The organism is Brachybacterium sp. NBEC-018, from assembly GCF_024860185.1.
GTDB classification, from domain to species: domain Bacteria; phylum Actinomycetota; class Actinomycetes; order Actinomycetales; family Dermabacteraceae; genus Brachybacterium; species Brachybacterium rhamnosum.
This window is the reverse complement of sequence record NZ_CP100650.1, coordinates 509131-734623: the sequence shown is the minus strand read 5'-3', so window position 1 is coordinate 734623 and position 225493 is coordinate 509131. Positions and strand designations below refer to the sequence as shown.

The 225493-nt window shown below is 72.9% G+C and carries 195 protein-coding genes and 3 tRNA genes (2 of these 198 running past the window's edge); 98 read left to right on the top strand and 100 right to left on the bottom strand.

Annotated features, from left to right (window positions below):
• Positions 1–301 carry the 5' portion of an NADPH-dependent F420 reductase gene (locus NLU66_RS03290; RefSeq protein WP_259362531.1) on the bottom strand. The gene continues 341 nt to the left of window position 1, outside the view, so only the first 301 of its 642 coding nucleotides appear in the window; it begins with the start codon at positions 299–301; the stop codon falls past the left edge of the window.
• A gap of 99 nt (positions 302–400) precedes the next feature.
• Positions 401–1597 carry an ATP-binding protein gene (locus tag NLU66_RS03285; RefSeq protein ID WP_259361521.1) on the bottom strand — a complete coding sequence of 399 codons (1197 nt, stop codon included), beginning with the start codon at positions 1595–1597 and terminating at the stop codon, positions 401–403.
• Positions 1598–1694: 97 nt separating this feature from the next.
• On the opposite strand from NLU66_RS03285, the gene larC reads away from it, so the two are divergent.
• Positions 1695–3128 (top strand): nickel insertion protein, encoded by a 1434-nt coding sequence (gene larC / locus NLU66_RS03280; protein ID WP_259361520.1) that lies wholly within the window; start codon positions 1695–1697, stop codon positions 3126–3128.
• A gap of 117 nt (positions 3129–3245) precedes the next feature.
• Positions 3246–3602, top strand: coding sequence for a hypothetical protein (locus NLU66_RS03275; protein ID WP_259361519.1), 357 nt, complete (start codon positions 3246–3248; stop codon positions 3600–3602).
• Between the two features lie 33 nt (positions 3603–3635).
• Here NLU66_RS03275 and ppsA read toward each other — a convergent pair whose 3' ends face one another.
• The 6 genes from ppsA to NLU66_RS03245 form a co-directional block, all read right to left on the bottom strand.
• Positions 3636–6020, bottom strand: coding sequence for a phosphoenolpyruvate synthase (gene ppsA, locus NLU66_RS03270; RefSeq protein WP_259361518.1), 2385 nt, complete (start codon positions 6018–6020; stop codon positions 3636–3638).
• Positions 6021–6072: 52 nt separating this feature from the next.
• Positions 6073–7008, bottom strand: coding sequence for a pyruvate, water dikinase regulatory protein (locus NLU66_RS03265; RefSeq protein WP_259361517.1), 936 nt, complete (start codon positions 7006–7008; stop codon positions 6073–6075).
• Between the two features lie 262 nt (positions 7009–7270).
• A complete protein-coding gene (locus NLU66_RS03260) occupies positions 7271–8311 on the bottom strand; it encodes a hemolysin family protein (protein WP_259361516.1) in 1041 nt (346 codons plus the stop codon).
• A complete protein-coding gene (locus NLU66_RS03255; RefSeq protein ID WP_259361515.1) occupies positions 8308–9702 on the bottom strand; it encodes a hemolysin family protein in 1395 nt (464 codons plus the stop codon). Before NLU66_RS03255 ends, NLU66_RS03260 begins: the two co-directional genes overlap by 4 nt.
• Positions 9703–9966: 264 nt before the next feature.
• Complete coding sequence (locus NLU66_RS03250) at positions 9967–10671, bottom strand: alpha/beta hydrolase (protein WP_259361514.1); 705 nt, start codon at positions 10669–10671, stop codon at positions 9967–9969.
• 32 nt (positions 10672–10703) lie between these two features.
• Positions 10704–11285: a TetR/AcrR family transcriptional regulator gene (locus tag NLU66_RS03245; RefSeq protein ID WP_259361513.1), complete on the bottom strand. Its 582-nt coding sequence runs from the start codon at positions 11283–11285 to the stop codon at positions 10704–10706.
• A gap of 144 nt (positions 11286–11429) precedes the next feature.
• Here NLU66_RS03245 and NLU66_RS03240 point away from each other — a divergent pair, with 144 nt between their 5' ends.
• Positions 11430–12323, top strand: coding sequence for an SDR family oxidoreductase (locus NLU66_RS03240; RefSeq protein WP_259361512.1), 894 nt, complete (start codon positions 11430–11432; stop codon positions 12321–12323).
• Between the two features lie 316 nt (positions 12324–12639).
• On the opposite strand, the gene NLU66_RS03235 is transcribed toward NLU66_RS03240, so the two are convergent.
• Positions 12640–13977, bottom strand: a complete 1338-nt coding sequence (locus NLU66_RS03235; RefSeq protein WP_259361511.1) for a mechanosensitive ion channel — start codon at positions 13975–13977, stop codon at positions 12640–12642.
• 200 nt (positions 13978–14177) lie between these two features.
• Positions 14178–15704, bottom strand: coding sequence for a protein adenylyltransferase SelO (locus tag NLU66_RS03230; protein ID WP_259361510.1), 1527 nt, complete (start codon positions 15702–15704; stop codon positions 14178–14180).
• A gap of 81 nt (positions 15705–15785) precedes the next feature.
• Between NLU66_RS03230 and NLU66_RS03225 the strand changes: the two genes are divergently transcribed.
• Positions 15786–16337, top strand: coding sequence for an NYN domain-containing protein (locus NLU66_RS03225; RefSeq protein ID WP_259361509.1), 552 nt, complete (start codon positions 15786–15788; stop codon positions 16335–16337).
• A gap of 101 nt (positions 16338–16438) precedes the next feature.
• Complete coding sequence (locus tag NLU66_RS03220) at positions 16439–18184, top strand: TIGR03767 family metallophosphoesterase (protein WP_259361508.1); 1746 nt, start codon at positions 16439–16441, stop codon at positions 18182–18184.
• A gap of 27 nt (positions 18185–18211) precedes the next feature.
• Here the strand turns inward: NLU66_RS03220 and NLU66_RS03215 are convergent, their stop codons facing one another.
• Both NLU66_RS03215 and NLU66_RS03210 read right to left on the bottom strand, forming a co-directional pair.
• Entirely contained in the window at positions 18212–20791 is a 2580-nt protein-coding gene (locus NLU66_RS03215; protein WP_259361507.1) for a PEP/pyruvate-binding domain-containing protein, read from the bottom strand.
• Positions 20792–20862: 71 nt separating this feature from the next.
• Positions 20863–22500: an MDR family MFS transporter gene (locus tag NLU66_RS03210; protein WP_259361506.1), complete on the bottom strand. Its 1638-nt coding sequence runs from the start codon at positions 22498–22500 to the stop codon at positions 20863–20865.
• Between the two features lie 110 nt (positions 22501–22610).
• On the opposite strand from NLU66_RS03210, the gene NLU66_RS03205 reads away from it, so the two are divergent.
• Positions 22611–23243, top strand: coding sequence for a TetR/AcrR family transcriptional regulator (locus NLU66_RS03205; RefSeq protein WP_259361505.1), 633 nt, complete (start codon positions 22611–22613; stop codon positions 23241–23243).
• A 22-nt stretch (positions 23244–23265) separates the two neighbouring features.
• Here NLU66_RS03205 and NLU66_RS03200 read toward each other — a convergent pair whose 3' ends face one another.
• Positions 23266–24243, bottom strand: coding sequence for a LysR family transcriptional regulator (locus NLU66_RS03200; protein WP_259361504.1), 978 nt, complete (start codon positions 24241–24243; stop codon positions 23266–23268).
• 194 nt (positions 24244–24437) lie between these two features.
• Between NLU66_RS03200 and NLU66_RS03195 the strand changes: the two genes are divergently transcribed.
• A complete protein-coding gene (locus NLU66_RS03195; protein WP_259361503.1) occupies positions 24438–25724 on the top strand; it encodes an MFS transporter in 1287 nt (428 codons plus the stop codon).
• A 112-nt stretch (positions 25725–25836) separates the two neighbouring features.
• Here NLU66_RS03195 and NLU66_RS03190 read toward each other — a convergent pair.
• The 12 genes from NLU66_RS03190 to NLU66_RS03135 all read right to left on the bottom strand — a co-directional run bounded on the left by NLU66_RS03190 (position 25837) and on the right by NLU66_RS03135 (position 36064).
• Positions 25837–25920: transfer RNA gene (locus NLU66_RS03190), tRNA-Leu, on the bottom strand.
• A 148-nt stretch (positions 25921–26068) separates the two neighbouring features.
• Positions 26069–26362 carry a hypothetical protein gene (locus tag NLU66_RS03185; RefSeq protein WP_259361502.1) on the bottom strand — a complete coding sequence of 98 codons (294 nt, stop codon included), beginning with the start codon at positions 26360–26362 and terminating at the stop codon, positions 26069–26071.
• A gap of 84 nt (positions 26363–26446) precedes the next feature.
• On the bottom strand, positions 26447–27898 hold the full coding sequence (locus NLU66_RS03180; protein WP_259361501.1) for an amino acid permease: 1452 nt from the start codon (positions 27896–27898) through the stop codon (positions 26447–26449).
• Positions 27899–27909: 11 nt separating this feature from the next.
• Positions 27910–28584 carry a YczE/YyaS/YitT family protein gene (locus tag NLU66_RS03175; protein WP_259361500.1) on the bottom strand — a complete coding sequence of 225 codons (675 nt, stop codon included), beginning with the start codon at positions 28582–28584 and terminating at the stop codon, positions 27910–27912.
• 256 nt (positions 28585–28840) lie between these two features.
• Positions 28841–29311 carry a 50S ribosomal protein L9 gene (gene rplI / locus NLU66_RS03170; RefSeq protein ID WP_259361499.1) on the bottom strand — a complete coding sequence of 157 codons (471 nt, stop codon included), beginning with the start codon at positions 29309–29311 and terminating at the stop codon, positions 28841–28843.
• Between the two features lie 17 nt (positions 29312–29328).
• Positions 29329–29565: a 30S ribosomal protein S18 gene (gene rpsR, locus NLU66_RS03165; protein ID WP_137769400.1), complete on the bottom strand. Its 237-nt coding sequence runs from the start codon at positions 29563–29565 to the stop codon at positions 29329–29331.
• 98 nt (positions 29566–29663) lie between these two features.
• A complete protein-coding gene (locus NLU66_RS03160) occupies positions 29664–30248 on the bottom strand; it encodes a single-stranded DNA-binding protein (RefSeq protein ID WP_137769399.1) in 585 nt (194 codons plus the stop codon).
• 140 nt (positions 30249–30388) lie between these two features.
• Entirely contained in the window at positions 30389–30679 is a 291-nt protein-coding gene (gene rpsF / locus NLU66_RS03155) for a 30S ribosomal protein S6 (protein WP_137769398.1), read from the bottom strand.
• Between the two features lie 222 nt (positions 30680–30901).
• Positions 30902–32557 (bottom strand): nickel ABC transporter ATP-binding protein NikE, encoded by a 1656-nt coding sequence (gene nikE / locus NLU66_RS03150; RefSeq protein WP_259361498.1) that lies wholly within the window; start codon positions 32555–32557, stop codon positions 30902–30904.
• Positions 32554–33474: an ABC transporter permease gene (locus NLU66_RS03145; protein WP_259361497.1), complete on the bottom strand. Its 921-nt coding sequence runs from the start codon at positions 33472–33474 to the stop codon at positions 32554–32556. Before NLU66_RS03145 ends, nikE begins: the two co-directional genes overlap by 4 nt.
• Complete coding sequence (locus NLU66_RS03140; protein ID WP_259361496.1) at positions 33471–34439, bottom strand: ABC transporter permease; 969 nt, start codon at positions 34437–34439, stop codon at positions 33471–33473. The genes NLU66_RS03145 and NLU66_RS03140 overlap by 4 nt, the downstream gene beginning before the upstream one ends.
• Entirely contained in the window at positions 34436–36064 is a 1629-nt protein-coding gene (locus NLU66_RS03135; protein WP_267136238.1) for an ABC transporter substrate-binding protein, read from the bottom strand. Before NLU66_RS03135 ends, NLU66_RS03140 begins: the two co-directional genes overlap by 4 nt.
• A gap of 144 nt (positions 36065–36208) precedes the next feature.
• Here NLU66_RS03135 and NLU66_RS03125 point away from each other — a divergent pair, with 144 nt between their 5' ends.
• Positions 36209–38215: an alpha/beta hydrolase family protein gene (locus tag NLU66_RS03125; RefSeq protein ID WP_259361495.1), complete on the top strand. Its 2007-nt coding sequence runs from the start codon at positions 36209–36211 to the stop codon at positions 38213–38215.
• Positions 38216–38234: 19 nt separating this feature from the next.
• Here the strand turns inward: NLU66_RS03125 and NLU66_RS03120 are convergent, their stop codons facing one another.
• Both NLU66_RS03120 and NLU66_RS03115 read right to left on the bottom strand, forming a co-directional pair.
• Positions 38235–40841: a transglycosylase domain-containing protein gene (locus NLU66_RS03120; protein ID WP_259361494.1), complete on the bottom strand. Its 2607-nt coding sequence runs from the start codon at positions 40839–40841 to the stop codon at positions 38235–38237.
• 220 nt (positions 40842–41061) lie between these two features.
• On the bottom strand, positions 41062–42540 hold the full coding sequence (locus NLU66_RS03115; RefSeq protein ID WP_416232177.1) for a CCA tRNA nucleotidyltransferase: 1479 nt from the start codon (positions 42538–42540) through the stop codon (positions 41062–41064).
• Between the two features lie 100 nt (positions 42541–42640).
• Here NLU66_RS03115 and NLU66_RS03110 point away from each other — a divergent pair, with 100 nt between their 5' ends.
• The 6 genes from NLU66_RS03110 (at position 42641) to NLU66_RS03085 (ending at position 51646) form a co-directional block, all read left to right on the top strand.
• Positions 42641–45058 (top strand): DUF6049 family protein, encoded by a 2418-nt coding sequence (locus NLU66_RS03110; RefSeq protein WP_259361493.1) that lies wholly within the window; start codon positions 42641–42643, stop codon positions 45056–45058.
• Positions 45055–46791, top strand: a complete 1737-nt coding sequence (murJ, locus tag NLU66_RS03105; RefSeq protein WP_259361492.1) for a murein biosynthesis integral membrane protein MurJ — start codon at positions 45055–45057, stop codon at positions 46789–46791. The genes NLU66_RS03110 and murJ overlap by 4 nt, the downstream gene beginning before the upstream one ends.
• Positions 46792–46846: 55 nt before the next feature.
• Positions 46847–49318, top strand: a complete 2472-nt coding sequence (locus tag NLU66_RS03100; RefSeq protein ID WP_259361491.1) for a hypothetical protein — start codon at positions 46847–46849, stop codon at positions 49316–49318.
• Complete coding sequence (locus tag NLU66_RS03095) at positions 49315–49866, top strand: hypothetical protein (RefSeq protein ID WP_259361490.1); 552 nt, start codon at positions 49315–49317, stop codon at positions 49864–49866. Before NLU66_RS03100 ends, NLU66_RS03095 begins: the two co-directional genes overlap by 4 nt.
• Positions 49867–49969: 103 nt before the next feature.
• A complete protein-coding gene (gene trxB, locus NLU66_RS03090) occupies positions 49970–51100 on the top strand; it encodes a thioredoxin-disulfide reductase (protein ID WP_259361489.1) in 1131 nt (376 codons plus the stop codon).
• Between the two features lie 24 nt (positions 51101–51124).
• Positions 51125–51646: a hypothetical protein gene (locus NLU66_RS03085; protein ID WP_259361488.1), complete on the top strand. Its 522-nt coding sequence runs from the start codon at positions 51125–51127 to the stop codon at positions 51644–51646.
• Positions 51647–54572: 2926 nt separating this feature from the next.
• Here the strand turns inward: NLU66_RS03085 and NLU66_RS03080 are convergent.
• The 8 genes from NLU66_RS03080 to rpmH form a co-directional block, all read right to left on the bottom strand.
• On the bottom strand, positions 54573–56393 hold the full coding sequence (locus tag NLU66_RS03080; RefSeq protein ID WP_259361487.1) for a ParB/RepB/Spo0J family partition protein: 1821 nt from the start codon (positions 56391–56393) through the stop codon (positions 54573–54575).
• Positions 56394–56484: 91 nt separating this feature from the next.
• Complete coding sequence (locus NLU66_RS03075; RefSeq protein WP_259362528.1) at positions 56485–57348, bottom strand: ParA family protein; 864 nt, start codon at positions 57346–57348, stop codon at positions 56485–56487.
• Between the two features lie 52 nt (positions 57349–57400).
• Entirely contained in the window at positions 57401–58066 is a 666-nt protein-coding gene (gene rsmG / locus NLU66_RS03070) for a 16S rRNA (guanine(527)-N(7))-methyltransferase RsmG (RefSeq protein ID WP_259361486.1), read from the bottom strand.
• A gap of 8 nt (positions 58067–58074) precedes the next feature.
• A complete protein-coding gene (locus NLU66_RS03065; RefSeq protein WP_259361485.1) occupies positions 58075–58704 on the bottom strand; it encodes a protein jag in 630 nt (209 codons plus the stop codon).
• Positions 58705–58782: 78 nt separating this feature from the next.
• Positions 58783–59892: a membrane protein insertase YidC gene (gene yidC / locus NLU66_RS03060; RefSeq protein WP_259361484.1), complete on the bottom strand. Its 1110-nt coding sequence runs from the start codon at positions 59890–59892 to the stop codon at positions 58783–58785.
• A 37-nt stretch (positions 59893–59929) separates the two neighbouring features.
• The gene (gene yidD / locus NLU66_RS03055; RefSeq protein ID WP_259361483.1) at positions 59930–60265 is read right to left on the bottom strand and encodes a membrane protein insertion efficiency factor YidD; all 336 of its coding nucleotides are present in this window, start codon (positions 60263–60265) and stop codon (positions 59930–59932) included.
• A complete protein-coding gene (gene rnpA, locus NLU66_RS03050; RefSeq protein ID WP_259361482.1) occupies positions 60262–60648 on the bottom strand; it encodes a ribonuclease P protein component in 387 nt (128 codons plus the stop codon). The genes yidD and rnpA overlap by 4 nt, the downstream gene beginning before the upstream one ends.
• A 26-nt stretch (positions 60649–60674) precedes the next feature.
• Positions 60675–60812 carry a 50S ribosomal protein L34 gene (gene rpmH, locus NLU66_RS03045; RefSeq protein WP_137769387.1) on the bottom strand — a complete coding sequence of 46 codons (138 nt, stop codon included), beginning with the start codon at positions 60810–60812 and terminating at the stop codon, positions 60675–60677.
• Positions 60813–61212: 400 nt separating this feature from the next.
• Between rpmH and dnaA the strand changes: the two genes are divergently transcribed.
• From dnaA to NLU66_RS03010, 7 genes are all read left to right on the top strand, one after another.
• Entirely contained in the window at positions 61213–62916 is a 1704-nt protein-coding gene (gene dnaA / locus NLU66_RS03040) for a chromosomal replication initiator protein DnaA (protein WP_259361481.1), read from the top strand.
• 547 nt (positions 62917–63463) lie between these two features.
• A complete protein-coding gene (dnaN, locus tag NLU66_RS03035) occupies positions 63464–64588 on the top strand; it encodes a DNA polymerase III subunit beta (RefSeq protein WP_259361480.1) in 1125 nt (374 codons plus the stop codon).
• 19 nt (positions 64589–64607) lie between these two features.
• A complete protein-coding gene (gene recF, locus NLU66_RS03030; protein ID WP_259361479.1) occupies positions 64608–65879 on the top strand; it encodes a DNA replication/repair protein RecF in 1272 nt (423 codons plus the stop codon).
• The gene (locus tag NLU66_RS03025; RefSeq protein ID WP_259361478.1) at positions 65876–66688 is read left to right on the top strand and encodes a DUF721 domain-containing protein; all 813 of its coding nucleotides are present in this window, start codon (positions 65876–65878) and stop codon (positions 66686–66688) included. Before recF ends, NLU66_RS03025 begins: the two co-directional genes overlap by 4 nt.
• A 461-nt stretch (positions 66689–67149) precedes the next feature.
• A complete protein-coding gene (gene gyrB, locus NLU66_RS03020) occupies positions 67150–69297 on the top strand; it encodes a DNA topoisomerase (ATP-hydrolyzing) subunit B (RefSeq protein WP_416232176.1) in 2148 nt (715 codons plus the stop codon).
• Between the two features lie 73 nt (positions 69298–69370).
• Positions 69371–72223 carry a DNA gyrase subunit A gene (gene gyrA, locus NLU66_RS03015; protein ID WP_259361477.1) on the top strand — a complete coding sequence of 951 codons (2853 nt, stop codon included), beginning with the start codon at positions 69371–69373 and terminating at the stop codon, positions 72221–72223.
• 3 nt (positions 72224–72226) lie between these two features.
• On the top strand, positions 72227–72784 hold the full coding sequence (locus tag NLU66_RS03010) for a DUF3566 domain-containing protein (protein WP_259361476.1): 558 nt from the start codon (positions 72227–72229) through the stop codon (positions 72782–72784).
• A 76-nt stretch (positions 72785–72860) separates the two neighbouring features.
• Here NLU66_RS03010 and NLU66_RS03005 read toward each other — a convergent pair whose 3' ends face one another.
• A complete protein-coding gene (locus tag NLU66_RS03005) occupies positions 72861–73703 on the bottom strand; it encodes an alpha/beta fold hydrolase (RefSeq protein ID WP_259361475.1) in 843 nt (280 codons plus the stop codon).
• 94 nt (positions 73704–73797) lie between these two features.
• On the opposite strand from NLU66_RS03005, the gene NLU66_RS03000 reads away from it, so the two are divergent.
• Positions 73798–74364 (top strand): TetR/AcrR family transcriptional regulator, encoded by a 567-nt coding sequence (locus NLU66_RS03000; protein WP_259361474.1) that lies wholly within the window; start codon positions 73798–73800, stop codon positions 74362–74364.
• A gap of 16 nt (positions 74365–74380) precedes the next feature.
• Here the strand turns inward: NLU66_RS03000 and NLU66_RS02995 are convergent, their stop codons facing one another.
• Positions 74381–74860, bottom strand: coding sequence for an aminoacyl-tRNA deacylase (locus NLU66_RS02995; RefSeq protein ID WP_259361473.1), 480 nt, complete (start codon positions 74858–74860; stop codon positions 74381–74383).
• A 48-nt stretch (positions 74861–74908) separates the two neighbouring features.
• Between NLU66_RS02995 and NLU66_RS02990 the strand changes: the two genes are divergently transcribed.
• Positions 74909–75634, top strand: a complete 726-nt coding sequence (locus NLU66_RS02990) for a hypothetical protein (protein ID WP_259361472.1) — start codon at positions 74909–74911, stop codon at positions 75632–75634.
• Between the two features lie 3 nt (positions 75635–75637).
• On the opposite strand, the gene NLU66_RS02985 is transcribed toward NLU66_RS02990, so the two are convergent.
• A complete protein-coding gene (locus tag NLU66_RS02985) occupies positions 75638–77167 on the bottom strand; it encodes a molybdopterin-dependent oxidoreductase (RefSeq protein ID WP_259361471.1) in 1530 nt (509 codons plus the stop codon).
• Between the two features lie 175 nt (positions 77168–77342).
• Between NLU66_RS02985 and NLU66_RS02980 the strand changes: the two genes are divergently transcribed.
• From NLU66_RS02980 to NLU66_RS02970, 3 genes are all read left to right on the top strand, one after another.
• A tRNA-Ile gene (locus NLU66_RS02980) sits at positions 77343–77416 on the top strand.
• Positions 77417–77436: 20 nt separating this feature from the next.
• The gene (locus tag NLU66_RS02975; protein WP_103385014.1) at positions 77437–77631 is read left to right on the top strand and encodes a DLW-39 family protein; all 195 of its coding nucleotides are present in this window, start codon (positions 77437–77439) and stop codon (positions 77629–77631) included.
• Between the two features lie 47 nt (positions 77632–77678).
• Positions 77679–77751: transfer RNA gene (locus tag NLU66_RS02970), tRNA-Ala, on the top strand.
• Between the two features lie 69 nt (positions 77752–77820).
• Here the strand turns inward: NLU66_RS02970 and NLU66_RS02965 are convergent.
• On the bottom strand, positions 77821–78453 hold the full coding sequence (locus NLU66_RS02965) for a DNA-binding protein (protein WP_259361470.1): 633 nt from the start codon (positions 78451–78453) through the stop codon (positions 77821–77823).
• Between the two features lie 342 nt (positions 78454–78795).
• Here NLU66_RS02965 and NLU66_RS02960 point away from each other — a divergent pair, with 342 nt between their 5' ends.
• The 3 genes from NLU66_RS02960 to crcB are packed head-to-tail and all read left to right on the top strand — an operon-like array spanning position 78796 to position 80401.
• On the top strand, positions 78796–79596 hold the full coding sequence (locus NLU66_RS02960; protein ID WP_259361469.1) for a sugar nucleotide-binding protein: 801 nt from the start codon (positions 78796–78798) through the stop codon (positions 79594–79596).
• Positions 79593–80027, top strand: coding sequence for a CrcB family protein (locus tag NLU66_RS02955; RefSeq protein WP_259361468.1), 435 nt, complete (start codon positions 79593–79595; stop codon positions 80025–80027). The genes NLU66_RS02960 and NLU66_RS02955 overlap by 4 nt, the downstream gene beginning before the upstream one ends.
• Entirely contained in the window at positions 80024–80401 is a 378-nt protein-coding gene (gene crcB, locus NLU66_RS02950; protein WP_259361467.1) for a fluoride efflux transporter CrcB, read from the top strand. Before NLU66_RS02955 ends, crcB begins: the two co-directional genes overlap by 4 nt.
• Positions 80402–80418: 17 nt before the next feature.
• Here crcB and NLU66_RS02945 read toward each other — a convergent pair whose 3' ends face one another.
• Positions 80419–81918, bottom strand: a complete 1500-nt coding sequence (locus NLU66_RS02945) for a helix-turn-helix domain-containing protein (protein WP_259361466.1) — start codon at positions 81916–81918, stop codon at positions 80419–80421.
• Positions 81919–82075: 157 nt separating this feature from the next.
• Between NLU66_RS02945 and aceA the strand changes: the two genes are divergently transcribed.
• Positions 82076–83392 (top strand): isocitrate lyase, encoded by a 1317-nt coding sequence (aceA, locus tag NLU66_RS02940; RefSeq protein WP_259361465.1) that lies wholly within the window; start codon positions 82076–82078, stop codon positions 83390–83392.
• A 53-nt stretch (positions 83393–83445) separates the two neighbouring features.
• On the top strand, positions 83446–85095 hold the full coding sequence (aceB, locus tag NLU66_RS02935) for a malate synthase A (protein ID WP_259361464.1): 1650 nt from the start codon (positions 83446–83448) through the stop codon (positions 85093–85095).
• 69 nt (positions 85096–85164) lie between these two features.
• Here the strand turns inward: aceB and NLU66_RS02930 are convergent, their stop codons facing one another.
• Both NLU66_RS02930 and tcuA read right to left on the bottom strand, forming a co-directional pair.
• Positions 85165–85836: a GntR family transcriptional regulator gene (locus NLU66_RS02930; RefSeq protein ID WP_259361463.1), complete on the bottom strand. Its 672-nt coding sequence runs from the start codon at positions 85834–85836 to the stop codon at positions 85165–85167.
• A gap of 52 nt (positions 85837–85888) precedes the next feature.
• Complete coding sequence (gene tcuA / locus NLU66_RS02925) at positions 85889–87349, bottom strand: FAD-dependent tricarballylate dehydrogenase TcuA (protein ID WP_259361462.1); 1461 nt, start codon at positions 87347–87349, stop codon at positions 85889–85891.
• A gap of 184 nt (positions 87350–87533) precedes the next feature.
• Here tcuA and NLU66_RS02920 point away from each other — a divergent pair, with 184 nt between their 5' ends.
• Genes NLU66_RS02920 through NLU66_RS02910 form a run of 3 tightly spaced genes read left to right on the top strand, consistent with a single transcriptional unit; the run spans position 87534 to position 90738 of the window.
• Positions 87534–88517, top strand: a complete 984-nt coding sequence (locus tag NLU66_RS02920) for a Bug family tripartite tricarboxylate transporter substrate binding protein (protein WP_259361461.1) — start codon at positions 87534–87536, stop codon at positions 88515–88517.
• Positions 88518–88525: 8 nt separating this feature from the next.
• Positions 88526–89218: a tripartite tricarboxylate transporter TctB family protein gene (locus NLU66_RS02915; RefSeq protein ID WP_259361460.1), complete on the top strand. Its 693-nt coding sequence runs from the start codon at positions 88526–88528 to the stop codon at positions 89216–89218.
• Positions 89218–90738 (top strand): tripartite tricarboxylate transporter permease, encoded by a 1521-nt coding sequence (locus NLU66_RS02910; protein ID WP_259361459.1) that lies wholly within the window; start codon positions 89218–89220, stop codon positions 90736–90738. Before NLU66_RS02915 ends, NLU66_RS02910 begins: the two co-directional genes overlap by 1 nt.
• 82 nt (positions 90739–90820) lie before the next feature.
• Here NLU66_RS02910 and NLU66_RS02905 read toward each other — a convergent pair whose 3' ends face one another.
• Positions 90821–91366, bottom strand: a complete 546-nt coding sequence (locus NLU66_RS02905) for a hypothetical protein (RefSeq protein WP_259361458.1) — start codon at positions 91364–91366, stop codon at positions 90821–90823.
• 211 nt (positions 91367–91577) lie between these two features.
• On the opposite strand from NLU66_RS02905, the gene NLU66_RS02900 reads away from it, so the two are divergent.
• On the top strand, positions 91578–92072 hold the full coding sequence (locus tag NLU66_RS02900; protein ID WP_259361457.1) for a flavodoxin domain-containing protein: 495 nt from the start codon (positions 91578–91580) through the stop codon (positions 92070–92072).
• Between the two features lie 225 nt (positions 92073–92297).
• Entirely contained in the window at positions 92298–93842 is a 1545-nt protein-coding gene (locus tag NLU66_RS02895) for a glycoside hydrolase family 68 protein (protein ID WP_416232192.1), read from the top strand.
• Between the two features lie 78 nt (positions 93843–93920).
• On the opposite strand, the gene NLU66_RS02890 is transcribed toward NLU66_RS02895, so the two are convergent.
• The 9 genes from NLU66_RS02890 to pdxS form a co-directional block, all read right to left on the bottom strand.
• Positions 93921–95486 (bottom strand): glycoside hydrolase family 32 protein, encoded by a 1566-nt coding sequence (locus tag NLU66_RS02890; RefSeq protein WP_259361455.1) that lies wholly within the window; start codon positions 95484–95486, stop codon positions 93921–93923.
• Between the two features lie 121 nt (positions 95487–95607).
• Positions 95608–96630, bottom strand: coding sequence for a LacI family DNA-binding transcriptional regulator (locus NLU66_RS02885; RefSeq protein WP_259361454.1), 1023 nt, complete (start codon positions 96628–96630; stop codon positions 95608–95610).
• Positions 96631–96635: 5 nt separating this feature from the next.
• A complete protein-coding gene (locus tag NLU66_RS02880; protein ID WP_259361453.1) occupies positions 96636–97565 on the bottom strand; it encodes a carbohydrate ABC transporter permease in 930 nt (309 codons plus the stop codon).
• A gap of 1 nt (position 97566) precedes the next feature.
• The gene (locus NLU66_RS02875; protein ID WP_259361452.1) at positions 97567–98445 is read right to left on the bottom strand and encodes a carbohydrate ABC transporter permease; all 879 of its coding nucleotides are present in this window, start codon (positions 98443–98445) and stop codon (positions 97567–97569) included.
• 31 nt (positions 98446–98476) lie between these two features.
• Entirely contained in the window at positions 98477–99817 is a 1341-nt protein-coding gene (locus tag NLU66_RS02870) for an ABC transporter substrate-binding protein (RefSeq protein ID WP_259361451.1), read from the bottom strand.
• A 30-nt stretch (positions 99818–99847) separates the two neighbouring features.
• Positions 99848–101263: a glycoside hydrolase gene (locus tag NLU66_RS02865; RefSeq protein WP_259361450.1), complete on the bottom strand. Its 1416-nt coding sequence runs from the start codon at positions 101261–101263 to the stop codon at positions 99848–99850.
• Between the two features lie 107 nt (positions 101264–101370).
• Complete coding sequence (locus NLU66_RS02860) at positions 101371–103023, bottom strand: glycoside hydrolase family 32 protein (protein WP_259361449.1); 1653 nt, start codon at positions 103021–103023, stop codon at positions 101371–101373.
• 106 nt (positions 103024–103129) lie between these two features.
• Positions 103130–103723 (bottom strand): pyridoxal 5'-phosphate synthase glutaminase subunit PdxT, encoded by a 594-nt coding sequence (pdxT, locus tag NLU66_RS02855; protein ID WP_259361448.1) that lies wholly within the window; start codon positions 103721–103723, stop codon positions 103130–103132.
• A complete protein-coding gene (gene pdxS, locus NLU66_RS02850) occupies positions 103720–104610 on the bottom strand; it encodes a pyridoxal 5'-phosphate synthase lyase subunit PdxS (protein WP_137769353.1) in 891 nt (296 codons plus the stop codon). Before pdxS ends, pdxT begins: the two co-directional genes overlap by 4 nt.
• A gap of 147 nt (positions 104611–104757) precedes the next feature.
• Here pdxS and NLU66_RS02845 point away from each other — a divergent pair, with 147 nt between their 5' ends.
• The 5 genes from NLU66_RS02845 (at position 104758) to NLU66_RS02825 (ending at position 111962) form a co-directional block, all read left to right on the top strand.
• Complete coding sequence (locus tag NLU66_RS02845; protein ID WP_259361447.1) at positions 104758–106119, top strand: aminotransferase class I/II-fold pyridoxal phosphate-dependent enzyme; 1362 nt, start codon at positions 104758–104760, stop codon at positions 106117–106119.
• 200 nt (positions 106120–106319) lie between these two features.
• Entirely contained in the window at positions 106320–108008 is a 1689-nt protein-coding gene (locus NLU66_RS02840; RefSeq protein WP_259361446.1) for an ABC transporter substrate-binding protein, read from the top strand.
• A gap of 64 nt (positions 108009–108072) precedes the next feature.
• Positions 108073–109059 (top strand): ABC transporter permease, encoded by a 987-nt coding sequence (locus NLU66_RS02835; protein ID WP_259361445.1) that lies wholly within the window; start codon positions 108073–108075, stop codon positions 109057–109059.
• Position 109060: 1 nt separating this feature from the next.
• A complete protein-coding gene (locus tag NLU66_RS02830) occupies positions 109061–109996 on the top strand; it encodes an ABC transporter permease (RefSeq protein ID WP_259361444.1) in 936 nt (311 codons plus the stop codon).
• Position 109997: 1 nt separating this feature from the next.
• Positions 109998–111962 (top strand): ABC transporter ATP-binding protein, encoded by a 1965-nt coding sequence (locus tag NLU66_RS02825; protein WP_259361443.1) that lies wholly within the window; start codon positions 109998–110000, stop codon positions 111960–111962.
• A gap of 18 nt (positions 111963–111980) precedes the next feature.
• Here NLU66_RS02825 and NLU66_RS02820 read toward each other — a convergent pair whose 3' ends face one another.
• Complete coding sequence (locus tag NLU66_RS02820) at positions 111981–114365, bottom strand: beta-galactosidase (protein WP_259361442.1); 2385 nt, start codon at positions 114363–114365, stop codon at positions 111981–111983.
• Between the two features lie 206 nt (positions 114366–114571).
• On the opposite strand from NLU66_RS02820, the gene NLU66_RS02815 reads away from it, so the two are divergent.
• Together NLU66_RS02815 and NLU66_RS02810 are read left to right on the top strand one after the other, a co-directional pair.
• Positions 114572–115630 carry a LacI family DNA-binding transcriptional regulator gene (locus NLU66_RS02815; RefSeq protein ID WP_259361441.1) on the top strand — a complete coding sequence of 353 codons (1059 nt, stop codon included), beginning with the start codon at positions 114572–114574 and terminating at the stop codon, positions 115628–115630.
• A complete protein-coding gene (locus NLU66_RS02810) occupies positions 115627–118809 on the top strand; it encodes a GH36-type glycosyl hydrolase domain-containing protein (RefSeq protein ID WP_259361440.1) in 3183 nt (1060 codons plus the stop codon). The genes NLU66_RS02815 and NLU66_RS02810 overlap by 4 nt, the downstream gene beginning before the upstream one ends.
• On the opposite strand, the gene NLU66_RS02805 is transcribed toward NLU66_RS02810, so the two are convergent.
• Positions 118799–119533, bottom strand: a complete 735-nt coding sequence (locus NLU66_RS02805; RefSeq protein WP_259361439.1) for a hypothetical protein — start codon at positions 119531–119533, stop codon at positions 118799–118801. The two genes, NLU66_RS02810 and NLU66_RS02805, sit on opposite strands and share 11 nt — an antisense overlap.
• A 102-nt stretch (positions 119534–119635) precedes the next feature.
• Here NLU66_RS02805 and NLU66_RS02800 point away from each other — a divergent pair, with 102 nt between their 5' ends.
• Positions 119636–120043 (top strand): hypothetical protein, encoded by a 408-nt coding sequence (locus tag NLU66_RS02800; protein ID WP_259361438.1) that lies wholly within the window; start codon positions 119636–119638, stop codon positions 120041–120043.
• A gap of 51 nt (positions 120044–120094) precedes the next feature.
• Positions 120095–121327: a nucleoside permease gene (locus NLU66_RS02795; RefSeq protein WP_259361437.1), complete on the top strand. Its 1233-nt coding sequence runs from the start codon at positions 120095–120097 to the stop codon at positions 121325–121327.
• A gap of 13 nt (positions 121328–121340) precedes the next feature.
• On the opposite strand, the gene NLU66_RS02790 is transcribed toward NLU66_RS02795, so the two are convergent.
• Both NLU66_RS02790 and NLU66_RS02785 read right to left on the bottom strand, forming a co-directional pair.
• Positions 121341–122504, bottom strand: a complete 1164-nt coding sequence (locus NLU66_RS02790; RefSeq protein ID WP_259361436.1) for a sialidase family protein — start codon at positions 122502–122504, stop codon at positions 121341–121343.
• A 94-nt stretch (positions 122505–122598) separates the two neighbouring features.
• A complete protein-coding gene (locus NLU66_RS02785) occupies positions 122599–124131 on the bottom strand; it encodes an alpha-N-arabinofuranosidase (protein ID WP_259361435.1) in 1533 nt (510 codons plus the stop codon).
• Between the two features lie 133 nt (positions 124132–124264).
• Here NLU66_RS02785 and NLU66_RS02780 point away from each other — a divergent pair, with 133 nt between their 5' ends.
• Genes NLU66_RS02780 through NLU66_RS02755 form a run of 6 tightly spaced genes read left to right on the top strand, consistent with a single transcriptional unit; the run spans position 124265 to position 130459 of the window.
• Positions 124265–125431 (top strand): ROK family transcriptional regulator, encoded by a 1167-nt coding sequence (locus NLU66_RS02780; protein ID WP_259361434.1) that lies wholly within the window; start codon positions 124265–124267, stop codon positions 125429–125431.
• Between the two features lie 25 nt (positions 125432–125456).
• Complete coding sequence (locus tag NLU66_RS02775; RefSeq protein ID WP_259361433.1) at positions 125457–126743, top strand: ABC transporter substrate-binding protein; 1287 nt, start codon at positions 125457–125459, stop codon at positions 126741–126743.
• Positions 126733–127629 carry a carbohydrate ABC transporter permease gene (locus NLU66_RS02770; protein ID WP_259361432.1) on the top strand — a complete coding sequence of 299 codons (897 nt, stop codon included), beginning with the start codon at positions 126733–126735 and terminating at the stop codon, positions 127627–127629. Before NLU66_RS02775 ends, NLU66_RS02770 begins: the two co-directional genes overlap by 11 nt.
• Positions 127622–128473 carry a carbohydrate ABC transporter permease gene (locus NLU66_RS02765; protein ID WP_259361431.1) on the top strand — a complete coding sequence of 284 codons (852 nt, stop codon included), beginning with the start codon at positions 127622–127624 and terminating at the stop codon, positions 128471–128473. Before NLU66_RS02770 ends, NLU66_RS02765 begins: the two co-directional genes overlap by 8 nt.
• A 1-nt stretch (position 128474) precedes the next feature.
• Positions 128475–129467 carry a Gfo/Idh/MocA family protein gene (locus tag NLU66_RS02760; protein ID WP_259361430.1) on the top strand — a complete coding sequence of 331 codons (993 nt, stop codon included), beginning with the start codon at positions 128475–128477 and terminating at the stop codon, positions 129465–129467.
• A complete protein-coding gene (locus NLU66_RS02755; RefSeq protein WP_259361429.1) occupies positions 129461–130459 on the top strand; it encodes a Gfo/Idh/MocA family protein in 999 nt (332 codons plus the stop codon). Before NLU66_RS02760 ends, NLU66_RS02755 begins: the two co-directional genes overlap by 7 nt.
• On the opposite strand, the gene NLU66_RS02750 is transcribed toward NLU66_RS02755, so the two are convergent.
• On the bottom strand, positions 130456–131628 hold the full coding sequence (locus tag NLU66_RS02750; RefSeq protein WP_259361428.1) for an MFS transporter: 1173 nt from the start codon (positions 131626–131628) through the stop codon (positions 130456–130458). The two genes, NLU66_RS02755 and NLU66_RS02750, sit on opposite strands and share 4 nt — an antisense overlap.
• Positions 131629–131756: 128 nt before the next feature.
• Positions 131757–132245: a DoxX family protein gene (locus NLU66_RS02745; RefSeq protein WP_259361427.1), complete on the bottom strand. Its 489-nt coding sequence runs from the start codon at positions 132243–132245 to the stop codon at positions 131757–131759.
• Between the two features lie 93 nt (positions 132246–132338).
• Here NLU66_RS02745 and NLU66_RS02740 point away from each other — a divergent pair, with 93 nt between their 5' ends.
• Positions 132339–132863, top strand: a complete 525-nt coding sequence (locus tag NLU66_RS02740) for a TetR/AcrR family transcriptional regulator (protein ID WP_259361426.1) — start codon at positions 132339–132341, stop codon at positions 132861–132863.
• A gap of 124 nt (positions 132864–132987) precedes the next feature.
• Positions 132988–133668 (top strand): GntR family transcriptional regulator, encoded by a 681-nt coding sequence (locus tag NLU66_RS02735; protein WP_259361425.1) that lies wholly within the window; start codon positions 132988–132990, stop codon positions 133666–133668.
• Here NLU66_RS02735 and NLU66_RS02730 read toward each other — a convergent pair.
• The 7 genes from NLU66_RS02730 to NLU66_RS02700 all read right to left on the bottom strand — a co-directional run bounded on the left by NLU66_RS02730 (position 133649) and on the right by NLU66_RS02700 (position 140779).
• Positions 133649–134398, bottom strand: coding sequence for a hypothetical protein (locus NLU66_RS02730; RefSeq protein ID WP_259361424.1), 750 nt, complete (start codon positions 134396–134398; stop codon positions 133649–133651). The two genes, NLU66_RS02735 and NLU66_RS02730, sit on opposite strands and share 20 nt — an antisense overlap.
• Before the next feature lie 56 nt (positions 134399–134454).
• On the bottom strand, positions 134455–135204 hold the full coding sequence (locus NLU66_RS02725) for a triose-phosphate isomerase (RefSeq protein ID WP_259361423.1): 750 nt from the start codon (positions 135202–135204) through the stop codon (positions 134455–134457).
• A 5-nt stretch (positions 135205–135209) separates the two neighbouring features.
• On the bottom strand, positions 135210–135680 hold the full coding sequence (locus tag NLU66_RS02720) for a ribose-5-phosphate isomerase (RefSeq protein WP_259361422.1): 471 nt from the start codon (positions 135678–135680) through the stop codon (positions 135210–135212).
• A 37-nt stretch (positions 135681–135717) separates the two neighbouring features.
• Positions 135718–137421 carry a dihydroxyacetone kinase family protein gene (locus tag NLU66_RS02715; RefSeq protein ID WP_259361421.1) on the bottom strand — a complete coding sequence of 568 codons (1704 nt, stop codon included), beginning with the start codon at positions 137419–137421 and terminating at the stop codon, positions 135718–135720.
• 152 nt (positions 137422–137573) lie between these two features.
• Positions 137574–138932: an MFS transporter gene (locus NLU66_RS02710; RefSeq protein WP_259361420.1), complete on the bottom strand. Its 1359-nt coding sequence runs from the start codon at positions 138930–138932 to the stop codon at positions 137574–137576.
• 88 nt (positions 138933–139020) lie between these two features.
• Positions 139021–139923: a phosphogluconate dehydrogenase C-terminal domain-containing protein gene (locus NLU66_RS02705; RefSeq protein WP_259361419.1), complete on the bottom strand. Its 903-nt coding sequence runs from the start codon at positions 139921–139923 to the stop codon at positions 139021–139023.
• 25 nt (positions 139924–139948) lie between these two features.
• Positions 139949–140779, bottom strand: coding sequence for a sugar phosphate isomerase/epimerase family protein (locus tag NLU66_RS02700; RefSeq protein WP_259361418.1), 831 nt, complete (start codon positions 140777–140779; stop codon positions 139949–139951).
• Between the two features lie 262 nt (positions 140780–141041).
• On the opposite strand from NLU66_RS02700, the gene NLU66_RS02695 reads away from it, so the two are divergent.
• The 5 genes from NLU66_RS02695 to NLU66_RS02675 are packed head-to-tail and all read left to right on the top strand — an operon-like array spanning position 141042 to position 146127.
• Complete coding sequence (locus tag NLU66_RS02695) at positions 141042–141719, top strand: DUF2291 domain-containing protein (protein WP_259361417.1); 678 nt, start codon at positions 141042–141044, stop codon at positions 141717–141719.
• Positions 141719–143254, top strand: a complete 1536-nt coding sequence (locus tag NLU66_RS02690; protein WP_259361416.1) for a sugar ABC transporter ATP-binding protein — start codon at positions 141719–141721, stop codon at positions 143252–143254. The genes NLU66_RS02695 and NLU66_RS02690 overlap by 1 nt, the downstream gene beginning before the upstream one ends.
• Positions 143244–144368: an ABC transporter permease gene (locus NLU66_RS02685; protein WP_259361415.1), complete on the top strand. Its 1125-nt coding sequence runs from the start codon at positions 143244–143246 to the stop codon at positions 144366–144368. Before NLU66_RS02690 ends, NLU66_RS02685 begins: the two co-directional genes overlap by 11 nt.
• Positions 144365–145333 (top strand): D-ribose ABC transporter substrate-binding protein, encoded by a 969-nt coding sequence (locus NLU66_RS02680; RefSeq protein ID WP_259361414.1) that lies wholly within the window; start codon positions 144365–144367, stop codon positions 145331–145333. Before NLU66_RS02685 ends, NLU66_RS02680 begins: the two co-directional genes overlap by 4 nt.
• 20 nt (positions 145334–145353) lie before the next feature.
• On the top strand, positions 145354–146127 hold the full coding sequence (locus NLU66_RS02675) for an SDR family NAD(P)-dependent oxidoreductase (RefSeq protein ID WP_259361413.1): 774 nt from the start codon (positions 145354–145356) through the stop codon (positions 146125–146127).
• Positions 146128–146152: 25 nt separating this feature from the next.
• Here NLU66_RS02675 and NLU66_RS02670 read toward each other — a convergent pair whose 3' ends face one another.
• From NLU66_RS02670 to NLU66_RS02640, 7 genes are all read right to left on the bottom strand, one after another.
• Positions 146153–146896: a FadR/GntR family transcriptional regulator gene (locus NLU66_RS02670; protein ID WP_259361412.1), complete on the bottom strand. Its 744-nt coding sequence runs from the start codon at positions 146894–146896 to the stop codon at positions 146153–146155.
• Positions 146897–146908: 12 nt separating this feature from the next.
• Positions 146909–148678 (bottom strand): hypothetical protein, encoded by a 1770-nt coding sequence (locus NLU66_RS02665; protein WP_259361411.1) that lies wholly within the window; start codon positions 148676–148678, stop codon positions 146909–146911.
• Between the two features lie 8 nt (positions 148679–148686).
• Positions 148687–149547: a carbohydrate ABC transporter permease gene (locus NLU66_RS02660; protein WP_259361410.1), complete on the bottom strand. Its 861-nt coding sequence runs from the start codon at positions 149545–149547 to the stop codon at positions 148687–148689.
• Positions 149544–150440 carry a carbohydrate ABC transporter permease gene (locus tag NLU66_RS02655; RefSeq protein WP_259361409.1) on the bottom strand — a complete coding sequence of 299 codons (897 nt, stop codon included), beginning with the start codon at positions 150438–150440 and terminating at the stop codon, positions 149544–149546. The genes NLU66_RS02660 and NLU66_RS02655 overlap by 4 nt, the downstream gene beginning before the upstream one ends.
• Complete coding sequence (locus NLU66_RS02650; protein ID WP_259361408.1) at positions 150437–151705, bottom strand: ABC transporter substrate-binding protein; 1269 nt, start codon at positions 151703–151705, stop codon at positions 150437–150439. Before NLU66_RS02650 ends, NLU66_RS02655 begins: the two co-directional genes overlap by 4 nt.
• The gene (locus NLU66_RS02645) at positions 151702–152568 is read right to left on the bottom strand and encodes a nucleoside hydrolase (protein ID WP_259362526.1); all 867 of its coding nucleotides are present in this window, start codon (positions 152566–152568) and stop codon (positions 151702–151704) included. The genes NLU66_RS02650 and NLU66_RS02645 overlap by 4 nt, the downstream gene beginning before the upstream one ends.
• Positions 152569–152647: 79 nt before the next feature.
• Positions 152648–153700, bottom strand: a complete 1053-nt coding sequence (locus NLU66_RS02640) for a nucleoside hydrolase (protein WP_259361407.1) — start codon at positions 153698–153700, stop codon at positions 152648–152650.
• Between the two features lie 154 nt (positions 153701–153854).
• Between NLU66_RS02640 and NLU66_RS02635 the strand changes: the two genes are divergently transcribed.
• The 5 genes from NLU66_RS02635 (at position 153855) to NLU66_RS02615 (ending at position 159213) form a co-directional block, all read left to right on the top strand.
• Positions 153855–154871 (top strand): LacI family DNA-binding transcriptional regulator, encoded by a 1017-nt coding sequence (locus tag NLU66_RS02635; RefSeq protein WP_259361406.1) that lies wholly within the window; start codon positions 153855–153857, stop codon positions 154869–154871.
• A 92-nt stretch (positions 154872–154963) separates the two neighbouring features.
• Positions 154964–155884, top strand: a complete 921-nt coding sequence (locus NLU66_RS02630; protein ID WP_259361405.1) for a sugar phosphate isomerase/epimerase family protein — start codon at positions 154964–154966, stop codon at positions 155882–155884.
• 38 nt (positions 155885–155922) lie between these two features.
• Positions 155923–156696, top strand: a complete 774-nt coding sequence (locus NLU66_RS02625; protein WP_259361404.1) for an SDR family NAD(P)-dependent oxidoreductase — start codon at positions 155923–155925, stop codon at positions 156694–156696.
• A 114-nt stretch (positions 156697–156810) separates the two neighbouring features.
• Positions 156811–157770 (top strand): 3-hydroxyacyl-CoA dehydrogenase family protein, encoded by a 960-nt coding sequence (locus NLU66_RS02620; RefSeq protein ID WP_259361403.1) that lies wholly within the window; start codon positions 156811–156813, stop codon positions 157768–157770.
• A 102-nt stretch (positions 157771–157872) separates the two neighbouring features.
• Complete coding sequence (locus tag NLU66_RS02615; RefSeq protein ID WP_259361402.1) at positions 157873–159213, top strand: MFS transporter; 1341 nt, start codon at positions 157873–157875, stop codon at positions 159211–159213.
• 73 nt (positions 159214–159286) lie between these two features.
• Here the strand turns inward: NLU66_RS02615 and NLU66_RS02610 are convergent, their stop codons facing one another.
• Together NLU66_RS02610 and NLU66_RS02605 are read right to left on the bottom strand one after the other, a co-directional pair.
• Positions 159287–160498 (bottom strand): toxic anion resistance protein, encoded by a 1212-nt coding sequence (locus NLU66_RS02610; protein WP_259361401.1) that lies wholly within the window; start codon positions 160496–160498, stop codon positions 159287–159289.
• Between the two features lie 23 nt (positions 160499–160521).
• Complete coding sequence (locus NLU66_RS02605; RefSeq protein WP_259361400.1) at positions 160522–161349, bottom strand: hypothetical protein; 828 nt, start codon at positions 161347–161349, stop codon at positions 160522–160524.
• 108 nt (positions 161350–161457) lie between these two features.
• Between NLU66_RS02605 and NLU66_RS02600 the strand changes: the two genes are divergently transcribed.
• Both NLU66_RS02600 and NLU66_RS02595 read left to right on the top strand, forming a co-directional pair.
• The gene (locus NLU66_RS02600; protein ID WP_259361399.1) at positions 161458–163302 is read left to right on the top strand and encodes a Na+/H+ antiporter; all 1845 of its coding nucleotides are present in this window, start codon (positions 161458–161460) and stop codon (positions 163300–163302) included.
• A gap of 17 nt (positions 163303–163319) precedes the next feature.
• On the top strand, positions 163320–164954 hold the full coding sequence (locus tag NLU66_RS02595) for an FAD-dependent oxidoreductase (RefSeq protein ID WP_259361398.1): 1635 nt from the start codon (positions 163320–163322) through the stop codon (positions 164952–164954).
• A gap of 108 nt (positions 164955–165062) precedes the next feature.
• Here NLU66_RS02595 and NLU66_RS02590 read toward each other — a convergent pair whose 3' ends face one another.
• Entirely contained in the window at positions 165063–166430 is a 1368-nt protein-coding gene (locus tag NLU66_RS02590; protein ID WP_259361397.1) for a DUF4041 domain-containing protein, read from the bottom strand.
• Positions 166431–166680: 250 nt separating this feature from the next.
• On the opposite strand from NLU66_RS02590, the gene NLU66_RS02585 reads away from it, so the two are divergent.
• The 4 genes from NLU66_RS02585 to NLU66_RS02570 are packed head-to-tail and all read left to right on the top strand — an operon-like array spanning position 166681 to position 171927.
• Complete coding sequence (locus tag NLU66_RS02585) at positions 166681–167622, top strand: ABC transporter permease (protein WP_416232175.1); 942 nt, start codon at positions 166681–166683, stop codon at positions 167620–167622.
• Positions 167619–168644 carry an ABC transporter permease gene (locus NLU66_RS02580; RefSeq protein WP_259361395.1) on the top strand — a complete coding sequence of 342 codons (1026 nt, stop codon included), beginning with the start codon at positions 167619–167621 and terminating at the stop codon, positions 168642–168644. The genes NLU66_RS02585 and NLU66_RS02580 overlap by 4 nt, the downstream gene beginning before the upstream one ends.
• Positions 168641–170314 (top strand): ABC transporter substrate-binding protein, encoded by a 1674-nt coding sequence (locus NLU66_RS02575; RefSeq protein ID WP_259361394.1) that lies wholly within the window; start codon positions 168641–168643, stop codon positions 170312–170314. Before NLU66_RS02580 ends, NLU66_RS02575 begins: the two co-directional genes overlap by 4 nt.
• Positions 170314–171927, top strand: coding sequence for an ATP-binding cassette domain-containing protein (locus tag NLU66_RS02570; protein ID WP_259361393.1), 1614 nt, complete (start codon positions 170314–170316; stop codon positions 171925–171927). The genes NLU66_RS02575 and NLU66_RS02570 overlap by 1 nt, the downstream gene beginning before the upstream one ends.
• Here the strand turns inward: NLU66_RS02570 and NLU66_RS02565 are convergent.
• The 5 genes from NLU66_RS02565 to iolD all read right to left on the bottom strand — a co-directional run bounded on the left by NLU66_RS02565 (position 171914) and on the right by iolD (position 178488).
• A complete protein-coding gene (locus NLU66_RS02565; RefSeq protein WP_259361392.1) occupies positions 171914–173077 on the bottom strand; it encodes a Gfo/Idh/MocA family protein in 1164 nt (387 codons plus the stop codon). The genes NLU66_RS02570 and NLU66_RS02565 overlap by 14 nt on opposite strands.
• Positions 173078–173079: 2 nt before the next feature.
• Positions 173080–173949: a sugar phosphate isomerase/epimerase family protein gene (locus tag NLU66_RS02560; RefSeq protein WP_259361391.1), complete on the bottom strand. Its 870-nt coding sequence runs from the start codon at positions 173947–173949 to the stop codon at positions 173080–173082.
• A gap of 13 nt (positions 173950–173962) precedes the next feature.
• Positions 173963–174907, bottom strand: a complete 945-nt coding sequence (locus NLU66_RS02555; protein WP_259361390.1) for a sugar phosphate isomerase/epimerase — start codon at positions 174905–174907, stop codon at positions 173963–173965.
• Between the two features lie 150 nt (positions 174908–175057).
• Complete coding sequence (locus tag NLU66_RS02550) at positions 175058–176554, bottom strand: CoA-acylating methylmalonate-semialdehyde dehydrogenase (protein WP_259361389.1); 1497 nt, start codon at positions 176552–176554, stop codon at positions 175058–175060.
• 14 nt (positions 176555–176568) lie between these two features.
• Positions 176569–178488 carry a 3D-(3,5/4)-trihydroxycyclohexane-1,2-dione acylhydrolase (decyclizing) gene (iolD, locus tag NLU66_RS02545; RefSeq protein WP_259361388.1) on the bottom strand — a complete coding sequence of 640 codons (1920 nt, stop codon included), beginning with the start codon at positions 178486–178488 and terminating at the stop codon, positions 176569–176571.
• Positions 178489–178785: 297 nt separating this feature from the next.
• Between iolD and NLU66_RS02540 the strand changes: the two genes are divergently transcribed.
• From NLU66_RS02540 to NLU66_RS02500, 9 genes are all read left to right on the top strand, one after another.
• Positions 178786–179979 (top strand): Gfo/Idh/MocA family protein, encoded by a 1194-nt coding sequence (locus NLU66_RS02540; protein ID WP_259361387.1) that lies wholly within the window; start codon positions 178786–178788, stop codon positions 179977–179979.
• A 25-nt stretch (positions 179980–180004) separates the two neighbouring features.
• Positions 180005–181009, top strand: a complete 1005-nt coding sequence (locus NLU66_RS02535) for a sugar phosphate isomerase/epimerase family protein (RefSeq protein ID WP_259361386.1) — start codon at positions 180005–180007, stop codon at positions 181007–181009.
• Positions 181009–181401: a tautomerase family protein gene (locus NLU66_RS02530; RefSeq protein ID WP_259361385.1), complete on the top strand. Its 393-nt coding sequence runs from the start codon at positions 181009–181011 to the stop codon at positions 181399–181401. Before NLU66_RS02535 ends, NLU66_RS02530 begins: the two co-directional genes overlap by 1 nt.
• A gap of 132 nt (positions 181402–181533) precedes the next feature.
• Positions 181534–182553, top strand: coding sequence for a 5-dehydro-2-deoxygluconokinase (iolC, locus tag NLU66_RS02525; RefSeq protein ID WP_259361384.1), 1020 nt, complete (start codon positions 181534–181536; stop codon positions 182551–182553).
• Positions 182550–183443, top strand: a complete 894-nt coding sequence (locus NLU66_RS02520) for a deoxyribose-phosphate aldolase (RefSeq protein ID WP_259361383.1) — start codon at positions 182550–182552, stop codon at positions 183441–183443. Before iolC ends, NLU66_RS02520 begins: the two co-directional genes overlap by 4 nt.
• Positions 183444–183463: 20 nt before the next feature.
• Entirely contained in the window at positions 183464–184327 is an 864-nt protein-coding gene (gene iolB / locus NLU66_RS02515; RefSeq protein WP_259361382.1) for a 5-deoxy-glucuronate isomerase, read from the top strand.
• Entirely contained in the window at positions 184324–185367 is a 1044-nt protein-coding gene (locus NLU66_RS02510) for a Gfo/Idh/MocA family protein (RefSeq protein ID WP_259361381.1), read from the top strand. The genes iolB and NLU66_RS02510 overlap by 4 nt, the downstream gene beginning before the upstream one ends.
• Positions 185368–185393: 26 nt before the next feature.
• A complete protein-coding gene (locus NLU66_RS02505; protein ID WP_259361380.1) occupies positions 185394–186854 on the top strand; it encodes a sugar porter family MFS transporter in 1461 nt (486 codons plus the stop codon).
• Positions 186855–186905: 51 nt separating this feature from the next.
• Positions 186906–187661, top strand: a complete 756-nt coding sequence (locus NLU66_RS02500) for a GntR family transcriptional regulator (protein ID WP_137769311.1) — start codon at positions 186906–186908, stop codon at positions 187659–187661.
• On the opposite strand, the gene NLU66_RS02495 is transcribed toward NLU66_RS02500, so the two are convergent.
• Positions 187662–188420, bottom strand: coding sequence for an SDR family NAD(P)-dependent oxidoreductase (locus NLU66_RS02495; protein ID WP_259361379.1), 759 nt, complete (start codon positions 188418–188420; stop codon positions 187662–187664).
• 172 nt (positions 188421–188592) lie between these two features.
• On the opposite strand from NLU66_RS02495, the gene NLU66_RS02490 reads away from it, so the two are divergent.
• Genes NLU66_RS02490 through NLU66_RS02480 form a run of 3 tightly spaced genes read left to right on the top strand, consistent with a single transcriptional unit; the run spans position 188593 to position 190646 of the window.
• The gene (locus NLU66_RS02490; protein WP_259361378.1) at positions 188593–189444 is read left to right on the top strand and encodes a fumarylacetoacetate hydrolase family protein; all 852 of its coding nucleotides are present in this window, start codon (positions 188593–188595) and stop codon (positions 189442–189444) included.
• Entirely contained in the window at positions 189441–190181 is a 741-nt protein-coding gene (locus tag NLU66_RS02485; RefSeq protein WP_259361377.1) for a TSUP family transporter, read from the top strand. Before NLU66_RS02490 ends, NLU66_RS02485 begins: the two co-directional genes overlap by 4 nt.
• A 48-nt stretch (positions 190182–190229) precedes the next feature.
• On the top strand, positions 190230–190646 hold the full coding sequence (locus NLU66_RS02480) for a VOC family protein (RefSeq protein ID WP_259361376.1): 417 nt from the start codon (positions 190230–190232) through the stop codon (positions 190644–190646).
• A 7-nt stretch (positions 190647–190653) separates the two neighbouring features.
• Here NLU66_RS02480 and NLU66_RS02475 read toward each other — a convergent pair whose 3' ends face one another.
• The gene (locus NLU66_RS02475) at positions 190654–192150 is read right to left on the bottom strand and encodes a M81 family metallopeptidase (RefSeq protein WP_259361375.1); all 1497 of its coding nucleotides are present in this window, start codon (positions 192148–192150) and stop codon (positions 190654–190656) included.
• Between the two features lie 131 nt (positions 192151–192281).
• On the opposite strand from NLU66_RS02475, the gene NLU66_RS02470 reads away from it, so the two are divergent.
• Positions 192282–193607: an alpha-L-fucosidase gene (locus NLU66_RS02470; protein ID WP_259361374.1), complete on the top strand. Its 1326-nt coding sequence runs from the start codon at positions 192282–192284 to the stop codon at positions 193605–193607.
• Here the strand turns inward: NLU66_RS02470 and NLU66_RS02465 are convergent.
• On the bottom strand, positions 193566–194984 hold the full coding sequence (locus NLU66_RS02465) for a 6-phospho-beta-glucosidase (RefSeq protein ID WP_259361373.1): 1419 nt from the start codon (positions 194982–194984) through the stop codon (positions 193566–193568). The genes NLU66_RS02470 and NLU66_RS02465 overlap by 42 nt on opposite strands.
• The gene (locus NLU66_RS02460; RefSeq protein ID WP_259361372.1) at positions 194981–195751 is read right to left on the bottom strand and encodes a DeoR/GlpR family DNA-binding transcription regulator; all 771 of its coding nucleotides are present in this window, start codon (positions 195749–195751) and stop codon (positions 194981–194983) included. The genes NLU66_RS02465 and NLU66_RS02460 overlap by 4 nt, the downstream gene beginning before the upstream one ends.
• Before the next feature lie 112 nt (positions 195752–195863).
• Here NLU66_RS02460 and NLU66_RS02455 point away from each other — a divergent pair, with 112 nt between their 5' ends.
• The 5 genes from NLU66_RS02455 (at position 195864) to NLU66_RS02435 (ending at position 201802) form a co-directional block, all read left to right on the top strand.
• Positions 195864–197225: a sugar ABC transporter substrate-binding protein gene (locus NLU66_RS02455; protein ID WP_259361371.1), complete on the top strand. Its 1362-nt coding sequence runs from the start codon at positions 195864–195866 to the stop codon at positions 197223–197225.
• Between the two features lie 7 nt (positions 197226–197232).
• Positions 197233–198138, top strand: coding sequence for a carbohydrate ABC transporter permease (locus NLU66_RS02450; RefSeq protein ID WP_259361370.1), 906 nt, complete (start codon positions 197233–197235; stop codon positions 198136–198138).
• Entirely contained in the window at positions 198135–198938 is an 804-nt protein-coding gene (locus NLU66_RS02445) for a carbohydrate ABC transporter permease (protein WP_259361369.1), read from the top strand. Before NLU66_RS02450 ends, NLU66_RS02445 begins: the two co-directional genes overlap by 4 nt.
• On the top strand, positions 198935–200053 hold the full coding sequence (locus NLU66_RS02440) for a carbohydrate kinase family protein (RefSeq protein WP_259361368.1): 1119 nt from the start codon (positions 198935–198937) through the stop codon (positions 200051–200053). Before NLU66_RS02445 ends, NLU66_RS02440 begins: the two co-directional genes overlap by 4 nt.
• A 264-nt stretch (positions 200054–200317) precedes the next feature.
• Positions 200318–201802, top strand: coding sequence for an HNH endonuclease signature motif containing protein (locus NLU66_RS02435; protein ID WP_259361367.1), 1485 nt, complete (start codon positions 200318–200320; stop codon positions 201800–201802).
• 13 nt (positions 201803–201815) lie between these two features.
• On the opposite strand, the gene NLU66_RS02430 is transcribed toward NLU66_RS02435, so the two are convergent.
• From NLU66_RS02430 to NLU66_RS02420, 3 genes are all read right to left on the bottom strand, one after another.
• A complete protein-coding gene (locus NLU66_RS02430) occupies positions 201816–202499 on the bottom strand; it encodes a DUF899 domain-containing protein (RefSeq protein ID WP_259361366.1) in 684 nt (227 codons plus the stop codon).
• A gap of 1 nt (position 202500) precedes the next feature.
• A complete protein-coding gene (locus NLU66_RS02425; protein WP_259361365.1) occupies positions 202501–203052 on the bottom strand; it encodes a dihydrofolate reductase family protein in 552 nt (183 codons plus the stop codon).
• A 69-nt stretch (positions 203053–203121) separates the two neighbouring features.
• Entirely contained in the window at positions 203122–203706 is a 585-nt protein-coding gene (locus NLU66_RS02420; protein WP_259361364.1) for a TetR/AcrR family transcriptional regulator, read from the bottom strand.
• Between the two features lie 111 nt (positions 203707–203817).
• On the opposite strand from NLU66_RS02420, the gene NLU66_RS02415 reads away from it, so the two are divergent.
• Positions 203818–204363, top strand: coding sequence for a hypothetical protein (locus NLU66_RS02415; protein ID WP_259361363.1), 546 nt, complete (start codon positions 203818–203820; stop codon positions 204361–204363).
• Positions 204364–204469: 106 nt separating this feature from the next.
• Positions 204470–205441: a GmrSD restriction endonuclease domain-containing protein gene (locus tag NLU66_RS02410; protein WP_259361362.1), complete on the top strand. Its 972-nt coding sequence runs from the start codon at positions 204470–204472 to the stop codon at positions 205439–205441.
• Here the strand turns inward: NLU66_RS02410 and NLU66_RS02405 are convergent.
• Positions 205393–206055, bottom strand: coding sequence for an RBBP9/YdeN family alpha/beta hydrolase (locus NLU66_RS02405; protein WP_259361361.1), 663 nt, complete (start codon positions 206053–206055; stop codon positions 205393–205395). The genes NLU66_RS02410 and NLU66_RS02405 overlap by 49 nt on opposite strands.
• 62 nt (positions 206056–206117) lie before the next feature.
• Between NLU66_RS02405 and NLU66_RS02400 the strand changes: the two genes are divergently transcribed.
• The 3 genes from NLU66_RS02400 to NLU66_RS02390 all read left to right on the top strand — a co-directional run bounded on the left by NLU66_RS02400 (position 206118) and on the right by NLU66_RS02390 (position 208139).
• A complete protein-coding gene (locus tag NLU66_RS02400; RefSeq protein ID WP_259361360.1) occupies positions 206118–206462 on the top strand; it encodes a MerR family transcriptional regulator in 345 nt (114 codons plus the stop codon).
• A gap of 28 nt (positions 206463–206490) precedes the next feature.
• Positions 206491–207291, top strand: a complete 801-nt coding sequence (locus NLU66_RS02395; protein ID WP_259361359.1) for an SDR family NAD(P)-dependent oxidoreductase — start codon at positions 206491–206493, stop codon at positions 207289–207291.
• Positions 207292–207359: 68 nt separating this feature from the next.
• Positions 207360–208139: a sulfite exporter TauE/SafE family protein gene (locus NLU66_RS02390; protein ID WP_259361358.1), complete on the top strand. Its 780-nt coding sequence runs from the start codon at positions 207360–207362 to the stop codon at positions 208137–208139.
• Here NLU66_RS02390 and NLU66_RS02385 read toward each other — a convergent pair.
• Positions 208113–209084: a helix-turn-helix transcriptional regulator gene (locus NLU66_RS02385; RefSeq protein ID WP_259361357.1), complete on the bottom strand. Its 972-nt coding sequence runs from the start codon at positions 209082–209084 to the stop codon at positions 208113–208115. The two genes, NLU66_RS02390 and NLU66_RS02385, sit on opposite strands and share 27 nt — an antisense overlap.
• An 81-nt stretch (positions 209085–209165) precedes the next feature.
• Between NLU66_RS02385 and NLU66_RS02380 the strand changes: the two genes are divergently transcribed.
• From NLU66_RS02380 to NLU66_RS02360, 5 genes are all read left to right on the top strand, one after another.
• Complete coding sequence (locus NLU66_RS02380) at positions 209166–209723, top strand: DinB family protein (RefSeq protein WP_259361356.1); 558 nt, start codon at positions 209166–209168, stop codon at positions 209721–209723.
• A gap of 141 nt (positions 209724–209864) precedes the next feature.
• Positions 209865–211163, top strand: a complete 1299-nt coding sequence (locus NLU66_RS02375) for an extracellular solute-binding protein (RefSeq protein ID WP_259361355.1) — start codon at positions 209865–209867, stop codon at positions 211161–211163.
• A gap of 8 nt (positions 211164–211171) precedes the next feature.
• Positions 211172–212077, top strand: coding sequence for a carbohydrate ABC transporter permease (locus tag NLU66_RS02370; protein WP_259361354.1), 906 nt, complete (start codon positions 211172–211174; stop codon positions 212075–212077).
• Between the two features lie 3 nt (positions 212078–212080).
• Entirely contained in the window at positions 212081–212944 is an 864-nt protein-coding gene (locus NLU66_RS02365) for a carbohydrate ABC transporter permease (RefSeq protein WP_259361353.1), read from the top strand.
• Complete coding sequence (locus NLU66_RS02360) at positions 212941–214149, top strand: ROK family transcriptional regulator (protein ID WP_259361352.1); 1209 nt, start codon at positions 212941–212943, stop codon at positions 214147–214149. Before NLU66_RS02365 ends, NLU66_RS02360 begins: the two co-directional genes overlap by 4 nt.
• Here NLU66_RS02360 and NLU66_RS02355 read toward each other — a convergent pair.
• The 6 genes from NLU66_RS02355 to NLU66_RS02330 all read right to left on the bottom strand — a co-directional run bounded on the left by NLU66_RS02355 (position 214110) and on the right by NLU66_RS02330 (position 219869).
• Positions 214110–215228 carry a Gfo/Idh/MocA family protein gene (locus tag NLU66_RS02355; protein ID WP_259361351.1) on the bottom strand — a complete coding sequence of 373 codons (1119 nt, stop codon included), beginning with the start codon at positions 215226–215228 and terminating at the stop codon, positions 214110–214112. The two genes, NLU66_RS02360 and NLU66_RS02355, sit on opposite strands and share 40 nt — an antisense overlap.
• Entirely contained in the window at positions 215225–216073 is an 849-nt protein-coding gene (locus tag NLU66_RS02350) for a sugar phosphate isomerase/epimerase family protein (protein ID WP_259361350.1), read from the bottom strand. Before NLU66_RS02350 ends, NLU66_RS02355 begins: the two co-directional genes overlap by 4 nt.
• A gap of 116 nt (positions 216074–216189) precedes the next feature.
• Positions 216190–216804 carry a PadR family transcriptional regulator gene (locus NLU66_RS02345; RefSeq protein ID WP_259361349.1) on the bottom strand — a complete coding sequence of 205 codons (615 nt, stop codon included), beginning with the start codon at positions 216802–216804 and terminating at the stop codon, positions 216190–216192.
• 125 nt (positions 216805–216929) lie between these two features.
• The gene (locus NLU66_RS02340) at positions 216930–218192 is read right to left on the bottom strand and encodes an MFS transporter (RefSeq protein WP_259361348.1); all 1263 of its coding nucleotides are present in this window, start codon (positions 218190–218192) and stop codon (positions 216930–216932) included.
• Between the two features lie 20 nt (positions 218193–218212).
• Positions 218213–218644 carry a MarR family winged helix-turn-helix transcriptional regulator gene (locus tag NLU66_RS02335; protein ID WP_259361347.1) on the bottom strand — a complete coding sequence of 144 codons (432 nt, stop codon included), beginning with the start codon at positions 218642–218644 and terminating at the stop codon, positions 218213–218215.
• A 136-nt stretch (positions 218645–218780) separates the two neighbouring features.
• Entirely contained in the window at positions 218781–219869 is a 1089-nt protein-coding gene (locus tag NLU66_RS02330; protein ID WP_259361346.1) for a Gfo/Idh/MocA family protein, read from the bottom strand.
• 114 nt (positions 219870–219983) lie between these two features.
• Between NLU66_RS02330 and NLU66_RS02325 the strand changes: the two genes are divergently transcribed.
• On the top strand, positions 219984–220658 hold the full coding sequence (locus tag NLU66_RS02325) for a maleylpyruvate isomerase N-terminal domain-containing protein (RefSeq protein WP_259361345.1): 675 nt from the start codon (positions 219984–219986) through the stop codon (positions 220656–220658).
• A 6-nt stretch (positions 220659–220664) separates the two neighbouring features.
• Here the strand turns inward: NLU66_RS02325 and NLU66_RS02320 are convergent, their stop codons facing one another.
• The 5 genes from NLU66_RS02320 to NLU66_RS02300 form a co-directional block, all read right to left on the bottom strand.
• Positions 220665–221738: a Gfo/Idh/MocA family protein gene (locus NLU66_RS02320; RefSeq protein WP_259361344.1), complete on the bottom strand. Its 1074-nt coding sequence runs from the start codon at positions 221736–221738 to the stop codon at positions 220665–220667.
• A complete protein-coding gene (locus NLU66_RS02315; RefSeq protein WP_259361343.1) occupies positions 221735–222463 on the bottom strand; it encodes a ThuA domain-containing protein in 729 nt (242 codons plus the stop codon). Before NLU66_RS02315 ends, NLU66_RS02320 begins: the two co-directional genes overlap by 4 nt.
• Positions 222460–223614, bottom strand: coding sequence for a Gfo/Idh/MocA family protein (locus NLU66_RS02310; protein ID WP_416232191.1), 1155 nt, complete (start codon positions 223612–223614; stop codon positions 222460–222462). The genes NLU66_RS02315 and NLU66_RS02310 overlap by 4 nt, the downstream gene beginning before the upstream one ends.
• 445 nt (positions 223615–224059) lie before the next feature.
• Positions 224060–224872 (bottom strand): carbohydrate ABC transporter permease, encoded by an 813-nt coding sequence (locus tag NLU66_RS02305; RefSeq protein ID WP_137769298.1) that lies wholly within the window; start codon positions 224870–224872, stop codon positions 224060–224062.
• A gap of 1 nt (position 224873) precedes the next feature.
• Positions 224874–225493, bottom strand: the 3' portion of a protein-coding gene (locus NLU66_RS02300) for a carbohydrate ABC transporter permease (RefSeq protein ID WP_416232174.1). Its footprint extends 283 nt past the window's final position; 620 of the gene's 903 nt are visible here — the last part of the coding sequence; its start codon lies off the right edge, out of view — the gene reads right to left on this strand; its stop codon occupies positions 224874–224876.

Here is a 225493-nt window from a genome sequence, read left to right as displayed (position 1 = left end):
GGATGCGGCCGTCCCGCTCCCAGTAGTAGTTGTTCGTGTCCAGCACGATCTTCCCCGCGAGCGGTTCGACGGGGACCTGCGCGATCGCGTGCAGCGGCACGGTCACGACGACCGCGTCACCGGCCTCGCCGGCCTCCGCGGCGCTCGCCGCGCGGGCCTTCGGGCCGAGCTCCGCGACCAGGTCCGCGAGGGTCTCGGGCCCGCGGGAGTTCGCGATCACGACGTCGTACCCGGCGCCGATGGCCGCACGGGCCACCTGGCTGCCGATGTTGCCCGCGCCGATGATGCCGAGGGTGCTGATGGTCGAGGTGGTGCTGTCCTGTGTCGTCATGCCGGGCCCAACTCCGGCGCCGGTCCCCCTGTTCCCGTGTGTCCTCCCGTGAACGGCGGGCCGTGCGCCTCAGCTGCGCGGTCGCCGCACCGGCCGGGCCACCCGGGCCGGGGCGGCGACGCGGCGGGTCGAGCCGGTCTCCCGGACCCGCTCGAGCGCCTCGCGCAGGTACGGGAGGGCGAAGGCGACCCGGCCGGTCTCCGGCACCTCGAGCAGCTCCTCGCGGATCAGCCGGCTGCGGTGCGCGTTCGCGGCGCCCACCTCGAGGCCCAGCCGCGCGGCGACGTCGGCGACGGCGCTCGGGCCGTCGTCCTCGAGCATGGCGAGCAGGTAGTCCAGGCGCCGGCCGGTGACGTCCCGCAGGGCGGGGCCGTGGACGTTGACGACCATCGCGTCCACCGCCGCCGCGCGAGCCGCCTCGACGTCCTCCACCTCGATGACCGGCGCGTCCCCGGCGCGGGACCAGGCCTCCGCACCGATCACCTGGATGAGGTACGGATAGCCCTGGGAGATCTCCCCGGCCCGCACCGCGGCCTCGACGGTGATCGAGCGGGGCGTGTCCGCGACGGTCTGGCGGATGACCTCCGCCGCGGTGCCCACGTCCACGGAGCCGGCGTCCACGCGGTGCGCGCGGCGCAGGAACGTGGTGCCCGGATGGGCGAGCAGCTCGTCCACCCCGGCGCGGATCCCGGCGGCGACGAAGCCTGCGCCGTGTCCCTCCCCGATGAGGTCCTGCATGTGCTGGGCGACCTCGTGGAGCTGGTCGCGGTCCGCGGACTGCACCTCGTCGATGCTCACGAGCAGCCCGCCGCGGGCGGCGGTGAGCAGCCCGGCGAGGCGGTCCAGCAGCCGGCCCAGCGGCACCCGCTCCCCCGCGTAGCGGTCCACGTACTCGACGTCGGCCCCGGCGCGCACCCCGAAGGCGCCGCCCTCCGCGGAGGTCGCGCGCACCCGCTCCGCCTCCGGGTCCGCCTCCCGCAGCAGCTCGGCCGCGGCGCCGCGCAGCTCCTCGACCATGGAGGTGGAGGAGGTGTGCAGCACGACGGTGCGCCAGCCGGCGAGCGCGGCCGCGTCCCGCAGCTGGCTGAGCAGCACGGTCTTGCCCACGCCGCGCGCCCCGGCGATGAGCACGGAGCGCTCCCCCGCGGCGCGGCGCCCGGCGAGGGCCTCCGCGAACTCCTCGACCGGGGAGCCCTGCAGGGCGAGCACCCGCGGGGTGAGCCCGAACCCGGGGGTGAAGGGGGTGGTCGCGGGACTGGTCTCCATGGGGCCACGGTAGTGGGCGGGCCGACGGTCGCCGCGGCCCGCTGCAACGCCCGGCCACCCCGCGCCGCTCCGCCCGGGCCCGCCTACGATCGTGCCCATGACCTCCGCGCCCGCCCTGCCCCGCCGCCTCGCCTACATCGACGCCACGGCCGGCGTGGCCGGGGACATGCTGCTCGCGGCGCTCGTGGACGCGGGCGCGGATCTCGCCGGCGTCCAGCGGGTGCTCGACGCCCTGGTCCCGGGGTCGGTGCGCGTCACGCGCACGGTCGTGGACCGCGGCGGCCAGCGCGCGCTGAAGGTCGACGTGGAGGTGCTCGTCGAGGACCCGCCGCACCGCACCTGGGCCTCGATCCGGGACCTGCTGGAGCGGGCCCGCGGGGACGAGGCGGTGCCGGGGCGCACGATCGACCTGGCCCTCGCGGTGTTCGGCCGTCTCGCCGACGCCGAGGGCGCGACCCACGGCGTCCCGGCCGATGAGGTGCACTTCCACGAGGTGGGCGCCCTGGACTCCCTCGCGGACGTCATCGGCGCGTGCGAGGCGTGGCGGCAGCTGGGCATCACCGAGGGCGCGGCGAGCGTCATCGCGGTGGGCAGCGGGCGGATCCGCGCCGCCCACGGGGACATCCCGGTGCCGGTCCCGGCCGTCGCGCGGCTCGCCGTCGGCTGGCCGACGGTCGCCGGGGAGATCCTCCCGCCCCGCGGCCACGCCCACCCGCACAGCCACGACCACGGCGACGCGCACACGCACGACCACTCCCACGACCACCCCCACGGCCACGAGCACACGCCGCACGAGCACCCGGGGCCCGTCCCGGGCTCCGATGCCGAGCTCCCCGCGCACATGCAGGGCGGCCCGCACGAGCACGGCGGCCGGCGGGTCCCGGGCGGCGTCGCCCCCGGCATCGGCGAGCTCGCGACCCCCACCGGCGTCGCCCTCGTGCGGGGCCTCGCCGCGACCGCCGGCCCGCAGCCCGCGATGACCCTCGCCGCGCTCGGCGTGGGCGCGGGCACGAAGGACACCCCCGGGCGCCCCAACGTGGTGCGCGTGCTGCTCGGCGAGACCGCGGCGGACGCCCACGCGACGCCCACGGCCGCCGTGCAGCTCGAGGCGAACGTCGACGACCTCGACCCGCGGCTCTGGCCCGGGACGGTCGACGCGCTCCTGGACGCGGGCGCGCTCGACGCCTGGACCACCCCGATCGTCATGAAGCGCGGCCGCCCCGCGACGACCCTGCACGTCCTCGCCCGCACGGAGGACCGCGAGGCGATCGCGGAGCTGGTCATGGACCGCACCGGGACCCTCGGCGTGCGCTCGCACCACGTGGAGCGGATGATCCGCCGCCGCGCGTTCACCGAGGTCATGGTCGAGGGCCAGCGGATCGCCGTGAAGATCGCCCACGCCCCGGACGGCGCCGTCGTGCGCCGGGAGCCGGAGTTCCGGGACGTCGCCGCCGCCGCCGCGGCCCTCGGGGTCAGCGAACGGGAGATGCTGGGCCGCGCCCGCGCGGCCGCGGAGGCGCTGCGCGGCTGAGCCCGTCCGACGGGCGCGCCCGTCGGCCGCGTCCCCCGTCGGACCTCCCGGATCCCCTGACGCACGCTGTGACGCCGGTCATACTGGAGGCCCAGCCGCCACGCGAGGAGGAACCCCATGGCCGCCCTGTCCGATGCGATCACCCGCGCCGTCGCCGAGGCCCGCCGGGCCCCGAACGGCCGCCACGCCGAGGTCCTCGTCCACGACGGCCCGCTGCGCCAGAGCGTCATCGCGCTCGGCCAGGGCATCACGCTCGCCGAGCACAACTCCCCGCCCGCCGCCTCGATCTACGTGATCCGCGGGCGCCTGCGGATCACGGGGGACGAGCCGGTCGAGATCGCCCCCGGCCAGATCGAGACGCTCACCCACCAGCGCCACGCCGTCGAGTCCCTCGACGACACGGTGTTCCTGCTGACCACGGTCACCTCCGTGCCCGGCACGGAGTCCTACGGCGGGGCGCACCTGGAGCTCTGAGCACCCCGCCGCGAAGGAGCTGAGGGGCCGGCCTCAGCGTGCGGCGGGCATCGCCGCGAGCCGCTGCCAGGTCTCCACGACCGTGTCCGGGTTCAGGGACATCGAGGCGATGCCCTGCTCGACGAGCCACTCCGCGAGGTCCGGGTGGTCGGAGGGCCCTTGCCCGCAGATCCCCACGTACTTCCCCGCCGCGCGGCACGCCTCGATCGCCCGCTGCAGCATGATCTTCACGGCAGGGTCCCGCTCGTCGAAGCCGTCCGCGACGAGCGCCGAGTCCCGGTCCAGGCCCAGCACCAGCTGGGTCATGTCATTCGATCCGATCGAGAAGCCGTCGAAGTGCTCGAGGAACGCCTCCGGCACGAGGGCGTTCGACGGGATCTCGCACATCATGACGACCTCGAGCCCGTTCTCCCCGCGGCGCAGACCGTGGGAGGCGAGCAGGTCGATCACGCCCTTGCCCTCCGCCGGGGTGCGCACGAAGGGGATCATGAGCTTGAGGTTCGTCAGGCCCATCTCCTCGCGCACGTAGCGCAGCGCCTCGCACTCCATCGCGAAGCACTCCGCGAAGTCCGCGGAGACGTAGCGGGAGGCGCCGCGGTAGCCGATCATCGGGTTCTCCTCGTCCGGCTCGAACACCTCCCCGCCCAGGAGGTTCGCGTACTCGTTGGACTTGAAGTCGCTCATCCGCACGATCACGGGCTCCGGAGCGAAGGCCGCCGCGATCATCGAGACGCCCTCCGCGACGCGCCGCACGAAGTACTCGCGCGGGGAGTCGTAGGCGGCGGTGCGCTCGCGCACCTGCGCGGCGAGGTCCGAGTGCTCCGCCTCGAGCGACTCGAGCTCGAGCAGCGCCCGCGGGTGGATGCCGATCTGCCGGTTCACGATGAACTCGAGGCGGGCGAGGCCCACCCCCTGGTGCGGGAGGCGGGAGAAGGCGAAGGCCTGCTCGGGGTTGCCCACGTTCATCATGATCCGGGTGGGGATCTCCGGCATGGCGCCCGCGTCGGTGCTGGTCACCGTGAACTCGAGCTCCCCGGCGTAGACGTAGCCGGTGTCCCCCTCCGCGGCGGAGACGGTCACCGTCTCCCCGTCCTGCAGGGTCCGGGTGGCGCTGCCGGTGCCGACGACGGCCGGGATCCCCAGCTCGCGCGCGATGATCGCCGCGTGGCAGGTGCGGCCGCCGCGGTTGGTGACGATCGCGCTCGCGCGCTTCATGATCGGCTCCCAGTCCGGGTCCGTCATGTCCGCGACGAGCACCTCGCCGGACACGAAGTCGTGCATCTGCTCGATCGAGGTGAGCACCCGCACCGGGCCCGCGCCGATCCGCGCGCCGATCGCACGGCCCTCGACCCGCACCTCGCCGCGCTCGGCGAGGCGGTGCTTCTCGATCGTGGTGCCGGCGCGGGACTGCACCGTCTCGGGGCGCGCCTGGAGGATGTACAGCTGCCCGTCGGCCCCGTCGAGGCCCCATTCGATGTCCATCGGCCGGCCGTAGTGCTTCTCGATGACGAGCGCCTGCCGGGCGAGCCCCTCGACCTGCTCGTCCGTCAGGGAGAGGCGGCGCCGCCGCTCGGGCTCGACGTCGACGAAGGCGGTCGTCCGGCCGACGGCGGCGTCGTCGGTGTAGACCATCTTCAGGGCCTTCTCCCCCACCTGGCGGGCGAGGATCGCGGGCCGGCCCGCCTCGAGACCGGCCTTGTGGACGTAGAACTCGTCGGGGTTCACGGCGCCCTGCACGACGCCCTCGCCGAGGCCGTACGCGGAGGTCACGAACACGGCGCCGTCGAAGCCGGACTCGGTGTCCATCGTGAACATGACGCCCGCGGCGCCGATGTCGGAGCGCACCATCTTCTGCACGCCGGCGCTGAGCGCCACGGCCGCGTGCTCGAAGTCGTGGTGGACCCGGTAGGCGATCGCGCGGTCGTTGTAGAGGGAGGCGAACACCTCCCGGATCGCGAGCAGCACCGCGTCGATGCCGCGCACGTTGAGGAAGGTCTCCTGCTGTCCGGCGAAGGAGGCGTCCGGGAGGTCCTCCGCCGTGGCGGAGGAGCGCACCGCGAAGGAGGCCTCGTCCCCGCTGCCCGCGGCGAGCGTCGCGTACGCCTCCCGGATCCCCGCCTCGAGCTCCGCGGGGAAGGGCTGGGCGATGACGAGCTCGCGGATCCGTCGGCCGGTCGCGGCGAGGGCCTGCGTGTCCTCCGTGTCGAGCGCCCGCAGCTCCTCGTCGATCCGCTCCGCGAGCCCGGTCGCGCCGAGGAACTCCCGATAGGCCTCCGCGGTGGTCGCGAAGCCGTCGGGCACGCTCACCCCCAGGTCGGCCAGGTGCGAGACCATCTCGCCCAGGGAGGCGTTCTTGCCTCCCACCTGCTCGAGGTCGTCCATGCCGAGCTCGGAGTACCAGCGGATCGTGCGGCTCATGAGGGGCTCCTTCCGACGGCGGCGCCGTCTGAGGGGATGGGGTGGGGACGGGTCAGCTCGGGGGCCTGCGGCCGGTGAGGGTCTGCAGGATGTGGGTGGACATCTCCTCGACGCTCGTGGAGGAGGAGTCGATCGAGGGGATGCGGTGGCGGTCGTAGAGGCGGCGGGCGGCGTCGAGCTCCCAGCGGGTCTGCTCGACCGAGGCGTAGCGGGAGGCGGCGCGGCGCTCCCCGCGCACCTCGGCGAGCCGCTCGGGGCTCGTCACGAGGCCGAAGCAGCGATCGGCGAGGTGCCGGATCGCCCCGGGCAGCGCCCCCGCCGCGAAGTCCTCGTCCACGAGCGGGTAGTTCGCGACGAACACGCCGTGCATGAGCGCGAGGTACATGCTGGTGGGGGTCTTCCCGCAGCGGGAGGGGGCGATGAGGATGACGTCGGCCCGCTCGAGGGCCCGCACGGACTGCCCGTCGTCGTGCTCGATCGCGAACTCGACGGCCTGCATGCGCCGGTTGTAGCGGCGCACGTCGCCCACGCCGTGGAGGCGGGCGGGCGCGTGGTCGCCGGTCACGCCGAGCTGCGCCTCGAGCTGGGCGAGCGGGGCGGAGACGAAGTCGACGACGGGGGCGACGGTGCCCAGCAGCACCTCGCGCACGGCGTCGTCGACCACGGTGAGGAAGACGATCGGCGGGACGGGGCCGCCGGCGGCCGCGTCGAGCTGCTCGCGCACCCGCTCGGCGTCGGCCGGGGTGCGCAGGAAGGGGAAGAGGTGCCGCTCGAAGGGCACCGAGGGGAACTGCAGGAGGAGGGCGTTGCCCATCGTCTCGGCGCTGATGCCGGTGGAGTCGGAGACGAAGTAGACGGGCACCGCGGGCGGGTGGTCCTGCTCCGCCGGCTCGGGTGCCGGGGCGGGCGTCGACGGCTGCTCGGGCACGGGTTCCGGGCGCGCGGCGGGGCGCGGCAGCGGCGGTGGGACGGGCAGCGGACGGGTCATCGGGCACCTCCCCTCGGCAGGTGCTCCCGCCGGGTCACGTCGTCGTGTGGCGCCACCGTAGCGGGGGGCAGGCCGCGGACCAGGACATTCACCGTGTCGGTGGTCCAGGTCACGTCGATCCGCGGTGCGCCTGCGCGAACCGTGACGTGTCCTGCCCGCTTCGGTCACCTCCGGGCAGGGAGGGCCGACGGCGCCGCGACGCGGACCGCCCCGCCGGCCAGGAGGCCGACGGGGCGGTGGGTGGCGGGCCGGGGCCCGGGCGTCAGGCGGCGACGCGCGAGTCGTCGCGGATCTGGCCCACGAGCTCCTCGAGCATGTCCTCCAGGGTGACGATGCCGATCACGGCGCCGTCCGCATCGGTCGCGGCGCCGAGGTGGGCACCGGAGCCCTGCATGTTCGCGAGCGCCTGCCGCAGCGGCTGATCGGCGCCGATCCGCGGCAGGGTGCGGATCCTCGCAGCGGGGATCGGCAGGTCACGGGCCTCCTCGGAGGCCTCGAGCACGTCCTTGATGTGGATGTACCCGGCGAGTGCGCCGTCCTCCCCCTGCACGGGGAAGCGGGAGAAGCCGTCCACCGCCGCGGCCTCCGCCCCGGCGGGGCTGACGCCCACCGGGAGGGTGGAGACCTTCGCGAGCGGGATGACGAGGTTCGCGACGGAGCGCTGCTCGAAGGTGAGCGCACCCAGCAGCAGGGCCTCGTCGTTGTCCTCGAGGTAGCCGCCCTCCTTGGACTCGCTCACCATCGCGGCGACCTCGTCCCGGGTGAACACGCTGGTGACCTCGTCCTTGGGCTCGACGCCCAGGATCCGCAGGGCCAGGTTGCCGATCCCGTTGAACAGCCACAGCAGCGGCCGCAGCACGGTGACGACGCCCATGAGCACGGGGCCCAGGATCATCGCCATCCGCTCGGGGCCGGCGAGCGCGATGTTCTTGGGGACCATCTCGCCGAAGACCACGTGCAGGTAGGTCACGAGGGACAGCGCGATCGCGAAGGCGATCGGGTGCTGGAAGCCCTCGGGGATGCCGAGCGCGCCGAAGGGCACCTCGAGCAGGTGCGCGATCGCGGGCTCGCTGATCGCGCCGAGCGCGAGCGAGCAGACGGTGATGCCGAGCTGGGCGCCCGCCATCATGAGGCTGACCTGCTCCATCGCGCTGATCGTCACCTTCGCGGCCCAGTTGCCCTCGAGGGCCTTGGGCTCGATGACGGAGCGGCGCGCGGAGATCAGCGAGAACTCCGCGCCCACGAAGAAGGCGTTCGCGAGCAGCAGGACGAGAGTGAGGGCGATGCCGCCGAGGTCGCTCATCGCTCGCCCCCCTTCTCGTCGTCCGCGTCGTCGGAGGCGGTCCCGCCGTCCTCGTCCTCGGCGGCGGGCTCGACGGTCACGTGCAGCGTCTCGATGCGGAGGCCGTCGACCTCGAGCACCTCGATCCGCAGCCGGGCCGGGTCCTCACCGGGGGCGGGGTCGGTGTCGACCACGACCTCGTCGCCCACCTCGGCGAGGCGGCCGAGCTCCATGGTGACCAGGCCGCCGAGGGTGTCGTAGTCCTCGTGCTCGGGGACGGTGACGCCGAGGCGGTCGGTGGCCTCGTCGGGACGGATCCGGGCGGAGAACTCCCAGGAGCCGTCGGGCTCGGGGGCGTCGTCCGGTTCCTCGTCGTGCTCGTCGCGCACCTCGCCGACGATCTCCTCGACGAGGTCCTCGAGGGTGATGAGGCCGGCGTGGTCGCCGAACTCGTCGATGACGACGGCCATCTGCAGGTGGCCGGCGCGGAGGGTGTCCATGAGGTCGTCGAGCGGGACGGTGTCCGGGACGAAGGTCGCCTCCCCCATCACGGCGGTGATGGGTGTCGTGGCGCGCTCGGCGAAGGGCACGGCGAGGCCGCGGCGCACGTGGGCGACGCCGGCGATCTCGTTCTCCGGGTCGAGCACGGGGAAGCGGGAGTGCCCGGACTCGCGGGCGAGCTCGAGCAGGTCCTGGACGGTCTCGTCGATCTCGAGCACGTCCATGCGGCCGCGCGGGACCATCGCGTCGTGGGCGCGCCGGTCGCCGAAGGCGAGGGTGCGCTGCACGAGCGTCGCGGTCTCCGCGGCGAGGGCGCCCTCGTCCGCGCTGCGCCGCACGAGCACGGAGAGCTCCTCGGCGCTGCGGGCGGAGCCGAGCTCCTCCTGCGGCTCGATGCCGAGCCGGCGCACGATCGCGTTCGCGTTGCCGTTGAACAGGCGGATCGGCCAGTGCAGGACCGTGGAGAAGATCCGCTGGAAGCCGACGACGGCCTTGGCCGTGCCCAGCGGCTTCGCGATCGCGAGGTTCTTGGGCACGAGCTCGCCGAAGATCATCGTCAGACCCGTGGCGAGGATCAGCGCGATCGCGACCGAGACGCTGCGCGCGGCGACGGCTCCGAGGCCCCAGCTCTCGAGCGGCGGCGCGACGATCGCGGCGATGGCGGGCTCGGCGAGGAAGCCGATCGCGAGGTTGGTGACCGTGATCCCCAGCTGTGCGCCGGAGAGCTGCGTGGAGAGGGTCTTCATCCCTTCGAGCACGCTCGCGGCGCGGCGGTCGCCCTTGCCGGCGGCGGCCTCGACGTCATTTCGCGAGACGGTGATGAGGGAGAACTCGGCGGCGACGAAGGCGCCGCACGCGAGGATCAGCAGCAGTGTGGCTGCGAGGGACAGGAGCGGACCGATCAGTTCCATCGGTTCCCCCCGTCCGGGAGGTGAGTATCTGGGTGGCCCGAAGGCCTGGGACTGTCACCGGGGGCGTCGCTGGCGGCGCTCATGGTCTCCTTGTTCTCCTCGACTCCGGCGCCGTCTCTCGGCGCGGGATGAGGGAAGCGTACAGCGCCGTCCCTGGGCCGCGGCAGAGGATTGTGCACTCGCGCACCGGTGGGATCGGGCACCCTCCCTCGATCCTCGACGGACCGCACCGTGACCAGGGGCAGGACCGGACCCTGTGGGCGTTCAGCCCTCGGCGGAGCGGCCTCCGGCGCCCCCGTCGGCCCCCTCGAGCATGCGGCCGACGAAGCCCGCGATCGCGGCGAGCTCCTCCTGGTCGATGCCGTGCCCGAGGGACGGGCGGCGCACCTCCTCGAGGGCGGTGTGCGCGGTCATGAAGGCGCGCACCTCGTCCTCCGCGGCGGCGTCGAACAGCGGGTCCAGACCGCCGTGGCCCCAGAGCGCCGGGGGCCGGCGCTCGGCGAGCGCGGCGTCCCCCGGCTGCGGGGCGCCGAAGGGGCGGCCGGAGAGCTGCACGATCCACGCGAGCGCTCTGGCGTCGCGGCGCAGCAGCTGGAGGGCGAGCATGCCGCCCTGGGAGAAGCCGATCGCGCCGACGACGGTCCCGGGGGTGCGGGCGATCCATTCCTCGACGGCGGCGGAGGACTCATCGATGAGGGACGGGTCGCTCGGGTCGACGGGCGGCGGGGCCATCCAGGCGTAGCCGGCGCCGCAGGCGAGCACGCCGCGCAGGGAGGCGCAGACGGGGCCGGGCGGCAGCATCGGGGCGAGTCCGAGCAGGTCCTCCTCGTGGCTGCCGAGGCCGTGGAGCAGCAGGACGATCCTGTCCTCGGGACCGGGCGGGCGGGGATGGAAGCGCACGGCGGCGTCGTCGATCGCGGAGGGGGCCGGGGTCAGCCGGGTGACGGGCGGGAAACGCGGGGTGCTCACGCCGCGAGCGTAGGGCAGGTGCGCCGGACCGGTCAGTCCAGGTCGCCGAGCGCGGTGCGCAGCGCGTCGAGCTCGTCCCGTACGAGATCCTCGAGCGGCGGCGCATCCTCCGCGTCGGGCTGCTCGATCCACAGCGCGTAGGCGTTCTTGAAGGCGAGCAGGCCCATCTCGGCGGCGACCTCGGCGACGCGGGGGCCGATCCCGCGCTCCTGCAGCGCCTCGGCCAGAGCGGCGGCGAGTCCGACGTGCTTGAGCTGGTCGCGCTCGCGCAGCTCGGCGCTCGCGGCGATGACGGCGTGCATGCGGCTGCCGCGCTCGCGCATGTCCGGGGTCATGGCGCCGGCGGCGGCGAGGAGGGCGGACTCGACCGCGGCGAGCGGGGTGGAGCCCGCGGGCGCCCGGACCGCGCCGTCGCGGAGGAGGCCGGCGAGCATGTCCTGGCCGGCGGCGAGCACGTCGCGCTTGTCGCCGAAGTGCCGGTGGAAGGTGCTGCGGGTGAGGCCGGCGCGCTCCGCGATCTGGGAGACGGTGGTCGCGTCGTACCCCTGCTCGGAGAACAGCTGGATCGCGGCGCCGACGAGGCGCTCGCGGGCGTCAGGCATCCAGCGGGGCATGAGCGGCATGCTACCGGGCTCCGGGCGAGACGCGTCCTGGCTGGTGAGGGGCGGAACACAGGGTGACGCGACATCTGTCGCATGCCGGCGTACAGTGACGCTACTCCTGTCGCATCACAGGTCCGCCACCGGAAGGAAGCAGCCATGAAGGTCCTCGTCACCGGAGCCACGGGCACCCTCGGCTCCGCCGTCGTCCCCGAGCTCGTCACCGCGGGCCACGAGGTGCGCGGCCTCGCCCGCTCCTCCCGCTCCGCCGCGGCCGTCACCGCCCTCGGCGCGACGCCGCTGCACGGCTCCCTCGCCGATCCGGACCTGCTGCGGGACGCCGCCCGCGAGGTCGATGCCGTCATCCACCTCGCCTTCAGCAATGACTTCGGCCGGCTCGAGGAGGGCATCGCGGAGGAGGCGGCCGCGGTGCGCGCGCTCGGCGAGGGGCTCACGGCCGACGGCGCCGGCGAGGGCCGCGCCTTCGTCGTCGCCGCCGGCACCCCGGCGGTCCCGGGCAGGACCTCCACGGAGGAGGACCCGATGCCCGCGGAGGGGCCGGTCGCCGGTCGCGCCGAGACGGCGCAGCACGTCCTCGACCTCGCCCGGCTCGGGGTGCGCAGCGCGGCCGTGCGGCTGCCGCGCTCCGTCCACCGCGCCGGCGTGCGCTACGGCTTCGCCTCGATCCTCATCGAGGCGGCCCGGCGCAGCGGGGCCTCCGGCTACGTGGGCGACGGCTCCCAGCGCTGGCCCGCGGTGCACGTCCTGGATGCCGCGCGGCTGTTCCGGCTCGTGCTCGAGCAGGCGGCGCCCGGGACCGTCGCGCACGCGGTGGCGGACGAGGGCGATCCGATGCGCGAGATCGCCCAGACCATCGGGGACGAGCTGGCGCTCCCCACCCGGGAGGTGCCGGCGGAGGACTTCGGCGTGCTGGGCGGCATCTTCGCCGTCGACCAGCCGTCCTCGAGCGCGATCACGCGCGAGCGCTTCGGCTGGACGCCCCAGGAGGCGGGGCTGATCGAGGAGCTCCGCCTCGGCGGCTACCCCGCTTGACGCGGCCCGGGCGACAGCGCCCGGACATGGGCGGACCCGCAGGGTGCGCGGTGCGCGTGTCGGCTGGACGAAGGCCGACCCCTGCGGGTCCGGGCAGCTCGGTGGTATTCGCTGCGGTCCGTCGATCTGGGGGCCCGCTGCTGCGGGTCAGAGTCGATGGTCGCCTCAGCGGCGAGCCACCTCACATGTCCGATGGGAAATCATTCCTCGGATCACCTCCTTTCCGTGTACCACCACGGTAGGCCTGCCCCGCTGGACTCACAAGGCATTTAACCGTGGGAGGAACACGCAGGTCAGAGGCGCCCGAGGGGGTGCGTCAGCCCTGCTCGTCGGGACGGGGCGGGACAACGGTCGTGCCGCCGGCCGCAGGGCCGGAGGAGGCCGGGGCGGCCTTCGCCGGGGAGGCCTGGGCCTTCTCGAGCTTGGCGAGCTGGCGCGCGGCGGCGTCGCGGCCGCCGAGGCCGAAGGCGAGCACCGCGGCGGCGGCGCCGCCGATGACGAGGGCGCCGAAGGCCATCTCGATGATCGAGTCGGCGACACCCATGGACTGCAGGCCCATGGCGGTGAAGAGGATGATGATCGCCCACTTCACGACGGTCGCGGCGGTGCCGGAGAGCACCTTGCCCACGATCGTGGCGATGAAGAAGCCGGCCGCCACGATGACACCGCCGAACAGGACGTTCCCGCCGAGCGCCAGGATCTCGGAGAGGATCGCGGTGACCTGCGGGAAGCCGAGCACCTGGGCGCCCATGACGGCGAAGAAAAGGATCACGGCGATCTCGACGACCTTGAGCACCGTCGGCGTCGCGGAGGAGCCCGCCGGCAGGATCTCCTGCTTCTGCAGCCAGGCGTCCACGCCGGTCCCGTCGAGGATCGGGCGGATGAGGCCGGTGACGAAGCGGGCGATGAGCACGCCGATCGCGACGAGGGCGACCGCGGCGATGATGTTCGGGATCGCGGTGAACACCGTGGTGAGCATCTGCGAGGCGGGCTCGGAGATCGAGGCGATGCCGAGGATCTGCAGGGCGGCGATCGAGACCACGATCATGATCAGCGCGAACACGACGGAGCCGAGGATCTCGGGGACCTTCGAGCGCTGGGCGGGAGCGCCCTGCTGGGCGGGGGCGTGCTGCTGACCGGGAGCCTGCTGCTGGCCGGGGGCGGCCTGCGCGGCGGCGGGGCGCTGGGTGCTGCCGGTGACGCCGCCGGTGGCCTTGTCGAAGCCGGCCTGGGCGGTGCCGAGGAGCTTGCCGAAGTCCACCGCGTTGAGCGCGGTGACGATGAGCGCCTTGACGATCTTGGCGATCATCAGGCCGATGACGAACACGAAGACGGCGCCGATGATGTTCGGGATGAAGCCGAGGCCCTGCTCGAGCATCGTGGTGACCGGGGTGAGGACCTGGGTCAGCTGGAAGATGCCGAGCACGATGACGAGGCCCAGCAGCCAGACGATCATCGAGACGATCGTGCCGAGGGCGCTGCCGAGCTTCGCGCCGTCGGCCCCCTGTCGCTGGAGGGCGGGGATGCGACCGCTGAGCTTCGCGACCGCGTTCTTCAGCACGGTCGCGAGGATCGCGGTGATGATCAGGACGACGATGGCGGAGAGGACCTTGAGGCCCAGTCCCGCCCAGTCGTAGTTCGCCAGGGAATTCACGGTGTCCTCCGGACGTCGGTTTCGATGGACGGGTCCACGACGCGACGAGTCACGACGGAGATCCGAGAAGTCCCGGGAAGCGACCTTCACGGGCCCTTCACACCGGACAGCATGGACCCCACCTGCGGGGATCGTCCAGAACTCCTGGTGACACACTTATTATTCGGGCCACAATACAAAGAGTTTGCCAATATCGCAGGTCAGGTGCCGCAGAACGTGACCACGGGATCCGCGTCATCGGCCGGAATCTCCATATCCGCATATTCCGGACTCTCGTCGAACGGCTCGGCCACACCGCCCAGCACATGCAGCGCCGCCGCCTCCTCTCCCCCCTGGGCGGCGGCGAGCGCGTCCTCGAGCAGGCGGTTGCGGGGGATCCGACGGGGGTTCGCGCGCCCCGCCTCCGCGAGCGCGGTGCGCGCCTCCGGACCCTCCCCGCGCAGGGCGAGCAGCCGCGCCCACCAGCCCTCGATCGCGGCCGGCGGCGCCGCGGGCAGGACCGCGCCCGGCCGCGACTCCGCGACCGCGCGGAACGCGAGCGTGTGATCCGCCCCGTGCTCCGCGAGCAGGTCCAGCAGCTCCTCACCGAGCTCCCCCGCCGCCGCGAGCCGCACCGGGTCCTCGGCGCCGGGCACGCCGAGCTTCCGCGCAAGCCCCCGGGCGCGGGCCGCGAGATAGGCCGGCTCGAAGCCCTCGAGCACGGCGGTCGCGGCGCCGACGCCGCGCTCGGGATCCTCCGGGTCGATGGCCGGGAGCAGCGCCTCCGCGAGGCGGGAGAGGTTCCACAGCGCGATCCCCGGCTGGTTGCCGTAGGCGTAGCGCCCCTGCCGGTCGATCGAGCTGAACACGGCGCCCGGCACGTGGGCGTCGAGGAACGCGCAGGGCCCGTGGTCGATGCTCTGCCCCGAGAGTGCCATGTTGTCGGTGTTCATGACCCCGTGCACGAAGCCCAGCAGCATCCACTGCGCCAGGAGCTCCGCCTGCGCCCGCGTGACCGCCTCGAGCAGGGCGAGCGGCGGGTTCTCCGCCTCCGCGGCGCGCGGGTGGTGGCGGGCGATCGCGAGGTCGACGACGGCCCGCACGGTCCCCTCCCCGTGGTGCCAGGCGGCGTGCTGCACGGTCCCCACGCGCAGGTGGCTCGCGGCGACCCGCACCAGCAGCGCACCGGGCTCGGGCTCCTCCCCGCGGCGGGGTGCGATCCGCTCCCCCGTCGCGAGCACGGCGAGCGCGCGGGTCGTGGGGACCCCGGCGGCGTGCAGGAACTCCCCGATGATCGCCTCGCGCAGCATCGGTCCGAGCGGCGCCTTCCCGTCGCCGCCGCGGGCGAAGGGCGTGCGGCCGGAGCCCTTGAGGTGCAGGTCGACGCGGCGCCCGTGTCCGTCCTCGAGGTCGCCGAGCAGCACGGCGCGACCGTCGCCCAGCTGCGGGTTCGGCTGGCCGAACTGGTGGCCCGCGTAGGCCTGCGCGGTGGTGAAGGGCGGTTCCGGCGGGGCCTCGCCGGGGGCGAGCGGGCGGCCGTCGGCCCCGATTCTGCCGGTGAGCAGAGCGAGGCCCTCGGGACCGCGCAGCAGGTCCGGGTCCATGCCGAGATCCGCAGCGAGCTCCTCGTTCAGCCAGACGATCCGCGCGGCGGGCACAGGATCCGCCTGCCAGGGCACGGAGAGCGCCGGCACCGCCGCGGCGGTGGACTGGGCGAGGGCGGGCAGCGCGTTCCGGGTGGTCGCCATCGCCCCAGCCTACGGTCGCCGGCCCCGCCCGTCCGGGCGGCCGAGGGGCGGCGCGGCACGCGGAGCGCGTAGGCTCGCCCCATGAGCGATCGCCGCACGTACATGCTGGTCGACGGGGAGAACATCGACGCCACCCTGGGGGTGTCGGTGCTGAACCGCCGTCCCCAGCCGGACGAGCGGCCCCGCTGGAACAAGCTCCTCGAGCACGCCGAGTCCGCCTGGCAGCAGCCGGTGACCGGCCTGTTCTTCCTCGCCGTGGGCGACACGCTGCCGCTCGGCTTCGTGCAGGCGCTCATCGCGATCGGCTACCGCACCGTCCCGCTTCGCGGCGAGGGCAAGGTCGTGGACATCGCGATCCAGCGCACCGCCGAGGCCCTCGCGGAGCGCGAGGCGGACGTCCTGCTCGTCAGCCACGACAAGGACTTCGTGCCGCAGATGGAGGCGCTCGCCGCCGATCCGGAGCGCCGCACGGGGATCGTCGGCTTCCAGGAGTTCATGGCCGCGGATCTCCGCAACGTCCCGGGGATCGAGTTCTTCGACCTCGAGCACGACGTCCACGCCTTCACCTCGAAGCTGCCGCGCGTGCGGATCATCGAGATCGACGAGTTCGACCCGCTCGAGTTCATCCTCTGATGGCGCGCCGCGGGGCCTGTCGCCGGCGGGCCCCGCGGTCGCCACATGCCGCTCCCCCGTTTTTTACCCGGGGGTAACCCTGGCCTGCTGGGCTGGGGGTCATGGCGCATCCCCACCTCCCCGCCCCCACCTCCCCGCTGCGCCGGCGCACGCTGCTCGCCGGCTCCGCCCTCACCCTCGCCGGCACCTCCGCCGCGACCCTCCCCGCCCAGCGGGCCTTCGCCGAGGACGCCGGGCTCGACCCCACCGGCACCACCCTCGCCGAGCGCGCCGTGCCCGAGGCCGGCCCCGAGGGCACCTACCGCCGCCTCACCGCCGGGGACCCCTCCCCGTTCCTCGTACGGGAGGACGCGCTCGAGAACCCTCCGCGGAAGGCCCGCACCGACACCCGCGTCCCGCTCGCCGCGCTCGTCCAGTTCACCGACCAGCACCTGCTCGACGCCCAGTCCCCGATGCGCTTCGAGTACCTCCACGACGTGACCGGCTCCGCCTTCCGCCCGCAGGACTCGCTCACCACCCAGGGCTCCGTCTCCCTCGTCGAGCGTGTGAACGCGCTCGAGCGGGGCCCGCACACGCGCCGCCCCCTCGACTGCGTCGTCACCACCGGGGACAACACCGACAACCACGAGACCGTCGAGCTCGACTGGTTCCTCGCCGTCATGGACGGCGGCGAGATCACCGCGAGCACCGGGGCCGACGGGACCAGGGAGGGCGTGCAGACCAGCGGCGACCGGAACTACTGGAACCCCGCGGGCGGCGTGGGCGACCGCTACGAGCAGGCCGGCTTCGCCCCGATCCCCGACCTCCTGGACCGCGCGACGGCGAGCCACCGCAGCCCGGGCCTCGACGTGCCCTGGTTCAGCGTGTTCGGCAACCACGACGACTCCGTCTCGGGCACGCTGCCGTCGGACTGGGGCTTCCTCGCGGAGATCTACACGGGCTCGTGGAAGTTCACGGGCTTCACCTCCGACGCCGCGAACCGCCAGCTCGAGTCCCGGGTGCGCACCGCGGCGACCTCCTCGATCGACGGCACGCGCGCCCCGGGGATCACCGCGAGCGCCGATCCCCGCCACGACCACGAGGTCACGCCGGACGAGCGCCGGGCCCCGTTCACGATCGAGGAGTACCTGCGCGCGCACCTCGACTCGGCGCCCCGGGCGGGCGCGCCGGGCCACGGCTACACCGAGCAGAACGTCGCCGAGCGCACCGGCCACTACACCTTCGACATCGCCGAGGGCGTGGTCGGCATCGCGCTGGACTCCACGAACCGGGCCGGCTTCACCGAGGGGTCGCTGGGCCACGCCCAGTACCGCTGGCTCGAGCGGGTGCTCACCGAGGGGTCGAGCCGCTCCTACGACGCGCTCGGGCGGCTCGTGACCCGGCAGGCGGAGGACACCTACTTCCTCGTGTTCAGCCACCACACGCCGGACACGATGAACAACCTCCTGCTCGCACCGGGCGAGCCCGAGCTGCGGCACGCCGGCTGGGACGTGGCGAACCTGCTGGGCCGCTTCCCGAACGTGCTCGCCTGGGTCAACGGGCACACGCACACCAACGCCGTCGAGCTGCGCGGGCACGACGTGCCCGAGCGGCGCTACTGGACGGTCAACACCGCCTCCCACGTGGACTTCCCGCAGCAGGCGCGGGTGATCGAGGTGGTCGACAACCGCGACGGCACCCTGTCCCTGCTCTCGACGATCATCGAGTCCGCGGCGCCGTACGAGGGCGACTCCCTCGCGACGCTCTACCGCGAGCTGGCCTTCAACGACCTCCACGCGGACCTCGCCCAGGAGGGCGAGGCCCAGGACCGGAACGTGGAGCTCCTTCTCACCGCGCCCGGCCGCTGAGCAGGGGATCCCCGCCGGAGGCGGGTCTCAGGCGTCCTCCGCGGGGCGCACGGTGCCTGTGTCGCCGTCCACGACGACGCGGTCCCCGGTGCGCAGGCGCCGGGTCGCGCTGCCCGTCCCGAGCACCGCGGGGATCCCGTACTCGCGGGCCACGATCGAGCTGTGGCTGAGCGGCCCGCCGACGTCGGTGACGACGCCCGCGGCCATCGCGAAGAGCGGGGTCCACGCGGGGGTGGTGATCGCGGCGACGAGCACCTCCCCGGGGCGGAACTGCCCGAACTCCTCGGGCCCGGAGAGCACGCGCACGGTCGCGGTGACGGTCCCGCCGCTGCCGCCGATCCCGCGCAGCGTCTCCCCCTCCGCGCTGCCGCCGCTGCTGGGCATCCAGCGGTCCATGGCGCGCCACAGCGATCGCTGCGGCAGCAGCTGCGGGGGCTCGGCGAGCCGCTGACCCCGGTGCACGACGCGCCGCCGCTCGACCGCGGCGGCGTGCGAGGGCAGGGCGGTGCGGCCTGCGTCGAGGGCCTCGGCGAGCGCGGCGAGCTCCTCGCGGCGCAGCCAGAAGACGTCCTCGCGGTCCGCGACGGCGCCCGCGGCGACGAGCCGGGCCCCGAGCTCGCGGAGCGCCGCGCGGGCGGCGGGCCAGCCGAGGCCCACGCTCGCGAGGGCGTCCTCGCGCACGGGGGTGAGGCGCTGGGCGCTCGCGAGGCGGGAGGCGTAGAGCCGGCGCAGGGGCCCGCGGAGCCGGCCGAGCATGCGCGCCTGCCCCTCCTCCCGGGCGCGGGCCATCTCCGCGCGGCGCTCGCGCGGGTCGCGGCCCTCGCCGCGCAGGAACATCCGCAGCACGTCCGTCAGCAGGTCCGGGGTGTCGGCGGCGACGGGCTGGGCGAGGTCGAGGGTGTAGGTCGCATGGCCGCGGGCGGCGAGGTGGGCGGCGAGCCCCTCCTGCCACCGCTCCCAGGCCGCGGCGTCGACGCTGCCCGGCTGCTCCGCGGGCAGGGAGTCCCCGTCGAGCAGGGCCGCAGTGAGCGCCGGGTCCTCGCGGGCCTGCGCGGCGAGGTCCCACAGGGACTCCTCGGCACGCAGCGGGGCGCTCGGGAAGCCGAGCAGCAGCTGCTCGGGCCGTGGGTCGCCGGGGCGGGCGAGCCGGCGGTGGAGGGCGGAGAAGGTGGTCTCCGCGATGACGACGGGCGGGATGACGGTCTGCACCGCGGTGTAGCAGGCGAAGCCGGCGCGGGTCAGGGTCTCCGCGTCCTCGAGCAGGAGACGGGCCCCGCGCTCCGTGACCGGGGTGGCGGTGCGCTCGGCGACGAGGGCGCGGTAGCGGGGCAGCGCCGTCCCCTCCCAGAAGCGGGGGCCTCCCACGCCGCCGCGCAGGAGCCGCGGCACGAGCAGGACGGAGCGGGCGGTGACGTCGGCCATCGACGTGTTCGCGTAGCCGTAGTACGCATAGCCGTTGATGGTCACGAAGTCGACGCCGCGGTCGCGGAACACGTCGTCGCGCCCGGCGGCCTCGGCGACGGTCGCGATCATCGCGGGGATGACGTGCGCGGCGGTGAGGTCCGCGAAGAGCGGGGTGAGCGGGTCCGGCATCTGCTCGACGATGCTCGCGCGGAAGTAGCCCGCGCGGCGGCGCGGGACGGTCCAGGCGGTGGGGACGGGCCCGGACTCGGGGGCGAGGGCGACGATCGAGCGGGCCTGGGTGAGGACGAGGCCGTCGGGGGTGAGCACCCATTCGACGTCCTGCGGGGTTCCGGCGGCGCGCTCGATCCGGGAGCCCCAGGCGGCGAGGTCGAGGGCCTGCTCGTCGCTCAGCACCGGGAGCCGGCGCCGCGCGGCGGGGACCGGGACGGTCGCGGTGCCGCCCTCCGCGGGGACGACCATGACCTGCTTGTCCGCGGTGGTGCGGGAGAGGACGCGCTGGGCGGCGGTGTCGACGACGACCTGGTCGGTGTCGACGAGGCCGGAGACGACGGCCTCGCCGAGCCCCCAGGCCGCGGAGACGACGGTCTCCTGGCGGCGGCCGGTCGCGGGGTTCGCGGTGAACAGGACCCCCGCGGCCTCCGCCTCGACCATGGCCTGGAGGACGACGGCGAGGGAGACCTCGGCGGGGTCGATGCCGCGGCGGGCCCGGTAGACGAGGGCGCGGGCGGACCACAGGGAGGCCCAGCACCCGCGCACGGCGCGCAGCAGCTCCTCCTCGCCGCGCACGCCGAGGAAGGTCTCCTGCTGGCCGGCGAAGCTCGCGTCCTCGAGGTCCTCGGCAGTGGCGGAGGAGCGCACCGCGAGGGCCGTCTCCCCGAGCTCGTCCCGGGCGGCGAGGATCGCCGAGCGGAGGTCGGCGGGGATGTCGACGCCCTGCACGAGATCGGTGATCCGCCGGGAGAGCTCCTCCGCGCCGTCCATGTCCTCGGGGTCGACGCGGGCGGCGAGGTCGAGCAGCGCGGGCTCGATCGGGGTGAGGGCGCGGCGGTAGGCGCCGGTCGTGAGCACGGAGCCCGGCGGGACCGGCGCTCCGAGCGTGAGGAGCTCGCCGAGGTGGGCGGCCTTGCCGCCCACCTCCGCGATGTCGTCCCGGGTGAGCCCTGCGAGCGAGCGGACGTCCATGCTGCCTTCTTCGACGATGCGTCCCCGGTCGGGGCGCGTGGCGAGCGCGAGCGTACTCCTGTGCGCGGGCCTCAGCGCAGGGTCGCGGGCACCGGGTCCTCGTCCGTCCGGGGCCCCTCCTGCGCGGCGGTCCCCACGGGGGCGCCGTCGGCCGGCTCCTCGAGGACGGCCTCGCCGCGGGCCACGAGCCCGACCTCGTGGGAGAGCGGGACCTGCTTCAGGGTGATCGCGAGCAGCACGGCCGCGGCGAGGAAGGGCAGCACGTACCAGAACACCGGGGAGAGGGCCTCGGCGTAGGCGCCGACGATCGCGTCGCGCATCGCCTGCGGGAGCTCCGCGAGGGTCGAGGGGTCGATCGTGGAGGCCGCGGAGGAGGCCTGGTCGGCGCTCGCGCCGCTCCCGCTGAACACGGCGACGAGGCGCTCGGTGAGGCGGGTCGCGAAGACGGTGCCGAAGACCGCCGTGCCGAGGGTCGCGCCGACCTCGCGGAAGTAGTTCGTGGTGCTGGTCGCGGTGCCGACGACGGTCGCGCTGACGGCGTTCTGCGCGACGAGCACGATGTTCTGCATGACCAGGCCCAGGCCGGCGCCGAAGATCATGAGGTAGGCGATGATCACCCAGATCGGGGTCTGCGCGGTCATGGTGGTGAACAGCAGCACCGCGCCGATCATGACGAGCACGCCGGCGGCGCTGATGATCCGGTAGCGCCCGGTCCGGGAGACGTAGGCGCCGGAGGCGATCGAGGTCGCCATCATGCCGGCCATCATCGGGATCATGAGCAGCCCGGACTCCGCGGCGGAGGTGCCCGACGCCATCTGCAGGAAGGTGGGCATGAAGCCGAGCACGGAGAACATGCCGATGCCGAGGGCGAGGCCGATCGCGGTGGACTGCACGAAGAGCCGGTTGCGGAAGAGCGAGAGCGGGATGATCGGGTCCTCCGCGCGGGACTCGATGAGCACGAAGGCCGCGGCGGCGAGGAGGAAGAGCGCGCCGAGCCCCCAGGTGAGCGCCGAGTCCCAGCCGTGGGCGTCGTCCCCGCCGAGGTCGGCGAAGAGGATGAGGCTCGCGGTCGCGGCGGAGAGCGCGACGACGCCGGGCACGTCGATGCGGCGGGTCGCGCGCTTGCTGGGCAGCTGCAGGGCGAACACGCCCACGAGGAACGCGGCGATGCCGACGGGGATGTTGATGTAGAAGGCCCAGTGCCAGGTCAGGTGGTCCACGAAGTAGCCGCCGAGGAGCGGGCCGGCGATCGCGGAGACGCCGAAGGCGGCGCCGAGCACACCCATGTACTTGCCGCGCTGGTCGGCCGGGGTGACGTCGGCGATGATCGCCTGGGAGAGGATCATGAGCCCGCCGCCGCCGAGGCCCTGCAGGCCGCGGAAGATCACGAAGGCCCAGAAGGTGCTCGAGAGCGCGGCGCCGAGCGAGGCGAGCGTGAACAGGGCGATCGCGATGAGGAAGAGGTGGCGGCGACCGAGGACGTCGCCGAACTTGCCGTAGATCGGCATGACGATCGTCGAGGCGAGCAGGTAGGAGGTGGTGATCCACATCTGGTGCTCGACGCCGCCCAGCTGGCCGACGATCGTGGGCATGGCGGTGGAGACGATGGTCTGGTCGAGGCTCGAGAGGAACATCGCCGCGAGCAGCGCGGCGAAGATCGTCCAGACCCGGCGACGGGTCAGCACCATCGGTGCGGCGGTGGTGGTCATGGGGTGCCTTTCATCGACTCACACTCAGAATTGCAGTGACTGCAGTTCGGAACTGTAGTGACTGCCACTGAAGGCGTCCAGAGAGGTGTGGCGCGCCGTACTGTGGCCCCATGAGCGAGAAGTCCGCCCCCGTGGCGAGGAGTCGCGGCGAGCGCACGGCCGACGCCATCGAGAAGGCCGCCCTGGAGCTCGTCGTCGAGCACGGCTACGCCGACGTCACCGTCGCGATGATCAGCGAGGCCGCGGGCATCAGCCAGCGCACCTTCTTCAACCACTACCCCACCAAGGAGGACGCGCTCCTGGGCCGGCACATGCCCCGGATCGACCAGAGCGCCGCCCGCCGCTTCATCGTGGGCACGGGTCCGGTGCTGCTCGACGCGGTCGGCATCGTCACGCCGCCGCCCATGGACCTGCCCTTCTCCCTCGAGGAGCGGATGCGCGTGGTCACCTCGCACCCCGATCTCCTCGCCGCGCAGATGCAGCGCATCTTCGCCCTCGAGGAGGAGCTCGACGAGATCATCCAGCTCCGCGTGCGCAACGAGCACCCCGACCTGCCCGAGGAGGAGGTCGAGCCGACGGCGGAGATGATCACGAGCCTCATCGCCGGGATGATCCGCTCCCTCGGCCACCTCTCCCACCAGGGCTCGGAGGCGAGGGCCGAGGGCGGGGAGCGCAGCTACGACGACGTGCTCGACCGCGCCCGCGAGCTCCTCGCGACGATCCTGCACGTCGGCCCGGCCTGAGCGGGGCCCCGGGGGACGGTCCTCAGAGAGGGGCGTCCGAGGCGGCGAGCATCCGCACGAAGGCCGTGAGCGCCGGCCGGCCCGCGTCCTCGTGCACCACCGCTCCGATCGTGCGGCGGGCCATGGGCGATTCGATCCGCAGCTCACGGACCCCGTCGGAGACCGTCGGCATCGGCGGCATGATGCTCACCCCGAGCCGCGCCGAGACGAGACCGCGCACCGTGTAGTAGTCCTCGGTCGTCATCCCGATCCTCGGGGACCGGCCGACGGAGGCGAACATGGCGTGGACGAGGCCGTGCACGTCGAAGTCCGGGCTCAGCATGATGAGCTCCTCGTCGGCGAGCTCCTCGACCGCGACCGGTGCGCTCCGGTGCAGGGGATGCCCCGCGGGCACGAGCGCGACGAGCGGCTCCGCAGCCATCTCGATGGTGGTGGTGCGCGGCATCCGCGGCGGCGAGGAGAGCAGCGCCATGTCGATCCTCCCCTCCTCGAGCAGGGTGAGGCCGCGACGGCGGGAGCCCTGCACGAGCTCGAAGCCCACCTCCGGGTACGAGGCCCGGAAGCGTGCGATGAGCGGCGGGACCACGCGCAGGCCCAGCAGCGACTGCACCGCCACCCGCAGCGTGTCCCGGCCGATCGCCTGCTGCCCCCGCACCTCGCGCAGGCCCGCGTCGAGCTGCCGCAGGGCGGCCTGCGCGTAGGGCAGGAGATGCCGCCCCGCCTCGGTGAGCTCCATCCCGCGGCCCCGTCGCTCGAACAGGCGCACCCCGAGCGTCGCCTCGAGGCGGCCCACCGTGCGGGAGACCATCGACTGCGGCTGGCCGAGCTGCGCGGCGGCGAGCGTGACCTGGCCGGCCTCCGCGACGGCGCAGAACACCGGGAGGTCCCGCAGCACGCGGCCGCGGTCCAGACCCTCGAGTCCCTCGAGGCCCTCGATGCCCTCGATGCCCTCGGCCGCCTCATAACCGCTGCGACCGGAGGCGTCGCCCTGCTGCTCCATCGACCCTCCTCCCCTGCCCGTGGCGTCTGCTCGCTCACTCCGCGGGCGCGTCGGCCGGCCCGCACGGGATCGTCGTCGCCGGTCACACGATCCTATGCCGGTATCGCTATGCCGGACATCGCTCCATGACCTTTGTGCGGGGGCGCGGCGGCTCCTAGCGTGAGCGGCGATCTCCCGAGGAGCGCCTCCCGCACATGTCGACCACCCCCACCCTCCCCACCCCCGTCCTCCGGCCGTCGGACCTCACCGACGACGCCCCCGCCGCGGCGCCCGTCGCAGCGGCGCCGACGCCCGCGCCGTGGACCGGCCACGACCGCGGCTCCGCGGCCTACCGACGGATCCTGCTCGCGCTGCTGTGCGCGGGCATCGCGACCTTCGCCCAGCTCTACTCCCCGCAGGGTGTGCTGCCGATCCTCGCCGCGGACATGGGGGTCGACGCCTCCCGCGCGAGCCTCACGGTCTCCGCGGCGACCCTGGGCCTCGCCGCCTCGGTGCTGCCGTGGTCGCTCGTCGCGGACAGGATCGGCCGGGTCGCCGCCATGCGCGCGAGCCTCGTCGCCGCGACCGCGCTGGGCCTGCTCATGCCGTGGATCCCCTGGTTCGGCACGCTCATGGTGGTGCGGGTCCTCGAGGGAGCGGCCCTCGGCGGGATCCCCGCGATCGCCGTCGTCTACCTCGGCGAGGAGATCGACCGCCGGCACGCCGCGATCGCGGCCGGCACCTATGTCTCCGGCACCACGATCGGCGGGCTGCTGGGCCGCCTCGTGGCGGGCCCCGTCGCGGACCTCACCGACTGGCGCGTGGGCACCTTCGCCGTCGCCCTCATGGCCTCCGCCGCGGCGCTCGTCTTCTTCACGATCACCCCGCCGCCGCGCGGCTTCTCCCCGCACCCGGTCTCCGCGGGGCACGTGGCGAGGGCCGTCGGCCGTCACCTGCGCACGCCCCGCCTGCTCGTGCTCTACGCGCAGGGCTTCCTGCTCATGGGGGCCTTCGTCGCGATCTACAACTACCTGGGCTTCCGCCTCGAGGGCGCCCCGTACGCGATGCCCTCGAGCCTCACGAGCCTGCTGTTCATCGCCTACCTCTCCGGCACCGCGTCCTCGCGGATCGCGGGCGGCCTCGTCGCCCGGCACGGCCGGCGGCGGGTGCTGCTCACGTCGATGGCGGTCATGCTCGCCGGTGCGCTGCTCACCCTCGCGCAGCCGCTCGTGCTCGTGGTGACGGGGCTCGTGGTGATGACCGCCGGGCTGTTCGGCGCGCACGCGATCGCCTCGGGCTGGGCCGGCGTGCAGGCCACGCAGGATCGCGCCCAGGCGACGAGTCTCTACAACCTCTGGTACTACGTGGGCTCGAGCGTGTTCGGCTTCGTGGGCGGCATGTTCTTCGTCGCGGGCGGCTGGCCCGGGCTCATCGGCATGGTCGCCGCGCTCATCGCGATCGCGGGCGGCTTCGCGCTCCTCGCGGCCCGCGAGCGGGAGTGACCGCCGGCCTGCGGGCCGGTGCTCCCCGGCCGCCGCGGCGACCCGCGTGACGCACCCCGGACACGAAGAAGCCCCTGCATCGGCTCTCACCAACCAGGGGCTCTTCCATGCGTGCGCGAGGGGGGACTCGAACCCCCACGCCCTTTCGAGCACACGGACCTGAACCGTGCGCGTCTACCAATTCCGCCACTCGCGCATGTCTCCGACACCAGGTACGTACACACCAACGCCGAAGGTCCTCCCAGGGTACCCCGCGTTCACCGGGGGACCCAATCCGTCCGAGGGAGTGTTGCGGACGACACGTTCCCGCGCGGTCACCCCGCCGCCCGGGGCATCAGGGCACGTCAGCGCAGGCCGTCGCGCCGCGCCTCGACGGCGTCCTTCGCCTCCCTGAGCCCGGCGCCCGTGGCGGTGCGGTACTCCTTGATCGCGGCGATGAGCTGGTCCTGCGCGATCAGCTCGTCCACCCGCGGAGGGAAGGACGGGCGCAGCCCCGCCCGCAGCTCCTCGAGCTCCGCGGGTCCCACGTCGGCGCGGGACGCCAGGCGGTCCACGAGCCAGCGCAGACCGCGCAGCTCCTCCTCGAGCCGGGCGATGTGGGCCTGCTGGGCCAGGAGCTGCTTCGAGGATCCGAACATGCCCTCGACCCTAGCGAGCGGGGCGCCTGGAACGGCCGCGACGTCCGTCGGAACCGGTCCCGACGGTCGTCGACGACAGCGGCGTCAGCGCATCGACTCGGCCTCGTCGAAGGCCTCCTCGATCGCAGCGGTGTCGAGACGCCGGCGCACGACGGCGAAGTACAGGAGCGTCGCGAGCAGCACGGCGGGCACGCCGACGGCCGCGGCGATCTGCATGCTCTCCCGCACGAACACCGTGGACAGCACGGTGAGCAGGCCGATCATCCCCACGACCGCGGTGACGACGCCGCCGGGCACGCGGAAGGTCGCGCCCTCGACGCCACGGCGCCGGTAGGCGACGAAGGTCGCGAGGATCAGGAACCACACGAGCAGCACCGCGAACACGACGAGGCTCATCATGTAGCCGAACACGCCGCCCACGCCGGAGAACGCGAGGATCGCGGCGGCGAGCAGGCCCACGGAGCTCGCGACGATGCCCACGTAGGGCACGTGACGGCGCGTGGTGCGCGCGAAGACGCGCGGGGCGAGGCCGTCGGAGGCGAGGGAGTGGAGCATGCGGCTGCCGGCGTAGAGGTTCGCGTTCGCGGCGGACAGCGCGGCGACGAGCACCAGGAGGTTCGTGATGCTCGCGGCGCCCGGGATGCCGATGCGGTCGAAGACCATCACGAACGGGGAGGTCGCGACGTCCTCGCCGGTGCCGGCGGCCTCCTGCCACGGCACGAGGCTCACGACGATGCCGATGCACAGCACGTAGAAGAACGCGAGGCGCACGATCGTGGTGCGCGCGGCGGTGCGGATCGAGCGGGCCGGGTCCTTCGCCTCCGCGGCCGTGATCGAGAGCAGCTCGATCCCGCCGAAGGAGAACATGACGACCGAGAGCGCGATCCACACGGCGCCCCAGCCGTTGGGGGCGAAGCCACCGTCGGACGTGAGGAGCGAGAGCCCGGGGGCGCCCTCCCCGGGCATGCCGAACAGCACGAGGAACAGGCCGATGAGGATGAAGACGAGGACCGCGACGACCTTGATCGAGCTCAGCGCGAACTCGATGACGCCGAAGGAGCCGACGGTCGCGAGGTTGATCCCCACGATCACGGCGGCGAAGAGCAGGATCCCCGCCCAGATCGGCACGGCCGGGAACCAGTACGCGAGGTAGGCGGCACAGGCGACGAGCTCCGCGCCGGTCACCGCGACCGTGACGATCCAGTACAGCCAGCGGCTGAGGTAGCCCCAGAACGGGGAGAGGTAGCGGGCGGCGAGGGTGCCGAAGCCGCCGCGCACGGGGTGGCGGGAGGCCATCTCGCCCATCGCGAGGGCGATCGTCGCGGCGATGAGGGAGCCCACGGCGAAGGAGACGATGACGGCGGGTCCGGCGTAGCCGATCGCCTCGCCGGAGCCCAGGAACAGGCCGGTGCCGAGCGCGGAGCCCATGGCGATCATCGCCATCTGGCCGTGGCCGAGGGACCTCGCGAGGGTGTGCCCGGCGGCCGGTGAGGAGCCGGCGTCCGGGCGGGAGGGGGTGGGGGAAGGGGTGTTCACCCTGCCCGACCCTAGTCGGCGAGGGCGGCCGTCGCAGGGACCGGCGCCGTCCCGCGGCGCACGGGAATCGTCACCCACGGCAGCACGAGGTGCACGATCGGGCCGATGCCCAGGGCGTACACGACGGTCCCGAGGCCGACGGGCCCGCCGAGCATCCAGCCGATCGCGAGCACGCCGACCTCGATGACCGCGCGGACGGGGCCGACGGGCAGCCCCCAGCGGTGGTGGATCCCCGTCATGAGGCCGTCGCGCGGGCCGGGGCCCAGCTGGGCGCCGATGTAGACGGCGTCGGCGACGGCGTTGAGGGCGAGCCCGGCGACGAGCAGGGCGATGCCGGGGAGCAGGCCCTCGACGGGCGGCACGAGGTGCAGGGTGAGGTCCATCGAGACACCCACCCAGAGGGCGTTGGCGAGCGTGCCGATGCCGGGCTGCTGGCGCAGCGGGATCCAGGCGAGCAGCACGACGAAGCTCGTGAGGATCGTGATCGTGCCGATGCTGAGCCCGGTGCGGCCGGCGATCGCGACGGAGAGCACGTCCCACGGGGCGGCGCCGAGGCCGGCGCGGAGGATCAGGCCGATGCCGGCGCCGAAGCCGGTCAGGCCGAGGAACAGGGTCAGCAGTCGCAGGGGGAGGCGGTCGATCCGCAGCTGCTCGCGCAGCGGGACGTTCTGGAGGGCGGAGGGCATGGCACCATGCTCGCCCATCATCGGCCCCTCACCACAGGGCCGACCACGCGCCGCCTCCGCCACCCGCCCCGGAAGCCCTCACACTCGGAGGATGGTCCGATTCTGTTCCACATCGACGTCGGATCTGGAACAGAATCGGACCATCCGCGGGGCAACAGCCTGCGCGGGCACGGAGCGGCCCGGGCCCGCACACGACGACGCCCCGCCCACCATGACGGTGGACGGGGCGTCGAGCGCAGGGTGCGAGAGCCTCGGATCAGGCCTTCACGGACCCCTTGGCGGCGACGACCTGGATGACCAGGTTCGCGAAGACGTCGTCGTGCAGACGCACGGTCGCCTTGTGCTCGCCCAGCGCCTTGATGGCGGCGGGGAACTCGACCGTGCGACGGTCGATGTCCTTGTCGAACACGGCCTTGACGCCGTCGGCGATCTCCTTGGAGGAGACGGCGCCGAAGAGGCGGCCGTTCTCGCCGGCGCGCTCGGAGACGACGACCGGCTTCGACTCGAGCGTCGCCTTGAGCGCCTGGGCGTCCTCGAGGTTCGTGATCGAGCGCTTGCCGCGGGCGGCGCGGATCTGGTCGAGCTGACGCTGACCGCCGTTGGTCCACGGGGTCGCGAGACCGCGGGGCTGCAGGTAGTTGCGGGCGTAGCCGTCCTTGACCTCGACGACGTCGCCGGCGGCACCGAGGCCGGAGACCTCGTGCGTGAGGATGAGCTTGGTGGTCATGTGAATGCCTTCCTTGCTCAGCGACCGGAGGTCGAGTAGGGCAGGAGCGCGATCTCGCGGGCGTTCTTCACGGCCTTCGCGATCTTGCGCTGCTCCTGCACGGACACGCCCGTCACCCGACGCGCGCGGATCTTGCCGCGGTCGGAGATGAACTTGCGCAGCAGCGCCGCGTCCTTGTAGTCCACGGTCTCGAGACCCGCAGCCTTCAGCGGGTTCAGCTTCTTCTTCGGCTTACGAAGAACAGGCTTGGCCATCGTGGTGCTCCTTCTTTCTGTGGAGCCCGGGCATGCACCCGGGATGGAATGGATGAGTGTCGATCCTGGTCAGCGGGCTCCGGAGAGCCCTCTGCGGATCAGAAGGGAGGGTCGTCGTACCCGCCCTGGTTGCCGCCGGCCCACGGGTCCTGGTCGGCGCCGCCCTGAGGAGCGTTGCCGTAACCACCCTGCTGGCCGCCGTTGTAGCCGCCCTGACCGCCGCCCTGCTGGCCGTAGCCACCCTGGCCGCCGCCGTTGAAGCCGCCGCCCTGCTGACCGCCGCCGCCGTTGAAGCCGCGACCGCCGCCTCCGCCGCCGCGCTGCACCTTGGTGGGCTTGGCGGTGGCGTAGCGGAGCGACGGGCCGACCTCGTCGACCTGGAGCTCCACGGACGTGCGGTTGTTGCCCTCACGGTCGGTGTAGGAGCGCTGCTGGAGACGGCCCTGCACGACGACGCGCGTGCCCTTCTCCAGCGACTCCGCCACGTTCTCGGCGGCATCGCGCCAGACCGAGCAGCGCAGGAACAGCGCCTCGCCGTCCTTCCACTCGTTCGCCTGACGGTCGAAGGTGCGGGGGGTGGACGCGACGGTGAACGACGCCACGGCCGCTCCGGAGTTGGTGAAACGCAGCTCCGGGTCGGCGGTGAGGTTGCCGATCACCGTGATGACGGTGTCATTCGCCATGGGTGCTCCTCTGCTCCGAGTTCGGTGGGGTCAGTGGTGTCACTGGGAGGCGGCCCGGGGGCCGCGGATCGCCCGTCGGCGTGAGCCGGAGGCGATCGGGAGGGACGAGCCGCCGCGGAGCGGGGGCGCGTCCCGAAGGATCACTTCGCGTCGGCCCGCATGAGCTTGGTGCGCAGCACGGACTCGTTGAGCCCCAGCTGACGATCGAGCTCCTGCGCGGTGGCGGGGGTCGAGGTGAAGGTGAGGACGATGTAGATGCCCTCGGACTTCTTGTCGATCTCGTAGGCGAACTTCCGCTTGCCCCAGACGTCGACGTTGTCGATGGTGCCGCCCTCGGTGGGGACGACCTGGACCAGCTTCTCGAAGGTCCCGCTGACGGTCCGCTCATCGACGGACGGGTCGAGGATCACGACCATTTCGTAAGCGCGCATGTTTCGGTACCCACCTCCTGTGGTCTCAACGGCCACGGTCTCTCCGTGGCAGGAGGGTTCATGCCATCCGCGCAGCCGCCGGCGGCGCATGTCACGGACCGTGCAACCCTACCGGTCCCGGGCGGTGGGGAGAAGGGCGGGGCGGGAGCTGCGCGGGGGATCACAGCCGGGGCCGACGTGCGCCGTCGTCGGCCCCGTCCCCCGGGGATCCTGGCCGGCCCCTCAGACCGGCACGGCACCGGGGATCGCGGCGATGAGCTCCCGAGTGTAGGCGTGCTGCGGGTCGTCGAACACGTGGGCGGTGACGCCCCGCTCGACCACCTCTCCCCGGCGCATGACGATCACGTCGCGGCACAGCTCGCGCAGCACCGCGAGGTCGTGGGTGATGAACACGAGGGCCAGTCCCCGCTCCTGCTGGAGCCGGGCGAGCAGCGCGAGGATCTGCGCCTGCACGGTGACGTCGAGCGCGGAGACCGCCTCGTCGCACACGAGCAGCTGCGGGGAGACGGCGAGGGCCCGGGCGATCGCCGCGCGCTGGAGCTGGCCGCCGGAGAGCTCGTCCGGTCGGCGCCCCGCGAGCGCCGGGTCCAGCCCGACGTCCCGCAGCAGCGTGTCCCGCAGCTCCCCCCGCCGGGCGCGCGGGACCCCGCCGAGCGCCCGCACCGGCTCCAGCACGGACCAGCCGACGCTGCGGGAGGGGTCGAAGGAGGAGTGCGGGTTCTGGAACACGGGCTGCACGATCCGGCGCAGGGCACGGTCCCCGCGGGTGACCTCCCGGCCCGCGATCCGGACCTGTCCGGCGTCGGGCGCCGTCAGCCCCAGCACGATCCGGGCGAGGGTCGTCTTCCCGGATCCGGACTCCCCGGCGACGCCGATGCTGTCCCCCGGGCGCACGGTGAGGTCCGTGGGCCGCAGCGCTCGCACGGGCCTGCTGCGATGCCCGAAGCTGCGCTCCGCCCCGCGCACCTCGAGCAGCGGCGGGGCCCCGCTCGCGGCGCCGGCGGGTCGGATCGCGGCGAGCGTGCGGGAGCGGCCCGGGATCGCCTCGACGAGGGCACGGGTGTAGGGGTGCTCGGGCGCGGTGAGCAGCCGGCGGCTCGGGCCGCGGTCCACGACCCGGCCCGCCCGCAGCGCGATCGTCGTGTCCGTCCTGTCGGCGGCGACCGCGAGGTCGTGGGTGATCAGCAGCAGCGCGGTGCCGTGGGTGGCGGTGAGCTCCTGGAGCCGGTCGAGGATCCTCCGCTGCACGGTGACGTCGAGGGCGCTCGTGGGCTCGTCGGCGATGATCAGCCGCGGCGCGGTGACGATCGCGACGGCGATCAGCACCCGCTGCCGCTGCCCGCCGGAGAGCTCGTGGGGATGGCGCTGCGCGAGCTGCTCGGCGTCCTCGAGGCCGGCCTCCTGCAGGGCCTGCAGCGCGCGGGCCCGGTGCTCCGCGGGGTCCCCGATCCGGTGGTGGCGCAGCGGCTCGATGACCTGGTCGATCACGCGTCGCAGCGGGTCGAGAGAGCCGCCCGGGTCCTGGGGGACGTAGGCGATCTCGCGCCCGCGGATCCTGCGCGCCCGCGCGGCGGGGAGGGCCAGGAGGTCGCGGGCCGGCTCGTCGGGGGCGTCCCCGGCGAGGAGGACGCGTCCGGTGACCTCCGCGCGGTCGCCCAGGATGCCCAGGAGGGCGCGGGCGATGCTGGACTTGCCGGAGCCGGACTCGCCGACGAGGGCGAGGGTGCGACCGGGCTCGATGGTGAGGGAGACGCCGTCCACGGCCGTGGTGAGGTCGCGCCGGCCCCGGTAGGCGATCCGCAGGTCCTCGACCGCGAGCAGGGGCGCGCCGGTCTCCGTCGACGGGGGCGACGCGGGGGTCGGGGTCGTGATGCTCATCGGGCCTCCTTCGTGCCGATGCCGCGGCTGAGCCGGTTGACGCTGAGCACCGTCAGCCCGGCGACGAGCGAGGGGAAGAGGGTCCACCACCACGCGCCCGCGATGTACATGCGGCCCTCGTTGATCTGGGACCCCCATTCGGGGGTGGGCGGCACCGAGCCGAAGCCGAGGAAGCTCAGGGAGGCGACGGCGAGGATCGCGCCGCCCAGGTCGATGCCCGCGACCACACCGATCGCACCGGAGGCGTTGGGGACGACGTGGGTGAGGATCCCGGTGAGCCCGCGGGTGCCGCTCGCGGTGGCGGCGTCCATGTAGGGCAGGTGCACGATCCGCAGGGTCTCCGCCCGGGCGATGCGCACCATGCCGGGGATCCCGGCGATGCCCACGGCCACGGCCACCTTCTCCACGCCGAAGCCGAGCACCGAGATGATCGCGAGGGACAGCAGCAGGCCGGGGATCGAGACGATGACCTCGACGGCGCGGGAGATGACGGCGTCGACGATCCCGCCGACGAACCCGGCGATCATCCCGAGCAGCCCGCCCACGAGCAGCGAGATCGTCACGGCGGCGATGCCGGCGAGCAGCGAGAGCCGCGCACCGTGGACCACGCGGGAGTACACGTCGCGGCCGTTGAGGTCGGTCCCGAACCAGAACGTGGAGCTCGGTGGGGCGAGGGAGCCGCCGGCCACCTCGAGGGGATCGTGGGTGGAGAAGATCGTGGGGGCGATCACCCAGCCGACGAGCAGCAGGAGGTAGAGCGCGGAGAGCACCGTGCCGGGGCGCGTGACGAGGCGTCGCAGGGCCTCCGCGCCGCGGTGCCGGCGGCGTCGCCCGGGAGGCGCGGCGGGGAGCGGCTCCGGTGACGGCGCGGGGCCGTCGACGAGCGGCTCGGCGACGCGGTCGGCCTGGGCGGTCATCGGGCGGCCCCCGCCCGCGCGCCCGGCGAGACGACCCGGGGGTCGATGAGCGGGTAGCTGAGGTCGACGACCAGGGTCACGACGACGTACAGCCCCCCGGTGAGGACGATCAGCGCCTGGATCAGGGGGAAGTCCCGCGCCCCGACGGCCTCGACGTAGAGCTGGCCGATGCCGGGCCGGCCGAAGATCACCTCGATGATCGCGGCGCCGGAGACGACGCCGCCCACGAGCATGCCGACGATCGTGTAGACGGGGAGGCTGGCGTTGCGCAGGACGTGCTGCAGGATCACCTCGACGGGGCTCAGGCCGCGCGCGCGGGCGACCTCCACGAAGCCCTCGCGGCCCACCTCGCGGATGCTGCGGGCGAAGACCTGGCTGAGCGTCCCGGCGCCGAGCAGGGCGATGGTCATGGCCGGGAGCAGCACGGAACTCAGCCCGCCGGCGCCGAAGGCGGGGAACCAGCCGAGGCGGAAGGAGAAGACCTGCAGCAGCACGATGGCCATCACGAAGGACGGCACCGCGATCCCGATGACGGTCACCCCCTGGAACGCGGAGCGCAGCCAGGCGGTGGGCAGGAGGACCGAGCCCAGTGCGAAGAGCACGCCGAGCACGGTCATGAGCAGCAGGCTCGTCAGGCCCAGCTCGAGGGTCGCGCCGATGTTGTCCCCGATGACGGTCGCCACGCCCTGGCGCTGCTGGGAGTAGGCGGTGCCCCAGTTCAGGGTGAGCACGCGCCCCAGGTAGAGCACGTACTGCACGACGACGGGGCGGTCGAGCATCATCTCGGAGCGGATCTGGGCGATCTGGGCGTCGTCCGCCGCGCCGGCGTCCGCCCCCTCGCCGCCCATGACCATGAGCCGGGCGGGGTCGCCCGGGGTCAGCTGGACGATGACGAAGGACAGCGTGATCGCGCCCCAGAGCACGACGGCCGCCTGCCCGAGGCGGCGCAGGACGTACCCGGTCATGCCGGGACGGTGTCCGCGAAGACCGGCTTGTTCTCCGCGTCGAGCCGGATCGCGGCGATCGAGGTCGAGGCCGCGGTGAGCGAGATGTTGTCGACGAGCGGGAAGGAGTAGCCACCCTCGAGCAGGAGCCGCTGGGCGTGCTCCGAGGCCGCGGCGCGCTCGTCGGGATCGGTCGTGGACTGCAGGGCGAGCAGGGCGTCGTCGATCTCCTCGATCGGGTTCCCGAAGAAGAACGACTGGTTCTCGTAGAAGGAGCTGTAGACGACGCGCAGCACGTCGGGGTCTGCGCGGCCCTGGCTCCAGGTGGAGAGGTCGTAGGGGGCGTCGTAGAGGCCGTGCTCGCTGGACTCCGCCTCCGTGACGGGCGAGAGCACGAACTCGATGCCGACCTTCGCCCACTGGTTCTGCAGGAGCTGGAAGAGCTGCTCGTACAGGGTGTTCCCGCTGACGTACTGGATCTCGATGCTGAGCCGCTCGCCGTCGCCGTTCACGCGCACGCCGTCGTCCCCCTCGGTCCAGCCGCCCTCTTCGAGGATGCTCCGAGCCTCGTCCGGGTCGTGGGCGAGGAGCTCGGAGAGGTCCGCGGAGCCGGGGGTGGCGGCGGTGAGCAGTCCGGTGGCGGGCTCGACGTGGCCCTGGTAGATGCGCTCGGCGATCTCCGCGCGGTCGGTCGCGGGGTTGATGGCGCGGCGCACCGCCTCGTCGGTGAAGATCTCGCGGTAGACGAAGGGGATCAGCGGGGTGGAGATGCCGCGGGTCGCACGGTTGGACAGGTGCAGGCGGTCGGTGTCGATCGAGGGGAGGGTCGAGACGTCGAGGGAGAACGCGTAGTCGACCTGCCCGGAGGAGACGGCGCCGGCGAGGGTCGTGGCGTCGGGGATGAAGGAGATCTCGAGGGTCTCGTAGGTCGCCGGGCCCTGGTGGTCGTAGGCGGCGGAGGCCCAGTCGTAGTCCTCGCGGCGGGTGAGGGTGATGGTCTTGCCGGGGACGTACTCCTCGAAGAGGTAGGCGCCGGAGCCCACGACGGCCTTCCCGCCGCGGGCGACCTCCTCGGGGGTGAGGGCGAGGGTCGAGTCGGCGAGGATGCTGAGGGTCTGCGTGGTCGCGGCCTGCAGGAACTGCGCGTTGGGGCCGTCGAAGGAGACGACGGCGGTCAGCTCGTCCGGCACCTCGGTCCCGGTGTAGCCGCGGAGGTGGCTCGCGCCGATGTAGGAGAGCGGGCCCAGGTCGATGATGCGGTCGAAGTTCTTCCGGATCGACTCGGCCGTGAGCGCGGTGCCGTCGGAGAAGGTCACGCCGTCGCGCAGGTGGAAGGTGAAGGAGGAGTTGTCCTCGTTCGCCTCCCAGCTCTCCGCGAGCCAGCCGACGATCTCGCCGGACTCCGGGTCCTGGTCGACGAGGGTGTCGGCGATCTGCCGGGCGACGGTGCGGGAGACGGTCTGCGGAGGCTGGTGCGGGTCGTAGTTCTCGCTGTCGGAGGGGAAGGCGATGCGCAGCGTCGAGGTGTCCGCCTCGGCGCCGGATCCGGTCGCGCTGCTGCAGCCGGCGAGGGCGGGGACGGTGAGGGCGCTCAGGGCGGCGGCCGCACCGAGGGTGCGGCGGGACAGGCGGGCGGAGGCGGGCATGGGGTTCCTCGGGGCGGGGAGAGGGAAGCGGGACGAGGGGGCGACGAGGCCCCGTCATCCCCTATCTGACGTTATGCACTCCATTAGTTCCAATTCTGTGAACGGGTGCGTCCGCGCCGGTCACGCGGCGGGTAGCCTGCGACGATGGAGCTCACGGACATCGACCTGCTGACGACCCTCTCCCGCCCCTCGCTGTCCCCGGACGGCTCCTTCGTCGTCTACGCGACCTCCCGCCCGGACCTCCGCGCCGATCGCGCCGTGGGCCAGCTCTGGCGCCTGGACCTCGAGGCGCCCGGCGATCCGGAGCCCCGGCGGCTCACGCGCGGGATCGCGGACTCCGCCCCGCAGCTCTCCCCGGACGCCTCGACGATCGCCTTCCTGCGACCCGACGACCGCGGCGCGCGGCAGCTGCACCTCCTGGACGCCCGCGGCGGGGAGCCGCTGCGGATCACCGACCGCCCCCTCGGCGTGCAGGCCTTCTCCTGGCTCCCCGACGGCGGCCGCCTCGCCCTGCTCTCCCGCGAGCCCGAGCCCGGCCGCTACGGCACCGTCGAGGGCCTCGGTCCGGCCGCCGAGCCTCCCCGCCGGATCACGGGCATCCGCTGGCACGCCAACGGCACCGGGTACACCGTGGACCGCCCCACCCAGGTGCTCCTCGTCGAGGCCGCCGATCCGGCCGGAGAGCCCGCCTACCCGGCCGCGCCCCACCCCTCCCGGCCCACCGGGGCGACCCCCGCCGTGCCGCACCCGCCGGTGGCGCTCACCGACTCCCCGGCGGAGCACTCCGCGCTCGCGGTCACGGCCGACGGCGCCGCCGTCGTCGTCGCGCGCACCGCGTACGAGAGCGACCGCCGCGACCACCGCACGGAGCTGCTGTCCCTTCCCGTCGACGGCTCCGCGCCGACGGTGCTCCTCACGCGTGAGGACGGTCTCGCTGTGCTCGCGAGCGCCGTCGCCGCGGACGGCACGATCGCCGTGCTCGCCTCGGCGCCGGAGGGCGGCCGCTACGAGGTCGCCCCCGACGTCTCGCTCTGGCTGCTCGAGGAGGGCGGCCCGCGCAGGATCACCGACGCCGAGACCCTCGACGTCGCGAGCGCGGGCCCCGAGCTGCTGCCCCTCGGCGAGGACCTGCTGCTCCGCTCCGCCTCCCGCGGGCGCGTCCGGCTCCTGCGGGTGGGGCGTGACGGCACGGTGCGGCCGCTGGTCGACGGGGACGTCGCCGTCCGCGCGGTCGCCGCCGTCACCGCCCCCGAGGGCGAGAGGATCCTCGCGATGCTCGCCGCCCCGGACACCCCCGGGCGGCTCGTCGCCGTGGACCCCGACGGCGCGGGAGCCCCGCCGCGCACGCTCCTGGACACCGGTGGGGCGCTGCGCGCGGCGGGGCTCGTGCTCCCGCAGGAGATCGAGGTGGCCGGCTCCGACGGGTACCCCGTGCACGGCTGGGTGACGACACCGCCGGGGGACGGCCCGTTCCCCACACTGCTGATGATCCACGGAGGCCCCTATGCCGCCTACGACGTCGCTGTGCTCGACGAGGTGCAGGTCCTTGTGGGGGCGGGGTACGCGGTCGTCCACGGCAACCCTCGCGGCTCCGCGGGCTACGGCCGGGCGCACGGCCGCGCGGTGCGCCGGGCGTTCGGCACCGTCGACCAGCAGGACGTCCTGACCCTCCTCGAGGGCGCGCTCGCGGCGGATCCCCGGCTCGACGCGGAGCGGCTGGGGATCATGGGCGGCTCCTACGGCGGGTACCTCACCGCCTGGACCATCGCCCACGACCACCGCTTCCGCGGCGCGATCGTCGAGCGCGGCTTCCTGGACCCGCTGAGCTTCCAGGGCACGAGCGACATCGGGACGTCCTTCGGGGACGCCTACATCGGCACGTCACCCGAGGACATCGCCCGCCAGAGCGCCTTCGACGCGGCGGCCTCGGTGCGCACCCCCACGCTGGTGATCCATGCGGAGCGGGACCTCCGCTGCCCGCTCGAGCAGGGCACCCGCTACTACTCCGCGCTCCGGCGCGCGGGGGTCGAGGCGGAGCTGCTGATCTTCCCGGGTGAGGACCACGAGCTGTCCCGCAGCGGCCGGCCCCGCCACCGGGCGGAGCGCTTCGAGGCCGTGCTCGAGTGGTGGTCCCGGCACCTCGCCGTCTGAGCGGCGCAGGGCCCGGGGATCAGTCCCCGCCGCCCGATCCCTTGCCGTTCCCGTTGCCGGTGCCGGTGCTCGAGGAGCCCTTGCTCGTGCCCTTCCCGGTGCCCTGGCCGGTGGTCGCGCCCTGGGCCTCGTCGTCGCCCTCGGACTCGGTGGTGGTCTCCTCCGCGGGCTCCTTCGTCGTCGTCGGCTTCTCGGCCGGCGTCGTCGACTTCTCCGTGGTGGGCTCCTCCTCCGCGGGCTCCTCCGTGGTGGGCTCCTCGGTGGTGGGCTCCTCCGTCGTCGGCTCCTCCGTCGTGGGCTCCTCGGTGGTGGGCTCCTCCGTCGTCGGCTCCTCCGTCGTGGGCTCCTCCGTGGTGGGCGCCTCGGTGGTGGGGGCCTTGGTCCTCGGGGCCTGGGTCCGCGTCGACGTGCGGGTCGTCGTGGTGCTCGCGACGGCCTTCTGGTTGTCCAGCCGCACGGCCTCGGGGAAGTCCTCGAAGTCCTGGCCCTCGAGGGAGCGGGACATGATCGCGCCCCAGATCTCCGTGGGGTACGAGCCGCCGGTGATGTTCGAGTAGTCGCCCCACGGGGTGAGCGGGTCCTCGCCGCCGTCCGCGTTCGGCTGGAACATGCCCACGCCGGTCACGAGCTGCGGGGTGAAGCCCACGAACCAGGCGGAGCGGAAGGACTCCGAGGTGCCGGTCTTCCCGGCCACGGGGCGGCCGTCCATGATGTCGACGAGCGCCTTCGCGGAGCCCGTGCTGGGCGGGCCCTGGAGGGCGACGGTGGCGTTGGTGGCCACGCCCTCGTCGAGCACGCGCTTGGCGGTGTCCTTGTGCTCGTACTCCTTCGAGCCGTCGGCGTTGGTCATCGTCTCGACGATGTACGCGGAGTGGTAGACGCCGCCGGAGGCGATCGTCGCGTAGGCCTCCGCCATCTCGCGGACGGTCGGCGAGGCGCTGCCGAGCACGTTCGAGGCGTAGTCGTCCAGGCCCGGCGTGGTCTCCGGGAGGCCCAGCTCGATCGCGGCCTCCTTGGTCTTCGTGGGGCCCATCTCGACGTTCAGCTCGGCGAAGGCCGTGTTGATCGAGTTCGTGGTCGCCTGCGAGAGGCTCACGGTGCCGTAGTCGACCTTGTTGAAGTTGTTCACGGTCCAGCCGGGGAAGGACTTCGGCGAGTTGCCGTCCCAGGTCGAGTACAGCGAGTAGCCGTCCTGGAGGGCCGCGACGAGCGTGAAGGTCTTGAAGATCGACCCGGCCTGCATGCGCGACTGGGTCGCGTCGTTGATGGACTGCGTGACGTAGTCCTCGCCGCCGTACATGCCGCGGATCGCGCCGCTGGACGGGTCCAGCGTCATCGTGCCCACGCGGTTGTTCTCGGGCCGGTCACCGAGGTCCTCGATCGACTGGACGGTGTTGTCCTGGACGCTCTTGTCCACCGTGGAGACGATCTTGAAGCCGCCGGTGTTGAGCTCGTCCTGCGTGTAGCCCTGGTTGATGAGCTCGGTGCGCACCTGGTCCAGGAGGTAGCCATTGGTGCCGCCCAGGCTGTTCTGCTTCTTGGGCTCGACGGTCTTCGGGAACTCGAGGGCGTCGGCCTGCTCGGCCGTGAGCACCCCGGTGTCGTTGACCTCGCGCTCGATCACGCGTGCCCACAGCGACTGCGCCTTCTCCTCGTTGACCGCGGGGTCGTAGGACGAGGGGCCGGGGATCACGGCGACCAGCAGCGCGGCCTCGGACTCGTCCATCTCGGAGGCGGGCTTGCCGAAGTAGGCCTGGGAGGCCTCCTCGATACCGTAGGCGCCGCGACCGAAGTAGATGGTGTTGAGGTAGCGGGAGAGGATCTCGTCCTTGGGGAGCTCCTGGTCGATCTTGATCGCCATGAACATCTCCTTGACCTTGCCCACGTAGCTCGTGTTGGTCCCGGTGTAGTACCGCTCCACGTACTGCTGCGTGATGGTCGAGCCGCCCTGGCGGGCACCGCCGGAGAGGTTGTTGACCAGGGCTCGGAGGATGCCCTTGGGCGAGATGCCGCGGTTCTCGTAGAAGGTCGCGTCCTCGCTCGCGACGACGGCGTCCTTGACGGTCTGCGGGATCTCGTCGTTCGCGATCGGGGTGCGGTTGATGTCGCTGAACTTGCCCATCTCCGTCTCGCCGTCGGAGAAGTAGACGCGGGAGGACTGGGCCAGGGCGAAGTCGGAGGGCTCGGGGACGTCGGTGGTCTTGTACAGCCAGACGGTGCCGGCGAGGCCCAGCAGCACGATCAGCGCGAAGGCGCCGGCGAGCAGGCGGAAGGACGGCAGCCAGCGCCAGAACCCCTTCTTCCCGGCCCGCGGGTAGTTCAGGAAGTTCGTCGCGGCGACCTTGCCGCGGCCCTTCCCGCGCCCGCTGCGCGCCGGGGCGGCGTGGCGGGACGCCGCCGAGCGGCTGCCCGCCCCGGCCGCGGCCGCACCGCCCGCGGCGGCGCCGCGCGTGGCGCCGCCGTCCTTCTTCGGGGTGCGGCTCGTGCCCTTGCTCGCGGCGCCCGGCGCCGGCTTCTTCGCGTCGGAGGCCCCGGAGGCGCGACGTACACCTGCGGCGCGACGATTGCCGGCCGACGGGTTCGTGCGGCGCGACGAGCCGCGGGAAGAGCGTCCGGAATCGCTCATGGCTGCTGCTCCTGGTCTGAAGGGGTCGGGGACGCGACTGCCGACGGGCAGGCGACCTCACAGTATGAGCATCCCACCCCCGCCGGCGGGAAGCCCCGGCGGTGAAGCACACACGGTGTGCACGTCTGCCGGGCGGTCCCTCACATCCTCCTCACACGGAGGCGGGGAGGCATCCAGCGTCCGTGCGGCGCGCGTCACCACGAACGCGCCGACCGCCCGCTCAGCCCTCGGCGCGGGCCGCCCACCAGGCGCGCAGCTCCGCCTCCGCGCGCTCGGCGCCCAGCGGGCCGTGCTCCATCCGCAGCTCGAGGAGATGCTTGTAGGCCTCGCCCACCTCGCGGCCCGGGGGGAGGTCGAGGATCGTCATGATCGCGTTGCCGTCGAGGTCCGGGCGGATCCGCCCGATCTCCTCCTGCTCGGCGAGGCGGTCGATCCGCTCCTCGAGCTCGTCGTAGGCGCGGGAGAGGGTGCGGGCCTTGCGCTGGTTGCGGGTGGTGACGTCCGCCCGGGTGAGCCGGTGCAGGCGCTGGATCAGGTCCCCGGCGTCGGTGACGTAGCGGCGCACGGCGGAGTCCGTCCACGGGGAGTCCGCGTAGCCGTGGAAGCGCAGGTGCAGCTCGACGAGCCGGGAGACCTTCTTGATGGTGTCCTTGTCGAAGGCGAGGGCCCGCAGCCGCTTGGCGGCCATCTTCGCGCCCACCGTCTCGTGGAAGCGGAAGGTGACCACGCCGCCGTCCTCGTAGCGGCGGGTGGCGGGCTTCCCGATGTCGTGGAGCAGCGCGGCGAGGCGCAGCACGAGGTCCGGCGCCTCGCAGGGGCCGCCGGAGCCGGCGGGGCTCTCGAGGTCCATCGCCTGGTCGAGCACGGTGAGGGAGTGCTCGTAGACGTCCTTGTGGCGGTGGTGCTCGTCGATCGCGAGCCGCATCTCCGGCAGCTCGGGCAGCACGTGGTCGGCGAGGCCCAGCTCGACCATGAGCTCGAGGCCGCGGCGCGGCGCGATGCCGGTCATGAGCTTGACCAGCTCGTCCTTGACCCGCTCGGCGGAGACGATGGTGATGCGCTCGGCGAGGTCCGCGACGGCGGCGGCGGTCATCGGCTCGATCCGCAGGTCGAGCTGGGAGACGAAGCGCACCGCGCGCATCATCCGCAGCGGGTCGTCGTCGAAGGACTGCTCGGGGGCGACCGGGGTGCGCAGCACGCCCTTGGCGAGGTCCTCGAGGCCGTCGAAGGGGTCGACGAGCTCGAGCGAGGGCAGGCGCACGGCCATCGCGTTGACGGTGAAGTCGCGGCGGGAGAGGTCCCCCTCGAGCGTGTCCCCGTAGGCGACCTGGGGCTTGCGGGAGGCGGGGTCGTAGGTCTCGGTGCGGTAGGTCGTGATCTCGACCTTGACCCCGTCGCGGATCCCGCCGAGGGTCCCGAACTCGCGGCCCATGTCCCAGATGCCGCCGTCATGCGTCCAGCCGCGCAGGATCTCCTCGGTCTGCTCGGGGCGGGCGGAGGTCGTGAAGTCGAGGTCGGCGCTCACCCTGCCCAGGACGGCGTCGCGCACGGGGCCGCCCACGAGGGCCAGCTCGAGACCGGCCGCCTCGAAGCGGCGGCCGAGGTCGTGGATCTCCGCGGGCAGCGCCTCGAACATGGCGGCGGCCCGGGTGCGGGCGTTCTCGAGGCGGCGGGCGGCCTCGGCGGCGGGTTCGGTCACGGGTGTCCTGTCCTGCGGTCGATGTGAAGGTGGTGCGAGGGTCTGCGGAGCATGCGCGCCCGCGCAGGGAACTACGGTAGCGGCCGCATACAGTGTCCCCATGCCGTCCACCCGTCCGCTGCTGCGCCCGGTCCTCGCGGCGCTGCTGACGGTGACGATGCTCCTCGCTCCCGCGCTGCTGGCCGGCGCCGCGAGCCCGGCGAGCGCCGCCGCGCCCGCGACCCCCGCCGCTCCGTCGGCCCCGTCGGCCCCGTCAGCTCCGTCCGAGGGGGCGGATTCCGCCGTCGACCTCACGCTGACGTCCCTGGATCCCACCTCCCTCGCCCCCGGCGGCACGCTCACCGCGCGGGTGAGGGTGACCAACACCTCCGAGGAGTCGCTCGACGCGGCGTCCCTCGAGCTGCGCACCCGCAGCTCACGCGTGACGGACCGCGCGCAGCTCTCGCAGTGGGAGGGCCTCACGGGGCCGGACACCGCGGGTGAGCCCGTCGCCTCCTCCGATCCGACGGTCATCGCCCCGGGGGACTCCGCGACCCTGCAGATCCGCGTCCCCGCGGAGGACCTCGGCTTCAGCGGGGAGTCCTACCTGTGGGGCACGCGCCGCATCTCCCTCACGCTCTCCACGTCCGACGGCCCCCAGGACGCGATCCGCACCTTCGTGGTGTGGCGCCCCGAGGGGGCGAGCGGCAGCATCACCGAGTCGGTGCTGCTGCCCATGACCGGCACGGATCCGGGGGCCGCGGCGGCCGATCCCCCCGCCTACGCGGACTCCGCCGCCTCCGGGCACCTCGCCTCGCTGCAGGCCCTCGCCGGGCGCGAGGACGTGGACTGGTGGCTGGACCCGCAGCTGCTGGACCCGCCGCGGCTCGAGGTCGCCGAGGAGGGCGATCCGCAGACCACGAACGGCGACGCGGCCGCCGAGTACGCCGTCCCCGAGGCCGCGCAGGCGATCGCCTCGACGCTGCAGGACGCCGTCGGCTCCCGCACCGTGCTCGCCATGCCCTATGCGCGCACGGACCTCGCGGGGCTCCGGGAGGCCGGTGCCGCGGATCTCGCGGACGCGGCGGACGCCCTGGGCCGGGACACCTGGCAGGCGTCGGGGATCATCCTGCGCTCGCGGGCCGTCGGCATCCCCGGTGACGAGGTCACCGCCGAGGCCCTCGACGAGGCGGCCGCGACGGGGGCGGACACCGTCATCGTGCCGTCGACCTCGGTGCGGGAGGATCCGGGATCCTCCGTCACCCCGAGCTCGATCGGCACCTACGAGGCGACGGGAGCGACGGGCTCCGGGCGGGACCTGCGGGTGCTCGCACCGGATCCGGAGCTCTCCGCCGAGTTCGCCTCGCTCGACGGCGGCACCGACCCGGAGCTCGTGACCCAGCGGATGCTCGCGGAGACCGCGACGATCGCCTCGGAGTACTCGCAGGCGCCGCGGCACCTGCTGATCAGCCCGGATCCGGAGGCGGCGCTGGACGCGGAGGCCGCGGGCACCGCGCTCGACGCCCTCGACGAGGCCCCCTGGCTCACCCGCGGCACGACCGACGCCCTTCTCTCCGCCGCGGAGCAGGACGCGGTCACGACGAACCCCTCGACCCCCGGGGACGACCTCTACGCCCTCGGGACGATCGACCCGGCGACGGTGGCGCCCTCGGCGGAGTCCGAGGACGGCACCTGGACGCGCACCGACCCGGCCGACGTCGCCGCCGCGACGGACATCGCCCCCGCCCTCGCCCGCCGGCTGCAGGACCTCTGGGGCGAGCTCGACACGCTCGGCGCGGTCATGGAGGACGACGCCGCGCTCGACGGTCCCCGCCTCGAGGTGCTCTCCGCCGCCTCGGAGCACTGGGGCTCCGCCGCCGACTCCACCGCGCGGGCGGAGCTGGCGGAGACCGCCGTCGCGGACCTCACCGGGGCGATCTCCGTCGTCCCGACCTCCGGCTACAACCTCATCTCCGACTCCGCGGGCGTGCCGATCACGGTCAAGAACTCCCTGGACACGCCGATCACGGTGCGGATCGCGGTGTCCTCGGACCGCCCGATCGTGCGGGTGGGCGAGCAGCCCGTCGTGACGGTCCCCGCCCGCGGCCAGATCGACAAGACGGTCCCGGTCGAGGCGATCGCGAACGGCACCGTGACCCTCTCCGTGCAGCTGACCAGCGATCCCGACGCCGAGGACGCCCCGGACGGCGGGGCGCAGGCGCTCACCTCGACCTCCGAGGTGCCGCTCACGGTGAACCCGGCGTGGGAGAACTGGACGACCCTGCTGCTCGTGATCGGCATGGGCGCGCTCGTGGTGGTGGGCGTCGCGCGCGCCCGCCACACGGGCTCCTCGCACCGCGCCCCGGCCGTGCACGGCCCCGAGGACCCGGTGGTCCTCGCCCGCACCGGCCGCTCCGAGCCCACCACCGAGCCGCTGCCGCCCACCGCCGACGACGCCCATCCCGACCCCACGACCGAGACCGGGAGCGAGGCCGCCGCCGCGGCCGAGGACCCGGAGCAGAAGGAGGAGCGCCCGTGACGTCACGTCCCCGCGAGCTCCGCACCCATCACGTGCCCCGCCACCGCCGCCACGGCACCCCCGGGAGCAGCTCCCGCCTCATGAAGGCCTCCGTGGTCATGGCCTCGGGATCGATCGTCTCGCGCCTGCTCGGCTTCGTGCGGAACTTCCTGTTCGGCTCGATCCTCGCGGGCTCCATGTCCTCCGCCGGCAGCGCCTTCAGCGCCGCGAACGCCCTGCCGAACACGGTGTGGCTGTTCGTGGGCGGCGGCACGCTCAACGCGATCCTGGTCCCCGCGATCGTGCGCGCCGTGAAGCGGCCGGACCGCGGCAGCGACTACGTCTCGCGCCTCATGACGCTCGTGTCCCTCGTGTCGCTCGTGCTCACGGGGCTGTGCATGCTGCTCGTGCCCGTGCTGCTCGTGCTCACCAGCGGCAGTCTGCCGCCGGCGACCTACGCGCTCGCGGTGCAGCTGGGCTACTGGATGATGCCGCAGGTCTTCTTCTCCGCCCTGTACGTCATGTGCGGGCAGCTGCTGAACGCCCACGACTCCTTCGGCCCGTACCAGTGGGCGCCCGTGGTCAACAACCTCATCGGCATCGTCGGCGCGGCCCTGTTCCTGGGCATGTGGGGCGCCGTCGGCGACCCGTCGCAGTGGACCCTCACGATGATCGTGGCGATGGCGGCGATCAACGTGGGCGGCTCCGCGGGGCAGGTCGTCTTCCTCACCTGGTTCGTCAAGAAGCTCGACCTGCGGCTGCGGCCGCGGTGGGGCTTCCGCGGGCTGGGGCTCGGCAAGCTCAGCAGGATCGGCCTGTGGACCCTCGCGATGCTGGGCCTCGGCCAGCTCGGCGTGTGGGCGACCCGCTGGTCCACCGGCGGTGCGGTGCACGCGGCGGAGGCGGCCGGGAAGGACTCCGACCTCGCGGCCCGCTACCCGGGGCTGCTCTCGATCGACTGGGCGTACCTCGCGTTCATGATCCCGCAGGGCATCATCGCGGTCTCCCTGGTCACAGCCGCCTTCCCGGCGATCTCGCGCAGCGCCGCCGCCGGCGACCACGCCGCGGCGCTCGCCGCCTACGCCCGCACGAACCGCCTGCTCGCGGTGCCGATGGTGCTGTGCACGGTCCTCTTCATCGCCCTCGCCGGCCCGATCATGTGGGCGATCGGCGGCGGCACGGGACCGATCGGCGCCCGGGCGAACGGCGCGGTGCTCGTGGGCTACATGCTGGGGCTCGTGCCCTTCGCGGCGCTCTACCTCGTCAAGCGTGTGTTCTACGCGTACGAGGACGCCCGCGTCCCCTTCTACACGCAGATCCCGAACACGCTCGCCTCCCTCGTGGGCGCGCCGATCATCCTCGCCGTGGTGGACCCGGCGTGGGCGACGGCGACCGCGGCGACGGTGAGCAGCGTCGGCAACCTCGCCGGATGGCTCATGGCCCTGTGGTTCCTGCGGCGCCGTGCCGCGGCCCTCGGGGAGGCCGTGCCGGGGACCCGGAAGGGGCTGGTGCTCGCGGGGAAGCTCGCGCTCGCGGCGCTCGTCGCCTGGGCCGTGGGGGCGGGTCTCGTGCAGCTGCTGGACGGGGCGATCTGGTCCCACCGATCGGTCGCCATCGCCCTCGGCGTCGTGATCGGCGCGGTGGTCTCCGCCGTGTTCCTGGCCGTGGCCTGGCTGCTGCGGGTCGAGGAGGTCCAGCGCATGGTGGGCACCGGAACCCGGGCCCTCGGCCGCCTGCGCGGGGCGACCTCGTAGCATGGAAGCCGCCCGAGCTCGCAGCGAGGGCGAACACCGACGACAAGGACGGTCCGTGGACACGAACTCTCATCTGGACGCGCTGCGCTCCCGGTGGATCCTGGAGGGGCGGATCCCCCTGTCCGGGGTCGCCGAGGGCGCCTCGTGGCACCGGGCCCGCACGGTCGCGAGCGGGGAGGACGTGGCGCTGCTGGTCGTGCACGGCCCGGCCGCGCTCGAGGCCGCCGACGCCGTGCGCCGCGCGTACCTGGTGGAGGACCCCCGCCTCGTGCCGGTCCGCGAGATCGTCGTGCTCGACGATCCCCGTGAGGAGAGCGGGACGGACGGGACCGCGGGCGAGCCGACGACGGTCGTCGAGTACCCGCTGCCCACGTCCCCGCCGCTCGCGGCGCTGCTCGCCGACGGCCCCCTGCACCCCGAGACCGCGCGCGCCGTGATCGGCGAGGCCGCGACCGGGCTCGAGGTCGCGCGTCGTCGTGGCCTGCGCCATCAGCTGCTCGACTCCAACCGCGTCTTCGTCGACACGGCGTCCGGCGCGGTGTCCGTGCTCGGGGTGGGCGTCGAGGCCGCCGCGCACACGGATCTGGATCGCTCGCGGGAGATCGCCTCCTTCCAGGACACGCGCGCCCTCGTCGCGCTGCTCTTCCGGGCGCTCACGGGCCGCAGCCCGCGACCGGGGGCCGACGGGACGATCCCGCGGCCGTCCGCGCTGCGAGCGGAGGGCGCCCCGCCGATCCCCGAGGACCTCGACCTGCTGTGCGAGCTCGTGCTGGGCGGCTCCTCCGAGGAGGGCCCGGAGACCACGCGTGACCTGGTCGAGGCCCTCGAGCCGTGGCAGTCGATCCCCGTGACCCTCGAGGCCTATGCCGGCCGCGGGGCGACCCCCGCCGCCTCCGCCCGCGATGCCGCTCCGTCCGCGCCCGTCGTGGTCCCCGGCCGGGAGACCTCGGTGAGCGCGGGCTCCGCGGCTCCGGTCGCCGACGGGGAGGAGGCGCCGGCCTCGGATCCGACCGGTCCGGGTCGGAGCGCCGCTGATCCGGCCACCGAGTCGTTCGAGCCGCTCCCCGCCGACGGCGGCCTCCCCGAGGAGGACACCGTCTCGCGCGCTCCCGGCACGGCCGCATCCGGCACCGCCGGCGCGGCCGCCGCGGCGACGGCCGGGGTCGTCGGCGCCGGCGCGGCATCGGCCGCCACCACCCGGCCCACCTCCGGCGACACCACCGCCGCGGAGCCCGGCGCCGTCGATCCCGAGAACCCGGGGGTCCCCGAGTCCTCGGTGCCCGCCGAGGAACAGGAGAAGACCGCTGCGGCCTCCTCCTCCGCGGCCGAGGGTGAGGCGAAGGCGCTGGTCCAGGAGCTGCACCTCGACGAGCGCCGCTCCTCGAGCGCCTTCCCGGGCCATCTCGACGTCGCCGCAGCAGCCCCCTCCGGCCCGTCCTCACCGGCCGATCCGTCAGCCCCGTCGACCCCGGTGAGCCCCTCGACCCCGGCCGACGCGCCGGGCACCTCTGCACCCGAGGCGGCCGAGACCGGGGTGGCCCCCGCCGCGGCGGAGCCCGGCACGGCCGCCCTCCCCGCGGCCGCCGGCGCCACCGCGACCACCGCGCTCACCCCCGCCGCGCATCATCGTCATGGCTCCGCCTCCTCCGCGGCGGAGAGCACGGGCCCGCTCGCCGTCTCCGGGCGCACCGAGTCGCTCGCCCCGGTCGACTCCGGTCCGATCGTCGTGCGCGGCCGCGACCGCTCCGCCCTCGGGTCGGACGTCCCGGAGGACACGGTCCCCGCCTCCCGCAGCTCCCTGCTGCGCGAGGTCGTCGGCGTCGCGGTCGATGCGGACGACCCGCAGACCTGGGGCCTCGGCCCTGCGCAGCCCGCCGCCCGCTCCCGCCAGTCGCAGTGGATCCTGCTGGGCGCCGTGCTGCTGGTCATCATCGCGATGGTCTTCGCGATCACGTCGATCACCTCGGGGCTGCGCCAGCGCGTCGAGAACCCGCTGAACACGCAGCCGGTCGCGACCGCGACCACCGCCGCCCCGAGCGAGGAGGCGAGCCCCACCACCGAGGAGGAGAGCCCGTCGCCCACCGCGACGCTGCCCGCACCGGAGGTGACCGGGGTCGAGGAGTTCAACTCGAGCACTCTCGACCATCCGGAGCAGGCCTCGCGCATCACGGACGGCGACACCGGCACGTTCTGGTCCACGAAGCTGTACACGAGCTCCGACTTCGGCGGGCTCAAGGACGGCACCGGCATCAAGCTGACCTTCGCCGAGGAGTCCACGATCACGAAGGTCACCGTGACGACCGCCCGCAACACGGGCGGCACGATCGAGCTGCACGCGGTGAACGCCGACGGCAGCCTCCGCGACGTCGCCGCGACCGCCCAGTTCAACGGGGACGGCGAGGCCGTCCTCACCCCGAAGGAGCCCCTCGAGGCCGACGGCGCCGCGCTGTGGATCCCCGACCTCCCGCAGGACAGCGTCGAGACCGATCGCTACCGCGGCCGGATCGCCGAGGTCCGCGTCGAATGAGCCCGCGCCCGGCCCTCCGGCGGGTGCACGGGCTGTCCTCCCGGCTCCCGAACTTCCTCGGGATCCCTGTCGTGGTGATCCTCGCGGTGCTGGTCGTGGCCGCTCTGATCGGTCTGCAGCTGTCCACAGCGCTCGAGCAGTCGAGCACCACGCACCCGCGGGCAGGTGTCGCGGTCGACACGGAGAACGGTGCCGGGAAGAATTCGGCGGGTCTGCCCGTTGTCACGGAGAGCTCCCTGGGCACCGAGGTCCAGAGGCTCGTCGACGCCGGCACGATCCAGCCGATGACGAGCTTCGACGCCGCGACCTGCCTGCAGGCCCTCGGGAGCGCCGATGCGGTGCTGATCATGGAGGAGGTCGCGTGGGGAACCGACCAGTCGTCGGCCTGGCTGCTCGTGCACGGTCCCGTGGACCGCGACACGCTCCAGGCCACGGGCGGCACGGTCTCGGTGACCGTGGTGCGCCCCACCTGCGGGGACGCCTCGACGCAGGCGGATCCGTCCCAGGTGGGCCTCTGGAGCGGCACCGTGCTCATCGAGGGCGTGTGAGCGCCGTCCCGCCTCGCCCCTCGCCCACCCTCTCCGACCCCTTCGCGCCGTACGCTCGTCTGCGTCGCCGCGCCGTTCCCGTCCACCTCCGGAAGGACCTCCCATGACCCAGCCGATCCAGGCTCTCAACATCCTCGGCGCCTCCGCCGCCACCGCGCAGGCCTGCGGGCCCGAGGGCTGCGAGGCCCCCGAGACCGCGCAGAGTGACGCGGCGCAGGACAGCACCGTGCACGAGGTCGTCATCGTCGGCTCCGGTCCCGCGGGCTACACGGCCGCGATCTACACGGCCCGCGCGGAGATGAAGCCGATCGTCCTCGCGGGGGCGCTCGACGCCGGCGGCGCGCTCATGACCACCACGGACGTCGAGAACTTCCCCGGCTTCGCCGAGGGGATCCAGGGCCCCGAGCTCATGACGACCATGCAGGAGCAGGCCGAGCGCTTCGGCGCGCAGATCGAGTTCGAGGACGTCGTCGACGTGCAGCTCGAGGGCGACGTCAAGACGATCACGCTCGAGGACGGCACCGTCTACCGGGCGAAGTCGGTCATCATCGCGACCGGTTCCGCGTACCGCCGCCTCGACGTCACCGGTGAGGACCGCCTCTCCGGCAAGGGCGTCAGCTGGTGCGCCACGTGCGACGGCTTCTTCTTCAAGGACCAGGACATCGTCGTGGTCGGCGGCGGCGACAGCGCCGTCGAGGAGGCCACCTTCCTCACGCGGTTCGGCCGCACGGTGACCCTCGTGCACCGTCGTGACGCGCTGCGCGCCTCGAAGATCATGGCCCGCCGCGCGGAGAGCGACCCGAAGCTGTCCTTCGCGTGGAACAGCGAGCTGGTCTCCATCAACGGAGGCGAGAAGGTCGAGTCGATCACCGTGCGCGACACGCAGACCGGTGAGGAGCGCGAGATCGCGACCTCCGCCGTGTTCGAGGCGATCGGTCACCTCCCGCGCACGGACCTGTTCCAGGGCAAGCTCGAGCTCGACGAGCAGGGCTACATCGTCGTCGAGGGCCGTTCCACCCGCACCTCCGTGGAGGGCGTCTTCGCGGCCGGCGACGTCGTCGACCACACGTACCGCCAGGCGATCACCGCCGCGGGCTCCGGCTGCCAGGCGGCGCTGGATGCGGAGCGCTGGCTCGCGGATCGCGACGCGGAGGCGGAGGAGGCGGCCGACGTCGCCGACGCGCCGACCGACGACACCGCCGCCTTCGTCTCCGAGGCCGCTGCCCGCGCCTGAGGCGCAGCGAGTGCACGAGGCGCGATGAGCAGCATCGATCCGGCCGCAGGGGCGGCTCCCGAGCAGGGAGCCGCCCCTGCGGGCTCTGAGCTGCTCGTCCTCGTGACGGCGTCCTGGTGCGCCCCGGCGCGCCCTGCGGTGACGATCCTGAGGGAGCTCTCCCGACGCTGGGGACCCGCTCGCACGGCGGTGCATCTCCTGGACCCCGAGCCGGCGCTCCTGGATGCTCTCGGGGTCGAGGTGCTGCCCACCTGGCTGCTGCTCGAGCACGCGGGTCCCGGCGACCCCTCCGCCGCCCCGGACACCTCCGACCAGCCCAGCCCTCCCGACGCTCCCGACGCTCCCGACGCTCCCGACGCTCCCGACGCGGAGCGTTCCACGACTGGCCGCACCGCCGTCCACCGGACCGTCTGCGACTCCACGCTCCTCCCGACCCCCACGGGGGAGCGGATCGAGCTCCGTGGCTCCTGGACGGAGCTGCATCGACGCACGGGAGCTCTCCCGAAGCACGTCATCGACGAGGAGTTCGGCCCGTTGCGGAGCTGAGAGACCGCTGTACAGCAGTCCATGGAGTGCCGCCGACGGGCGCGTCAAGTTGCCCCGGACTCACCGCGATGACGTGCACCGATCCCCGCATCCACATGGTTGTCCACATCGATGTCCACAGCCTTCGTGGGGTCAGTCCACAGAGTTATCCACATTGGTGTGTGGAGAGAGCAGCGAGACTCTGATCGCCCGAATGTCGGACTGATCATGCTCTGACCTGCGGTGATACTGATCTCCAGGAAGGGGTGCCCAGCGACGGGTCCTGTGGTATGGGTCATATTCTGCCGATCTGGGTGGATCTCACGGGGACCGCGTCCATCGCTGTCCACACCGTTTCCCACAGTGTGCAAAAGTGGCGTCGGAGTACTCTCCCCGCATCGTCGTGACGTCGCGACGACTCATGTCGCGTGTGCGCCGCATCGAGCTCTCACGGCTGCCCCGACCTCTCTGCCTGATCTCCCGACGGAGTATGGACATCGTCGGAGCCACCGGGGAGTGGTTCCACGACGAACATCTGAGCGCTGTCGCGCGCACGATGTCCGCTGACCGCGACCGCTCCCGCCGTGGCACTCCACGCTGCGCGCCGTCCGTCCAGCTGCCGTCCACCACCTCGTCATCTTCACCACGGCAGGACTTCTCCCATCAACGACAACAACTCGTCACGTCGTTCTTCTCGGGTTTCACGCGAAACAGGACCCGTCCCTCCGCTCCGGCTTGGCGCGTCCTATCGGGGTTGCCTCTGTCCCACCTGACCTGGTCCCGTGTCCTTATGGTTCGCCGTGAAACCCTCGAGGGCCTGTCTCGGGCACTTCGTGCGCACGCGGGAGAGACGCTGGTGGTCGTCTCCTGCTCTCTCGTTCGGGTGAAGGACCGGGCGCCGACGTCCGTTCCCCGTGAAACGCCGATTTTGCGCGTCGAGTCGCTTCTCTTGCCACAGCAGTCGATGGCCTTGGCGCGCCTAGCACGTGCGTATCTTCACCAGCAAATCTGACCTGGACGAGCATGACAGCGCCTCTGCCGCGCTCCGGGCCTGCGCCCGGACTGGTTTCGCGTGAAACGTCGGTCGCCGACCTCCGGCGCTGAGCCACCTGCGTGCCGAGGAACAGCATCGTGAGCTTCCCAAGAGACTCCGTCGACATGGGTGTGCTCCGAGTCGTCTCCATCGACAGCTTCGGTCGACAGCCTCGGGCACCATCACCCTTGACTCCCACTGCACGTCGGATCGGGAAGGGGGGTGACGTTTCGCGTGAAACGCACGGAAGGCGAGTGTGCGCTCCCTGGACTGGACTCGCGGCTCCCTGCAAGAGAGCGACCTTGGGGCGAGTTTCCCGTGAAACAAGCCGTCTGTCGCCGATCAACGCTCGTGAACACTCTTCAGAAGAGGAGGGGCGATGTCAGGAGTCCTCAAGGGTGCTGCCATCTCCTCCGTCATTGATGTCTCGGCAACAAGCACCTGGCCACTCCTCCCACTGATTGCCATGCGTGGCTGTCTCCGTTCAGGGGAGGCAGATCGGCGGGCGAGTTCCACGGGAAACACCGAGGTTGTCGCCTAGCGCGTTGTCGCCGCGTCGTGACGCTGCGAACTCGCAACCCTTCACGATCTGCCCGCGTGCTGCACATCAGAGTGATCATGGCGCGCCCATGCGCACCCGACGATGATGCCCCCTCTCCGAGTCACGGCTGGTGCGTCGTACGGGAGCGTCTGGTGTTCCACGGGAAACGCGACAGAACCGCTTCGCACCGACGCGAGTTTCACGGGAAACTCTCCGATCCCCGTATGGATGCAGCTGTGTTTCACGGGAAGCGACGTCGCCGAGGCGCGAGGTTTTCCCGTCGTGCGCGGGCAGCCGTCGCATCGCGGCAGGGTATCGTCTGGAGGGGAGTGGACACATCACTGCTCATGGGCTCCTCATCGGGCTGGAGCGCACTGAGCCGATCTGCGAGCACGTCGGCCGGCGTCGCGTTGCGGGCCACCGGTGGGGCCTCCCGCGCGTGTTTCACGTGAAGCTTCGACACCCACAGTCATCTCTCCGGCCGTTCTGGTCTGCGCGTGCACGAACGAGTTCGAACCGTCGTTGAGCGGAGGGAGCTACGACGTGGCCAACGGCTCTGAGGAAGCGGGATTACTTCCTCCGCTCCTGCTGTCACGGTCCAGTATTCCGTTCCGTTTCACGGGAAACTCACCCATCGCACCCTCCCCTCGGCAGCCGGCCCCACCCTCCGCAGTGTCAGACGTGAGCGGTTAGCGGGGGAAGGAGGGTGGGGTCGAAGGGAGCAAGAGTGTACTCCCAACTCGCTCGGACCCCATGCCGACGGGGCAAGCCGTTCATGTTTCACGGGGAACATGCCGGTGACCTGCAAGAATGTCGGGCCGCACCGCACGTGCCGGGAGGAGCGGTGTGCTGCCCGGCCACCGATCCCTCTCCCGGGGGGAGCGGGTTTCACGTGTGTCCGAAGGACGTGCCGACACCCGCGGCGACCCCGGGACGCCACGGCCCCACGTGACGCCGGACGGGAGCGCCCACCCGGCGGCTGACGTTCAGGTCGCTCACTCACGAGCGCCACCGCTCCTCTCGGCTGGCAGTCATGCGGTACGCGACCCGAGCTCACGGTCGGCGAGGTCATCGCGGGGTCTGGGTCTGAATCCACAGAGTTGTGCACATCGGTGGACAACGTCGAGCGAGTGACCTCACCCGCGCCGACCCCGGCCCTCGCCGCATGCATCCCACGGGCGCTCTCGGGAATTCCACCACTTGCCTCGGTGGTGAACTGTACACATCGGACTTCTGGGGTGTATCGGTACATCACGCTCGTCACCCTCTCCCCTCCCGGGGATGCGCGACGGGCCCGCACCCCTGTGGGTGCGGGCCCGTGGCACGAAGAGTCGCTGCAGGTTCTCCGAGACGTGCAGAGCAGTCGGGGAGGGTCAGTCCTCCACGGAGGTCTCGAGCCCCATGGTCTCCACCAGGCGCTCGAGATCCTCGAGGTTGGTGAACTCCAGGGTGATCTTGCCCTTGCGCTTGCCCACGTCGATGCGCACCTGGGTCTCCAGGCGGTTGGAGAGCCGACTGGTGAGGTCCACGACGTGCGGATCGTAGCTGGAGCGGCGCACGGTGCGTGCGGGGGCCTGCTGGCCACCACGGGCCACCAGACGCTCCACGGCGCGCACGGAGAGCCCCTCCGAGACGATGCGCTGCGCGAGCTCCTCCATGAGCGAGGGATCGTCCAGGGAGAGCAGGGCACGGGCGTGACCGGCGCTCAGGGCGCCGCTCGCGAGCCGGCGCTGGACCAGCGCGGGGAGGCGCAGGAGCCGCAGGGTGTTGGTGATCTGGGGGCGCGAGCGACCGATCCGCTCACCGAGCTCGTCCTGCGTGCAGCCGAAGTCGTCGAGCAGCTGCTGGTAGGCGGCGGCCTCCTCGAGCGGGTTCAGCTGGGACCGATGGAGGTTCTCGAGCAGCGCGTCCCGCAGGAGGTCGTCGTCGCTCGTCTCCCGGATGATCGCCGGGATCGAGGGGAGGCCGGCACGGCGGGCGGCGCGCCAGCGGCGCTCGCCCATGACGAGCTCGAAGGACTCGCCGTCCTCGGTGACCGGGATCGGGCGGACGACGACGGGCTGCAGCACGCCGACGTGGCGCACGGAGAAGGCGAGCTCGTCGAGCTCGTCGTCGTCGAAGAGCGTACGGGGGTTCCGCGGGTTCTCCCGGATCTCGTGGATCGGGATCTCGGCGAACTCCGCACCGGGGACCGGGAGCAGGCTGTCGTCATCCGAGGCGGACGCGGCGGGCTCCTCGGTCCTGGAGGGCTCCTCCGGCGCGACGGGCTCCTCGATCTCCTCGGTCTCCGACGCCGCGGCGCGGGCCTGGGCGGGCGTCAGCTCGACCGGCTGCACGTCGACCACGGGGCTCGACTCGGCGGGCGAGGAGGGGGCCTCCTCCGCCGCCGGGGCCTCGGTGCTCTCCGCCGTCGACGCCTCCGGAGCCGTCTCCTCCTCCGGGGGAGCGGTCACCGGGGTCGTCGGCTCGACCGGGGCCGACGGGGCGCTCTCGGCGGCGGGCGCCGGGGTCGTGCTCGCCGGGGTCTCCGCAGCCGTCGTGGACGCGGAGGGCGTCGAGGACTCATCGACTGACGTGGACCCGGCGGCCTTCGAGGACGACGAGGGCTTCTCGGCGGCGGCCGTCGAGGGAGCGGCCGTCGACGCCGAGGTCCCCTTCGACGCGGTGCTCGTCGTGGCGGCGGGCTTCGACGGCGTGGCCTTCGAGGAGGAGCTCTTCGCAGCAGCCGGCTTCGAGCTGGTGGTCCTCGACGAGGACGCCTTCGAGGAGGTGGACTTCGATGCAGAGGACGCCGCGGCGCTCTTCTTCGCCGGGGCGCTCTTCTTCGCGGGGGAGCTCTTCGCCGTTGCGCTCGTCGAGGAGCTGCGGCGGCGGGTGCTCGGCGCCTTCTCCTCCTCCGCGGCGGCGCGGGAGGCGGTGCGCGTGCCCCGGCCGCGGCGCTCGGCGGCGGCCTTCGCCATGTCACCGGCGAGGTCATGGGGGCTGCGGCGCGCACGGGAGGCGGCATCGTCCTCGCCCACGCGGTCCCCGCTGAAGAACATGTCCACGGGGCGCTCCGACGCGGCCCGCTCGCTCGCGGAATCGGTGCGGGGCGTGCGGGTGCGCAGCTCCGGGGTCGGCGCGGCCGCCGGTGCCGATCCCGCGCCGGGGATCAGGGCGCCGAGTCCGCGTCCGAGTCCTCGTTTCTGCGTCATCTCCGTGGTCCTTCCGAGAAGCAAGCGTGCATGGGCCGAAGTCGATCCCGGTCCGCAGGGGACGGCCGAACGGCGGACCGGAAGAGGGGTGTCACGGGGCGGGGCGGACGGTGATCTCGTGCGCCGCGGCCCGGTAGGCCAGGGCCCCGCTCGACCCGGGATCGTACGTGAGGACCGTCTGCCCGTAGCTCGGCGCCTCCGAGATCCGCACCGAGCGCGGGATCGTCGTGACGAGGGTCTGCTCGGGGAAGTGCTCCCGCACCTCCGCGGCGACCTGCGCGGCGAGCCGCGTCCGGGCGTCGTACATCGTCATGAGGATCGAGGAGACCTGCAGATCCGGGTTCAGGTGCTGCCGGATCAGGTCGATGTTGTTCAGCAGCAGCGTGAGCCCCTCGAGGGCGTAGTACTCCGCCTGGATCGGGATGAGCACCTCTCGGGCCGCGACCAGGGCGTTGACCGTCAGCAGGCCCAGCGAGGGCGGGCAGTCCACGAGCACGTAGTCCAGCCGCGGCAGCCCCTCCTCCTCGCGGTGCGCGAGGAAGTCACGGATGGCGTTCCGCAGGCGGTTCTCCCGGGCCACGAGCGAGACCAGCTCGATCTCCGCACCGGAGAGGTTGATCGTCGCGGGGGCGCACTGCAGGCGCGGCATGTCCGGCACGTCCTGGACGACGTCCGCGATGGGGGCGGAGTCCACGAGCACCTCGTACATGCTCGGCACCTCGGCGTGGTGCGCGATGCCGAGGGCGGTCGAGGCGTTGCCCTGCGGGTCCGCGTCGATCACGAGCACGTGCAGGCCGCCCATCGCGAGCGCCGCCGCCAGGTTCACGGTCGTGGAGGTCTTCCCCACGCCGCCCTTCTGGTTCGCGACGGTGATGATGCGGGTCGTCTCCGGAGCGGAGAAGGCCGCCTTCTCGAGCTCCCGGCGCCGGGCATGGTCCCGCGTCAGCTCCCGCATGAGCGGGGTGTCGTCGAGGGCGCCCCCGGTCGCGGAGGCGTCGCCTGGCCGATCAGCCACGGGGGTCTCCCTTCCTGGTTGCTCGTGCGCGGCGGCGCACGTGGACCACTGTAGTGGGAAGGTCGACCTCCCCCTCCCCGCAGCGGAGCACGGTCCCCTCGTCCCCGCCGAGTCGCCGCAGCACCTTCTGCGCGGCGTCGAGCTCGTCCTGCGCGGAGGAGCCCTTCATGGCGATGAGCGAGCCGCCGTCGGCCACGAGCGGCATCGTCCACTTGGCGAGCTTGTCGAGCGCCGCGACCGCCCGGGCGGTGACGACGGCGAAGTCGCGGTCCCCGTGCAGCTCCTCCGCGCGGGCGCGGACCACCTCGAGGCCCAGGTCCAGCTCGGCGTCGACCTCCTCGAGCCACGTCGTGCGCCGCTGCATCGTCTCGATGAGGGTCACGGGCAGCTCGGGGCGGGCGATCGCGATGACCACGCCGGGCAGCCCCGCCCCGGAGCCGACGTCGGCCAGGGAGGCGGCGTCCTCCGGGATCGCGTCGCTCAGCAGGGCGCAGTTGATGATGTGGCGCTCCCACAGCCGCTCCACCTCGCGCGGGCCGATGAGGCCGCGCTCCACGCCCTGCTCGGCGAGGAGGTCGGTGAAGCGCTGCGCGAGCTCCAGACGGTCGCCGAAGGTGCGCTCGGCCGGGGCGCGCAGGTGCTCGGGAAGCGCCAGCACGACGGGCCTCAGGACGCCGGGTAGATCACGACGTGACGGTTCTTGCCGTCGCCGTCGGACTCGGAGCGCAGTCCCGCGCCCTTCGCGACGTCATGGACCACCTTGCGCTCGAAGGGGTTCATCGGGCGCAGCGGCACCGGCTCCCCGCTCGTGCGCGCCTGCTCCACGGCGTCCTCGGCGAGCTGCTCGAGGTCGCCCTTGTGCTCGGCGCGGAAGCCGCCGATGTCGAGCATGAGGCGCGAGCGGTTGCCGGTGCGGGTCTGCACCGCGAGGCGGGTCAGCTCCTGCAGCGCATCCAGGAGCTCGCCGCGCGGGCGGTTGAGCTTCGCGAGGCGCTCGGCGCCGGCGATCTCGACCGAGGCCCGGTCGCCGTCCACGTCGATGTCGATGTCGCCGTCGAGGTCCGCGATGTCGAGCAGCTCCTCGAGGTAGTCGGCGGCGATGTCGCCCTCCTCCTCGAGACGGCGCATGCGCTCCTCCGCGCTCTCGCGCGGCTCCTCCTCGGTGACGGCGGACTCGGGGTGCTCGACCTCGGCTCCCTCGGCCGCGGGGGTCGGGGCGGCGGCGCTCTCGACGGCAGGGCTCTCGACGTCGGTGCGGTCCTCGCCCGGGGTCGGGTCGACGGTGGTGTCAGTCATGGGGATCTCCGTGGTGCTCGGGATGCGGGGAGGCGGTGCGGTCGACGGCGGGAGCACCGGTGCTCCCGCCGTCGGAGGTCACTTGCGGCGCTTCTTGCCGCCCTGGTTCTTCTTCGAGAGCGCGGAGCCGGAGGAGGGCTTGTCCTTCTCCTCGGCGGCCCTCGCCTCCTGCGCGGCGCGACGGTCCGCCTGCGCCTTCTCACGGGCGGCGCGGGCCTGCTCGAGGCGCTCCTGGTCGGAGAGCTTCTTGCCGCCGGAGGCCTTCTTGGGCTGCACGCGGATCGGCGCGGACTCCTCCTCGACGACCACGGCCGGCTTCTTCGGCGTGAAGTCGAGGGGCTCGAGGCCCTTGCGCTCGCGCTTGTCGTTGATGCGGCGGTGGCGCGAGGCCTCCGCCGGGGAGCCCGGCGTGGGATAGGTGAGGACCACGATGAGCTGCTGGGCCAGGGTCCACAGGCTCGTGGTGAGCCAGTACATGAGCACACCGATCGGCATGCCCGGTCCCGTGATCACGTAGATGAACGGGAGCATGTACATCATCATCTTCTGCGTGCTCGCCATCGGGCCCTCGAGGGCCGACGGCGGCATGTTGCGCATGGTCAGCTCCTTCTGGGTGATGAAGGTCGTCAGACACATGAGCGCGATGATGACGCCGGCGACGATCTTCGACGTGATGCCGCCGTCACCGGTCTTGAGGAAGCTGTCCGCGATGGTCGTGCTGCCCAGCAGGGTCGCGTGGTAGGCGCTCTTCGCGAGGTCCACGGTGAGCGGGCCGAAGGCCGCGCCGCCGGCCGCCTCGGGCAGCTTGTAGAAGAGCACCCGGAACAGGGCGAAGAAGATCGGCATCTGCAGCAGCAGCGGCAGGCACGAGGAGAGCGGGGAGGCCCCGGCCTCCTTGTAGACCGCCTGCATCTCCGTCGCCATCTTCTGGCGGGACTCCGGGTCGGTCTTGCCCTTGTACTTCTTCTGCAGCGCCTGCAGCTGCGGGGAGACCGCCTGCATCGCGCGCGAGGAGCGGATCTGCCGGATGAACAGCGGCGTGATGATGACGCGGACCACGACGGTGAGGCCCACGATGGAGAGCATCCACGTCCAGCCGGAGTTCGGGTCCATGACGAGGCCCAGGAGCGCATGGAACTTCACCATGATCCATGCGACGGCCCACTCGATGGGGTACAGGGGATTCATCGGCCTGGTCTTCCTGCCGCCCGGATGCGCATGTCGTTCATGCGATGTGACGGCTGTGGTCGGGAGTCTCGGACAAGGGTAGGCCCTCGGCGGCAGGGCGCCGCAGACGGCGTGGATTGCTCCACATGCCCGGGGCGGGCACCGGATCGTGCCCCCCTCGGGTGAGGGGGTTGCACCGCAGGATCCGGTACATGGTCAGCAGGGTCCCCTTGACGGCGCCGTGCACGTGCAGGGCCTCGATGCCGTACTGCGAGCACACCGGGGAGTACCGGCAGGCCGGAGGGGTGTAGGGCGAGATCCCCACCTGGTAGGCGCGCACCGGCAGCATGAGCAGCCGCCGCGGCGCCCGGGCGATCGCGCGCACGGCGCTCATGACGCGCTCGACGTTGCGGCGCGACGCTTCTCGAGCTTGCGGGTCGCCGTCCCGAGCGCCCCCAGGACCTCGTCCTCGAGGTCCGTGAACGGGATCTGCTCGATCCCGGGCAGGGCTCGCAGCACGGCGGTCGACCCGGGCGGGAACTCCGCGAGGTGATGGCGGACGATCTCCCGGAAGCGGCGGGCCACCCGGTGGCGGATCACCGAGTTGCCGACCTTCTTGGACACGACGAATCCCACGCGGGGTGCATCATCGCCCTGCTCCAGCAGGGCGAGATGCACGACCACGTGGGATCGGGCGCTGCGGACGCCTCCTCGGGTGACGGCGCGGAAGTCGTCGGAGGAGCGCAGGCGGTGCCGGGACCAGGTCGAGCCGGCCACGGGAACCCGCTCGCGGTCGCCGAGCCTCAGGCGGAGAGCTCGGAGCGGCCCTTGGCGCGGCGGGCGTTGACGATGGCGCGGCCGGCGCGGGTGCGCATGCGGGCGCGGAAGCCGTGCTTCTTGGCGCGGCGGCGGTTGTTCGGCTGGAACGTGCGCTTGGACATCGGTTCTCCTCAGTCGTGGGCACTGACGTGCCCCTCACGGTGGCGTGTGGTCCGCTGCACGGACGGATCGGTTCTCCTGCCGGGGAGACAGGACGTGAGCCGGGGGAAGGACCGACCGGCGGACGATTCACACGGTCCGACGGCGGGTCCGGAGGGGACCGGGGAACCGTCGGGCCGACGCGCAGCGCTGACTGCACGAGTTTAGGGGCGGGTGCACAGGGGGTCAACGGATCCCGGGCGCCGGAGCGCCCGGTGTGGCCCGATTCTCACGTGTCGCTCGTGGCGCACCTCTCCCTCGTGAGGGGTCCCGAGGATCCACAGTTCTCCACAGTCCCGGTCCACAATGGACGGGGAACCTGTGGAAAACTACCCCGACACCCGCCCCGCGATGGAGACAGAGATGAACGACGCGCAGCCCGATGCGATCTGGGATCGCACCCTGGCGACCCTGCGCCAGGACAGCGCCGTCTCCACGCGCGCGTTCGCGATGCTCAGCCTGTCCCGTCTGATGGCCGTCGTGGCGGACACCGCCCTGCTCGCAGCGCCGAACACCTCGGCGAAGGAGCTCTTCGAGAACCGCATCGCGGGCGCTCTGAAGGACGCGCTGCGGGAGGCGACCGGGCGCGAGACCCGCTTCGCCGTCACGGTCGACGAGTCGCTCATGCTCGAGGACGACGACGAGCCGGCACGGACCCCCGCCGCGACCTCGGGTTCCGCCCCGCGGAATGCACAGGATGTGGACAACTCTGTGGACAGCGCCCCGGCGGAGGTCCACCGCGAGGCCCCGTTCCGCGCGAACGGGTCCGTCCGTCCCGACGGGCGCGACGGCGCCCGCGCCGTGCTCCCCGTCACGCCGTCCTCCTCGAGCGCCGCCCCCACGAGCGCCGAGGCCGACGGCGCGATCGCCCCGGCGGACGTCGCCGAGGCCGGTCGCGGCTTCTCCGAGACCTCCCCCTACACGGGCTACTCGGGCGCCTCCGCGCCCTCCCCGATGCCGGCCCCGCGCCGTCCCCGCCCGGTGGACCCGGGCGGCTCGACCCTGGGCGAGGACTCGCGGCTCAACGCCAAGTACACCTTCGACACCTTCGTCATCGGCTCCTCGAACCGTTTCGCGCAGGCCGCGGCCTCCGCCGTCGCGGAGACCCCCGCGAAGGCCTACAACCCGCTGTTCATCTACGGCGGCTCGGGGCTGGGCAAGACGCACCTGCTGCACGCGGTGGGCCACTACGCCAAGAGCCTCTACCCGGACGTCGTCGTGCGGTACGTGAACTCCGAGGAGTTCACCAACGACTTCATCAACTCCGTGCAGTCCGGCCAGTTCGGCAAGGCGCAGGAGTTCCAGCGGCGGTACCGGGACATCGACATCCTGCTCATCGACGACATCCAGTTCCTGCAGCGGGCCCCGGAGACGATGGAGGCGTTCTTCCACACGTTCAACTCGCTGCACAACACGGACAAGCAGATCGTCATCACCTCGGACCTCCCTCCCAAGGAGCTCGGGGGCTTCGAGGACCGCATGCGCTCCCGCTTCGAGATGGGGCTCATGACCGACGTGCAGCCGCCGGACCTCGAGACCCGCATCGCGATCCTCCGCAAGAAGGTCGCGCAGGAGAACACGGGCGAGGTCCCGCACGACGTCCTGGAGTACATCGCCTCCCACATCGCGACGAACATCCGCGAGCTCGAGGGGGCGCTGATCCGTGTGCAGGCGCTGCACTCGCTCTCCCGGCAGCCGATGGACGTAACCCTCGCCGCGAGCGTCCTCAAGGACCTGCTCTCCCACGACGACGGCACCCAGATCACGGCCTCGACGATCATCGCGCAGACGGCCACGTACTTCGGGCTCTCCGTCGAGGAGATCGTGGGCACGGGCCGCAGCCGCCGGCTCGTCTCGGCGCGCCAGATCGCGATGTACCTGTGCCGGGAGCTCACGGACATGCCGCTGATTCGGATCGGCGAGGAGTTCGGCGGCCGCGATCACACGACCGTGATGCACGCCAACAAGAAGATCTCGGAGCTCATGAAGGAGCGTCGCGCGATCTTCAACCAGGTCACCGAGCTCACCGCGAAGATCAAGAGCTCGAACTCCGCCTCGCGCTCCTGAGGGGTCCCGCGGATCGGGCCGCGGCAGCGCTGCGACCTGCGCGAGGAGCGGGAGATGACAGGTCTCCGCGAGTCCCTCTCGTCCCCAATGTGGACAACTCTGTGGACAGTGTGGATCGACGGATGTTCCCGCAGGAGCCGATGTGCACGGATGAATGACAGGAATCCGTCGGCGAGCGGAGGGTGTGCACACTCCGCCCACGTCGGGGCTCGAGGTCTCCACAGCTCGCCGGGATGACATGTTCCGCGTACGACCTGCACGGACGAGGGTTGTCCACCGGATCCACAGCCGTGAAGAAGAGGTCTGTAGTTCTTTCGCTCGACGGGGATGTGGATGAGGGGGCGCAGCCGGGACGTGTGATCCGGCGGCGGTGATCGCGGGGCGAGGGGAGGGCGGCAAGGACGGAGAAGGCTCGAGCGTGGGCGGTTCGCCGCATCAGCGCGAGCGCGGATGTCAAGGATCCTCGCCGGTGTGTCGTCGGGAGCGCGGAGTTACCGATACGCTGGGCCCCGTTCTGACGATCGACCACTGCGAAGGAGTGGCAACGGTGAAGTTCCACCTCGACCGCGGCGTCCTCGGGGACGCCGTCACCTGGGCCACCCGCACCCTCCCCGTCCGCCCGGCGATGCCGATCCTGCAGGGTGTGCGGATCGTGGCCGACGCCGCAGGCCAGCTGCAGCTCTCGACCTTCGACTACGAGGTCAGCGCGCAGATCTCGCTCGACGCCGAGGTGGAGCAGCCCGGCGAGGTGCTCGTGCAGGGCCGCATGCTCTCCGACATCGTCCGCGCCCTCCCGAACAAGAACGTGAGCGTCGCCCTCGAGGGGACGAAGCTCCAGGTCCGCTGCGGATCGGCGCGCTTCGCGCTCGCGACCCTCCCCGTCGAGGAGTACCCGCAGCTGCCGACGATGCCCGACCGCGCCGGCTCCGTGCCCGCGGACGTCTTCTCCGAGGCGATCTCGCAGGTCACCGTCGCCGCCTCGAAGGACGACACCCTCCCCCTGCTGACCGGCGTGAAGGTCGAGACCAGCGGCGAGACCATGACGCTCATGGCGACCGACCGCTACCGCCTCGCGCTGCGCGAGCTGACCTGGAACCCGGACACCCCCGGCACCGAGCACACCGCCCTGGTGCGCGGCCGCACCCTGCACGAGGTCGCCCGCTCGCTCTCCACCGGCGGCAGCGTCGAGATCGCCCTCGCGCAGGAGTCCTCCGCGAACCTCATCGGCTTCGAGGCCGGCGGTCGCCGCACCACGTCGACCCTCGTGGACGGCGAGTACCCGCCCGTGCGCCGGCTGTTCCCCGAGACCACCGCGATCACCGCCGTCGTCTCCACCGCCGCCCTGATCGACGCGGTCAAGCGCGTCTCCCTCGTCGCCGAGCGCAACACCCCCGTGCGGCTGTCCTTCACCGAGGGGCAGGTCGCCCTCGAGGCCGGCGCCGGTGACGACGCCCAGGCCAGCGAGGTGCTCGAGGCACAGCTCGAGGGCGAGGACCTCGTCGTGGGCTTCAACTCCGGCTTCCTGCTCGACGGCCTCGGCGCGCTGGGCAAGGACTTCGCCCGGCTCACCTTCACCGACTCGATCAAGCCCTCCGTCATGTGCGGCCAGGAGTCCCTCGAGGGCACCCCGGACACCTCGTACCGGTACCTGATCATGCCGATGCGGATCTGAGGGAGGGAGACTTCCCTCCGTGCAGCTGACCTCCCTCGAGCTCACCGACTTCCGCTCGTACCCCCGTCTCGACCTGCCCGTCCGCCCCGGCATCACCGTGCTCGTGGGCCGGAACGGCCAGGGAAAGACCAATGTCGTCGAGGCGCTGTGGTACCTCGCGACGCTCTCGAGCCACCGCGTCCCCCACGACGCGGCCCTCGTGCACCGCGGCTCCTCGACCGCGATCGTCCGCGCCTCGTTCGTGCGCGCGGGGCGACCCCTCCAGGTGGACCTCGAGATCACGCCGGGCCGGGCGAACCGCGCCCGACTGCAGGGGCAGAACGTCTCGCGCCTGCGTGACCTCCTCGGCGAGGTGCGCGCCGTGCTCTTCGCCCCCGAGGACCTGGGCCTGGTCAAGGGCGACCCCGAGGGCCGGCGACGCTTCCTCGACGAGCTGCTCTTCGTCATCGCCCCCCGCTACGCCTCGGTCAAGGCGGACTACGACCGCGTGCTCAAGCAGCGCTCGAACCTGCTCAAGCAGATGCGCTCGATGCGCCGCGGCGGCAGCGGTCGCAGCGTGGGTGGGCTGGACCCGGCCGAGTCCGCGGCGAGCACCCTCGAGGTGTGGGACCAGCAGCTCGCCCGCCACGGCGCGGAGCTGCTGCGCGCGCGCCTGCACCTCGTGAACCGGCTCCGCCCGCACCTCGGCTACTCCTACCTGCGGGTCGCGACCGACGAGGGCGCCGACTCCGCGCTCGACCTCCCTCCCGCGCAGCGCGGCGAGGTGAGCTCACCGGCGGACGTCGCCTATCGCTCCGCCGTGCTCGACGAGCTGGGCGCGGCCCCCGGCGAGCTGCCGCCGACCGCGCAGATCCATGACGCGCTGCTGGCCCTGATCGCCGCCCGGCACGACGAGGAGATCGACCGCGGCGTCACCCTGACCGGACCGCATCGCGACGACCTCGAGATCCGTCTCCACGACTTCCCCGCGAAGGGCTATGCGAGCCACGGCGAGTCCTGGTCCCTCGCGCTCGCCCTGCGCCTGGCCAGCTACGACCTGCTGCGCCTGGAGGAGGGGGACCTCGGGGACGGGGAGCCGATCCTCGTGCTCGACGACGTCTTCAGCGAGCTCGACGTGCACCGTCGGGAGCGTCTGGGCCGCATCGTCACCGGGGCCTCGCAGGTGCTCATCACGACCGCGAACGACAGCGACATCCCCGCCTCCCTCGAGGGGTCGATCCAGCTCGTGGACGTGACCCTCGGGCACGCGGTCCCGCGGGGTGACGGCGCGGCGCGGGGCACCGCGCCATGAGCGGACGCCCGCCCGCGCACGGACCGCGGCGACCGCGGCTCGCGAACCCCTACGACCTCTCGACCTGGTCCGGGACCCCTGCCGCGGCACCGGAGCCCGAGCCGGAGCCCGTGACCGAGCCCGTCGCGGCCCCCGCACGGACCACGGGTGACCGCCGCTCCCCGTCGCGGGGCACGCGTGGCTCCGCACCGAGCGCGCACCGCGACCCGGAGCCGTGGGAGGAGGCACGGGACGACGCCGAGCCGTCCCCCGTCGCCGAGGAGGAGGTGGACCCGCCGCCGCTGCCGCGGCCGGACGACCCCTTCGAGCTCGCCCGCCGCGCCGTGAACCGCTCCCGCGCCGCCGCGCGCGACCGCGGCCTCTTCCCGATCTCCGCGAAGACCCAGGCGCGCGATGCCCGCGACCGCTCGGGCCGCTCGCCCGGCTACTCGGGCGCGCGCCCCGATCCGCGGGACCCGCAGGGCATCGAGTCGGTGCTGCGCAAGGTGCTCGGGAACCTCGGCTGGAACGCGGGGATGAGCACGGGCCGCGTGCTCGAGGAGTGGGACGAGATCGTGGGCGAGCGTGTCGCGACCCACTGCCGGCCAGTTTCCTTCGAGGAGGGCGTGCTCGTGGTGAGCGCGAGCTCCTCCGCGTGGGCGGCGCAGATGCGCATGCTCACCCCGCAGCTCATCACCTCGATCGAGGAGCACGTGGGGGCGCACGTCGTCTCCGAGCTGCGCGTGACGGGCCCTGCAGCGGCGGAGCGCAGCTGGAAGAAGGGGCGGCGCACCGTCCAGTGGAGGGGCCCGCGGGACACCTACGGCTGAGCCCCGTCCGTGGGAGGGGCCCGTCCCCGCAGGCGCCCCGCTGCCGCGTCAGGACCCCGGGAGGGGTACGGGCCCTCATCCACACCCCTGCGGGACGGTCCCAGCGGCCGTCACGGATCGCCTGAGGGGGCGCGGGCGTGGAGTCGTCCACAGTTCCGGGGTGTTCCTGGGGCTCTTCGGGACCGGTGTCCGGTAGACTGGGCGAGGTCCGGCCAGCGGTCGCCGATGATCCCCGGAGCTCCGGGGACCAGCCGTCGTCGCACGATCGTCCGCCACCCCGTCAGGGGCATCGGACGGGGCCGGCACCCCGCCACCGCGGCCCGCGGTGCTCGCGCGCGCACGCGCGCGTCGCCATCGTGGGCCGTCGTCGTGCCGAGGTGCCGGGTCCCTGGTCAGCACCGGACCGCCCGCCCCCGGAGCTCCATCCGCCGGGGGTCCCAGATCGCGAGGAGCAGCAACAGGTGAGCGAGAGCGACCGCAGCACGGCCGAGCAGGCAGCCGGCCCCGAGGGCACCGTCCCCGGAGCCCCCACGGGAGGCGCACCCGCCTCCGGCACCCCGGGACCGGAGGCGACGCTCTCCGCAGGTGAGGTCGCGGCGCACGCGCCCACCCACTACGACGCCTCCGACATCACCGTCCTCGAGGGCCTCGAGGCGGTGCGCAAGCGCCCCGGCATGTACATCGGCTCCACCGGTGAGCGCGGCCTGCACCACATGGTGCAGGAGATCGTCGACAACTCCGTGGACGAGGCGATGGCCGGCCACGGCGACTCGATCGAGGTCACGCTGCTCGAGGACGGCGGCGTCCGCGTCGTCGACCACGCCCGCGGCATCCCCGTCGCGATGCACCCCACCGAGGGCAAGCCGGCCGTCGAGCTCGTGCTCACCGTCCTCCACGCGGGCGGCAAGTTCGGCGGCGGCGGCTATGCCGTCTCCGGCGGCCTGCACGGCGTGGGCTCCTCCGTCGTCAACGCGCTCTCGACCCGCATGGCGGTGGAGATCCGCCGCGACGGCCACGTCTGGCGCCAGTCCTACGCCCGCGGCGTGCCCGAGGTCCCGCTCGACAAGGGCGAGGAGACCGAGGAGACCGGCACCACGATCACCTTCTGGGCTGACGGCGAGATCTTCGACGAGACCGTCTACGACTTCGAGACGCTCCGCAAGCGCTTCCAGCAGATGGCGTTCCTCAACAAGGGGCTGCGGATCTCGCTCACCGACGAGCGCACCCCCGAGGCCGAGGAGGACCCGGACCTCGTCGACGTCGAGATCGACGGCCCCGACGCCACCGAGGCGAAGGACAAGGGCCCGCGCACCGTCTCCTACCGCTACGAGCGGGGGCTGCAGGACTACGTCGAGTTCATCAACTCCGCCAAGCGCGCCGAGGTCATCCACCCCGACGTCGTCTCCTTCGAGTCCGAGGACACCGAGGCGCAGATCAGCGTCGAGGTCGCCATGCAGTGGACCACCGCCTACTCCGAGTCGGTCCACACCTACGCCAACACGATCAACACCCATGAGGGCGGCACCCACGAGGAGGGCTTCCGCAGCGCGCTGACCTCGATCGTCAACCGCTACGGCAAGGCGCAGGGCATCCTCAAGGAGAAGGACGCCAACCTCACGGGCGAGGACATCCGCGAGGGCCTCACCGCCGTGATCTCGGTGAAGCTCGGCGAGCCGCAGTTCGAGGGCCAGACCAAGACCAAGCTCGGCAACACCGTGGCCCGCACCTTCATGGTCAAGGTCATGACGGACCAGCTCCAGGACTGGTTCGAGTCGCACCCGCAGGAGGCGAAGTCGATCGTCCTCAAGGGCCAGGCCGCCGCGGCCGCCCGCGAGGCGGCCCGCAAGGCGCGCGACGCGACCCGTCGGAAGTCCCCGCTCGAGACCGGCGGCATGCCGGGCAAGCTGCGCGACTGCTCCTCCCGCAATCCCGGGGAGTGCGAGATCTTCATCGTCGAGGGCGACTCGGCAGGCGGCTCCGCCGTCTCCGGGCGCGACCCGCGCACCCAGGCGATCCTCCCGATCCGCGGCAAGATCCTCAACGTCGAGAAGGCGCGGCTGGACCGCGCCCTGGACAACCAGGAGGTCCGCTCCCTGATCACGGCCTTCGGCACGGGGATCGGCGAGGACTTCGACGCCACCAAGCTCCGCTACCACAAGATCATCCTCATGGCGGACGCCGACGTCGACGGCCAGCACATCTGCACCCTGCTGCTGACCCTGCTCTTCCGCTACATGCGCCCGCTCATCGAGCTCGGCCACGTGTTCATCGCGATGCCGCCGCTGTACCGCCTGAAGTGGTCCAACGCCCCGCACGAGTACGTGTTCAGCGACGAGGAGCGCAACGCGAACCTCGAGGCGGGCCGCGCGGCCGGCAAGCGGATCCCCAAGGACAACGGCATCCAGCGCTACAAGGGCCTCGGCGAGATGGACTGGAAGGAGCTGCAGACCACGACGATGGACCGCGACTCCCGCACCCTCAAGCAGGTCACCGTGGACGAGGCGGCCGACGCCGACACCATCTTCTCCGTGCTCATGGGCGACGACGTCGACGCGCGTCGTCGCTTCATCCAGGAGAACGCGAAGGACGTCCGCTTCCTCGACATCTGATCCCGGACCCCGGCGCAGCGCCCCTGCGCGCCCGCGGTCCCTCCCCTGACCGGCCACCGCTGAAAGGCCTTCCATGAGCGACACCCCTGACACCCCTCAGGACCCCACGACCCCCGACGAGCCCGTCGTCCCCGAGGACGGCGCGGCCGACGACGCCATGAGCGGGGTCGGCGACGCCGCCCTGCCGGGCGCCCCCGCCGGCCCCACCCCCGAGGGTGCGACGGAGGTCTCCGCCGCGGAGGCCGAGGCCCGCACCGTCACCCTCGTCGACCCGCTCGACGAGGGCGAGGGCGACCGCGTCACCCAGGTCGACCTCAACCAGGAGATGCAGAAGTCCTACCTCGACTACGCGATGAGCGTGATCGTGGGACGCGCGCTCCCGGACGTCCGCGACGGCATGAAGCCCGTGCACCGCCGCATCGTCTACGCGATGTACGACGGCGGCTACCGCCCCGACCGCTCCTTCTCGAAGTGCGCGAAGGTCGTCGGCGAGGTCATGGGCAACTACCACCCCCACGGCGACTCGGCGATCTACGACGCCATGGTGCGCCTCGTGCAGCCGTGGTCGATGCGGTACCCGCTGATCCTGGGCCAGGGCAACTTCGGCTCCGCCGGCGACGACGGCGCGGCCGCCCCCCGGTACACCGAGTGCAAGATGGCGCCGCTCGCCCTCGAGCTCGTCCGCGACATCGACCAGGACACGGTCGACATGCAGGACAACTACGACGGCACCGTCGACGAGCCGATGATCCTCCCGGCCCGGTTCCCGAACCTGCTGGTCAACGGCTCCGCCGGCATCGCCGTCGGCATGGCGACGAACATCCCGCCGCACAACCTGCGCGAGGTCGCCGAGGCCGTGCAGTGGCTGCTGACGAACCCGGAGGCGACGAAGCCGGAGCTGCTCGAGGCGTGCCTGCGCTTCATCAAGGGCCCCGACTTCCCCACGGGCGCGACGATCGTGGGCACCAAGGGCATCGAGGAGGCGTACCGCACCGGCCGCGGCTCGATCACCCAGCGCGCCGTCGTCTCCACCGAGGAGATCAACGGGCGCATGTCGCTCGTCGTCACGGAGCTGCCCTACCAGGTCAACCCCGACACCCTCGCCCGCAAGATCGCCGAGCTCGTGAAGCTGGGCCGCCTGCAGGGCATCGCGGACATCACCGACGAGACCTCGGGCCGCACCGGCCAGCGCCTCGTGCTGACCCTCAAGCGGGACGCCGTGGCGAAGGTGGTGCTGAACAACCTCTACAAGCACACCCAGCTGCAGGAGAACTTCTCCGCGAACATGCTGGCCCTCGCCGGGGGCGTGCCGCGCACCCTCTCGATCGACTCCTTCGTCCGCGAGTGGACAAAGCACCAGATCGAGGTCATCGTGCGGCGCACCCGGTACCGCCTGCGCAAGGCCGAGGAGCAGATCCACATCTACCGCGGCTACCTCAAGGCGCTCGACGCGCTCGACGAGGTCATCGCGCTGATCCGCCGCTCCCCGGATGCCGACGAGGCGCGCGTGGGCCTCATGGGCCTGCTCGAGATCGACGAGATCCAGGCCAACGCGATCCTCGCGATGCAGCTGCGCCGACTGGCCGCCCTCGAGCGCCAGAAGATCATCGAGGAGCACGACCGCCTGCAGGCGCTCATCGAGGAGTACAACGCGATCCTCGCCTCCCCCGAGCGGCAGCGGCAGATCGTCTCCGAGGAGCTCGCGGAGATCGTCGACAAGTACGGCGACGACCGCCGCACGCGGATCCTGCCCTTCGACGGCGACATGTCGATGGAGGACCTCATCCCCGAGGAGGACGTGGTCGTCACGATCACGCGGGGCGGCTACGTCAAGCGCACCCGCACCGACCAGTACCGCGCCCAGAAGCGCGGCGGCAAGGGCGTGCGCGGCGCGTCCCTGCGCACGGACGACGTGGTCGAGCACTTCTTCACCACGACCACCCACCAGTGGATCCTGTTCTTCACCAACCAGGGGCGCGTCTACCGCGCGAAGGGCTACGAGCTCCCCGAGGCGCCGCGCGACGCCAAGGGCCAGCACGTCGCGAACCTCATGGCCTTCCAGCCGGACGAGAACATCGCCTCCGTGCTCGCGATCGACGGCTACGAGGACGCCGAGTACCTGGTCCTCGCGACCCGCTCGGGCCTCGTGAAGAAGACCGCGATGACGGCGTACGACTCGAACCGCACGGGCGGCATCATCGCGATCAACCTGCGCGACGTCGACGGCCCCGACGGCCCCGAGCCGGACCGCGTGATCGCCGCGCGGGCCGTGGACGAGGACGATCAGCTGCTGCTGGTCTCCCGCAACGGCCAGAGCGTGCGCATGCCCGCCGCGGACGACGTCCTGCGCCCGATGGGCCGCTCCACGAGCGGCGTGACCGGCATGAAGTTCCGTGAGGACGACGAGCTGCTCGCGATGGACGTGGTGCGGCCGGGGACCTCCGTGGTCACCGTGACCGACGGCGGCTTCGCCAAGCGCACCTCGGTGGACGAGTACCGCGTGCAGGGCCGCGGCGGCCTGGGCATCCGGGTCGCGAAGCTGCCCGACGACCGCGGCCACCTCGTGGGCGCGGCCGTCGTCCAGGAGACCGACGAGCTGCTCGTGGTGATGGCCAAGGGCCGCGTGGTCCGCTCGAAGGTGGCGGAGGTCCCCGCGAAGGGCCGCACCACCATGGGCGTGGTCTTCGCCAAGCCGGACAAGGGCGACTCCATCCTGCTGGTCACCACGAGCGCCGAGTCCGAGGTCGACGAGGACGAGGTCGATCCCGAGGAGCGGCCCGATCTCGAGCCGGCCGCGGGTGGCGATGCTGTGGAGACTTCGTCCGAGGGCGACGCCGGCGAGGAGCCGGGGACCGCTGACGGGCTAGGCTCTGACCAGTCCGACCCGGCCGACGCCGGGACCGACGCCGACATCACCGAGGAGTGATCCGTGACCTCGAGCACCTCCAAGGGGACCTCGCCCGACGAGACCTCGTCGCTTCCCGCCTTCCAGGAGAAGGGGAAGGCCGCCCGCACGGGCAGCGCCGCCTCGCCCTCCGAGGCCGGTCTGGGCAGCGGCAGGGGATCCGCCGGCAAGGGCGCCTCCCGCAGCCCCGTGAAGAAGCCCGCCGAGGACGCCGAGCGCCGCGGCCCGCGCCGTGTGCGGCTGACCCTCGCCCGGATCGACCCGTTCTCGGTGATGAAGCTGTCCTTCCTCGTCGCGCTCGCGATCGGCCTGGCGACCGTGGTGGCCGTGGTGCTGCTGTGGAACCTCGTCGACGCGATCGGCCTGTGGGCGCAGGTCGACCAGCTGGGCAAGGACCTCAACGGCGGTGACGCGCTGCCGTTCATGGACTTCTTCAGCTTCTCGAAGTTCGTCTCCTACGGCACCGTGGTGGCCGTGGTGAACGTCGTGATCATCACCGCGCTCGGCACGCTGCTGGCGTTCCTGTACAACCTCGTCGCCGCCCTGCTGGGCGGGCTGAAGTTCACCTTCACCGACGACTGATCCGGGCCCCGGCGCGGAGACCAGCGGGCGCGCACCCCTCGAGGGGTGCGCGCCCGCTGTCGTCGTCCGTGGTGCCTCAGGCGCCGACGAAGGGCAGCAGCGCCGCGTTGACCTCCTCGGCGTGGGTGCGCAGCAGGCCGTGCGGCGCGCCCTCGATCTCGACGTACTCGGCGTCCGGCAGCAGCGCGTGGAAGCGGCGGCCGGTCGCGTCGATCGGGAGGATGCGGTCGCCGGTGCCGTGGAGGATGAGCACGGGCAGGCCCGTCTCCTTCACGGCGGCGACGTCCCCGCGGAAGTCCTCGATCCAGCTGGGGACGACGGCGTAGGCGCCGGTGGGGGCGCTCGAGACGGCCACGTTCCAGCTGCCGTCCACGGCCTCCTGGCTGATCCGGGAGCCGAGGGTCTCGTCGAGGTTGTAGAAGTCGGAGAAGAACTGCGTGTACCAGGCGTAGCGGTCGTCGCGGGCGGCCTCGACGATGCCGTCGAAGACGCTCTGGTCCACGCCCTCGGGGTTGTCCTCGCGCTGGACGAGGAAGGGCTCGAGCGAGGCGAGGAAGGCGAGGCGTGCGATGCGCTCGTGGCCGTGACGGGCGACGTAGCGGGCGAGCTCGCCGGTGCCCATCGAGAAGCCGACGAGGGTGACCTCGCGCAGGTCGAGGGTCTCGAGGACCTGGTGGAGGTCGTCGGCGAAGGTGTCGTAGTCGTAGCCGGTGGTGACCTTCGAGGACTTCCCGAAGCCGCGGCGGTCGTAGGTGATGACACGGTGGCCGGACTCGAGCAGGGCGCGGGTCTGCAGCTCCCAGCTGTGGCCGTCGAGCGGGTAGCCGTGGATGAGGAGGACGGGGCGGCCCTCGCCGTGGTCCTCGTAGTACAGCTCGACGGGGGTGGAGTTCTCGGTGCCGACGGTGATGGTCCCCATGACGGTGTCCTTCCGGAAGAGGTGAGAACGGGCGTTCTCGCCGATGGGTCACAAACTAGAGAACGCACGTTCTCATGTCAAGTACCATGGCGGGATGGATGAGGACGAGGCCCGCGAGAGGATCCTGGCGACGGCGGAGCGGCTCTACTACGAGCGCGGCTACGGCGCCGTCGGCATGGACGCGCTGCGCACCGAGGCCGGCGTCTCCCTGCGCCGGCTCTACGGGCTCTTCCCCTCCAAGGAGGACATCGTCGCCGCCGTGCTCGCCCGCCGCCGCGTGCAGTGGGAGGACGCGCTGGCCGCGAAGGTCGATCTCGCCGGGGAGGACCGCCGCGCACGCATGCTCGCCGTCTTCGACCACCTCGCCGAATGGTTCGTGGACCCCACCTTCCGCGGCTGCGCCTTCCTCCGCGCCTGGGGCGAGCTCTCCGGGACCGACGAGCAGGTCGCGCAGATCGTCCGCGACCACAAGGCCGCCTTCCAGCGCACCATGGTCGAGCTCGTGGGGGAGGACGTGGCCGGCGGGGAGCAGCTCGCCGCCCAGCTCTCCCTGCTCGCCGAGGGCGCTCAGTCCACCGCCGCGATCGCCGGCGAGCCCAGCGCCGCGGCCCATGCCCGCGCGGCCGCCGAGGTGCTCGTGGACCACGCCCTCGCCGCCTGAGCGGGGCGGTGGGCGCTCAGCCCTGCTGGAGCTCGGTGACGTCGGCGACCTGGGCGTCGAGGAAGTCGAGGGCGGCCTCGGCGTTCACCGTCGCGGCCGTGCCGTGCGCCCCCGCGCCCACGGAGATCCGGCGCTCCGGGTCCCCCACGAGGGAGGCGTCCGCGACGACCGGCCAGGCCGTCGTCGACCCGAAGGGCGTGATGGTGCCGCGCTCGTAGCCGGTCACCTCCTTCGCGACCTCCTTGTCCGGCATGGACAGGCGGTTCACCCCGAGCAGCGATCGCAGCAGCGGCCAGGAGATCTCCCGGTCCCCGGGGACCAGCACGAACAGGAAGTCGCCCTCCCCGCGGCGCACCACGAGCGACTTCACGATGTCCCGGGGCTCGACGCCGCGAGCGGCCGCCGCCTCCGCGAGGGAGCCCACCCGCCCGTGACGGGTGATCTCGAAGTCGAGGCCCGAGGCCTCCAGGGCGTCGATCGCGCGCTGCTCGCTCATCTCCCCAGGGTAGGCGCGCCAGCGTCCTCCACCGCTACGCTCGGCGACATGCATGACGCCGCGCCCCGCCCCCCGCAGGACTACCCCTGGCCCGAGGCGCTCCCGTCGCTCGCCGTCCTCGGGGCGGGGGGTGTCGCCGAGCCGGCCGCGGACCTCCCCGCCGCGGAGGCCGCGCTCGCTCGTCTCGGCGCCGCAGGGCTCGAGGGCCGCCATCTTGTGCTCGCCGTCGGCTCCAACCGGAACCCGCAGGTGATCGCCGCGAAGTACGCCCACGCAGGTCTGCAGGACGATGCGCAGACCGCGACCGTGCTGGTCACCGCGCACGTCACCGGGATCGCCGTCGGGCACAGCGCGCACGCCTCCGCGCCCGGCTACGTCCCCGCCGCGCCCTTCGCCGCGCCGGGCGTGCGCACGGAGGTCACCGGGCTGTGGGTCACCACGGAGCAGCGCGAGGCGATCGACATCACCGAGCCCAACTACGAGCGCCTCGCCCTCCCCGTCGAGCGCTTCCCGCTCGAGCTCGCCGCCGGAGCCGCCCCCGCCGCGGCAGAGGTCTACGCGAGCCGCCACGGCGTGATCGGCCGCCTGCGCCCGCTGCCGCTGCACGCGAGCCAGCAGGAGCTGTTCGACCGGCTCGCCGCGCTCGTGGACCCCGACCCCTTCGAGGGCGATGCGGCGGAGGTCTGCGCGCGCCTCGCCGCGGATCCGGAGGACGCCCGCGCCCTGCTCGCCTCGCACGGCCTCGACCTGCCGGACGGCCTGCCCCGCGCCTGAGGCTCACCGCACGCTGAAGGACACCTCGTGCCAGCCGCTCGCGCCGTCCGGCGCGGGCGGTGCCTCGGTCGAGGTCTGCTGCTCCCCGGTCGCGTCGCTCGCGCGCACCCGGGCCGTGTGCTCCCCGGGCGTCGCCCCGGTCCAGGGCAGTGACCACTGCACCCAGGTGTCCGCGCTGATCGAGGTCGCGAGCGTCGCGTCCTGCCAGGGGCCGTCGTCGACCTGCACCTGCACGCCCTCCACGCCCCGGTGCTGCGCCCAGGCCGTCCCGCCCAGGGTCACCGCGCCGGCGTCGTCGGCCTCCAGACGGTCCCCGTCACGGGGCACGTCGATCCGGGAGGCCGTCTTGATCGGGCCCTTCTCCGACCAGCCGCGGGTGGTCCAGTAGGCCGTCTCCTGGGCGAAGGTCGTCACCCGCAGCTCCTCGACCCATTTCGTGGCGGAGACGTAGCCGTACAGCCCCGGCACGACCATCCGCACCGGATAGCCGTGCTCCGCGGGCAGCGCCTCGCCGTTCATGGCGACCGCGAGGATCGCATCGCGGTCATCCGTGAGCGCCTCGAGCGGGGTGGAGGCGGTGAAGCCGTCCACCGAGCGGGAGAGGACCATGTCCGCGCCGTCCTGCACCCCGGCGCGCGCGAGCAGGGTGCGCACGGGCACACCGATCCAGCGGGCGTTGCCGGCGAGGTCCCCGCCCACCTCGTTGGAGACGCAGGTGAGCGTCACCGTCGTCTCGATCGCGGGCTCGGCGAGCAGCTCCTCGAAGCTCACGGTGAGCTCCTGGTCCACGAGGCCCACGACGCGCAGGGACCAGGTCGAGGGGTCCACGCGCGGCACGGCGAGGGCCGTGTCGATGCGGTAGAAGTCGGTGTTCGCGGTGACGACGTCGGGCATGCCCTCGAGGGTGACCTGCGCGCTCGCCGGGACCGCGGGGGCCGGCGCGGTGGGCGTGGGGATCGTGAAGCGGCGGGCCGCGGCCTCCGCGGCGGAGCGCCCGGCATTCACGGCGCGCGCGCCGGCGCCCAGCAGCACCGCGCCGATCGCGACGGCGCCGGTGACGAGCAGATCGCGCCGTCCGGTGCCGTCCTCCGACGATCGGGCGGCGCGGCGCAGGAGCAGCAGGACGGGGGCGCCGACGGCGGTGCCGAGCAGCGTGGGCAGCATGCTCGCCGGGGCGTTCTCCGGCCGGGTCATGACGACGACGGCGGCGAGCACGCCGAGGGCCGTCAGCGCGAGCACCGCGTCCCCGATGCGGCGCGCGCCGAGCAGCCCGATCCCGGCCGTGAGCGCGAGGTACACGACCCCCATGCAGAGGAACAGGACGAGCTTGTCCGCCGTGCCGAACAGGGCGACGACCACGTCCTTCAGGGCGCCCGGGATCAGGTCCACGAAGGCCCCGCCGACGGCGACGAAGGGCGCGGAGGAGGCGCTGAACAGCAGGGACGCGAGCTCCGCGACGGCGACGAGCACGAGCCCCGCGGCGACGCCCGCGAGGGCGGAGCGGATGCGCACAGCGTGCGGTGAGGCGGTCATGGGCTCCCCTTCCCTGCGGTGGTCGTGCGGGCTGCGAGGGCCAGCGTGCGCCCCCAGGCTCCGAATCCGCTGTGACCTCGGGTACAGCACGGGCTCTCGGTTGGACGTGCACGCAGGGCGCCCGTACAGTAGTGCGTCGGTGGCCCACCCGGTACGATCCGGTTCCAGCCCCCATGGGCCTATAGCTCAGTCGGTTAGAGCGCTGTCCTGATAAGACAGAGGTCACTGGTTCAAGTCCAGTTAGGCCCACTCCCGTGATCGGAGGACTCGTGAAGAAGCTTCTCGCGTACACCGCCCTGCTGGCCGGAAGCGCCGTCGCAGGAGTCCTCGTCTGGCGCAAGGTCGAGGCGGACCAGCACCGCGACGATCTCTGGGCCGAGGCCGAGAAGATCTCCTCCGAGCAGGATGCTCCTCGCGCCGAGACCGTCTACACCACGGAGTCCGTCCCCGCACCGCGGGCCTGACCTCCCGGCGGGACGCGGCCACGGGCTGCAGCACCACAACTGCATCAGGGGACTTAGCTCAGTTGGTAGAGCGGTAGCTTTGCAAGCTTCAGGTCAGGGGTTCGACCCCCCTAGTCTCCACGGACAGATCCCTCAGAAGGCCCCTCCTCCGGGAGGGGCCTTCTGCATGTCCGCCCGCAGGCGCGGGCGTCAGCCCGCCGAGGTCTCCTCGGAGCTGCTCTCCTGCGCCGCGGAGATGAGCGGCGCCAGCGCGGGGCCCAGGGCGTCCTGCAGCGCCGTGAGCGCCGCCTCCGCGCGCTCGGCCCGGGTGCGGGTCTCGATCAGCTCGTCCTGCAGGGCGGTGGCCTGCTCCTCGTACCGCTCCCGCTGCTCCTCGAGCTGGCGCTCGCGGTCCGTGATCACGAGCCGCGCCTCCTCGACCTGGTCCTCCACGGCGGCGACCTCCTGCTCACGCCGGCTCTCCTCCTGCTCGAGGTCGGAGATCAGGGCGTCGCGCTCGGCCTCGACCTCCCGCACATAGGCCCGGAGGCCGTCGCGCTCCTCGGTGAAGGCGCCCTTGGCCTGCTCGTGGGCGGCCGCCCAGACGCCGGCGAAGCGGCGCAGCACGTCGTCGGGCATGTCCGGGACGGCCTCCGCGGCGGCGGCCTTCTCGTTCCAGGCGGTGGCGGCGGCGCTCGCGACGGCCATGGCGACGCCGGCCCGTTCGCGGACGGAGCGTGCGGTGACCGGCTGATCGGCGGCGGCGAGGGCCTCGGCGGCCTGCAGCGCCCGCTCCTCGGCCTCCGAGAGGGGCTGGGTCTCGGTGCTGTTCTGCTCGGTCATGACGTTCTCCCTGGTCCGGCGCGTGCGGATCTCTCCGCGCTCCGTCAGCCTATCGCACGTAACGCACGTAGCGGCAGAAGCGCTACGCGCGTTACGTCTCAGCGGAACGACGAGAGGATCTGCGGATGGTGTGGGGTGCTGGTGCTGGTGCTCGCGGGGAACCGGTGTCGTTCTGCCAGGAGCACGGCGGGGCCGTCTCGGCGTTCTCGGGAGCGCCCGGCGCGCCGCGGCACGGTGCGCCGGGCCCATGGGCCGGACCGGACTGAGGTGCGGGGTAGTGTCGGCCATCGCCGCAGGTCGTGCGGCGGGAACGTCGGCAGAGCACGGAGAGGGAGGCGCCTGATGGGGCGGACGACGCTGATCGCGGGCTGCGGGCGGCTCGGTGCGCGCATCGCCGCGCTGCTCCAGGAGGCCGGCGGTGAGGTCCTGGGGCTCCGGCGTGATCCCCGCGACCTGCCGGCGGGGATCACCCCGGTCGTCGCGGATCTCTCCGTACCGCTCACGTCTCCGCTGCCGCCAGCGGATGCCCTGGTCATCACGTTGCCGCCCACGGGATTCCCCGACCTCCGCGTGCCGCTGCAGCATCTCCGCGACGCCGTGCCGGCGCTGCCCGTCCGCACCGTCCTGATCTCCTCGACGCGCGTGCTCGAGGGGTACGACGCGAGCCGCCCGCTCACCGAGGCGGATCCTCCTCGCCCCCGATCGGAGCGGGCGCGCCGGCTCGTGGAGGGGGAGGAGGCGGCGCGGGAGCTCTTCGACGCGGTCGTGCTGCGCGCCGCCGGGATCTACGGCCCCGGCCGTGACCGCCTGATCCGCGCCGTGCGCGAGCAGCGGCCCGTCGATCTCGACCGCCGCACCAACCGCATCCACGAGCAGGATCTCGCCCGGGCCGTCGTCGCCCTGCTCGGGGCCACGGACCCGCCCCGACTGCTGCACGCGGTGGACGCCGCACCGGCGCCGCTCGGCGAGGTCGTGGGCCACATCGCCGCGCAGCTGGACCTGCCGGTGCCTCCTCGGGCACTCCCGGACCCGGGCGCGGGCACCGTGCTCGACGGCACCGCGCTGCACCGCCTCCTCGGGCATCTCGAGGTGCCCGACCATCGCGCGGGGTACGCCGCGATCCTCGCCGGGGAGAGCGCATGACGACGTCGGAGAGCCGCCCCGCGCACCTGCGGCCCGGCCTGCTCGCCGTGGTCCTCGCAGGCGGCACGCTCGGCACGGCGGCCCGGGAGGGGCTGAGCCTCGCGTTCCCCGCCACGGGCGGCGTGGCCTGGGTGATCGTCGGCATCAACGTGCTCGGCGCGTTCCTGCTGGGCCTGCTGCTCGAGGCTCTCGCCCGCCGCGGACCGGACGCGGGCCGGCGCCGCCTGCTGCGCCTGGGCCTCGGCACGGGCGTGCTCGGGGGCTTCACCACCTACTCGACCTTCGCGGTCGCGACCGCCGGTCTGCTCGGCGCGGGCCGGCCCCTGCTCGCGCTCGCCTACGTCGCGGCGACGCTGCTGCTGGGCGCCGCCGCGAGCCTCGTCGGCATCATGACCGGCGCCGCCCTCACGAGGCGGAGGGATGAGCGATGAGCCCGCTGCTGTTCGTGCTGCTCTCCCTCGCGGGCGGGCTCGGCGCCGCGACCCGCTTCGCCCTGGACGGCGTCATCCGCTCCCGGGCGGGGGAGTCGCTGCCCTGGGGCACGATCCTCATCAACGTGACCGGTTCCTTCCTGCTGGGTCTGGTCACGGGGATGGTCGGCCAGCACCTGCTGGCCGGCTCGGCGCAGCTCGTGCTCGGCACGGGCTTCCTCGGCGGGTACACGACCTTCTCCACCGCGAGCCTCGAGACGGTGCGGCTGCTGCAGGCGGGACGGCGCCGCGACGGGATCGTGAACGCGCTGGGCACGCTCGTCGTGGCGACCACGTCGGCCGCGATCGGCCTGCTGCTGGGCAGTCTGCTCTGAGCCGCTGAGCTCGCGTCCTAGTGCTGCTGCGGGGCGTGGCGGTCCAGGAACTCGAGCATCGCGACCCGGTCCACCCCGGTGAAGGTGCCCGACGGCATCGCCGCGAGCAGCGAGGCGTGCAGCCGCGCCACGGGCCACGCGGAGCCCTGCCAGCGCTCCGCGAGCTCGGGCCGGGGGCGACGGCAGCACGTGGGGTCGGGGCACGAGGAGGCGAAGCGGCGCGTGGTCTCCCGGCCGCGGAACCAGCGCGTGTGCTCGAAGCGCGTGCCCACGGAGATCGAGTACTCCCCGCCCTGCCCGGACTCGATGTGCGAGGTGCACCAGTAGGTGCCGCCGGGCTTGTCCGTGTACTGGCAGTACGGGCTCATCCGGTCCTCGCTCATGAACACCTGCCGTGCGCTCCACCAGCGGCACACGACCTGCCCCTCGACGGCGCCGAGGGCGTCCGTCGGGAAGCGCACCTCGTCGTTCTGGTACGCCTTGAGGATCGCCCCGCTCGAATGGGTCTTGAGGAAGTGCACGGGGATGTCGAGGTGGCGGGTGACGAGGTTCGTGAAGCGGTGCGCGGCCATCTCGTAGCTCACCGCGAACTCGTCCCGGAGGTCCTCCACGGACAGCTCCCGCTGCGCCTTCGCGGCCCGCAGGAACTCGGCGGCGCCCTCCTCCGGCAGCAGCAGCGCCGAGGCGAGGTAGTTGACCTCGACCCGCTGGCGCAGCAGCTCGCCGTAGTCCGCCGGCTCCTGCTCGCCGAGCACGTGCGCGGCGATCGCCTGCAGCACCGTGATCCGCGGATCGGCGCCGCCCCGTTCGAGCGGCAGGTAGATCCGCATCGTCTCCGCGTCGGTGATGGAGCGGGTGGAGTGGGGCAGGTCCGGCACCGAGTGCAGGGTGAAGCCGAGCTCCCCGGCGAGCAGGGAGACCTTGCGGTGGGAGAGGGGGCCGCCGGCGTGGTCGATCCGGTCCAGCAGCTCCCGGGCGGTGGCCTCGAGCTCGGGGGAGTAGTTGCCGCTGCGGGACTGCTCCTCGCGCAGCTGGCCGTTGACGCGGCGGGCCTCCTCCGGGGTCGCGGCGCGCTCCTCGTGGAGCCGACGCAGCTCCTCGTGCAGCCCGAGGATCGTCTCGATCGCGGCGTCGCTCAGCGAGCGGCGCACGGGCAGCTCGGGCAGGTCGAGCCCCTGGTAGAGGGTGCCGGCCTGGGCCCGCTCGAGGGCGATCTCGAGGGCCGCGCGGCGCGTGGGCGGCTCGGGGCGCAGGAGGTCCGCGACCTCCACCTCGAGCACGGCGGCGATGCGGCGCAGCTCGCCGAGGCGCAGCTCGCGGCGGCCGTTCTCGATGACGGAGAGCTGGGAGGGGGCGCGGTCCAGGGCCTGCGCGAGCTCGCGCAGGGAGAGGCCCTGCTCGAGGCGGCGGGCGCGGATGCGCCGGCCGACGGTGAGCTGGTCGGTGGGGTCCTCGTCGGCGGGGAGCGTGGCCGCGGGGGAGCGGCCGGGGGCGGGGGTCACGTCGTCGTGCGCCATGGAGGCAGGGTGCCACGTGGAAGTTCTCCACGGCAGAACTTCGGGGAAAGTTCTTCGGAATCTCCCCTTCGCAGGGGGTTGCGGGGCCACCAGAGTGTGAGCACCCGGTGAAGTTCACCGGTGTTCCCCCGCAACGCTGCGGCCGAAGGAGGCCATCATGGACCAGTTCACCCGTCGCCACGGAGACCAGGACGTCACCGCCGCCGAGCTCGCCGCCTCCTGGGAGGTGGACCCCCGCTGGCGCGGCGTCCGCCGCGACCACACCGCGGAGGACGTCCTCTCCCTCGCCGGCCCCGTCCGCGAGGAGCACACCCTCGCCCGCCGCGGGGCCGAGACCCTCTGGCAGCTCGTCGAGGAGAACGCTGAAGACCCCACCCGCTGGGTCCGCGCGCTCGGCGCCCTCACCGGCAACCAGGCCGTGCAGCAGGTGCGCGCCGGCCTCAAGGCCATCTACCTCTCCGGCTGGCAGGTCGCGGCCGACGCGAACCTCTCCGGCAAGACCTACCCCGACCAGTCCCTCTACCCCGCCAACTCGGTCCCCCACGTCGTGCGGCGCATCAACAACGCGCTCATGCGCGCCGCGCAGATCGAGCACGCGGAGACCGGCACCACGAGCCGCGACTGGCTCGCCCCCGTCGTCGCCGACGCCGAGGCCGGGTTCGGCGGCCCGCTGAACGCCTACGAGCTCATGCTCTCGATGATCGAGGCGGGCGCCGCGGGCGTGCACTGGGAGGACCAGCTCGCGAGCGAGAAGAAGTGCGGGCACATGGGCGGCAAGGTCCTCATCCCCACCTCCCAGCACGTGCGCACCCTCAATGCCGCCCGCCTCGCCGCGGACGTCGCCGGCGTGCCCTCCGTCATCATCGCCCGCACCGACGCCCTCGCCGCGAACCTGCTGACCAGTGACATCGACGAGCGGGACCGCGAGTTCCTCACCGGGGAGCGCACCGCGGAGGGCTTCTACGAGGTGCGACCGGGCATCGAGCCCGTCATCGCCCGCGGCCTCGCCTACGCCCCCTACGCGGACCTGCTGTGGGTGGAGTCCGCGGAGCCGGACCTCGAGCTGGCCCGCGCCTTCGCCGAGCGGATCCACGCGGACTTCCCCGAGCAGCGCCTCGCCTACAACTGCTCACCCAGCTTCAACTGGAAGCGCCACCTCGACGACGACCAGATCGCCCGCTTCCAGCGCGAGCTCGCCGCCATGGGCTACGCCTTCCAGTTCATCACCCTCGCCGGGTTCCACTCCCTCAACCACGGCATGTTCGAGCTGGCCCGGGGCTACGAGGAGCGCCAGATGAGCGCCTTCGTGGACCTCCAGGAGGCGGAGTTCGCCTCCGCCGCCGCCGGCTTCACCGCCCATCGCCACCAGGCCGAGGTGGGCACCGGGTACTTCGACCGGGTCGCGACCGCGCTGAACCCGGGCAGCAGCACCCTCGCCCTCGCCGGCTCCACCGAGACCGCCCAGTTCCACTGAGCGCTCGCCGGCCCCGACCACCCCGGCCCCACCTCCCGAGCAGGAGCAGAACGATGACCATCACCCAGGACCGCACCACGACCACCACCACCGACCGGGGCGATGAGCCCCGCGGCACGCTCACCGTGCTGGGCCCGATGCACGACCGGTTCGACGAGATCCTCACCCCCGAGGCGCTCGACTTCGTCGCCCACCTCCACGACCTCTACGAGAACCGCCGCTACCAGCTGCTGCGCACCCGCGAGCTGCGCCGCGACGCGATCGGCGCGGGGTCCATGTTCGACTTCCTCCCCGAGACCGCCGCGATCCGCGAGGACCCGGGCTGGAGGGTCGCGGGCCCCGGCCCCGGCCTCGAGGACCGCCGCGTGGAGATCACCGGTCCCACCGACCGGAAGATGGCGATCAACGCCATGAACTCCGGCGCCCGCGTCTGGCTCGCCGACCACGAGGACGCCCTCAGCCCAACCTGGGAGAACATCGTCGGCGGGCAGGTGAACCTCTTCGACGCGATCCGTCGGCAGATCGACTTCACCTCCCCGCAGGGCAAGGAGTACCGCCTCGGCGAGGAGACCCCGACGATCGTGCTGCGCCCCCGCGGCTGGCACCTCAGCGAGGCGCACCTGCGCTACACCTGCCCCCGCGGCCGCACCGGACGGGCCGTCGCCGGCCTCGTGGACTTCGGCCTCTACGCCTTCCACAACGCCCGCGAGCTGATCGAGCGCGGCCGCGGCCCGTACTTCTACCTCCCCAAGCTCGAGTCCCACCAGGAGGCGCGGCTCTGGGACGAGGTGTTCACGGAGACCGAGCGGGAGCTGGGCCTCGAGCACGGCACGATCCGCGCGACCGTGCTCATCGAGACCCTCCCCGCGGCCTTCGAGATGGAGGAGATCCTCTACGAGCTGCGCGACCACTGCGCGGGGCTGAACGCGGGACGCTGGGACTACCTCTTCAGCGTCATCAAGATGTTCCGCGATCGCGGCCGCCGCCGCGTGCTGCCGGACCGCGGCGAGCTCACCATGTCCGTGCCGTTCATGCGGGCCTACACGGAGCTGCTGGTGAGCACCTGCCACCAGCGCGGGGCCCACGCGATCGGCGGCATGAGCGCCTTCATCCCGGACCGCCGCGACCCGGAGGTGACCCGGCAGGCGCTCGAGATGGTCTCCGAGGACAAGCGCCGCGAGGCGACCGACGGCTTCGACGGCACCTGGGTGGCGCACCCGGACCTCGTGCCCGCCGCCCAGGCGGAGTTCGACGCCGTGCTCGGCACCGACCCCGACCAGCGCCACCGCCTGCGCGAGGACGTGCACGTCACCGCGGAGGACCTGCTGGACATGTCCGTGGAGGGCGCCGCGATCACCGAGACCGGGGTCCGCCAGAACGTGCGGGTCGCGCTGCGCTACCTCGACAGCTGGCTGCGCGGGCAGGGCGCCGCGGCGATCGACCACCTCATGGAGGACGCCGCGACCGCGGAGATCTCCCGCTCGCAGCTGTGGCTGTGGATCAACCAGGGCATGACCACGGCCGACGGGATGCCCGTGGTGCGCGAGAAGGTCGAGTTCCTCATCGAGCGCTACGCGGAGGAGATGGGCCGCGAGGAGGGCAGCCGCGCGGCCGACGCCGCCGAGCTGCTGCGGGACGCCGTCCTCGGCGAGGACTTCCCGGCCTTCCTCACCAACGCCGCCTACGACCGCTTCCTCAGCTGAGCCGGAGCACCTCAGCGCCGGCGGGTCCTCGGACCTGCCGGCGCCGACGTGCGCGCGGTGGGCACAAGGTCAGTCGGCGGCGGTGGCCGTGGTCTCCTCGCGCGCGGAGGCGCGCAGCAGGTCCAGGCGGATCGCGCGGGCGGTCTCGAAGTGCGCGCGGGCGGTCGCGCGGGCGGCGTCGACGTCCCGTGCGGAGATCGCCGCGACGAGCCGGGCGTGCTCCTCGAGCGCCTGCTCCCAGCGGCCCTCGACGGTGAGCGTCGAATGGGGGGCGTGGACGAGGTGGCGGGAGAGCTGGGCGAGCAGGTCCTGCAGCACCGGGTTGTGGCTCGCCGTCCACACGGCGTGGTGGAACTCGAGGTTCGCGCGGATGAGCGCGGCGTCGTCCCGGGCGGTGAGCGCACGGTCCCGCTCGAGCAGGGCCTCGATGCGCAGCACGTCGCTCACCGTGCGCTGCAGGGCCGCGTCCCCCGCGACCTGCTCCTCGAGCAGGATGCGCGCGTCGTAGACTTGCATGATCGTCTGCGGGTCCACGCTCTGCACCTCGAGGCCCCGCTGGGCGCGGGTGAGCAGCCCCGCCTGCTCGAGGCGGGAGAGGGCATCGCGCACGGGGGTGCGGGAGACCTCGAAGCGCTCCGCGAGCGCCACCTCGCGTAGGGGCGTGCCGGGGGCGAGGGTGCCGTCGAGGATCTCCGCGTGCAGGAGCGCGAAGATGCTCTCGCGGTCGTGACGACCACTCATTCCGGTCCTCCTGGCGGGTGCGGGGTGTGCTGAGCGGTGAGCCTAGTGGGGCTCACGCGATCATTCCTGCGCGGCGGCCGAGGACGGCGCCCGCCGCGAGGCCCGAGCCGCCGGGGTAGTTCGTGGAGAACAGCCCGCCGAGCATCTCCCCGCACACGAGCAGGCCCGGGATCGGCGCGCCCTGCGCATCGAGCACCCGGCCCTCCGTGTCTCCCCTCAGCCCGCCGAAGGTGAAGGTGATCCCGCAGGTCACGGGGTAGGCGTAGAAGGGTGCCTGGGCGATCGCGCTCGCCCAGTTCGACTTCGGCGGCGTGGTCGCGGCGCGTCGGCCGTCCTTGACCGTGGGATCCAGCGGCGCCTCCACGATCGAGGCGTTGAAGTCCTCGACCGTGCGGCGCAGCTGCTCCGCGGGGACCTCCATGAGCGCGGCGAGCTCCTCGAGGGTCTCCGCGCGCAGCTCGGAGACGCCGGGCATCTCGTACTCCTCGGCGCGCAGCAGCGGCCGGGTCGCGGCGTCGAACACCTGGAAGGCGAGGGAGCCGGGCTGCTCGAGGATGACCTTGCCGTACTTGGCGTAGGTGTAGTTGCGGAAGTCCGCGCCCTCGTCGAGGAAGCGGCGGCCCTCGGTGTTCACGAGGATCCCCAGCGGGTAGGACTGGCGGGTGAGGCGGTTGGTGAGCTCGAGGTTGCCCTCGTTCTCGGGGTGGAAGGCGTCCCACTGGACGCTGTGGCAGGTGGACCAGTCCCCGCCCTTCGCGGCGCCGACGGCGAGCCCCGCGGTGATCATGTCCCCGACGTTGAAGGCCGTGCCGCGCACCTTCGCGGCGGCCCAGCGCTCGCCGAGGTGCTCCGCGCGCAGCTCCGCGCTCGCCTCGAAGCCGCCTGCGGCGAGGACCACGGACTCCGCGCGGAGGGTCACCCGCCCGCCCGCGTGCTCGGCGACCACGCCCACCACGGCGCCGTCCTCGACGACGAGCTCGAGCGCGCGGTGCCCGTAGCGGACGTCCTCCCCGAGACGCGAGGCGACGGCGGTGTGATCGGCGACGAGGCCCTCGCCGCCGCCGACGTTGCCCACGTGCAGGCCGCCCCAGAAGAGGTACGTGCCGTCCGGACGGGCATAGGCCTGGCGCTCGTAAATGAGGCGGTAGCGCAGTCCCAGGCCCGCGAGCCAGCGCAGGGTGGGCTGGGCCTCGGAGACGAGCACGGCGCTGAGCTCCGGGTCGTTGCGGCCCTCGGTGACGCGCTCGAGATCGGCGAGGTACTCCTGCTCGGAGTAGGGCGGGACGGTGGAGACGGCGTGGCGGTCGTCCGGCTCGACGAACTCCTGGAGCTGGGTGAGGCCCTCGTGGGCGATGCGGGTGGCGCCAGCGGTGAAGAAGCTGTTGCCGCCGGCCGTGGGGCCCTCGCCGCGCTCGAGGACGATCACGGAGCGGCCCCGCTCCGCGGCGGCGTGGGCCGCGCTGAAGCCGGCGTTGCCGCCTCCCACCACGATGACGTCGGCGTCGTGCTGCATGGGGCATCCCTTCGGTCCGGTCGCGACTGGTCCTCATCGCGCATCCTGATGTTCGCAGATGGATACAGCTGTGTCCAGAGAGAACAGACGGCAAGCGTGTTGCGCGTCGCTTCCTCGCCGTGCATACACTCACCGGACCACTCCGCCAGACCGGCGGGACGACGATGTTCGAGGAGAGTGGAGCATGCAGCGGAGGACCCTCCTCCATGGCGCCTTCGGGGCGGTGGTCGCCGTGACCACGGGAGCGGCCCTCGCCAGCGCCGCCGGATCCAGCGGGCGCGCCGAGGCCCGCAGCACCCTGACCCTGATCGCCCCCGCCGCCCCCGGCGGCGGCTGGGACGGCTTCGCCCGCGAGGCCCAACAGGTGCTGCGCGGCGCCTCGATCGTCAACAACGTGCAGGTGGTGAACATCCCCGGCGCGGGCGGCACGATCGGCCTCAGCCAGTTCGTGGGCCAGACCGGCTCCGCGGACACCCTGCTCGTCACCGGCGGCGTCATGGTCGGCGCGATCGCCCTCGACGAGGGCGACACGACCCTCGCCGACGTCGTCCCCATCGCCCGCCTCGCCGACGACTTCGCCGCCCTCGTGGTCCCCGCGGACTCCGAGATCCGGGACCTCGACGGGTTCCTCGCGGCCTGGAAGGAGAACCCCCGCGGCACCTCGATCGGCGGCGGCTCCCTCGGCTCGATCGACCACCTCATGAGCGGGCGCCTCGCCCAGCTCGCCGGGATCGACCCGAAGGACCTCAACTACATCGCCTACTCCGGCGGCGGCGAGGCCCTGAACTCCCTGCTCTCCCACACCACGACGGCCGGCAGCTCCGGGTACAACGAGCTCTCCGACCAGATCGAGGCGGGCACCCTGCGCGCCCTCGCGATCTCCTCCCCGGAGCGCCTGGACGGCATCGACGTTCCCACCTTCACCGAGCTCGGCGTCGACATCGCCATGTCCAACTGGCGCGGCCTCGTCGCCGCCCCCGGTATCACCGAGGAGGCCCGCGCGGAGTTCACCGCGATCATCACCGAGATGCGCGAGAGCGCCGAGTGGAAGGACACCCTCCAGCGCAACGACTGGACGGACTCCTTCCTCACCGGCGACGACTTCGCCCAGTACATCGCCGACGAGACCGAGCAGGCCCGGGACATCGTCTCGGACCTCGGGCTGTGAGGAGCACCGTGAGCACATCCACCCCCGCCCGCCCCTCCGGCCGCGGCGCCCTCTGGCGCCGCAAGGAGCTGGTCATGGCCGCGATCCTGCTGATCGTGGGCCTCGTGCTGCTGATCGGCGCGCAGACCATGCACGTCCTCGGCGACTCCGCCCCCGGGCCCCAGTTCGTCCCCGTCATCGTGGGCGTCGCCCTGCTCGTGGTCGCCGTGATCCTCGCGATCGAGGTGCTCCGCCACCCCGAGGAGGAGCGGGTGCTGCCCGACGAGGGCCGTGACATCTCCCGCGACCTCCTCCAGGACCTCTCCGACACCGGGACCGCGGAGTTCCGCGCCGTCGGCGTCGCCGACCTCGCCGAGGACGCGAGCCCCGCAGGCTCGACCAGCACTGCCACCACTGCTGCCGCGACGTCGGACAGCGCCGCCGAGCCTGACGCCGAGGACACCGCGAAGAAGCCCGTCGCGAGCGACCTGCGCACCACCGGGTACGTGCTCGCGAGCCTCGTCGGCTTCGTGCTGATCCTGCCCTGGGCCGGCTGGGTGCTCTCCGCCGCCGCCCTGTTCTGGTGCGTCGCCCGGGCGCTCGGCTCCCGCCGCACCTGGATCGACCTGGGCGTGGCCCTCCTGCTCTCCTCGTTCATCCAGCTCGTGTTCGGCGGCCTGCTGGGCCTCTCGCTCCCCGTCCTGCTCGGAGGTGTCCTCTGATGGAACAGATCCCCCTGCTGCTGGACGGCTTCGCCTCCGCCCTCACCCCGTACAACCTGCTGTTCGTGCTCATCGGCGCGGTGCTGGGCACCGCCGTCGGCGTGCTGCCGGGGCTCGGCTCCTCGATGGCCGTCGCCCTGCTGCTGCCGATCACCTTCGCCCTGGACCCCACCGCCGCGTTCATCATGTTCGCGGGCGTGTACTTCGGCGGCCTGTTCGGCGACTCCACCGCCGGCATCCTGCTGAACACGCCCGGGCAGTCCTCCGCGATCGCCTCCACCTTCGAGGGCCACCGCATGGCCCGCAACGGCCGCGCCGCCGTCGCCCTCGCGACCGCCGCGATCGGCGCGTTCATCGGCGGGCTCATCTCCACCACGATCGTCGTGTTCTTCTCGCCCGTGCTCGTCACCATGGCGACGGAGTTCGGCCCCGCGGAGTACTTCGCGCTCGCCGTCTTCGCGTTCCTCGCGATCTCCTCGGTGGTCTCCGAGTCCGTGCTGCGCGGCATCGGCGCGCTGCTGCTCGGCGTCGCCCTCGCCCTCGTGGGCATCGACGGCCCGAGCGGCACCGAGCGCTACTCCTTCGGCATCCCGAACCTCTTCGACGGCATCGACATCGTCGTCGTCACCGTCGGCCTGCTGGCCCTCGGCGAGGTGCTCCACGCGGCCTCCCGGATCCACCGCGACCCCTCCTCGATCACGCTGCCCACCGGCGGGATCGCCCGGATCGGGAAGCAGGACTTCCGCAAGGCCCTGCCCGCCTGGCTGCGCGGCAGCGCCTTCGGCGCCCCCTTCGGCATGATCCCTGCGGGCGGCGCCGAGGTCCCCACCTTCCTCGCCTACGGCACGGAGAAGCGCCTCGCGGACCGCCGCCAGGACCCGGAGTTCGGGAAGAGCGGGTCGATCAAGGGCCTCGCCGCCCCGGAGGCCGCCGCGAACGCGACCGCCGGCACGGCGCTCGGCACCCTGCTCGCCCTGGGCCTGCCCACCTCCGCGACCGCCGCGATCCTGCTCGCCGCCTTCCAGCAGTACGGCATGCAGCCCGGGCCGCTGCTCTTCCAGCGCTCCGGTGAGCTCGTGTGGACCCTGCTGGCCTCGCTGTTCATCGGCCTCGTGGTGCTGCTGCTGCTGAACATGCTGCTCGCCCCGGTGTGGGCGCGGCTGCTGTTCATCCCCCAGCACTACCTCTACGCGGGGATCACGGTGCTCGCCATGCTCGGCGTGTACGCGACCTCCTCCTCCTACGTGGACCTCTACCTGCTGGTGGGGCTCGGCCTGCTCGGCTTCCTCATGCGCCGCTTCGGCATGCCGCTCGCACCGCTCATGATCGGCGTGATCCTGGGCCCGCTCGCGGAGACGGAGCTGCGGCGCGCGCTCGCGGTCTCCGAGGGGGACCCCTCGATCCTCGTCTCGAGCCCGATCACGATCGGCGTGTACATCGTGCTGATCGGCATCGTCGTGGTCTCCGTGGTCCAGCACCTGCGCCATGCCCGGGAGGACCGCCGGCAGCAGGCCGCCTGATCGCCTCCCGACCCCGGACGGCCGCGTGCGCCGTGCCCTCCTCCGCGGGGGCACGGCGCACGGGCGTCGGTGGGCGGGGCGCTCACCAGCGATGGGCGACGTCCACGACGATCCGGGAGCCGGTCCCGGGGCCGTCGAGCACGAGCACCCGCATGGGCAGCCGGGCGCGCACGCCCAGGCCGATCGTGGTCTCGCCCTCGAAGCTCCCGGCGACGGTCACCTGTTCGAAGGTGGCGTAGCCGGTGACGTCCGCGGCGCGGGACCAGCGGGAGACGGGGAAGGTGGGCTGCCCGGCGTCGTCGTACGCGGGGGCGCGCAGGACGATCTCGAGGTCCGCGGCGCCGGCGAGCGGCACCACCTGACCGGAGCCGGGGCGGTGGACCGCGCTCACGTAGCGCACCGTGTAGCCGGTCGCCCTGTGGTCGAGATCGATGACGAGCCGGTCGTAGCACGTGTGCTCGCCGGTGCGCAGGTCGGTGAGGTGGGCGGCGGACGTGCCCGCCCTCGCCTTCGTGACGGAGCCCCAGCCGATGCCGCAGGAGGGCGCGGCGGTGGCGGCCGTGGGGGCGACGGCGCCGAGGCCGACGAGCAGCAGCACGCCGGCGAGGGCCGCGAGGAACCGTGTCATGGTGCACTCCTTCGTGCCCGGGTCCGGGCCCCTGCGACCAGGACCGTGCCTGGATTGTCCCTTTCCGGCGCGCGGAGCGCGAGAGGGCAGGGGGCGATGACCACCGAATCGTGACGTGACCGCCCGGGCACCTCGGGCCCGGTGCGGGCGGGGGTGCGATCGGGCCTTCGGTCCCTGGCATGCCGGGGGAGGGTCGCTCGAGGATGGACGCATGAGCGTGCTCCTGGCCTATGCGACCCACTCCGGCGCCACCCGCACCCTCGCCGAGGCGATGGCCGCGGCCCTCGAGGAGGAGGGGCGGGAGGTCGTCCTCGCGGACGTCGCCGAGGATCCGGACCCTGCACGGCACGAGGCGGTGATCGCGGGCTCCGCGGTGCGCGGGGAGTCCGTCGAGAAGTCCTTCGTGCGCTGGACCCGCCACCGTGGCGAGGCCCTCGCCGCCCGGCCGCTCGCGGTGTTCACGTGCTCGGGCTCCGCCGCGGATCCCGCGAAGCGGGGGCGGCAGCGGGCGATGGACCGCTTCCTCGAGCGGACCCCGCTGCGCCCCGTCGCGACCGCGAACCTCCCCGGGTGGGTGCTGATGCACCGGATCCCGGCGGCGGAGCGCGCGCTGCTCCGCGCGATGGGGACGCCGACGGGTGATTTCCGCGATCTCGGTGCGGCCGCGCGCTGGGCTCGCGGAGCGCTTCCCGACGCGACGCTCTGACCTGCGACGTTACCGTTCACGGCGCGATCGTCGGTCACGTTCACGATCCGCGTTTGAAGGGTTTCAGGGACTCGTGGGTCACCTCACAGGGGTTTGACGGTCCTGCTTCGCCACGTGTCAAGGTCGTGGCCGACGAGCGCCGGAGGTCGACGGCCGCAGTCCCGCCGTCAGCCCCGGATCACGTCACCGCCATCCCCCATCCCAGGAGCAGACGTGTCCTCCCACATGACCCCCCTGAACCCCACCCGCCGCGGATTCGGCGCCCTCGCGCTCGGCACCCTCGCCGCCGCCGGCACCGCCTCGGCGCTCACCGCCCCCCGCGCCGCGGCCGCCCCGGCCGCTCCGGCCGCCGAGGGTCCCCAGCCCACGCCGCACACGCAGCAGGCGTACGACCCGATCGACAGCGACTTCCACGCCCGCTGGACCCGCGCCGACGCCCGCCAGATCATGCGCACCCAGAACGACACCTCCGTGGCGCGCGGCGAGAACTCCATGCCGGAGTCGATCACCATGCCGGAGATCCCCAAGGACTTCCCGATCATGACCGACGAGGTCTGGGTCTGGGACACCTGGTCGCTGACGGACGAGCACTCCAACCAGATGAGCTACAAGGGCTGGGACGTCATCTTCTCCCTCGTCGCCGACCGCTCCATCCCCTTCGACGAGCGCCACTGGCACGCCCGCATCGGCTACTTCACCCGCCCCTCGAGCGCCGAGCCCGACGAGGCCTGGACCTACGGCGGCCACCTCTTCGAGGACGAGACCTCCCTGTCCAACACCGAGTGGTCCGGCTCCACCCGCCTGCTCCAGGGCAACACCATCCGCGTCTTCTACACCGCCACCACCTTCGGCGAGAAGCGCGAGGGCACCGAGGGCAAGCCCGCCGTCATCGCGACCGTCGAGGGCCAGATCAAGGCCACCAAGAAGGGCGTGAGCTTCCAGCACTTCGGCGAGCACCTCGAGATCTTCGAGCCGGACGGCACCTGGTACCAGACGAAGGAGCAGAACTCCGCGTTCTCCTTCCGCGACCCCTTCACCTTCGAGGACCCGGCCCACCCCGGGATCACCTTCATGCTCTTCGAGGGCTGCGGCGCCGGCATCCCCGGCTCGCCCGAGACGGACGCGACCGCCGAGGACCTCGGCTACGTGGACGGCGACCCCTTCGCCGAGGACCTCGACGAGATCAACGCCAAGGGCATCCAGTGGCAGCGCGGCAACATCGGCCTCGGCTACGCGGACTCCAAGGACCTCACCTCCTGGACGATGCTCCCCCCGATCCTCACCGCCTACGGCGTGAACGACCAGACCGAGCGCCCCCAGATGATCATCGAGGACGGCAAGTACTTCCTCTTCACGATCTCCCACCAGTTCACCTACGCGGCGGACCTGCGCGGCCCCGACGGCGTCTACGGCTTCGTCGGCGACGGCATCCGCTCCGACTTCCAGCCGCTGAACTCCTCCGGTGTGGTCCTCGGCTCGCCCACGGACCTCAACCTCCCCAAGGACGCGCCGGAGAAGCCCTCCGCGGGCCAGAACCCGCGCCAGTTCCAGGCGTACTCGCACTACATCCAGCCCGGCGGGCTCGTGCAGTCCTTCATCGACAACGTCGACGGACGCCGCGGCGGCACCCTCTCGCCCACCGTGAAGGTGGACGTCGACGGCGCGACCGCGACCTCCGCGATGGACTACTCCTTCGGCGACGACGGCCTCGGCCCGTACGCCTACATCCCCACCAACAAGCGCAAGGGCGGCGTCGGCCACTACAAGTGATCGGCGGCCTCCTCTGAGCTGACGCGCGCGGCGCCGTCCCCGGGAACGGGGGCGGCGCCGCGTCGCTGCTCGGGCGGATCAGTGCTCGCGCAGCGTCACCCCGGTGACCTGCAGCGGCCCGCCGTCGGCGTAGAGCGAGGCGCCCGTGTCCCCGGGCAGCAGGTGCACCTGCTGGGACAGCACCGTGTACCCGTCGTCCACGAACACCTCGACGCTCTGCGTGTCCACGAGCACCCGCAGGTGCACCGCGCGGGCCGCCGGGTCGATCGGGGCCTCCGCCTGGCGGAACTCCCCGAAGGAGAAGCCCTCGAGGTCCGACGGTCCCCGGTCCACGTAGACCCTCCCGCCCGTGACCCCGATGTTCGTGTGCCGGGCGCCGTCCGCCGAGCGGCCGACGGAGAGGCCGACGTTGCTCGCCGCGTCCCAGGTCAGGTCGAGCTCGAGCTCGTACGCGCGGGCGTCGACGTCGAGCACGGCGGCGTCCTCGACCGTCACGTCGGGCAGGGTGCGCTCCGCGGTCGCCGCGGCGGCGAGGGCGGGGACGGGGGCGGAGACGAGCGCGCAGCGGCCGTCGGCCTCCCGCCGCAGGCGCAGCTCCCGCACCACCGAGAACTGACCGTTGTAGCCGTCGCTCGCATCGGTGGGGACCGCGCGGTTCGCGTACTTCCAGTTGTTCATCCAGCCGATCGCGTACCGCACGCCCGCCGGGTCCTCCTCCGAGGGCCAGGTCACCGCCGCGTACCAGTCCCAGCCGTGGTCGAGCCACTGCGGGGTGCGGGAGTCGGGGAGGAACTGCTCGCCGTCCCAGCTGCCGGTCCAGTAGGCGTAGGTCATCGGCAGGCCCACGCCGTAGGCGTCCATCGAGGCGCCGAGCACCCAGTGGGAGCTGCCGTCGCTCGCGGTCATCTCGAACAGGTCCGGGCACTCGATGCCGCCGAGGTCCGGATCCGCGGCGTCCAGGCGGTAGTCGAAGTTGCGGCGCAGGGTCCAGGTGCGCAGGTCCGTGGACGTGTAGAAGGCCGCGTAGCGGTGGCGGCCGATCACGCACACCCACTCGCCGCGCACGGTGTCCCGGTGGATCTTCGGGTCGCGGAACCACTCCGCGTTCTCGACCTCCTCCGGGGTGCTCGCCTCGCGGCCGTCCTCGTTGACGATGACGGGCTGCTCGACCTGCGTGAACGTCGCCCCGCCGTCGAGGGACCAGTACAGGTACTGCTCCTGGAGCTTGCGCACGCCGTCGGTGGGCTGGGTCGCGAAGGCGAGCACGGTCCCGGCCCCGAACCCGGCGTCGTCCTCCTCGTCGATGACGAGCGAGCCGCTCCACACGGGGAAGTCGGGGCGCAGCGGGATCGCCTCGCCGTGGTGCGTGAAGGTCACGAGGTCCGTGGTCGAGGCGCGGTCCCAGCCGCCGTCCCCGGAGTTCTCCGCCGAGTGCAGGTAGTACAGCTGGGTGGCGCCGCCGGTGACGACGGGCCGCTGCGGGTCGCACAGCCAGCCCTGCGGCGGGGTGAGGTGGAAGCGGGCCCGCAGGGACTCGGGTCCCTCGGCGCGGGCGGTGGGCGGAGTGGTCATGAGGGCTCCGGTGAGCGCGAGGGCCCCGCAGCCGGTGCTGCGGAGGAGGTCGCGTCGGGTCGGTCGGATCATCGGGCGTTCTCCATCTTCGTCGGTGGGATCGGCACAGCGGGGATCTGAGGGGTGCGGCGAGCGGCCGGGCGCCGACGTGGCGCCCGGGGGTGGCGGCGGAAGGGGGAGCGGGGCGCGCGGCTCAGCGCGCGGAGATCGAGTCCCGCGCGATCACGGGGCAGGCCACGCGCAGCGACGCGCCCGGCTCCACGCGCTGCTCGCCCAGCAGGACCCGCACCCCGGCAGCGCCCAGCTCGTAGTGCGGCAGGGCCACGGTGGACAGCGGCGGGCGCAGGTGCCCGGCGATGACCTCCTGGTTGTCGAAGCCCACGACCGCCATGTCCCGCGGCACCCGCAGGCCCCGCTCGCGCAGGGCGTCGTACAGGCCCATCGCGACCCGGTCGTTGTGGCAGAACACGCCCGTGGCGCCGAGCGCGAGGATCCGCTCCGCGGCGCCGTAGCCGCCCTCCTGCTCGGGGGAGGCGTCGAGGACCAGCGCCTCGTCCACCTCGACGCCCGCCTCCGCATGCGCCTCCCGGTAACCCTGCAGGCGGCCCTCCCGGGCCGGGGAGGGGGAGGTCGTGTTGACGAAGGCGATCCGACGGTGCCCCTGCACGAGCAGCAGCGCCGTCGCCGAGCGGCCGCCCGCGACCTCGTCCGGCACCACGGCCCGGGTCGCGGTGCCCGGGGCGTAGCAGTTCACGAGCACGTGGTCGGTCTCCGCGAGCGCCGGCGGGAGCTCCGTGGCCCGGTGCGTCCAGGTCGAGTAGAGGATGCCGCGCACCTTGTACTCGAGCATCATCGCGAGCGCGTCCCGCTCGGCGGCCTCGTCGGCCTCGGTGTTGGCGACCAGCAGCACGTGACCGTGCCGCCAGGCCTCCTCCTGGGCGCCGCGGATGATCTGCCCCGCGAAGGGCGTGGTCGCGATCGAATCCGCGACCAGGCCGATGAAGGCGCTCGTGCCCTGCACGAGGTTCTTCGCGAGGACGTTGGGCCGGTAGCCGAGGTCCACGACCGCCTGCTGCACGCGGGCCCGGGCCTCGGCGCCGATCCGGGCTCCCGGCTTGTCGTTGACGACGTGGGAGACCGTGGTCACCGAGACGCCGGCGCGCTCGGCGACCTCGCGCATCGTGACCGTGCGGTCCGCTCGCCCCGTGCTCGTCATTCCCGTCATCCCTTGCTCGCTCCGCTCTCGAGACCATAGATCATGGCGCGGTTGAGCACGAGGAACACCAGCAGCAGCGGCGTCACCGTGATCGACACGGCCGCGAAGGTCGCCGTCCAGTCCGTGTTGCCCATCGCCCCCACGTAGTCCTGCAGTCCCAGCGGGATCGTCTTGAGCTCCTCGCTGAGGATGAAGGTGTTCGCGAAGACGAAGTCGTTCCAGATGAAGATCGCGTTGACCATCACGACCGTCACCACGGTGTTCCAGGACATCGGCAGCGTGATCCGCGCGAAGATCCGGTACGGGCCGGCGCCGTCGAGCGTCGCCGCCTCGTACAGCTCGCGCGGGATGTAGCTGTAGAAGGAGAGGAACAGGTACAGCGCCATCGGCAGGGCGAAGCCCGCGAGCGGGATCATCACCGACAGGTGCGTGTCCAGCATCCCGATCCGCGAGTAGTCGATGAACAGGGGCACGAGCGCCACCTGCACCGGCACCACGATGCCCAGCAGGAACAGTCCCCGCACGAGGCCCGAGAAGCGGAAGCCCAGCACGGCGATCGCGTAGGCGCCCGCCATGCCGCACACCACGAGCAGCAGGCACGCCCCGCCCGTGATGATCAGGCTGTTGAGGATGCTGCGCAGCAGATGCCCCTGCTCGAACGCCCGGGAGAAGTTGTCGAGCGTGAGGTGCGTGGGGATCGAGAAGGGGTTCGAGGCGGCGAAGTCCTCGCGGTCCCGGAGGCTCGTCTGCAGCAGCCACAGGAACGGGTACACCTGCATCACGAGCACGGCCGCGATGAGCACCCGGGAGACGATGCGGGAGATCCGCAGGCCGGTGGGGCGCTCCCGACGGCGGCGGGCCGGGGGACGGCGCCCGGGGGCGGGGGTCGCCGCCTCACACGCGGGGACGGGGGGAGCGAGCGGTGCGGAGGTCATGTCAATCCGCCTTCCTGCGCAGGACCAGCAGGATCAGACCCACCGCGACCAGGCACTCGAGGACGATGATCACGGAGATCGCGCTCGCGGAGCCGTAGTGCCCGGAGGTGAACGCCGTCTTGTACATATAGGTGGTCACGAGCTCGGAGGCCTGGCCGGGCCCGCCGTTCGTGAGCAGGAACGGGATGTCGAAGCCGCGCAGCGCGTAGGTCGTCGCCATGATCAGCGTCGTGACGAACACCGGCATGATGTGCGGGAAGCGGATCCGGGCGAACACCTGCCAGGCGTTCGCGCCGTCCAGCGACGCGGCCTCCTCGAGCTCGCGGGGCACGGAGAGCAGCGCCGCGTAGAGGATCACCGTGTACAGGCCCAGGAACCGCCAGCCCTCGGGGACGGAGACCGCGGTGAGCACCGTGGAGACGTCGGAGAGCCAGGGCCGCGCGAGCGCGTCGAGGCCCACGGCCCCCAGCAGCGTGTTCACGAGCCCCTCGGGCTCGAAGGAGTAGATGCGCTGGAAGAGCAGGGCGATCGCGGGGGTCGAGATCACCGCCGGCATCAGGTAGAGCACCTTGAGCACCTCCCGGCCGCGGGTGATCGTCATGAGCAGCGTCGCGACGAGCAGGCCGCCGCCCACCTGCAGCAGCAGGCAGATGACGAGGTAGACGAGCTGATTGCCGAAGGCCGTGCGGAACACGTCGTCGTGCAGCAGCAGCGCGCGGTAGTTCGCGAGCCCCACGAAGTCGAGGCCCGTGATGCCGTCCCACTCGAAAAAGCTGAGCACGAGCGACTGCACGATCGGCAGCAGCACGCCGCCGCCGAAGAGCAGCAGGGGCGGGGCGAGGAACACGAGCACGGAGAGCCGTGAGCGATGGGGGAGCATGCCTCCTCCTTCCATGACGAGCGGGAGCCGCTCAGTCCTCGAAATACTTCGGGGCGTTGGTGGTTAGGGCCTCGTCCATGGTGGAGAGGAACTGCTCGGGGGTGACGTCCCCCTGGACCAGCAGCACGAGCTCCTGCTGGAGTCGCGAGTTCGTCGCCGGGTCCAGCTGCGTGTCCCAGGGCATGAGGGTCGCCTCGCCGAGCTCCGCGGCGACGTCGATCGCCTCCTGGTAGATCGGCAGGGCGTCCTCGGGGACCACCGGGTCGATGCCGGTGGGGCCCAGCAGGCCGCTCTTCGCGTACTCCGCGGGGTAGCGCTCGAGGACGAAGGCGAGGAAGTCCCGGACGAGCGGGTCGTAGGTCTGTGCGTTGACGGCGACGCCGATGCCGGAGGGGGCGACGAACTCGTCGGCCCCGGTGACGGAGCCGTCGGTCACGGGGAGGGTGAAGAAGCCGATCTGCTCGCGCATCGCCTCGGGCAGCGCGGAGGTCGCGAGGTTGGGCAGCTCCCAGGTGCCCATGTTGTAGATCGCGGCCCTGCCGGAGGTGAACAGCGCCTGGGCGTCCGCGTAGCCCACGGAGGAGAAGCCCTGCTGGAAGGCGCCCACCTCCCCGAGCTTCGCGAGCCAGGCGGCGGAGGCTGCGCCGGGCTCGTCCGCGAAGGCGGCGTCGGCGGACTTCAGCTCCGTGACGTAGTCCGGGCCGGCAATGCGGAAGGGCTGGTAGGCGACGTACCGCTCGAGCGGCCAGGCGTCCTGCCCGCCCACGGCGATCGGGGTGGCGTCGGTGGCCGCGAGCGCCTCGCACACGGAGGTGAGCTCGTCGAGCGTGGTGGGCACCTCGACGCCGGCCTCCTCGAAGAGGCCCTTGTTGTACCAGAACAGCTCGACGCCGAACTCGAGCGGGATCATCCGCAGGGAGCCGTCGTCGAAGCGCTGGTAGTCGAGCGCCGCGGGTCGGAAGTCCTCGAGCACCCCGAGCTGGGTGAGCAGGTCCTCGACGTCGATCATGCGGCCGGCGGTGTTGAGCTTCGCGGCGAAGGGCGTGGCGTCGGTGTCGAAGAGCTCGGGCAGCTCGTTCGCGGCGGCGAGGGTCTCGTACTTCTGGATGTAGCTGGGGCGGTCCGGGGTGGTGATGAGCTTGAGCGAGAAGCCGTCGTGCTCGGCGGCGTAGTCCTCCGCGAGGGCGGTCATGATCTCGATGACCGGGCCGTTCGCGGGCCGCGAGAGCAGCCACGAGATGGCGCGGGGCTCGATCTCGCCGTCGACGGCGGCGGCCGTGGAGGCGGCGCCCCCGGAGGAGCCGCCGCACGCGGCGACGAGGGGGAGGGTGGCCGCACCGGCGGCGAGGGCCAGGAACTGCTTGCGCTTCATGAGTGTCTCCTTCGACAGTTGATGAGCGGGTCAGGCGGTGGTGACGTGCAGATCGGTGAGGCTGAGGGTGGCGTCCTCGGCGAAGACGCCGAGGCGGCCGGCGGGGTGGTCGTAGATCCGGGTGGAGAGGGCGACCTTCTCGTCGAGGACGGCGACGAGCAGGTCCTCCTCGAGCACGAGGTCCAGGCGGTGCTCGGGGGAGGAGAGGTCCGCGGGGCGCTCGAGCTCGATGAGGTGGGGGACGTCGCCGGAGATCTGCCACTGCTCGGTGCCGGTGACGGTGCGGGGCCAGCGGTCCAGGACCATGCGCCCGGCGCGCGGCTCGAGCCGCAGCACGTAGCCGCGCTCGCCCTCGGCGTCGGTGCGCAGCAGCAGCCCGCCCGCACGGCCCTCGGGGTCGAGCCGCAGGTGGGCGCGGATCGTGGCGCGGGAGGGGAGCTCGTGGGAGCCGACGGCGGCCTCGTAGTGGGTGGGCGCCGCGATCGTGGTGGGGGCGAGCCCGGTCTCGACGGGGGCGGCGTCCGCGGCGAGCACCTCGGGCGGGAGGCGCAGGTCGAGGGTGCCGTCGGCCTGCTGCACGGCCTCGAGCAGGGAGAGGGTCCCGGCCCACTGCCAAGGGCCGTCGTCCCGGCGTCCCTCGCGGGTCGCGATCCAGCCGGCGAAGATCCGCCGGCCCTTCCAGGTCGCAGATTTCGCGGCGTAGAAGGAGCGGGCGTCGAGGGAGTCGTGGCGGGGGGCGTGCCAGGGGCCCTCGGGGGAGCGGGACATGCGGTAGCGGGTGACGAAGGCGTCGGTGAACTCGGAGTACACGAGGTACCACCACTCGCCGATGCGGAACACCTCGGGGCACTCCTGGGTGAGGAAGCGGCGCGGGTCCCAGAGCGGGGCGGCCGGCTCCCAGCGCTGCAGGTCGGTGCTCGTGAGGCGGCCGACGATGCCGCGGCGACGCTCGGGGCCCGTGCTGCGGCGGGCGGCGAGCAGCATCTGCCAGGGCTCGCCGGGGGCGGTGCGGTGCACGAAGGGGTCGCGGAAGTCCGCGGGGTCCCAGCCCTCGGGGGCGCCGAGGGTGTGCGCGGGCTGCTTGTCCCAGTGCAGGAGGTCGGTGCTCGTGGCGTGGGCGACGAGCTGGAGGGGCCGGCCGTCCGGTGCGGTGCGCGCGGGGTTCTGGGCGGTGGAGAAGAGGTGGTGGAGGCCGTCGTCGTCGGTGAGAACGCTGCCGGTGTAGCAGTTGAGGTCCTCGTCCTCGGGGCCTCCGTGGGGGAGCACCTCGCCGTGGTCCGTCCAGGTCACCAGATCGGTCGTGGTGAGCAGGTGCCAGGAGGTGCCCTCGCCGATCGCCTCGCGGCGATGGTGCAGGTAGTAGACGTACAGCGTGTCCTCGTGGACGAAGGGGATCGTGTCGCCCACCCAGTCCGGCGCGGGGGTGAAGAACGGTGCTCGGTGCATGTCACATCCTCGTGATCAATCGTTTGATCACGGACTGTAGATCTCCGGCCGTCGCGTGGTCAAGCGTTTGATCACATCGGATTCCCCGAGCCGGGCGCCGGGACCCCTCAGTGCGTGCGCAGCACCATCCCCGTGACCTGCGCGGTCCCGCCGTCGGCGAGCAGCCGCACCCGCTGCTCCCCCTCCGCGGGATGCGCGCCCAGCGAGATCACCGTGCGGCCGTCGTCGAGGAACGCCTCGACGCTCTGCGTGTCCACGACGACGTGCAGGTGCGCCGATCGTGCCGTCCCGTCCACCGGGGCGCTCGCCGCGGTGAGCCCCGCGAAGGGCTCGCCCTCGCCCAGGGTCCCGTCGGTCGCGGCGCTCCCGCTGCGGTCCACCGAGAGCGCGCCCCCGCCGATCGTGATCCGGGTGCCGCGGGCGGCGTCCTCGCCTCCGAGCACCACGAGGCCCACCGCGCTCGCGTCCTCCCAGGCCAGGTCCATCTCGAGGGTGAAGGCGCGGCCCAGGTCGCCCAGATCCGCCTCGCCGTCCACCTCCTGGTCCTCGATCCGGCGGGTGGCCGAGGCGGCCGCCGCGAGCGCCGGGACCGGGGTGCTCACGAGGGTGAGCGAGCCGTCCTCGTCACGCTGCAGGCGGACCTCCCGCACCACCGAGTACTGGCCGTCGTAGCCGTCGGAGTCCGCGGTCGCGGAGCCCTCCCGCGCGTACGCCCAGTTGTTCATCCAGCCGATCCCGAGCCGCACGTGCTCGGGATTCTCCGGGGACGGCCAGGTCACGCCCGCGTACCAGTCCCATCCCCGGTCCAGCCAGCGCGGCGCCGGATCCTCCGGCGTGAAGCGCTCCCCGTCCCAGGTGCCCACCCAGTACGCGTAGGCCGTCGGCTCGCCCGCGCCGCTCCCGTCCAGGCTCGCGCCGAGCACCCAGTGCGCGCTGCCGTCGCTCGCCGTGAGCGTGAACAGGTCCGGGCACTCCACGCCGCCCAGGTCCGGGAGGTGCGGCGCGGCGTCGCGGTAGGCGAAATCCTCCCGCCGCTCCCAGGAGCGCAGGTCCGGCGAGGTCCAGAGCGCGACGCGGTGATCGCGGCCGATCGCGCACACCCACTGGTCGCGCTCCTCGTCCCGCTGCAGCTTGGGGTCGCGGAACCATGAGGCCTGGGCGATCTCCTCCTCGCTGCGCGCCGCCGGGCCCTCCTCGTTGCGCAGCACCGGCCCGGGCTCGAAGGTGAAGGCCGCGCCGTCGGGGGAGGAGGCGAGGTACTGCTCCTGCAGCTCGGCCCGGCCGTCGGTGGGGCGCGTCGCGAGCGCGACCACCGTCCCCTCGCCGAGGCCCGCCGTGCCGTGCTCGTCCACCACCGCGGAGCCGGACCAGACGTCCGCCACGTCGTCCCCGGTCAGGGCCGGGTCCTGGGGCGTGAAGGTCACGAGGTCGGTGCTCGTCCAGTGGCCCCAGACGGTCGCGCCGGGGGCCGGATCCTCCGCGTGCAGCAGCCCGTACACGTGGTGCACGCCGTCCAGGACGAGCGGACGCTGCGGGTCGCCGATCCATCCCGCGGCAGGAGTGAGGTGAAGGCGTGCGCGGCGCGAGGCGGCGTCGGGGGTGGGCGCGGCGGTCGGCGGGGAGTCCTCGTCCTCGCGGGTGCAGGACGCCGCGAGCAGCACCGCGCCGGCCGCGCCCGCGCCGAGGCCCGTGCGGCGCAGCAGCGTGCGACGGTCGATCGGGGCCGACGGGTCGGGGGAGGGGTGCGGGGCGGGGGTCATGGGGCTCCCGGGGTGGACGGTGCAGGGGCACGGTCACCCTCGTCCGTCCTCTCGACGGTACCGACCGCTCCCCGCGCCGCTCCACCTCGTGTGAGACCCGCCCCCCTCAGCCCCGCCCGCACGCGAGGTCGAGCAGGAGCCGGTGGAAGCGGTCCTCGCCGGAGACCTCCGGATGGAAGGCGGTCGCGAGCAGCGCCCCCTGCCGGACGGCGACGATGCGGCCGTCCCCGAGGCGCGCGAGGACCTCCGCCGCGGGGCCGACGGCCGTGACCTCGGGTGCCCGGATGAACGTCGCGGCGACCGGCCCGGGGCCGAGCGCGGGCACCGGCAGCGTGGTCTCGAAGGACTCGTTCTGCCGGCCGAAGGCGTTGCGCCGCACGGTCACGTCGAGCCCGCCGAGGGTCTGCTGCCCGGCGATCGCGTCCTCGACGCGGTCCGCGAGCAGGATCAGTCCCGCGCAGGTGCCGTACACCGGCAGGCCGCCCCGGATCGCGGCGACGAGCGGCTCGCGCAGGCCGAAGGTCCGCGTGAGCTTGTCGATCACGCTCGACTCGCCGCCGGGCAGCACGAGCCCCTGGACCGACTCGAGCTCCTCCGCGCGGCGCACGGGCACCACCTCGGCGCCCAGACCGCGCAGGGTGCGGGCGTGCTCGCGCACGTCCCCCTGCAGGGCGAGGATCCCGATCCGCGGCGCGCTCACCACCCGCGCTCGGCGAGCCGGTGCGGGGCGGGGAGGTCCGCGACGTTGATGCCCACCATCGCCTCGCCGAGGCCGCGCGAGGCCTCCGCGATGACCTTCGGGTCGTCGTGGAAGGCGGTGGCCTTGACGATCGCGGCAGCGCGCTTGGCGGGGTCGCCGCTCTTGAAGATGCCGGAGCCCACGAACACGCCGTCGGCCCCCAGCTGCATCATGAAGGCGGCGTCCGCCGGGGTCGCGACCCCGCCCGCGGTGAACAGGACGACGGGCAGGGCGCCCGTCTCCGCGACCTCCTTGACCAGGGCGAACGGTGCCTGGAGGTCCTTCGCGGCGAGGTAGAGCTCGTCCTCGCTCTTCGCGGCGAGCTCCCGGATCTGGCCGGTGATGGTGCGGATGTGCTTGGTCGCCTCGGAGACGTCGCCGGTGCCGGCCTCGCCCTTGGAGCGGATCATCGCGGCGCCCTCGGTGATGCGGCGCAGGGCCTCGCCGAGGTTCGTCGCGCCGCACACGAAGGGCACGGTGAAGCGGTGCTTGTCGATGTGGTGCACGTAGTCGGCGGGGGAGAGGACCTCGGACTCGTCGACGTAGTCCACGCCGAGCTCCTGCAGTACCTGCGCCTCGACCTGGTGGCCGATCCGCGCCTTCGCCATGACGGGGATGGAGACGGCCTCGATGATGCCGTCGATCATGTCCGGGTCGCTCATGCGGGAGACGCCGCCCTGGGCGCGGATGTCCGCCGGGACGCGCTCGAGGGCCATGACGGCGACGGCGCCGGCGTCCTCGGCGATGCGGGCCTGCTCGGGGGTGACGACGTCCATGATGACGCCGCCCTTCAGCATCTCGGCGAGGCCCCGCTTGACGGTGCCGGTTCCGGTGGTGGGTGCGCTCATGGGGTTCTCCTCGGGAAGGGCGGGGGGCCTCCGCCCCACGTCTATGGCCTAGGCCAATCATTGGCCTAGGCCGAAAGTACCACCGCGGGGCGGGGAGCGCGCGAGGGCCCGCCACCCCATGAGACGCCCGGCCCTACACTCGGGCAGGTGGGGAGCACATCGAGCGCGACGATCACCGGGGCCACGGCCGCGGAGATCGCCGCGAGCGTGCGCGGCCTCATCGAGCGCGGTGACCTCCCGCCCGGCGCCCCCCTGCCCCCGGTGCGCGCCCTCGCCGAGCAGCTCGGCGTCAACCGCAACACCGCCGTCGCCGCCTACAAGCGCCTCGCCCGCGACGGCGCCGTCATCGCCCAGGGCCGCGCCGGCACGCGCGTCGCCGGCCGCCCCGCCGTCGCCCAGGAGGGCTTCGCCCCCGCCGGCACGCTCCGCCGCCTCGCGGGCGACGTCCCCGCCGGCGCCCTCCGCGACCTCGGCACCGGCAACCCCGCCCCCGCCCTCATCCCGGATCTCGCGCCCGCGCTCGCCGGCGCCGTCGGCCGTCCCGTGCTCTACGGCGAGCCCGTGATCGACCCCGGCTTCGAGGCCTGGGCCCGCGACTGGGTCGCCCCCGACGTCCCCACCGGGGCCGACGCCGCGCTCACCCTCACCAGCGGCGCCGTCGACGCGATCGAGCGGCTGCTCGCCCAGGCCCTCGTGCGCGGCGACGCCGTGGCTCTCGAGGACCCGTGCTTCCTCGCGAGCATCCAGACCGTGCGCCACGGCGGCTACCGTGCGATCCCCGTGGCCGTCGACGCCGAGGGCATGACCCCGGACGGCCTGCGCGCCGCCCTCGGGGCGGGTGCCCGCGCCGTCGTCACCACGCCCCGCGCCCAGAACCCCACCGGCGCCTCGCTCAGCGCCCGCCGTGCCCGCGAGCTGCGCGCGATCCTCGCCGAGCACCCGTACGTGCTGGTCATCGAGGACGACTACTACTCCTTCCTCTCCCGCTCGCCCTTCCGCTCGATCGTCGGCCCCGGGCACCACCGCTGGGCCCTCGTGCGCTCCGTCTCGAAGTTCCTGGGCCCGGACCTGTGCCTCGCCGTCACCGCCACGGACCCCGCCACCGCCGAGCGCCTCGCCCTGCGCCTCAGCCCCGGCACCACCTGGGTGAGCCACCTCCTGCAGCGCCTCGCCCACGGCGTGCTGCGGGACGAGGCGGCGCTCGCGCTCATCGAGCGCGCCGGCGCGCACTACGCCGAGCGCGGGGCCGCGGCCGCCCGCGCCCTCGCCGCGCACGGGATCGAGGCGGCGGCCGGGGACGGCATGAGCCTCTGGGTCCCCGTGCCGCGCCCCGCCCCCGAGGTCGCCGCGGCCCTCGCCCGCAGCGGCTGGCTCGTGCGCACGGGGGAGGAGTTCCGCCTCGAGGCGGGCGAGGAGCCCTCCCGCCACCTGCGGCTGACGGTGCACGACCTCGACGACGCCGAGCTCGAGCGCCTCGCCGCGGATCTCGCGGCCGCCGTCGCGGACTGACCCCGTCGGGCCCGTCGGACCCGCCCACCCCGCGATGTAAGCGTTGACATTGTGAGTGTAAGCGCTAACATCATCGCCATCGGAGCGCCAGAGCCGGCGCCTCCGAGATCCCCACCCCCGGTCCCACCAGCCTCTCCACCGCCGGGACCCCCAGGTCGGCGCCCACCGTCGGGCGCGACCGCCGCACCTAGGAGCACTCGATGAAGAGAAGGATTCTCCTCGCCACCGGACCGCTGGCCGCCGCGCTCGTCGCCGGCACCGCCGCGTGCTCGGGCCAGATCCGGACCAACCAGGGCGGCGGCGCCGCGACCTCCGGGGACGGCACCACGATCCCGCAGCTGACCTTCCCCGCCGAGGTCGCCGAGAACGTCGCCGGCATCACCAACTTCAACCCGTTCTCCCCGAACGTGACCTCGAAGAACTACTTCTACGAGCCGATCATGATCCGCAGCTCCATGAACTGCGAGGTGGTCCCCTGGATCGCGACCGCGTTCGCCTGGAAGGACGACACCACCCTCGTCTTCACCATCCGCGACGGCGTGACCTGGTCCGACGGGAAGCCGCTCACCCCGGAGGACGTCGCCTTCACCCTCAACCTCCGCAAGCAGTACCCCGCGGCGGACGACATCGGCCTGTGGAACGACGTGTTCGGCGCCCCCGCCGAGTCCGTCGAGGTGGACGGCCAGGACGTCGTCATCTCCTTCTCCGGCCTCGCCGCCGCGAAGTTCGACTCGCTCATCACCGCGAAGGTGCTCCCGCAGCACGTCTGGAAGGACGCCGGGGACCCCACGCAGTACATCGACGAGAAGCCCGTGGGCTCCGGCCCCTTCGACCTGGGCTCCTACAACGGCCGCCGCCTCCAGCTCACCCGCCGCGAGGACTACTGGCAGGCGGACAAGGTCAAGGTCCAGGAGCTGATCCTCGAGGGCAACTACGACGCCACCAACGCCGCCCTCAAGCTCACCGCCGGTGACCTCGACGCCTTCTGGGGAGAGATCCCGAACCCCGAGCAGGCCTTCGCCTCGAAGGACGAGAAGCTCAACCACTTCTGGTACGCCCCGGCCGGCTCGACCGTGCTCACCTACAACCTCACCAAGGCACCGTTCGACGACGCGAAGCTGCGCGAGGCGATCTCCCAGGGCCTGGACAAGGACGAGATCAGCGCGAAGGCCACCTACTCGGTGATGAAGCCGGCCTCGCAGACCGGCCTCAAGCTGCCCTACGCCGAGAACCTGCTCCCCGACTCCTACACGGACCAGGAGACGGTGCTCCCCTTCGACACCGCGAAGGCCGAGGAGCTGCTCGACGCGGCCGGCTACGCGAAGGGCTCCGACGGCTTCCGCACCCTGCCCGACGGCTCCGCCTTCGCCCCGACGTTCCTCGTGCAGGCCGGCTGGATCGACTACCAGGCCGCCGCCGACGTCGTCGTGCGGAACCTGCAGACCATGGGCATCAACGCCTCGGTGCAGACCTCCCCGCCGGAGGCCGTGGACCAGGCGAAGAAGGACGCCGATTTCGACATGTGCCTGGAGTACCTCCACGGCGGCTGCGAGGTGGCGCGCAACCTGGGCTCCAAGCTCGCTTCGGACCAGGTCCCCACGAAGGACACGGTCAAGGCGAACGTGGGCCGCTGGGAGGACGCGCACACCGACGAGATCGTCTCGGAGCTCTCCGGCGAGACGGACCCGGAGAAGCAGAAGGCCCTCACCGGCGAGCTGGTCGAGATCATGATGACCCAGTACCCCGTGACCTGCCTGTTCTACGCCCCGGCCCGGATGATCTACCGCACCGACAAGGCGGAGGGCTGGCCCTCGGAGGAGGACCCCTACGGGACGAACTCCGAGATGCTCATGATCATCACCCGCCTGGTGCCGCCGAGCGCCTCCTGACGCCACGGCCGGGGCGTGAGCGCACCGCCCCGGTCGTGTCCTCCCGAGTGGAACGGAGCGCTCCGTGAAGTACTTCCTGCGCCGGATCGGCTACTTCCTGCTGACCCTGTGGGCCGCGATCACCCTGAACTTCCTCATCCCGAGGCTGCAGCCCGGCGACCCCGCCGAGCTCATGATCCGCCAGATCTCCGGTCGCGACACCGAGATCGACCCCGCCCGCATCGAGGCGATGCGGGTCATGCTGGGCCAGCCCGACGGCAACCTCTTCGAGCAGTACCTCGCCTACCTCGGCCAGCTCGCCCGCGGCGACTTCGGCTACTCGTACACGTACTTCCCGGCCACGGTGACGGACGTGATCGGCAGGGCCCTGCTGTGGACCCTCGTGCTCGTGGGCGTGACGCTCGTGCTCTCCTTCGTGCTGGGCACGGTGCTGGGCGCCTTCGCCGCCTGGTGGCGCAACTCCCCGTTCGACTCGATCGTCACGCTCGGCTCGACCTTCGTGGGGACCCTGCAGTCCTTCTGGGTGGCCCTGCTGCTGCTGTTCGTCTTCGGCTACGTGCTGGGCTGGTTCCCCACGGCGGGCGGCTACGAGGCCTCGATGCCGGGGCTGAACCTCGAGTTCCTGCTCGACGCGGTGAGGCACTCGGTGCTGCCGGCGGCGGTGCTCATGCTGCTCGGCCCGGTGGGCTGGGTGCTCGGCATGCGCAACACGATGATCCTCAACCTCGGCGAGGACTACATCCGCCTCGCCCGCGCCAAGGGCGTGCCGGACAAGCAGATCGCCCTGCGCTACGCGGCCCGCAACGCGCTGCTGCCCTCGGTGACGGGGCTCGCGATGGCGCTCGGCGGGATCCTCGGCGGGCAGATTCTCATCGAGACGACCTTCGACTACCCGGGGCTCGGCCGGCTCATGCAGCAGGCCGCCTCCGGCAAGGACTACCCGCTGCTGCAGGCGCTGCTGCTGTTCACGATCGTCGGCACGCTCGTGGCGAACCTCGTGGCGGACATGCTCTACGGCGTCCTGGACCCGCGCGCCCGGAAGGCGGCCTGAGATGAGCGAGAACCCCTCGAACCCCACCCCGGCCCCCGACGTCGCCGAGCTCGCGCTCGCCGAGGCGGAGCAGACGGACCGGATCGACCACGGGCCCGGCTGGTTCCGGATCCTGTGGTCCTCGAGGAAGGCCCGCGCCGGGATCGTGCTGCTGGGCCTGTACGTGCTGCTCGCGGTCCTCGCGCCCGTCATCGCCCCCTACCGCGGGGACGACACGAGCTTCGCGCCCGTGCTGCTGCCCGGCGGCGAGCACCTCATGGGCACCACCACCCAGGGCGCGGACATCTTCAGCCAGCTCATCTGGGGCACCCGCGTCTCGCTCGTCGTGGGCCTGTTCGGCGGGCTCTTCGCGACGGCCGTGGGCCTCGTGATCGGCCTGACCTCGGGCTACTTCGAGGGCACCTGGATCGACGACGTGCTCTCGCTGCTCACGAACGTCGCCCTCGTGGTGCCGACGCTGCCGCTGATCATCACCCTCATGGCGTACTCCGAGGTGCGCTCGATCTGGTTCACGATCCTCATCATCGGGATCATCTCCTGGGCCGGCGCCGCCCGCTCCAAGCGGGCCCTCATGATCACCCTGCGCCACCGCGACTTCGTCACCGCGGCGAAGTTCGCGGGCGACCGCACGCCCACGATCATCGCCCGCGAGATCCTCCCGCAGATGACCTCGCTCGTGGCCGCCGGCTTCTTCGGCGCGGCGACCGGGGCGATCGGCGCCGAGGCCGGGCTGAGCTTCCTGGGGCTCGGGAACACCGAGTCCGTCTCCTGGGGGACCATGCTCTACCAGGCCCAGCTGCAGGGGGCGCTCGCGCAGGGGCTGTGGGTGTGGCTGCTGGTGCCGGGCCTCGCGCTGTCCGGCCTGATCATGGCGCTCACCCTCATCAACTTCGGCATCGACCTCATCTCGAACCCGCACCTGCGGGAGGACGGCTGACATGGACCGCCACGCATCCGCGCCCGACGACGTGACCCCGATCCTCGAGGTCGAGGACCTCACCGTCCGCTACGCCCCGAAGCTGCACCCGGCCCTGGACGCCGTGGACCACGTGTCCTTCTCGATCCGGCCCGGCGAGTTCGTGGGCCTGATCGGCGAGTCCGGCTCCGGCAAGTCGACGCTCGGCACCGCGGTGCTGCGGCTCACCGAGCGGCCCGGCTCGATCACGGGCGGCACGATCCGCTTCGACGGCATGGACATCACGGGCATGAGCCAGGAGGAGCTGCGCCCCTACCGCTGGCGCGACTTCTCGACCGTCTTCCAGAGCTCGATGAACGCGCTGAACCCGGTGGTGCGGGTCGAGGACCAGTTCCGCGACGCGATCGAGCTGCACTCCTCCCGCCGCGGCGGGGAGGTCGTGGAGCGGATCAAGGAGCTCTTCGACCTCGTGCTCATCGACCACCGGTTCATCCGCGCGTACCCGCACGAGCTCTCCGGCGGCATGAAGCAGCGCGTGAACCTCGCGCTCGCCCTCGCCGACGACCCGAAGTTCGTGCTCCTGGACGAGCCGACGACGGGCCTGGACGTGGTGGTGCAGCGCTCGATCCTCGAGGGCGTACGGCGCCTGCAGGCGGAGCAGGGCTTCGCGGTGCTGTTCATCAGCCACGACATCGGCACCGTCATGGACCTCTCCGACCGCATCCTCGTCATGTACGCGGGGCGGATCGTCGAGGAGCACGACACCGACGACCTGCTGCGCGAGCCGCTGCACCCGTACACGAAGGGCCTGCTGGGCTCCTACGGCGACCCCCGCCAGGAGACCGTGCGGATCACCTACGTGCCGGGCCGGCCGCCGGACCTCTCCCAGTCCCTGCAGGGCTGCCCCTTCGCGCCGCGCTGCCCGGAGAGGATCGACCGCTGCCTGACGGACGCGCCGCCGCTCGTGGAGATGCCGACGACCCGCACCGAGGGCGCCGTGACCGCGCTGCGCCTGGACGCGGCCGGGAGCTGGCGGCCGCCGCGCGCCGCCTGCCACGTGGCGCTGCTGCAGCGCACGGAGCCGGGGACCCCCGGCCTGCCCGAGCGGACCGTGCGCTTCGCCGGTCCCGCCTTCGAGAAGTCGGTGGGGGAGACGACGGAGGCGCTGCGCGGGGAGGTGCTGCTCGACGTCGCCGACGTGACCAAGGTGTTCAGCTCCCGCCAGGGCCTGCACCGGCGGGAGACGCTCGCCGTGGACGGCGTGAGCTTCCAGCTGCGCCGCGGCATGGTCACGGCGCTCGTGGGCCAGTCCGGATCGGGGAAGTCGACGCTCGCCCGGATGATCACGGGCGTGGACCGTCCCACCTCCGGGTCGATCACCTTCCACGGGCGGCAGGGGCCCGTGGACGTCGGCACGCTGGGCGGGAGCGGCCTGCGCGGCTACCGCTCGCTCGTGCAGATGGTCTTCCAGGACCCGTACTCCTCGCTGAACCCGAACAAGACCCTCGAGTACATCCTGTCGCGGCCGCTGCGGAACCATCGGCAGATGGGCCGGGCGGAGCTGGGCGCCGCGATCGACGAGCTGCTCGAGCGGGTCGCGCTGACCCCGGCGCGCCGCTACCGCAGCCGGCATGCCTTCGAGCTCTCCGGCGGGCAGCGCCAGCGCGTCGTCATCGCCCGGGCGCTCGCCGCGGAGCCGGAGCTGATCATCGCGGACGAGCCGATCTCGAGCCTGGACGTGTCGATCCGGGCGGAGGTGCTGGACCTGCTGCAGCGGCTCGTCGCGGATTCCGACGTCGGCATCCTCTACATCACCCACGACCTGCTCTCCGCGCGCATGCTCGCGGACGACGTGGTCGTGCTGAACCAGGGGCGTGTGGCGGAGCACGGGATCGCGATCGACGTGATCCGCGATCCGCAGGACGAGTACACGAGGCGCCTGCTCGACGCGATCCCGAACCCCTTCGCGGACATCTACAAGCCGTAGGGGCCCGCGATGGGGAGCTCAGCCGAGGTGCACGCGGACGGGGCCGTCGGCCGTGACGACGACCCCGTCCCCGGTGCGGACGACGCGGGCGCCGGGGCCCTCCGCGGTGACGGGGGCGTCGGTGCGCAGCACGATCCGCGCCCGCGGCCCGGCGGGGGCGTCGAAGCCGAGCACTCCCGCCCCGACGTGGTCGATCTCGGCGTTCGCGGCGAGCACCTCGACGCCGCCGATCCGCAGGCCGCGGGCGAGCAGGTAGCCGGTGTGCGGGGCGGGCTCGAGGTCGATCTCCTCGCCGTCGAGCACGATCCGCACACGCGGCCGGTAGCCGGTGACGTTGAGCAGGTGCAGCATCCGCCCGCCCTCCTCGTCCCGGGTGCTGAGCGCGAACACGCCGGGCACGTCGCTGGTCAGGGCGAGTCCCCGGCCCGCCCCGAGCGACTCGAGCAGCTCCCCGAACAGGCGCGGGTGCGAGGGCAGGCCCGCCGCGAGCAGCACCGCGCGGCCCGTCCCGACGGTGACGTCGGCCCCGCAGACCTCCCCGTCGACGGTGCGCAGCAGCGCGGTGCCCGCGGGCACCCGCAGCTCCTGGAACCAGGACACCCGGGTCTCTCCGAGCGCCGCCGCCGCGGCCTCCCCGCGCACCGACGGGTAGAAGTGCGGAGTGTCGCGGCGCAGCTCCCCGGCCTGCACGCCGAGGGCGCGGGCGAGGATCCGGCAGGGGCGGCCCTCGAGGTCCTTCTCCGGCAGCGGGCCCAGCAGGAGCAGGCTCCCGCCCGCCTCCACGTGCTCGACGAGGTGGGTCTGCACGAGCGGGTCGAGGTGCCGGGAGGTGGCGAGCATGAGCACGCGCCGGCCCTCGCCGTCCGGCCGCGGCCGCGGGCGGCGCAGGTCCACGGCGTCGAAGCGGTGCCCGCGCAGCAGGGCGCTGCGGGCGAGGGCCTTGCGCTGCCCGGCGCCGCGGTGCGCGCGGAGGTCCTCGACGACCTCCTGCATGAGCGCGCTGCGGGGGTGGGCGTACTCGGTCGCGTAGGAGTCCACGACGAAGCCGAGGGCGAGGTCGTCGAGCTCCTCGACGGCGCTCGCGAGGTGCCGCTCGTGCAGCAGCAGGCGGGAGATCGACGCGGCGAGCGGTGCGTAGGCCGGGCCCTCGAGCCCCTCGGGGGTGATCGGGGCGGCGAAGCCGTGGCGCTCGCCGGTGAAGGCGAGGCGGTCGTTGCCGTCGCCCACCGGCTCCTCGAGCGGCGGGTTCACGCCGCCCGCGAAGAGGTAGTGGTTCAGCAGGCGGTTGCCCTGGGCGACGAAGAGGCGGGACTTCAGATCCGCGGTGGAGGGCTCGGCGAGGCGCTCGTACCCGTCCCCGTAGTCGCCCGTGCCGGCCTCGAACTCGAGGGAGGTGAGCGGCTGGTCGTCGTCGTGGACGGCCTGCTGGAGGGCGTTCATGACGTAGACGTCCGTGGTGGTGTCCAGGGTCATGTCACCCGTGTAGTGGTCCGAGCCGGAGACCATGCCGGGCAGGCCGGCGTAGGTCTCCTCGAGCTGGCTGATGCCGATCGGGAAGGGCTCGCCGGAGCCGTCGCCCGTGCCGTGGATGTTGATGAGGAAGGGCACGCCGGTGATCCCGCGGGCCTCGGCGGCCGCGCGCAGGTGGCCGACGTAGCGGGCGAAGCGGCCGCGCATGAAGCGGGTGAGGTCCACGCGCAGCGGCCCGGCCCAGGCCTCCTCGGGGCTGCGCACGGCGCGCGCCCAGGCGTCCGCCCCCTCCGTGATCGCGGGGTAGGTCCCGGCGGCGTCCTCGCGGTGCTCGAGGATCCAGGTGCGGAGGTCCGCGAGCAGGTGGTCGGTGAGGTCGGGGGAGTTGGAGACCCAGGCGAGCATGCCGATCTCGTTGTCGAGCTGGACGGCGATCACGGGGCCGCCGCGGGTGGTCAGCCGCGGGGCGAGCACGGGCAGGACGGCGTCGTACCAGCGCTCGGCCTCGGTGAGGAAGGCGGGGGCGAGGTAGTCGACGGTCGCGGTGGGCGCGGGGACGCCGTCCCAGCCCACGGGCACGATCTCGGGGTGCTCGCGGTAGAGGCGGTGGGGGAGGCCCTCGTTCTTGAGCTCGGCCATCTGGAAGGGGCCGGGGCGGGCGATGAACCACAGCCCGGCCTCCGCGCAGAGGTCGACGAAGGCGCCGAGGTCCCGCTCGGGGCGGGTGTCGCCGGTGACGTCGAGGTCGCCGCCGGGCAGCTCGTGCCAGATCCAGGGGAGGTAGCTCGCGACGGCGTTCGCGCCGGCCGCGCGGAGCTGCTCGATGCGCGCGGCCCACTGGTCGCGGGGCAGGCGGAAGTAGTGGATCTCCCCGGCGAGGACCAGGCGGGGCCGGCCGTCCACGAGGATCCGGCGGCGGTCGATGGTGATCATGAGGGTGTCCCGTCCGTGGCTGGGTGGCGCGGGACCAGGGACCCCGCCGTCAGGTGGGCGACGTGGACGCGGGAGGCGTCCTCGTCTACCGTGAGACTATGTAAGCGCTTCCATTCCGGGAGCGCAAGCACGAGGCCAGCAGGCGGGACCCCATGATCCCCGCCCCGGACCCCACCCGCAGCACACGCCCCAGGAAGGTGAGGAGCATGCATCGGACCCCCGATCGCGCCGCCACCATCTACGCCGTCGCCCAGCGCGCCGGCGTCTCCACCGCGACGGTCTCCCGCGCCCTCGGCGGCAGCGACAAGGTCGCCCCCCGCACCCGCGAGGCCGTCCTCGCCGCCGCCCGCGAGCTCAACTACGTGCCCGACGGCGCCGCCCGCGCCCTCGCCGGGCGCCGCACGAACGCCCTGGGCCTCGTGCTCCCGCACATCGACGGCCCCTACTACGCCGCCGTGCTCGTCGGCTTCGAGATGGCGGCGAGCGAGATGGGCCTCTCCGTCGTCCTCGATCTCGCCGGGCCGGACACGGACCCCGACCGCGCCGTGCGCCGGCTCGCCGGGAACGTGGACGGCGTCGCCTTCATGGCCCGCAGCGCCGTGGACGACGCCCTCATCACCGAGATCGCCGCCCGCCGCCCCGTCGTCGTCGCCGCCCGCGGCCGCATCCCCGGCCGCGACGCGCTCTACGCGGAGAACACCGTCACCGCGGCCCGCCTCACCGCGCACCTCATCGAGACCGGCCGCCGCCGCCTCGCGTTCGTGGGCCGTCCCGAGCCGGACTCCGACATCGGCGCCCGCCACGAGGGGTTCCGCAGCGCCCTCGCCGACGCCGGTCTCGAGCCTGTCGCCACCTTCGCCGTCGACCCCGTCGAGGAGGAGGGCGCCGAGGTGGCCCGCGAGCTGCACTCCGAGGGCCTCGACATCGACGCCATCGTGTGCGGCAACGACGAGCTCGCCCTCGCCGTCCAGCACGAGCTGCAGGACCTCGGTGTCGACGTCCCCGCGAGGATCGCGGTCGTGGGCTGGGACGACGTCCACGCCGCCCGCTACGTGCGCCCCGACCTGACCACCGTCGCCCAGCCCGTCGAGGAGCTCGGGGCGCTCGCCGCGCGCCGCCTCGCCGAGCTCGTGGACGGCGCCGACCCCGACCCCGAGCCCGTCGTGCTCGACTCCCGCATCGTCCACCGGTCCAGCTGCGGCTGCGCCGCGCCCGGCGACGGCGAGGAGCTGACCCCCACCCCCGCTCCCCAGGAGACCCCGTGACCCCCTCCACCACCGCCGTGCGCACCCTCCCGGTGACCCTCGAGCGCACCGAGGCCGGCGACGCCGCCCGCCTCGACGCCGCCGGCCTCAGCCTGCTCCAGTACCCCGCGACCGCCGCCGGCTCCGGACCGGCGGGCGTGCACCTGCGCCACCGCCGCCCCGGCGACGCCGCCTGGACCGCCGCCCCGCTCACCGGCCCCGCGAGCGGCGGCACCATCACCGCGGGCGGCACCGTCACCACCACCCACGGCGACCTCACCGCCCGCACCCGCCTCGCCGCCACGGCCGACGGCACCGGCTGGGCCTGGACGATCGCGCTGCGCAACGACGGCGCCGAGGCGATCGAGGCGGACCTCCTGCACACCCTCGACGTGGCGCTGACCGCGATGGACGCCGTGCGCCGCAACGAGCAGTACGTCGCCCAGTACCTCGACCTCACGCCCGTGGACCTCCCCGGCGGCACGCTCGCCCTCGCCGTGCGCCAGAACATGCCGACCGGCGACGTCCCCTGGGCCGTGATCGGGGCCGACGTCCCCGTCGCCCAGTGGGGCACCGACGCCCTCCAGCTCCTGGACCGTGCGACCGGCTCCGGCCTCGACGCCGCGCTGGACCTGCCCTCCGAGCGGCTCCAGCACGAGCACACCCTCGCCGCCCTGCGCACCGCCGCGGTGACCCTCGCCCCGGGCGAGGAGCAGGTGACGAGCTTCTGGGGCGCCGTCGTCGCGGACCACCCGGGGGCGACGTCGGCGGCGGACGCCGATCTCGTGCTCGCCGTACGCGAGGGGCTCGAGCTCCCCGCCCTCCCCGCCGCGGAGCCGGGCACGCCCCTCGCCGCGAGCCTGCTCGCCCTCGCCGCCGAGCTGCCCGTCCGCCCCGGCGACCGCGCCCTGCTCGAGGAGCTCGCGGGCGGCGAGCTGCGCCTCGTCGAGGAGGGCCGCTCCGGCCTGCTCTCCGGCTTCGGCCCCGCCGGGCACGTGGTCAGCGCTGCGAAGGAGCGCGGCGTGCTGCGCCCCCACGGCCACATCCAGCAGGCCACCGCGGGCGCCGTCGCCGATCTCGCGACCGTCGCCTCGACCGTCTGGATGCGCGGCGTCTTCTGCTCCCAGCTCACCGAGGGGCACGCCTCGAGCGGCGAGACCACGACCGTGCGCCGCTCCTACCTGGGCCTCGAGCGCCGCAGCGGCGTGCGCCTGCTGCACCGCGCCGAGGGCGGCGACTGGGAGCTGCTCGGCGTGCCCTCCGCCTGGTCGACCTCCGCCGCCGCGAGCACCTGGCGCTACGCCACCGAGCACGGCGGGATCGAGGTGCGCTCCGCCGTCGAGCTGCCCGGCGCCGCCCGGATCACGATCACCTCGACCGCGGGCGAGCTGCTGCTCGTCGTCGACGGCTCCGAGGAGCTCGCCCTGCAGGTCACGGCCGACGGCGCGCCCGTGCCGGTGGACGGCGACGCCGTCCTGTTCGCCGACGCCCGCGAGCACGGCAGCGGCCTGCGCACCGCCGCCCTCGGCACCGCCCGCACCGCCGAGGTGCTGCTCGGCGTCTCCCTCGCGGAGAGGACTGCCGAGCCCGCCTACGCCCCGCGCCTGCCCGCCCTCACGGGCGCCGCGACCGTCGAGGGGGAGGCGATCGGCGAGATGCTGCCCTGGCTCGCCCAGAACGCCGCCGTGCACTTCCGCTCCCCGCGCGGCCTCGAGCAGTACAGCGGCGGCGCCTGGGGCACCCGCGACGTGTGCCAGGGCCCGCTGGGCCTGCTGCTCGCGACCGACGAGCCTGCGGCCCTCCGCAGCACCTTGCTCTCCGTGCTCGGCGCCCAGCAGCAGGACGGCACCTGGCCGCAGTGGTTCGACTACCTGCCCGGCCACGCCGGCCCCGGCCTGCGCGACAGCCACGGCGACGTCGTCTACTGGCCGCTGCGTGCGCTCGGCGAGTACCTCGACGCGACCGGGGACGCGAGCATCCTCGGCGAGACCGCCCCCTGGGTGGGGGATGCCGCGATGGGGGCGCCCACGAGCGTGCTCGACCACCTCACCCGCGCCGTCGCCCACATCGAGGGCGCCCGCACCGAGGACCCCCGCCTGCCCGCCTACGGCCACGGCGACTGGAACGACTCCCTCCAGCCCGCGCGGCCCGAGCTCGCCCGCCACCTGTGCTCCACGTGGACCACGGAGCTCGAGATCACCGCCCTCACGGGCCTCGCCGACGCCCTCGCCGAGCACGCCGGGCCGGAGACCGAGGCGCTCGCCGAGCGCTGCCGCACGATCGCCGCGGGCGCCGCGGAGGCCTTCGCGGAGCTCCTGCTCGTGGACGGCGAGCTCGCCGGCTACGGCTGGCTCGAGGAGGGGCGCCTGCGCCACCTCGTGCACCCCACCGACACCACCACGGGGCTGCAGCACGGCTCCCTGCAGATGATCCACGCCCTCACGGACGAGCTGCTCACCCCCGAGCAGGCCCGCCACCACCTCGCCCTCATCGACGAGCACCTCGCCGGCCCCACCGGCGTGTACCTCTTCGACCATCCCGTCGAGTACCACGGCGGCGTCATGGAGGTCTTCCAGCGGGCGGAGACCGCGACCTTCTGGGGCCGCGAGATCGGCCTCATGTACATGCACTCCCACCTGCGCTTCATCGAGGCGCTCACCCGCCTGGGCGAGGCGGAGCGCGCCTGGCAGGAGCTGCTGAAGGCCGTCCCGATCGGGGTCACCGAGCGGATCCGCGGGGCCCGGCCCCGGCAGGCGAACTGCTACTACTCGAGCTCCGACGCCGTCTTCCCGGACCGCTACGTCGCGGCCGAGAACGGTGCGGCGCTGTTCGAGGAGTCCACGGGCTTCGAGGGCGGCTGGCGCGTCTACTCCTCCGGCCCGGGGCTGCTGCTGCGGCTCGTCGTCGAGGACGTGCTCGGCGTGCGCGCCCGCGCCGGCCGGCTCGAGATCGACCCGGTGCTGCCGGCCGCGCTCGACGGCACCACCGCCGAGGTCCCCTTCGGCGGCGGCATGATCACCGTGCAGGTCACCGTGGGGGAGACGGGCTGCGGCGTGCGCTCCCTCCGGATCGACGGGCAGGAGATCGACCTCGCGGGCGAGGACGTGCGCGGCCTCGAGCGCCGCTACCGCGCGGCGGGCGTCGCGATCGACCGCGGGCGGGTGCGCGCGGGCTCACGCCTCGAGGTCGTCACCGGCTGACGGGCACGCGGGACCGGCCCCGGTCGGTGATCGCGAACCAGGCGATCTGACCGGGGCCCGGCCGCCTCCCGATCCCGCCGAGCACGTGCCACAGCGCCGCCGCGTGCTCGATCGAGGCGGCCTGTCCCTCGGCAGCAGCGACGAAGCCCTGCTCGCCGATCGAGCCGGCCTCGAGGTCCCCGCGGGCCACGAGGCGGGCGAGCGCCGCCGCGCCGTGGCGGGCGATCTCCCGCGGGTCCCGCACGTCGCGCTCCACGAGCTCGGCGACGACGTCCGCCGGGGTCACCCAGTCGTCGAGCCCCGCCTCGAGCACCGCGAGCTCGACCTCGTCCGGGTCGCTCGCCGCCCATGCCGCCATGGCCGCGGGGGTCGCGAAGCGTGGGGCAGGGTCTCCGGGACGCGCGCCGATCCGGCCGTCCTCCGCGGCCGCGAGACCTGCCCCGTCCGGCAGGGCGAGGCCCCACGGCGCGGCGACCGCGAGCGGCATCGGCCGTCCGCCGTCCGCATCGGCGAGCAGGAGCGTCAGCGTCCCGTCGGCGGCGAGCACGCTCGAGGTGACGAAGGCGCCCAGCACGCGGGTGTCGTCCCTGGTGGGAGCGCCGCTCGGCCCCCGCAGGTCACCGTGCAGCACGGCCGCGCGGCTCGTCACCAGGACGGGATGCGGCGCCGGGTCGACGGCCTCCACCCACTGCCCGTGCAGCGCGGTGAGCATCGCGTGCTCCATGAGAGGCCCCCTCCTCGCCGGGCGGATCCCGGTGGTCGTCGGCCTACCGTGCCACGGGGGACCCGTCCTAGGCTGAAGGCGTCGCTGCCGATGGAGGAGACGATGAGCCCCGCCGAGCCCCTCGACCCCGCTCCCGACGACGCGGCGGACGCCTGGTCCGTGCGCATCGTCCGCTCGCTGTCCTGCCCCGCCCCGCGGGCCTGGGAGCTCTTCCTCGGCGGGGCCGAGCACCTGCCCGCTCCCGCACCCGGGGAGGAATGGCGTGCCCCGCAGGCGCCGGAGGTGGTGCTCGGGACCGTCGTCGCCGTGACCGCCTCGCAGCTGCTGGACGTGCAGGTCGCGCCCGCGGAGCCGGGGGAGCACCTCCGCCTCGAGCTCGTCCCGGACGCCACCGCCGGCGTGCGGCTGACCCTCGTGGTCGAGGGCGTCGACCCGGAGGAGATGGTGGCCGCGGCCGAGCAGTGGGGCGGGGCCGCGAGCCAGATCGCGGCCGTGGCCCAGGAGGGCTGACCTTCCCGGACCACTCCCGCGGCGCCGACCGTCGGGCTAGATTCCTGGGGCATGGACCTCGACCTCCTCACCCGTGCGCGGCTCTCGACGATGATGTTCCTGGAGTTCTTCGTCTGGGGCGCCTGGTTCGTCACCCTCGGCACCTACCTCGCGACCGATCTGCAGGCGAGCGGCAGCCAGATCTCCCTCGCCTTCCTCACCCAGTCCCTCGGCGCGATCCTCGCCCCGTTCATCGTGGGCCTCATCGCGGACCGCTTCTTCGCGGCCCAGCGGATCCTCGGCGTGCTGCACCTGGTCAGCGCCGTCATGCTGTTCCTCGCGGGGCGGCAGGAGGAGTTCGGGCCGTTCTTCGTGCTCGCGCTGCTCGCGATGGTGTCCTTCATGCCCACCCTCGCGCTCGCGAACTCGATCTCCTTCCGGCGCCTCGCGAGCCCCGAGAAGCAGTTCCCCGCGATCCGCGTGTTCGGCACGATCGGCTGGATCATCGCGGGCCTGCTCATCGGCTGGCTCGGCTGGGAGGCGGGCGGCGCGCTCCAGAACACCTTCGTCATGGCCGCGATCGGCTCGGCGCTGCTGGGGATCTACGCCTTCACCCTCCCGCACACGCCGCCGCAGCCCGCCCAGGGCCGCGCGACCGTGCGGGACGTGCTGGGCCTGGACGCCCTCGCGCTGCTGAAGAGCCGCTCCTTCCTCGTCTTCTTCCTCTCCTCGATCCTCATCTGCATCCCGCTCGCCTTCTACTACAACTTCACCAACCTCTACCTCAACGAGATCGGGGTGAAGTCCGCGGCGGCGGTGCAGTCTCTCGGGCAGGTCTCCGAGGCGCTGTTCCTGCTGATCATGCCGCTCATGCTGAAGAAGCTCGGCATCAAGTGGACGCTGCTGATCGGCATGGTCGCGTGGGCGGCGCGCTACGCGCTGTTCGCGGTGGGGGACGCCGGCTCCCTGCTGTGGCTCGTCATCATCGGGCTGCTGCTGCACGGGGTCTGCTACGACTTCTTCTTCGTCGCCGGGCAGATCTACACCGACCGCTTCGCCCCGGCCCACGTGCGCAGCGCCGCGCAGGGCCTCATCTCGCTCGCGACCTACGGCGTGGGCCTGCTCATCGGCTCGCTGATCTCCGGGCCGATCGTCGACGCCTTCCTCGCGGCCGACGGCAGCCATGCCTGGCGGGCGATCTGGCTGATCCCGGCCGCGCTCGCCGTGGGCGTCGCGCTGTTCTTCGCGACCCTGTTCCGCGAGAAGGAGGGGACGGAGCGGCCGACGGGGCCGACGGCCGCCTGACCCCGCCCGGAACTCAGGGCGTCGACCCGTACCAGGGCCGGCACACGCCGTCCTCCGACGGCGCCGAGGTGATCTCCAGCAGGTGCCCCGTGCCCGTGCGCACGAAGGTCGGCGAGTAGTTGGGGCAGTAGTTGTTCCAGGGGTCCTCGACGGGCACCGGTGCGGGCTCCAGCACCCAGCGGACGCGGCCGGTGAGGGAGCGGCTCCGGGTGCGGAGGATCGACCGGCCGTTGCTGTCGGCGACCTCGCCGTCCTGCCGGTAGTGCATCTGGGCGCCGAGGATGACCGAGCCGTCGTCGTCGACCGTGAGCACGGGCGTGTGCCGCGGCTCGGTGCCGTCCACGGCCCTGATCACCGGGTCGCGGTCCGTGGCGGGGCCCCAGTCGCGGGGGTCCTCGGCGGTGCGGACGTAGCTGCGGCACAGGTCCTGCGGCCCGCACACCTCGTAGGCCATCGCCCAGCGGCCCGTGCGCAGGCGCCGGACGGTGGGCATCCCGGGGCGGGCCGTCGGATCCTCCAGCTCGATCACCGGCACCGGATCGGTCCAGGTGAGCGCGTCACGGGAGGTCTGCTGGACGATCCGCTGCGAATGCCGCTCCCCGTCGGTCTCGTCGCAGAACCACAGCACCAGCTCGTCGTCGGCCGCGAGCTGGAACTCGGGCTCCCAGTACCCGCCGGCGTTCGCGGCGACCGCGGTGATCGCGATCCGCTCCCAGCTGCGGCCCACGTCGGTGCTCGCCCAGATGCGGATCGACATGCGACGGTCCTCGCCGGTGTCCGCGCCGACGGAGGCGCTCCACAGCAGCGTCCCCGCGGGGAGGTCGCCGACGGCGCGCGGCAGCTCGTAGAGGGTGGCGCAGCACAGCCCCTCCCCGCCGTCGGTCGCCTCGTCGAGGACGCTGCCGACGGGGGAGAAGGTCGCGCCGCCATCGGTGGACTCGAGGATCGCCCCGAACCCGGAGGGGCCGTCGAAGGAGACGACGGAGGCGAGGAGGCGGTCCTCGGCCCCGTCCTGGTGCGCCAGGCGGATCACGCGCGGGTACAGGCCGGTGCCGTCCTTGAGCAGCCGCGGCGCGCGCGGCTCGGGGCGGTCCGGCCTGCCCTCGGCGAGGGCGGGGGAGGCGGCGCCGGCGGTGAGAGCGGCGGCCAGGGCGGTGGTGAGGGTGCGTCGTCGCATCGGGGTGTCACGTCCTCGCTGATCGGCGGGGTCGTCGGTGGCCCCGAGTCCGTCCCCGCGACGATAGTCCGCCGGGGACGCGGAGGGGCGCGGTTCAGTCCTGACGGCCCAGCCGGATCATCGCCCAGCTGATCGGCGGGAGGGTCGCCCGCATCGTGCCCTCCTCGATCCGGGCCCCCGCGAGCGGGCGGGGGAGGACGCGGTCGGGATCGTCGGCCGTGTTGACCGCGTACGGGTCCTCGTCGTGCAGGACCACCGCCTCCTGGACCGCGAGGTCCTCCCCGAACGCGCCGAGCGGCACGGTGATCTCGAGGTCCTGGCCGCGGCTGCGGCTCACGGCGAGCACCACGAGGGAGCCGGTCCCCTCGTCCCAGGTCGCGACCGCGTCGAGCACGGGGCTCGTGCCGCCGCGGCGCGGGTTCGCCCGCTCCGGCGACTCGCTCACGGTCGCGAGCACCTGCCCGCTCACGTGGCGGGAGGTGAGGGCGAAGGGGTGGAAGATCGTCTGCCGCCAGGCGGGGCCGCCGGGCACGGTGCGGATCGGGCCCAGCACGTTGACCAGCTGCGCCTGGGAGGCGGAGGCCACGCGATCCGTGTGCCGCAGCAGGGAGATCAGCAGGTTGCCGACGACGACGGCGTCCTGCGCGGTGTAGGTCGACTCGGCGAAGGCGGGTGCCTCGGGCCAGTCCTCGCCGCTTGGGTCCTCCCCGGCGTCGCCGCCGCGGCTCGCGTTCGTCACGTTCCACTCGTCGACGCTGATCATGATCCGCTTGGAGTGCTTGCCGAGGGTGCGGGCGTGGTCGCAGGCGGCGACGACGGCGTCGAGGTAGTCGTCGAGCTCCTCCGCGGCGGCGAGGTAGGAGGCCTGGTCCGCCGCATGGTCCTCGCGGAAGTAGATGTGCGCGGAGATCATGTCGATCGCCTCGTAGCCGGCGGCGAGCACCGCCTGCTCCCAGGCGCCGAAGGTCGGCATCGAGGGGAAGGAGGAGCCGCAGGCGACGAGCTCGAGGTCGGGGTCCATGCGGCGCATGGCGCGCGCGGTCTCCGCGGCGAGCCGGCCGTACTCCTCGGCGGTCTTGTGGCCGATCTGCCAGGGGCCGTCCATCTCGTTGCCGAGGCACCACATCCGGATCCCGTAGGGCTCCTCGTGGCCGTTCGCGGCGCGGGCATCCGCCCAGGCGGTGCCGGTGGGGGCGTTCGTGTACTCGAGCACGTCGAGCGCCTCCTGCGTGCCGCGCGTCCCGAGGTTCACCGCGTACATCGGCTCGACCTGCGCCTTGTCCGCCCAGGTCATGAACTCGTCGAGGCCGAAGGCGTTGGTCTCGGTGGAGTGCCAGGCGAGCTCGAGGCGCCGCGGCCGCTGCTCGACGGGGCCGACGCCGTCCTCCCAGCGGTAGCCGGAGACGAAGTTCCCGCCGGGGTAGCGGACGCTGCTCACGCCGAGCTCGCGGGTGAGGGCGAGGACGTCGGTGCGCAGGCCGTCGGCGTCCGCGAGCGGGTGGCCGGGCTCGTAGACGCCGGTGTAGACGCAGCGGGCCATGTGCTCGACGAAGCTGCCGAAGGTGCGCCGCCGCACCGGTCCCACGACGTGCGCGGGGTGGAGATGGATCGTGCCGTGCAGGGTCATCGGTGACTCCTCGGGCCGCGCGGTCGGGGAGGGGCGGCCGGTCGTGTGGGTCGACCCTACGCCGGGACCCTTGACACCGGTGTGACGCGCGGCATAACTTCTGCAATCAACTTTCATATGTCGAGGGGGACGGGTGGACGACGGTCGCAGGGACGAGGGCACGGCAGCACAGCGCCCCAAGGGGCAGAGGCTCTACGCGGCCGCCCTCGGCCGGATCCTCCGGCACCTCTGCGACCACGGCCCCGCCACCATCAGCGCCCTCGCCGAGATCGCGCAGGTCAGCCGCCCCACCGTGCAGCGCGCCCTCACCGAGCTCGAGCAGCTCGGCCTCGCCGCCGAGGCCCATCCGCTCGCCGTGCCGATGGGCCGCCCCGCCCGCACCTGGGGCGCCGCCCCCGCGGAGCAGCTCGTCCTCGCGATCGACGTGCGCCGCGGGGAGAGCGCGGTGCAGGTGCGCCGCCTCACCGGGCCCCCGCTCGTCGAGGAGACGCTCGACCACGATCCGCTGCGCACCCGTGCCGCCGGGGACGCCTTCGCCCCCGGTCTGCTCGCCGCGATCGGGGAGGTCCTGGACCGGCACGGCATCGACCGCGCGCAGATCCTCGAGACCGCGATCGGCGTCTCCGGGATCGTCGACGACGACGGCACCGTCCTCGTCTCCATCCACCTCCCCGAGCTCACCAGGGTGCCGCTCGCCGCCCTCGCCGCGAGCACCCTCGGCCTCACCTCCGTGCAGGTCGAGAACGACATGAACCTCCGCGCCCTCGGCGAGCTGCGCACCGGCGCCGCCCGGGGCCTCGGCACCTTCCTCTACCTCACCAACCACCAGTTCCACCGCCCCGCGGTCGTCATCGACGGCCGCCCCTGGCACGGCGCGCACCGCGGCGTGGGCGAGGGCGACGTGCTCAGCGCGACCGGCGTCCTCCCCGCGACGCTCACCCACGGCGGCCGCACCGAGCGCTACTTCGACGTGGCCCGGCTGATCGACGACGGCGAGCTCCCCGAGGACTGGGTCCCCGTGCTCCACGAGCGCCTCGCCGCCGTGATCGCCGTGCTCAGCTACGCCCTCGACCCCGAGGCCGTGCTCGTCCACGGGGGCCCGCTCACCACGAGCCCTTCGGCCCTCGCGGACCTCGAGCAGCGGGTCGTCGGCCTGCTGCGCGCCCCCGGCGCCCCGCGGGTCCTCGCCGCGAGCCCGGGGGAGGACCACACCATCGTCGGCGCGCTCTCGATCGCGCTGCGGCAGGCCCTGGGACGGGTCCTCCAGGTCGAGGACCCGCCCCTCCCCGACCTCCACTGAGAACCCCCACCCCAGGAGACACCCCATGGTCACCACCACCCGACGCACGCTCCTCACCGGCGCCGCCGCCCTCGGCGCCGGGACCCTCGCGGCCTGCAGCGGCGGAGGCGGAGGAGGCGGCGGCATCCCCGACGAGATCCCCGCCGACACCTCCGGCGAGATCACCTACAGCATCTGGGACCAGGCGCAGAAGGGCGCGATGGAGAAGATCATCGCCGCCTTCGGGAAGCAGTTCCCCGACATCACCGTCTCCCTCACCGTCACCCCCTTCGAGCAGTACTTCGAGAAGCTCCAGACCCAGGCCACCGGCGGTGACCTCCCCGACGTGTTCTGGATGAACGGTCCCAACTTCCAGCTCTACGCCTCCGAGGGCAAGCTCCAGGACCTCGCGGACGTCCCCGGCTTCGACGCCGGCTCCTACCCCGACGCCATGAACGCGCTCTACACGCTCGACGGCGCCCAGTACTGCGTCCCGAAGGACTTCGACACCATCGGCCTGTGGTGGAACGCCGACCACTTCGAGAAGGCCGGGGTCGAGGCGCCGACGGAGGACTGGACCTGGGACGACTACCGCGAGACCTCCCGCGCCATCACCGAGGCCCTCGCCGACGACGGCGTGTGGGGCAACGCGGGCGGCACCGCGAACCAGGCCTACGTCTACCCGCTCGTCATCCAGGCCGGCGGCGAGATCATCTCCGAGGACGCCACGAGGTCCGGCTACGGCAGCGACGCCGCCATCGAGGCCTTCACGTTCCTGCGCGGCATGGTCGAGGACGGCACCGCCCCCGGCGTCGAGTTCACCACCGAGAACAAGCCCGCGGACCTCTTCAACGCCGGCAAGGCCGCGATGCTGTGGTCCGGGAACTGGTCCGCCGCGGTGTTCAAGGACTCCCCGGTGCGCGACGCGATCCGCACCGCCCCGCTGCCCACCGGGAAGCAGGCCGGCAACGTCATCCACGGCATCGGCAACACCATGGCCGCCGAGGGGAGGAACAAGGCCGCGGCCGCCGCCTTCCTCGCCTTCCTCGGCAGTGAGGAGGCCAACCGCATCCAGGCGGAGGAGGGTGCCGCGAACCCCGCCTTCGAGGGCACCGCCCAGGCCTACGTCGACGCCCTGCCCGAGTTCGAGCTCCAGCGCTTCATCGACGCCGCCGCGGACGCGAGCCCCTACCCCGTCTCGAGGAACACCGCCGCCTGGCTGAGCCTCGAGCTCGAGTACTACCCGAAGATCGTGGGCGGGGAGCTCGAGGTCGCCGCGGGCTGCGCCGAGCTCGCGCAGAAGATGGACGAGGCGCTCGCCGATGAGCAGTGAGCCCACCCGTCGGATCCGCCGGGAGGACGGCTGGGCCTGGCTCTTCATCGGGCCGCTCATGCTCGGCGTCGTCGTCTTCTACTTCTGGCCGATCCTGCGCACCCTCTACAACTCGTTCACCGAGTTCGGGGCGTTCGGCGGCACCCGCTGGACGGGGCTCGAGAACTACGCGGACCTCCTGACCGACGCCCACGTCCCCCGCGCCCTGCTGAACACGCTGATCTACACGGTGATCGTGCTGCTCGGCATCCCGCTGTCCGTCTACCTCGCGGCGCTGCTGAACCGGCCCGGCCTGCGCCTCGCCTGGTTCTACCGGGTCATGTTCTTCCTGCCGATCGTCGCGATGCCCGCCGCGATCGCGATGGTCTGGCGGATGATCTACAACAGCGACTTCGGCCTGCTGAACTATGCCCTGTCCCTCGTGGGGGTCGACGGCCCGTACTGGATCTCGAGCCCCGGCTGGGCGCTCGCCGCGGTGAGCGTCGTGGGCCTGTGGTCCTCGCTCGGCTTCTCGATCATCATCCTCTCCGGCGGCCTGCGGGCGATCCCGCCGGAGCTGTACGAGGCGGCGTCCCTCGACGGCGCGGGGCCGATGCGGCAGTTCTTCTCGCTCACCGTCCCGCTGCTCACCCCGAGCATCTTCTTCCTGACGATCATCACGGCGATCAACGGCTTCCAGCTGTTCGACCTGCTGTACGCGCTGCTGGGCCCGAACAACCCGGCCATGGCGCAGACCCAGTCGCTCGTCTACCTCTTCTACGAGCAGGCCTTCGCCCAGAACGACAAGGGCTACGCCTCCGCGATCGCCATGCTGATCCTGCTGGTCATCGGGGTCATCACGCTCGTCCAGTTCCGCTTCCAGAGGAGGTGGGTGTCCTATGACTGATGCCCCCGCACCCCGCCCCCGCGCCGCCCGCGGGCCGCGGAACATCGACGCCTACGTCGTGCTCACCGTGGGCGGGCTGGTCATGATCTTCCCGTTCGTGTGGCAGCTGATCATGTCGCTGTCCACGCAGGCGGAGGTCACCGGCGTCCCGCCGAGCCTGCTCCCCGCGAGCCCGCAGTGGGGGAACTTCGCGGCCGTCTTCGACCTGCTGCCCTTCGTGGACCAGTTCCTGGTCTCCGTCGGCGTGACCGCGCTGCGGGTGATCGTGCAGATGATCCTGTGCGCGATGGCCGGCTACGCCTTCGCCCGCATGCAGTTCCGCGGGCGCGGGATCCTCTTCGCGCTGCTGCTGTCGATCCTCATGGTCCCCAACCAGATCTATCTGATCCCGCAGTACTCGATCATCCAGGGCATGGGCCTGCTCAACACCGTCCTCGGCATCGCCATGCCGGGCCTGTTCAGCGCCTTCGGCACGTTCCTGCTGCGCCAGCACTTCGTGGCGCTGCCCGCGGAGCTCGAGGAGGCCGCCCGCCTGGACGGGGCGAACCCGTGGCAGATCTTCTGGCGGGTCATGCTCCCGCTCTCCGGGCCCGCTCTGGCCTCGGTCGCGATCCTCACGACGATCGCCTCGTGGAACGACCTGCTGTGGCCGCTCGTCGTGAGCACCTACGAGGACCGCATGCCGCTCGCCGTCGGCCTCGCGACGCTCCAGGGGCAGCACATGACGAACTATCCGGTCATGATGGCGGCGAGCCTGCTCGCCATGGCCCCGATCCTCATCCTCTTCCTCGTCCTCCAGCGCCGGGTGGTCGAGGGTCTCGCCCACTCCGGCATGAAAGGCTGACATGACCCCCTCACCCCCTGACCGCCCGCTCCGCGTCGGCATCGTCGGCACCGGCGGCATCTCCCGCGCCCACGCCCCCGGCTGGGTGCAGGCGGGCGCCGAGCTGCACTGCCACAGCGTCGACGGCGCGGAGGAGTTCGCCGCGCAGTTCGGCGCGCAGGTCCACGAGGACCTCGGCGCCCTGCTCGCGGCCGTCGACGTGGTCGACGTCTGCACCCCCACCCCGGAGCACGGGGCGATCGTGCACGCCGCGCTCGACGCGGGGCGCGACGTGGTCTGCGAGAAGCCGCTCGCGCTCACCGCGGAGGAGGCCGACGCCCTCGTCGCGCACGCCGAGCGGGCGGGCCGGCGCCTGCTGCCCGCGCACGTCGTCCGCTACTTCCCGCAGTACGCGGCCGCGAAGCGGGCGATCGACGCGGGCGAGATCGGCGAGATCGCCGTGCTGCGCTTCGAGCGCACCGGCTCCTTCCCGCGCCAGCCCTGGTTCGGGGACGAGTCGCTCTCGGGCGGCATCGTCATGGACCAGATGATCCACGACATCGACCAGGCGCTGTGGATGGCCGGCCCCGCCGTCGCCGTCCACGCCCGCCAGCGCACGGCCGCCGCGACGGACGAGGTGCGCACGGCCCACGTGGTCCTCACCCACGCCTCGGGCGCGATCAGCCACTGCCGCGGCCTGTGGGGCGCGCCCGGGACCGCGTTCCGCTACACCTTCGACCTCGCCGGCTCCGGCGGCCGCCTGCGCTACGACTCCGCGGGCGACTCCGGCATCACCTTCGACGCGGTCGCCGCGGCCCGCCAGGCCTCCGGCGACGGCTTCCTGCCGGAGGTCACGACCTTCCCCAGCCCCTACGCCGAGGAGATCCTCGACTTCGTGGCGGCCCTGAGCAGCGGCGGCGCCGCGCGCGTGGACGGGGCCGACGGCGCCGAGGCCGTGCGCGTGGCCGGCGCGGCCCTGCAGTCCCTGCGCACCGGACGGAGCATCGCATGCTGACCCCCACCCCTCTCCGCGTGGCGCTCATGAGCTGCGCCCACACCCATGCCGCGGGCTACGCGGCACTGCTCGACGCCCGGGCGGACGTCGACCTCGTCGTCGCGGACCCGGACGGCTTCGGCGACGTGAGCGCCCGCAGCCTCGTCGGCTCCTACGAGGAGGCCTGGGACCACTGGGCCGACGGCCCCGAGGCGATCGTCGTGACCAGCGCGAACGCCCACCACCGCGATCTCGTGCTCGAGGCCGCGCGGCGCGGCGTGCACGTGCTGTGCGAGAAGCCGCTCGCGACGACCGTCGCGGACGCGGCGTCGATGGTGGAGGCCTGCCGGGAGGCGGGCGTCGTGCTCATGACGGCCTTCCCCGTGCACTTCTCCCCGGCCGTCGCGGCGCTCCGCACGGCCGTGGGTGACGGCACGCTCGGCGAGGTCATCGGCCTGACCGGCACGAACAACGGCAAGCTGCCCGCGGGCCGCGACTGGTTCAGCGACCCGGAGCTCGCGGGCGGCGGCGCCCTCGTGGACCACACGGTGCACCTCGCCCAGATCCTCGACTCGCTGCTCGGCGAGCCGGAGGCGGTCCACGCCGTCACCAACCGGATCCTCTGGGAGGACCGGGCCGGGGAGCAGGGGCTGCGGGCGGAGACCGGCGGCCTCGTCACCCTCACCTACCCGGGCGGGCTCGTCGCGACGATCGACTGCTCGTGGTCGCAGCCGGCGGACGCCCCCACGTGGGGCGGGCTCACCCTGCAGGCCGTGGGCACCGGCGGGCAGCTGCAGATCGACGCCTTCGCCCCGCACGTGGGAGGCCCCGGCCGCTGGCTGCCCTACGGGACGGACCTCGACGCGGCGCTGCTCGAGGCGTTCCTCGGCGCCGTGCGCGCCGGGGAGGCGGTCGAGCCGACGGGCGAGGTGGGCCTGCGCACCACGCGCGTGGTCGCCGCCGCCCAGGAGTCGGTGCGCACGGGGCAGCCCGTCCCGCTCGCCGCGCTCTAGCCCGCCGCGCGCCGTCGGGCGGTCGCCAGCGCGTTGAGCGCCGCGATGACGACCGCCCCGACGGCGAGCACGCTGCCGCCCACGAGCACGGTCCCGGTCACGCCGATCAGGGAGCCGAGCACCGCGAGGGTGATCCCGTTGCCGGTGCGCAGGCCGGTGGTGAGCATGCTGTAGACGCCGATCACGCGGCCGCGCTGGTCGACGGGCGCGCGCAGCTGCACGACGGCCTGGCCGATCGTCATCGAGGCCATGTTCGCGACGCCGCCGATGACGAGCGCGAGCACGGTGACGAGGTAGCTCGGCGAGGTCGCCACGACGATCGTGGTCACCCCGAAGAGGAAGGTCGCGACGACGGCGGCACGGGTGCTGGGCCAGATCACGCCCGTCGCCTCGAGCAGCACGCCACCCACCACGCCGCCCACGCCGTTCGCGAAGAGGAGCAGGCCGTAGGCGGCGCCCGCGTCGCCGGCGCCGAGGGCGTCGGCGAGGGAGGGCATGGCGACCTGCAGGGAGGAGCCGACGCCCACCGCGATGAGCCCGCCCAGGGCGATCATCGCGACGAGCACGCGGTCCCCGGCGACGGTGCGCAGCACGGCGAGGGAGCGCAGCGGGCCCAGCCGCTCGCGCCGCACCACGCCGTCCCGCGTGTGCCCGGTGTAGGGGGTGCGCAGCATGAGCAGGGTCATCGGCAGGTAGAACAGGACGTTCACGAGGATCCCGATCGCCGGGCCCAGGGCGAGCAGCAGTGCGGAGCCGACGATCGGCCCGGCGAGCACGCCGAGGCTCTTGAAGGTCGCGTTCAGGCGCACGGCGCCGGGCAGCTCCCGCGGCTCGGCGAAGTCGTGGAGCATGAGCTGCTCCGCCGGGCCCCAGAGGGCGCCCGCGCAGCCGTGCAGCACGAGCAGGATGCACGCCTCCCACATCGTCAGCGTGCCGGTGAGGAAGAGGACGCCCCAGGCCACGGAGACGAAGGCGAACAGGCCCTGGGCGATCTGGATGATCCGACGGCAGTCGTGCCGCTCGGCGAGCTCGCCGAACCACACCGAGCACAGCAGGAACGGCAGCCAGTGGCTGATCACCTGGAAGCCGACGAGCGCGGGGGAGTGGAAGGCCTGCCAGAGGAACCAGTAGGTGATGACGTGCTCGATGTTGTCCGCCATCATCGACATGCCGGAGGTGAGCAGGTACGGGCGCGAATGGCGGTCGCGGAGGGCGCCGAAGCGGCGGGGCGCGGTGGTGGTCGTGGGGTGCTCCTCGGGGTCCGGGCCGGTCCGACGATCCGTGCCCGCCCTCGAGCCTAGGCCGCGCGGCGTGAGCTGCGCACGGGGCGACCACGGGTTGCCCCGCGCCGGAGCGTGCGGGCGAGGATCCCGCCCGTCGCGGCGAGGAACAGGACCTGGAGCGCGGTGCGCGGGAGCAGCCGGTCGTGCCAGGGCAGGTCGCCGCCGGAGAGGGCGAGGTGCACGTTCGCGGGGAACATGGCGAGCAGCAGCGCGGTGAGGCCGGCCGCGGCCCAGGGGGCGAGGCCGCGATGGAGGAGGCCCACGGCGCCCGCGAGCTCGAGCACGCCCGTGGCGGTGACGGCGAGCTCGGGGTCCCCGGCCCAGGCGGGGACCATGGCGACGAGCTGCTCGCGCATCATGACGAAGTGGACGGTGCCCGTGAGCAGGAACATCGCGGCCACGCCGAGGCGCAGGGCGAGCGTGAGGGGATCGGCGACGCCCGTGCGGCGGGCGACGGCGTAGCTGGTGGTGGTGACCACGACGAGGACGATCGCCGGTTCCATGGGGACTCCTCCGCGACGGGATTGACACTGTCAAGCACGGCGACCGTACGACGCCGGCTTGACAGTGTCAAGGGGTCTCGCGACGATGGGCGTATGTCCTCTCCAGCCCCCGCCGGCGCCCGCCCGGCCCTGCTCGCCGCCGCCCGCGCCGAGCTCGCCGAGGTCGGCGTCGACCGGCTCTCCCTGCGCGCCGTCGCCCGCCGCGCCGGGGTCTCCCACGCGGCCCCCGGCTACGTGTTCGGCGGGATGACCGGCCTGCTCACCGCGCTCGCCGCCGAGGGCTTCGACCTGCTCGCGACGAGGCTCGAGGAGGCGGGGGACATCGCCTCCTCCGGCGAGGCCTACGTCGGCTTCGCCGCGCGCGCCCCCGAGCTCTTCACCCTCATGTTCCGCACCGCCCTGCTCGACGCCGAGGACCCGGCGCTGCGCGAGGCCCAGCAGCGCGCCTTCGGCCGGCTCACCGTCCGGGCGGGCACGGCGGCGAGCCCGCAGCTGCTGTGGGCGCTCGCGCACGGCGCGGCCACGCTGCGCGCCGACGGCCAGCTCGCCCCGGTCGCGGGAGGCGAGGACGGCGCGGTGCTGATCGTCCGGGAGCTCGCGCGGCTCCTGGAGACCTGAGTGACCCGGGAGGGCTGAGCTCCGGAACGGCCGGCGCCGGGCGATAACGGGCCGGTATCCTATGGGAAGCCCGATCGGCAGTCCGGACACCGGGAGCCGCCGCCCCGCCCGAAGGAGCCGCCCCTTGGCCATCCGACGACAGGTCCTGCGCGACGAGGTCGAGGAGCTCATCCTCCAGCGCCTCCTCGAGAACCGCTGGGCCCCCGGCTCCCGCCTCAGCATCGACGGCCTCGCCCGCGACCTCGAGGTCTCACCCACCCCGGTGCGCGAGGCGATGGTGGCCCTCGAGCGCTCCGGCCTCGTCGAGTACGTCGCGCTGCGCGGCTACGTGGTCGCCCCGCCGCTGGACGCCGAGCACATGACCGAGCTGCTCGACGCCCGCAAGGTCGTCGAGTCCGCGGCCCTGGGTCGCGCCTTCACCCAGTGGGACGCGCTCGTCGCCGATCTCGAGGCCGCGCACGCCCGCCACGCCGAGGTGCTCGCCCAGATCGACGCCGCGGGTGCCGAGGACTACGAGCTGCTCAACGAGCACTTCCGGGCGGACTGGGCCTTCCACCAGGTGTTCTTCGCCCATGCGGACAACCGCTACCTGCGCACCATGGTCGAGAACCTCAGCACCTACAGCCACCGCATGCGGCAGACCTGGTCCGGCGGGCCCGAGACCTTCGACGGCCGCGTGGCCCACGAGGAGCACGGGATCGTGCTGGAGAAGGTGCGCCAGCACCATCACGACGGGGCGCTGCAGGCCCTCGCCGCGCACCTCGACGGGGTGCTCGCCCGCTCGCTCAGCGCAGCGGAGGACTGACCCGCACCGGCTCGCCCTGGGCGAGCCGCACGCGCAGGAACTCGGCGTGCACGTCGAGCTCCCGGGTGACGCCCGAGACGAGCCGCCCCTCGACCTCGTCGAGCCTCATGGCGAGGGCGTCGAGCTGGGCGTCGATGCTGCGGAGGTTCGCGAGCGCCGTCTGCCGCGGGCCGTCGCCGGGGGCGGTGAGGAAGCCGGCGTTGTCCTCCGCGGCGCGCACGAGGTCGGGTACGTAGCGCTCGGCCATCCCCTCGAGCAGGAGCACGTCGTCGTCCCAGGGGCGGCGGGTCTGGAGCGCGGGGCTCGCGACGAGCGCGTCGATCCGCAGCAGCAGCGTCTCCGCGCGCCGCAGGACGGGCCGCACGGTGCGGTCGCGCACGTGTCGGCGCACCCGCTGCAGGTCACGTCGCCGACGGCGGGTGGTGCGCACGATCCCCTCGAGGGCGGGGAGCGTGCCCTCGGGCATGGCGACGCCCGAGTCCTGCAGGCGCACGGGGGCGGCGCGACGGTTGCGGAGGGCGAGGCCCAGGGCGCCGCCCACGAGCACGCCGACACCGAGGCCGGCGAGCAGCGGGGCGAGCAGGGTGCCGCCGCCGATCAGGCTCGCGACGCCGAGGGTGAGGAAGCTGCCGATGCCGAGCACGAGCCCGGCGGTGACGGGCACACCGATCGTGAGCCATCGGCCGCGTCGCCGCGGCCGGACCCGGAGCGTGCCGATCCGCTGTGCCATGGTTCCCCCTGACCTCGCCGTGCGGACCAGGATACGACCGCTCCCCGAGAAGGCTCTCAGGACCGCCCGGCGATCGCGAGCAGCTCGAGGTAGCCCTCGAGCTCCCACGCCGTGCGGCCCACGAACAGGCCGGTCACGTGGTCGATGCCGAGCAGATCCGCGGCATTGCCGAGGTTGACGGAGCCGCCGTAGAGCAGCCCGGCGACGCGGCCGGTGTACTGCGCGCCGAGGGCGGCGAAGGGCTCGCGGAGCTCCTCGGTCGTGGCCGGCCGGCCCTTCTCGCCGATCGCCCAGATCGGCTCGTAGGCGATGACGACGCGGGAGAGCTCCTCCGCGGAGAGGCCCTCGAGGGCGCCCGCGGCCTGCTCGAGGATGAACGCGCTCGAGCCGCCGGCCTCCTTCACCTCGGCGCTCTCCCCGATGCACAGCAGCGGGGTGAGGCCGTGGCGCAGGGCCGCGGCGACCTTGAGCCGCGTGGTCTCCACGGTCTCGCCGAAGTGCTCGCGGCGCTCGGAGTGGCCGATCTCGACGATCTGCGCGCCGGCGTCCTTCGCCTGGGGGACGGACACCTCACCGGTCCAGGCACCGGTGTCCTCCCAGTGCGCGTTCTGCACGCCGAGCAGCACGGGGGAGTCCTCGCCGAGGATCCCCCGCACCGTGGTGGTGGCGGTGAAGGAGGGGATGACGAACGGCTGCACACCGTCCGGGACGGTGTCGAGGTGCTCGCGCAGCCCCTCCGCCCAGGCCCGCGCCTCGGCGAGGGTCTTCGTCATCTTCCAGCTGGTGCCCACCCACAGCGTGCTCATGGGGTTCAGGCCTTCTCGAGGGAGCCGTCGTAGGCGCAGATCGCGTCGACCTTCTCCGCGGAGGAGGAGGTGGGGTCGAACTCGAGGTCGAGCCACACCTTCACGAGCTCCTTCGCGAGTTCGAGACCGATGACCCGCTCGCCCATGCACAGGACCTGCGCGTTGTTCGACAGCACCGAGCGCTGCACCGAGTAGAGGTCGTGCGCGGTGACGGCGCGGATGCCGCTCACCTTGTTCGCGGCGATCGCGACGCCGAGGCCGGTCCCGCAGATGAGCAGGGCGCGGTCCGCCTCGCCGGCGGCGACCTTCTCCGCGGCGGCGACGGCGACGTTCGGGTACAGCTCGCCGTCCTCACGTCCTCCCACGCCGACGTCGGTCACGGACGCGACGCGGGGGTCGTTCTCGAGCAGCTCCTTCAGGGCGGACTTGTGGCCGTAGCCGGCGTTGTCGGATCCGGTGACGATGCGCAGGGCCATGGTGATCTCCTCAGGGGTGGTGGTGCTGGTCAGGACGTCAGGACAGGTGCTCGCCGAGCTCGGTCATGAGGATCGAGAACGAGATCGCGCCCGGGTCGGGGGTGCCGAGCGAGCGCTCGCCCAGCACGCGGGAGCGGCCCAGGCGGGCGGTGATCTCCGCGGTCGCGGCGGCCGCCTCGCGGGCGGCGCCCGCGGCCTCGAGGATCGCGGCGGCCGGGTTCTCCCCGGTGAACGCCTGCTCCAGGGTGGCACGGAAGGGGACGGCGGCGTCGACCATGGTCTTGTCGCCCACCTGGGCGCCGCCGAGGCGCAGCACCGCGTCGATGCCGGCGTCGAGCGCGTCGACGGCGGTGCGCGGGGCGGCGCCCTCGTCATCGGAGTAGACGCCCGCCGCGGCGGTGAGCGCCGCGCCCCAGAGCGCGCCGGAGGTGCCGCCGGCGGACTCGGACCACGCCTCGCCCGCCCGCACGAGCAGGGTGCGCGCGCCGGCGCCCTCGTCGAGCGCGGCGCGGGCGGCCTTCGCGGCGCCCGTGGAGCCGTAGGCCATGCCCTGGCCGTGGTCGCCGTCGCCGGCGATCTGGTCGATGCGGCCCAGCTCGGCCTCCTCGCGGGCGCAGACGGCCTGGAACAGGTCCAGGACGTCCGCGACCTTCGCGGCGGTCGCGCGGGAGGCGTCGCTCGCGGCGGGGACCGGGTCCGCGCCGGGGGTCCAGTAGCTCTCGCGCGGCTCGCGCTCGACGGGGGCGACGGCGCCGCGGCGGTAGGCGGGGGTGTCGACGGGCGCGAGCCAGTGCTGCTCGAGCTCCTCGTCGAGGAAGACGAGGGTGAGGGAGAGGCCGGCCATGTCGAGGCTCGTGATGAACTCGCCGACCTCGGGGCGCACGGGAGTGATGCCGGCGGCCTCGAGCAGCTCGGCGACCTTCGCGTAGACCACGAAGAGCTCCTCGTACTTCACGGTGCCGAGGCCGTTGAGGATCACGGCGGCGCGGCCGGAGGATCCCTCAGGACGCTCGGCGAGCAGGCCCTCGACGAGGAGCGTCGCGATCTCGTCGGCGGTGCCGACGGGCTCGTCGCGCACGCCGGGCTCGCCGTGGATGCCGAGGCCCACGCCCATCTGGCCCGCGGGCACGTGGAAGAGGGCGTCGTCCGCGCCGGGGAGGGTGCAGCCGTCGAAGGCGACGCCGAAGGAGCGGGTGGCGTCGTTGGCCTTCCAGGCGATCCGCTCGGCCTCGTCGAGGTCCGCGCCGGCCTCGATCGCGGCGCCCGCGATCTTGAAGACGGGCAGGTCGCCGGCGATGCCGCGGCGGTCGCGGTGCTGGTCAGGGGTGTTGGAGACGATGTCGTCGCTGACCTTGACGATGCGCACGTCCACGCCCTCGGCGCGGAGCTTCTCGGCGGCGAGGCCGAAGTGCAGCACGTCCCCGGCGTAGTTGCCGAAGCCGAGGATCACGCCGCCGCCGTTCTCGGCGTTGCGGGCGACGGAGTACACCTGCGAGGCGGACGGCGAGGCGAAGACGTTGCCGCACGGGGCGCCGTGCCCCATGCCGGGGCCCACCCAGCCGGCGAAGGCGGGGTAGTGGCCGGAGCCGCCGCCGATCACGAGGGCGGGCTGGCCCTTCGGGGTGAGGGTGGGGCGCACGACGCCGCCGTGGACCTCGGCGACGTGCTCGGGGTGGGACAGGGCGAGACCCCGAACCGCCTGGGCGGCGAACTGGGTGGGGTCGTTGTAGAGCTTCGTCATCGGGAACTCCTGGGCGGGCGCCGGCGGCGGTGCGGCGCGGTGGACGGGGCGGGGTCGTCGTCGACCGCTCGGGGCGTGGGGACGACCCGTCGACGGAGACGATCCTATAGGAAAATGTCTCGGGTGGGGATCCGGGCCGCGCCCGGCCCCGATCACCGCGAGGTGAGCGGGGCCGGGGCGGTGGTCGGGGCGACGTCGGCCGTCCCCCTTCCGCCGCGGGCGAGCACGACCATGAGCAGCGCGGAGATCAGCATGAACACGCCCACGAGCGCCATCGGCGCCTCGTAGCCGCCCGTCCAGTCGTGGACGGCGCCGGTGATGTACGGGGCGCTGAAGCCGCCGAGGTTCCCGAGCGTGTTGATGAGCGCGACGCCCGCGGCGGCGGCCGCCCCCGTGAGGAACTGCGTGGGCAGCGTCCAGAAGTTCGGCAGCGCCGCGAAGATCGCGCAGGCCGTCACCGTGATGACCGCGATGGTCAGCGCGGGGGAGGGGGCGAGCAGCGCGAGCGGGATCGAGACCCCGCCCACCAGCGCGGGGACCGCGATGTGCCAGGTGCGCAGGCCGTTCCGGCTCGCGTGGCGGGACCACAGCACCATGACCACGGCCGCCGGCACGTAGGGGATCGCCGTGATGAGACCCTTCGCGAGCACGCCGAAGGTCTGCCCGCTCTGGTCCTGGAAGCCCTCGATGATCGTGGGCAGGAAGAAGGCGAGGGCGTAGAGCCCGTAGATGAAGCCGAAGTAGATCAGGGCGAGCATCCACACCCGGCCGCTGCGGAAGGCGAAGCGGGCCGGGACGTGCCCGGTGCCCTCGCTCTTGGCCGCGGACTCCTTCTCGAGCGCCTCGGTGAGCCACTCCTGCTCGGCGCGGCTGAGCCAGCGGGCGTCGGCCGGGCGGTCCTTGAGGTACACGAGCGCGAGGATGCCGACGATGATCGCGGGCAGGCCCACGCCGAGGAACATGACGCGCCAGCCCTCGAGGCCGAACAGCCCGTGCTGCTGGATGAGGAGCCCGGCGAGCGGGGCGCCGACCACCGTGGTCAGCGGCTGGGCGAGGTAGAAGAGCATGAGGATGCGGCCGCGGTGCGCGGCGGGGACCCAGAGGCTGAGGAAGAGGATCGCGCCGGGGAAGAACCCGGCCTCCGCGACGCCGAGCAGGAAGCGCAGCACGGTGAGCGAGGTGAAGCCCTGCACCCAGGTGAAGGCGACGGCGACGACGCCCCAGCTGATCATGATGCGGGCGAGCCAGATCCGCGCGCCGAAGCGGTGCAGGGCGAGGTTCGAGGGGATCTCCAGCAGGATGTAGCCGATGAAGAAGACGCCCGAGGCGAAGCCGAACTGCGCCGCCGTGAGGGCGAGGTCGCTGTTCATGCCGTTGGGGGCGGCGAAGCCGATCGCGGTGCGATCGAGGTAGTTGATGAAGAACATGAGCGCCACGAAGGGGACGAGGCGGATCGAGACCTTGCGGATCGCGGAGCGGGCCACGGGGTTCTCGGCGGGTGCTGCGGTCACGGTGACTCCGATGTCGAGGTGAGGGCGTGCGGGTGGGGCGGCGGGCGCACGCTGGGGCGCCCGCCGCCGAGAGAGGGGGAGGGAGGGGTCAGCGCTCGATCGCGGGGATGTCGAGCATCTGGGCGAGGACCTTGTCGAGCTCCTCGTCGTCCCAGACCTTCGTCCAGTCGGGGGCGATGATCGACTCGCGGCCGTAGTCCATGGCGCGCAGGCACGCGTCGGAGAACGGGTTCGAGCCGCGCAGGGCGTTGGTGAGGGCGATGAAGATGTGGCCGTGGAAGAGGGCCCGCACGGCCGGCTCGGGGATGCCCACGACGTTCACCGCGTGGTCCATCGAGTCCTTGAGGAACTGGCCGATCATGCAGCCGGTGGTCTCCACGAGGGTCGGCTCGAGCTGGGCGAGCTGCTTGACCGTCACCCAGTGCACGTCGATGACCGGGGCGTAGATCGCCCGGATGACCTTCGCGATCCGCTCGCGGACCTGCTCGTCCTCGCCCTCGTAGGCCGCGACGACCTCCTGCGGGGCGGCGATCCCGCCGAAGGTGTCCGCCCACTCCTCCGGGGTGGTGCGCTCGAGGAAGACGGACGGGTGGGCGGGGTGCGCGCACGCCTGGTGCACGCCCTCGCGCTGCGTGAGCAGCCCCGCGTAGGAGGCCGCCGGGTCGAGGGTCAGCAGGACGCCGCCCTCCTTCATGAGCGGCACCACCGTCGCGGAGACGGAGCCGAGGGCGACGTCCGGCACGGCGAGGATGACGACGTCGGCCTGGGCGGCGGCGGTCTCGAGGTCGGTGGTCTCCCGGCCCAGGGCGGCGAGGCGCTCGCGGCCGGCCTCGGAGGACTCGACGTAGAGGATCGGGGCGTCGGTGAGGTTGAGGTTGTTCGAGACGCGGGTGCCCATCTTGCCGCTCGCGCCGACGACGGCGACGGTGATCGAGGGATCCAGCTCGACGGTCTTGCCGAAGAGCGGGTTGAGCTCCTTGCTGCTGGTCATGGTGTTCTCCTTCGGTGGGTGGGGGTCAGTCGGTGTGCGCCGCGCGCCAGTCGCGCAGCGCGGTGAGGGTGCGGGTGGTCCAGTCCCGCTCGGCGGCGAGGGTCGTGGGGAGGTCGCCCTGCCACGGCAGCCAGTGCTCGACGATCGCGGCGGGGGCGCCGTCCTCGGCGCGGCGGTGGCCGGGCGGGTAGACGCTGCGCAGCTCGTGGTCGAGGTCGAGCAGGCCCTCGCCGATCGGGGCACCCGAGTAGCGGAACCCCACCCAGCCCTCCTCGCGCGTGAAGCGGAAGTCCTTGACGTGGAGGTCCGCGGTGCGCGGGGCGCAGGACTCGACGACCTGGCGGGGGTGCTCGAGCGCGGAGACGCAGTTGGCGGGATCGAGGCAGATCCCCACGAGCGGGGAGTCGAGCTCCTCGACGAGGGCGAGGAGATCCGCGGTGGGCAGCTGCTCGTAGGTCTCGAGCGCGAGGGTCACGCCCGCGGCCTCGAGGCGGGGGAGCGTGCGGCGCAGGGTGCGGGCGGCGGCCTCGACGCCGCGAGCGATCTCCGGGGCCTGCACCATCGAGCGCAGGGTGCGCGCCCCGAGAGCGCCGGCCATGTCGACGAAGCGGGCGAGGTGCTCGGGGTCGATGCCGCGGGTGCCGAGCTCGAGCTCGATGCCGTGGCCCTCGGCGCGGGAGCGGAGGGCGCGCAGGCCGGCGGCGTCCTCCCCGAGGATCCGCGGGTCGTCGCAGATCTGGAAGACCTCGCACCCAAGCTCCGCGGCGCGGTCGATCATGCCGGCGACGCCCAGCGGCCGGGGGTTCACGTCCTGGAACTCCCAGAACAGGGCGTAGGTGCCGATGCCGATCTTCATGCGCTCACTCCGATGTGCGGGCCGTGGTCCAGAGCGCCCACCGCGGTCCTGCGGCGGGGCGTCGGGCCGACAGTACGCATCCGACGGCGAATTGGTCAACCGGTTGGCGAGCGGGTCACGAGGTGTTGACAGGTCAACCGGTTGCCTCATAGGGTCCCGGCAACCCGTGGCGGTGGACCGCCGCGGGACGCCGACCCGCCGCCCCGGCGAGGAGCGGCGAGAGCCGGGCCCAGAGTCGGACCCGGGGACGAAGGAGACATCGATGTCCGCAGCCTCGTCGGCCCGCCCCTGGTGGCGGCGCCCCGTCCTCATCGCCCCGCTCGCCGTCGCGGCCCTCGTCGTCGCGATGCTCCAGCAGACGACCTTCGTCGGCGCGGGGGAGAGCATCGGCGGGGACGAGGTCTCCTCGGCCGACGACGCCACCGCGCTCGCACGGGACGGCTACACGAGCACCGTCGTCCCCGCGATCACCGAGCAGCCCACCCCCGTCACCGAGATCGTCACCGCCGCGCTCGAGGACCCCGAGGCCGCCGGCGAGGAGCACGGCCGGCACGAGGCCGAGGGCAAGCCCTACAGCTACGCCGTCACCGCCACGGGGAAGGTCGTCGAGGGGGAGTTCGGGGAGCTCGGCCTCGAGGTCGAAGGCCTTCCCCGGGAGGTGAGCCTCGGCATCGCGGTCCCGCCCTACGGCGCCTCCTCCTCCCTCCGCGACGTCGGCCTCGACGTGCAGTACGGCGACTTCGAGAACCAGATCGCGTACCAGGGCGTCGCCTTAGAGCTGAACTCCCTCGCTGCGGAGGACGCCTACGAGGACCTGGACCCCGAGGACCTCCTCGGGAGGACCGTGACCGTCCAGGGCGCCACCACCTGGACCTCCGTGCACGGGGGCGACGTCACCCACCTGAGCGTGCTCCCGGTCTCGATCGAGGAGCCCTCCTGATGACCGCCACCAGCCTCCGCGCCGAGGGCGTGACGAAGGCCTACGGCGCCACGCATGCGCTGCGCGGGGTGGACCTCGAGCTGCGCGGCGGGGAGGTGACCGCCCTGCTCGGCGAGAACGGCGCCGGCAAGTCCACCCTCATGAAGATCCTCTCCGGGGTCGAGCGGCCCACCGCGGGGACCATCACCCTGGACGGCGAGGAGATCGTGCTCGCCGACACCGTCGACGCCGCCGCGCACGGCATCGCGATCATCCATCAGGAGCTGAACCTCTGCCCGAACCTCACCGTCGCCGACAACATCTTCCTGGGCCGCGAGCGGCTGCGCTGGGGCATGGTCGACGCCGAGGCGCAGCGCCGCGTGGCCGTGGAGTTCCTCGAGCGGCTCCAGGAGCCGCTGGACCCCGCCGCCCTCGCCGGCGACCTCACCCTCGGGCGCCAGCAGCTCGTCGAGATCGCCCGCGCCCTGAGCGTCGACGCCCGCGTCCTCATCATGGACGAGCCCACCTCCGCGCTCTCCGAGGCGGAGGCCGGCGTGCTCTTCACCGTGATCCGCGACCTCACGGCGCGGGGCGTCGCCGTCGTCTTCATCTCCCACCACCTCGAGGAGTGCCTCGAGATCGCCGACCACGCCGTGGTGCTCCGCGACGGCCTCGTCGTCGCCCGCCGCCCCATGGCGGAGGTGGACATGACCTGGATCGTCACCGCGATGGTGGGACGCGAGGAGGAGGACCTCTACCCCGAGCGGACCGCGGTCCCGGGCGAGGTGCTGCTGGACGTGCGCGACCTCGTCGTCGCCGATCCCGACGGCACCGGCCGCGCGGCCGTCAAGGAGGCCACCCTCGCCCTCCACGAGCGGGAGGTGGTCGGCATCTTCGGCCTCATGGGCGCCGGCAGGACCGAGCTGCTCGAGGCGCTCGCCGGTCGCCTCCCCGCGCAGTCCGGCACCGTCGAGCTCGCGGGGCGCGACCTGGCGGGCCTCACGATCGCCGAGCGGATCGGGGAGGGGCTGGTGCTCGTCCCCGAGGACCGGCAGCGGGACGGCCTGGTGCAGAGCCTCGGCGTGGGCGCGAACATGGCGCTCGCCGCCGTCGGCCGGTTCCTGCGCGGCGGCTTCGTCGCCCGCGCGGCGGAGCGGACCGCGACCGAGGAGGGCCGGGGCCGGGTGCGGCTGAAGACCGCGAGCCTCGACGCCCCCATCACCTCGCTCTCCGGGGGCAACCAGCAGAAGGTCGTCATCGGGAAGGCCCTGCTCACGCAGCCCCGCGTGCTGCTCCTGGACGAGCCCTCCCGCGGCATCGACGTGGGCGCGAAGGCGGACATCTTCGCCCTCATGGCCGATCTCGCCGTCCGCGGGACCGGGGTCCTCTTCGCCACCTCCGAGGTCGGGGAGGTGCTCCATGCATGCGACCGGATCCTCGTGATGGCACGAGGGCGGATCGTCGCGGATCTCCCGCCGGGGGAGACCACCCGAGAGGACATCCTGGCGCTCGCCGACGGCGGCGCCCAGCACGAGGGAGCATCCGATGAGCGTTGAGACCCGCACCGCCGATCCCGCCGCCCCGCCCGGGGCCTCGGGTCGGGGTGGATCCCTCCTGAAGGGCCGCGGCATCGGCGAGCTGCTCATGGACCAGCGCGCGTTCGTCGCGCTGATCGTCCTCGTCATCGTCTTCTCGCTGCTCTCCGACGCCTTCCTGACGCCGTCGAACCTCGTGGTCATGACCAAGCACGTCGCCTACAACGCGATCCTCGCGCTCGGCATGCTGCTGGTGATCATCACCGGCGGCATCGACCTCTCGGTGGGCTCCGTCGTGGGGCTCTCGGGGATCGTCGCCGGGATGCTGCTGCAGGGCTGGGAGCTGTCGCTCCTCGACACCACCGCCTATCCCGCCGTCTGGGTCGTGGTCGTGATCGCGCTCGCCGTCGGCGGGCTCGTCGGGGCGCTGAACGGCCTGCTCGTCACCCGCTTCCACGTCGCGCCGTTCATCGCGACGCTCGGGACCATGTACATCGCCCGCGGGGCGGCGCTGCTGATCTCCGACGGCACCACCTTCCCCCGCCTCCAGGGGGACGAGGCCCTCGGCAACACGGGCTTCTCGTTCCTCGGCCTCGGCACGCCGCTCGGCATCCCCACGGCGATCTGGATCATGGTCGTGGCGGCGGTACTGGTGTGGCTGCTCGTGGCGCGCAGCGGATTCGGCCGTCACCTCTTCGCGACCGGCGGCAACGAGCGCGCCGCGGAGCTGTCCGGGGTGAAGGTCCGCAGCGTGAAGATGCGCGTCTACGTGATCTCCGGTCTCTGCGCCGCCATGGCCGGGCTGATCATCGCCTCGGAGCTCACCTCCGCGGCGCCGCAGACGGGCCAGAGCTTCGAGCTCAACGCGATCGCGGCCGTCGTGATCGGCGGGGCCTCCCTCGCCGGCGGGCGCGGGAGCGTGCGCGGCGCGCTGATCGGCGCCTTCGTCATCGGCTTCCTCTCCGACGGCCTCGTGCTGATCGGCGTCTCGAGCTTCTGGCAGACGGTCATCAAGGGTCTCGTGATCGTCCTCGCGGTGATCCTCGACCAGAGCCAGGTGCGGCTGAAGCGACGGCGGGCCGCCGCGGCCGCCGCCCGCAGCCTCGCCGCGGACACCGCGGAGGTGCGGGCATGAGCCCCCGGATCGGCCGTCGCGCACTCCTGACCGCCGCGGTCGGCGGCGCCGCCCTCACCGCCTGCACGAACGGCGAGGAGAAGAAGGCGGGAGGCGCCGCCGGCGGCCTCATCGCGATCATCACCCCCTCGCCCTCGAACATCTTCTACAAGACGGAGGCCGACGCCGCCGTCGCCGAGGCGGAGCGGCTGGGCTACACCGCCCAGACGGACTCGCACGACGACGACCCGAGCATCCAGAGCTCGCTCTTCGACACGGCGATCTCCAACGGCGCCGCGGCGATCATCTGCGACAACGCCGGGGCCGACGTCACCATCGGCGCCGTGCAGAAGGCCGTCGACGCGGGCGTGCCCGTCTTCCTCATCGATCGCGAGATCAACGAGCGGGGCATCGCGACCGCGCAGATCGTCGCCAACAACTCCCAGGGCGCCGGGCTGGTCGCCGAGTCCTTCGTCGAGGCGATGGGCGCGAAGGGCCCCTACCTCGAGCTCAAGGGCAAGGAGGTGGACACGAACGCGGCCGTGCGCTCGAACGCCTTCCACGCGATCATCGACCAGTACGAGGAGCTCGAGATGGTCGCCCAGGAGACCGCGAACTGGGACCAGCAGGAGGCGTTCACGAAGACCCAGACCATCCTCCAGGCGCATCCGGAGATCGCCGGGATCGTCGCCGCGAACGACACCATGGCCGTGGGCGCCGTCGCGGCGGTCGACGCCGTGGGCCGCACCGGGGACGTGGTCGTCGTCGGCTTCGACGGCAGCCCCGACGCGGTCGACGCGATCCTCGCCGAGAAGATGCACGCCACCGGCATCCAGCCGGCGGTCACCATCTCCGAGATGGCCGTCCAGCAGGCGGATGCGTACCTCCGCTCGGGGGAGACGAGCATGCCCGAGAAGCAGTCGGTCGACTGCCTGCTCGTGGACCCCACCAACGCCGATCGCTACACCCTGTTCGCGATCGAATGACCCTCCCGAAGGAGACCAGCATGACCCGAGAGACCCCCGCCATCGGCCGACTCGACGGACGGACGGCGCTCGTCACGGGCGCCGCCGCCGGGATCGGACGCGCGATCGCGGACCGTTTCGTCGCGGAGGGGGCCCGTGTCGCCTACGCCGACCGCGACCTGCCCGCCGCGGAGGCCGCCGCCGGGACGTCGGGGCGCGGCGTCGCCGTGCGGATGGACGTCTCCGACGAGGAGAGCGTCGAGGCCGCGTACGCGCAGCTCGCGGAGCAGGGACTGCGCCCGGACGTGATCGTCGCGAACGCGGGGGTGCAGCTCTTCGGGCAGGACGCGAAGGTCGCCGACGTCCCCCTCGAGGCGTGGGACCGCACGCTCGCGGTGAACCTCACCGGCACCTTCCTCACCCTCAAGCACGGGGTCCGCGCGCTGCTCGAGGGCGGGGGCGGCTCGATCATCGCGACGGGCAGCCCCACCGGGCTGAACGGCGAGGGCGCCGACTTCGCCGCCTACAGCTCCACCAAGGGCGGGATCCACTCGCTCGTCCGGGCCACGGCGAACGCCTACGCCGCGGACGGCATCCGCGTGAACACCGTCGTGCCCGGCTACACCGAGACGACCCTGGTGAGCACCATCGCGGAGGACCCCGAGGCGCGGGCCGGGATCGTCGGCCGCACCCCGCTCGGCCGAGCCGGTCGCCCGGAGGACGTCACCGGGATCATGGTCTACCTCGCGAGCGAGGAGTCCTCCTTCGCCACCGGCGCGATCTTCCGCGTCGACGGGGGCATGACCTCGCTCTGACCGCCCGCCGCGCGGGCGCGGCCGCTCAGTCGGCCGTGCCCGAGGCGCGGAGGATGCGCGAGCGGGCCGTGGCCATGTGCGCCACCATCGCCGAGGCCGCCCGGTCGCCGTCGGCCGCCTCGAGCGCCGCGAGGATCTCGGCGTGCTCCTCCCGGGCCAGGCGCATGTCCTCCTGGTCGTGCACGGCGCGGTCGTTGTAGACGCGCAGCAGCGTGCGGCTCACGTCGAGCAGGTCGGTGAGCATCGAGTTGTCCGCGGCGCGGGCGAGCACCGCATGGAACTCCGCATCCGCGGCGACGAAGGCGGCGGCGTCCTCCTGCGCGCCCTCCATCGCGGTGATCGTGCCGCGCAGGGCCTCGATGAGCGCGGCGTCCACCCGGCCGGCGGCGAGCCGCGCGGTGTAGCTCTCGAGCCCCGCGCGCAGCTCGATGAGCTGGTCGGTGTTCTGCTCGCCGATCATGAGGCCCCAGCGGAGGGTCTGCGGGAGCAGGTCGCTCGCGGATCCCCGCAGGTAGGTGCCGGAGCCCGGGCGCACGTCGATGATGCCGAGGATCTCGAGGGCGGCGAGCGCCTCGCGCACCGCGGAGCGACCCACCCCGAGGGAGGCGGCGAGCTGCCGCTCCGGGGGCAGCCGGGTGCCGGCCTCGAGGTCGCCGCCCGTGAAGAGCTCCAGCAGCCGGTGCGCCACCTGGGAGACCGGGGTCCCGGCCGGGACCGCCACCAGGGAGGAGACGATCGCGTCCGAGGAGCTGTCGGAGAAGGCTGGCATGGGAGGAACCTATCAACCGGTCGCGGTGAGGGAGCCGGGGGGCAGCGTGACCGTGCCGCCGCCCTCGGGCAGGGTCGCCGACAGCGGCTCGAGGCGGGCGTTGACCAGCACCAGGCCGTGCTCGTGCGCGATCGCCGCGGTGCCCGGTCCGGTGAGCTCGGGCAGCACCCGGAGCTGCTGGCCGGCGAGCCCGGCCAGCAGCGTGATCGCCTCTCCCGCCGGCGTCGGCCCGTCGTCCCCCAGCACGCCGCGCGGGCCGGCGGCCTCCATGAGCGTGAGCTGCTCGACCCCCTGCGCGGCGGCGACGGCGACGACCGCGGCGAGCCAGGCCCCGGCCCAGGCGGTGCCCTGCCGGGGATCGACGGAGCCCGGGACGTGGTGCGCGCCGTGGCCGGTGGCGTCGTCGCGGTCCACGAGCTCCGCCCGCGTCGCGACCGCGTTGACCCGCGGGCGCAGGGTCACGGGGCCCAGCAGCAGGCGGGCATCCGGGTGCAGCGTCCTGGCGGAGCCGAGCACGTCCGCGAGGGCGCCGATCGCCTCGACCGCGTGCCAGGTCTCCTGCTGGTGCATCTGGGGCGTGCTCGGGAAGGCGAGCAGGGGCAGATCCGCAGGGAGCTCGGCGTGCTCGCGGTTCAGCTCCGTGAAGTGGGAGCGGGCGGCGAGGACGGGCTCGAGACCCGTGCTTGCGAGGGCCGCGGCGAGCGTGCGGGCGAGGGCCCGGGTGGTCACGTGGCGGGACTCGTCGACCAGGCTCACCCGGCGCAGGGGGAGCCCCGCGGCCGCGGCGGCGGTGAGCACGGCGGGGAGGTCGGTGCGCTCCGTGCCGATGACCCACAGGTCGGCGGGGAGCCCCGTCGCTGCGGCCTCCGCCGCGGCGGCGCGCAGGACGGCGGGCACGTCGAAGCGGTCGCTGGCCTCGACGAGCAGGTGGTCGAGGCCCGTGAGCGCGGAGAGCTGACCAGCACCGGCCGGCGAGGCCGCCGTGGTGGCCCCGACCCCGAGACGCGGCATCCTCACCACGGGCGCGCCCTCGAGCAGCGCCGCCAGGTCCACCGCGGCCGCGGTGGTGGGACCGACGGCGAAGTCCCGGGTCGCCGCGGGCGCGGGGGACGTCGCGGTCAGCTCGACCTCCTGCACCACCCGCTCCCCGGCCTCGACCCGGTAGGGGAAGGGGAGGACGAGCGGGCGGCTGTAGATCTTGTAGCTCGCGTCCGTCCAGTTGCGCTGGTCCTCCATCTCGAAGACGTCCCCGTCGAGCTGCAGCAGCGCCCGCACGTCCCGGTGGGAGAGGTCGAGGGAGCGGATGTCGAACAGCGGCTGCCACGGCGACACCGTGCGCGGGAAGCGGAAGCGCCGCTCCTGGCCGTCGGGGGTGCGGGCGGTCGCGTCGTCCCCGGCCATCGCACGGGGCAGCATCACGGTGAGCCCCACCCGGTTCGTCACGAGAGCAGGCTCTGCCTCCAGCGTGAACCGCACCCGCACGCTCCCGGGGTCGATCTCGAGGACCGTCGTCGCGCGCGCCGCGCCGTCGGCCCCGGTGTACGCGACCTCGAGCTCCCGCACGAGCAGCTCGCCCCGGTGGGACCAGCTCTCGCGCAGAACCTGCGGGGGCACCGTGTCCCAGTCCCGGTCGCGGACGGCCGGTCGCAGGGTCTCCACGAGCACCACGCCGTCCAGCGCGATCTCGCTGATCTCGTCCCCCTCGAGGCGCAGGCTCCACCGCCCGTGCCGGCGCCGCTCCCGGGCGTCGACCGGCTCGTCACTCCGTCGCGTGCTCGTCATGGTGGCCATCATCCCTTCGTCGCGCCGGCCGTCAGCCCGCCCACGATGTACTTCTGCAGCAGCAGGTACAGCACCAGGATCGGCACCACGGCGATGAGGATCCCCGCGGCGAGGCCCGTGTAGTTCGTCGCGAACTGGCCCTGGAAGTTCAGCAGGCCCAGCGGGATCGTCCGGTTCCCCTCGGAGCTCAGCAGCGACAGCGCGAGGAACAGCTCGTTCCAGGTGGAGACCGCGTCGAGGATACCCACCGTCACGAGCGCGGGCACGGAGAGAGGCAGCACCAGGCGGAAGAAGATCCGCGCGTCCCCCGCGCCGTCGAGGCGGGCGGCCTCGATCAGCTCGTCCGGCACCCGCCGGAAGAACGCCTGCAGCACGAGCACCTCGAAGGGCAGGCCGAAGGCGATGTACGGCGGGATGATCCCGACGATCGAGTCCGTCATGCCGGCGCTGCGCAGCATGCTGAACAGCGGCACGATCGCGATGTAGATCGGGATCGTCATCCCCAGCACCACGGTGAACAGGACGGCGCTGCGGAAAGGGAACTCGAGCTTGGACAGGGCGTAGGCGAGCAGCGACGCGATGAAGACGCCCAGCGGCACCTTCACGACGAGCAGGAAGGCGCTGTTGAGGTACGCCGTCCCGAACTGTCCCGCGGCCCAGGCCTCCGGGAAGTTCGCGAGGGTGAGCTCGCCGGGCCAGGAGACCGGGCCGTGGCTGAGGAAGTCGGAGAGCGGGCGCAGTGCGGAGATCACCAGCAGGATCAGCGGCGAGATCCACACGAGCGCGGCGACCACGGAGCCGGCGGTCACGACGCCGCCCTCGAGGCGGCGACGGTGCGGGCGGGGGCGGGAGGCGGCGGTGGCGGTCATGAGCTCTTCACCTGCGATCGGACGTAGGGGATCCCGGCGGCGAGGGCGACCAGGGTGATGACGACGGCGATGGCCGTGCCGTAGCCGGCCTCGAAGTACTGGAAGACGTTCGCGTACATCCATGTGCCCATGACCTGCGTCGTGTAGCCGGGGCCGCCGTAGGTCATGGCGTAGACGAGGTCGAAGGCCTTGAACGACTCGATGAGGGACAAGGCGAGCACGATGTAGTGCGTGTCGCGCAGGCTCGGCACGGTGATCCGCCAGAACTGCTGCCAGCGGTTCGCACCGTCCATCGACGCCGCCTCGTACTGCTCGCTCGGGATCGACTGCAGCGCCGCCAGGTACAGGAGCATCGGGAACCCGGTGCGCACCCACACGGCGGGGATCATCACGGCCCACAGCGCGGTGGAGTCCTGACCCAGCCAGCTCTGCTGCAGGGCGTCGAGGCCCAATGCGCCGAGCACCGTGTTGATCGCCCCGTCGGTCGGGTCGTACAGCCACGCCCAGATCGAGGCGATCGAGACGAGCGGCAGCACGGCCGGGGCGTAGAAGACCGAGCGCAGCACGGGGGAGGTGCGGGATCTCCGGTTCAGCACCACCGCGAGCAGCAGGCCCAGCACCATCGGAAGGGCGATCGTCACGAGCGCCCAGAGCACGTTGTTGACCGCGGCGATCCCGACCACGGAGTCGGAGAGCATCGCCGTGTAGTTCGCGAGCCCCACGAAGTGCTGCGTGTCGGAGAGTCCGTCCCAGTCGGTGAGGCTGATCCACAGGGCCTGCAGCGCGGGCCAGACCAGGAAGGCCAGGTAGATGACGAGGGCCGGGGCGGCGAAGGCCCACGGGAGCAGGCGTGGCCGGCGGACCGCCGAGGGGTCGAGGGTTCCTGCGCTCATGCCTGGTTCCTCCATTCGGAGACGATCGTCTGCATGTCGGCGGCGGCGGTGCGCGGGTCGTCCTTGCCCTGCAGCACGCTCGACTGGACGGCGAAGTAGCTGTCCGCCACCGCTTTGGGGAAGGCCTGGTCCTGGATCGTGTAGATCGGGCTGGTCTCCCGGATCGAGGTCCATGCGGCGCTGAGCGGGAACTGCTCCGGGTCCGGTGGGGACGCGAGCACGGCGGACTGCGAGTTCCCGAGGGCCTTCTGCACCGCGGGGGTGAGGAGGTGCGCGAGGAGAGCGGCGGCCTCGTCGGGTGCCCCGCTGGTCGCCGAGATCATGAACCCCTCGACGAAGCCGGAGTGGCGCACCACGTCGTGGTCGGTGGGGAGCAGGAAGGTGTCGAAGTCCGTGACGGGCTTCCCCGAGGGGAGGATGTACTGCCCCTCGATCCACGGGCCGCTGATCGTGTAGGCGGTGGTGCCCTGCACGAAGCTCTGCTCGGCGTCCGCCGGGGCGACGCCGAGGGCGCCGGGGGTGATCCAGCCGCGGTCGTTCCAGGTGCGGAAGAGCTCGAAGGCCTCGACGACGGCCTGGTTCTCCCAGCTCTCCTCGCCCACGAGGAGCGCGTCGTGCAGCTCGGGCCCGGCGGTCGTCTCGAGCAGGTACTCGAACAGCCGCATGATGTGCCAGCCGTACTTGCCGCCGAACCCGGCGGGCGTGACGCCGGAGGCGAGGATCGCCTCGTTCGCGGCCTCGAGCTCGCCGTAGGTGGTGGGGACCGCGGCGCCGGCCTGCTCGAAGAGCGCGGCGTTGCACCAGGCCCCGAGCGAGGCGACGTTGAGCGGGGCGCCGTGGCGCTCGCCGTGGAAGGTCATCCCCTCGATCCCGGCGGGGGCGAGGGCCTCCTCCCAGCCGTACTGCTCGTAGTAGGGCGCGAGGTCCACGGTGAGCCCCGCGTCGACGAAGGGCTGGCCGATCTGCCCGCCCCAGATGCGCCACACGTCCGGGGCGTTGCCGCCGAGGATGCGGGTGCGGAGCTTGTCGGGGAACTGGGCGGCGCCGGAGCCGGGGACGGTGTCGAGGGTCGTGGCGGTGCCGGAGTCGGCGGTGAAGCCCGCGAGCTGCTCGCGCAGCAGCTCGGCGGAGTCGACGTCGTCGTAGGTGAGGACGGTGAGGCCGTCGGCCGTGTCGGTCGTGCCCACCCCGCTCGCACAGGCGGCGAGCGAGAGCGCCCCCGGCAGCGCGAGCCCGCCGGCGAGGACGCTGCGGCGTGCGGTCACGACGGGCTCCCCGGGGTGATCCCGGCGAAGCGCCGCAGCTTCGCGAAGAAGTCCTCGAGCAGGTAGCGGCCGTCGTACAGCTCGCACACCCGCACGGTGCCGCCGGTGCCGGGGAGCAGCCCGCCCTCCGCCCCGAAGGTCGGTGCGGGACGGGTGCGGAACAGGCCGCCGTGGGCGTTGAGCATGAGCCCGATCGCGGGGGAGTCGCCGAGGGCGCGGTGCTCGATGGGGCCGTCCACCCAGCGCGCGTTCCAGGCCACGAGCTGGTCCACGAGGTAGCGGCCCAGCTCCCCGCAGGGCGCGACCCTCTCCTCGAGCTCCGCGTAGCCGACGGAGGTCATGACGTAGGCGCTGCGCGGCACCTGCCAGATCCGGATCCCGGAGCGGAAGACGACGTTCGCCGCGGCGACGTCGTTGCGGAGGTTGAACTCGGAGCGCTCGCCGGTCTCGCGGTCGTCGTAGCCCGGCCCGCCGATCCAGATCACGGTCGTGTCCGTCCCGGCGATGCTCGGGTCCAGGAGCAGCGCGGAGGCCATGTCGGTGAGCGGGCCCAGGAAGGCGATTTGGAGGGGGCCCGCGTCCTGCCGGTGCGCCTCCTCGATGATCAGCCGAGCACCGGGGGAGTCCGCGGCGACGGTCTCGTCGGGCAGGGCCGCCTCGGCCCCGTTCTCGACGCGCACGTCGGCCCGGCCGAGGTGGCCCAGGAGCAGGTCGATCTCCGCGCGGGAGTCGAGCATGCTGGTCGCGGAGCGCTCCTCACCGAAGTGGGCGGCGATGAGGCCGCGCACGTCGAGGGTCTCGGAGAGCAGGGCGTGGACGATCGCGAACTGGTCGTCCGCCTCGTTCTTGGCGTCGGTGTCGATGATGACGCGGCGGGTGCGAGGGGTGGGGGTGCTTGGTCATGGGGGCTCCTCGTCGAGCGGGATGGACAGGTGGGGCGGTTCAGGCGGAGGCGAGCCAGGCGTCGAGCTCGGCGAGCTTCGTGAAGAGGTCCTCGAACATCAGGCGCGTGTCGACCTGGGTGTAGATCCGCATCGGCCGGGCGTCGGGTCGGGCGGTGTAGGTGCCGTCGGCCTCGAGGGCGGGCGTCGGCACGACGACGTGGCGGCTCGAGGCGGAGTCCGGCTCGAAGGCGGAGCGGAGGGCGGTGAGCAGCACGAGCGGCGAGTCGCCGAGGGCGTAGGTCTCCGGCATGGCGTGACCGTGCGCGGCGACCGTCTCGACGACGGCCCGGGTCTCCTCGTGGAGGTACCGGCCGACGGGCCCCGTCGCCGCCACGCGCCGTCGCAGCTCGGCGGAGGAGACGAGGCACTGGCGGTAGACGTCCCGGGGGATCTGCCAGATCGGCAGTGCGGAGTCGGTGAACACCACCTGGGCGGCGTTCACGTCGATGAGCAGGTTGTACTCGATCGGCATCCCACCGGGCGGCGGGGCCGCGAGCTCCGGGTGCTCGTTGCCGCCGATCCACAGCAGGGTCATGCGCTCGGCGATGCGGGGCTCGAGCAGCAGTGCGGTGGCGAGGTCGGTGAGGCCTCCGCCGGCCGCGTAGAAGAGCGGCAGCCCGGTGTCCTCGCGGAGGGCCTCGTCGATGATCGCGGCGGCGGCGCTCGAGGGCTGCGGGGTGCCGCGATCCGGGAGCGGAGTGTTGGAGCCCGCGACGACGATCTCCGCGGCGTCGCATCCCATCCGGTCCATCACGTCACGGGCGATGGCCGCGGCCTGGGTCGCGGAGTCCGCGCCGGGGTAGAAGCCGTCGCCCTCCCGCAGCCGGGATCCGACGACGAGCGGGATCGTGACGGCGGGGGAGAGGAGGTGGTGCACGAGCTGGTAGAGGTCGTCGGGGTCGCCGGCGAAGTCGTTGTCGACGATGACGCGGGCCGACGGCGGCGCGGCGGCGGGTGCGGCGACGCCGTCGATCGTGGCCCAGGGTGTCTCGCCGGGGCGCCAGCGGCGCGGGGCGGGAGCGGGCGAGGGGGTGCGGGGGATGCGAGTCATCGTCGACCTCTGGTCCTGTCCGAAGCCAACCCTGGCGAACCGGTTGGCCAATTGTGTGATCGATCGCAGACGCTAACATGTGATCGTTCACCGAGGAAGACCCCTCCCGAAGGACGTGCGAATGCCCAGGTCAGCGGCCCCACATCGGCCCAGCATGGCGGATGTCGGTCGCACGGCAGGCGTCTCCGCGCAGACGGTCTCCCGCTTTGTCACGGGCACCGGGTACGTCTCCGCCGCGACCCGTTCCCGGATCGCGGCAGCGGTCGAGGAGCTCGGCTACCGGCCCCACCGTGGGGCCCGGAGCCTCCGTGCGAAGCGCAGCGGGGTGATCGGTCTGCTCTCCGTGGGAGAGCTGGTCCACGGCAGCGCCCAGATCCTCACCGGCGTGAGCCAGGCCGCCCGCTCCCTCGACCAGGTGCTGATGATCGCGCAGGTCGACGTCGGCCCCGAAGACTCCTCCGGAGCGGAGCCCTGGCGCCGCGAGGTGCGTCGCGCCCTGGACCACTTCCTCGGCGAGCCGGTCGACGGCCTGCTCGTCTCCGCCTCCTACCCTGGGATCGAGGACGATCTCGCCGCGGCCCGTGCCCAGGTCCCCCTGGTCCGGCTCACCGAGCTGCCCCATGGGGCGGAGGGCAGCGTCGGCACGCACTCCTTCGCAGCGGCCCTCGAGGGGACCCGGCACCTCGTGGCCGCCGGGCATCGCCGGATCCTGCATCTCGCCGGGCCGGAGCCGCGCAACGAGGCGCGCGAGCGCGAGCGCGGGTACCGCGCGGCGATGACCGAGGCGGGCCTCGAGCCCTCCGTGGAGGGTGGGGCGCGGGACTGGTCCTCCGAGGGCGGCGCGCGTGCGGCGGGACGGGTGGAGCCGGGCTCCTTCACCGGCGTCCTCGCCGCGAACGACGAGATCGCCCTCGGGTTCCTCAGCGGGATGGAGCGACGGGGCCTCCGAGCCCCGCGGGACTACTCGATCGTGGGGGTGGACGACATGCCCGCCGCCCGGTACTTCTCGCCCCCGCTCACCACGCTCCGGCTGGACTTCCGGGGGCTCGGGGCGATGGCGGTCGAGGGTCTCCACGAGATGATCGGCAGCGGCGAGGCCCCGACGCGTCGCGTGGTCGAGCCAGAGCTCGTCGTGCGGTCCTCCGTGGGCCCGCCTCCGCCCGCCTCCTGACCTGCGGCGCCGCCGAGCCGACGCCCCGCTTCCCACGCCGCGATCTTTTCCTATAGGATCTACGGCGAACACTTCATCGAGGAAGGCATCTGATGCTCACCGCTGAGAACTGGCCGATCGGCGCCAACATGCTGTCCTTCGGCAACACCACGCCGGACGGCACCCCCACCCTGGAGGCCTCGTCCTCGGTCTGGGCCTCGCAGCTCCGACAGGTCAAGGAGCTGGGCGTCGACCAGATCGACCCCACCGACGCCTGGCTGCCGCTCGCGAAGCTCTCCGACGAGCGCCTCGAGGAGTTCCGCCGCGTGCTCGACGGCGAGGGCCTCTCCCTCGCCTCGATCTCCATGACCCGCAACTCCGTCGTGGACGCCCGGAACGGCGAGCAGAACCTCGCCGATGCGCGCCGCTTCGTCGAGCTCGCCCCGAGCTTCGGCGTGACCGTCGTGAACACCGGCTTCATGCAGGCCACGACCCCGGCGCAGAACGACTCGGTGTGGTTCTGGCTCGAGGACGGCCACCACGACGACCCGGCCCTGCGCGACCTCGCGATCGAGCGGATCCGCGAGCTCGGCGACCTCGGTCAGGAGAACGGCGTGCAGATCAGCCTCGAGATGTACGAGGACACCTACGTCGGCACGGCCGACGACGCCGTCTCCTTCCTGGGCGACGTCGACCACGCGAACGTGGGCCTGAACCCGGACATCGGCAACATCGTGCGCCTGCACCGCGAGGTCGAGCCCTGGCAGGACATGTTCGAGAAGGTGCTGCCGCACGCGAACTTCTGGCACATCAAGAACTACTCGCGGGACTTCGACCCGGCGACCGGCGCCTACGCGACCGCACCGACCCCGCTCAAGTACGGCTACATCAACTACCGCCAGGTGATCCGCCGCGCCGTCGAGCTCGGCTACACCGGCCCGTTCTGCTGCGAGCACTACGGCTCGGACTCGCTCGGCGTCATCGCCGAGAACGTGCAGTACGTGCGCCAGGTGCTCACCTCGGCCCTCGCCTGACCCCGATCCCCTCGTCATCACCCTGCGAAGGAGCAGCAATGACCAGCACGTTCCCTGAGAAGCGCACCGCCGTCGTCACCGGGGCGGGCGCCCCGCGCGGCATCGGCCGCCACGTCGCCCGCGCCCTGGCCGCCGCCGGCTGGGACGTCGCCGCCCTCGACATCGACGCGGCCGCCGTGCAGGAGTTCGCGACGGAGCTCGCCGCCGAGTCCGGCCGCACGGTGATCGGCGTCGGCGTCGACATCTCCGACAAGGAGTCCGTGGAGGCCGCGTTCGCGGTGATCGACCGGGAGCTCCCGCCCGTCATCGCCGAGGTGAACCTCGCCGGCATCCCCAGCCCGCACTCGATCTTCGAGCTCGACGGCGAGACTTGGGACCGCGTCATGAATGTCAACGCCAAGGGCACCCTGTTCATGATGCAGGCCGCGGCGACCCGCATGATCGAGGGCGGTCACGGCGGCCGCATCGTCAACACCGCCTCGATCACCGCCTACGACGGCGGCGGCACCTTCTCCAAGATCGGCTACGCGGCGGCGAAGGCCGCCGTGCTGGGTCTGACCCGCGGCGGCGCCCGTGAGCTCGGCAAGCACGGGATCACCTGCAACGCCATCGTCCCGGGCCCGATCGACACCGACATCATGGGCGGCACCCTCACCGACGAGCGCAAGGCCGGGATGTCCGCCGACATCCCGCTGCAGCGCGTCGGCCAGCCCCAGGAGGTCGCGGGCCTCATCAAGTTCCTGACCAGCGAGGACTCGAGCTTCGTCAACGGGGACTCGGTCTTCGTCGACGGCGGCAAGCACATGGTCTGACCGGCCCCTCCCACATTCACCAGATATCCCATAGGATCACTGCTGTCGCCGCGGCGAGAGACACCGGGCACGACCCGGGCCCGCGGCCCAGCACAGACGAAGGAGTCCCCCAGCATGACCATCTCCACCGTGACGATCGTCGGCGCCGGCTACATGGGCGGCGGCATCGCCCAGGTCCTCGCGATCGCCGGCCTCGACGTGACCCTCGCCGACGTCAGCGTCGAGACCGCGAACGCCTCCCTCGAGCGCCTCCGCAACGAGGCCCGCGAGTTCGAGGCCCAGGGGCTCTTCGCCCCCGGCAGCGCGGACCTCGTCGAGAAGAACATCTCCGCGGGCAAGACGATCGAGGAGGCCGTCGCGGACGTCGACCTCGTCGAGGAGGCCGTCTTCGAGCGGCTCGACGTCAAGCGCCAGGTGCTCGGCCTCATCTCCGAGCACGCCCGCCCCGACACGATCATCGGCACCAACACCTCCACCATCCCGGTGAAGGAGCTCGAGAGCGCCGTGAAGCACCCCGAGCGCTTCCTCACCGTGCACTTCTCCAACCCGGCCCCCTTCATCCCGGGCGTCGAGCTCGTCGCCGGCGAGGCCACCACGCCGGAGACCGTCGCGGCCGTCAAGGCGCTGCTCGAGCGCTCCGGCAACCAGGGCGCACAGGTCGCCGACACCCCCGGCATGGTCCTCAACCGCCTCCAGTACGTGCTGCTCAAGGAGGCCATGTCGATCGTCGAGGAGGGCGTCGCCACGAAGGAGGACGTCGACACGATCGTCCGCACGACCTTCGGCTTCCGCCTCGGCTTCTTCGGCCCCTTCGCGATCGCCGACCAGGCCGGCCTCGACGTCTACGCCAACTGCTTCGAGACCTTCGAGAACGCCTTCGGCGAGCGGCTCGCGACCCCGCAGCTGCTGAAGGACGCCGTCGCCGCGGACCGCAAGGGCGTGAAGAACGGCGCCGGCCTGCTCGGCACCTACGACGAGGCCACGAGCGCCGAGCTCGTCGCCTACCGCAACAACGCCTACGCGAAGATGTCGCAGCTCCTCGCCGAGCTCGGCCCCGCCCCCAAGGCCTCCTGACCCGGGCCTCCACCCCAGCAGCACCCCGACCGCCGCCGGCGGGCCACGCGCCCGCCGGCTCGGCGGCGCATCCCCCTGCCCTACTCGCCCAGAGGATTCATCGTGGAATCATCCGCCCAGATCGACGAGCGCCGGCTCATCTCCAAGATCACCTGGCGCATCGTGCCCTTCGTCATGGTCCTGTACACGATCGCGTACATCGACCGCTCCGTGCTCGGCTTCGCGAAGACCCAGATGTCCGCGGAGGTGGGCCTCAGCGACGCCGCCTTCGGCCTCGGCGCGGGCCTGTTCTTCCTCGCGTACTTCCTCTTCGAGGTCCCCTCGAACTACATCCTCCCCAAGGTCGGGGCCCGGAAGTGGTTCGCGCGGATCCTCTTCACGTGGGGTCTCATCACGGCCCTCACCGCGCTGACGAACTCGACCGGCCTGTTCTACCTGCTGCGCTTCCTGCTGGGCGTCGCCGAGGCCGGCTTCTACCCGGGTGTGCTGTTCTACCTGACCTTCTGGTTCCCGCAGCGCCACCGCACCAAGGCCACCGGCACCTTCGTGCTCGCCGCCCCGATCGCCTTCCTCGTCATGGGCCCGCTCTCCGGCGTCGTGCTCGAGCTGAGCTGGTTCGGCCTGCAGGGCTGGCACTGGCTGTTCATCCTCGCGGGCGTCGTCGCGATGGTCGCCGCGGTCCCCACCCTGCTGTGGCTGCGGGACACCCCGCGCTCCGCCCCGTGGATCTCCGACGCGGAGGCGACCTGGATCGAGACCGAGCTGGACAAGGACCGCCTGCTCTACGGCCAGGAGTCGCACGCGAACCCGCTGCGGGCCCTGCGCTCGAAGTACGTGTGGGTGTTCGCCCTGCTCTTCTTCCCCTCGACCGTCGGCATCTACGGCCTGAGCTTCTGGCTTCCCACCGTGATCAGCGCGTTCAGCGACTCCTCCGCGGAGACGGGCTGGCTCGCCACGATCCCGTACCTCTTCGGCGTGATCGGCATCTTCGTCACCTCGCGGCTCGCCGCCCGCATGCGCGAGAACTGGATCCCGCTCATCGTGATCTATGTGGGCGCGGCGATCGGCATCCTGCTCGCCGCCGTCGCCCCGCCCGGGCCGCTGCAGATCGCGGCCATGTCCATGGCGGCGTTCTTCCTCTACGCGGTCGCCGGCGTGTTCTGGGCGCTGCCCACCCGCTACCTCGTGGGCGCCACCGCGGCCGTCGGCATCGCGTTCGTGAACTCCTTCGGCAACATCGGCGGCTTCGTCGGCCCCTACGTGGTCGGCGCGGTCTCCGACGCGACCGGCAACCCGGTCAACGGCATGTTCTTCCTGGGCGCGGTCCTCGTGCTCGGGGCGATCGGCGCCGCGATCGGCATGCGCGCCTGGGCCGGCCGGAACCCGGTCGAGGCCACCCCGGGCATCCAGCCGGACGGCACCCGCGTGGACACCTCCGTCTGAGGTCCCTCCCGCAGCACGCAGGCGGCCCCTGCTCCCGAGCCACCGGGGGCAGGGGCCGCTCGCGTGCGCCGGCTCAGTCCTCGATGGACAGGTTCGTGCGGGTCCCGCCCTCGAGGGTGCGGTCCTCGGCGGGGTCGTGCTGGAGCCGCTCGACGTACGGGTGGGCGCGCCCCACCTGCTGCTCGAGGGCGTTCACGGTGGTCAGGAAGTTCTCGTTGGCCTTGGCGCGGAAGGCGTCGATCCCGTCCATGGTCGTGAAGAGGTTGTCGAAGGCACGCTGGAGGGTCTCGGGGGAGACGCCCGAGGTGGCCGCCTGCTCCTGGATGCGCGCCGTGTTCTGGGCGAGCATCTGCGAGGTGCGGTCGATGAGGTCGTTCGTGGTGCGGTTGACCGCGTCGATCTGGTCGAGCACGATCTGCTGGTTCTCGAGCGCCTGCGCCGTGATCACCGCCGTGCGCAGCGCGGTCACGGTCGTGGTGCGGGCGCGGGCCACGCCGCGCGCGAGCTGGGTGTTGTTGTCCTCGATGAGGCCCATCGAGAGGTAGGCCTGGACGGTCACGGCGATCTGGGTGGCGACGTCCTGGCGGCGCTGGCGCACCGCGAACAGCACGTCCCGCTCGAGGCCGTCGGCGACGTCGGCCCGGCCCTCCGCCCGCGCCTGCGCGGCCCGGTCCACGACCTGCGAGTCGAGCTGTCCCAGCAGGTGGGAGGCCTTCTGGAGGTTCTGGAGGTCCTCCCACAGGGAGCGGCGCTCCACGGCGAGCTCGGCGTTGTCCCGCTGCAGCATCTCCTGCCCGCGGCCCAGCGCCTGGAGCACCTCGTCGAGCTGCTTCTGGTTGGACTCGAAGCCGCGGAAGTAGCGCTTCGCGGCGCCGCGACCGGGCAGGAAGGACAGCGCCTTGGTGGCGAAGGTGTCCGGCTTCGGCGCGAGGTCCTCCATGCGGGTGCGCAGCTGGACGAGGCTCTGGGCGACCTTCTCCTGGGCGCCGCCGTCGCGGGCGTCCCGCATCGACTGCTCCATGAAGCGGGAGCTCGAGGCGCCCGTGCGCTCGAAGGTCTTCTTGGCGACCGCGCCGATCGCGGCGACCTGCGCGCTGAACTCCTGCGAGTGCGGGTTCAGCGCGGAGACCTCGTCGATCCAGCTGCCGGCCCGCTGCTCGAGCTCCTTCGCCTGCTCGGCGGGCAGGTCGCTCAGCAGGGAGACGGCCTTCTCCTCGCTGAGCTCCTCGACGGGCTCCGCGGCGACGATCTCCGGCTCGGGGGTGGGCGGCTGCAGCTTGTCCATGGCTTCTCCTGGTCTCGTGCGGGTCAGAGGTCGATGGTCGGGGTGACGTGGTGGTCGGCGAAGCGGGTGCGGAGGAACTCGGCGTGCACGTCGAGGGAGCGGGTCACGCCGGCGACGAGGTCCTTCTCGATCTCCTCGAGGCTCTCGCCGAGCACGGTGAGCTGCTCGTCGATGCCGCGCAGGTTCGTCAGGGCCTCCTCGCGGGCGGCGCCCGCGAAGGTCGCGAGGAACCCGGCGGTGTCCTCGACGGCGTCCAGCAGCTCGGGCACGTAGCGGTCCGCCATGCCCTCGAGCAGGGCGAGCGCGCCGTCGGACGGCCGTCGCGACTGCACCTCCTCGGTGCGGGCGAGCGCCTCGATCCGGGTGTAGAGGTCCTCCGCGCGGCCCAGCACGGGGCCGACGGCCGCGTCGCGGCTGCTCGCGCGCAGTCCCGTGATGCGCTCGTGGCCGACGGCGGCGTCGCGGAGGATCCCCTCGAGCAGGGTGCGGGTGCCGTCGGCGACCTCCGCCCCGGCGACCTCGAGGAGCGGCGCCTCGGGTCGGAGCGCGCGCAGGGCGAGCCCGCTGCCTCCCGCGGCGACCACGCCGACCCCGGCGGCGAGCGCGATCCCGGCGATCCCGCCGATGCCGAGCAGGAGCGTCGCGGCCCCGGCGACCACCCCCAGCAGGAGCGGCAGCCCCAGGCCGAGCAGGCGCCCGCGGCGCGGGGCGCCGGGCGAGTGCACGGTGCCCTCGAGGGGCTTCTCGACCGGTCCCCACAGGTCGCGGCGCTCCGCCGTCGCCTTCCAGGGCAGGTCCTGCTCCCCGGGCGCGGTGGGCCCCGGGTCCGGGCGGTCACTGGGATCGGTCACGGTCACCCCGGTCCTGGTCGAGGGCGGAACCCCCCGAGCCTATCGCCGCCCCCTGGGGGTACGCCCGGAGCCTCCCGGACGCGGCCCGGGTGCGGCATGATCCCTGGAGTGGACATCCTCCTTCTCGTCGTGGGCCTCGCGGTCGCCACCCTCGCGGGGACCGCGCTCGCCGAGCGCCTGCGCCTCCCGCCGCCCATGGTGCTGCTCGCCGTCGGCCTCGTCGGCTCGTTCCTGCCGATGATCCCCGCGGTCGAGCTCTCCCCGGAGCTCGTGCTGTTCGGCCTGCTGCCGCCGCTGCTCTACTCCACGTCGCTGCAGACCTCGATCCAGGACATCAAGGCGAACATCGTCCCCGTCCTGCTGCTCTCCGTCGCGCTCGTCGTCCTCACGACGCTCGGCGTCGCCGCCGTGGTCATGGCGATCATGCCCGACGTCGGCTGGCCGGTCGCGATCGCGCTCGGCGCCGTCGTCGCCCCGCCGGACGCGGTCTCCGCGAGCGCGGTGGCCCGACGGATCGGCCTGCCCCGGCAGATCGTCACGGTCCTCGAGGGCGAGTCGCTGCTCAATGACGCGACGGCACTGGTCTCCCTGCGCACCGCGATCGCCGCGATCTCCGGCACGGTCGCCGTCGCCACGATCGCGGAGGACTTCGTCATCGCCGCGGGCGGCGGGCTGATCATCGGCCTGCTCGTCGCGCTCGTCGTGGTGCAGGTGCGCCGGCTCGTCCACGACCCGCTCATCGACACCGGCATCTCCTTCGTCATCCCCTTCGCCGCCTACCTGGTGGCGGAGGAGATCGAGGCCTCGGGCGTCATCGCGGTGGTCGTCGCGGGCCTGCTGATCGGCCACAAGGCGCCGATCGTGCAGACCTCCGCCTCCCGCATCACCGAGCGCGTGACCTGGACGAGCATCGCCTACCTGCTCGAGCAGGCCGTCTTCCTGCTGATCGGCCTGCAGGCGGCGAGCATCGTCGCGGGCCTCGACGGCAGCGTCTCCGCGCTCCGCGCGATCGGCTTCTGCCTCGCCGTGCTCGCCGCGGTGATCGTGCTGCGCGTGCTGTGGGTGAGCCTCGTCCACGGCCTGCAGAACCTCACGCGGAAGGACCGGGACCGGGAGCCGTGGTCCCATGCGCTCGTCGTCTCCTGGGCCGGCATGCGCGGCGTCGTGACCATCGCGGCGGTCTTCGTCATCCCCGCCTCCGTGCCGCACCACGACCTGCTCGTGCTCGCCTCGCTCACGGTCGTGCTCGGCACGCTCTACCTCCAGGGCCTGAGCCTGCCCTGGCTCACCCGGCTGCTGCGGGTGCGCCCCGAGGACCCGGCCGTCGAGGCCCTCGCCCGCGCGACCGTGCTGCACAAGGCGGGGGAGGCCGGCCTCGCCGAGCTCGAGACCTGCGCGGGGGAGACCCCGGAGGACGTGATCGCCGGGGTCCGCGCCCGCGTGGACCAGCGCAGCTTCGCCGCCTGGGAGCGGCTGTCCACCTCCTCCGACGACGAGACGCCCAGCCAGGCGTACACCCGCCTGCGCCGGCGGATGCTGCGCGCCGAGCGCACGAAGGTGCTCGAGATCCGCAGCAAGGGCCGCACCCCGTCCCACGTGATCCGCGAGGTGCTCGGCATGCTCGACCTCGAGGAGTCGATGCTCGACGAGGCCGAGGGCGCGCACGGCGACATGGTCGCGACCGGCGCCGGCGAGGGCGGCTGGTGCGAGGAGCTGCAGGCCTTCCCCATCGCGGAGACGCCCGAGGATCCCGTGTGCGCGAGCTGCGTGGCGGAGGGCGCCCGCTGGGTCGCCCTGCGCCAGTGCCTCGAGTGCGGGCACGTGGGCTGCTGCGACAGCTCCCCGGCGCAGCACGCGACGAACCACTTCCACGACACCGGCCACCCGGTCATGCAGTCCGCGGAGGCGGGCGAGACCTGGCGCTGGTGCTACATCCACCACGCGACCGCCTGACAGACCGAGGAGCCCACATGAGCGATCCGATGATCCTGCTGGTCACCGCGGAGAACGAAGAGGTGCTGCGGGCCCAGTTCGGCCGCTATGCCGCGGAGTACGCGGTGCGGGTCGCGCCGTCCCTCGAGGAGGGCGTCGCCCTGATCCGCCGCGCGGAGGAGGAGGGGGCCCCGCTCGCCCTCATGGTGCTGGACACGACCCTGCCCACGCCCTCCCTCAAGCACGCCCTGCACGAGCAGCGGGCCCTCGTCCCCACCGCGCGCCGGCTCGCCGTCACCCCCTGGCCGCGGTTCCTCGAGCACGCGCAGGCGCTGCGCCACAAGGTCGCCATGGGCGCCTTCGACGCGCACCTGCTCATGCCGCGCGGCGTGCGGGACGAGGAGTTCCACTCCGCCGTCGTCGAGCTGCTGAACGAGTGGACCGCGACGATCGCCGCACCGCTGGTGGAGACCGTGCGGATCATCGCGCCGCCCGGGGACCCGGTCGCGCGGGAGCTGCACGACTACCTCTTCCGCGGCGGCACCCCGCACGGCGTGCACCCGCCCGGCCCGGGCGACGTGGGCCCGTACCCGCAGGTCGCCATGCAGGACGGCCCTCCCCGGCACGTGCCGGACGTGCGCACCCTCGCCCGTGAGCTGTTCGGCCGGTCCGACGTCGCCTCCCTCGCGGACGTCGACGAGGTGCTCGACGTGGTCGTCGTCGGAGCGGGCCCCGCGGGACTCGCTGCCTGCGTCTACGCGGCGAGCGAGGGGCTCACGACGCTCGCGCTCGAGGCGGGCGCCGTCGGCGGGCAGGCCGGGAGCAGCTCGATGATCCGCAACTACCTCGGCTTCCCGCGCGGCATCTCCGGCATGCGCCTGTCCACCCGCGCCCGCAGTCAGGCGATCCGCTTCGGTGCCCGCTTCTTCCCCGGCTGGGAGGCGGAGGAGCTCGTGCCCGGCGAGGGCGGCGCCCCGCACCGGGTGCGCACCGAGGCGGGGGAGCTGCTCGCCCGCACTGTCGTCGTCGCGACGGGCGTGGCCTACCGCCGGCTCGGGGTGCCCGCGCTCGAGGAGCTCGTGGGCCGCGGTGTGCACTACGGCGCCGCGATGACCGCCGCCCGGGAGATGGAAGGGCAGGACGTGGTCGTCGTCGGCGGCGGCAACAGCGCAGGTCAGGCAGCCGTGCACCTCGCCCGCTTCGCCCGCTCGGTGACGATCGCGGTGCGCCGCCCGGACCTCCGCTCCACGATGAGCGCCTACCTCATCACCGAGATCGCGGCGAACCCGCGGATCACCGTCGAGGGCTCCACCCGGGTGGTCGACGGCGGCGCGGAGGACGGCGACCTCGCCTGGCTCGAGCTGGAGCGCGACGGGACCCGCGAGCGCCGCCCGGTGCAGGGCCTGTTCCTGCTGCTCGGCGCGGAGCCCCACTGCGAGTGGCTGCCCGAGGCGGTGCGCCGCGATCCGAAGGGCTACGTGCTCACCGGGCGCGACGTGCCGGGGGAGGACTGGCGCGGCGGGCTGCCGCCCGCGGAGCTCGAGACCTCCGTGCCGGGCGTCTACTGCGCGGGGGACGTGCGCTCCGGCTCGATGAAGCGCGTGGCCTCGGCGACGGGGGAGGGGGCCGGGGTCGTCGCGCACATCCACGAGCACCTCGCCCGCACCGACTGATCCGCCTGTGTGTGTCCGATTGCGCGCGTGAGTTCCATAGAAGGAACTCCAGCGCGCAATCGGACATCGCTCGGGGTGTGTGGGCCGGGTGCATCCCGCTCCGAGGGATCAGTCCACGTCGTCGAATCCGTCGGCCACAGCGGAGTCATCCACGACGGCAGATCGCTCGAGCCCCTTCTCCGCGAGGGCGATGCTCTCGCGGAACTGTTCCGCCTCGGGATCCTCGCGGAAGTCGATCAGGTCTCCGGCGATGTCCGCGAGCTGGTCACGGACTTCAGCAGGGGTGGCGTAGAAGAACTCACGCCGGAGGTTGACCCGATTCACTCGCTTCGTGGAGAAGCGGCGATGGAGCTCTGCTTCGACGCCGACGGCGTCGTCCGAGAAGAACAGCGCATGGACGTCGAACCCGAACGGCACGGACGCGTCACCGAGTTCCCGGACGCGATCCATCGGATCGAGTCGACGGGTCAGTCCGATCTTCACCATCCGCTCGCCGAACGCCCCCAGGTTCGAGATGACGTAGACATAGCCTGCGCGGATGTTGGCGGCACGGTGGTCGACGTCCTCGATGCCGTGCTGGATCTCGACGAGCTTCGCCTCCATGCGCGCGATGCCCTCGTCATCGCCCTTCTCCCGCATGGCCTCGCGGATGTTCTCGTAGTGGGCGAGCTCCTTCCGAAGACGCTCCCGTTCTGCCTCCAGCTCCCGCTCCGCCTTCGCCTGTTCGCGGAGCTCGGCGCGGCGCTCCTTCTCCAGCTCCTTCTCGAAGGCCCGTGCCTTGGCGTGCTGCACGGCAAGTCGGAGCTCACGGATCTTGAGCTGGACGTACTCGCTCGAGATCTGCCCTTCGAACGTGTCGAGGAGCTTGCCGATGGCGTCCGCCGAGCGCGCGATCTTCTGAGCGGACGCCTCTTCGTTGGTGGCGGTGGCGGCGGCGATCACGGCATCCGCCTCGGCGTTGAAGGCGCGCAGCGCGAGGGTCGACAGGCGCGTGGCGGCCCGGCGGCGCTTCGGCAGGGACAGCGACGACGTGTCGACGGCCTCGACGGCGGAGACGGCGCGGCCGTCCTTGACGATCACCTTGATCTGGGTCCGGAGATCGCGAAGCTCAGCGGCGAGGGCGATGGAGTCCTGTGCGGGGTGGGCCCGGTCGATGTCGCCCGCGCTCTCGAGGCGGATATCGCCACGGAAGGTCTGGAGCTCGTTCCTGGCCGCGGCGACGGCGCCCTTCGCCCGGGAGAGCTCCTTGCGTGACTTGTCGAGAGCCTGCTCGTTGCCCACGATCTCCGGACCACCGTGGGCGGCCACCCACTGATCCAGCGCGCGGTACGCGCTGCTGCCCTCATCCAGGAGGCCGTGGAGCCTCGCGATCTCCTGCTCCTGCCAGCCGATCAGGCTCTTGACCTTGCCGCCGAGGAAGAGCTTGTCGAGGGCACCGAGCTCAGGTCGAGCGGACGGGGAGGAGGGCGAGGTCATCGAGGGTCCTTTCACGGAGTTGGGGTGCTTCCAGTTCTACCGTAAAGAGGTGACATCTGATGAAAGGTCCGACTTCGTCAGGCCCGTCCTGCTCCGGCGGATGCAGCGACTCCAGATCGGGGGGCACCGGCGGCGGCATGTGCTGGACTGTCCGCCTGTGGCCTTGACCGCATGTGCCCTCCGGGGCGACCGCGGCGGGCGGGCGGTGGGATACTGACCAACGTTCACGTTTGGACAATCGAAAGCCTTGATGATGACGACCAGCGATGCCCTGCCGGCGGAGGCGGCCGCCTCGCTCGACGAGCGCCCCGCCCGCCGCTCGGTGGGCCGCGCCTTCCTGCGCCCGCTGCCCCTCGCGGCCGCGGTCGTCGTGCTGGTGAGCGTGCTCGCCGCCCTGTTCGCGACGCAGCTCGCCGCGCTCAGCGGCAACGACCCGTTCACGTACCACGCGGACGCCCTGGGTCCCGACACCGCGCCCGCCGGCGCGCTCGGCGGCGTGAGCGGCGACCACTGGTTCGGCGTCGAGCCCGGCACCGGCCGCGACCTCTTCTCCCTCGTCATCTACGGGGCGCGCGTGTCCCTGCTCGTGGGCCTCGCCTCGACGCTGCTCGCGACCGTGATCGGCGTGGTGCTCGGGATCGTCGCGGGCGCCGTCGGCGGCGTCGTCGAGAAGCTCGTGGACTTCGCGACCGACGTGACCCTCGGCTTCCCCTTCCTCATCTTCGCGATCGCGCTGAGCGCCCTGTTCCCGCTCGAGGCACCCCGCGCCCTGCTGCTCACGCTCGTCATCGGCATGTTCGGCTGGCCCGGCATCGCCCGCGTCGTCGCCGCGGAGACCCGGGTCATCGTGCAGCAGCCCTATGTCGTCGCCTCGCGCGTCATGGGCGCCCGGTTCGGGCACCTCTTCCGCCACCAGGTGCTGCCGAACGTCGCCTCGACGGTCATCGTCTTCTCCTGCATCTCGCTGCCCGGGCGCATCGCCGCCGAGGCGACGCTGTCCTTCCTCGGCGTCGGCATGCTGCCGCCCACGCCGTCCTGGGGCCGCTCGATCGGCGACGCGATCAACTGGCTGCTCGTGGACCCCGCCTTCCTGCTCTTCCCCGCGGCGGCCCTGTTCCTCGTGACCTTCTCCTTCACGATCCTCGGCGACACCCTCCGGGACGCCCTCGACCCCCGGGGAGGCCGCCCGTGATCCCCGCCCTCCAGCGTGTGGCCCGCAGCCTCGGCGTGCTGCTCGTCGTCCTCGCGCTCACCTACGCGATCTTCTACATGGCGCCGATCGACCCGGCGCTGCGGATGTGCGGCAAGCCCTGCTCCCCGACGGACCTCGAGGCCGCGCGCGGCTTCATGGGCTTCGACCGCCCCTGGTGGGCGCAGCTGGGCAGCTTCCTCGCCGCGATCGTCGTGGGCCGCACCTACGGCTCCGGCGACGTGCTCGTGCACTGCGCCGCCCCGTGCCTGGGCTACTCCTTCCAGTACCACCAGGACGTCACGACCCTCATCGGCCAGCGGTTCCCGGTCACGCTCTCCGTCGCGATCGGCGCCGTCGCCCTGCAGTCGGTGCTCGGCATCGCGGCGGGCGCCCTCGCCGCCCGCCGCCAGGGCGGGATCATCGACCGCGTCGTCGCCGGCATCTCGGTGATCGCCGCCTCCGCCCCCGCCTTCGTCGTGGGCCTGCTCGCGGTGGTCGTCGTCGCGCTGCGCCTGGACCTGCTGCCCAGCGGCGGCTACGAGAGCTTCGTGGACGGGCCCGGCCAGTGGGCGCGGCACCTGATCCTGCCCTGGGCCACGCTCGCCTTCCTCAACGGCGCCGTCTACGCCCGGCTCGTCCGCTCCTCGATGATCGAGCAGCTGGGCCTGGACTACGCGCGCACCGCCCGCGCCGCCGGGCTCTCCGAGCGCCGCATCGACCGCTACGCCCTGCGCAACCTCGCCCTGCCGCTCACGACCCTCGTCGCGCTCGACATCGGCGCGCTGCTGGGCGGCACCGTCATCACCGAGCGGATCTTCGGCCTGCCGGGCCTCGGCGCGCTGCTGCTCGACGCGACCTCCACCGCGGATCTGCCCGTCATCGTCGGGACCACCTTCCTCGGCTCCCTGCTCATCGTCCTCGCGAACCTCGCCGCGGACCTCGCCCGGCCGCTGCTCGACCGCCGTCTGGCCGTCGGCGGCCGCCGCCCCGCCACCCCCACCACCCAGGAGACATCCTCATGACCAGCCCCCGCCTGCCCCGCCGCGGCCTCCTCGCCGCCGGCCCCGTCGTCCTCGGACTCGGCGCGCTCGCCGCGTGCACCGACGGCGGCTCCTCCTCCGGCTCCTCCGACGCCGGCGGCTCGACCGGCGGCGCCCTGACGATCTTCACGTCGAGCGAGGAGCTCAGCTTCGACCCCGCGACGAGCCAGAACCTCGCGATCACGACGCTGGGCCTGCTCGCCCGCCGCCTCACCGCCTGGAAGACCTCGGCCGACGCCCCCACCGAGCTCATCCCGGACCTCGCCACGGACACCGGCACCCCGTCGGACGACGGCAGGACCTGGACCTTCACCCTCCAGGACGGGCTCCTCTTCGAGGACGGAACCCCCATCACCGCCGCGACCGTGAAGTACGGCCTCGAGCGCTCCTTCGCGAAGGAGCTCACGGGTGGCCTGACCTACCACAAGGTGCTGCTCGAGGGCGGCGAGGACTACGAGGGCCCCTTCTCCGGGAAGCACCTCGACTCGATCGAGGCGAAGGACGAGACGACCCTCGTCTTCCACCTCAACCGTCCCTACGGCGACTTCGGCTGGATCGCCTCGACCCCCGCCTTCGCCCCCGTCCCCGAGGACTCCGGCGAGCCCGAGAGCTACGCGACCAAGCCCGTCGCGAGCGGCCCCTACCGCCTCGGGTCCTACACCGCGGGCAGCAGCGCGACCTTCGCCCGCAACGAGAAGTGGGACGCCTCGACGGACCAGGCCCGCACTGGCGGCCCCGACACGATCGAGTACTCCCTCGCCCAGGACCCGAGCGTCGTCGCCCAGACCCTCATCGCGGACCGCTCCGACGCGCAGGACGCCTTCCTCGCGAGCTTCGTGCCCACTGCGCAGCTCGTCCAGGCGCAGAACGACCCCAAGGTGGGCGACCGCCTCGTCACCTCCGGTCCCGGCGCGCTCGAGTACCTCGCCCTGAACACGCAGTCCGAGGCCCTCAAGGACGTCAAGGTCCGCACCGCGATCCAGTACGCCGTGGACAAGGAGGCCTACCGCACCGCCAAGGGCGGCGAGATCTCCGGCGACTACGCGACCACGCTCATCACGCCCGGCATCGCGGGCCGCGAGGAGTACTCGCTGTACGGCGACGCCCCCGCGGGCGACGTCGAGAAGGCGAAGTCCCTGCTCGCCGAGGCCGGGGTGAAGGACCTCAGCCTGCGCCTGGTCATCACCGAGGAGGACACCGCCGCCGCGGAGTCGATCCAGCAGGGCCTCGCCCGGGTCGGCATCACCGTGCAGATCCAGCCGCTCGACGAGAACGCCTGGACCTCCGAGGTCCCCGCGGGCGACGGCACCGGCTACGACCTCGTGCTCTCCTCCTGGCAGCCGGACGTCCCCTCCCCGAACGCGAACCTCACCCCGCTGTTCGACTCGAGCCAGATCGGCGACGGCAACTACAACCTCGCCCGCTACGCGAACCCCGAGGTGGACAAGGCGATGCTCGACGCCTCCTCGACGGTCGACGCCGACGAGGCCGCCGCGAAGTGGGCCGCCGTGGACAAGCAGATCCTGCAGGACTCCCCGGTGGTGCCGCTCATCTACTCGAAGAACTCCTTCCTCCACGGCTCCGGCGTGAAGGACTTCGTCATCGGCGAGTTCCCGGCCTACCCGAACTACCTCACGGTGACGCTGGGCTGATGACCACCGCGAGCGACCTCCTCGTCCTCGACGCCCTGCACGTGGCGATCGCGGGCCGGACCATCGTGTCCGGCCTGGACCTCACCGTGCGCCGCGGCCGGATCACCGCCCTCGTGGGCGAGTCCGGCTCGGGCAAGAGCATCAGCGCCCTGTCCACGATCGGCCTCCAGCCCGCGGGCGCGGAGGTCCGGGGCAGTGCGCGGCTGGACGGGGAGGAGCTCGTGGGCCTCGCGCCGGGGCCGCTGCGGCAGGTGCGCGCGCACCGCGTGGGCACCGTCTTCCAGGAGCCGGGGCAGTCGCTGTCCCCGGTCATGAAGGTCTCCGCGGCCTTCCGGGACGTGCTCGCGGTGCGCGAGGACCTCCGCGGCGCGGCCCGCGTGCGGGAGCGGATGCGGGAGCTGCTCGCCGCCGTCGGCCTCCCCGATCCGGACCGCACGGCCGCCTCGTACCCGCACGAGCTCTCCGGCGGCGAGATGCAGCGCGTCGTCATCGCCCTCGCCCTGAGCGGCGACCCGGACCTGCTCATCGCCGACGAGCCCACCACCGCCCTCGACGTCACCGTGCAGCGCGGCATCCTCGAGCTGCTGCGCCGCATCGTCGAGGAGCGCGAGGTGGGGGTCCTGCTCATCACGCACGACATGGGCGTGGTGGGCGAGATCGCCGACGAGGTCGTCGTCCTCAAGGACGGCGCCGTCGTCGAGACGGGGAGCGTGCGCGAGGTGCTCGGGAACGCCTCGGCGCCCTACACCCGTGAGCTGCTCACCGCGGTGCCGCGTCTCGCCGAGGCCCTCGAGCACGCCTCCGCGGCCGACGGCGCCGCCGCGGAGGGGGAGCCCGTCGTGCGCGTCGAGGGGCTCTCGGTCGAGTACCGCCGTCGCGGCGGCGCGCACCGGGCGCTCGACGGGGTCGGCATGGAGGTCCGGCCCGGCCAGATCCACGGCCTCGTGGGGGAGTCCGGCTCCGGGAAGTCCACCTGGGGCAAGGCGCTCGCGGGCCTCGTGCCCGTCGAGGCGCGCACCCTCGAGCTCGACGGCGTGGACCCGCGCACCCTGGGCCGTGCCGCCCGACGCAGGGCGTACGCCCAGGTGGGCATGGTGTTCCAGAACCCCGCCTCCTCGCTCAACCCGCGGCGCACCGTGGGCTGGAGCGTGGGGGAGCCGCTGCGGCTCGAGGGGACCACGAGCCGCGCCGATGCCGCGCGGCGGGTGGCGGCGGCGCTCGAGCAGGTGCGCCTGCCCGCCTCCTACGCGCGCCGGCTGCCGCACGAGCTCTCCGGCGGGCAGCGCCAGCGGGTCTCGATCGCCCGCGCGCTGATCCGCAGGCCGTCCCTGCTCGTCGCCGACGAGCCCACGAGCGCCCTCGACGTCACCATCCAGGCGCATGTCATCGAGGTGCTGCGCGAGGCGATCGAGGAGGCGCGCTTCGCGTGCGTCTTCATCAGCCACGACCTCGCCGTCGTCGGCTCCCTCGCGGACCACGTCACCGTGCTCCGCGCCGGGCAGGCCGTCGAGCAGGGCACCGCGCGCGAGGTGCTGGGCTCCCCGCAGCACGAGTACACCCGGGCCCTGCTCGCGAGCATCCCCGACCCCGAGCGTCGCCTCAGCTCGCGCTGACCGCCTCCCACGCCCGGCTCGCGGCGGAGCGGACGATCGCCTCGCACGCCTCGGCCGCGCGCAGGCCGTCCTCCGCGTTCGGGGCGAGCGCGGTGCCGGCCGTGACGTCGGAGAGGAAGGCCGCGCCCTCGATGGTCTTGAGGTCGTCGAAGCTCAGCGGGATGCCGGGGCCGGGCTGGAAGCGCGCGTAGTCGCCGTGGCCGGCGCCCGCGAGCACGGTCGTGTAGCCGTGCTCGGTGCCGCCGTCGCCGATCATCACCTCGAACTCGTTCATGCGGGTGAAGGACCAGCGGGCGGAGCCCTCGGTGCCGAACACCTCGAGGGCGTAGTCGGAGCGGTGGCCGCGGGCGACGCGGCTGGTCTCGAGCGTCGCGTGGGCGCCGCCGCCCAAGTGGGCGAGCGCGGCGGCCCAGTCCTCGTTGCCGACGGGGCCGTGCTCGCCGCTCAGCTCCATGCCGCCGTGGCCCACGCCTGCGCCGAGCGGGATCGGCCGCTCGCGGATGAACACGTCGGTCATGGCGCTGACCTCGGTGATCGCCTGCCCGGTGACGTGGGAGACGAGGTCCACGCCGTGGGAGAGCAGGTCCCCGATCACGCCGCTGCCCGCCTTCTCGCGGTCGTAGCGCCAGGTGAGGGGCCCGTCGGGCGAGGAGGCGTAGTCGGCGTCGAGGTGGCAGCGCACGTTCGTCACGCGGCCCAGCCGGCCCTCCGCGACGAGCGCGCGCAGGTGCGCGATCGCGGGGGCGTGGCGGTAGTTGAAGCCCACCGCCGTGGCGACCCCGGCCTCGCGTGCGGCGTCGCGGATCTCCCGGGACTGCGCGGCGGAGACGCCCATCGGCTTCTCGATCCAGAACGGCTTCCCGGCCTGCGCGGCGAGCAGGGCGAGCTCGCGGTGCAGGAAGTTCGGCGAGCAGATCGAGACGACGTCCACGGCCGGATCGGCGAGGGCCTCCTCGAGGCTCGACACCGCCCGCTCGAAGCCGAACTGCTCCGCGGCCGCGCGCTGGTTCGCCTCGACCGGATCCGCCGCGACGACGAGCCGCGGCTGCACCCCCAGCTCGGGGTAGCGGGAGGGCAGGCGCTGGTAGGAGGAGGCGTGCAGGCGCCCCATCCAGCCGAGCCCCACGACGGCGACGCCGATCTCCCGCATGCTCACTCCCCGCCCAGCTCGGCGAGGATCCGCTCGCGCATCCGGCGGTGGATCGCGTCGGCGTCCTCCTCCCAGCCGAAGACGCACACGGAGACGGTGCCGTCGTAGCCGCGCTCGCGCAGGTAGTTGAAGGCGTCGTCCCAGTCGATCTCGCCCTTGCCGATCTCGTTGTGCTGGTGCACGCGGGCGTCCACCCCGGGCGGGTTCACGATGTAGCGGTTGCCGACGTTCGCCGTGTGGTCGAAGACGTCCGCGATGTGCAGGTGGCGCAGGCGGTCCCCGGCGTACTCCATCATCTGGCGGGGCGTCCTGCGGCCCTGCCCCAGGTGGAAGGCGTGCGGGAAGCAGAACTCGTAGTTCAGCCAGTCGCGGTCCACGCCGCGCACGATCTGCACGGCCCGGTCGTTGTCCTCGACGAAGTCGTAGGGGTGCGCCTCGATCGTGCACTCGAGGCCGTAGCGCTCGAAGTCGGGGATCAGCTCCTCGATCGAGCGGTAGAACTGCGACTCGCTGCGCCGCGGCTGGTTCGGGTCGCCGGAGAACTCGGTCGCGATGAGCGGCACCTCGAGGGCGTCGGCGATCTCGAGCAGGCGCCGCCAGTTCCGCACCTGCGCCTGCCGCTCCTCCTCGTCGGGGCTCGACCAGTCGAAGACGGGGTTGAAGGAGTGGATCCGCACCCCGGTCTCCTTCATCGCCTGCTTCACGTCGGCGATCTGGTGGCGGTCCACCTTGGGGCGGTGGTGCCACTCGTGGAAGTCCGCGCGCGGCGACAGCTCGAGGTAGCGGTAGCCGAGCTCCGCGGCCTTGCGCACCTCGTCCGCGACGCTGAGGTGCGGGTGGTACATGCTCGGATCCAGCAGGACCTTCACCATGGGTGCGCCTCCGTCACTTCACGCCCAGGCCGCACTCGGCCAGGTACTCGCGGGTCGCGATCGCGTTGGGCAGCGGCAGCCCCGGATCGCACGGGTAGAGGTCCTGCTCGCAGATGACGTACAGGTCCCGGTCGAGCGTCGTCAGCTTCGCGACGAGCTCCTTCATGTCCGGCAGGCCGGCGGGCGGGCGCACCGAGGCGCCCTTGGCGACGGCCTCGCCGAAGGGCCAGTCGTTCTCGTGGGCCTGCCGGGTGAGGTCCGGGTCGAAGGCCTTGATGTGCACGTAGCCGATCCGCTCGGGGTAGTCCTCGATCATCTGCACGGGGTCGCCGCCGCCGTAGACGACGTGGCCGGTGTCCAGGCAGAAGGAGACGAGCTCCGGATCCGTCGCCTCGAAGATCCGGGAGATCTCCTCGGGCGTCTCGATGTGGCTGTCGCCGTGGGGGTGCAGCACCATCGTGAGCCCGTAGTCCTCCTTGAGGAGCTTCCCGAGCCGGTTCGCGTTCTGGACGTACAGCCGCCAGGCGTCCCCGGTGAGGTGCCGCTCGTCGGTGAACTCCCAGGTCTTGTCGTCGCGGTACAGCGGTGGCAGGTGCACCATGAACTCCGCGCCCACCTCGGCATGGGTCTGCGCGATCGCGCGGAAGGTGCGCTCGGTCTCCGCCCACGCCTCCTCCTGGTGGAGCACGCCCCAGCCGGTGCCGGCGACGACACGGAAGCCGTGCTCGTCCATCACGGAGCGCAGCTCCGTCGCGTCCTGGGGGAAGTAGCCCCACGGCCCGGTCTCCATGACGGAGAAGCCGGCCTCCGCCATCTCGCCGAGCGCGGTGCGCCAGGGGATCTGCTTCTCGTCCTGCGGGAACCACACGCCCCACTGGTCGGGGCACACGCCGATGGTGAGGCGGTTCTCGGGGTTCCGCGAGCGGTCGACGGCGACGTCGGGGGAAGTGCTGGTCATCAGGGGCATCTCCTTCGATGCGGAGGTCGTGGCTGCTGCTGGCGGTCTTGGCCCGCCCTTCCGGATGGTCCGATTCCGTTCCACTCCGGAGGGCGATCTGGAACGGAATCGGACCTTCGCGGGGGGCGGGTAGGGGTGGGCCCGCCCGGCTCAGTCGTGGGTCGGGAAGCTCATGGAGCTCTCGACGGTCTCGTTCTGCGCGGGCCAGCGGGTGGTGATCGCCTTCTGGCGGGTGTAGAAGCCGACGGCCTCGGGGCCGTGCGCGTGGTGCTCGCCGAACAGCGAGTCCTTCCAGCCGCCGAAGGAGTAGTAGCCCACGGGGGTCGGGATCGGCACGTTCACGCCGATCATGCCCACCTGGATCTCCTCCTGGTAGCGGCGCGCGTAGTGGCCGGAGTCGGTGAAGATCGCGGTGCCGTTGCCGAAGGGCGAGGAGTTCACGAGCGCGACCGCCTCGTCGAAGTTGTCGACGTGCATGACCACGAGCAGCGGCCCGAACACCTCGTCGGTGTAGGTCGGGTGCGTGGCGTCGAGGTCGGTGATGACCGTCGGCCCCACGAAGTTGCCGTTCTCGAAGCCCTCGACGACGAGGCCGCGGCCGTCGACGACGATCCGCCCGCCGGCCTGCTCGGCCTCGTCGGTCATGCGGAGCACCCGGGCCTTCGCGTCGGCGGTGATGACGGGCGGCATGTCCGTCGACGGGTCGGAGCCGGGGCCGACGCGGAGCTTCCTCGCCTCGGCCGCGATCGCCTCGAGGAACCGCTCGTGGACGTCGCCGACGGTCACGGCGACCGGCACGGCCATGCAGCGCTCGCCCGCGGAGCCGAAGGCGCCCGAGGCGATCTGCGCGGCGGCGAACTCGATGTTCGCGTCCGGCATGACGACGGCGTGGTTGTTCGCGCCGCCCAGGGCCTGGACCCGCTTGCCGGTCGCCGAGGCGGCCTGGTGGACGTGCTTGGCGATCGGGGTGGAGCCGACGAAGCTCACGGCGGAGATGCCGTCGTGGGCGCACAGCGCGTCGACGACCTCCTTGCCGCCCTGGACCACCTGGAAGACGCCGTCGGGCAGGCCGGCCTCCTGGTAGAGGCGGGCGACGATGCTCGAGGCGGAGGGGTCCCGCTCGGAGGGCTTGAGGATGAAGGCGTTGCCGGTGGCGATCGCGACGGGGTGCATCCAGAAGGGCACCATCGCGGGGAAGTTGAAGGGCGTGATGCCGGCGACGACGCCGAGCGGCTGGCGCATGGTGTGCGCGTCCACGCCGCTCGAGACGTTCTCGGAGAAGCCGCCCTTGAGGTCCTGGGTGATGGAGGTGGCGAACTCGAGGGTCTCGAGGCCACGGGCGATCTCGCCCTTCGCGTCGGCGACGGTCTTGCCGTGCTCGCGGGTGATGACCTCGGCGATCTCGTCGGTGTGCTCGATCATGAGCTGGCGCATGCGGTAGAGGATCTGGGTGCGCTTGGACAGCGACACCTGGGACCACTCGCGCTGGGCCGCGGCGGCGACCTCGACGGCGCGGTCGACGGTCGAGGCGTCGCCGAGGTGGAGGGTGCCCACCTGCTCGCCGGTCGCGGGGTTCAGGATGGGCTGGGTGGAGCCGCTGCCGGGGGTCTCGGCGCCGGCGATCCAGTGCTGGACGTCGTAGGTCATGTGTCTGTCTCTCCTCAGAGGTAGTGGCGCTGCGGCGCGAGGGCCGCCTCGTACTCGGTGCGGGCCGCCTGGGTGGACTCGAGCCGGCTCGTCGCGGAGACGGGCACGTCCCACCACCCGCTGCCCGGCGGGTGCGGGCCGTACAGGTCGGTGTTGACGACGATCGCGGTGGCGTGCTCGGAGGCCTCGGCGCGGCGGTAGGCGTCGCGGAAGTCGGCGGTGGAGCTGACCTCGGCGACCTCGAGGCCGTAGGAGCGGATGTTCGCGGGGATGTCGAAGGGGAGCTTCTCCCCGTCGAGCAGGCCGCTCTCGCCGCTGCGCATGCGGTACTTCGTGCCGAAGCGCTGGGAGCCGTGGGACTCCGAGAGCGCGCCGATCGAGGACCAGCCGTGGTTCTGGAGGATCACGAGGATGACCTTGAGATCCTCCGCGACGATGGTCGCGATCTCCTGCGGCGCCATCTGGAAGGTGCCGTCGCCGATGATCGCGACGACCTCCGCCTCCGGCGCGGCCATCTTGACGCCGAGGGAGGCGGGCAGCTCGTAGCCCATGCAGGAGTAGCCGTACTCGAGGTGGTACTGCCGCGGGGAGCGGGCCTTCCACAGGGCCTGCAGGTCGCCGGGCATGGAGCCGGCCGCGTTGATGACCACGTCCTCGTCGCCCATGAGCTCGTTGAGCGCGCCGAAGATCTCGGTCTGGGCGGGCAGCTCCTGGTCGTGCGGGGCGAAGCAGGGGGCGACGAGCTCCTCCCAGTCGCTGCGCAGGGCGCGGGCGCGCTCGCCGTGCTCGGCGGGCGCCTGCCAGCCCTGGAGCGCCCCCTGCAGCGCGACGAGGCCCTCGCGGGCATCCGCCACGACCATCTCGGCGGAGTGCTTGGCGGCGTCGAAGGCCTTGACGTTGAGGTTCACGAAGCGCACGTCCGGGTTCCGGAACGCGGTGTGGGAGGCGGTCGTGAAGTCGGTGTAGCGGGTGCCGACGCCGATCACGAGGTCCGCCTCGGCGGCGAGCGTGTTGGCGGCGTCGTTGCCGGTCGCGCCGACGCCGCCGATGCACAGCGGGTGGTCCGCGCTCAGCGCGCCCTTGCCGGCCTGGGTGTCGAGCACGGGGATCCCGGTGGCGTCCACGAAGGCCTCGAGGGCGGCGGAGGCCTCGGAGTAGATCGCGCCGCCGCCCGCGACGAGCACGGGCCGACGGGCCCCGCGGATCGCCTCCGCCGCGCGCTCGAGGGCGGCGGGCTCGGGGACGGGACGGCCCACGTGCCAGGTGCGCTCGCGGAACAGGGCGGCGGGGAAGTCGTGGGCCTCGGCCTGCACGTCCTGCGGGAGGCAGATCGTCACCGCGCCGGTCTCGGCGGGGTCGGTGAGCACACGCATCGCGGCGAGCAGGGAGGGGATGAGCTGCTCGGGCCGCCAGATGCGGTCGAAGTAGCGCGAGACGGGACGGAAGGCGTCGTTGACGGTCACGTCCATGGCGCGCTCGTCCTCGAGCTGCTGGAGCACGGGGTCCACGGCGCGGTTGGCGAAGACGTCGCTGGGCAGGAGCAGCACGGGGATGCGGTCGATCGTGGCGAGCGCGGCGCCGGTGACCATGTTCGTGGAGCCGGGGCCGATCGAGGCGGTGCAGGCGAGGGTCTGCAGGCGGCTGCGGGTGCGGGCGTAGGCGACGGCCGTGTGCACCATGTTCTGCTCGTTGCGGGCCTGGTAGTAGGGCATGTCCGCCTCGCCCTCGGCAGGGTCGACGGCGTTCTGCAGCAGCGCCTGGCCGAGGCCGGCGACGTTGCCGTGGCCGAAGATGCCGAAGGTGCCGGGGATCAGACGCTGCCGGACGCCGTCGCGCTCGGTGTGCTGGGCGGCGAGGAAGCGGACGACGGCCTGGCCGACGGTGAGCCGGATCGTGTCGCTGCCTGCGGTGTCTGCAGGACGGGGGACGCTCATGCTGCCTCCGGGTGACCGGCCGCGCTCCGGGGGAGCGGGCCTCGGGATGGCACCGTCGGGCAGGGCGACTCGACGGTGAGTTCGTACGGGGACCAGCATGACGAGCACGCTCGCCGCTGTCAACACTTTGTCAGAACATGCGATCCCAAGAGAGGTGTCCAAGGCCTTCCATGCGCCGTGGACCGCGTGCTAGCGTCCCCGTTCGTCAGGGTCGATCCGCCGTATCGACAGAACAAACCAGCAATGACGCTCGCGCACTGTGCTGACAAACTCCCCCTTCTCCGACAGGAGCTCTCGATGACGACCGCACCCCTCTCCGTCGCCGTGATCGGAGCCGGCATGGCCGGCCGCACCCATGCCAACGCCTGGCGCCAGGCCGGCACCGTCTTCGACCTGGGCCTGCCGCCGGTGCGCCTCGCGACCATCGCGGACGCCCACCTGCCCTTCGCCGAGGACGCCGCCGCCCGCTACGGGTACGAGAACGCCGTGGGGGACTGGCGCGCCGTCGCCGAGGACGAGTCGATCGACGTGGTCTCGATCGTCGTCGGCAACGCCCTGCACCGCGAGATCGCCGAGGCCATGGCCGCGGCCGGCAAGCACGTGCTGTGCGAGAAGCCGCTCGCCGGGACCCTCGAGGACGCCGCCGCCATGGCCGCCCTCCAGCAGGCGCACCCCGAGCTCGTGCTCGCGACCGGCTACACCTTCCGTCGCAACGCGGCCATCGCGAAGCTCGCGCAGCTCGCCCAGGAGGGCGCGCTCGGCGAGCTCTCCCACCTCGACGCCCGCTACTGGTGCGACTACGGCGCGGACCCGAACGTGCCCATGGCCTGGCGCTACAAGGGCCCCATGGGCACGGGCGCCCTCGGCGACGTCGGCTCCCACCTCGTGGACTCGGCGGAGCTGATCATGGGCCCCGTCGTCGAGGTCTCCGGCGCGCAGCTCGTGCGCACGATCGCCGAGCGCCCCGTCGCGGGCGGCGCCGTCGCGGGCGGGCGCGGTGTCGCCGCGGCGGCCGGCGCCCCCACGGAGGAGGTCGAGAACGACGACATGGCGACCTTCACCGCGCGCTTCGCCTCGGGCGCCGCCGGCACCTTCTCCGTCTCCCGCGTGGCCCACGGCCTGCCCAACTACAAGAACCTCGCGGTGCTCGGCACGGGCGGCACGGCCACTTGGTCGCTCGACCGCACGGGCGAGATCCAGCTCGCGGACTCCTCCTCCCCGGAGGGCCTCGGCGGGCTGCGCCAGGTGCTCGTGAACCCCAGCTTCCCCTACTTCGCCAACGGCTCCTCGATGGCCTTCGGCGGCGTGGGCCTGAACCAGATCGAGCAGTTCACCTACCAGGCCCACGCCTTCCTGCAGCAGGTCGCGGGCATCACCGACGGCGCGCTGCCGCCCTGCGCGAGCTTCGAGGACGGCTACCGCCAGATGCGGATCCTCGGCGCGGTCGCCGACTCCGCCGCGGCCGGCGGCGCGGCCGTCGCGATCGACTGACCCGTCCCCCTGAGAGGAGAGGATCATGAGCTTCACCTACGGCGCCTACACCGCCTGCCTGCAGGACCGCACCCTCCCCGAGGCCCTCGACGTGCTCGCGGGCGCGGGCCTCACCGGCGCGGAGATCAACACCGGCGGCTTCATCCCCTCGCCGCACGCGCACGTGGACGCGCTGCTCGCGAGCGACCGCGCCCGGCGCGAGCTGCTCGCCCAGTTCGAGGGCCGCGGCATGACGCTGAACGGGCTCACCGTCTCCGGCAACCCGCTCTCCCCGCTGCCCACCGAGGGCGTGCCCCACGCCCACGACCTGCGGCGCACGATCGAGCTCGCGGGGGAGCTGGGGGTGCGGGATGTGGTCGCCATGTCCGGCACCCCGGGCTCGGACCCGGGCGCCCGCTACCCCAGCTGGGTCGTGAACCCGTGGAACGGGATCGACCTCGAGGTGCTCGAGTACCAGTGGTCCGTCGCCGTGCCCTTCTGGAAGGAGATCGACGCGCTGGCCCGGGAGCGGGACGTGCGCGTGGCCCTCGAGATGCACCCGCGGAACCTCGTGTTCACGCCGCTGACCTTCGAGCAGCTGCTGGACCGCGTGGAGCCCACGCACCTCGGCGTGAACCTCGACCCCAGCCACCTCTTCTGGCAGCAGATGGACCCCGTGGCCTGCATCGAGCGCCTCGGCTCGCACATCACGCACGTGCACGCGAAGGACACGGCGGTGCTGCCCGGGGCGGCCGTGCGCGGCGTGCTCGACCCGGCCTTCGGCCCGGTGCCGGAGGACCCGGCGGCGCGCACGCCCACGGGCGTGGGGCACTACTGCTCGACCTGGCCGGAGGACCCGGCGTGGCGCTTCGTCGCGATCGGCGAGGGTCACGACGTGGACTACTGGGCGGGCTTCCTGCGGGCGCTCGCCGCGGTGGACGGCGACCTCGCGATCAACATCGAGCACGAGGACGCGGCGTTCGACCGCGTCGAGGGCCTCGAGCGCGGCGCCGGCGCCCTGCTCGCCGCGGCCCGGGAAGCGGGGCTGTGATGCCGCTGGTCCGGATCACGCAGCAGGCCGTGCGCACGCCCGAGCAGTCCCGTCACCTGGCCGATCTCGTCCAGGAGGTCATGCTCGAGCACTTCGCGGCCCCGCCCGGGGACCGCTACCAGATCCTCGAGACGCTGCCCGTGGGCGCGATCATCGCGGAGGACACGGGGCTCGGCATCGACCGCGGCGAGGGCGTCGTGATCGTGCAGATCACCCAGCAGGGGCGCTCGGCCGCGCAGAAGCAGGCGGTCTACGCGGCGCTCGCGGAGCGGCTCGGCGGGGCGGGGCTCGTGCGGCCCGAGGACCTCGTGGTCTCCGTCGTGGAGAACGGGCGGGAGGACTGGTCCTTCGGCCACGGCCGCGCGCAGTTCCTCACCGGTGAGCTCGTCTAGGCGCCGCCGAACAATCTCCGACTTTGTATGGACAAACGCGTGCGGCGGTGCGAGGATGATCCCGACAGGGACGTCGGCCGAGCCGCCGGCGCCCCGCCCGCAACGACGCAGGACCTGGAGGAACGGATCCCCATGGCAGAGCTCGACATCATCACCGTCGGTCGCAGCGGCGTGGACCTCTACCCGCTCGAGATCGGCAAGGGACTCGAGGACATCAGCAGCTTCGGCAAGTTCCTGGGCGGCAGCCCCACGAACGTCGCCGTCGCCGCCGCGCGCCTGGGCCACCGCCCCGCCGTCATCACCGGCGTGGGGGAGGACCCCTTCGGCCGCTACGTGGTCCAGGAGATGGAGCGCCTCGGCGTCTCCGGCCGCTTCGTCGTCCCGAACGGGGAGCTGAACACCCCCATCACCCTGTGCGAGATCTTCCCGCCGGACGACTTCCCGCTGTACTTCTACCGCAGGCCCAGCGCCCCGGACCTGCAGATCGCCCCCGAGCACCTCGACCTCGAGTCGATCCGCGAGGTCCCCCTGTTCTGGTTCTCCGGGACCGGCCTCTCCGAGGAGCCCAGCCGCAGCGCCCACCACGCGGCCCTGCAGGCCCGCGGCCGCACCACGCACACCGTCTTCGACCTCGACTACCGGCCCATGTTCTGGGACTCGGTCGAGGAGGCCCGTGAGCAGTACCGCGAGGCCCTGCGATACGCGACCGTCGCGGTCGGCAACAAGGAGGAGTGCGAGGTCGCCGTCGGCGAGACCGAGCCCGAGCGCGCGGCGGACGCCCTGCTCGAGGCCGGCGTCGAGATCGCGATCGTCAAGCAGGGCCCGCGCGGCGTGCTCGGCAAGACCCGCGACGAGCGCGTCGAGGTCGCCCCCAACCTCATCCAGGTCATCAACGGCCTGGGCGCGGGGGACAGCTTCGGCGGCTCCCTCTGCCACGGGCTGCTCACCGGGCAGTCCCTCGAGGAGACCCTCACCCGCTGCAACGCGGCCGGGGCGATCGTCACGAGCCGCCTCGAGTGCTCGACCGCCATGCCCACCACCGAGGAGATCGACACGCTCCTCGCGGGCGGCGACCCCAACCACGGGCAGACGGTCGAGCAGATGCTCTCCGCGCTGCGCTCCCGCGGCACCGGCCAGGAGGCCCGCGCATGACCGAGTTCGCGACCTCCTACGAGGACGTCACCCGCATCCGCATCGAGGACCCGGCGCGGATCGCACGGCTCGCCGCCTCCCGCTCCCGCCGCACCGTCGCGGACACGGACGGCACGATGATGATCATCGCCGCCGACCACCCCGCCCGCGGCGCCCTCGGCGTCGGCTCGCGGCCCACCGCGATGGCCTCGCGCACCGAGATGCTCGACCGCATGCGGGAGGCGCTCGCCGTGCCCGGCGTGGACGGCGTGCTCGGCACGGCCGACGTCCTCGAGGACCTCCTGCTGCTCGGCGCCCTCGAGGACAAGATCGTCTTCGCCTCGATGAACCGCGGCGGCCTCCAGGGCGGCTCGTGGGAGATCGAGGACCGCTTCACCGCCTACGACGCGGCGTCGATCAAGGCCTCCGGCTTCGACGGCGGCAAGATGCTCACCCGCATCGATCTCGACGACGACCGCACCTCCTTCATCCTCGAGGCGACCGCGCAGGGCGTCACCGACCTCGCCCGCCACGAGCTCATCGCCATGGTCGAGCCGTTCTGGTCCTCGCGGCCCGGCGGCCCCGGCACGAAGGTCGTCAACGACCTCTCCCCGGAGGCCGTGATCCGCTCGATCCACGTGGCCCAGGGCCTCGGCGCGACGAGCGCCTACACCTGGCTCAAGCTGCCCGCGGTGGACGACATGGAGCGCGTCATGGACGCGACCACGCTGCCCACCCTCATCCTGGGCGGCGACCCCGCGCAGGACGACCCCGCGACCCTCCGCGCGACCTGGAAGCGCGCGCTGGACCGCCCCAACGTGCGCGGCCTCGTGGTGGGCCGCACCCTCCTCTACCCGGCGGACGACGACGTCACCGCGGCCGTGGCCGCCTCCGTCGCCATGATCCGCTGACCCACCGGAAGGAGAACCCCATGACCGGGACACAGCTGCACCTCCCCGCCGGCTCGACCGCCCAGGGCCCCTACGACACCGTCGTGGACCCGGGGGAGCGGGACGGCTGGGAGCACACCGGCCTGCGCGTGCTCGCCCTCGAGCCGGGCGGCCGCGCCGAGATCGGCACCGCCCGCACCGAGCTCATGGTCGTCCCGCTCAGCGGCGCCTGCACCGTGACCGTGAGCGACGCCCGCGGCGTGCAGGAGCTCGTGCTGCGCGGCCGCGAGAGCGTCTTCGCGGGGGCGACCGACGTCGCCTACGTCGGCATCGACTCCCATCTCGTCGTCGCGAGCGACGACGGGGGCCGCTTCGCGCTCGCCGCCGCCGTCGCGACCCGGCCCTTCCCGGCCGCGCTGATCCGCGCCGAGGACGTCCCCGCCGAGACCCGCGGCGGCGGCACGATGACCCGCCAGGTGCGCAACTTCGGCACCGTCGGCTCCTTCGACGACTGCGACAGCCTCATCGCCTGCGAGGTCATCACCCCCGGCGGGAACTGGTCCAGCTACCCCGCCCACAAGCACGACGAGACCACGGATTCCGAATCGGAGCTCGAGGAGATCTACTACTACGAGATCCAGGACGCGCCCGCCGGCACGCCCGGCTTCGGCTTCCACCGGACCACCTCGAGCCGCGAGGCGGAGCCGCTGGACCTGCTGGTCGAGGTGCGCTCGGGGGACACCGTCCTCGTGCCCCACGGCTGGCACGGCCCCTGCGCGGCCGCCCCCGGCCACGACATGTACTACCTCAACGTCATGGCGGGCCCCGCCCCGGAGCGCGCCTGGAACATCACCGACCACCCCGACCAGACCTGGGTGCGCGGCACCTGGGAGGAGACCCGATGACCACCACAGCCCCTGCCAGCGACATCCGCGTGGGCGTGATCGGCGTGGGCCAGATGGGCGCCGACCACGTCGCCCGCATCGCCCGCCGCATCAAGGGCGCCCGCGTCGCCGCCGTCACCGACTACTTCCGCGAGAAGGCCGAGGAGATCGCCGCGTCGGTCCCCGGCTGCCGCGTCGTCGACACCCCCGAGGAGCTCGTCGCCGCGGAGGACGTCGACGCGGTGCTCATCGCGAGCCCCGGCCAGTTCCACCGCGACCAGGCGATCGCCTGCATCGACGCCCGCAAGCCCGTGCTCTGCGAGAAGCCGCTCGCCATGAACCCCGAGGACGCCTACGAGGTCGTCGAGGCGGAGGCCGCGGCCCGCGCGGCGACCGGGGTCCCCTACGTGTCCCTCGGCTTCATGCGCCGCTTCGACCGCGAGTACGCGGAGCTGCGGGACGCGATCGCCGCGGACGCGCTCGGCGAGATCAGCCTGCTGAACCTCAAGCACCGCAACGCCCACACCCTGCCCGGCTTCACGGACACGATGATGGTCTACGACTCCGCCGTGCACGAGATCGACGCGATCCACTACTTCCTCGGCGAGCAGGTCACCGGCGTGCAGGTCATCCTGCCCGTCCCCGGCCCGCGCGCCGCCGAGGGCCAGCACGACCCGATGCTGCTGCTCTTCCGCACGGACTCGGGCCGCATCGTCACCGACGAGCTGTACGTCAACACGGCGTCCGGCTACGAGGTGCGCACCGAGGCGGTGGGCTCCGCGGGCATCGCGACCATCGGGCTCGAGCACGGCCGCGTCACCACCCACCAGGAGGGCGGCACCTGGGGCGGGGCGATCCCGGCGGACTTCCGCCCCCGCTTCGTCGACGCCTACGACGCCGAGGTGCAGGCCTGGATCGCCGCGATCGCCGACGGCTCGAACGTCGCCGAGCGCTCCGCGACCTCCTGGGACGGCTACCTCGCCGCCGCCACCTGCCACGCCGCGGAGCAGGCCCTCACCGCCGAGGGCTTCGTCGCGGTCACCGCCCGTCCCCGTCCCTGATCCCTCGACGACAACGGAGTCTCGACATGTCCCACAGTCCTGTCCCCCCGGTCTCCCCGGGCACCACGCAGCTGCCGCCGCTGACCCCGGGCCCCTACAAGCGCCGGCTGGGTCTCGTCGCCCTCGTCGCGACGCTCGGCGGCCTGCTCTTCGGCTACGACACGAGCGTCATCAACGGCGCCGGCGGCTTCATGACCGAGGATCTCGGGCTCTCCGAGATCGGCCTCGGCGTCGCCGTGAGCTCCCTGCTCTTCGCGAGCGCCGTCGGCGCCCTCACGGGCGGCCGGATCTCCGACGCGATCGGCCGACGCACCACCATCCTCGTCATGGCCGTGCTGTTCATCGTGGGCGTCCTGCTCGTGGTGACCGCCCCGGGCCTCGCGCTCGTCGTCGCCGGCCGGATCGTCCTCGGCCTCGCCGTCGGCGCCGCCTCCGTGGTGGTCCCCGTGTTCCTCGCGGAGCTCGCCCCCTACGAGATCCGCGGCTCCCTCGCGGGCCGCAACGAGTTCATGATCGTGCTGGGCCAGCTGCTCGCGATCATCATGAACGCGATCATCGGCAACGTCTGGGGCGAGCAGTTCCCCGGCATCTGGCGGGTCATGTTCCTGCTCGCCGCGATCCCCGCGGTGCTGCTGCTCATCGGCATGGTGCGCATGCCGGAGTCCCCGCGCTGGCTCGTCGAGAAGGGCCGCCAGGAGCAGGCCCTCGAGATCCTCGACCGCCTGCGCCCCGAGGGCCGCGCCGAGCCGGAGCTCGAGGACATCGCGCTCGCCCGCCACGCGGAGTCCCAGCGCACCTCGATGGGCGTCGCCGGGATCCTGAGGAACAGGAACCTCGTGAAGATCGTGCTGATCGGCTGCGGCCTGGGCTTCTTCCAGCAGACCACGGGCATCAACGCGATCCAGTACTACGGCGAGCGGGTGCTCGAGGTCGCGGGCTTCGGCCGCGGCGGCGCGCTCATCGCGAGCATCGCCCCCGCCACGATCTCGGTGGTCGCCGCGGTGGTCGCGCTGCAGATGATGGACCGCTTCAGCCGTCGCAAGACCTTCCTGTGGGGCTACGGCCTGGTCGCCCTGTTCCACGTGCTCATCGGCACGACCGCCTCGGTCATGCCGGAGGGGACCGCGAAGCCGTTCGTGCTGCTCGCGCTCATCACCGCCTTCGTCGGCTCGATGCAGCTGTGCCTGAACGTGGCGACCTGGGTGACGCTCTCGGAGATCTTCCCGCAGAAGATGCGCGCCTTCGGCATGGGCGTGAGCGTGTTCGTGCTGTGGATGACGAACTCGATCCTGGGCCTGTTCTTCCCCTCGATCATCGCGGGGCTCGGGCTCTCCTCGACGTTCTTCGTGTTCGCCGTGCTGAACGTCGTCGCCTTCCTCTTCGTCCTGAGGTGGGTGCCGGAGACCCGCGGCCGGACCCTCGAGCAGCTCGAGGAGGACGTCACGACCGGCGAGATCTACCTCCCGAAGCTCAAGCAGGACAGCTGACAGCGCCCGTATATTTGTCCGGACCAGCATCCGGCGACGAAGGAGCCCGCGATGACCACGATCCCGCCCGAGGGGACCCTCGTGGAGGTCCAGGTCGACCGGTCCTCCTCGACGCCGCTCTACCTGCAGCTCGCGGGTGCCATCGAGGAGGCCGTGCGCTCGGGTGCCCTGCCCCCGGGCAGCCGCCTCGAGAACGAGCTCGCGCTCGCGAAGCGGCTGGGCCTGTCCCGGCCCACGGTGCGCCAGGGCATCCAGGACCTCGTGGACAAGGGCATGCTCGTGCGCAAGCGCGGCGTGGGCACCCAGGTGGTGCAGGCCCCCGTGAGCCGGCAGGTGGCGCTGACCTCCCTCTACGACGACCTGCGCACGGCGGGGAAGTCCCCGCGCACGGAGATCGTCGAGTACCGCGTGGGCCGCCCCTCCCCGGAGGCCGTGGACCGGCTCCAGCTCTCCCCGGGCGACCAGGTGCTCGACCTCCTGCGCGTGCGCTACGCGGACGACGAGCCGCTCGCGGTCATGCGCAACGTGGTCCCCGAGCGGATCGCCCCCTCGCGCGCGGAGCTCGCCGCGAACGGCCTGTACGCGTGCCTGCGTGAGCGGGGCATCGTCTCGGTGCTCGCGCAGGAGCGGATCGGCGCGACCGTGGCGGACGAGGAGCATGCGGAGCTGCTCGACGAGGAGATCGGCGCGGCCCTGCTGACGATGGAGCGGAAGTCCTTCGCGAACGACGGCAGCGTCGTCGAGTACGGCTTCCACGTGTACCGCGCGAGCCGCTACTCCTTCTCGGTGACGCTCGTCGACTCCTGATCAGCGCCGCGTGCGCAGGGTGATCATGCCGCCGTCGATCGCGAGCAGCTGACCGGTCGTGGAGCGGTTGCGCGGGGAGGCGAGGTAGCAGTGCGCCTCGGCGACCTCCTCGGGCTCGACGAGCCGGCCGTGGGGCTGGCGCGCCTCGAGGGCGGCGCGCTCGGCGTCCGGGTCCTCGGCCTTCGCGAGCAGCCGCGCGATCCACGGGGTGTTCGCGGTGCCGGGCACGACGGCGTTCACCCGGATCCCCTCGTGCACCCAGTCCGCCGCCATGGCGAGGGTCAGCGCGGCGACGGCGCCCTTGGTCGCGGAGTAGAGGGCGCGCTCGGGCAGGCCCACCTGCGCGGCGATCGAGGAGGTGTTGACGACGGCGGCGCTCGGGCTCTCCCGCAGGTGAGGGAGGGCGGCGGTGGTCACGCGGGCCACGGAGGTGACGTTGACGTCGAGGGCGCGCGCCCATTCGGCGTCGTCGTTCGCGTCGACCTGGCCCTGGGCGCCGATCCCGGCGTTGTTGATGACGACGTCGATCCCGCCGAGCCGGGCGGCGGCCTCGGCGACGGCCGCCGCGACGCCCGGGGTCGAGGAGACGTCGCAGGCGATCGGGACCGTCCCCTCGGGCGCGCCGTCGGGCGCGAGGTCGAGGACGGCGACGGCGGCGCCGCGGGCGAGGAGCTCGCGGGCGGTCGCGGCGCCGATCCCGGAGGCCCCGCCGGTGACGATCGCGCGGATGCCGGCGAACTCCGGTGCGGTGGTGGTCATGCGTGCTCCTCCTGAGATCGGATGCCTCCGGTGATCCTAGGGGCACGACGTCGCATCGGACCAGGACTTCCCGGCAAGACATCGGAGGTCTGCGGTGGACGGGGCTGGCCCTGGCGCCCCGCGGCTGAGAGGATGCACCGGTCCCGTCACCCCGTCCCGCAGGAGAGCACCCGTGGAGCTACGTCGTCTCGGTCCCGTCGGCCAGGAGCGGCCCGCCGCCGTCCAGGACGGCATCACCTACCGCCTCGACTCGATCACCGGGGACGTGGACGGCGACTTCCTCGCCGCCGGCGGCATCGACCGCGTGCGGGAGCTGCTCGCCGCGGGCGAGCTGCCCGTGTGGGAGGACGCCGACGCCGAGCGCGTCGGCGCCCCGATCGCCCGCCCGCAGGCGGTGCTGTGCATCGGCCAGAACTACGCCGCGCACGCCGCGGAGTCCGGCGCCGCCCTGCCCGCCACGCCGATCCTCTTCCTCAAGCACCCGAACACCGTCGTCGGTCCCCACGACGAGGTCGAGATCCCGCGCGGCGCGGAGAAGGTGGACTGGGAGGTCGAGCTCGGCGTCGTCATCGGCGAGCAGGCCGCCTACCTCGAGGACGAGCAGGCCGCGCTGGCGGTCATCGCCGGCTACGTGACCAGCCACGACGTCTCCGAGCGGGACTTCCAGATCGCGCAGTCCGGCGGCCAGTGGTCCAAGGGCAAGAGCTCCCGCGGCTTCAACCCCCTGGGCCCGGCCCTCGTCCCCGCCGACGAGGTGGACCCGCAGGCCCTGCGCCTGTGGTCCCGCGTGAACGGCGAGCCCCGCCAGGACTCCTCGACCGCGGACATGATCTTCACCGTCGCCCGGATCGTCCACCACCTCAGCCAGTACATGGTGCTCGAGCCGGGGGACCTCATCAACACCGGCACCCCGCAGGGCGTCGCCCTCTCCGGCCGCTTCCCCTACCTGCGCGAGGGCGACACGGTCGAGGTCGGCATCGACGGCCTCGGCGCGCAGGAGCAGACCCTCATCGCCTCCCGGTGACGGAGCTCGGCCTGCCGCTGCTCGCGGGCGCGGCGCTCGCGACCCTCGTGGGCGCGCTCGCCCAGCGCGCGACCGGCATGGGCTTCGCCCTGCTCGCCGCGCCCTTCCTCACCCTGCTGCTGGGGCCCGCGAGCGGGATCGCCGTCGCGAACGTCTGCGGGGCGCTCGCGGCCGCCGTGAGCCTCGCGCAGACCCGTCACGACCTCGACACCTCCCGTGCGGCCGTGCTCGTCCCGATGGGGGTGCTCGGCATCCTCCCCGGCGCGATCGCCGTCGCGCTGCTCCCCGCGGCACCGCTCACGATCGCGGTCGCCGCCGTCGTGCTCGCGGGGCTCGGGGCGACGATGCTGCTGCGCGGGCGCACCCTCCCGCCGTCCCGCCCCCTCGCCGCGGTGGGCGGTCTCGCCGCGGGGTTCATGAGCGTCACCGCGGGGGTCGCGGGCCCGGGCGTCGTGGTCTACGCCCGGGCGACCGGCTGGTCCCAGCGCGGCTTCGCGGCGACCGCCCAGCTCGTCTTCCTCGTGCTCTCCCTCGTCTCCCTCCTCGCCCGGCGCACCGTCCCCGCGCTGCCGCCCGCCGGCTGGGCGCTGCTGCTGCTCGCCCTGGTGGCGGGCCTCGTGGGCGGGCACCTGCTGGCCCCGCGGATCGACCCGGTGCGCGCGATGCGCGCCGTGCTCGTCGCGGCGACGGCCGGGGCCCTGCTCGCCCTCGCCCGTGGGCTCGCGGCCCTACTCTGAGGCCGAGCACCCGGCGCCCGCCGGGGCCGAGCACGGAAGGGCAGTGCGATGAGCGAGAGCAGCACCACCGGGGGCGGTCGTCCCGTCCACTTCGAGATCCAGGCCGCGGACCCGCAGCGGGCCGTCGCCTTCTACACGGCCGTCTTCGGCTGGACCGCCCAGGACTGGTCCGAGTACGCGGGCATGCCCTACTTCGGCGTGAGCACCGGGGAGGGCCCGGGCATCGACGGCGCGATCCTGGGCCGGCCCGGCGGCACGAACCCCGAGGTGGGCGGTCCCGTCATGGGCGCGACCCTCACGATGGGCGTCGCCGACTACGACGCGACCGCCGCGAGGATCCTCGAGGCCGGCGGCACCGAGGCGCTGCCCAAGTACGCCCTCCCCGGCATGGCCTGGCAGGGCTACTTCCACGACACCGAGAACAACGTGCTCGGCATCCACCAGCCCGATCCCGAGGCGAAGTAGCCGCCGCTCAGCGCCGGCCCCGGAGCATCCCCTCCGCCGTCGGCGCGGGGATCTCCGGGTCGAAGGGGATCATGGGCCGCGCGATCCGGGAGTGGCCCAGGCGCAGCAGGTCCTGGTCCACGCCGCCCGGGGTGAGGGCGAGGCGCCAGTCCGCGGCGGCCTCGTACTGGTCCGGCTCGAGGTAGCCCATCTTCACGACGACCACGTCGGGCCCGGTCATCGAGAGTCCCAGGCGCTCGTACATGCCGCGGGTGGCCCACTGCGAGCGGCGGGCGGTGACGACGACCGTGAGGCCCGTCGGCCGGCCGTCCTCGAGCACGCGCAGCGCGGCGGAGCGCCCCGTCCCGGGGGCCTCGTCGAGCGCCTCGACCTGCAGCGCGAGCGGCACGGGGCCCGGCTCGCGGGCGTCGATCCGCCCGCCCACCTGCGCCTCGAACCGGCCGCCGGGGCTGGACTCGTGGGCGGCGGCGGTGGTCTCCGGGTCCACGAGGGAGACGAGCAGCGCGCTGACCTCCCCGGAGCGGATCTCCTCGCGCGCGGCGAGGCGGGCGAGGCAGAACGTCGTGTCGTCGGCGCCGCCCGCGCCGGGGTTGTCCCCGGAGTCGGAGATCCAGAAGGGCCGGGCCGACGAGGCGATCGCCTCGTCGAGGCAGTCCTCGAAGCTGCCCGTGGGCGCGACGAAGACGAAGTCGTGCCGCACCTCCCACAGGGCCGTCGCGAGCTCGAGGGCGGCGGCGTCCACCGCCTCCGGGTCCTCGCCGTGGGCGACGATCGCGGCCTGGCAGCGGGGCTGGTCCGCCCAGGCGAAGCCGATCCAGCAGGAGACGTCGGTGACGCCGGGGCGCTGCGTGATCGCGGGGATCCGGGCGTAGAGCGAGCGGGCGGGCTCGATGCGGGTGGAGGTCTTCTCCCCGGGCAGCAGGATCGGCACGTGCACGAGCGAGCGGTGGGGGCGCGGCCCGCCGTCCCGCACCCGGGCGGCCGCCGCGACGAGGTCCGCGAGGCCGCGCTCGCGGGTCTCCCAGGCGTCGATGTGCGGGGCGTGGCGGTAGCAGGTGAGCAGGTCGCAGTGCTCGAACAGGGTGGGGGAGACGTTGCCGTGGAGGTCCATGGCGGTGCCGACGACGACCTCCTCGCCGATCACCGCGCGGATCGCCGTGACGAGGTCCCCCTCGGCGTCGTCGAGGCCCACGACGCTCATGGCGCCGTGCACGTCGAAGAAGACGCCGTCGAGCGGGCCGGCGGCGGCGAGGCCCTCGCAGATCTCCTGCTTCCACCGCGCGTAGACCTCCGCCTCGAGCTGCCCGCCGGGCAGGGCGCGCGCGTGGAGCACGCCCACGTACTCGGCCTCGGGCGGGGTGAAGGGGTAGCGGTCGAGGATCTCGGCCGTGCCCCGGCGCACCTCGAAGTCCGCCTCCCCGGAGCGGTACGGGGTGAAGGTCGAGGACTCGATCGCGATCCCGGCGATCGCGATGCGGGGGAGAGGGGCGGGGGTGCTGGTCATGGTGCCTCGCAGAGCGGTGGATGTCCCCCGGCTACGGTCCGGTCACGAAGGCGCCGCAGGGGTGAAGCGCTTAACGTCCAGTGTGCAGACTGGACCCGTCGACGACGACCCCCGACACGACGGGACCTCCCATGATCAGCTTCGAGCATCGCCACGGCCCCGCCGGTGCCGCCCCCGCGAGCGCCTACCCCGACCTCACCGTTCCCGACTGGTACCGCGACGCGAAGCTCGGCGTCTTCGTCCATTGGGGCCTGTACTCGGTCCCCGCCTGGGCGGACGTGCTGGATCGCGACGACGTCACCGCCGAGAACGCCTACGCCCGCCATCAGTACGCCGAGTGGTACGCGAACACGGTGCGCATCGAGGGCAGCCCCACCCGCGCACGGCACCTCGAGACCTACGGTCCCGGCCACACCTACGAGGACTTCGCCGAGGACTGGCACCCGGACCCCGCCGCCCCCGCCGCGATCGCGGCCCTCGCCCGCCGCGCCGGCGCCCGCTACCTCGTCCCCACCACGAAGCACCACGACGGCTTCTGCCTCTGGGACACCGGCACCACGCCCTTCAACGCCGCGCGTCGCGGGCCGGGCCTCGACCTCGTCGACGCCTTCGCCCGGGCCGCCCGTGCGGAGGGGCTGCGGCTGGGTCTGTACTTCTCCGGCGCGCTCGACTGGCACGTGAGCGACCTGCCCCCGATCACGTCGGACGAGGAGCTCTTCTCCCTGCGCCGTGACGACCCCGTCTTCGCGGCCTACGCCGCGGGGCAGCTGCGCGAGCTGATCGCCCGGTTCCGCCCCGAGCTGCTGTGGAACGACATCGACTGGCCGGACGCCGGCAAGGGCGAGGGCCCCGACTCCCTCGTCCAGCTGCTGCGCGACCACGCGGACCTCGTCCCCGGCGCGGTGGTCGACGACCGCTGGGGCGTGCCCGCGCACGGCGTGCTCACCCGCGAGTACCAGCACGTCGACGCGGTCCAGGACGAGGTCTTCGAGGCGACGCGCGGGCTGGGGCTGTCCTTCGGGCACAACGCGGAGGAGTCCCCCGAGCACGCCCTCGACGGTCCCGCGCTGATCCGCCTGCTCGTGGATGTCGTCTCGAAGAACGGGAACCTGCTGATCAACGTGGGCCCGCGGGCGGACGGCTCGGTCCCCGACCTGCAGGCGCATCCCCTCGAGGAGCTCGGCGCCTGGCTCGACGTGCACGGGGCGGCGGTCTTCGGCACCCGCCCCTGGTTCCACGAGGCGGTGCGGGTCCCGCCCACCGGGGTGCGCTTCACGATCGGCGACGGCCTCCTGCACGCCCTGCTGCTGGACCCCGCGGCGGGGCCCGTGGAGCTCGACGAGGAGGTCTCCGCGGCGCTGCGCGAGCGGGCCGTCGTCCCCGGTGAGGGCCGCGTGCGCCTGGACCCGGGGGACTCAGCGGAGCCGGTCGCCGCGGTGGCCTTCCCGCTCGCCTGAGAGCAGCGCCGCGATCCGCGGGTGCCCCGCCTCGTAGCCGGCGAGCAGCTTCGCCCCGAGCTCCGGGGAGCTCACGAGCGGATGCGTGGAGAAGCCCTCCCAGGCGGCGTCCCGGGACCCGGTGCGGGCCGCCTCGAGGATCGACCGCTCCGCGGAGCGCAGGGAGGACATGAGCCCCAGCCGTCCCAGCTCCACGGGGCCGACGGGCAGCGGGTGCACGCCCGCGCCGTCGACCTCGCAGAGCACCTCGAGCACGAGGTCCTCGGGCAGCTCGGGGACGATCCGGTCGCCGCTCGCCGTGCGGTTGCCGACGTCGAGGATCATGCGCTCGCCGCGGCCGGTCGCGATCGCCGTCATGAGCCGCAGCGCGACCTCCTGGTAGCCGCCGCCGGCGACGTCCTCCTCGCGCCGCTCCTCGTCGCGGGACTCGGCCATGTAGGTCGCCTCCCGCTCGTGGAGGGTCGAGCTCCACAGCTCGAGCGGGGAGGAGCAGCAGGCCTCCGGCGCGGCCGCGTCGTAGAAGCGGCCCTGCTGGGCGGCGAGGAACTCCCCGCGCGTCTGCTCGGCGGAGCGGATCCGCGCGATCGCCGCATCGGTGTGCAGGTAGTAGTAGAGGTACTCGTTGGGGAGGGCGCCGTCCGCCCGCACCCAGTCCTTGCCGATCAGCCGCGCCTCCTCGATCTCCTCGAGGGCGGCGTCGTCGGCGAGCAGGCCCGGCAGGCGCTCGGTGCCGTCGACGGTGACCGAGCGCAGCCAGCCCAGGTGGTTCAGGCCCACGTAGTCGATGCCCGTCCCGGGGGTGCCCGCGACGAGGTCCGCGCCGAGCAGCCGCCCCACGCGCCGCACGAGGCCGATGGGGGTGTCGCAGATGCCCACCACGCGCTCGCCGAGCACACCCCGCATGGCCTCGGTGACGATCCCGGCGGGGTTCGTGAAGGTGATGGTCCACGCCTCGGGGGCGACGTCGGCGATCGTGCGCGCGACCTCGAGGGCGACGGGCAGGGTGCGCAGGGCGTAGGCGAGGCCGCCGGGGCCGATGGTCTCCTGGCCCAGCAGGCCCAGGTCCAGCGCGACCTTCTCGTCGACGATCCTGCCCTCCGCGCCGCCCACGCGGATCGCGGAGAACACGAAGTCCGCGCCGGTCACGGCCTCGCGGAGGTCCGTCGTGGCACTCAGCCGCGGCAGGCGCGCGGCACGCCCCTCCGCCACGAGGCGCCGGCCCTGCTCCTCGATGACGGCGGTGATCGTCGCGAGCCGCGCCGGGTCCACGTCGTGCAGGGCGACCTCGTCGACGACGAGCCCGGTGGCCCCGGTCGCGACGGCCTCGTGGACGAGGGGCACGCGGAAGCCGCCCCCTCCCAGGATCGTGAGCTTCATGGCAGCAGCACCTCCAGCGCGGAGTCCTCGGGGAGGTCCAGCGCATCGGTCGCGGGCGGGCGGTCGGTCACCAGGGCGGTGAACGCGGTCAGGGGCGCGACCTCGAGGAAGCCCGTCCCGGGCAGCTTCGTGTGGTCGGCGAGCAGGTAGGCGCGGCTCGAGATCCCGAGCAGGCCGCGCTTGATCCCCACCTCGCTGGGCGTCGAGTCGAGCACGGTGCCGTCGGCCCGGATGCCGGACGTGCCGAGGAACGCGCGGTCCACGCGCACCTGGCGCAGGGCGGACTCGGTGAGCGTGCCCACGAGGGAGCGGTAATTGGGGCGCAGCAGCCCGCCGAGCACGACGACGTCGACGTCGGGTGCGTCGGCGAGGGCGTTGACGACCGCGAGCGAGGCGGTGACGACGGTGAGGGAGCGGTGCTCGAGCAGCGGGCAGAGCGCGGCGACGGTCGTGCCGATGTCCAGGGCGATGACGTCGCCGTCCTGGATGCAGGCGGCGGCGCGCACGGCGACCCGGCGCTTGGCGGCGGAGGCCGTGCCGGCGACGTCGGCGAAGGGGCGGGGATCGGCCTCGGGGCGGATGCTGCCGCGCACGTCGCAGGCCCCGCCGCGCACGCGCCGCACGGCGCCGGCGGCGGCGAGCAGCTCGAGGTCGCGGCGGATCGTGGCCTCGGAGACCTCGAGCTCGGCGGCGAGGCGGGTCACCGTCGCGGAGCCCTGGCGGCGCACGAGGGCGACGACGGCCTCGTGGCGCTCCTCGCTCAGCATGGCGCCACGCTAGCATCGAGCACTCAACTTCGAGCAGGCGCGCGCAAATCCGTGCAACCACGGTCATGCCGTGCCACGATGGTGGCCCACGCCACACCCCAGGAGGACCCCCATGCGCTCCCTTCCCCGACGGACCCTCCTCGGCGCCGGCGGCCTCGCCGTCCTCGCCGCCTGCGCACCCGGCAGCGAGAGCGGCGGCGACGGCGGAGGCGCGTCGGCCCCCGCCGCCTCCGAGGTCGAGACGGACCCCGCCGCCCTCGGCGAGGTGACCCTGCGGCTGTGGGACCAGGAGGTGCGCGGCGCCCAGGACTCCGCGATCACCGCCCTCGTCGACGGCTTCCAGAAGGCCTACCCGAACATCACGATCGACCGCGTCAAGCAGTCCTTCGACGACCTCCAGAAGCAGACCGGCCTCGCGCTCTCCGGCGACGACGTCCCGGACGTCCTCCAGGTGAACAACGCCCGCGGCGACATGGGCGAGTTCGTCAAGGCCGGCCAGCTCACCGATCTCAGCGGCTATGCCGAGGCCTACGGCTGGACCGAGCGCTTCTCCGAGTCCGTGCTCGCCAAGATGCGCTACTCGGAGGACGCCGTCACCTTCGGCGAGGGCGCCCTCTGGGGCCTCCCGCAGACCGGCGAGGTGTGCGGGATCTACTACTCGCAGAAGAAGCTCGACGCGATCCGCATGAAGCCCCCGAGCACCTGGCCCGAGGTCATGACCGTCGCCGACGTCGCGCACACCGCCGGCGAGCAGCCGCTCGTGCTCGGCAACCTCGAGAAGTGGCCCGCCCTGCACGTGTTCGGCCCTCTCCAGCACTACTTCGTCCCCGCGGAGGAGATCGTCACCCTCGGCATGGGCAACCCCGGCGCCTCCTGGGTCGACGGCACGAGCGACGCCGCCCTGGACCAGCTGCGCATGTGGGCGGAGGCCGGCTACCTCGGCGACGCCCCCAACGGCCTTGCCTACGACACCGCCTGGGCGGACTTCGCGAAGGGCACCGGCGTCATGCTCATCGGCGGCTCCTGGCTGGGCCCCGACCTCGAGAAGACCATGGGCGAGGACCTCCGCTTCATGGCGCCGCCCGCCGGCAAGGACGGCAAGGTCGCGACCACCGGCGGCACCGGCCTGCCCTTCGCGATCCCCGCCGCCGCGAAGAACAAGGACGCCGCCGCGGCCTTCATCGACTACCTCACCGGGGACGAGGCGATGGCGCTCATCGCGGAGAACGGCGGCATGCCCGTGAACCGCACCGCCGAGCTCGCCCCGGACTCCGGCGTCAACAAGGACATCTACGAGGCCTTCGACGCGGTCTCCACCGACGGCGTGCTGCTGCCCTATCTCGACTACGCGACGCCCTCCTTCGCGGACACCGCGGGCGCCGCCCTGCAGGAGCTGATCGGCGGGCAGGCCGACGTCGCCACCACCCTCGAGACCCTGCAGGCCGACTACGGCGCCTTCACCGGTGAGGGCTGAGCGCAGCATGGCCCGACGCCCACCCTCCGCGGTCGTGCGCTCCCGCGTCACGCCGTACCTGTTCGTGCTCCCGGCGTTCCTCGTCTTCGCCGCGTTCTCGCTGTACCCGCTGGCCCGCGCGGCCCAGTTCTCCCTGTACGAGTGGCCCGGCTTCGGCCCCTCGACCTTCGTGGGCCTGCGCAACTACGCCGAGCTCGCCGGGGATCCCGCCTTCCGCTCCGCGATCGGCAACGCCCTGGCGCTGATCGTCTTCTACGCCCTGCTGCCGCTCGTCATCGGCCTCGTGCTCGCCGCGATCCTGCGCCGCGGCCAGGTGCGCGGCATGGGGTTCTTCCGCACCGTGATCTTCCTGCCGCAGGTCGTCGCGCTCGTCGTCGTCGCCGTCGCCTGGCGGCAGATCTACTCCCCGGACGGCTCCCTGAACCGGGCGCTGCGCGCCGTGGGCCTCGACTCCCTGGCCCGCGGCTGGCTCGGTGACCCGGGCGCGGCCCTGCCCGCCGTCGGCCTCATCGGGACCTGGCTCGAGACGGGCCTGGTCATGCTCCTGCTGCTCGCCGGCATGAGCCGCATCCCGCAGGAGCTCTACGAGGCGGCGAGGCTCGACGGCGCGGGCCCCCTGCGCGAGTTCCGCGCGATCACCCTGCCCGCGGTGCGCGGCGAGATCGTCGTCGCCCTCGTGCTGACGATCATCGCGGCGCTGAAGACCTTCGACCTCGTCTACATGACCACCTCTGGCGGCCCCGGCCACGCGACCACCGTGCCGAGCTTCGAGGTCTACCACCGGGCCTTCGAGCTGCGTGAGGTGGGCTCCGCGAGCGCCGTCGCGATCGTGCTCACCGCCCTCGTCTTCGCGATCAACCTCCTGGTCACGCGCATCGGTGAGCGCGGCACCGAGGGCGGGGGCGACGCATGAGGGTCTCCGCCGCCGAGCGCACCATGAACTACGCCGTGCTGATCATCTTCTCCCTGATCGCGATCGCGCCCATCGTCTCGATCGTCACCACGGCCCTCTCGCCGCAGACGGGCGCCGCCCCCGGCATCCACCTCGAGAACCTCGCCGAGGCGTGGAGCGTCGGCGGGTTCGGCCGTTCGCTCGGGAACTCGATCGTCGTCGCCGTGATCGTGGTGACCAGCGCGCTCGTGCTGTCGGTGCTCTCCGGCTACGCCTTCGGGACCATGCGCTTCCGCGGCTCGACGGTCCTGTTCCTGCTGTTCATGCTGGGTCTGATGATCCCCTCCGAGGCGATCGTCATCCCGCTGTTCTTCGACCTGCGCGCCCTGGGTCTCACGGACACCTACGCGGCGATCGCGCTGCCGCAGATCGCGCAGTCCGTCGCCTTCGGCACCTTCTGGCTGCGCGCCCAGTTCCGCACCGTCTCCACGAGCCTGCTCGAGGCCGCCGCGCTCGACGGCGCGGGCCCGCTGCGCACCCTGCTGAGGATCGTCGTGCCCTCCTCGGTGCCCGCCGTCGTCACCCTCGTGGTGCTGATGTTCATGTGGACCTGGAACGAGTTCCTCATCGCCCTGGTCATGGCGCCGGGCGGCCGCCTGCGCACCGCCCCGCTGGGCCTCGCGACCTTCCAGGGCCAGTACACCGCGGAGCTCGCGCTGCTCTCCGCCGGAGCCGTCATCGTCGCCCTGCCGATGGTGATCGTGTTCCTCCTCCTGCAGCGTCACGTCATCCGAGGCATGCTCGAAGGAGCCGTGAAATGACCAGCCCCTCACCCCTGCCGCTCGGTGCCGACTGGGACCCGCTCGCCGCCCTCCGGACGGGCGACGACCCGCCCCTGGACGTGCTGCTCTCCGGCACTGTCTTCTTCGACATCGTCTTCACGGGCCTCGAGCGGCTGCCCCGCCCCGGCGAGGAGCTGTGGAGCCGCGGCATGGGCTCGAGCCCCGGCGGGATCGCGAACCTCGCCGTCGCCGCCGCCCGCCTGGGCCTGCGCACGGGCCTCGTCGCGGGCTTCGGGGACGACGCCTACGCGGACTGGATGTGGGACACCCTGGGCCGCGAGGAGGGCATCGACCTCAGCGCCTCCCGCCGCTTCCCCGGCTTCCACTCCCCGCTCACCGCGTCCGTCGCGACGGACGGGGACCGCGCCATGGTCACCCACGGCCACGAGCTCCCCGAGCCGCTGACCTCCCTGGTCATCGGCGCGCCCGCCGCGCGCGCCGCCGTCGTCGACCTTGCGGGGGAGACGACCTGGTGGGCGGATCTCGCCCGCCGCGGCTCGCGGATCTTCGCCGACATCGGCTTCGACGAGAGCGGCCGCTGGGACCCTGCGGACCTCGCCCCGCTCTCCCACTGCCACGCCTTCACCCCGAACGCCCTCGAGGCGATGAGCTACACCCGCACCGACAGCCCCGACCGGGCCGTGCGCGCCCTCGCCGAACTCGTGCCGCTCGCCGTCGTGACCGACGGTGCCTCCGGCTCCTACGCGATCGACGGCTCCACCGGCGAGGAGGCCTTCTGCCCCGCCGTGCCCGTCACCGCGACGGACACGACCGGCGCGGGGGACGTCTTCGCCGCCGCGATGGTGCTCGGCACCCTCGCCGCCTGGCCCCTCGCCGAGCGCCTCAAGTTCGCGGCCCTGTGCTCGGCGCTCGCCGTGCAGCAGTTCGGCGGCTCCCTCGCCGCCCCCGGCTGGGGCGACATCGCCGACTGGTGGCACCACCTCAGCGACGCCTCCGCCGAGGGCGACCTCCGCGCCGCCTACACCCGCGAGCCCTACCGCTTCCTCGAGGGCATCGTCCCCGACCACCCCGTCCAGGGCCGCCGTCGCGCCCAGGGCACCTTCGCGCTGCGCTCCGACGCCGGGGAGCACTGAGCAGGGCGACGTTCGAGTGTTTCCTCCACATCACTCAGTTATCCACATTGGTGGACGGTGTGGTGGATAACCGACGCGAGTCCCACCATCGACGCCAAGGGGAGTCTGTGCAGGTTGGCGCTCAGTCGTTGCTCCCCATCGCGCTGTTGTCCACAATTTCAGGTGGCATCGCCGAAACCCTTCCTCTCGGGGAACAGGTGTTCTAAACTGGGGTGACAGGCGACGGGGTCGATGGCCCGTCGGCGGCACGGGAGGGGTGGGGAGATGAGTGAGGGGACGGCAGGCGCCGAGGCGTCCATCGGGACGTCGCTCGCCGTCGCCGCGCCGCCGTCCTTCCCGCCGCGACGGATCATCCGCGCCCGCACGCCGCTCACCCTCGAGCGCATCGCCGCGGAGTCGGACGTCCGCATGGACGGCGTCGAGGTCCCGATCGCGGAGCGGCTCCTCGCGCGCCAGCGCCGCAAGTCCCGCGAGCTCGCCGAGGAGATCGGCGAGATCCACCTGCTGTGGGTCGAGGATGCCGACGACCAGGCGGACGTCAACGCCGTCGTCATCGCGAACACGCTGCGCACGGATCTCCCCACGGCGGAGCGCATGCTGCGCGACGCGCGGCTCGCCGTCACCGATCTGCCGCTCGTCCTCCGGCGCCTCGCCGCGGGGGAGATCTCCGTCCCCGCCTTCGAGCATCTCGTGCGCAAGGTCCGCCCGCTCGCGCCGGAGCAGCGCCGCGTGGTGGACTCCTACGTCGCGGAATGGGACCTCGAGAACATCCCGGCGGATCGCTACCGTCGTGAGCTGTCCCTGCTCGTGGCCTGGTGGGACGCGGATGCCGCGCGCCCCGGCCTCGCGGCGATGCGGGACGTCCGATTCGAGATCCTGGCGGAGGGCTCGGGGGTCGCCTGCCTCTCGGTCCTCGGGCCGATCCCCGAGATCTACGCGCTCATGAAGCAGGTGGACGGCACCGCCCGGTCCGTCCAGCGCGCCCAGCGCCGCGCGCTCGAGACCGGGGAGCCGGTGCCCTTCGACCTCGATGGCGACGTCGTCGCGAGCGGCCACCCGCTCCCGCTCGCCGCGCTGCGCTATGCGATCCTCACCCGCAGCCAGCTGGAGACGCCGGGCGTCGAGCGCCGGGGCGCGGATTCCCGCGTCAACGTCGTGATCCCCGCACTGACACTCCTGGGGCTGGCCGACGCCCCCGGCACGCTCGACGGCGTCATCCCGCTGCCCGCGCCGCTCGCGCGTCGGCTCGCCGCGGGAGCCCGCACCTGGCACCGGATCCTCACCGACCCGGCCGACGGCGCCTTCCTCCCCGTCCCCGCCGCCCAGTACCGGCCCACGACGGCGATGGCCGAGCACCTGCGGCTGCGGGACCCGGTGTGCGCGGTGCCCGGCTGCATCCGCGGCCGGCTCACCCCGGCGGAGATCGACCACATCGAGGAGTTCGATCACGAGGATCCCGGGAGCGGGGGAGCGACGGAGATCCGGAACCTCCACCGACTGTGCTGGTGGCACCACCGGTTGAAGACGGAGCGCCTGATCGATCCGGAGAAGGCGCCGGACGGCACGACGACGCACTGGGAGATCGGTCAGCTGCTCGCGCTCGACACCCGCCAGAACACGGACCTGCTCACCCCTGCCATGGTCGAGCTGCTCGAGGACGCCTGGGCGGAGCACGAGGCGGAGCGCCTCATCGCCTCGCTCGCCCCGCTCGACGAGGAGCCCGCCGAGCCCGAGCCGCCGCCCTTCTGAGCCGGAGGGCCGCTCAGGCCTCCGGCCCGTAGAGCGCGGCGACGTCCGGCGAGTCGAGCCACTTCGCGTAGGTCGGGCTCTGCGGCCAGCCGTCGGGGGAGTCCTGCCACTCCTCCTGCCGGCCGTAGGGCAGCACGTCCACGAGGGAGAAGGTGTGCCCCAGCTGCTCCGTGCCGCGGCCGGTGGTGTGCCAGGTGCGGTACACCGACTCGCCGTCGCGCAGGAAGACGTTCACGGCGAAGCCGCCGCCGGGCGGGGCGTCGACGTCGGCGCCGAAGTCGCTGCCCGCCGTCGAGAACCAATCCATCCGGTTGCCGACCTTCTCCCGGTAGGCGAGCGCCTCGGCGATCGGCCCCTGGGTGACGATGACGAAGCGGGCGTCATAGGGGCGCAGGAACTCGGTGCGGGTGAACTGGGAGGTGTAGCCCGTGCAGCCGCCGCACTGCCATTCCGCCCCCGGGGACCACATGTGGTGATACGTGATCAGCTGGCGCGCCCCGTCGAACAGGTCGACCAGGCGCACGGGCCCGTCGGCCCCCTCGAGCGTGTAGTCGGGGAGCGCGACCATCGGGAGGCGCCGGCGCTGCGCGGCGATCGCGTCGAGCTCGCGGGTGGCGGCCTTCTCCCGCGCGCGGAGCGCGGCGAGCTCGCGGCGCCAGGTCTCCTCATCGGTGACGGTGGGCAGGGCGTCGTCCATGTCAGCTCTCCTCGAGGGTGTAGCGGGCGTAGGTGACGCCCGAGGTGAAGGCGCGGTGCTCGCGCAGCGCGAGGCGTCCGGTCCAGCCCTCGCTCACAAGACGCCGGCCGCGGCCCTGCACGTAGGGGAAGGTCCACAGCCGGATCTCGTCGACGAGCCCGGCGCCGATCATCGCGTGGCACAGGGTGATGCTCCCGGTCAGCGAGATCTCCCCACCCTCGCCCGCCTTGAGGTCGCGCACGGCCGCGACCGGGTCGCCGGCGATGACGGTGGTGCGGGCCCAGCCGGGCTCGGTGAGGGTCGAGGAGACCACGAGCTTCTCGATCGTGTCGAGCTCCTCGGCGATGCCGGTCGCGTCGTCCTCCTGGAGCGGCCAGTACCCGCGGAAGTCCTCGAAGGTCTGCCGGCCCAGCAGGATCGCGTCGCAGGCGGCGCTGTCGCGGTCGAGGATCTCGAGCTGGTCGGGATCGTGGGCGGCCGGGTCGAACCAGTCGTCGAGCATCTCGATCGAGCCGTCGACGGTGATGTTCTGGGTGACGATCAGGGGGCGCATGGTCTCCTCCGTCGGAGCTGTGCCGGGCCGGTCCTGGGGGATCGACGGTAGGCGGGGCCCGCAGGAGGGTCAAGGGCGCGGGGAGATCACCGCGGAGAAGGCCGACGCGAGCACGGACGCCACGTCGTCGGGGGTGCCCAGGTAGCCGCCGACCATGGCGCCGTCGCGCAGCAGCTGGAGCTCGCGGCCCTGCTTCGCGGGGTCCGGCGCCCCGGCCTCGGCGGCGATCTCCGTGAGCAGCGCGAGGGTCCAGCCGCGATGCGTGTCGACGGCGAGGCGCACGGGGTCCCCGGGGTCGGCGAACTCGGCGGCCGCGTTGATGAAGGCGCAGCCGCGGAAGCCGGGGGAGCAGCTCGCCTCGCCGATCCCGGCGGCGAGGGCCTGCAGGGTGCCGTGCGGGTCGTCGCCGCGGTGGAGGCCGGTCAGCCAGGCGCGCTCAGCCTCGGCCTGACGCTCGAGGTAGGCGACGACGAGCTGCGATTTCGTGGGGAAGTGGCGGTAGAAGGTCACCTTGGTGATGCCGGCCTCGGCGATCACCCGATCGGCGCTGGTGGCGCGGATGCCGTGCGTGTAGAACAGCGCGTTCGCGGCGGTGAGGATCTGCTCGCGGGTCGCGGTGGCGGACCTCCGGCGGGGGGCGGGGTCGGTGTCCATCTGCTCCTCCGGATCGGTCTGCGGCGGTTGCGCCGGCGGCGGGGCGAGTCTACTGTTCGTCAATGTAGACGAACTAGTTACTCTACAAACTCTCTCCCGACAAGGACCGCCATGACCACCTCGCCCACCGCCCCTCTCGCCCGCCTCTATCTGGTGCGCGCCCTCGCCGCCCTCGTCTGGGCCGCGCTCCTGCTGCTGACCGCGCCCGCCGCCGGCCCCTGGCAGACCGCCCTGCTCGTGCTCTACCCGCTGCTCGACGTCGCCGCCGTCACCTGGCAGATCCGCGCCGATCGCGCCCAGCCCGGGACCCGCACCGCCGAGCGCGTCAACGTGGCCGTCAGCCTCGTCGTCGCGATCGCGCTGGGCTTCGCCGCCACCGCCTCCCCGTCGGCCGCGCTCGTGGTCTGGGGGCTGTGGGCGATCGGCGCGGGCCTGCCCCAGCTGATCGCGGCGATCGGCCGACGCCGGCAGGGTGGCCAGGTCGCCCAGATGCTCAGCGGAGGCATCTCCGTCCTCGCCGGCGGCTCGTTCCTGGCCTCGGGCCTGCGCGGCGGCACCGACGTCGTCGGCGTCGCGGGATACGCGACCCTGGGCGCGATCTTCTTCCTCGTCTCCGCAGTGCGGCTGCGCACGTCCGGGCGCCGGGCCGCCGCCTGAGCAGTCCCGGATGTCGGACTCGTCCGTACTCTTGTCAGGAAGACGCAAGGGGTGTCGCAAGGAGGACGGACAGGTGCAGGGGCAGGCCAGGACGACCCGACGGCTGATGGCGCAAGGGCTCCCGCTGCTCGCGCTGATGCTGCTCGTGCTCTCGGGATGCGGACCGTCCGCCGGTGCTGCCCAGGAGGTCGGGGAGCCGGATCCGACGACGACGGCAGTGCCGACGACGGAGGCCCCCACGACCGAGGCGCCGACCACGGCCGCGCCGACGACGGAGGCCCCGGAGGCCGGCACGGCTCTCGCCGTGCTCGCGGGGCTCGAGGAGAAGGGGCGCGCGCCGAAGACCGGCTACGACCGCGAGCTGTTCCACTGGCGCGACGACGTGGACCGCAACGGCTGCGACACCCGCAACGACATGCTGCGGCGCGACCTCACCGCGATCACCCTCAAGGCCGGGACCGACGGCTGCGTCGTGCTCACCGGCACCCTCGACGACCCGTACGGCGGCGAGACGATCGCCTTCGACCGCAGCGACTCCGAGGTCGACATCGACCACGTCGTCGCCCTCTCGGACGCCTGGCAGTCCGGAGCCGCGAGCTGGGACGACGACACCCGTCGGGCCTTCGCGAACGACCCGCTGAACCTGCTCGCGGTGGACTCGGGCCTGAACCGGCAGAAGGGCGACGGCGACGCCGCCACCTGGCTGCCGCCCGCGAAGGACTTCCGCTGTGAGTACGTGGCCCGGCAGATCGCCGTGAAGACCAAGTACGAGCTGTGGGTGAAGCCCGCCGAGGGCGACGCCATGGAGCGCGTGCTCAAGGGCTGCGACGGCTTCGCCCCGGTCACGGACGACGACCCGACCCCGGACCGCGGCGACGGGGACGTGGTCACGACCGCCCCCGAGGAGCCTGAGTCGACGACGGAAGCGCCGAAGAAGGAGAGCAGCTCCTCTGGTGGGGCGGTCTACTACAAGAACTGCGATGCGGTCCGGGCGGCCGGCGCGGATCCGATCCACCGCGGCGATCCCGGCTACGCCGAGCACCTCGACGGCGACGGCGACGGGGTGGGCTGCGAGTAGGGGCCCGCCGATCGATCCGCCCCGAGGAGGGCGTCGATCACTTCGGGGAGGGGGCCGAAGCCGTCGCCCGCGAGGAAGTGTCCGGCCCCGGGGATGACGTGCACCGGGCTGTCGAGAGCGGTCGCGAACTCCTCGCTGAGCTGCGCCGGGACGAGCGGATCCATGGAGGAGCGGAGCACGGATCGCTCGCCGAGGGCGGGCCGCAGGGCGACGGGGTCCAGCCCCGCGGTGAAGTCGGGAAGGCCGCTCCGGACGAACCCGTCGAGGGCCTCGTCCCCCACGGGCGGGATCGCCCGGAGGAAGGGGGCGACGGCCACGAAGGCCCCGAGGGCACCCTCGTCGCCCGCCTGCTGCAGGGCGCGGATCGCCCCCAGCGCCGCCACGTTGCCGAGGCTGTGGGCGACGACGGCGGTGCCCCCGTCGAGCGTGCCGATGGCGTCGACGATCCGCGGGATCCAGGCGCTCGCCCGTGGGACGAGCGGGGAGGGGAGCGCAGGCGCCACGGCGGTGGCCGCATGCTCCGCGAGCCAGGGGAACCAGTGGTCCGTCGGACCGGCGCCGAAGCCGTGCACGACGACGAGCCGGGGGAAGGGGAGTGGGGTGCGCAGGGTCATGGCGTGGACGGTAGGCATTACCGTTGGTGTGAAGGTCAAGCTCGTCCTCGGGGAGGTCGCCGGTGCTCATCACCGAGTTCGCACGCCGCGCCGGGGTCTCCGCGCGGTCGCTGCGCCACTACGAGGAGCAGGGCCTGCTCACCCCCGCACGCACCGCGACCGGGTACCGCCTCTTCGAGGAGTCGGACCTCGACGTCGTCGCCCGCATCCGGCTGATGCTCGACGCCGGTCTCGCCACCGTCGTGATCCGGCAGTACCTCGACTGCGTGAGGACCGGAGCGGGCACCCATCACCTGCAGCTCTGCCCCGCGCTCCGCGGTGAGCTGGAAGCGGTCGCCGCGCGGCTGGAGCAGGAGTCCCGCCGCATCGACGCGACACGGGCGGCGCTCTGCGCGCTCGCCCCCTGAGCCCCACCACCCTCACGGAGGACCATCCATGCTCGCCCTCGACCTCACCGATCGCACCGCCTTCGTCAGCGGATCCACGCAGGGCATCGGCCTCGCGATCGCCCAGCGGCTCGCCGAGGCGGGCGCCCGCGTCGCCGTCAACGGCCGCACGGCCGAGCGGGTCGCCGAGGCGGTCGACGCGCTCGTCGGCGCCGGTGTCCCGCGCGACCTCCTGGTCGCCGCGCCCGGGGACGTCACCACCGAGGACGGCCTCACCGCCGCGCTCGCGGAGGCGGGCGACATCGACATCCTGGTCAACAACCTCGGCGTGTTCGGCGCGACGCCCGCGCTCGAGATCACCGACGCGGAATGGCAGCGGTACTGGGAGGTCAACGTCCTCGCCGCCGTGCGCCTGATCCGGGCGACGCTGCCGCGCATGAAGGAGGCCGGCTGGGGCCGGGTCCTGAACATCGCGAGCGACTCCGCGATCGTCACCCCGGCGGAGATGATCCACTACGGCGTCTCCAAGACGGCGCTGCTGGCCGTCTCCCGCGGCTTCGCGAAGGACGCCGCCGGCACCGGCGTCACCGTGAACTCCGTGATCGCCGGCCCCACCTACACCGAGGGCGTGCAGGACTTCGTCTACCAGCTCGTCGACACGTCCCTGCCGTGGGAGGAGGCGGAGGCCGAGTTCATGCGTCTGCACCGCCCGCAGTCCCTCGTCCAGCGGCTGATCCGCCCCGAGGAGATCGCGAACATGGTCGTCTACCTCAGCTCCCCGCTCGCCTCGGCGACGACCGGCGGGGCGCTGCGCGTCGACGGCGGGTACACGGACGCGATCCTGCCCTGAGGTGAGAGGATCGGTCGTCCCCGCGCCCGCCCGGCGTCGCCCTGCTCGACCAAGGATCCCGTCCCCCGATGGACCTCGTCTCCCTGCTCCCCGCCCTGTCCGTCGCCTCGTGGGTCCTCGTGGTCCTCGGCGCGCTCGTCGTCGGGCTGTCCAAGACCGCGCTGCCCGGCGGCGGCACGATCGCCGTGGGCCTGTTCGCCCTGGCCCTGCCCGCGAAGGAGTCGACGGCGGCGCTGCTGCTCCTGCTCATCGTCGGCGACTGGACGGCGCTGTACGCCTACCGCCGCGAGCCGGACGTCCGCACGCTGCTGCGGCTCATCCCGAGCGTGCTCGTGGGCCTCGTGGTCGGCACGCTTTTCTTCTGGCTGGCCGGCGGGGACGTGGTCCGCACGACGATCGGCGTGATCCTGCTGGCCCTCGTCGCGGTGACGGTGATCCGACGGCGCCGCCCCGCCCCCGAGCGGCCCGAGGGGGAGGAGCGCGTCGGCGCCGGCGTCACCGCGGCCCGTGCGGGCTACGGCCTGCTCGGCGGGTTCACGACGATGGTCGCGAACGCGGGCGGCCCGGTCATGTCGATGTACTTCTACGCGATGCGGATGCCCGTGCTGACCTTCCTCGGCACCTCCGCCTGGTTCTTCGCGGTCGTCAACATCCTCAAGCTGCCGTTCTCCGCGAGCCTCGGCCTGCTCTCCTCCTCGACGCTCGTCATGGACCTCATGCTGGTGCCGGTCGTGCTGATCGGCGCCTTCCTCGGCACCCGGATCGCGCGGCGCATCCCGCAGAAGGCCTTCGAGTCCGTGGTCCTGATCCTGACGGTCGTCTCAGCGCTCGCCCTGCTGATCCTCTGACCGGCCGACGGCGCTCGCCCACTCCCCGATCCCGCGGATGACGTCGAGCAGCTCGGGCGGGTCGATGACCTCGACGGGCGCGCCGAGCTGGGCGAGGCGCACCGCGATCCAGCGCAGGTCGTCGTCCCCGGCGCGGAGGATGCAGGCGTCCGGCCCGTCGGCCTCGAGGGTCGCCGCGCGGCCGGGGATCCGCTCGGAGACCTGCTCGAGGGGGAGGCCGATCCGCACGGTCGCCGCCTGCGGGTAGGGGCCGTGGGTGACCGCCGCGCGCACGGTCGCCTCGATGTCCGGGGTGGGCCGGCGCGGGAACGTGAGGGTCGAGGCGTGGACGGCGTGCATCCGGTCCAGGCGGAAGCTGCGCCAGTCCTCCCGCTCGAGGTCCCACGCGAAGAGGTACCAGCGCCGCTCGAAGGACAGGATCCGGTAGGGCTCGAGGCGGCGCTCGGCGCGGTAGCCGTCGATCCGCTCGTGGTCCACGCGCACCCGCACCCCGTCGCGCACGGCGCCCGCGAGGGCGAGCAGCACCTCCGGGCGGGCCGACGGCGTGGGCCCGGTGACCACCTGCAGCGCCCCCGTGAGCGCCGAGATCTGCGAGCGCACCTGCGGGGGGAGGATCCGGTCCAGGGAGGTGAGGGCGCGCAGGGCGTCCTCGTCGAGGCCGTCGATCCCGGAGCTCGCGGTGAGCCGCAGGCCGACGGCGACCGCGACCGCCTCCTGCACGCCGAGCAGCAGCGGCGGGAGCGCCTGCCCGGCGCCCAGCTGGTAGCCGCCTCCGTGGCCCGCGGAGGTCAGCACCGGGTAGCCGAGCTCGCGCAGCCGGTCCACGTCCCGGCGCACCGTCCGCACGGTCACCGCGAGCTCCTCCGCCAGCTCGGGGCCCGTCCACACGGTGCGGGACTGCAGGAGGGCGAGCAGCCGCAGGGCCCGCCTCGTCACGTCGCTCATGGGGACAGTCTGCTCCCCTTCGCGGACAGGACGTGTCCTCGATGCCGACGAGGCTGGCCGCACCGAGAGAGAGGACAGGTCATGAGCACGAGCACCCGGGGCGAGGGCGGGGACCTCCCCACCGTCCTGCTGGACCAGATCGAGTTCCACTGGACGCAGTTCATGCGCGGCCGGCTCGAGGGGCTGACCGACGAGGAGTACCTCTGGGACCCCACGGGCGACCAGCGCGCCTGGACCGTGCGCCCGGGCGGCGAGGAGGGGACGACGATCGACGTCGCGATCCCCGAGCCGGTCCCCGCCCCCTTCACGACGATCGCCTGGAGGATCGGGCACATCGTCGTGGGCGTGCTCGCCGCGCGCAGCCACAGCCACCACGGCGGACCGCCCGCGGACTACGGCAGCTGGCCCTACGCCGCCACCGCCCAGGAGGCCCTCGACCAGCTCGACCGCGAGTACGCGCGCTGGATCGACGGGGTGCGGCGATGGGACGCGGAGGACCTCCAGGTCGCCGTCGGCCCCGCGGAGGGCCCCTTCGCCGCGATGTCCCGGGCGACCCTCGTCGCCCACATCAACCGCGAGCTCCTCCACCACCTCGCGGAGATCGGGGTGATCCGGGACCTCTACGCGCACCGGGCATGAGCCCAGGTCACGATCAGGTTTGTTCGGGGTCGAAAGAAGGGACGCCGCAGGGGCCCGGTGGTTGTGTGGGCGATCACAGCGACGTCCGGTGCCCACCTGCGAGGTCCGTGCCGCGTCGACCTCTCGACGAAGGAACCTGCGATGACCTCATTCACCCGACGTCATGCCCTCGGCGCCGGAGGCGCCCTCGGACTCGCGGCGGCGCTCGCCGCCTGCGGCAGCGACACCGGGGGCGGCGACGGCGGCACCCCCGAGCTCACCGACGAGGGCAACGACCTCACGGTCTGGTTCATGAAGGACTCGGTCTCCGAGAAGGCCATGGACTGGCTGAAGTCCGCCTACGAGGAGAAGACCGGCGGCACCCTCACCTACGAGATCCAGGTGTGGGAGGGCATCGTCTCGAAGCTCCAGACCTCCCTCGCGAGCACCAGCTCGACCCCGGACATCATCGAGCTCGGCAACACCCAGGCCCCCACCTTCTGCGCCGTCGGCGCCCTGCTGAACCTCGACGACCTCGAGGAGGACCTCGGCGGCGACAGCCTCACCCAGTCCCTCGTCGAGCTCGGCTCCTTCGACGGGAGCCTCTACGCGGCGCCCTTCTACGCCGGCAGCCGCGTCTTCTTCTACCGCAAGGACTGGTTCGAGGAGCTGGGCCTCGAGGTGCCCACCACGATCGAGCAGCTCACCTCCGTCGCGACGACCCTGCACGAGGCGAACCCGGGCGGGAACGCGGACTTCTCCGGTCTCTGGCTCCCCGGCATCGGCGCGCAGCAGTGCTACGCGTGGCTCTTCACGAACGGCGGCCGGATCGCGACGGAGGCCGATGGGAAGTGGGCCGCGGACCTCTCGAGCGAGGAGAGCCAGGCGGCGTTCGCGCAGGTCCAGGAGATCTGGTCGAAGGCCTCCCGCGCCGGCTCCGTCACCGACCCCACGACCGGCGGCGAGCTGCACGTCCCCTTCAACGCCGAGGAGGCCGGGATGATCTTCGGCTTCAACTGGCAGTACAAGTCGATCGACGACAAGCTCAAGGACAAGGTCGGCTTCTTCGGCTTCCCGGGCGTCGAGGAGGGCGGCACCGGCCATCCCTTCGCGGGCGGCTCGAACGTCGCGATCTCCGCGAGCTCGCAGAAGCAGACCGCCGCCGTCGAGGCCCTCAAGCTGATCTTCGCGAAGGAGTTCCAGGAGTTCTTCGCGACGGAGGGCGGCTGGGTCCCCGGCAACATCGATCACGCCTCCGCCCTCGGCGACGACGACCTCGCGACGCTCACCGCGCAGGCCGTCGAGAACTCCGTCGGCACCCCCGCCGCCGCGAACTGGGCGCTCGTCGAGGGCGCCCGCACCCTCGACGACTTCTTCGTCGCCCTCGCCGGGGGCGGTGACCCGGTCTCCCTCGCGACGACGGCCGACGCGTCCATCACGGACATGCTCAACAAGAGCTGAGGGCGCCGATGACCACGCTCTCCCGGCCCGCCGAGCGCCGCCTCGGTCTCCTGCTCGTCCTCCCCGCCGTCGCGATCGTCCTCGTGGCCCTGCTGTACCCGCTGGGACGGCAGGTGCTCATGTCCTTCCAGACCTTCGGGCTCGCCCAGCAGTTCGGGCAGGCGCCCGCCTTCGCGGGCCTCGAGAACTACGCGACCGTGCTCGGGGACGGCGCCTTCTGGGCGGCGCTCGTGCGCTCGCTCGTGTTCTGCGCCCTCTGCGCCGCGCTCACCGTCGTCATCGGCACGGCGGGGGCGCTCCTGCTCACCGCCGTGCCGCGCTGGATCGCGATGGGCGTGCAGGCGGTCATGCTCGTCGCATGGGCGATGCCGGTGCTGAGCTCCCTGCAGGTCTTCCAGTGGCTCTTCGACGCCCGCCGCGGGGTCGTGAACTGGCTGCTCACGGCCGTCGGGATCGACGGGGCGGCGGGCTTCAACTGGCTCTCCACCCCGGTCTCCTTCTTCGCGGTCGCGGGGCTGCTGGTGATCTGGATGAGCGTCCCGCTCGTCGTGTTCATGGTCTACGCGGCGGTCACCCAGGTGGACGAGTCGGTGATCGAGGCGGCGCGGCTCGACGGCGCGCACGGCGTGCGCCTGTTCACGACGATCATCATGCCGAGCATCGCCTCGGTGTTCCTGCTCATCTGCCTGCTCGAGATCATCTGGGACCTGCGGGTCTTCACGCAGATCCACGTGCTCCAGGGGTCGAGCGGGATCACCGAGTCCACCCACGTGCTGGGCACGTACATCTACCAGATCGGCCTCAGCGGCGGGAACTACGGGGTCGCCGCGGCGGCCGCGACGATCATGCTCCTGCTCATGCTGCTCGTGACCGGCCGCTACATCCAGCTGCTGCTGCGCGGCGCGAAGGACTGACCCATGACGACACAGGCCCTCACCCCGCCCCGCCGCCGCTCCCGCGCAGGGGCGCGCCGGATCCTGGCCTCCGTGGTCGCGATCCTCTTCGCCCTCGTGTGGCTGTTCCCCGCGTACTGGATGCTCAACTCGTCCCTGCTCACCGACGAGGAGCTCACGAGCCGGGTGCCCGTGTGGTTCCCGGCCCGCGCGACCCTCGCCCACTACGCCTCGATCCTCGGCTCCGCGGACTTCTGGAGCGCGATGCGGATGAGCGCCGCGATCGCGGCGATCGTCGTCGTCGGATCGATCGCGCTGGGCTTCTTCGCGGCGCTCGCGATCAGCCGCTTCCGGTTCCGCTCGCGGATGTCGCTGATCATCGGCATCCTCATCATCCAGATGATCCCCGCGGAGACGGTCTTCGTCTCCCAGTACCGGATGCTCGACACCTGGGACCTGCTGAACTCGGTCGCGGGCGCCTCGCTCATCTACCTCGGCACGAACGTCCCCTTCACGGTGTGGCTGCTCAAGGGCTTCGTCGACGGCGTCCCCGTCGAGCTCGAGGAGGCCGCGCTGCTCGACGGCTGCTCCCGGATGGGCGCCTTCTTCCGGGTGACGCTGCCGCTGATCGGCTCGGGGCTCGTCGCCTCCTCGATCTTCGCGTTCCTCGCCTCGTGGAACGAGTACACGCTCGCGCTTGTCTCGCTCACCTCGAGCGGCTCGCAGACCCTCCCGCTGTGGATCACGAGCTTCAGCGGCATGAACCAGAACACCGACTGGGGCGGGATCATGGCAGGGTCCACGCTCATGGCCCTCCCCGTCGTGATCCTGTTCGTGCTCGTCCAGCGCAACATGGTCGCCGGCCTCACCGCGGGCGCCGTGAAGTGAGCGCCCCCGCCCCGGAGGACACGGGGGAGACCACCACCGCGATCCTCGCCCTCGTCGCGAGCGGCACCGCCCGCACCCGGGTGGGGATCGCGCGCTCCCTCGGGGTCGCCGCCTCGACGGTGACGCTCAAGGTGGGCCAGCTGCTCGACGCGGGCCTGCTCGAGGAGGGCGGATGGGACGCGCCGAGCGGCGGGCGGCGCGCCCGGCTCCTCCGCGTCGTGCCCCGCTCCGGCCGGGTGCTCGCCGCGAGCATGGGGCGCCACCACGCCCGGGTGGGCAGCTTCGACGTGCAGGGCGGTCTCGTCGGCGCCCTCGAGCTGCCGATCGAGATGGGCGCCCCGCCCGAGCGGCTGCTCTCACGGATCGTCGACGGCTGGGAGGAGCTCGTCGGGGACCTCGCCGCGGCGGGCGTGCGGGGGATCGGGCTGTCCCTCCCGGGGCCCGTGGACCCGGGCGCGGCGACCGCCGTGCAGCCCTCGACGATGCCCGGCTGGAACGGCTGGCGGATCGCGACCTGGTTCCGTCAGGAGCTCGGCTGCACGGTGCTCGTGGACAACGACGCGAACATGAGCGCGCTCGGCGAGCATGCCCGGCGTCGCACCGCCGGGGAGGCGCCGCTCGGCACGCTCCTGCACGTCAAGGCCGGGACGGGCCTCGGCGGCGGGCTCGTGCTGCAGGGCCGACTGCACCGCGGGGCGACCTGGCTGGGCGGGGACATCGCCCACGTGCGGATCCCCGGCGGGGAGCGGCCCTGCGCGTGCGGGAACCGCGGCTGTCTCGAGACCGTCGTCAGCGGCCTCGCCCTGGTCTCCGCGATCGCCGGCACGGCCCCGCAGGTCACGACCCCGTCGGCGCTGCTGGACCTCGCGGCGACCGGGGACCCCGAGGCGATGACGCTGCTGCGCACCGCCGGCGGGACCCTCGGGGAGACCCTCGCGACCCTCGTCAACTTCATCAACCCGGACCTCGTGACGATCGGCGGCTCGCTCTCGCGATCGCCCGCCTTCCTCGCCCAGATCCAGGCGAAGCTCTACGAGAGCTGCCATCCGCTCGCGACGCGGGACCTGCGGATCGAGGCCTCGCTCGCGGGCGCCGACGCCGAGATCACGGGGATCGCGCAGCTGGTGCTGCGCCGTGCGGTGGCCGCGCCGCCGCACGGCGCCGCTCACAGCTCGATCTCGCGCCCCCGCTCCGCCGAGGCGTAGATCGCCTCGATGATCCGGGCGACCGTGAGGCCGTCCTGCACCGGGGCCAGCCGCGGCCCCTCGCCCCGCACGGCGGCGACGAAGGCGCCGATCTCCGCGTCGAAGGCGGACATGTCGAAGGTGAGGGAGTCGATCTGCGGGGTGACCTCGAGGATCGTGTCGTGCGCCTCGGTGGAGATCCGCAGCTCCGGCTCGAGCTCCGCGCCGCCGCGGTCTCCGTAGACCTTCACGCCGACGTCGTCCCGGCCGTGGAGGGAGTAGGAGACCTCGAGGGAGAGCACGGCCCCGTTCGTGAAGCGCACGAGGCCACCCGCGAGGTCCTCGACCGTGGAGGCGGAGGTGCCCGCATCCGCGGAGCGGTAGCGGGAGAGGTGGCGGAGGTTGTCGCGGTCGCCGAGGCGATCCGCGGTGAAGCCGCTGACGGTCGCGACCTCGGGGGTGCCGAGCAGCCACCAGGCGATGTCGATGAAGTGCACGCCCACGTCGACGAGCGGGCCTCCGCCGGAGACCTCCTTGTCCGCGAACCAGCCGCCGGGGTTCCCCGCGCGGCGCAGGTTGCGGGCCGTCGCGTAGTAGAGCGCGCCCAGGTCGCCGGCCTCGATGAACTCCTTGAGGACCACGGCGTTGGGGGAGAAGCGCCGCACGAAGCCCACCTGGGCGACGAGACCGCTGCGCTCCTGCGCGTCGACCACGAGCTGCGCCTCCGCGGAGGTGCGGCCCAGCGGCTTCTCGACGAGCACGGCCTTGCCGGCGTCGAGGGCGGCCGCGGCGATCACGGCATGGGTGTCGTTGCGGGTGCAGATCGAGATCGCGGTGACCTCGTCGTCCGCGAGGACCTCCTCGTAGGAGGTGGTCCAGCGGGGCGCGCCGTACTGCGCGGCCGTGTCCCGGGCGCGGTCCGCGTCGATGTCGCACACGGTCACCAGGCGCGCGTCCGGATTCGCGCGGTAGGCGTCGAGGTGGAGGCGGGAGATGGTCCCGCCGCCGATCACGGCGACGCCGACGGGGTCGGAGGAGAGGTGCTCGGTGCGCTGCGGGCCGGCGGCCGCGGCGCCCAGGGGCTCGGAGGTGGCCATCATGCCGCCACCCCCTCGACCAGGGCGCGGGCCTGTCGCAGGCCCTCGCCCACGGCGAACTGGTCGTCCTCGGGGCCCTCGAACTCGATCGAGACGGGACCCGCGAAGCCGGAGGCGACGACGTCCCGCACGATCGTGGACAGTGGCAGGTCGCCCCAGCCGACGACGGTGCCGAGGATCGCCCGGTCGCCGAGCGTCCCCAGCCAGCCGGGCCCGGGGGACTGCTCGCGGATCCGGAAGTCCTTGAGGTGCACGACCTCCGCGAAGGGGAGGAGCCGGCGCACGGAGAGGACCGGATCGGCGGCGACGCACAGGAAGTTGCCGACGTCGAGGGTCGCGCGGAAGGTGGGGCGGTCCACGAGGGTGATCAGCCGGATCAGCCGCTCGGGGTCGTTGATGCCCATGCCGTGGTTCTCGACGGTGGTGGTGATGCCCTTCGCGGCCGCGCGGTCGCAGACCTCGCGGGCGGCGGGGACGATCCGCTCGAGGGCGGCCTCGAACTCCTCCGGGGTCTCCTCGCGCCAGGCCCAGGGGAGGACGTCGTGGCGGATCCGCGGGATGCCGAGCGCCTCGGCGACTCCGAGATGGGCGGTGAGCCGCTCGATCTGCTCCTCCGTGTCCTCCCCGCGGAGATCCGCGCCGACGACGTAGCTCGCGAGCGGCAGGGACCGGGCCTCGGCCCGGGACCGGACGGCCTCGACGAGGGCGGGATCGTCGACGAGCTCCGCGGCGGCGATCTCGAGGTGGGCGGCTCCGAGGTCCGCCGCCGCGTCGACCGCGCCGGGCAGGTCGAGCCGCCCGGCGGAGATCGAGGAGGCGAAGCTGTACGAGCTGACGCCGATGCGCATGGCTGCTCCGTTTCCGGCATGCGCTCTGCATGCCTTCGACGACGCTATCGGCGCAGGTGAGCGACGTACAGGGGGTGAGCGTTCCTTGCGCCCCGAAGTAACCGGGGCGTGACTGCTCAGGCCTCCGGGGTGGAGGCGAGGATCGCGTAGACCTCGCGCTTGGTGGTGGTGAGCAGCGCGGTCACGCGGGCCAGCTGCTCGGCGTTCGCGGAGCGGCCGGCCTCGCGGACGGCGCCGCCGAGGTCGTGCATCGCCGCGCGGACGTCCGGGATCTGCTGATCCGCGTCCTCGTCCGGCGAGGCGAAGGGGTCGGACCAGCCCTCGCGGTGCTCCGCGACGTGCGCGGCGCCCGCCTCGGTGAGGGTCGCGAGCTTGCGCCCGGACTCCTTCGCGGTCTCCACGAGGCCCTCGTCCTCGAGCTGGGAGAGGGTCGGGTAGATGGTGCCGGGGCTCGGGGTCCAGCGGCCGCTCGTGCGGTCGGTGATGGTCTGCATCAGCTGGTAGCCGTGCATGGGCTCCTCGGCGAGGAGGAGCAGGACGGCGGTGCGGACGTCGCCGCGGGGCCGACGGCCGCGCCCGTGGCCGTGGGGGCCGCGGGGGCCGCGCGGGCCGAAGCCCTCACGGGGGTCGAAGCCCTCGGGGCCGAAGCCGCGGGGGCCGCGTCGGCCGCGCTCGCCGTCCTCGGGACGGTAGCGGCGCTCGCCGTGGTGCTGGTGATCGTGGTGTCGCATGGAGGTGCTCCTGATGTTCTCTGGGGGTCGCGACCTATCGGTGTCTGTGTCGCGATAGTTAGACGATATATCGCTAACGGGAGGACGTCAAGGGGTGCGACGACGGCCGCCGGGGAGTGAGGAGCTCAGGCGCCGTCGCCCACGGCGATCGCCTCGGCCTCCTCCACGGCCTCGAGGTGGACGGGCTGGTGGCTCACCGCGGCGAGATGGCGCCGGCCGATGATCAGCATGAGGATCGAGAGCACGAGCGTGCCCGCCGCGAGCAGGTACGGCATGCCTGCGGAGGTCGCGGCGGCGAGCGGGCCGGCCACGGCCGGGGCGATCGCGCCGCCCAGGAAGCGCACGCCCGAGTAGGCGGAGCTCGCGACGCCGCGCGGCAGGTCGGTCGCCTCCATGACGGTCTCGGTGAGCGCCGTGTTCATGACGCCCAGCAGCAGGCCGCCCACCACGATGAGCGCGATGATCCCGACCATCGAGGTGTGCAGCGCGAACAGCCCCACCATGAGCAGGGTGAGCAGGGCGAGGGTGGTCAGCAGGGTCGGGATCAGGCCGATCGCACGGGTGAGGACCGGCGCGACGAACACCGAGGTGATCGCGAGGCACACGCCCCAGCCGAAGAACACGCCGCCGATCCCCATCGCCCCGAACTCCGTGCCCCGCGCGGCCGCCGCGGCCTCGAGCGGGAAGGGTGAGTAGGCGAGCAGGGTGAAGAAGGCGAAGTTGTAGAAGACCGCGGTCAGGGCGAGGGTGCGCAGCGCAGGGTGGCGCAGGGCGCGCAGCGCGGCGAGCGGGGAGACGTGCGCCGGCCGCGGCTCACGGCGCAGCAGCACGAGGATCGCGACGAGGCCGATCGCCATGAGCACCGCGGTGCCGATGAACGGGGCGCACCAGGAGATCGAGCCGAGCAGGCCGCCCAGCAGCGGGCCCAGCGCCATGCCGATCCCGAGGGCGGTCTCGTAGAGGATGATCGCGCCGCCCGAGGGGCCCGCGGTCGCGCCGACGATCGCCGCGAGCGCGGTGGAGATGAACAGGGCGTTGCCGAGGCCCCAGCCGGCGCGCAGGCCGATGATCTCGTTCACCGAGCCGGAGGTCGAGGCGAGGGCCGCGAAGACGACGACGAGCGCGAGCCCGATCAGCAGCGTGGTCCGCACACCCACCCGGGAGGCGAACCAGCTCGTGAAGAACATGGCGATCGCGGTGATGAACAGGTAGCTCGTGAACAGCAGCATCGCCTGCGAGGGCGTCGCGTCGAGCTGGGCGCTGATGGCGGGGAGGATCGGGTCGACGAGGCCGATCCCCATGAAGGAGACGGTCGCGGCGAAGGCGATCGCCCAGACCGCCTTGGGCTGGGTGAACGCGTCGCGGAGCGTGGGGGCGCTGGATGTCATGCAGGGACTTCTCTCTGGGGTCAGGCGTCGTGGATCTCGACGAGGTCCGCGAGGATCTCGGTGGCGCGGGCGAGGGTCTCGCGGTCCGCGTCGGGGAGCTGCTCGAGGAGGGGGCCGACGCGCTCCGCCATCTGGGAGCGCCAGGCGGCGAGCTGCTCGTCCCCGGCGGGGGTGAGGGAGACGAGCCAGGAGCGGGAGTCGGTGGGGTCCGGGGCCCGCTCCACGAGCCCCTCCTCCTCGAGCCGCTGGATCACGGCGGTCGCGGTGGAGCGGGTGACGCGCTCACGCTCGGCGATCTCGCTCAGGCGCAGCGGTCCGCGCCGCTGGAGGGTCGCGGCGACGCGCCAGGAGACGGAGGAGACCCCGACCTGGGCGGTGCGGGCGGCCATCCGGGCGAACTGGCTGCACTGCAGGGTCAGCTGCTGGGGGAGATCGGCGGGGGAGAGGCTCACGTCCGCCCAATGTAGTGAGCAATGTGAACTATAACAAGTTCGGATCACGAACTATCGCCGACAGCACACGGGTGACGACATGACGCGGCCCCGGCCTCCCGAAGGGGGCCGGGGCCGCGAGAGCCTGTTCAGCGGGTTACTGGCCGGAGGCCCGCAGCACCCGGGCGTCGCGCTGGGCGATGAGCGCGAGCTCGACCGCCTTGAAGGCGTGCGCCTGGGTCATCGCCTTCTCCGTCCCGTTCAGCACGTCGAGCACGAGCTCCCCGAAGAACGGGTAGCCCACCTTCCCGTGCGCCTCGATCCGCTGCTCTCCCTCGCCGTTCACGAGGATGACCTGGTCCGGGCCGTTGTCCGTCGTCACGTCGATGTACTTGCGCAGCTCGAGGTAGCCCTCGGTGCCCACCACGAAGGTGCGGCCGTCGCCCCAGGTGCGCAGGCCGTCCGGCGTGAACCAGTCCACCCGCACCGCACCGGACGCCCCGGAGGAGAGCGCGATGTGCGCCTCGCCGAAGTCGTCGAGCTCGGGGTGCTCGGGATGCGCGAAGTTGCCGATCGCGCTCGAGAGCACCTCGGCGTCGTCGGACCCGGTGAAGGTGAGCATCTGCTCGAAGTTGTGCGAGCCGATGTCCGTGAGGATGCCGCCGTAGCGGGCGCGCTCGTAGAACCAGTCGGGGCGGCTCGCCGGATCGCCCAGGCGGTGCGGGCCCATGCCCTGCACCTGCACGACCTCGCCGAGGGCGCCCTGCTGGATCAGCCGGGTCGCGAGCACCGCCGACTCCACGTGGATCCGCTCGGAGTAGTACACGGCGTACTTGCGGCCCGTGCGCTCCACGGCCGCCTTCGCCTCGGCGAGCTGCTCGAGGCTGATCAGCGGCGTCTTGTCCGTGAAGTAGTCCTTGCCGGCCTCCATCACGCGGATGCCGAGCGCGGCGCGGTCACCGGGGACCGCCGCGGCGGCGACCAGGCGCACCTCGGGATCCTCGAGGACCTCCTCCTCGCTGCGGGCCACACTCACGCCCGGGAACTGCTCGGCGAACGCCGCGAGGCGCTCCGGCTGCGGGTCGTACACCCACTTCAGCGTGCCGCCGGCGCCGATCAGGCCCTGCGTCATGCCGCCGATGTGGCCGTGGTCCAGGTGCATCGCGGCGAACACGAACTCCCCGGGCTCCACGACCGGCTTCGGCATCGCGGCGGGGGCGTAGTTGGCGCCTTCGGAGGCAGGCATCGACAGTCCTTTCGGTCGAGGTGGGGGCAGGGACAGTCTGACGGGTGCGCCGGGGCGCCCGGGGGCGGTGCCGGGGGTTGCCACGGCGGATCCGGGGCCCGCTAGCGTGAGGGCATGGAGCTGTTCTCCCCGACCTGGACGGCGCTGCGCGAGGCCGTCGCCACGCTGCCGGACCGCGCCTTCGCCGCCCCCTCGGGCTGCGCCGGCTGGCTCGTGCAGGACCTCGTGTGCCACCTCGTCATCGACGCGCAGGACGTGCTCATCACCCTCGCGACCCCCGCGGAGACCGCGCCCACCGCGGACGCCCTGAGCTACTGGACGCCCTCGCAGGCCCCGCCCGACGGCAGCGACCCTCTCGACGCCCTCACCCATCGGCTCGCCCTCGCCTACGAGGACCCCTCGCTGCTGCGCCACCACCTCGAGGACCTGGGCGCCGCCGCCGATCGCGCCGCGGCACTCGCCCACCCCGAGCTGCCGGTCGCGACGCAGGGCATGAGTCTCACCGTGCGGGACTACCTGGGCGCCTATGTGCTCGAGTGGACCCTGCACCACCTCGACCTCGTGGCCCACCTCGACCCGGAGGACGCCCCCGCAGGGCCGCCCGACGCCGGCCTCGCCGGCGCGCGCGACCTGGTCGAGCGACGGCTGCGGCTGCGCCTGCCCGCGAGCTGGGCCGACGCCGACGCCCTCCGCATCGCGACCGGACGCCGCCCGGCGACCCCGACGGAGCGGGCCGAGCTCGAGGAGCTCGGCCCGCGGGCGCTGATGCTGCCGCTGTCCTTCGGCTGATCCGCGTCAGCGTGCAGGGGCGGGCAGCGGCACCGCCGCCGGGCGCTCCACGGTGCTCGTGATCTCGACGCGGGAGCCCGACGCGGCCGCCTCGAGCACCCCGTTCATCACCTCGAGCACGTGCTGCCCGAGCGCGCCGGAGGCCCGCAGCCCCTCGCCGCGCTCGGCCATGTCCTGCAGGCCGATGCCGCGCGAGGCCTCCGGGTGGCCGGCGCTCACGGGCAGCGTCTCCCAGCCCTCGCCGCCCAGGCGACGCAGCTCGACGTCCCCGTCGAAGCGGTTGGGGTCCGGCACCGCGAGCGTGCCCTCGCTGCCGTGCACCTCGATCGGGTGGATCGTCGTCGCGACCGCGTCGAAGCTCATGACGAGCGTGGACAGCGCCCCCGACTCGTGCACGAGCACCCCGGTGACGTGCGTGTCCGTGGTGACGGGGATCGACTCCCCGGCGCGCGGCCCGGAGCCGATGGTGCGCTCGGAGCGGGTGCGGCTGCTCGCCCCGATCACCGAGGCGACCGGGCCCAGCAGGGTCACGAGGGCATGGATGTAGTACGGGCCCATGTCCAGCAGCGGGCCGCCGCCGGGCGCGTAGTAGAAGTCCGGCGCCGGGTGCCAGCGCTCGTGGCCCGGGGTCAGCATCGTCGCGGTCGCCGCGATGGGGGTGCCGATGAGGCCCTCGTCGATCGCGGCCCGCGCCGTCTGCGTGCCCGTGCCGAGCACCGTGTCCGGGGCGGAGCCCGTGAGCACGCCGGCCGCCGCGGCGGCCTCGAGCACGGCGGCGCCGTCGGCCGTGGCGACAGCGAAGGGCTTCTCCGAGTAGACGTTCTTGCCGGCCGCGATCGCACGCCGGTCGATCTCCGCATGGGCGGCGGGGATCGTGAGGTTCAGGACCGTCTCGACCTCCGCGTCCGCCAGCAGCTCGTCCACGCTCAGGGCGCGCACGCCCTCGTGGGCGGCGGCGACCGTGCGGGCCCGCTCGAGATCGATGTCCGCGACGGCGACGAGCTCGACGTCGGGCAGGGAGGGGAACGTGGCGAGGTACTGCGCGGAGATGTTCCCGCAGCCGATCATGCCGACCTTCATCGGGTGGTCTCCTTCTCGGTGGTGCGGGCGGCCCAGAGCAGGCCCCGTTCGATGATCGTGCGGACGCTGCGGTCCTCGAGCACCTCGACCCGGTGGCCGGGGGTGGAGACGAAGATCCGGCCCTCGCCCCACTGCCGCGTCCAGATCGCGGGGGAGGTCACCTCGCGGTGCCACGGGTCCCACTCGCGCACCTTCTGCGTGGTCGTCGCGAGCACGTCGATGTAGGAGTCCGCGAGCACCCAGTACTGCTCGGTGACGAGGTCGAAGTCGGCGATGCCCTGGGCGATGGGGTGATCGGCGGCCTCGGGGAGCATGTTCACCGTGTAGGGGACGTAGTTGTCCGCCTGCTCGCCCCGGCGCTCGTCCGGGTGCTTGCCCGGGTGGCAGCCGAACTGGCCGCCGATGAGCGTGAGGTAGTCTGACTCGTTGCGGTAGGAGTCGGCGATGCCGCCGTGCCAGCCGGCGAGGCCGGTGCCCGCCTCGACCGCGGCGCGCAGCCCCTCGAACTGGGGGCGCTCGATCGTGGACATGGTCATGCACTGGACGATGAGGTCCACGGTCGCCATGTACGCGGCGTCCGCGTAGACCGCGGGGGACTCCTCGATCCGCACGTGGAAGCCGTGCTCCTCGAGGAAGGGGACGAAGAGGTCCGTCGCCTCGACGGGCTGGTGCCCGTCCCAGCCGCCGCGCACGACGAGGGCCTCGCGGGTGGGGGTGGTGGTCATCGGTCCTGCTCCTGCTCGTCGGGGGTGACGGCGGTCCAGCGGGAGCCGTCGTCATGGCTGGCCTCGACGGCGGCGAGCACGCGCTGGACGTGCAGGGCCTCGTCGAAGGAGGGGGAGGGGTCGGAGCCCTCGCCGATCGCGCGCACGAGGTCCACGACCTCGTGGGTGAAGGTGTGCTCGTAGCCCAGGCCGTGGCCCGTGGGCCACCAGGCCGCGGCGTAGGGGTGCTCGGGCTCCGTGGTGAGCACCCGGGTGAAGCCCTGGCGGCCCGCAGGGGCGGTCGCGTCGTAGATCTCGAGCTCGTTCATGCGCTCGAAGTCGAAGGCGACGGAGCCCGAGGCCCCGTTGATCTCGACGCGCATCGCGTTCTTGCGGCCCTGCGCCATGCGGGTCGCCTCGAAGGAGCCGAGCACGCCGCCGGCGAGGCGCGCGGAGAACAGCGCGGTGTCGTCGACCGTGACCTGCTGGCGCTCGCCGGAGACGTCGCCCTTGCCGCCGAGGCCCTGCATGTCCCCGGCCGCGGGCCGGGTGGGGACGACCGTCGCGAGGGTGCCGGAGACCGCCTCGATCGGGGTGCCGGTGATCCACTGGACGAGGTCGACGACGTGCGCGCCGATGTCGCCGAGCGCGCCGGAGCCGGCCTTCTCCCTGTCCAGGCGCCAGGTCATGGGGGCGTCGGCGTCGGCGAGCCAGTCCTGCAGGTACTGGGCGCGCACCTGCCGGATCTCGCCCACGAAGCCCTCCTCGACGAGCCGGCGGGCGTAGGCGAGGGCCGGGGTGCGGCGGTAGCTGAAGCCGCAGATCGAGCGGATCCCGCGGGCCGCGGCCTCGCGGGCCGCGGCGGCCATCTCCTCCGCCTCGGCGACGGAGTTCGCGAGCGGCTTCTCGCACAGCACGTGCTTGCCGGCGGCGAGCGCCGCGAGGGTGATCTCGCGGTGCGTGTCACCGGGGGTGCAGATGTCGACGACGTCGATCTCCGGGTCCTCGACCACGTCCTGCCAGCGGGTCGTGGTGCCCGCGAAGCCGTAGTGCTCCGCGGCCGCGGCGAGCGTCTCGGGGTTGCGGCCGGCGAGGGTGCGCAGCTCCGGTGTGAGCGGGAGATCGAAGAACCGGTGCGCGGTGCGCCAGGCGTGGGAGTGGGCGGCGCCCATGAAGCCGTGGCCGATGAGGCCGACGCGCAGCGGGCGGGGTGTCTGGGTGGTCACGGCAGGGGTCACGGCTCCTCGGTGAGCGGACGGTGGCGGTGGGGGGAGTGCGGCCGCGCGCGGCGCCGACCACTGGTTAACATCTCGAACTTATCATGGTCGCGCAGGTCAGGGAACAGAAAGACGGGGGGAGCCGTCGCCGCGGCTCCCCCCGTCCCCCGGGTGGGGAGAAGGTCAGAGGATGCCGCCGAGGAGACCGCCGACGAGGCCGAGGATCGAGTCGAGGAGGCCGGTGACGAGGTCCATGATGTGTCCTTTCGCAGGGACGGAGGGGTTCCGTCGCTCGTCACCACCCTCGCCGTCGGCCGGCCGACGGTGACCCGCCGGTCACCGGCCGTGACCCCTTCGTGACCACCCCGACCGTCGGCCGGGCAGCCGTTGACCCCGCCGATCACTTGCCGGATCCGGCGGTCATGCCGCTCACGAGATAGCGCCGGCCCACGATGTACAGCAGCACGATCGGGATCGAGGAGAGCACCACCGCGGCCATGACGACCGGGACGTTCGTGGCGTACTCGCCCTGGAAGCTCCACAGCGCGAGCGGGAGCGTGCGCATGTCCGGGCTCTGCGTGAGGATCAGCGGGAACAGGAAGCCGTTCCACGACATGAGCGCCTGGTAGACGGCGACCGTGACGAGCGCGGGGCGCACGATCGGGAAGGCCAGGCGCCACATCTTCTGCCACTCGGTGCAGCCGTCGATGTCCATCGCCTCGAACAGCTCCCCGGGCACGTCCCGCAGGGCGTTGGAGATGATGAGGATGCTCAGCGGCAGGCCGAACGCGATGCCCGGCAGCATGAGCGCCGCGAGCGAGTCGTACATGTGCATGCGGATGATCAGCAGGTAGATCGGCACGATCGTCGCCTGCACGGGGATCGCGAGGCCCAGCAGGAACAGGCTCCGCACCGGCCGGAACAGCCGGTGCCGGCTGCGCACCGTCGCGTACGAGGCCATGAAGGCCATGAGCACGAGCGGCACCACGGTCCCGAGCGCGACGAGCACGCTGTTGAGCAGGTAGGTCGTGAAGTCCGCCTCGAGCACGGCCGTGAAGTTCTCGAACGCGAGCTGCGGGGAGGGCAGCACCGGGTTCGAGCCGAAGTACGTGCTGATCGACTTCAGGCTCGTGATCGCCACGAAGTAGAGGGGCAGGAGCACGGCGAGCAGCCACAGCCACCCGAAGGTGCCGCCGATCCAGTTGCGCTTCATGTCAGGCTCCTTCCGTCTGGCTCGCGGAGGCGTCCTTGCCGCCGAGCCGCTGCACCCCGAGGGCGAGACCCAGGCCGAGCACCACGAGGATCACGGCGAGGGCGCTCGCGACGCCCATCTCGTTCCCGCGGAAGCCCGTGAGGTACATGTCCAGCGGCAGGATCCGGGTGGAGACGCCGGGACCGCCCTGGGTGAGCACGAAGATGATGTCGAAGTAGGTCAGGGCGCCCACGACCATGAGCGTCGAGCTCGTGATGAGCGTGTACTTCAGCTGCGGCAGCGTGATCGAGAAGAACTGGCGCACGCGGCCGGCGCCGTCGATCTGCGCCGCCTCGTACATGCTCTGCGGGATCTGCCGCACGGCACCCTGGTAGATGAGCGTGTGGAAGGGGATGAACTGCCACGCGATGATCACGAGCAGCACGATCCACACGAGGGTCGAGTCGCCCAGCCAGTTCTGCTTGAGGAAGGGCAGGCCCAGCCCGCTCGCGAGCCCGAAGTTCGGGTCCATGAGGGACTTGAAGGTGATCGCGATCGCGGAGGAGGACAGCAGCAGCGGCAGGAAGTAGAGCACCGCGAGCACGCCGCGGTACCGCTGCTGCCCGGCCAGGAAGGTCCCCA

Bases quoted from the DNA above. Each gene is read 5' to 3' on its own strand.
- NLU66_RS02475 (WP_259361375.1), bottom strand. From the start codon at position 192,150: ATGACCAGCACCCCCGCCCCTCTCCCCCGCATCGCGATCGCCGGGATC.
- NLU66_RS02405 (WP_259361361.1), bottom strand. From the start codon at position 206,055: ATGACCCTGCGCACCCCACTCCCCTTCCCCCGGCTCGTCGTCGTGCAC.
- NLU66_RS02685 (WP_259361415.1), top strand. From the start codon at position 143,244: ATGAGCGTTGAGACCCGCACCGCCGATCCCGCCGCCCCGCCCGGGGCC.
- NLU66_RS02820 (WP_259361442.1), bottom strand. From the start codon at position 114,365: ATGATCACCATCGACCGCCGCCGGATCCTCGTGGACGGCCGGCCCCGC.
- NLU66_RS03095 (WP_259361490.1), top strand. From the start codon at position 49,315: ATGAGCCCGCGCCCGGCCCTCCGGCGGGTGCACGGGCTGTCCTCCCGG.
- NLU66_RS02585 (WP_416232175.1), top strand. From the start codon at position 166,681: ATGATGACGACCAGCGATGCCCTGCCGGCGGAGGCGGCCGCCTCGCTC.
- NLU66_RS02595 (WP_259361398.1), top strand. From the start codon at position 163,320: ATGAGCGATCCGATGATCCTGCTGGTCACCGCGGAGAACGAAGAGGTG.
- NLU66_RS02540 (WP_259361387.1), top strand. From the start codon at position 178,786: ATGACGACCGCACCCCTCTCCGTCGCCGTGATCGGAGCCGGCATGGCC.
- larC (WP_259361520.1), top strand. From the start codon at position 1,695: ATGACCTCCGCGCCCGCCCTGCCCCGCCGCCTCGCCTACATCGACGCC.
- NLU66_RS03075 (WP_259362528.1), bottom strand. From the start codon at position 57,348: ATGCGGGAGCTGACGCGGGACCATGCCCGGCGCCGGGAGCTCGAGAAG.
- NLU66_RS02310 (WP_416232191.1), bottom strand. From the start codon at position 223,614: ATGGGCGCCGCCCACTCCCACGCCTGGCGCACCGCGCACCGGTTCTTC.
- NLU66_RS02875 (WP_259361452.1), bottom strand. From the start codon at position 98,445: ATGCTCCCCCATCGCTCACGGCTCTCCGTGCTCGTGTTCCTCGCCCCG.
- NLU66_RS02825 (WP_259361443.1), top strand. From the start codon at position 109,998: ATGGACCGCCACGCATCCGCGCCCGACGACGTGACCCCGATCCTCGAG.
- NLU66_RS03200 (WP_259361504.1), bottom strand. From the start codon at position 24,243: ATGGAGCAGCAGGGCGACGCCTCCGGTCGCAGCGGTTATGAGGCGGCC.
- NLU66_RS03220 (WP_259361508.1), top strand. From the start codon at position 16,439: ATGGCGCATCCCCACCTCCCCGCCCCCACCTCCCCGCTGCGCCGGCGC.
- NLU66_RS03265 (WP_259361517.1), bottom strand. From the start codon at position 7,008: ATGACCCGTCCGCTGCCCGTCCCACCGCCGCTGCCGCGCCCCGCCGCG.
- NLU66_RS02775 (WP_259361433.1), top strand. From the start codon at position 125,457: ATGGTCACCACCACCCGACGCACGCTCCTCACCGGCGCCGCCGCCCTC.
- NLU66_RS03065 (WP_259361485.1), bottom strand. From the start codon at position 58,704: ATGACTGACACCACCGTCGACCCGACCCCGGGCGAGGACCGCACCGAC.
- NLU66_RS02445 (WP_259361369.1), top strand. From the start codon at position 198,135: ATGAGGGTCTCCGCCGCCGAGCGCACCATGAACTACGCCGTGCTGATC.
- tcuA (WP_259361462.1), bottom strand. From the start codon at position 87,349: ATGCAGCACGACGCCGACGTCATCGTGGTGGGAGGCGGCAACGCCGGC.
- rpmH (WP_137769387.1), bottom strand. From the start codon at position 60,812: ATGTCCAAGCGCACGTTCCAGCCGAACAACCGCCGCCGCGCCAAGAAG.
- NLU66_RS03215 (WP_259361507.1), bottom strand. From the start codon at position 20,791: ATGGACGTCCGCTCGCTCGCAGGGCTCACCCGGGACGACATCGCGGAG.
- NLU66_RS02435 (WP_259361367.1), top strand. From the start codon at position 200,318: ATGAGTGAGGGGACGGCAGGCGCCGAGGCGTCCATCGGGACGTCGCTC.
- NLU66_RS02890 (WP_259361455.1), bottom strand. From the start codon at position 95,486: ATGATCCGACCGACCCGACGCGACCTCCTCCGCAGCACCGGCTGCGGG.
- NLU66_RS03240 (WP_259361512.1), top strand. From the start codon at position 11,430: ATGAAGGTCCTCGTCACCGGAGCCACGGGCACCCTCGGCTCCGCCGTC.
- NLU66_RS02790 (WP_259361436.1), bottom strand. From the start codon at position 122,504: ATGCGACGACGCACCCTCACCACCGCCCTGGCCGCCGCTCTCACCGCC.
- NLU66_RS02960 (WP_259361469.1), top strand. From the start codon at position 78,796: ATGGGGCGGACGACGCTGATCGCGGGCTGCGGGCGGCTCGGTGCGCGC.
- NLU66_RS02920 (WP_259361461.1), top strand. From the start codon at position 87,534: ATGCAGCGGAGGACCCTCCTCCATGGCGCCTTCGGGGCGGTGGTCGCC.
- NLU66_RS03085 (WP_259361488.1), top strand. From the start codon at position 51,125: ATGAGCAGCATCGATCCGGCCGCAGGGGCGGCTCCCGAGCAGGGAGCC.
- NLU66_RS02910 (WP_259361459.1), top strand. From the start codon at position 89,218: ATGGAACAGATCCCCCTGCTGCTGGACGGCTTCGCCTCCGCCCTCACC.
- crcB (WP_259361467.1), top strand. From the start codon at position 80,024: ATGAGCCCGCTGCTGTTCGTGCTGCTCTCCCTCGCGGGCGGGCTCGGC.
- NLU66_RS03005 (WP_259361475.1), bottom strand. From the start codon at position 73,703: ATGGGGACCATCACCGTCGGCACCGAGAACTCCACCCCCGTCGAGCTG.
- NLU66_RS02885 (WP_259361454.1), bottom strand. From the start codon at position 96,630: ATGACGAGCACGGGGCGAGCGGACCGCACGGTCACGATGCGCGAGGTC.
- NLU66_RS02495 (WP_259361379.1), bottom strand. From the start codon at position 188,420: ATGACCACCACCGCACCGGAGTTCGCCGGCATCCGCGCGATCGTCACC.
- NLU66_RS02520 (WP_259361383.1), top strand. From the start codon at position 182,550: ATGACCGAGTTCGCGACCTCCTACGAGGACGTCACCCGCATCCGCATC.
- NLU66_RS02370 (WP_259361354.1), top strand. From the start codon at position 211,172: ATGACCACGCTCTCCCGGCCCGCCGAGCGCCGCCTCGGTCTCCTGCTC.
- NLU66_RS03225 (WP_259361509.1), top strand. From the start codon at position 15,786: ATGAGCGATCGCCGCACGTACATGCTGGTCGACGGGGAGAACATCGAC.
- NLU66_RS02715 (WP_259361421.1), bottom strand. From the start codon at position 137,421: ATGACGAAGCTCTACAACGACCCCACCCAGTTCGCCGCCCAGGCGGTT.
- NLU66_RS03125 (WP_259361495.1), top strand. From the start codon at position 36,209: ATGGAGCTCACGGACATCGACCTGCTGACGACCCTCTCCCGCCCCTCG.
- gyrA (WP_259361477.1), top strand. From the start codon at position 69,371: ATGAGCGACACCCCTGACACCCCTCAGGACCCCACGACCCCCGACGAG.
- NLU66_RS03080 (WP_259361487.1), bottom strand. From the start codon at position 56,393: ATGACGCAGAAACGAGGACTCGGACGCGGACTCGGCGCCCTGATCCCC.
- NLU66_RS03210 (WP_259361506.1), bottom strand. From the start codon at position 22,500: ATGACCACCACCGCCGCACCGATGGTGCTGACCCGTCGCCGGGTCTGG.
- NLU66_RS02750 (WP_259361428.1), bottom strand. From the start codon at position 131,628: ATGTCGATGATGGCGGACAACATCGAGCACGTCATCACCTACTGGTTC.
- iolB (WP_259361382.1), top strand. From the start codon at position 183,464: ATGACCGGGACACAGCTGCACCTCCCCGCCGGCTCGACCGCCCAGGGC.
- NLU66_RS02840 (WP_259361446.1), top strand. From the start codon at position 106,320: ATGAAGAGAAGGATTCTCCTCGCCACCGGACCGCTGGCCGCCGCGCTC.
- rpsR (WP_137769400.1), bottom strand. From the start codon at position 29,565: ATGGCCAAGCCTGTTCTTCGTAAGCCGAAGAAGAAGCTGAACCCGCTG.
- NLU66_RS03205 (WP_259361505.1), top strand. From the start codon at position 22,611: ATGAGCGAGAAGTCCGCCCCCGTGGCGAGGAGTCGCGGCGAGCGCACG.
- NLU66_RS02510 (WP_259361381.1), top strand. From the start codon at position 184,324: ATGACCACCACAGCCCCTGCCAGCGACATCCGCGTGGGCGTGATCGGC.
- yidD (WP_259361483.1), bottom strand. From the start codon at position 60,265: ATGAGCGCCGTGCGCGCGATCGCCCGGGCGCCGCGGCGGCTGCTCATG.
- NLU66_RS02395 (WP_259361359.1), top strand. From the start codon at position 206,491: ATGCTCGCCCTCGACCTCACCGATCGCACCGCCTTCGTCAGCGGATCC.
- NLU66_RS02740 (WP_259361426.1), top strand. From the start codon at position 132,339: ATGTCCTCTCCAGCCCCCGCCGGCGCCCGCCCGGCCCTGCTCGCCGCC.
- NLU66_RS02455 (WP_259361371.1), top strand. From the start codon at position 195,864: ATGCGCTCCCTTCCCCGACGGACCCTCCTCGGCGCCGGCGGCCTCGCC.
- NLU66_RS02930 (WP_259361463.1), bottom strand. From the start codon at position 85,836: ATGAGTGGTCGTCACGACCGCGAGAGCATCTTCGCGCTCCTGCACGCG.
- NLU66_RS03255 (WP_259361515.1), bottom strand. From the start codon at position 9,702: ATGGAACTGATCGGTCCGCTCCTGTCCCTCGCAGCCACACTGCTGCTG.
- NLU66_RS02590 (WP_259361397.1), bottom strand. From the start codon at position 166,430: ATGACCTCGCCCTCCTCCCCGTCCGCTCGACCTGAGCTCGGTGCCCTC.
- NLU66_RS02870 (WP_259361451.1), bottom strand. From the start codon at position 99,817: ATGAAGCGCAAGCAGTTCCTGGCCCTCGCCGCCGGTGCGGCCACCCTC.
- NLU66_RS02440 (WP_259361368.1), top strand. From the start codon at position 198,935: ATGACCAGCCCCTCACCCCTGCCGCTCGGTGCCGACTGGGACCCGCTC.
- NLU66_RS02350 (WP_259361350.1), bottom strand. From the start codon at position 216,073: ATGCGCATCGGCGTCAGCTCGTACAGCTTCGCCTCCTCGATCTCCGCC.
- NLU66_RS03175 (WP_259361500.1), bottom strand. From the start codon at position 28,584: ATGCCCTCCGCCCTCCAGAACGTCCCGCTGCGCGAGCAGCTGCGGATC.
- NLU66_RS02425 (WP_259361365.1), bottom strand. From the start codon at position 203,052: ATGCGCCCCCTGATCGTCACCCAGAACATCACCGTCGACGGCTCGATC.
- NLU66_RS03160 (WP_137769399.1), bottom strand. From the start codon at position 30,248: ATGGCGAATGACACCGTCATCACGGTGATCGGCAACCTCACCGCCGAC.
- NLU66_RS02430 (WP_259361366.1), bottom strand. From the start codon at position 202,499: ATGGACGACGCCCTGCCCACCGTCACCGATGAGGAGACCTGGCGCCGC.
- yidC (WP_259361484.1), bottom strand. From the start codon at position 59,892: ATGAATCCCCTGTACCCCATCGAGTGGGCCGTCGCATGGATCATGGTG.
- NLU66_RS02635 (WP_259361406.1), top strand. From the start codon at position 153,855: ATGGCGGATGTCGGTCGCACGGCAGGCGTCTCCGCGCAGACGGTCTCC.
- NLU66_RS03140 (WP_259361496.1), bottom strand. From the start codon at position 34,439: ATGACCGGGTACGTCCTGCGCCGCCTCGGGCAGGCGGCCGTCGTGCTC.
- NLU66_RS02315 (WP_259361343.1), bottom strand. From the start codon at position 222,463: ATGACCACCACCCCCACCCGCGAGGCCCTCGTCGTGCGCGGCGGCTGG.
- NLU66_RS02625 (WP_259361404.1), top strand. From the start codon at position 155,923: ATGACCAGCACGTTCCCTGAGAAGCGCACCGCCGTCGTCACCGGGGCG.
- NLU66_RS02535 (WP_259361386.1), top strand. From the start codon at position 180,005: ATGAGCTTCACCTACGGCGCCTACACCGCCTGCCTGCAGGACCGCACC.
- NLU66_RS02660 (WP_259361410.1), bottom strand. From the start codon at position 149,547: ATGACCGCCACCGCCGCCTCCCGCCCCCGCCCGCACCGTCGCCGCCTC.
- NLU66_RS02785 (WP_259361435.1), bottom strand. From the start codon at position 124,131: ATGACCCTGCACGGCACGATCCATCTCCACCCCGCGCACGTCGTGGGA.
- aceB (WP_259361464.1), top strand. From the start codon at position 83,446: ATGACCATCACCCAGGACCGCACCACGACCACCACCACCGACCGGGGC.
- NLU66_RS03145 (WP_259361497.1), bottom strand. From the start codon at position 33,474: ATGACCGCCCAGGCCGACCGCGTCGCCGAGCCGCTCGTCGACGGCCCC.
- NLU66_RS02305 (WP_137769298.1), bottom strand. From the start codon at position 224,872: ATGAAGCGCAACTGGATCGGCGGCACCTTCGGGTGGCTGTGGCTGCTC.
- NLU66_RS03195 (WP_259361503.1), top strand. From the start codon at position 24,438: ATGTCGACCACCCCCACCCTCCCCACCCCCGTCCTCCGGCCGTCGGAC.
- NLU66_RS02465 (WP_259361373.1), bottom strand. From the start codon at position 194,984: ATGAAGCTCACGATCCTGGGAGGGGGCGGCTTCCGCGTGCCCCTCGTC.
- NLU66_RS03185 (WP_259361502.1), bottom strand. From the start codon at position 26,362: ATGTTCGGATCCTCGAAGCAGCTCCTGGCCCAGCAGGCCCACATCGCC.
- NLU66_RS02450 (WP_259361370.1), top strand. From the start codon at position 197,233: ATGGCCCGACGCCCACCCTCCGCGGTCGTGCGCTCCCGCGTCACGCCG.
- NLU66_RS02655 (WP_259361409.1), bottom strand. From the start codon at position 150,440: ATGAGCGCAGGAACCCTCGACCCCTCGGCGGTCCGCCGGCCACGCCTG.
- NLU66_RS02410 (WP_259361362.1), top strand. From the start codon at position 204,470: ATGGCGCAAGGGCTCCCGCTGCTCGCGCTGATGCTGCTCGTGCTCTCG.
- NLU66_RS03285 (WP_259361521.1), bottom strand. From the start codon at position 1,597: ATGGAGACCAGTCCCGCGACCACCCCCTTCACCCCCGGGTTCGGGCTC.
- NLU66_RS02560 (WP_259361391.1), bottom strand. From the start codon at position 173,949: ATGGTGAAGGTCCTGCTGGATCCGAGCATGTACCACCCGCACCTCAGC.
- rpsF (WP_137769398.1), bottom strand. From the start codon at position 30,679: ATGCGCGCTTACGAAATGGTCGTGATCCTCGACCCGTCCGTCGATGAG.
- NLU66_RS02705 (WP_259361419.1), bottom strand. From the start codon at position 139,923: ATGACCAGCAGCAAGGAGCTCAACCCGCTCTTCGGCAAGACCGTCGAG.
- NLU66_RS02620 (WP_259361403.1), top strand. From the start codon at position 156,811: ATGACCATCTCCACCGTGACGATCGTCGGCGCCGGCTACATGGGCGGC.
- trxB (WP_259361489.1), top strand. From the start codon at position 49,970: ATGACCCAGCCGATCCAGGCTCTCAACATCCTCGGCGCCTCCGCCGCC.
- NLU66_RS02630 (WP_259361405.1), top strand. From the start codon at position 154,964: ATGCTCACCGCTGAGAACTGGCCGATCGGCGCCAACATGCTGTCCTTC.
- NLU66_RS03260 (WP_259361516.1), bottom strand. From the start codon at position 8,311: ATGAGCGACCTCGGCGGCATCGCCCTCACTCTCGTCCTGCTGCTCGCG.
- rplI (WP_259361499.1), bottom strand. From the start codon at position 29,311: ATGACCACCAAGCTCATCCTCACGCACGAGGTCTCCGGCCTCGGTGCC.
- nikE (WP_259361498.1), bottom strand. From the start codon at position 32,557: ATGAGCATCACGACCCCGACCCCCGCGTCGCCCCCGTCGACGGAGACC.
- NLU66_RS02695 (WP_259361417.1), top strand. From the start codon at position 141,042: ATGTCCGCAGCCTCGTCGGCCCGCCCCTGGTGGCGGCGCCCCGTCCTC.
- NLU66_RS02380 (WP_259361356.1), top strand. From the start codon at position 209,166: ATGAGCACGAGCACCCGGGGCGAGGGCGGGGACCTCCCCACCGTCCTG.
- NLU66_RS02640 (WP_259361407.1), bottom strand. From the start codon at position 153,700: ATGACTCGCATCCCCCGCACCCCCTCGCCCGCTCCCGCCCCGCGCCGC.
- NLU66_RS03120 (WP_259361494.1), bottom strand. From the start codon at position 40,841: ATGAGCGATTCCGGACGCTCTTCCCGCGGCTCGTCGCGCCGCACGAAC.
- NLU66_RS02500 (WP_137769311.1), top strand. From the start codon at position 186,906: ATGACCACGATCCCGCCCGAGGGGACCCTCGTGGAGGTCCAGGTCGAC.
- NLU66_RS02955 (WP_259361468.1), top strand. From the start codon at position 79,593: ATGACGACGTCGGAGAGCCGCCCCGCGCACCTGCGGCCCGGCCTGCTC.
- NLU66_RS02895 (WP_416232192.1), top strand. From the start codon at position 92,298: ATGACCCCCCTGAACCCCACCCGCCGCGGATTCGGCGCCCTCGCGCTC.
- NLU66_RS03025 (WP_259361478.1), top strand. From the start codon at position 65,876: ATGAGCGGACGCCCGCCCGCGCACGGACCGCGGCGACCGCGGCTCGCG.
- NLU66_RS03135 (WP_267136238.1), bottom strand. From the start codon at position 36,064: ATGCCCGCCTCCGCCCGCCTGTCCCGCCGCACCCTCGGTGCGGCCGCC.
- NLU66_RS02745 (WP_259361427.1), bottom strand. From the start codon at position 132,245: ATGGAACCGGCGATCGTCCTCGTCGTGGTCACCACCACCAGCTACGCC.
- NLU66_RS02550 (WP_259361389.1), bottom strand. From the start codon at position 176,554: ATGACCTACGACGTCCAGCACTGGATCGCCGGCGCCGAGACCCCCGGC.
- NLU66_RS02720 (WP_259361422.1), bottom strand. From the start codon at position 135,680: ATGGCCCTGCGCATCGTCACCGGATCCGACAACGCCGGCTACGGCCAC.
- NLU66_RS02385 (WP_259361357.1), bottom strand. From the start codon at position 209,084: ATGAGCGACGTGACGAGGCGGGCCCTGCGGCTGCTCGCCCTCCTGCAG.
- iolD (WP_259361388.1), bottom strand. From the start codon at position 178,488: ATGAGCGTCCCCCGTCCTGCAGACACCGCAGGCAGCGACACGATCCGG.
- NLU66_RS02995 (WP_259361473.1), bottom strand. From the start codon at position 74,860: ATGAGCGAGCAGCGCGCGATCGACGCCCTGGAGGCCTCGGGCCTCGAC.
- NLU66_RS02795 (WP_259361437.1), top strand. From the start codon at position 120,095: ATGGACCTCGACCTCCTCACCCGTGCGCGGCTCTCGACGATGATGTTC.
- NLU66_RS02365 (WP_259361353.1), top strand. From the start codon at position 212,081: ATGACGACACAGGCCCTCACCCCGCCCCGCCGCCGCTCCCGCGCAGGG.
- NLU66_RS03230 (WP_259361510.1), bottom strand. From the start codon at position 15,704: ATGGCGACCACCCGGAACGCGCTGCCCGCCCTCGCCCAGTCCACCGCC.
- iolC (WP_259361384.1), top strand. From the start codon at position 181,534: ATGGCAGAGCTCGACATCATCACCGTCGGTCGCAGCGGCGTGGACCTC.
- NLU66_RS02470 (WP_259361374.1), top strand. From the start codon at position 192,282: ATGATCAGCTTCGAGCATCGCCACGGCCCCGCCGGTGCCGCCCCCGCG.
- NLU66_RS02990 (WP_259361472.1), top strand. From the start codon at position 74,909: ATGCATGACGCCGCGCCCCGCCCCCCGCAGGACTACCCCTGGCCCGAG.
- NLU66_RS02985 (WP_259361471.1), bottom strand. From the start codon at position 77,167: ATGACCGCCTCACCGCACGCTGTGCGCATCCGCTCCGCCCTCGCGGGC.
- NLU66_RS02770 (WP_259361432.1), top strand. From the start codon at position 126,733: ATGAGCAGTGAGCCCACCCGTCGGATCCGCCGGGAGGACGGCTGGGCC.
- NLU66_RS02830 (WP_259361444.1), top strand. From the start codon at position 109,061: ATGAGCGAGAACCCCTCGAACCCCACCCCGGCCCCCGACGTCGCCGAG.
- NLU66_RS02330 (WP_259361346.1), bottom strand. From the start codon at position 219,869: ATGCCTGCCTCCGAAGGCGCCAACTACGCCCCCGCCGCGATGCCGAAG.
- NLU66_RS02805 (WP_259361439.1), bottom strand. From the start codon at position 119,533: ATGGAGCACGCGATGCTCACCGCGCTGCACGGGCAGTGGGTGGAGGCC.
- NLU66_RS02530 (WP_259361385.1), top strand. From the start codon at position 181,009: ATGCCGCTGGTCCGGATCACGCAGCAGGCCGTGCGCACGCCCGAGCAG.
- NLU66_RS02690 (WP_259361416.1), top strand. From the start codon at position 141,719: ATGACCGCCACCAGCCTCCGCGCCGAGGGCGTGACGAAGGCCTACGGC.
- ppsA (WP_259361518.1), bottom strand. From the start codon at position 6,020: ATGAGCCGCACGATCCGCTGGTACTCCGAGCTCGGCATGGACGACCTC.
- NLU66_RS02800 (WP_259361438.1), top strand. From the start codon at position 119,636: ATGAGCCCCGCCGAGCCCCTCGACCCCGCTCCCGACGACGCGGCGGAC.
- NLU66_RS02420 (WP_259361364.1), bottom strand. From the start codon at position 203,706: ATGGACACCGACCCCGCCCCCCGCCGGAGGTCCGCCACCGCGACCCGC.
- NLU66_RS02375 (WP_259361355.1), top strand. From the start codon at position 209,865: ATGACCTCATTCACCCGACGTCATGCCCTCGGCGCCGGAGGCGCCCTC.
- NLU66_RS02555 (WP_259361390.1), bottom strand. From the start codon at position 174,907: ATGACCAGCACTTCCCCCGACGTCGCCGTCGACCGCTCGCGGAACCCC.
- NLU66_RS02815 (WP_259361441.1), top strand. From the start codon at position 114,572: ATGCATCGGACCCCCGATCGCGCCGCCACCATCTACGCCGTCGCCCAG.
- NLU66_RS02900 (WP_259361457.1), top strand. From the start codon at position 91,578: ATGAGCGTGCTCCTGGCCTATGCGACCCACTCCGGCGCCACCCGCACC.
- NLU66_RS03275 (WP_259361519.1), top strand. From the start codon at position 3,246: ATGGCCGCCCTGTCCGATGCGATCACCCGCGCCGTCGCCGAGGCCCGC.
- NLU66_RS02945 (WP_259361466.1), bottom strand. From the start codon at position 81,918: ATGGCGCACGACGACGTGACCCCCGCCCCCGGCCGCTCCCCCGCGGCC.
- NLU66_RS02665 (WP_259361411.1), bottom strand. From the start codon at position 148,678: ATGACGAGCACGCGACGGAGTGACGAGCCGGTCGACGCCCGGGAGCGG.
- NLU66_RS02880 (WP_259361453.1), bottom strand. From the start codon at position 97,565: ATGACCTCCGCACCGCTCGCTCCCCCCGTCCCCGCGTGTGAGGCGGCG.
- dnaA (WP_259361481.1), top strand. From the start codon at position 61,213: ATGAACGACGCGCAGCCCGATGCGATCTGGGATCGCACCCTGGCGACC.
- NLU66_RS02570 (WP_259361393.1), top strand. From the start codon at position 170,314: ATGACCACCGCGAGCGACCTCCTCGTCCTCGACGCCCTGCACGTGGCG.
- NLU66_RS02575 (WP_259361394.1), top strand. From the start codon at position 168,641: ATGACCAGCCCCCGCCTGCCCCGCCGCGGCCTCCTCGCCGCCGGCCCC.
- NLU66_RS03245 (WP_259361513.1), bottom strand. From the start codon at position 11,285: ATGCCCCGCTGGATGCCTGACGCCCGCGAGCGCCTCGTCGGCGCCGCG.
- NLU66_RS02320 (WP_259361344.1), bottom strand. From the start codon at position 221,738: ATGAAGGTCGGCATGATCGGCTGCGGGAACATCTCCGCGCAGTACCTC.
- NLU66_RS02460 (WP_259361372.1), bottom strand. From the start codon at position 195,751: ATGCTGAGCGAGGAGCGCCACGAGGCCGTCGTCGCCCTCGTGCGCCGC.
- NLU66_RS02345 (WP_259361349.1), bottom strand. From the start codon at position 216,804: ATGCGACACCACGATCACCAGCACCACGGCGAGCGCCGCTACCGTCCC.
- NLU66_RS02765 (WP_259361431.1), top strand. From the start codon at position 127,622: ATGACTGATGCCCCCGCACCCCGCCCCCGCGCCGCCCGCGGGCCGCGG.
- NLU66_RS02610 (WP_259361401.1), bottom strand. From the start codon at position 160,498: ATGGACAAGCTGCAGCCGCCCACCCCCGAGCCGGAGATCGTCGCCGCG.
- NLU66_RS02730 (WP_259361424.1), bottom strand. From the start codon at position 134,398: ATGGCACAGCGGATCGGCACGCTCCGGGTCCGGCCGCGGCGACGCGGC.
- NLU66_RS02355 (WP_259361351.1), bottom strand. From the start codon at position 215,228: ATGATGGCCACCTCCGAGCCCCTGGGCGCCGCGGCCGCCGGCCCGCAG.
- NLU66_RS02340 (WP_259361348.1), bottom strand. From the start codon at position 218,192: ATGACATCCAGCGCCCCCACGCTCCGCGACGCGTTCACCCAGCCCAAG.
- NLU66_RS02505 (WP_259361380.1), top strand. From the start codon at position 185,394: ATGTCCCACAGTCCTGTCCCCCCGGTCTCCCCGGGCACCACGCAGCTG.
- NLU66_RS03000 (WP_259361474.1), top strand. From the start codon at position 73,798: ATGGATGAGGACGAGGCCCGCGAGAGGATCCTGGCGACGGCGGAGCGG.
- NLU66_RS02905 (WP_259361458.1), bottom strand. From the start codon at position 91,366: ATGACACGGTTCCTCGCGGCCCTCGCCGGCGTGCTGCTGCTCGTCGGC.
- NLU66_RS02865 (WP_259361450.1), bottom strand. From the start codon at position 101,263: ATGCACCGAGCACCGTTCTTCACCCCCGCGCCGGACTGGGTGGGCGAC.
- NLU66_RS02755 (WP_259361429.1), top strand. From the start codon at position 129,461: ATGCTGACCCCCACCCCTCTCCGCGTGGCGCTCATGAGCTGCGCCCAC.
- NLU66_RS02860 (WP_259361449.1), bottom strand. From the start codon at position 103,023: ATGACCCCCGCCCCGCACCCCTCCCCCGACCCGTCGGCCCCGATCGAC.
- aceA (WP_259361465.1), top strand. From the start codon at position 82,076: ATGGACCAGTTCACCCGTCGCCACGGAGACCAGGACGTCACCGCCGCC.
- NLU66_RS03110 (WP_259361493.1), top strand. From the start codon at position 42,641: ATGCCGTCCACCCGTCCGCTGCTGCGCCCGGTCCTCGCGGCGCTGCTG.
- NLU66_RS02415 (WP_259361363.1), top strand. From the start codon at position 203,818: ATGACCACCTCGCCCACCGCCCCTCTCGCCCGCCTCTATCTGGTGCGC.
- NLU66_RS02700 (WP_259361418.1), bottom strand. From the start codon at position 140,779: ATGAAGATCGGCATCGGCACCTACGCCCTGTTCTGGGAGTTCCAGGAC.
- NLU66_RS02965 (WP_259361470.1), bottom strand. From the start codon at position 78,453: ATGACCGAGCAGAACAGCACCGAGACCCAGCCCCTCTCGGAGGCCGAG.
- pdxS (WP_137769353.1), bottom strand. From the start codon at position 104,610: ATGAGCGCACCCACCACCGGAACCGGCACCGTCAAGCGGGGCCTCGCC.
- NLU66_RS02760 (WP_259361430.1), top strand. From the start codon at position 128,475: ATGACCCCCTCACCCCCTGACCGCCCGCTCCGCGTCGGCATCGTCGGC.
- NLU66_RS02565 (WP_259361392.1), bottom strand. From the start codon at position 173,077: ATGCGGGAGATCGGCGTCGCCGTCGTGGGGCTCGGCTGGATGGGGCGC.
- NLU66_RS02680 (WP_259361414.1), top strand. From the start codon at position 144,365: ATGAGCCCCCGGATCGGCCGTCGCGCACTCCTGACCGCCGCGGTCGGC.
- NLU66_RS02480 (WP_259361376.1), top strand. From the start codon at position 190,230: ATGAGCGAGAGCAGCACCACCGGGGGCGGTCGTCCCGTCCACTTCGAG.
- NLU66_RS02725 (WP_259361423.1), bottom strand. From the start codon at position 135,204: ATGAGCACGCTGTGGGTGGGCACCAGCTGGAAGATGACGAAGACCCTC.
- NLU66_RS02675 (WP_259361413.1), top strand. From the start codon at position 145,354: ATGACCCGAGAGACCCCCGCCATCGGCCGACTCGACGGACGGACGGCG.
- NLU66_RS02325 (WP_259361345.1), top strand. From the start codon at position 219,984: ATGGAGCTGTTCTCCCCGACCTGGACGGCGCTGCGCGAGGCCGTCGCC.
- NLU66_RS02670 (WP_259361412.1), bottom strand. From the start codon at position 146,896: ATGCCAGCCTTCTCCGACAGCTCCTCGGACGCGATCGTCTCCTCCCTG.
- NLU66_RS02390 (WP_259361358.1), top strand. From the start codon at position 207,360: ATGGACCTCGTCTCCCTGCTCCCCGCCCTGTCCGTCGCCTCGTGGGTC.